This window comes from Streptomyces sp. NPDC047028 (assembly GCF_040644095.1).
In the GTDB taxonomy this organism is placed as follows: Bacteria; Actinomycetota; Actinomycetes; order Streptomycetales; family Streptomycetaceae; genus Streptomyces.
On record NZ_JBEYVS010000002.1, the window covers coordinates 57082 to 286749 of the forward strand.

General features: G+C 73.0%; 200 protein-coding genes, 4 pseudogenes and 1 riboswitch (2 of these 205 cut by a window edge). Of the genes and pseudogenes, 92 read left to right on the forward strand and 112 right to left on the reverse strand.

The annotated features are described in order from the left end of the window. The 7 genes from ABZ854_RS02400 to ABZ854_RS02430 form a co-directional block, all read left to right on the forward strand. Positions 1 to 8: the 3' end of a HipA family kinase gene (locus ABZ854_RS02400; protein ID WP_361202940.1), read on the forward strand. 757 nt of this gene lie to the left of the window's left edge; 8 of the gene's 765 nt are visible here — the last part of the coding sequence; its start codon lies off the left edge, out of view; its stop codon occupies positions 6 to 8. Continuing rightward, positions 5 to 454: a DUF3037 domain-containing protein gene (locus ABZ854_RS02405; protein ID WP_361202943.1), complete on the forward strand. Its 450-nt coding sequence runs from the start codon at positions 5 to 7 to the stop codon at positions 452 to 454. Before ABZ854_RS02400 ends, ABZ854_RS02405 begins: the two co-directional genes overlap by 4 nt. 157 nt (positions 455 to 611) lie before the next feature. Continuing rightward, the gene (fabG, locus tag ABZ854_RS02410; protein ID WP_361202946.1) at positions 612 to 1373 is read left to right on the forward strand and encodes a 3-oxoacyl-ACP reductase FabG; all 762 of its coding nucleotides are present in this window, start codon (positions 612 to 614) and stop codon (positions 1371 to 1373) included. A 13-nt stretch (positions 1374 to 1386) separates the two neighbouring features. Then, the gene (locus tag ABZ854_RS02415; protein ID WP_129310522.1) at positions 1387 to 2145 is read left to right on the forward strand and encodes an SDR family oxidoreductase; all 759 of its coding nucleotides are present in this window, start codon (positions 1387 to 1389) and stop codon (positions 2143 to 2145) included. A 189-nt stretch (positions 2146 to 2334) separates the two neighbouring features. Beyond that, complete coding sequence (locus ABZ854_RS02420; protein WP_361202949.1) at positions 2335 to 3909, forward strand: ABC transporter substrate-binding protein; 1575 nt, start codon at positions 2335 to 2337, stop codon at positions 3907 to 3909. 106 nt (positions 3910 to 4015) lie between these two features. Beyond that, positions 4016 to 4699: a uracil-DNA glycosylase gene (gene ung / locus ABZ854_RS02425; RefSeq protein WP_361202952.1), complete on the forward strand. Its 684-nt coding sequence runs from the start codon at positions 4016 to 4018 to the stop codon at positions 4697 to 4699. A gap of 173 nt (positions 4700 to 4872) precedes the next feature. Further along, positions 4873 to 5394, forward strand: coding sequence for a hypothetical protein (locus ABZ854_RS02430; RefSeq protein ID WP_361202955.1), 522 nt, complete (start codon positions 4873 to 4875; stop codon positions 5392 to 5394). A 19-nt stretch (positions 5395 to 5413) separates the two neighbouring features. On the opposite strand, the gene ABZ854_RS02435 is transcribed toward ABZ854_RS02430, so the two are convergent. Next, positions 5414 to 5875, reverse strand: a complete 462-nt coding sequence (locus ABZ854_RS02435; RefSeq protein WP_361202957.1) for a hypothetical protein — start codon at positions 5873 to 5875, stop codon at positions 5414 to 5416. Positions 5876 to 5999: 124 nt separating this feature from the next. Continuing rightward, the gene (locus ABZ854_RS02440; protein WP_361202960.1) at positions 6000 to 6512 is read right to left on the reverse strand and encodes a DinB family protein; all 513 of its coding nucleotides are present in this window, start codon (positions 6510 to 6512) and stop codon (positions 6000 to 6002) included. A gap of 120 nt (positions 6513 to 6632) precedes the next feature. Here ABZ854_RS02440 and ABZ854_RS02445 point away from each other — a divergent pair, with 120 nt between their 5' ends. Continuing rightward, the gene (locus ABZ854_RS02445) at positions 6633 to 7544 is read left to right on the forward strand and encodes a Gfo/Idh/MocA family oxidoreductase (protein ID WP_361202963.1); all 912 of its coding nucleotides are present in this window, start codon (positions 6633 to 6635) and stop codon (positions 7542 to 7544) included. On the opposite strand, the gene lnt is transcribed toward ABZ854_RS02445, so the two are convergent. Both lnt and ABZ854_RS02455 read right to left on the reverse strand, forming a co-directional pair. Beyond that, entirely contained in the window at positions 7462 to 9036 is a 1575-nt protein-coding gene (lnt, locus tag ABZ854_RS02450; protein WP_361202966.1) for an apolipoprotein N-acyltransferase, read from the reverse strand. The genes ABZ854_RS02445 and lnt overlap by 83 nt on opposite strands. Positions 9037 to 9111: 75 nt before the next feature. Then, the gene (locus ABZ854_RS02455) at positions 9112 to 9600 is read right to left on the reverse strand and encodes a nuclear transport factor 2 family protein (protein ID WP_361202969.1); all 489 of its coding nucleotides are present in this window, start codon (positions 9598 to 9600) and stop codon (positions 9112 to 9114) included. Between the two features lie 92 nt (positions 9601 to 9692). Between ABZ854_RS02455 and ABZ854_RS02460 the strand changes: the two genes are divergently transcribed. Beyond that, positions 9693 to 10304 (forward strand): DUF4291 domain-containing protein, encoded by a 612-nt coding sequence (locus ABZ854_RS02460; RefSeq protein ID WP_361202972.1) that lies wholly within the window; start codon positions 9693 to 9695, stop codon positions 10302 to 10304. 30 nt (positions 10305 to 10334) lie between these two features. Here the strand turns inward: ABZ854_RS02460 and ABZ854_RS02465 are convergent, their stop codons facing one another. Further along, a complete protein-coding gene (locus tag ABZ854_RS02465) occupies positions 10335 to 12389 on the reverse strand; it encodes a restriction endonuclease (protein ID WP_361202975.1) in 2055 nt (684 codons plus the stop codon). A 195-nt stretch (positions 12390 to 12584) separates the two neighbouring features. On the opposite strand from ABZ854_RS02465, the gene ABZ854_RS02470 reads away from it, so the two are divergent. Then, positions 12585 to 13319 carry an SDR family oxidoreductase gene (locus ABZ854_RS02470; protein ID WP_361202977.1) on the forward strand — a complete coding sequence of 245 codons (735 nt, stop codon included), beginning with the start codon at positions 12585 to 12587 and terminating at the stop codon, positions 13317 to 13319. Between the two features lie 23 nt (positions 13320 to 13342). On the opposite strand, the gene ABZ854_RS02475 is transcribed toward ABZ854_RS02470, so the two are convergent. Both ABZ854_RS02475 and ABZ854_RS02480 read right to left on the reverse strand, forming a co-directional pair. Continuing rightward, on the reverse strand, positions 13343 to 13522 hold the full coding sequence (locus ABZ854_RS02475; RefSeq protein WP_361202980.1) for a hypothetical protein: 180 nt from the start codon (positions 13520 to 13522) through the stop codon (positions 13343 to 13345). Between the two features lie 260 nt (positions 13523 to 13782). Then, positions 13783 to 14265, reverse strand: coding sequence for a helix-turn-helix domain-containing protein (locus tag ABZ854_RS02480; RefSeq protein WP_361202983.1), 483 nt, complete (start codon positions 14263 to 14265; stop codon positions 13783 to 13785). 142 nt (positions 14266 to 14407) lie between these two features. On the opposite strand from ABZ854_RS02480, the gene ABZ854_RS02485 reads away from it, so the two are divergent. Then, positions 14408 to 15577 (forward strand): thiolase family protein, encoded by a 1170-nt coding sequence (locus ABZ854_RS02485; protein WP_361202985.1) that lies wholly within the window; start codon positions 14408 to 14410, stop codon positions 15575 to 15577. 58 nt (positions 15578 to 15635) lie between these two features. Here the strand turns inward: ABZ854_RS02485 and ABZ854_RS02490 are convergent, their stop codons facing one another. After that, positions 15636 to 16397 (reverse strand): VTT domain-containing protein, encoded by a 762-nt coding sequence (locus ABZ854_RS02490; RefSeq protein ID WP_361202988.1) that lies wholly within the window; start codon positions 16395 to 16397, stop codon positions 15636 to 15638. Between the two features lie 48 nt (positions 16398 to 16445). Between ABZ854_RS02490 and ABZ854_RS02495 the strand changes: the two genes are divergently transcribed. From ABZ854_RS02495 to ABZ854_RS02505, 3 genes are all read left to right on the forward strand, one after another. Next, entirely contained in the window at positions 16446 to 17168 is a 723-nt protein-coding gene (locus ABZ854_RS02495) for a DNA alkylation repair protein (protein WP_361202991.1), read from the forward strand. Positions 17169 to 17509: 341 nt separating this feature from the next. Beyond that, positions 17510 to 18679 (forward strand): elongation factor Tu, encoded by a 1170-nt coding sequence (gene tuf, locus ABZ854_RS02500; RefSeq protein WP_361202993.1) that lies wholly within the window; start codon positions 17510 to 17512, stop codon positions 18677 to 18679. Positions 18680 to 18801: 122 nt separating this feature from the next. Then, complete coding sequence (locus tag ABZ854_RS02505; protein ID WP_361202996.1) at positions 18802 to 19647, forward strand: fused MFS/spermidine synthase; 846 nt, start codon at positions 18802 to 18804, stop codon at positions 19645 to 19647. Positions 19648 to 19669: 22 nt separating this feature from the next. On the opposite strand, the gene ABZ854_RS02510 is transcribed toward ABZ854_RS02505, so the two are convergent. Further along, complete coding sequence (locus ABZ854_RS02510; protein WP_361202999.1) at positions 19670 to 20698, reverse strand: hypothetical protein; 1029 nt, start codon at positions 20696 to 20698, stop codon at positions 19670 to 19672. Positions 20699 to 20765: 67 nt separating this feature from the next. After that, entirely contained in the window at positions 20766 to 21725 is a 960-nt protein-coding gene (locus tag ABZ854_RS02515; RefSeq protein WP_361203002.1) for a hypothetical protein, read from the reverse strand. Between the two features lie 70 nt (positions 21726 to 21795). On the opposite strand from ABZ854_RS02515, the gene ABZ854_RS02520 reads away from it, so the two are divergent. From ABZ854_RS02520 to ABZ854_RS02560, 9 genes are all read left to right on the forward strand, one after another. Further along, the gene (locus ABZ854_RS02520) at positions 21796 to 22251 is read left to right on the forward strand and encodes a DUF4442 domain-containing protein (protein WP_361203005.1); all 456 of its coding nucleotides are present in this window, start codon (positions 21796 to 21798) and stop codon (positions 22249 to 22251) included. A gap of 493 nt (positions 22252 to 22744) precedes the next feature. Beyond that, positions 22745 to 24655, forward strand: coding sequence for a ricin-type beta-trefoil lectin domain protein (locus ABZ854_RS02525; protein ID WP_361203007.1), 1911 nt, complete (start codon positions 22745 to 22747; stop codon positions 24653 to 24655). 191 nt (positions 24656 to 24846) lie between these two features. Then, positions 24847 to 32088, forward strand: coding sequence for an SDR family NAD(P)-dependent oxidoreductase (locus tag ABZ854_RS02530; RefSeq protein ID WP_361203010.1), 7242 nt, complete (start codon positions 24847 to 24849; stop codon positions 32086 to 32088). A 1-nt stretch (position 32089) separates the two neighbouring features. Further along, positions 32090 to 37102, forward strand: coding sequence for a beta-ketoacyl synthase N-terminal-like domain-containing protein (locus ABZ854_RS02535; RefSeq protein ID WP_361203013.1), 5013 nt, complete (start codon positions 32090 to 32092; stop codon positions 37100 to 37102). Between the two features lie 98 nt (positions 37103 to 37200). Continuing rightward, on the forward strand, positions 37201 to 37455 hold the full coding sequence (locus ABZ854_RS02540; RefSeq protein WP_361203504.1) for an acyl carrier protein: 255 nt from the start codon (positions 37201 to 37203) through the stop codon (positions 37453 to 37455). 3 nt (positions 37456 to 37458) lie between these two features. After that, positions 37459 to 38265 carry an alpha/beta hydrolase gene (locus tag ABZ854_RS02545; protein WP_361203016.1) on the forward strand — a complete coding sequence of 269 codons (807 nt, stop codon included), beginning with the start codon at positions 37459 to 37461 and terminating at the stop codon, positions 38263 to 38265. Further along, the gene (locus ABZ854_RS02550) at positions 38262 to 39446 is read left to right on the forward strand and encodes a glycosyltransferase (protein ID WP_361203019.1); all 1185 of its coding nucleotides are present in this window, start codon (positions 38262 to 38264) and stop codon (positions 39444 to 39446) included. The genes ABZ854_RS02545 and ABZ854_RS02550 overlap by 4 nt, the downstream gene beginning before the upstream one ends. A 63-nt stretch (positions 39447 to 39509) precedes the next feature. Further along, complete coding sequence (locus ABZ854_RS02555; protein WP_361203022.1) at positions 39510 to 40607, forward strand: class I SAM-dependent methyltransferase; 1098 nt, start codon at positions 39510 to 39512, stop codon at positions 40605 to 40607. A gap of 85 nt (positions 40608 to 40692) precedes the next feature. Beyond that, the gene (locus ABZ854_RS02560; RefSeq protein WP_361203025.1) at positions 40693 to 41340 is read left to right on the forward strand and encodes a DedA family protein; all 648 of its coding nucleotides are present in this window, start codon (positions 40693 to 40695) and stop codon (positions 41338 to 41340) included. A 92-nt stretch (positions 41341 to 41432) separates the two neighbouring features. Here the strand turns inward: ABZ854_RS02560 and ABZ854_RS02565 are convergent, their stop codons facing one another. Then, positions 41433 to 41960 carry a gamma carbonic anhydrase family protein gene (locus ABZ854_RS02565; RefSeq protein WP_361203507.1) on the reverse strand — a complete coding sequence of 176 codons (528 nt, stop codon included), beginning with the start codon at positions 41958 to 41960 and terminating at the stop codon, positions 41433 to 41435. A 151-nt stretch (positions 41961 to 42111) separates the two neighbouring features. Here ABZ854_RS02565 and ABZ854_RS02570 point away from each other — a divergent pair, with 151 nt between their 5' ends. Further along, a complete protein-coding gene (locus tag ABZ854_RS02570; RefSeq protein ID WP_129310571.1) occupies positions 42112 to 42876 on the forward strand; it encodes an acyltransferase in 765 nt (254 codons plus the stop codon). 34 nt (positions 42877 to 42910) lie between these two features. Here ABZ854_RS02570 and ABZ854_RS02575 read toward each other — a convergent pair whose 3' ends face one another. Then, the gene (locus ABZ854_RS02575; RefSeq protein WP_361203029.1) at positions 42911 to 43768 is read right to left on the reverse strand and encodes an EamA family transporter; all 858 of its coding nucleotides are present in this window, start codon (positions 43766 to 43768) and stop codon (positions 42911 to 42913) included. 109 nt (positions 43769 to 43877) lie between these two features. Between ABZ854_RS02575 and ABZ854_RS02580 the strand changes: the two genes are divergently transcribed. Further along, the gene (locus ABZ854_RS02580; protein ID WP_361203032.1) at positions 43878 to 44450 is read left to right on the forward strand and encodes an XRE family transcriptional regulator; all 573 of its coding nucleotides are present in this window, start codon (positions 43878 to 43880) and stop codon (positions 44448 to 44450) included. 19 nt (positions 44451 to 44469) lie between these two features. Continuing rightward, entirely contained in the window at positions 44470 to 45027 is a 558-nt protein-coding gene (locus tag ABZ854_RS02585) for a YbaK/EbsC family protein (RefSeq protein WP_361203034.1), read from the forward strand. Between the two features lie 55 nt (positions 45028 to 45082). Here ABZ854_RS02585 and ABZ854_RS02590 read toward each other — a convergent pair whose 3' ends face one another. Continuing rightward, entirely contained in the window at positions 45083 to 46168 is a 1086-nt protein-coding gene (locus tag ABZ854_RS02590) for a cation diffusion facilitator family transporter (protein WP_361203037.1), read from the reverse strand. A gap of 60 nt (positions 46169 to 46228) precedes the next feature. Here ABZ854_RS02590 and ABZ854_RS02595 point away from each other — a divergent pair, with 60 nt between their 5' ends. After that, a complete protein-coding gene (locus ABZ854_RS02595; protein ID WP_361203040.1) occupies positions 46229 to 46600 on the forward strand; it encodes a metalloregulator ArsR/SmtB family transcription factor in 372 nt (123 codons plus the stop codon). A gap of 54 nt (positions 46601 to 46654) precedes the next feature. Here ABZ854_RS02595 and ABZ854_RS02600 read toward each other — a convergent pair whose 3' ends face one another. Both ABZ854_RS02600 and ABZ854_RS02605 read right to left on the reverse strand, forming a co-directional pair. Further along, a complete protein-coding gene (locus ABZ854_RS02600) occupies positions 46655 to 48298 on the reverse strand; it encodes an APC family permease (RefSeq protein ID WP_361203042.1) in 1644 nt (547 codons plus the stop codon). 203 nt (positions 48299 to 48501) lie between these two features. Then, on the reverse strand, positions 48502 to 48909 hold the full coding sequence (locus ABZ854_RS02605; RefSeq protein WP_361203045.1) for a CoA-binding protein: 408 nt from the start codon (positions 48907 to 48909) through the stop codon (positions 48502 to 48504). A 143-nt stretch (positions 48910 to 49052) separates the two neighbouring features. On the opposite strand from ABZ854_RS02605, the gene ABZ854_RS02610 reads away from it, so the two are divergent. The 5 genes from ABZ854_RS02610 (at position 49053) to ABZ854_RS02630 (ending at position 55346) form a co-directional block, all read left to right on the forward strand. Beyond that, positions 49053 to 49865: a hypothetical protein gene (locus tag ABZ854_RS02610; RefSeq protein ID WP_361203048.1), complete on the forward strand. Its 813-nt coding sequence runs from the start codon at positions 49053 to 49055 to the stop codon at positions 49863 to 49865. Beyond that, a complete protein-coding gene (locus ABZ854_RS02615; RefSeq protein WP_361203051.1) occupies positions 49862 to 50404 on the forward strand; it encodes a histidine phosphatase family protein in 543 nt (180 codons plus the stop codon). Before ABZ854_RS02610 ends, ABZ854_RS02615 begins: the two co-directional genes overlap by 4 nt. A 52-nt stretch (positions 50405 to 50456) precedes the next feature. Beyond that, positions 50457 to 51083 (forward strand): YigZ family protein, encoded by a 627-nt coding sequence (locus tag ABZ854_RS02620; protein ID WP_361203054.1) that lies wholly within the window; start codon positions 50457 to 50459, stop codon positions 51081 to 51083. A 118-nt stretch (positions 51084 to 51201) separates the two neighbouring features. Further along, positions 51202 to 52365, forward strand: coding sequence for an exonuclease SbcCD subunit D (locus ABZ854_RS02625; protein WP_361203057.1), 1164 nt, complete (start codon positions 51202 to 51204; stop codon positions 52363 to 52365). Beyond that, complete coding sequence (locus ABZ854_RS02630) at positions 52362 to 55346, forward strand: SMC family ATPase (RefSeq protein ID WP_361203060.1); 2985 nt, start codon at positions 52362 to 52364, stop codon at positions 55344 to 55346. The genes ABZ854_RS02625 and ABZ854_RS02630 overlap by 4 nt, the downstream gene beginning before the upstream one ends. Before the next feature lie 45 nt (positions 55347 to 55391). On the opposite strand, the pseudogene ABZ854_RS02635 reads toward ABZ854_RS02630, so the two are convergent. Beyond that, positions 55392 to 55835, reverse strand: a pseudogene (locus ABZ854_RS02635) (Lrp/AsnC family transcriptional regulator); the annotation flags it as partial. Positions 55836 to 55928: 93 nt separating this feature from the next. On the opposite strand from ABZ854_RS02635, the gene ABZ854_RS02640 reads away from it, so the two are divergent. Both ABZ854_RS02640 and ABZ854_RS02645 read left to right on the forward strand, forming a co-directional pair. Continuing rightward, positions 55929 to 56405, forward strand: a complete 477-nt coding sequence (locus ABZ854_RS02640) for a rhodanese-like domain-containing protein (protein ID WP_361203063.1) — start codon at positions 55929 to 55931, stop codon at positions 56403 to 56405. Positions 56406 to 56476: 71 nt separating this feature from the next. Beyond that, the gene (locus tag ABZ854_RS02645; RefSeq protein ID WP_361203066.1) at positions 56477 to 56992 is read left to right on the forward strand and encodes an immunity 21 family protein; all 516 of its coding nucleotides are present in this window, start codon (positions 56477 to 56479) and stop codon (positions 56990 to 56992) included. 24 nt (positions 56993 to 57016) lie between these two features. Here ABZ854_RS02645 and ABZ854_RS02650 read toward each other — a convergent pair whose 3' ends face one another. Together ABZ854_RS02650 and ABZ854_RS02655 are read right to left on the reverse strand one after the other, a co-directional pair. Continuing rightward, positions 57017 to 58708, reverse strand: coding sequence for a DUF885 domain-containing protein (locus tag ABZ854_RS02650; RefSeq protein ID WP_361203069.1), 1692 nt, complete (start codon positions 58706 to 58708; stop codon positions 57017 to 57019). A gap of 33 nt (positions 58709 to 58741) precedes the next feature. Further along, entirely contained in the window at positions 58742 to 59245 is a 504-nt protein-coding gene (locus tag ABZ854_RS02655; RefSeq protein WP_361203072.1) for an Lrp/AsnC family transcriptional regulator, read from the reverse strand. A 60-nt stretch (positions 59246 to 59305) separates the two neighbouring features. On the opposite strand from ABZ854_RS02655, the gene ABZ854_RS02660 reads away from it, so the two are divergent. Next, on the forward strand, positions 59306 to 60505 hold the full coding sequence (locus tag ABZ854_RS02660; protein ID WP_361203075.1) for a PLP-dependent aspartate aminotransferase family protein: 1200 nt from the start codon (positions 59306 to 59308) through the stop codon (positions 60503 to 60505). A gap of 83 nt (positions 60506 to 60588) precedes the next feature. Here the strand turns inward: ABZ854_RS02660 and ABZ854_RS02665 are convergent, their stop codons facing one another. Next, positions 60589 to 61863, reverse strand: coding sequence for a GNAT family N-acetyltransferase (locus ABZ854_RS02665; RefSeq protein ID WP_361203078.1), 1275 nt, complete (start codon positions 61861 to 61863; stop codon positions 60589 to 60591). A gap of 233 nt (positions 61864 to 62096) precedes the next feature. Next, positions 62097 to 63527: a PLP-dependent aminotransferase family protein gene (locus ABZ854_RS02670; protein WP_361203081.1), complete on the reverse strand. Its 1431-nt coding sequence runs from the start codon at positions 63525 to 63527 to the stop codon at positions 62097 to 62099. Between the two features lie 47 nt (positions 63528 to 63574). Here ABZ854_RS02670 and ABZ854_RS02675 point away from each other — a divergent pair. Then, positions 63575 to 64408: pseudogene (locus ABZ854_RS02675) on the forward strand (DMT family transporter); the annotation flags it as partial. A 39-nt stretch (positions 64409 to 64447) separates the two neighbouring features. Here the strand turns inward: ABZ854_RS02675 and ABZ854_RS02680 are convergent. After that, a complete protein-coding gene (locus tag ABZ854_RS02680; protein WP_361203083.1) occupies positions 64448 to 65278 on the reverse strand; it encodes an alpha/beta fold hydrolase in 831 nt (276 codons plus the stop codon). 106 nt (positions 65279 to 65384) lie between these two features. Next, positions 65385 to 66038, reverse strand: coding sequence for an NAD(P)-binding domain-containing protein (locus tag ABZ854_RS02685; RefSeq protein WP_361203085.1), 654 nt, complete (start codon positions 66036 to 66038; stop codon positions 65385 to 65387). A 119-nt stretch (positions 66039 to 66157) separates the two neighbouring features. On the opposite strand from ABZ854_RS02685, the gene ABZ854_RS02690 reads away from it, so the two are divergent. After that, on the forward strand, positions 66158 to 67042 hold the full coding sequence (locus tag ABZ854_RS02690; protein WP_361203088.1) for an RNA polymerase sigma-70 factor: 885 nt from the start codon (positions 66158 to 66160) through the stop codon (positions 67040 to 67042). A 191-nt stretch (positions 67043 to 67233) separates the two neighbouring features. Beyond that, positions 67234 to 67995: a GntR family transcriptional regulator gene (locus ABZ854_RS02695; RefSeq protein WP_361203091.1), complete on the forward strand. Its 762-nt coding sequence runs from the start codon at positions 67234 to 67236 to the stop codon at positions 67993 to 67995. A 301-nt stretch (positions 67996 to 68296) separates the two neighbouring features. Here ABZ854_RS02695 and ABZ854_RS02700 read toward each other — a convergent pair whose 3' ends face one another. After that, a complete protein-coding gene (locus tag ABZ854_RS02700) occupies positions 68297 to 69454 on the reverse strand; it encodes an ROK family transcriptional regulator (protein ID WP_361203094.1) in 1158 nt (385 codons plus the stop codon). Between the two features lie 211 nt (positions 69455 to 69665). On the opposite strand from ABZ854_RS02700, the gene ABZ854_RS02705 reads away from it, so the two are divergent. Continuing rightward, positions 69666 to 70106 (forward strand): hypothetical protein, encoded by a 441-nt coding sequence (locus ABZ854_RS02705; RefSeq protein ID WP_361203097.1) that lies wholly within the window; start codon positions 69666 to 69668, stop codon positions 70104 to 70106. 49 nt (positions 70107 to 70155) lie between these two features. Here ABZ854_RS02705 and mug read toward each other — a convergent pair whose 3' ends face one another. Further along, entirely contained in the window at positions 70156 to 70644 is a 489-nt protein-coding gene (mug, locus tag ABZ854_RS02710) for a G/U mismatch-specific DNA glycosylase (RefSeq protein ID WP_361203100.1), read from the reverse strand. A gap of 74 nt (positions 70645 to 70718) precedes the next feature. Further along, positions 70719 to 72161 carry an adenylosuccinate lyase gene (purB, locus tag ABZ854_RS02715; protein WP_361203103.1) on the reverse strand — a complete coding sequence of 481 codons (1443 nt, stop codon included), beginning with the start codon at positions 72159 to 72161 and terminating at the stop codon, positions 70719 to 70721. Between the two features lie 147 nt (positions 72162 to 72308). Between purB and ABZ854_RS02720 the strand changes: the two genes are divergently transcribed. Next, positions 72309 to 72917 (forward strand): hypothetical protein, encoded by a 609-nt coding sequence (locus ABZ854_RS02720; RefSeq protein ID WP_361203106.1) that lies wholly within the window; start codon positions 72309 to 72311, stop codon positions 72915 to 72917. Between the two features lie 71 nt (positions 72918 to 72988). Here ABZ854_RS02720 and ABZ854_RS02725 read toward each other — a convergent pair whose 3' ends face one another. The 6 genes from ABZ854_RS02725 to ABZ854_RS02750 form a co-directional block, all read right to left on the reverse strand. Beyond that, positions 72989 to 73837 carry an SGNH/GDSL hydrolase family protein gene (locus ABZ854_RS02725; RefSeq protein ID WP_361203109.1) on the reverse strand — a complete coding sequence of 283 codons (849 nt, stop codon included), beginning with the start codon at positions 73835 to 73837 and terminating at the stop codon, positions 72989 to 72991. Between the two features lie 145 nt (positions 73838 to 73982). Next, entirely contained in the window at positions 73983 to 75002 is a 1020-nt protein-coding gene (locus ABZ854_RS02730; RefSeq protein ID WP_361203112.1) for a hemolysin family protein, read from the reverse strand. Further along, a complete protein-coding gene (locus tag ABZ854_RS02735) occupies positions 74999 to 76342 on the reverse strand; it encodes a hemolysin family protein (protein ID WP_361203115.1) in 1344 nt (447 codons plus the stop codon). Before ABZ854_RS02735 ends, ABZ854_RS02730 begins: the two co-directional genes overlap by 4 nt. Positions 76343 to 76494: 152 nt before the next feature. Then, positions 76495 to 76929, reverse strand: a complete 435-nt coding sequence (locus ABZ854_RS02740; RefSeq protein ID WP_361203510.1) for a GNAT family N-acetyltransferase — start codon at positions 76927 to 76929, stop codon at positions 76495 to 76497. A 97-nt stretch (positions 76930 to 77026) separates the two neighbouring features. After that, positions 77027 to 79594 carry an ABC transporter permease gene (locus tag ABZ854_RS02745; RefSeq protein ID WP_361203119.1) on the reverse strand — a complete coding sequence of 856 codons (2568 nt, stop codon included), beginning with the start codon at positions 79592 to 79594 and terminating at the stop codon, positions 77027 to 77029. A gap of 4 nt (positions 79595 to 79598) precedes the next feature. Continuing rightward, positions 79599 to 80471, reverse strand: coding sequence for an ABC transporter ATP-binding protein (locus ABZ854_RS02750; RefSeq protein WP_361203513.1), 873 nt, complete (start codon positions 80469 to 80471; stop codon positions 79599 to 79601). A gap of 191 nt (positions 80472 to 80662) precedes the next feature. On the opposite strand from ABZ854_RS02750, the gene ABZ854_RS02755 reads away from it, so the two are divergent. Both ABZ854_RS02755 and ABZ854_RS02760 read left to right on the forward strand, forming a co-directional pair. After that, complete coding sequence (locus ABZ854_RS02755) at positions 80663 to 80899, forward strand: toxin-antitoxin system HicB family antitoxin (protein WP_361203122.1); 237 nt, start codon at positions 80663 to 80665, stop codon at positions 80897 to 80899. Between the two features lie 4 nt (positions 80900 to 80903). Beyond that, positions 80904 to 81278, forward strand: a complete 375-nt coding sequence (locus ABZ854_RS02760; protein ID WP_361203125.1) for a fic family toxin-antitoxin system, toxin component — start codon at positions 80904 to 80906, stop codon at positions 81276 to 81278. A 25-nt stretch (positions 81279 to 81303) separates the two neighbouring features. On the opposite strand, the gene ABZ854_RS02765 is transcribed toward ABZ854_RS02760, so the two are convergent. The 4 genes from ABZ854_RS02765 to bioB form a co-directional block, all read right to left on the reverse strand. Next, positions 81304 to 81999: a class I SAM-dependent methyltransferase gene (locus ABZ854_RS02765; RefSeq protein WP_361203128.1), complete on the reverse strand. Its 696-nt coding sequence runs from the start codon at positions 81997 to 81999 to the stop codon at positions 81304 to 81306. Between the two features lie 500 nt (positions 82000 to 82499). Beyond that, on the reverse strand, positions 82500 to 83225 hold the full coding sequence (gene bioD, locus ABZ854_RS02770; RefSeq protein ID WP_361203131.1) for a dethiobiotin synthase: 726 nt from the start codon (positions 83223 to 83225) through the stop codon (positions 82500 to 82502). Between the two features lies 1 nt (position 83226). Beyond that, complete coding sequence (locus ABZ854_RS02775) at positions 83227 to 84507, reverse strand: adenosylmethionine--8-amino-7-oxononanoate transaminase (protein WP_361203134.1); 1281 nt, start codon at positions 84505 to 84507, stop codon at positions 83227 to 83229. Next, entirely contained in the window at positions 84500 to 85732 is a 1233-nt protein-coding gene (bioB, locus tag ABZ854_RS02780) for a biotin synthase BioB (protein WP_361203137.1), read from the reverse strand. The genes ABZ854_RS02775 and bioB overlap by 8 nt, the downstream gene beginning before the upstream one ends. 147 nt (positions 85733 to 85879) lie before the next feature. Between bioB and ABZ854_RS02785 the strand changes: the two genes are divergently transcribed. After that, on the forward strand, positions 85880 to 87007 hold the full coding sequence (locus ABZ854_RS02785; protein WP_361203140.1) for an 8-amino-7-oxononanoate synthase: 1128 nt from the start codon (positions 85880 to 85882) through the stop codon (positions 87005 to 87007). 57 nt (positions 87008 to 87064) lie between these two features. On the opposite strand, the gene ABZ854_RS02790 is transcribed toward ABZ854_RS02785, so the two are convergent. Then, positions 87065 to 87289 (reverse strand): DUF397 domain-containing protein, encoded by a 225-nt coding sequence (locus ABZ854_RS02790; RefSeq protein WP_361203143.1) that lies wholly within the window; start codon positions 87287 to 87289, stop codon positions 87065 to 87067. Between the two features lie 10 nt (positions 87290 to 87299). Then, on the reverse strand, positions 87300 to 88160 hold the full coding sequence (locus tag ABZ854_RS02795) for a helix-turn-helix transcriptional regulator (protein WP_361203146.1): 861 nt from the start codon (positions 88158 to 88160) through the stop codon (positions 87300 to 87302). Positions 88161 to 88383: 223 nt separating this feature from the next. Between ABZ854_RS02795 and ABZ854_RS02800 the strand changes: the two genes are divergently transcribed. After that, positions 88384 to 88842 carry an ATP-binding protein gene (locus tag ABZ854_RS02800; RefSeq protein WP_129310655.1) on the forward strand — a complete coding sequence of 153 codons (459 nt, stop codon included), beginning with the start codon at positions 88384 to 88386 and terminating at the stop codon, positions 88840 to 88842. 151 nt (positions 88843 to 88993) lie between these two features. On the opposite strand, the gene ABZ854_RS02805 is transcribed toward ABZ854_RS02800, so the two are convergent. From ABZ854_RS02805 to ABZ854_RS02815, 3 genes are all read right to left on the reverse strand, one after another. After that, positions 88994 to 89467 (reverse strand): C40 family peptidase, encoded by a 474-nt coding sequence (locus ABZ854_RS02805; RefSeq protein ID WP_361203150.1) that lies wholly within the window; start codon positions 89465 to 89467, stop codon positions 88994 to 88996. A gap of 3 nt (positions 89468 to 89470) precedes the next feature. After that, a riboswitch (cyclic di-AMP (ydaO/yuaA leader) is annotated at positions 89471 to 89694 on the reverse strand. A 367-nt stretch (positions 89695 to 90061) separates the two neighbouring features. Further along, positions 90062 to 90370: a hypothetical protein gene (locus ABZ854_RS02810; RefSeq protein ID WP_361203153.1), complete on the reverse strand. Its 309-nt coding sequence runs from the start codon at positions 90368 to 90370 to the stop codon at positions 90062 to 90064. 7 nt (positions 90371 to 90377) lie between these two features. After that, positions 90378 to 91022: an ATP-dependent Clp protease proteolytic subunit gene (locus ABZ854_RS02815; protein ID WP_361203155.1), complete on the reverse strand. Its 645-nt coding sequence runs from the start codon at positions 91020 to 91022 to the stop codon at positions 90378 to 90380. A 97-nt stretch (positions 91023 to 91119) separates the two neighbouring features. Between ABZ854_RS02815 and ABZ854_RS02820 the strand changes: the two genes are divergently transcribed. From ABZ854_RS02820 to ABZ854_RS02855, 8 genes are all read left to right on the forward strand, one after another. After that, complete coding sequence (locus tag ABZ854_RS02820) at positions 91120 to 91398, forward strand: type II toxin-antitoxin system Phd/YefM family antitoxin (RefSeq protein WP_361203158.1); 279 nt, start codon at positions 91120 to 91122, stop codon at positions 91396 to 91398. Between the two features lie 301 nt (positions 91399 to 91699). Continuing rightward, the gene (locus ABZ854_RS02825) at positions 91700 to 92002 is read left to right on the forward strand and encodes an urease subunit gamma (protein ID WP_361203161.1); all 303 of its coding nucleotides are present in this window, start codon (positions 91700 to 91702) and stop codon (positions 92000 to 92002) included. Positions 92003 to 92012: 10 nt separating this feature from the next. Next, positions 92013 to 92324, forward strand: coding sequence for an urease subunit beta (locus ABZ854_RS02830; protein ID WP_361203164.1), 312 nt, complete (start codon positions 92013 to 92015; stop codon positions 92322 to 92324). After that, positions 92317 to 94038, forward strand: a complete 1722-nt coding sequence (locus tag ABZ854_RS02835) for an urease subunit alpha (protein ID WP_361203167.1) — start codon at positions 92317 to 92319, stop codon at positions 94036 to 94038. Before ABZ854_RS02830 ends, ABZ854_RS02835 begins: the two co-directional genes overlap by 8 nt. Next, positions 94038 to 94724 carry an urease accessory UreF family protein gene (locus tag ABZ854_RS02840; RefSeq protein WP_361203170.1) on the forward strand — a complete coding sequence of 229 codons (687 nt, stop codon included), beginning with the start codon at positions 94038 to 94040 and terminating at the stop codon, positions 94722 to 94724. The genes ABZ854_RS02835 and ABZ854_RS02840 overlap by 1 nt, the downstream gene beginning before the upstream one ends. 137 nt (positions 94725 to 94861) lie before the next feature. After that, entirely contained in the window at positions 94862 to 95539 is a 678-nt protein-coding gene (ureG, locus tag ABZ854_RS02845; protein ID WP_361203173.1) for an urease accessory protein UreG, read from the forward strand. Continuing rightward, the gene (locus tag ABZ854_RS02850; RefSeq protein ID WP_361203516.1) at positions 95536 to 96297 is read left to right on the forward strand and encodes an urease accessory protein UreD; all 762 of its coding nucleotides are present in this window, start codon (positions 95536 to 95538) and stop codon (positions 96295 to 96297) included. Before ureG ends, ABZ854_RS02850 begins: the two co-directional genes overlap by 4 nt. Positions 96298 to 96411: 114 nt before the next feature. Then, on the forward strand, positions 96412 to 98037 hold the full coding sequence (locus tag ABZ854_RS02855; RefSeq protein WP_361203176.1) for an alpha/beta hydrolase: 1626 nt from the start codon (positions 96412 to 96414) through the stop codon (positions 98035 to 98037). A 68-nt stretch (positions 98038 to 98105) separates the two neighbouring features. Here the strand turns inward: ABZ854_RS02855 and ABZ854_RS02860 are convergent, their stop codons facing one another. From ABZ854_RS02860 to ABZ854_RS02910, 11 genes are all read right to left on the reverse strand, one after another. Next, positions 98106 to 98843: a lysophospholipid acyltransferase family protein gene (locus tag ABZ854_RS02860; protein WP_361203518.1), complete on the reverse strand. Its 738-nt coding sequence runs from the start codon at positions 98841 to 98843 to the stop codon at positions 98106 to 98108. Between the two features lie 113 nt (positions 98844 to 98956). After that, complete coding sequence (locus ABZ854_RS02865; protein WP_361203179.1) at positions 98957 to 100975, reverse strand: phosphatidylinositol-specific phospholipase C domain-containing protein; 2019 nt, start codon at positions 100973 to 100975, stop codon at positions 98957 to 98959. Between the two features lie 224 nt (positions 100976 to 101199). Further along, positions 101200 to 101796, reverse strand: a complete 597-nt coding sequence (locus ABZ854_RS02870; RefSeq protein ID WP_361203182.1) for an HAD-IA family hydrolase — start codon at positions 101794 to 101796, stop codon at positions 101200 to 101202. 110 nt (positions 101797 to 101906) lie between these two features. Continuing rightward, the gene (locus ABZ854_RS02875) at positions 101907 to 103130 is read right to left on the reverse strand and encodes a cytochrome P450 (RefSeq protein ID WP_361203185.1); all 1224 of its coding nucleotides are present in this window, start codon (positions 103128 to 103130) and stop codon (positions 101907 to 101909) included. Further along, positions 103127 to 104314 carry a pyridoxal-phosphate dependent enzyme gene (locus ABZ854_RS02880; RefSeq protein ID WP_361203188.1) on the reverse strand — a complete coding sequence of 396 codons (1188 nt, stop codon included), beginning with the start codon at positions 104312 to 104314 and terminating at the stop codon, positions 103127 to 103129. Before ABZ854_RS02880 ends, ABZ854_RS02875 begins: the two co-directional genes overlap by 4 nt. Before the next feature lie 9 nt (positions 104315 to 104323). Continuing rightward, positions 104324 to 105541, reverse strand: coding sequence for a hypothetical protein (locus ABZ854_RS02885; RefSeq protein WP_361203191.1), 1218 nt, complete (start codon positions 105539 to 105541; stop codon positions 104324 to 104326). Beyond that, positions 105538 to 106248 carry an SDR family oxidoreductase gene (locus tag ABZ854_RS02890; protein WP_361203194.1) on the reverse strand — a complete coding sequence of 237 codons (711 nt, stop codon included), beginning with the start codon at positions 106246 to 106248 and terminating at the stop codon, positions 105538 to 105540. The genes ABZ854_RS02885 and ABZ854_RS02890 overlap by 4 nt, the downstream gene beginning before the upstream one ends. Then, on the reverse strand, positions 106245 to 106697 hold the full coding sequence (locus ABZ854_RS02895; protein WP_361203197.1) for an RpiB/LacA/LacB family sugar-phosphate isomerase: 453 nt from the start codon (positions 106695 to 106697) through the stop codon (positions 106245 to 106247). Before ABZ854_RS02895 ends, ABZ854_RS02890 begins: the two co-directional genes overlap by 4 nt. Further along, the gene (locus tag ABZ854_RS02900; RefSeq protein ID WP_361203200.1) at positions 106694 to 114901 is read right to left on the reverse strand and encodes an amino acid adenylation domain-containing protein; all 8208 of its coding nucleotides are present in this window, start codon (positions 114899 to 114901) and stop codon (positions 106694 to 106696) included. The genes ABZ854_RS02895 and ABZ854_RS02900 overlap by 4 nt, the downstream gene beginning before the upstream one ends. Positions 114902 to 114911: 10 nt before the next feature. Then, the gene (locus ABZ854_RS02905) at positions 114912 to 119564 is read right to left on the reverse strand and encodes an amino acid adenylation domain-containing protein (RefSeq protein WP_361203202.1); all 4653 of its coding nucleotides are present in this window, start codon (positions 119562 to 119564) and stop codon (positions 114912 to 114914) included. A gap of 353 nt (positions 119565 to 119917) precedes the next feature. Then, entirely contained in the window at positions 119918 to 121333 is a 1416-nt protein-coding gene (locus ABZ854_RS02910; protein ID WP_361203205.1) for a hypothetical protein, read from the reverse strand. Between the two features lie 567 nt (positions 121334 to 121900). Here ABZ854_RS02910 and ABZ854_RS02915 point away from each other — a divergent pair. The 4 genes from ABZ854_RS02915 to ABZ854_RS02930 all read left to right on the forward strand — a co-directional run bounded on the left by ABZ854_RS02915 (position 121901) and on the right by ABZ854_RS02930 (position 125638). Beyond that, positions 121901 to 123001 carry an ABC transporter ATP-binding protein gene (locus tag ABZ854_RS02915; RefSeq protein WP_361203208.1) on the forward strand — a complete coding sequence of 367 codons (1101 nt, stop codon included), beginning with the start codon at positions 121901 to 121903 and terminating at the stop codon, positions 122999 to 123001. After that, positions 122998 to 123768 carry an ABC transporter permease gene (locus ABZ854_RS02920; protein ID WP_361203211.1) on the forward strand — a complete coding sequence of 257 codons (771 nt, stop codon included), beginning with the start codon at positions 122998 to 123000 and terminating at the stop codon, positions 123766 to 123768. Before ABZ854_RS02915 ends, ABZ854_RS02920 begins: the two co-directional genes overlap by 4 nt. Continuing rightward, a complete protein-coding gene (locus ABZ854_RS02925; RefSeq protein ID WP_361203214.1) occupies positions 123755 to 124543 on the forward strand; it encodes an ABC transporter permease in 789 nt (262 codons plus the stop codon). Before ABZ854_RS02920 ends, ABZ854_RS02925 begins: the two co-directional genes overlap by 14 nt. 126 nt (positions 124544 to 124669) lie before the next feature. Further along, positions 124670 to 125638, forward strand: coding sequence for a cupin domain-containing protein (locus tag ABZ854_RS02930; protein ID WP_361203217.1), 969 nt, complete (start codon positions 124670 to 124672; stop codon positions 125636 to 125638). On the opposite strand, the gene ABZ854_RS02935 is transcribed toward ABZ854_RS02930, so the two are convergent. Next, positions 125608 to 128202 carry an AAA family ATPase gene (locus tag ABZ854_RS02935; protein WP_361203220.1) on the reverse strand — a complete coding sequence of 865 codons (2595 nt, stop codon included), beginning with the start codon at positions 128200 to 128202 and terminating at the stop codon, positions 125608 to 125610. The genes ABZ854_RS02930 and ABZ854_RS02935 overlap by 31 nt on opposite strands. A gap of 208 nt (positions 128203 to 128410) precedes the next feature. On the opposite strand from ABZ854_RS02935, the gene ABZ854_RS02940 reads away from it, so the two are divergent. Beyond that, on the forward strand, positions 128411 to 128629 hold the full coding sequence (locus tag ABZ854_RS02940) for a hypothetical protein (protein ID WP_361203223.1): 219 nt from the start codon (positions 128411 to 128413) through the stop codon (positions 128627 to 128629). Between the two features lie 88 nt (positions 128630 to 128717). Here ABZ854_RS02940 and ABZ854_RS02945 read toward each other — a convergent pair whose 3' ends face one another. The 9 genes from ABZ854_RS02945 to ABZ854_RS02985 form a co-directional block, all read right to left on the reverse strand. Continuing rightward, positions 128718 to 131903: a BTAD domain-containing putative transcriptional regulator gene (locus ABZ854_RS02945; RefSeq protein ID WP_361203226.1), complete on the reverse strand. Its 3186-nt coding sequence runs from the start codon at positions 131901 to 131903 to the stop codon at positions 128718 to 128720. 295 nt (positions 131904 to 132198) lie between these two features. Beyond that, positions 132199 to 132735, reverse strand: a complete 537-nt coding sequence (locus ABZ854_RS02950; RefSeq protein ID WP_361203229.1) for an isochorismatase family cysteine hydrolase — start codon at positions 132733 to 132735, stop codon at positions 132199 to 132201. A 79-nt stretch (positions 132736 to 132814) separates the two neighbouring features. Further along, a complete protein-coding gene (locus ABZ854_RS02955; protein ID WP_361203232.1) occupies positions 132815 to 133651 on the reverse strand; it encodes a class II fructose-bisphosphate aldolase in 837 nt (278 codons plus the stop codon). Continuing rightward, positions 133632 to 134564: a hexose kinase gene (locus ABZ854_RS02960; protein ID WP_361203235.1), complete on the reverse strand. Its 933-nt coding sequence runs from the start codon at positions 134562 to 134564 to the stop codon at positions 133632 to 133634. The genes ABZ854_RS02955 and ABZ854_RS02960 overlap by 20 nt, the downstream gene beginning before the upstream one ends. After that, a complete protein-coding gene (locus ABZ854_RS02965; protein WP_361203238.1) occupies positions 134561 to 135574 on the reverse strand; it encodes an ROK family protein in 1014 nt (337 codons plus the stop codon). The genes ABZ854_RS02960 and ABZ854_RS02965 overlap by 4 nt, the downstream gene beginning before the upstream one ends. Beyond that, the gene (locus ABZ854_RS02970; RefSeq protein WP_361203241.1) at positions 135567 to 136517 is read right to left on the reverse strand and encodes a sugar isomerase; all 951 of its coding nucleotides are present in this window, start codon (positions 136515 to 136517) and stop codon (positions 135567 to 135569) included. The genes ABZ854_RS02965 and ABZ854_RS02970 overlap by 8 nt, the downstream gene beginning before the upstream one ends. Positions 136518 to 136590: 73 nt before the next feature. Continuing rightward, on the reverse strand, positions 136591 to 137493 hold the full coding sequence (locus tag ABZ854_RS02975; protein WP_361203243.1) for a carbohydrate ABC transporter permease: 903 nt from the start codon (positions 137491 to 137493) through the stop codon (positions 136591 to 136593). Further along, positions 137493 to 138425, reverse strand: a complete 933-nt coding sequence (locus tag ABZ854_RS02980) for a sugar ABC transporter permease (RefSeq protein ID WP_361203246.1) — start codon at positions 138423 to 138425, stop codon at positions 137493 to 137495. The genes ABZ854_RS02975 and ABZ854_RS02980 overlap by 1 nt, the downstream gene beginning before the upstream one ends. A gap of 44 nt (positions 138426 to 138469) precedes the next feature. Beyond that, on the reverse strand, positions 138470 to 139735 hold the full coding sequence (locus ABZ854_RS02985) for an extracellular solute-binding protein (protein WP_361203249.1): 1266 nt from the start codon (positions 139733 to 139735) through the stop codon (positions 138470 to 138472). Between the two features lie 156 nt (positions 139736 to 139891). On the opposite strand from ABZ854_RS02985, the gene ABZ854_RS02990 reads away from it, so the two are divergent. Both ABZ854_RS02990 and ABZ854_RS02995 read left to right on the forward strand, forming a co-directional pair. Beyond that, complete coding sequence (locus ABZ854_RS02990; protein ID WP_361203252.1) at positions 139892 to 140680, forward strand: DeoR/GlpR family DNA-binding transcription regulator; 789 nt, start codon at positions 139892 to 139894, stop codon at positions 140678 to 140680. 143 nt (positions 140681 to 140823) lie between these two features. Continuing rightward, positions 140824 to 142617, forward strand: a complete 1794-nt coding sequence (locus ABZ854_RS02995; protein ID WP_361203255.1) for a ricin-type beta-trefoil lectin domain protein — start codon at positions 140824 to 140826, stop codon at positions 142615 to 142617. Positions 142618 to 142719: 102 nt separating this feature from the next. Here the strand turns inward: ABZ854_RS02995 and rocD are convergent, their stop codons facing one another. The 8 genes from rocD to ABZ854_RS03035 form a co-directional block, all read right to left on the reverse strand. Further along, positions 142720 to 143946: an ornithine--oxo-acid transaminase gene (rocD, locus tag ABZ854_RS03000; protein ID WP_361203259.1), complete on the reverse strand. Its 1227-nt coding sequence runs from the start codon at positions 143944 to 143946 to the stop codon at positions 142720 to 142722. Beyond that, entirely contained in the window at positions 143946 to 144755 is an 810-nt protein-coding gene (ddaH, locus tag ABZ854_RS03005) for a dimethylargininase (protein ID WP_361203261.1), read from the reverse strand. Before ddaH ends, rocD begins: the two co-directional genes overlap by 1 nt. A gap of 165 nt (positions 144756 to 144920) precedes the next feature. Next, positions 144921 to 145406 (reverse strand): Lrp/AsnC family transcriptional regulator, encoded by a 486-nt coding sequence (locus ABZ854_RS03010; protein ID WP_129310732.1) that lies wholly within the window; start codon positions 145404 to 145406, stop codon positions 144921 to 144923. Positions 145407 to 145452: 46 nt separating this feature from the next. Continuing rightward, the gene (locus tag ABZ854_RS03015; protein WP_361203266.1) at positions 145453 to 145656 is read right to left on the reverse strand and encodes a hypothetical protein; all 204 of its coding nucleotides are present in this window, start codon (positions 145654 to 145656) and stop codon (positions 145453 to 145455) included. Between the two features lie 70 nt (positions 145657 to 145726). Then, positions 145727 to 146674 carry a cytochrome c oxidase assembly protein gene (locus ABZ854_RS03020; protein WP_361203269.1) on the reverse strand — a complete coding sequence of 316 codons (948 nt, stop codon included), beginning with the start codon at positions 146672 to 146674 and terminating at the stop codon, positions 145727 to 145729. Between the two features lie 178 nt (positions 146675 to 146852). Further along, positions 146853 to 147878 carry a 6-phosphofructokinase gene (locus ABZ854_RS03025; RefSeq protein ID WP_361203272.1) on the reverse strand — a complete coding sequence of 342 codons (1026 nt, stop codon included), beginning with the start codon at positions 147876 to 147878 and terminating at the stop codon, positions 146853 to 146855. Positions 147879 to 148118: 240 nt separating this feature from the next. Continuing rightward, positions 148119 to 148847: a glutamine amidotransferase gene (locus ABZ854_RS03030; RefSeq protein WP_129310740.1), complete on the reverse strand. Its 729-nt coding sequence runs from the start codon at positions 148845 to 148847 to the stop codon at positions 148119 to 148121. A gap of 22 nt (positions 148848 to 148869) precedes the next feature. Further along, a complete protein-coding gene (locus ABZ854_RS03035; RefSeq protein WP_361203275.1) occupies positions 148870 to 150108 on the reverse strand; it encodes a MurT ligase domain-containing protein in 1239 nt (412 codons plus the stop codon). A gap of 152 nt (positions 150109 to 150260) precedes the next feature. Here ABZ854_RS03035 and def point away from each other — a divergent pair, with 152 nt between their 5' ends. Then, a complete protein-coding gene (gene def, locus ABZ854_RS03040; RefSeq protein ID WP_361203278.1) occupies positions 150261 to 150824 on the forward strand; it encodes a peptide deformylase in 564 nt (187 codons plus the stop codon). A 23-nt stretch (positions 150825 to 150847) separates the two neighbouring features. Here def and ABZ854_RS03045 read toward each other — a convergent pair whose 3' ends face one another. Further along, positions 150848 to 151492, reverse strand: a complete 645-nt coding sequence (locus tag ABZ854_RS03045) for a TetR family transcriptional regulator (RefSeq protein ID WP_361203281.1) — start codon at positions 151490 to 151492, stop codon at positions 150848 to 150850. A gap of 183 nt (positions 151493 to 151675) precedes the next feature. Here ABZ854_RS03045 and ABZ854_RS03050 point away from each other — a divergent pair, with 183 nt between their 5' ends. Further along, complete coding sequence (locus ABZ854_RS03050) at positions 151676 to 152902, forward strand: acyl-CoA dehydrogenase family protein (protein ID WP_361203284.1); 1227 nt, start codon at positions 151676 to 151678, stop codon at positions 152900 to 152902. Between the two features lie 84 nt (positions 152903 to 152986). On the opposite strand, the gene ABZ854_RS03055 is transcribed toward ABZ854_RS03050, so the two are convergent. From ABZ854_RS03055 to ABZ854_RS03090, 8 genes are all read right to left on the reverse strand, one after another. After that, the gene (locus ABZ854_RS03055) at positions 152987 to 153508 is read right to left on the reverse strand and encodes a cupin domain-containing protein (RefSeq protein WP_361203287.1); all 522 of its coding nucleotides are present in this window, start codon (positions 153506 to 153508) and stop codon (positions 152987 to 152989) included. Positions 153509 to 153515: 7 nt separating this feature from the next. Further along, complete coding sequence (locus tag ABZ854_RS03060) at positions 153516 to 154730, reverse strand: cytochrome P450 (RefSeq protein ID WP_361203291.1); 1215 nt, start codon at positions 154728 to 154730, stop codon at positions 153516 to 153518. Beyond that, on the reverse strand, positions 154727 to 155791 hold the full coding sequence (locus ABZ854_RS03065) for a type III polyketide synthase (RefSeq protein WP_361203293.1): 1065 nt from the start codon (positions 155789 to 155791) through the stop codon (positions 154727 to 154729). Before ABZ854_RS03065 ends, ABZ854_RS03060 begins: the two co-directional genes overlap by 4 nt. A gap of 191 nt (positions 155792 to 155982) precedes the next feature. Next, on the reverse strand, positions 155983 to 156216 hold the full coding sequence (locus ABZ854_RS03070) for a DUF6213 family protein (RefSeq protein ID WP_129310756.1): 234 nt from the start codon (positions 156214 to 156216) through the stop codon (positions 155983 to 155985). A 25-nt stretch (positions 156217 to 156241) separates the two neighbouring features. Beyond that, complete coding sequence (locus tag ABZ854_RS03075) at positions 156242 to 157627, reverse strand: NADP-dependent succinic semialdehyde dehydrogenase (protein ID WP_361203297.1); 1386 nt, start codon at positions 157625 to 157627, stop codon at positions 156242 to 156244. Positions 157628 to 157738: 111 nt separating this feature from the next. Next, entirely contained in the window at positions 157739 to 158212 is a 474-nt protein-coding gene (locus ABZ854_RS03080) for an NUDIX domain-containing protein (protein ID WP_361203300.1), read from the reverse strand. Further along, positions 158209 to 159747 (reverse strand): ATP-dependent DNA ligase, encoded by a 1539-nt coding sequence (locus ABZ854_RS03085; RefSeq protein ID WP_361203303.1) that lies wholly within the window; start codon positions 159745 to 159747, stop codon positions 158209 to 158211. The genes ABZ854_RS03080 and ABZ854_RS03085 overlap by 4 nt, the downstream gene beginning before the upstream one ends. Positions 159748 to 159787: 40 nt before the next feature. Continuing rightward, positions 159788 to 160813, reverse strand: a complete 1026-nt coding sequence (locus ABZ854_RS03090) for an NAD(P)/FAD-dependent oxidoreductase (RefSeq protein WP_361203306.1) — start codon at positions 160811 to 160813, stop codon at positions 159788 to 159790. 65 nt (positions 160814 to 160878) lie between these two features. Between ABZ854_RS03090 and ABZ854_RS03095 the strand changes: the two genes are divergently transcribed. From ABZ854_RS03095 to ABZ854_RS03115, 5 genes are all read left to right on the forward strand, one after another. Beyond that, on the forward strand, positions 160879 to 161451 hold the full coding sequence (locus ABZ854_RS03095) for an XRE family transcriptional regulator (protein ID WP_361203309.1): 573 nt from the start codon (positions 160879 to 160881) through the stop codon (positions 161449 to 161451). Between the two features lie 101 nt (positions 161452 to 161552). Next, positions 161553 to 162518 (forward strand): NADPH:quinone oxidoreductase family protein, encoded by a 966-nt coding sequence (locus ABZ854_RS03100; RefSeq protein WP_361203312.1) that lies wholly within the window; start codon positions 161553 to 161555, stop codon positions 162516 to 162518. A gap of 32 nt (positions 162519 to 162550) precedes the next feature. Then, positions 162551 to 163732, forward strand: coding sequence for an acyl-CoA dehydrogenase family protein (locus ABZ854_RS03105; RefSeq protein WP_361203315.1), 1182 nt, complete (start codon positions 162551 to 162553; stop codon positions 163730 to 163732). After that, positions 163729 to 164811: an acyl-CoA dehydrogenase family protein gene (locus ABZ854_RS03110; protein ID WP_361203318.1), complete on the forward strand. Its 1083-nt coding sequence runs from the start codon at positions 163729 to 163731 to the stop codon at positions 164809 to 164811. Before ABZ854_RS03105 ends, ABZ854_RS03110 begins: the two co-directional genes overlap by 4 nt. Positions 164812 to 164929: 118 nt before the next feature. Further along, complete coding sequence (locus ABZ854_RS03115; RefSeq protein WP_129310774.1) at positions 164930 to 165124, forward strand: hypothetical protein; 195 nt, start codon at positions 164930 to 164932, stop codon at positions 165122 to 165124. Between the two features lie 15 nt (positions 165125 to 165139). Here the strand turns inward: ABZ854_RS03115 and ABZ854_RS03120 are convergent, their stop codons facing one another. The 11 genes and pseudogenes from ABZ854_RS03120 to ABZ854_RS03170 form a co-directional block, all read right to left on the reverse strand. Continuing rightward, entirely contained in the window at positions 165140 to 166381 is a 1242-nt protein-coding gene (locus ABZ854_RS03120) for a phosphodiester glycosidase family protein (protein WP_361203321.1), read from the reverse strand. Positions 166382 to 166456: 75 nt separating this feature from the next. After that, positions 166457 to 166816 carry a DUF779 domain-containing protein gene (locus ABZ854_RS03125; RefSeq protein ID WP_129310778.1) on the reverse strand — a complete coding sequence of 120 codons (360 nt, stop codon included), beginning with the start codon at positions 166814 to 166816 and terminating at the stop codon, positions 166457 to 166459. A 100-nt stretch (positions 166817 to 166916) separates the two neighbouring features. Beyond that, on the reverse strand, positions 166917 to 167177 hold the full coding sequence (locus tag ABZ854_RS03130; RefSeq protein WP_361203325.1) for a hypothetical protein: 261 nt from the start codon (positions 167175 to 167177) through the stop codon (positions 166917 to 166919). A 516-nt stretch (positions 167178 to 167693) separates the two neighbouring features. Further along, positions 167694 to 167984, reverse strand: a complete 291-nt coding sequence (locus ABZ854_RS03135; RefSeq protein WP_361203521.1) for a sodium:proton antiporter — start codon at positions 167982 to 167984, stop codon at positions 167694 to 167696. 53 nt (positions 167985 to 168037) lie between these two features. Beyond that, positions 168038 to 168508 (reverse strand): annotated as a pseudogene (locus ABZ854_RS03140) (MnhB domain-containing protein). Further along, positions 168487 to 168876, reverse strand: coding sequence for a hypothetical protein (locus ABZ854_RS03145; RefSeq protein ID WP_361203328.1), 390 nt, complete (start codon positions 168874 to 168876; stop codon positions 168487 to 168489). The pseudogene ABZ854_RS03140 and the gene ABZ854_RS03145 overlap by 22 nt, the downstream one beginning before the upstream one ends. Beyond that, the gene (locus ABZ854_RS03150; RefSeq protein WP_361203331.1) at positions 168873 to 169298 is read right to left on the reverse strand and encodes a DUF4040 domain-containing protein; all 426 of its coding nucleotides are present in this window, start codon (positions 169296 to 169298) and stop codon (positions 168873 to 168875) included. Before ABZ854_RS03150 ends, ABZ854_RS03145 begins: the two co-directional genes overlap by 4 nt. Then, positions 169282 to 169455 carry a monovalent cation/H(+) antiporter subunit G gene (locus ABZ854_RS03155; protein ID WP_361203334.1) on the reverse strand — a complete coding sequence of 58 codons (174 nt, stop codon included), beginning with the start codon at positions 169453 to 169455 and terminating at the stop codon, positions 169282 to 169284. The genes ABZ854_RS03150 and ABZ854_RS03155 overlap by 17 nt, the downstream gene beginning before the upstream one ends. Then, on the reverse strand, positions 169452 to 169715 hold the full coding sequence (locus ABZ854_RS03160; RefSeq protein WP_129310786.1) for a monovalent cation/H+ antiporter complex subunit F: 264 nt from the start codon (positions 169713 to 169715) through the stop codon (positions 169452 to 169454). The genes ABZ854_RS03155 and ABZ854_RS03160 overlap by 4 nt, the downstream gene beginning before the upstream one ends. After that, the gene (locus ABZ854_RS03165; protein WP_361203338.1) at positions 169712 to 170185 is read right to left on the reverse strand and encodes a Na+/H+ antiporter subunit E; all 474 of its coding nucleotides are present in this window, start codon (positions 170183 to 170185) and stop codon (positions 169712 to 169714) included. The genes ABZ854_RS03160 and ABZ854_RS03165 overlap by 4 nt, the downstream gene beginning before the upstream one ends. Before the next feature lie 237 nt (positions 170186 to 170422). Beyond that, positions 170423 to 171286, reverse strand: a complete 864-nt coding sequence (locus ABZ854_RS03170; protein ID WP_361203341.1) for a UbiA family prenyltransferase — start codon at positions 171284 to 171286, stop codon at positions 170423 to 170425. Between the two features lie 460 nt (positions 171287 to 171746). On the opposite strand from ABZ854_RS03170, the gene ABZ854_RS03175 reads away from it, so the two are divergent. The 3 genes from ABZ854_RS03175 to ABZ854_RS03185 are packed head-to-tail and all read left to right on the forward strand — an operon-like array spanning position 171747 to position 174381. Next, entirely contained in the window at positions 171747 to 172829 is a 1083-nt protein-coding gene (locus ABZ854_RS03175; RefSeq protein WP_361203524.1) for a 3-oxoacyl-[acyl-carrier-protein] synthase III C-terminal domain-containing protein, read from the forward strand. 8 nt (positions 172830 to 172837) lie between these two features. Beyond that, a complete protein-coding gene (locus tag ABZ854_RS03180; protein ID WP_361203527.1) occupies positions 172838 to 173353 on the forward strand; it encodes an isoprenylcysteine carboxyl methyltransferase family protein in 516 nt (171 codons plus the stop codon). After that, positions 173350 to 174381, forward strand: a complete 1032-nt coding sequence (locus tag ABZ854_RS03185) for an NAD(P)/FAD-dependent oxidoreductase (protein WP_361203344.1) — start codon at positions 173350 to 173352, stop codon at positions 174379 to 174381. The genes ABZ854_RS03180 and ABZ854_RS03185 overlap by 4 nt, the downstream gene beginning before the upstream one ends. Before the next feature lie 76 nt (positions 174382 to 174457). On the opposite strand, the gene ABZ854_RS03190 is transcribed toward ABZ854_RS03185, so the two are convergent. Both ABZ854_RS03190 and ABZ854_RS03195 read right to left on the reverse strand, forming a co-directional pair. Beyond that, entirely contained in the window at positions 174458 to 176092 is a 1635-nt protein-coding gene (locus ABZ854_RS03190; protein ID WP_361203347.1) for an MFS transporter, read from the reverse strand. Then, positions 176089 to 177027, reverse strand: coding sequence for a DMT family transporter (locus tag ABZ854_RS03195; RefSeq protein WP_361203350.1), 939 nt, complete (start codon positions 177025 to 177027; stop codon positions 176089 to 176091). The genes ABZ854_RS03190 and ABZ854_RS03195 overlap by 4 nt, the downstream gene beginning before the upstream one ends. Before the next feature lie 183 nt (positions 177028 to 177210). Here ABZ854_RS03195 and ABZ854_RS03200 point away from each other — a divergent pair, with 183 nt between their 5' ends. The 9 genes from ABZ854_RS03200 to ABZ854_RS03240 all read left to right on the forward strand — a co-directional run bounded on the left by ABZ854_RS03200 (position 177211) and on the right by ABZ854_RS03240 (position 189758). Then, entirely contained in the window at positions 177211 to 177615 is a 405-nt protein-coding gene (locus ABZ854_RS03200) for a hypothetical protein (RefSeq protein ID WP_361203353.1), read from the forward strand. Between the two features lie 73 nt (positions 177616 to 177688). Further along, positions 177689 to 178708 (forward strand): YihY/virulence factor BrkB family protein, encoded by a 1020-nt coding sequence (locus ABZ854_RS03205; protein WP_361203356.1) that lies wholly within the window; start codon positions 177689 to 177691, stop codon positions 178706 to 178708. A gap of 88 nt (positions 178709 to 178796) precedes the next feature. Next, positions 178797 to 179666 (forward strand): DMT family transporter, encoded by an 870-nt coding sequence (locus tag ABZ854_RS03210; protein ID WP_361203359.1) that lies wholly within the window; start codon positions 178797 to 178799, stop codon positions 179664 to 179666. 175 nt (positions 179667 to 179841) lie between these two features. Then, the gene (locus ABZ854_RS03215) at positions 179842 to 180867 is read left to right on the forward strand and encodes an ABC transporter ATP-binding protein (RefSeq protein ID WP_361203362.1); all 1026 of its coding nucleotides are present in this window, start codon (positions 179842 to 179844) and stop codon (positions 180865 to 180867) included. Continuing rightward, positions 180864 to 182222: an ABC transporter permease gene (locus ABZ854_RS03220; RefSeq protein WP_361203365.1), complete on the forward strand. Its 1359-nt coding sequence runs from the start codon at positions 180864 to 180866 to the stop codon at positions 182220 to 182222. Before ABZ854_RS03215 ends, ABZ854_RS03220 begins: the two co-directional genes overlap by 4 nt. A gap of 4 nt (positions 182223 to 182226) precedes the next feature. Beyond that, positions 182227 to 184986: an alkaline phosphatase family protein gene (locus ABZ854_RS03225; protein WP_361203368.1), complete on the forward strand. Its 2760-nt coding sequence runs from the start codon at positions 182227 to 182229 to the stop codon at positions 184984 to 184986. Between the two features lie 181 nt (positions 184987 to 185167). Further along, the gene (locus ABZ854_RS03230; protein WP_361203371.1) at positions 185168 to 186370 is read left to right on the forward strand and encodes an EfeM/EfeO family lipoprotein; all 1203 of its coding nucleotides are present in this window, start codon (positions 185168 to 185170) and stop codon (positions 186368 to 186370) included. Next, on the forward strand, positions 186367 to 187698 hold the full coding sequence (gene efeB, locus ABZ854_RS03235) for an iron uptake transporter deferrochelatase/peroxidase subunit (RefSeq protein WP_361203374.1): 1332 nt from the start codon (positions 186367 to 186369) through the stop codon (positions 187696 to 187698). Before ABZ854_RS03230 ends, efeB begins: the two co-directional genes overlap by 4 nt. Before the next feature lie 206 nt (positions 187699 to 187904). Then, complete coding sequence (locus ABZ854_RS03240) at positions 187905 to 189758, forward strand: alkaline phosphatase family protein (RefSeq protein ID WP_361203377.1); 1854 nt, start codon at positions 187905 to 187907, stop codon at positions 189756 to 189758. Here the strand turns inward: ABZ854_RS03240 and lgt are convergent. The 6 genes from lgt to ABZ854_RS03270 all read right to left on the reverse strand — a co-directional run bounded on the left by lgt (position 189724) and on the right by ABZ854_RS03270 (position 196917). Further along, positions 189724 to 190617, reverse strand: a complete 894-nt coding sequence (gene lgt, locus ABZ854_RS03245; protein ID WP_361203380.1) for a prolipoprotein diacylglyceryl transferase — start codon at positions 190615 to 190617, stop codon at positions 189724 to 189726. The genes ABZ854_RS03240 and lgt overlap by 35 nt on opposite strands. Positions 190618 to 190757: 140 nt before the next feature. Next, positions 190758 to 192281 carry an aldehyde dehydrogenase family protein gene (locus ABZ854_RS03250; protein ID WP_361203383.1) on the reverse strand — a complete coding sequence of 508 codons (1524 nt, stop codon included), beginning with the start codon at positions 192279 to 192281 and terminating at the stop codon, positions 190758 to 190760. 56 nt (positions 192282 to 192337) lie between these two features. After that, on the reverse strand, positions 192338 to 193663 hold the full coding sequence (locus tag ABZ854_RS03255; RefSeq protein ID WP_361203386.1) for a GAF domain-containing protein: 1326 nt from the start codon (positions 193661 to 193663) through the stop codon (positions 192338 to 192340). Between the two features lie 78 nt (positions 193664 to 193741). After that, the gene (locus tag ABZ854_RS03260) at positions 193742 to 194341 is read right to left on the reverse strand and encodes an N-acetylmuramoyl-L-alanine amidase (protein WP_361203389.1); all 600 of its coding nucleotides are present in this window, start codon (positions 194339 to 194341) and stop codon (positions 193742 to 193744) included. An 84-nt stretch (positions 194342 to 194425) separates the two neighbouring features. Continuing rightward, positions 194426 to 195439 (reverse strand): acetamidase/formamidase family protein, encoded by a 1014-nt coding sequence (locus tag ABZ854_RS03265; RefSeq protein WP_361203392.1) that lies wholly within the window; start codon positions 195437 to 195439, stop codon positions 194426 to 194428. Next, positions 195436 to 196917 (reverse strand): APC family permease, encoded by a 1482-nt coding sequence (locus ABZ854_RS03270; protein WP_361203395.1) that lies wholly within the window; start codon positions 196915 to 196917, stop codon positions 195436 to 195438. Before ABZ854_RS03270 ends, ABZ854_RS03265 begins: the two co-directional genes overlap by 4 nt. Positions 196918 to 197314: 397 nt before the next feature. Between ABZ854_RS03270 and ABZ854_RS03275 the strand changes: the two genes are divergently transcribed. Then, positions 197315 to 198241, forward strand: coding sequence for a DUF4232 domain-containing protein (locus tag ABZ854_RS03275; RefSeq protein ID WP_361203398.1), 927 nt, complete (start codon positions 197315 to 197317; stop codon positions 198239 to 198241). 33 nt (positions 198242 to 198274) lie between these two features. Here the strand turns inward: ABZ854_RS03275 and ABZ854_RS03280 are convergent, their stop codons facing one another. Together ABZ854_RS03280 and xylB are read right to left on the reverse strand one after the other, a co-directional pair. Beyond that, the gene (locus tag ABZ854_RS03280) at positions 198275 to 199480 is read right to left on the reverse strand and encodes an ROK family transcriptional regulator (RefSeq protein ID WP_361203401.1); all 1206 of its coding nucleotides are present in this window, start codon (positions 199478 to 199480) and stop codon (positions 198275 to 198277) included. A gap of 103 nt (positions 199481 to 199583) precedes the next feature. Next, a complete protein-coding gene (xylB, locus tag ABZ854_RS03285; protein WP_361203404.1) occupies positions 199584 to 201029 on the reverse strand; it encodes a xylulokinase in 1446 nt (481 codons plus the stop codon). 177 nt (positions 201030 to 201206) lie between these two features. On the opposite strand from xylB, the gene xylA reads away from it, so the two are divergent. Further along, on the forward strand, positions 201207 to 202373 hold the full coding sequence (gene xylA / locus ABZ854_RS03290) for a xylose isomerase (protein WP_361203407.1): 1167 nt from the start codon (positions 201207 to 201209) through the stop codon (positions 202371 to 202373). A 169-nt stretch (positions 202374 to 202542) separates the two neighbouring features. On the opposite strand, the gene ABZ854_RS03295 is transcribed toward xylA, so the two are convergent. Both ABZ854_RS03295 and ABZ854_RS03300 read right to left on the reverse strand, forming a co-directional pair. Continuing rightward, positions 202543 to 203856 (reverse strand): SWF or SNF family helicase, encoded by a 1314-nt coding sequence (locus tag ABZ854_RS03295; RefSeq protein WP_361203410.1) that lies wholly within the window; start codon positions 203854 to 203856, stop codon positions 202543 to 202545. After that, entirely contained in the window at positions 203853 to 206729 is a 2877-nt protein-coding gene (locus tag ABZ854_RS03300; RefSeq protein WP_361203413.1) for a DEAD/DEAH box helicase, read from the reverse strand. The genes ABZ854_RS03295 and ABZ854_RS03300 overlap by 4 nt, the downstream gene beginning before the upstream one ends. 213 nt (positions 206730 to 206942) lie before the next feature. On the opposite strand from ABZ854_RS03300, the gene ABZ854_RS03305 reads away from it, so the two are divergent. Continuing rightward, on the forward strand, positions 206943 to 207125 hold the full coding sequence (locus ABZ854_RS03305) for a hypothetical protein (protein ID WP_361203416.1): 183 nt from the start codon (positions 206943 to 206945) through the stop codon (positions 207123 to 207125). 97 nt (positions 207126 to 207222) lie between these two features. On the opposite strand, the gene ABZ854_RS03310 is transcribed toward ABZ854_RS03305, so the two are convergent. The 3 genes from ABZ854_RS03310 to ABZ854_RS03320 all read right to left on the reverse strand — a co-directional run bounded on the left by ABZ854_RS03310 (position 207223) and on the right by ABZ854_RS03320 (position 209427). Next, positions 207223 to 208083: a hypothetical protein gene (locus ABZ854_RS03310; protein ID WP_361203419.1), complete on the reverse strand. Its 861-nt coding sequence runs from the start codon at positions 208081 to 208083 to the stop codon at positions 207223 to 207225. 136 nt (positions 208084 to 208219) lie between these two features. After that, on the reverse strand, positions 208220 to 208516 hold the full coding sequence (locus ABZ854_RS03315; protein WP_361203422.1) for a hypothetical protein: 297 nt from the start codon (positions 208514 to 208516) through the stop codon (positions 208220 to 208222). Positions 208517 to 208827: 311 nt separating this feature from the next. Next, a complete protein-coding gene (locus ABZ854_RS03320; RefSeq protein WP_361203425.1) occupies positions 208828 to 209427 on the reverse strand; it encodes a methyltransferase domain-containing protein in 600 nt (199 codons plus the stop codon). Positions 209428 to 209578: 151 nt separating this feature from the next. Between ABZ854_RS03320 and ABZ854_RS03325 the strand changes: the two genes are divergently transcribed. From ABZ854_RS03325 to ABZ854_RS03345, 5 genes are all read left to right on the forward strand, one after another. Beyond that, entirely contained in the window at positions 209579 to 210439 is an 861-nt protein-coding gene (locus ABZ854_RS03325) for an MHYT domain-containing protein (RefSeq protein WP_361203428.1), read from the forward strand. Continuing rightward, on the forward strand, positions 210423 to 212978 hold the full coding sequence (locus ABZ854_RS03330) for a nitrate- and nitrite sensing domain-containing protein (protein WP_361203431.1): 2556 nt from the start codon (positions 210423 to 210425) through the stop codon (positions 212976 to 212978). Before ABZ854_RS03325 ends, ABZ854_RS03330 begins: the two co-directional genes overlap by 17 nt. Beyond that, a complete protein-coding gene (locus tag ABZ854_RS03335) occupies positions 212975 to 213412 on the forward strand; it encodes a roadblock/LC7 domain-containing protein (protein WP_361203434.1) in 438 nt (145 codons plus the stop codon). The genes ABZ854_RS03330 and ABZ854_RS03335 overlap by 4 nt, the downstream gene beginning before the upstream one ends. A gap of 18 nt (positions 213413 to 213430) precedes the next feature. Beyond that, entirely contained in the window at positions 213431 to 213844 is a 414-nt protein-coding gene (locus tag ABZ854_RS03340; RefSeq protein WP_361203437.1) for a DUF742 domain-containing protein, read from the forward strand. A gap of 136 nt (positions 213845 to 213980) precedes the next feature. Next, on the forward strand, positions 213981 to 214583 hold the full coding sequence (locus tag ABZ854_RS03345; protein ID WP_361203440.1) for an ATP/GTP-binding protein: 603 nt from the start codon (positions 213981 to 213983) through the stop codon (positions 214581 to 214583). 9 nt (positions 214584 to 214592) lie between these two features. Here ABZ854_RS03345 and ABZ854_RS03350 read toward each other — a convergent pair whose 3' ends face one another. Continuing rightward, on the reverse strand, positions 214593 to 215021 hold the full coding sequence (locus tag ABZ854_RS03350) for a PPOX class F420-dependent oxidoreductase (RefSeq protein ID WP_361203443.1): 429 nt from the start codon (positions 215019 to 215021) through the stop codon (positions 214593 to 214595). A 92-nt stretch (positions 215022 to 215113) separates the two neighbouring features. Between ABZ854_RS03350 and ABZ854_RS03355 the strand changes: the two genes are divergently transcribed. Further along, positions 215114 to 215527 carry a roadblock/LC7 domain-containing protein gene (locus ABZ854_RS03355; protein ID WP_361203445.1) on the forward strand — a complete coding sequence of 138 codons (414 nt, stop codon included), beginning with the start codon at positions 215114 to 215116 and terminating at the stop codon, positions 215525 to 215527. Between the two features lie 125 nt (positions 215528 to 215652). Continuing rightward, positions 215653 to 216597 (forward strand): DUF6397 family protein, encoded by a 945-nt coding sequence (locus ABZ854_RS03360; RefSeq protein ID WP_361203448.1) that lies wholly within the window; start codon positions 215653 to 215655, stop codon positions 216595 to 216597. 10 nt (positions 216598 to 216607) lie between these two features. Here ABZ854_RS03360 and ABZ854_RS03365 read toward each other — a convergent pair whose 3' ends face one another. Both ABZ854_RS03365 and ABZ854_RS03370 read right to left on the reverse strand, forming a co-directional pair. Then, positions 216608 to 217471, reverse strand: a complete 864-nt coding sequence (locus ABZ854_RS03365) for an acyl-CoA thioesterase II (RefSeq protein WP_361203530.1) — start codon at positions 217469 to 217471, stop codon at positions 216608 to 216610. A gap of 25 nt (positions 217472 to 217496) precedes the next feature. Beyond that, positions 217497 to 220010, reverse strand: coding sequence for a DUF3516 domain-containing protein (locus tag ABZ854_RS03370; protein WP_361203451.1), 2514 nt, complete (start codon positions 220008 to 220010; stop codon positions 217497 to 217499). A 145-nt stretch (positions 220011 to 220155) separates the two neighbouring features. Between ABZ854_RS03370 and ABZ854_RS03375 the strand changes: the two genes are divergently transcribed. Next, complete coding sequence (locus tag ABZ854_RS03375) at positions 220156 to 220950, forward strand: metal-dependent hydrolase (RefSeq protein ID WP_129310854.1); 795 nt, start codon at positions 220156 to 220158, stop codon at positions 220948 to 220950. A 14-nt stretch (positions 220951 to 220964) separates the two neighbouring features. On the opposite strand, the gene ABZ854_RS03380 is transcribed toward ABZ854_RS03375, so the two are convergent. The 4 genes from ABZ854_RS03380 to ABZ854_RS03395 all read right to left on the reverse strand — a co-directional run bounded on the left by ABZ854_RS03380 (position 220965) and on the right by ABZ854_RS03395 (position 225736). Further along, positions 220965 to 221228 (reverse strand): type B 50S ribosomal protein L31, encoded by a 264-nt coding sequence (locus tag ABZ854_RS03380; RefSeq protein WP_361203455.1) that lies wholly within the window; start codon positions 221226 to 221228, stop codon positions 220965 to 220967. Between the two features lie 42 nt (positions 221229 to 221270). Further along, positions 221271 to 221741 (reverse strand): DUF5709 domain-containing protein, encoded by a 471-nt coding sequence (locus tag ABZ854_RS03385; RefSeq protein WP_361203458.1) that lies wholly within the window; start codon positions 221739 to 221741, stop codon positions 221271 to 221273. Between the two features lie 342 nt (positions 221742 to 222083). Next, positions 222084 to 223865: an ABC transporter ATP-binding protein gene (locus ABZ854_RS03390; RefSeq protein WP_361203461.1), complete on the reverse strand. Its 1782-nt coding sequence runs from the start codon at positions 223863 to 223865 to the stop codon at positions 222084 to 222086. Further along, complete coding sequence (locus tag ABZ854_RS03395) at positions 223862 to 225736, reverse strand: ABC transporter ATP-binding protein (RefSeq protein WP_361203464.1); 1875 nt, start codon at positions 225734 to 225736, stop codon at positions 223862 to 223864. Before ABZ854_RS03395 ends, ABZ854_RS03390 begins: the two co-directional genes overlap by 4 nt. A gap of 321 nt (positions 225737 to 226057) precedes the next feature. Here ABZ854_RS03395 and ABZ854_RS03400 point away from each other — a divergent pair, with 321 nt between their 5' ends. Both ABZ854_RS03400 and ABZ854_RS03405 read left to right on the forward strand, forming a co-directional pair. Then, a complete protein-coding gene (locus tag ABZ854_RS03400) occupies positions 226058 to 226753 on the forward strand; it encodes a L,D-transpeptidase family protein (protein WP_361203533.1) in 696 nt (231 codons plus the stop codon). Between the two features lie 284 nt (positions 226754 to 227037). After that, positions 227038 to 228594: pseudogene (locus ABZ854_RS03405) on the forward strand (peptide-N4-asparagine amidase); the annotation flags it as partial. A gap of 69 nt (positions 228595 to 228663) precedes the next feature. Here the strand turns inward: ABZ854_RS03405 and ABZ854_RS03410 are convergent. Next, positions 228664 to 229113 carry a MarR family transcriptional regulator gene (locus ABZ854_RS03410; protein WP_361203467.1) on the reverse strand — a complete coding sequence of 150 codons (450 nt, stop codon included), beginning with the start codon at positions 229111 to 229113 and terminating at the stop codon, positions 228664 to 228666. Positions 229114 to 229226: 113 nt separating this feature from the next. On the opposite strand from ABZ854_RS03410, the gene ABZ854_RS03415 reads away from it, so the two are divergent. Continuing rightward, a protein-coding gene (locus ABZ854_RS03415) for an ABC transporter ATP-binding protein (RefSeq protein WP_361203470.1) crosses the window boundary here: on the forward strand, positions 229227 to 229668 show its 5' portion. It continues 1376 nt past the right edge of the window; the window shows 442 of its 1818 coding nt (coding positions 1-442); it begins with the start codon at positions 229227 to 229229; the stop codon falls past the right edge of the window.

Sequence of the window (229668 nt, forward strand, 5' to 3'; positions counted from 1 at the left end):
GCGCGTGAGCGAGCACCACATCCACATGGCCGGACATGTCGTCGAGCGCCACATCACCCGGGCGGGCCAGGGCGGCGACCGGGACGTGTTCGAGTACGCGCTGCTGCGGGTCGTGCCCCGCGTCGAACGGGGGGAGTGCATCAACGCGGGCGTGCTCGTCTACTGCCGCGCCCACGCCTACGTCGGCGCCCGCACCCACCTCGACGCGGCCCGGCTGCTAGCGCTCGACCCGCGGGCCGACGTGGCCGGGGTGCGGGCCGCGCTCGGCGCCGTCGAGCGCGTGTGCGAGGGCGGGGACGAGGCGGGGCAGGCGGCCCGCGACGACGCCGGGCGGCGCTTCCGCTGGCTGATCGCGCCGCGTTCCACGGTCGTGCGGCCGGGGCCGGTCCACACCGGGCTGACCGTCGATCCGGCCGCCGAGACCGAGCGGCTGCTGGACCTCCTGGTGAGGTGACGCGGAGGTAATGGATCACACCGCCACGTGTGCCGTTGACACCGGGTGCCAAGGCTTCTAGCGTCACGTGCGGAGAAGGTACTAAGCGGTCGCTCACCGCATGACTGAGGTCCCGCAGGGGCCTGACAGGTTCTCTCAAGGGCGAGGAGAAGCAGCAATGTCCACCACTGAACAGCGGGTCGCGATCGTCACCGGCGCGGCGCGCGGCATCGGCGCCGCCACCGCCGTACGACTGGCCGCCGAGGGGCGCGCGGTCGCCGTGATCGACCTCGACGAGGCCGCCTGCAAGGACACCGTCGAGAAGATCACCGCGGCCGGCGGCAAGGCCATCGCGGTCGGCGCCGACGTCTCCGACGAGGCGCAGGTCGCCGCGGCCGTGGCGCGCGTCGCCGACGAGCTGGGCGCCCCGACCATCCTCGTCAACAACGCCGGCGTGCTCCGCGACAACCTGCTGTTCAAGATGAGCGTCTCCGACTGGGACACCGTCATGAGCGTGCACCTGCGCGGCTCCTTCCTGATGACCAAGGCCGTCCAGAAGCACATGGTCGACGCCGGCTTCGGCCGCGTGGTCAACCTGTCCTCGTCCTCGGCGCTCGGCAACCGCGGCCAGGTCAACTACTCGGCCGCCAAGGCCGGACTCCAGGGCTTCACCAAGACCCTCGCGATCGAACTGGGCAAGTTCGGCATCACCGCCAACGCCGTCGCCCCCGGCTTCATCGCCACCGAGATGACCAAGGCCACCGCCGACCGCGTCGGCATGGGTTTCGACGACTTCAAGAAGGCCGCCGCCACCCAGATCCCGGTGCAGCGCGTCGGCGAGCCCGAGGACATCGCGAACGCCATCGCCTTCTTCACCGGCGAGGCCGCCGGATTCGTCTCCGGCCAGGTGCTGTACGTCGCCGGCGGACCGCTCGACTAGGGGAACACGGATCATGACTGAACTCCCCGAGCTCTCGGGCCGCGCCGCGCTCGTCACCGGCGCCAGCCGCGGTATTGGCTACGGCATCGCCGAGGCCCTGGTCGCCCGCGGTGACCGCGTGTGCATCACCGGCCGCAACGAGGACGCCCTGAAGGAGGCCGTCGAGACGCTCGGCTCCGACCGGGTCATCGGCGTCGCCGGCAAGGCCCACGACCTCGACCACCAGAGCGAGGCCGTCGCCCGCACCATGGAGGCCTTCGGCCGCGTCGACTTCCTGGTCAACAACGCCGGCACCAACCCGGTGTTCGGGCCGATCGCCGACCTCGACCTGAACGTCGCCCGCAAGGTGTTCGAGACCAACGTGGTCTCGGCGCTCGGCCTCGCCCAGAAGACCTGGCACGCCTGGCAGAAGGACAACGGCGGCGCCATCGTCAACATCGCCTCCATCGCGGGCCTCGCGCCTTCGCCGTTCATCGGCGCCTACGGCATCAGCAAGGCGGCGATGATCAACCTGACCCAGCAGCTGGCGCACGAGTTCGCGCCGAAGGTCCGGGTCAACGCCATCGCCCCGGCCGTCGTCAAGACCAAGTTCGCCCAGGCCCTGTACGAGGGCCGGGAGGCCGAGGCGGCCGCCGCCTACCCGCTCGGCCGGCTCGGCGTGCCCTCCGACATCGGCGGAGCCGCCGCCTTCCTCACCTCCGAGCAGTCCGCCTGGGTCACCGGTCAGACGCTCGTCGTGGACGGCGGCCTCTTCCTCAACGCCGGCGTCTGATCACGACGTTCCGGGCGCCGCGCCTGCCATGAGCGGCGCCCGGAACGCCGTACAGGGCCGGCACGGGCCGGATGACAACGTCGTCATCGCGAAATCGATCAAGAACCCCTGTTTCAGGGGTGGTTCACGGCACGGGGCGCTGCGGTATGGTCTGCCGACCCTTGGTATGGCAGATCGAGGAGCGTGCGCGTGTTCAACCGGAACCGATTCCTGCGGAGAGTCGCGGCGATCGCGTCCATATCCCTGGTGGCCGGATGCGGTCTGCTGTCGAACGGCTCCGGCGGCGAGGGCACGATCGTCGTGGGCACCACCAGCGCCCCGAGCACGCTGGACCCCGCGGCCTCCTGGGACGGCTCCTGGGAGCTGTTCCGCAACATCTACCAGACCCTCCTCGCCTACCCCAGCGGTGCGACCACCCCGCAGCCCGACGCCGCCGAGAGCTGCGCCTTCACGGACAACAGCAGCCGCACCTATCGCTGCACGCTGCGCGCCGGCATGAAGTTCGCCGACGGCGACGCGCTGGACGCCAAGGCCGTCCAGCACTCCATCGACCGCATCCGCACCATCAACGCCCCCAGCGGTCCGGCCGGGCTGCTCGGCAGCCTGGACAGCGTCGACACGAAGGGTGACCGCGAGGTCGTCTTCCACCTCAACAAGCCCGACGCGACCTTCCCGTTCGTGCTCGCCACCCCCGCCATGTCGATCGTCGACCCCGACGACTACCCCGCGAACTCCCTGCGCAAGGACGACAAGGTCTACGGCTCCGGTCCGTACCAGCTCAAGTCGTACGACGAGGGCAAGGAGGCCGTCCTCGTCCGCAACGACAACTACAAGGGCTTCGCCAAGCGGCAGAACGACGCGGTGACCATCCGCTACTTCCAGGACTCCGCCGAGATGGTCAAGGCACTGCGTGACAAGCAGATCGACGTGACCTACCGGGGCCTGGCCGCCGACGACATCATCGCCTTGCAGAAGCACGGCAACAGCGACCTGCAACTGGTCGACGGCGCCGGCATCGACATCAGCTACCTGGTGTTCAACCCGAAGGACTCCTGGGCCAAGCAGCCGGCCGTCCGCAAGGCCGTCGCCCAGGTCATCGACCGCGGGGCGATCGCGCACAAGGTCTACAAGGACACCGTCGACCCGCTGTACTCCATGGTCCCCAAGGGCCTGACCGGCCACACCACCGGCTTCTTCGACGACTACGGCTACCCGAGCGTCTCCAAGGCCCGCTCGATCCTCAAGGACGCGGGCATCACCCAGAAGGTCCCGCTCACCTTCTGGTACACCACCGACCGCTACGGCTCCGAGACCGGCCTGATGTTCAAGGAACTCAAGCGGCAGCTGGACGACTCCGGGCTGTTCACCATCACGCTCAAGAGCCGCCCTTGGAAGAGCTACGTGGTCGGCTACCAGAACGGCGAGTACCCGGTGTTCGGCCGCGGCTGGTTCCCGGACTTCCCCGACGCCGACAACTTCATCGCCCCGTTCGTGGGGCAGCAGAACGCCCTCGGCACGCCGTACCCGGCGCCGGAGATCACCAACAAGCTGCTGCCGCACTCCCGCCGCGAGAGCGACCGCGGCCAGGTGGTCAAGGACCTGGAGCAGGCCCAGCAGATCCTGGTGGACGACGCCCGCCTGATCCCGCTGTGGCAGGGCCGGCAGTACGTGGCCGCCAGCGACGACATCTCGGGCGGCGAGCAGGCCCTCGACCCGTCGACGATCATGGAGATGTGGATGCTCCACCGCAAGACCAGCTGGTGACCCGGCGAAGCGCCCTCTCGGCACCGGTTGTCAGTGGTCGCCTGTAGGTTCTGAAGCCTGGAAGTGACCGCACACCGTGGTTGATTGACACCGTGAGGACGTTGACGTGACCGACATCGCCATGCTGCCCGAGTCCTGGCGCGGGGTTCTGGGTGACGAGCTGCAGCAGCCCTACTTCAAGGAGCTGACCGAGTTCGTCGAGGAGGAGCGGGCGAAGGGCCCCGTCTACCCGCCGCGCGAGGAGGTCTTCGCCGCGCTGGAGGCGACGCCGTACGACAAGGTCAAGGTCCTCGTCCTCGGCCAGGACCCGTACCACGGCGAGGGCCAGGGCCACGGTCTGTGCTTCTCCGTCCGGCCCGGAGTGAAGACGCCGCCCTCCCTGCGGAACATCTACAAGGAGATGCGCGAGGAGCTGGGCCTGGAGGTTCCGGACAACGGTTACCTGATGCCGTGGGCCGAGAAGGGTGTCCTGCTGCTCAACGCGGTGCTCACGGTGCGGGCCGGCGAGGCCAACTCGCACAAGGCCCGCGGCTGGGAGAAGTTCACCGACGCGGTGATCCGCGCGGTGGTCTCGCGGCCCGACCCGGCGGTCTTCGTCCTGTGGGGCAACTACGCCCAGAAGAAGCTCCCCCTGATCGACGAGACCCGGCACACCGTGGTCAAGGGCGCCCACCCCTCCCCCCTCTCCGCCAAGAAATTCTTCGGCTCCCGCCCCTTCACCCAGATCAACGGGGCAATCGCATCCCAGGGCCACACCCCGATCGACTGGCGCATCCCGAACCTGGGCTGAGAGGTCCCGAGCTTTTCGACCCCGGGGGCTGCAGCGCCCCTGAAGGGGCGCGGGGAACTGCGCGACCAGCCACAGCGGACCCGCAGATGGTCCCCGGCGCTGCCTGCCCCCGTTTCCCGGCGGAGCCATCTAGCCTCGGCCACGACACAACGGCCAACAGCCCGGAGGGCCCCGTGGCGGAGCGACAGGAGCGGACGGCGCCGGACACCGTGCCGACCCGGATCGGCCAGGTCGTGATGCTGCATCACGGCGGCGACCGCGAGGAGGCCCGCAGCCGCTTCCTGCGGCTGTGGGCCGAACTCGGCGAACACGGCGACCCGCTGCACCGCTGCACCCTGGCCCACTACCTCGCCGACACCCAGGACGACCCCGCCGACGAACTCGCCTGGGACCTGCGGGCCCTGTCCGCGGCCGAGGAACTGGCGGACGGCCGCTCCGCCGCCGGCCCCCCGGCGCTGCGCGGCTTCTACCCGTCGCTGCACCTCAACCTGGCCGCCGACTACCTCAAGCTGGGCCGCTCCGAGGCCGCCCGCGCGCACCTGAACCGGGCCCGCCGCGCGGCCGGCGCCCTCACCGACGACGGCTACGGGCACGGCGACGGCGTCCGCGCGGCCATCAGCCGGCTCGAACTGAGGCTGGACGACGACGGACCGCCCGGCGGCGAGTCCTGGGGTCAGCCGCGCCGGCCCAGCTGACGCCGGCCGGCCGGCACCCTCAGCGGCCGTACGCCTGCTTGCAGATCACCGCCTCGGGACTGTCCGGGTGCCAGCCGCCGTACTTCTTGCCGAGCGCGCACACGTCCGGACCCGTGGGAACGGGGTGGGGGAGGTGCGGGACCTCGACCCGGGTGTGCCGTGAGTGCTCGGGGTGCTCCGGACGCGGCCGGGGATGCGCGGGCGGGGCCGGCGGACGTCGTGCGGCCGGGGGGCCGGGCGCCGCCCGGTGCCCGGACGCGTGCTGTTCCCGGTGCGGGCCGACCATCTCCAGTGCCTCCTGGGCGGGCGCCTGCACCACGCGCGGCTCGGTGCTGCCGTCCGGCCGGGGCGCCGACGGCTGTACGGGCGCCGAGTCCGGCGCGGCTGCCGGGGCCGCCGGGCGCTGGACCGTCACACAGCCGGTGAGGGCCGAGACGGCCACGGTGACCAGGAGCGCTGCGGTCGTCGTCGTTCGATGCACCGCGCCACTGTGCTGGCTCGGCCCCCGACTCCGCACCGAAGACCGGAGGTTGCTGCCCCCGTACGGGTGATCTCGTGCCCCGTACGAGGGGAACCGGCGTGCCGACGGTGACGTCCGTCGCCTCTCAGTCTCCGGTGGCGCCGTCGATCCGCTCCCGGATGAGGTCGGCGTGGCCGTTGTGCCGGGCGTACTCCTCGATCATGTGCGTGTAGATCCAGCGGAGGCTGAACGGCTGCCGGGAGTTGTGGCTCAGCCCCTTGGAGAAGTCGTCGAGCGTGAGACCGGCGGTATGCCGGCGAGCGGTCGCGATCTGCTCCTGCCAGGTGGCGTGGGCCTCCTTCCAAGTGTCCGCCTCGGTGACGTGGAAGTCGCCGTCGTGGTCCTCCTCCGTGCAGTACAGCTCGCCCGGATCCACGCCGAGCAGCACCTCGTGGAACCAGTACCGCTCCACCTCCGCCATGTGCCGGACCAGGCCCATCAGCGACATGGCGGAGGGTTCCACGGCCGCCGTGCGCAGTTGCGCGTCGGTGAGCCCGTCGCACTTCCAGGCGAGGGTCCCCCGGTGGTAGTCCAGCCAGCCGTCCAGCATGGCGCGCTCGCCCGCGTCGAGGGCGGGCTCTTCCCGTTCGATGGTCATGCCTGCATCATTTCCCACCCCACCGCAGCGCACCACGCGTTTTCGCCGGGGGAGCGCCGGCCCACGGCCCCCGTATGCTTCCGGCAGGGAACCGCAGGCAACCCGGTAGGGGAGAAGCACGTGAAGGTCGGCTGCATCGGACTCGGGGACATCGCGCAGAAGGCGTACCTGCCGGTGCTGAGCAGCCAGGCGGGGGTCGAACTGCACCTCCAGACCCGCACGCCCGCCACGCTCGCCCGCGTCGCCGACACCCTCCACCTGCCCGAGGGGCAGCGGCACACCACCCTGGACTCCCTGCTCGCGCAGGGCCTCGACGCCGCCTTCGTGCACGCGCCGACCGCCGTCCACCCGGAGATCGTCACCAGGCTCCTGGAGGCGGGCGTACCCACCTACGTGGACAAGCCCCTCGCCTACGAACTCGCCGACTCCGAGCGCCTGGTGGACCTCGCCGAGCAGCGCGGCGTCTCGCTCCTCGTCGGCTTCAACCGGCGGTACGCCCCCGGGTACGCGCAGTGCCTCGAGCATCCGCGTGAGCTGATCATCATGCAGAAGAACCGGGTCGGGCTGCCCGAGGAGCCCCGCTCGATGATCCTGGACGACTTCATCCACGTCGTCGACACCCTGCGGTTCCTGGTGCCCGGCCCGGTCGACGACGTCACCGTGCGCGCCCGTACCGAGGGCGGGCTGCTGCACCACGTCGTGCTCCAGCTCGCCGGGGACGGTTTCACCGCGCTCGGTGTGATGAACCGGCTCAGCGGCTCCACGGAAGAGGTCCTGGAGGTCTCCGGTCAGGACACCAAGCGCCAGGTGCTCAACCTCGCCGAGGTCGTCGACCACAAGGGGCAGCCGACCCTGCGGCGGCGCGGCGACTGGGTGCCGGTGGCCCGCCAGCGCGGCATCGAGCAGGCCGTCCTCGGCTTCCTCGACGCCGTCCGCGCCGGCAACGTGCTCAGCGCCCGGGACGCGCTGGCGACTCACGAACTGTGCGAGCGGGTCGTACGAGCGGTGCGGCCGCCGTCCTCCGCAGCCTGAGGGCACGCATCCCCTCCGTGGCGCACAGCGCGGCCAGCACCAGCAGGGCGCCGTGCACCGGCCAGTCGCCGTAGCGGACGTACGGGGTGACGCCGTGCGCGAGCGGTACGTCGTACACGCGCGCGGTGGACGCTTCCGTGCCGAGCCACGGGCCGAGGCGCTGCCCGTCCGGGCCGTAGACGGCGGAGACACCGGTGAGGGTGGCGTGCACCATCGGACGGCCCGTCTCGGCGGCGCGCAGCGCGCCCAGCGAGGCGTGCTGCTCCGGGGCCCAGCTGCCCTGGAACGACGACGTGGAGGACTGGCCGAGCAGCACGTCCGCACCGTCCTCGGCGAGATGCCGGCTCATGTCGGGGAACGCGGTCTCGAAGCACACGAGCGGGCCGACGCGCAGCCCGTGCCCGACGTTCATCACGACCTGCTCGGTGCCGCGCCTGCGGTCCTCGCCGGCCGCCTTGCCGACCGAGGTGGCCCAGCCGAGCAGGGAGCGGGCCGGGATGTACTCGCCGAACGGGATGAGCCGCATCTTGTCGTACCGGTCGCCGGTGAGGCCGTTCGGGCCGACCAGGATCGAACTCTTGTAGATGCCGGGCCGGTCGGAGCGCCGGGCGTCCACGTTGACCAGGATATCGGCGCCGGTCCGCCGGGACAGCGCGGAGATCCGCCGGGCCAGGTCGGGCCGGTCGCCCAGGTCGAATCCGACGCTGGACTCGCCCCACACGATCAGGTCGACGTGCCGGCCGGCGAGCCGCCGCGTGAGCTGCTCCTCCCGGTCGAAACGCCTCTCACCGCTGTCCTGCCCGCCCACGACGCCCGGCTGCACGACGGCGATCCGGACCCGCCCGTCCACGTCCGGGCGCGGGGCCCACGCCCAGGCCGCCGAGGTCGCGGCCGCCGTGGCGACCAGGGAGGCCACCGCCGGCACCCGGGCCTCGCGCACCGAGACCAGCACCGCCGCCGCCACGTTGACCGCCACCACCAGGAAACTGAGCAGCCACACCCCGCCCACCGACGCCAGCCGCAGCGCCGGGCCCACCTGCCACTGGCTGGAGCCGAGCATGCCCCACGGGCCGCCGAGGCCCTGCCAGGAGCGGACCAGCTCCACCACCAGCCACACCGAGGGCAGCACCAGCAGAGCGGCCGCGCCCCGCCCGGGCGACGGCACCCCGCCGAGGAAGCGGCGGATCAGCCAGCCCCAGGGCGCCCAGAGCGCGCCGAGCAGGGCGGCTATCAGGAAGATGAACACGTGCAGGCTGGGCAGCAGCCAGTGGTGCACGGCCACCAGGAACCCGAAGCCGCCGCACCAGCCGTCGTACGCCGCCCGCCGCCCGGTCGGTGCCGAGCGGGCCAGCAGGATCCACGGCACCAGCGCGACGTACGCGAACCACCACAACGACGGCGTGGGAAACGCGAACACGGGCAGGGCCCCCGCCAGAGCGGCGACGCCGGAACGCCGCCACGGGGAGGCCGACCAGCGCTCGAACACCCTCATACGGAGCCTCCCTACCCAGGGCTGACTCCAGTGTGCGCGCGGAAAGCGATCTACGACAGAGGGCGTGGGTACGGCTCAGGCCGGGTCGCCCGGGGTCCTCTCGGGCAGACGGCGCCACTTCTCCTCGACGACCACGGTGCGCAGCCGCCACCCGCCCTCGGTCCGCAGCAGCCCGAAGTCGTAGCGGCCGCCGCAGACGAAGTCCGGCGCCGAGGAGCCGTCGTCGGCCGCCGCCCCGGCGAACCGCATCGGGTTGAGGTAGTCGGCGCGGACGCGCGCGGTGTCCCCGGTGTCGTGCTCCAGCACCCCGAACCGGAGCCGCCGGTTGACGATGAGGTGCTGCCGCATCGGGAACAGCCCCAGGTTCTCGGCGAGCCACCCGGCGATCCGGCCGGCGTCGCCCTCGATGCCGCCCGCCGAGCGGTAGTCGGCCCGGCCGTCCGCCGTGAACAGCCCCCGGTACGCCGCCCAGTCGCCGTCGTCGACGGCCGCCGCGTACTCGGTGACCACCTCGTCCACGGCCAGCCGGTCCATCACGGTAGCGAGCTCCACGCGCTGCGTCATCGGCTCAGTGTTGGGCACCGGGGGCGGGGAACCAAGAGGGCGTGCCGGATATTCGGTGGTGGGAGCACGGGAAAGGGCGCGAACCTGTCCCGGTGAACGATCAGCCGGCGGCGGCCGAACCCAAGTTCCGCGTCCGGGCCGCCCACACCGAGTCCACGCTCACCGTCTACCAGGCCTACCGCCCGGAGATCGGCGGCCCGGCGGTCCGCACCGGTCGCTTCCCGTCCTCCTGGAAGCGGGACCGGATGACGTGGATCAAGCCGTCCTTCCTGTGGATGATGTACCGCTGCGGCTGGGGTACCAAGGAGGGGCAGGAGACCGTCCTGGCCGTCGAGATCGACCGCGCGGGCTTCGAGTGGGCCCTGCGCCACGCCTGTCTGTCACACTACGTGCGCGGGCTGCACGACGACGAGGCGGCATGGAAGCGTCTGTTGCGGCGGTCCCCGGCCCGCGTCCAGTGGGACCCGGAGCGGGACCTGCACCACAACCCCCTGCCGCACCGCTCGCTGCAGCTCGGTCTCGCCGGTGAGGCGACCGCCCGGTACGCCGACGAGTGGATCACCGGCATCGAGGACGTGACCCCACTGGCCACGGAGATCCACGCGCTGGTGCGGGCCGGTGACCTGGACCGGGCGGCGCGGCTGCTGCCCGGGGAGCGGCCGTACCCGGTGCCGGACGGGGCCCTCGCACACCTGCGGGCGTAGGCTCCCGGTCCCGGGCGCCGTCCTGTGGGGCTACTCCACTTCGACGCCGTAGTCCCGCACGAGTTCCGCCAGGCCGCCCGCGTAGCCCTTGCCGCCGAGGACGAAGTCCCAGTCCCCGTTGGGCCTGCGGCGGAACGACCCGAGGACCAGGGCGGTCTCGTGGGGCCGGCCGTCGGAGACGTCGAGCCGGCTCAGTTCGGTCATGCCCGGGTCGAGCAGCCGGATCTGGGCGTCGGTGAAGCCCGAGAGGTCGGCGTCCGGATCCACCTCCGGGTCGACGGCGGCCACGAGTACGAACCGGTCGGCCTCCGCGGGCAGCGCGTCGAAGGAGACACCCAGCGCGGCCCGGTCGGGCGCGGCGGCGGGCAGCGCGTGCACCGAGCCGTCCGGAGTCCCCGGGTTGTTGAAGAAGACGAAATGGTCGTCGCTGAGGACGCGGTCGCCGTGGCAGACGAGTGCGCACACGTCCAGGGCGACCCCACCGGTCCACAGCATGCCCAGGACGTTGTGGTCGGCGGGCAGCCGGGTGCCCGGACCCGGCGCTGACGGCTGTGCCGAGGGGCGGCTCCGCCCCTCGCCCAGGCGGCCGCGCAGCCCGTGCCGGTGCAGCAGGTCGACGAGTTCGGGGCCGGAGACGAGTTCCAGCGGCTTGCCGTTGGCGAACGTGTGCGAGCCGGGGCCGAAACCGGACGTCGTGACGAGGACGCCCTTGTTGGCGCCGGCGTCCTGCACGGTCCCGTACAGGTCACGCACGGCGGTGGGCGGCACGGTGTTGCGGTAGCGCTTCACCTGCACGACGATCTCGCCGCCACGGATCGGCGCCGGGTCCAGCGCCTGCACGTCCACCCCGCCGTCGTTGGAGCGCGCGGTCGTCACCGCCCGCATCCCCATGGCCTCGAAGAGCGCGGCGACCAGGTTCTCGAACGCGATCGGATCCATGTCGTACAGGTCCGGTTCCTCATCGCCGCCGTTGCCCACGGCGCGGTTCCCGACGTCCTCGGGCCGTCTGCTCGGCCGTACGGCGGTGAGCTGGTCGGGACGGGCCGAGAGCTGCCCCCGCAGCGCGTCCGACAGACAGCCGACCGCGTCCACCTGCGCCAGGTGCAGGTCACGGAACGTGGCACGCGGCGCCATGACGGTCGCCAGGAAGATGTGGCCCGGCCGGCCCGTCGTGGGGTCATGACCGTCGACGAACCCGTTCAGGGTCACCGACTCCAGCGCACCCGCGTCGTCGGCGGCGAAGAGTTCGTGCAGCGCGAGGAGCACGCACTGGGCGAGCACCCCCCGGTACAGCGCCCGGCGCCGGCCGACCGGCCGAGCGGTCTCCTTGTCCTCGTCCAGCCCCGACATGTAGCGAACGGACTTGACCTCGGGGACGACGTCGTACGCGGGCAGCTCCCAGTCCAGGACGAGCTGTCGGGCCGCCGCGTCGTAGGCCGCCGCCACCCGGCGCGGGAAGCCCTCCGGCCACGCCGTCGAGGCGTAGAGGGCGGCGGAGAAGTACTCGACCACGGAATCGGGGTCCCGGCGCCGCGCACCGTCGGTGATCGCGACGATGCCGGCGTTGTGCCGCCGTACGTCGGCGAGCTGGGCGTCCGCCCACTGCTGGTACTCCCGCTCGTACGACGCCAGTTGCTGCCGGCGGTGGGCTTCCGCGGCCTGGGCGGCCTGCCAGTCCCGTTCGAACCGGGCCCGTGCCTCGGCCTGGGCCCGGCGGCCCACGCTCCAGCCGCTCTGGGTCTGGTAGCGCTGGAAGTCCGGCATCGGCACCGGCTGCCCCAACGGCCCCGGGGTGAACGGCTGGACCTGCTCGGGCCGCATGAGGGAAGAGGCCCGGAAGGCCGGAGCCCGGCACCCCGACGCGAGGAGCCCCTGCAGCGTGGCGACCCGCGCGTCCAGTTCCTCCGTGCGGCGCCGCGCCTCGGCCTGCCGGTAGTCGCGGTGGCTCTGGGCGGCTTGCCGCTGGTGGGCACGCGCTTGCTGTTCCTGCTGCCTTCGCCGCCGGGCTTCGGCCTCGATCTGGCGCTGCTGCTGCCGTTGCATCTCGGCCCAGACACCGACGAGACCGGACGAGCGACGACTCATGTGTTCCAGGCCCTCCCCAGGACGCCGGCAGCCGAAAGGCGCGGTGGCGGCCGTCCCCTTGATCACCCCTTGGTTGTCCCCACAACCAGGCCCAACAGGCCGACTCTACCCAGCAATCGCTGTCCCCGGCATCCACTTGCCGCCGGGGGTAGGCTCTCGATCTTGGGCGCGCGGTTCCCGGAGCAAGGAGGAGAGATGACACGTCCCGTCACCGTCGTTACGGGCGGCAGCCGGGGGATCGGCGCGGCGACCTGCCGGCGGCTCGCCGCGGACGGGCACGACCTGGTCCTCGGATACGTCCGTGCCGCCGAGGCCGCGGAGTCGGTGGCCCGGCAGGTGCGTGAGGCGGGCGCCCGCTGTGAGACCGTCCGCGGCGACGCCTCCGTCGAGGCGGATGTGGAGCGACTGTTCGAGGTGGCCGAGACGCGACTGGGCCCGGTGACCGGGCTGGTCAACAACGCGGCCGTGACCGGACCGCTCGGGCGGCTGGCCGACACCTCCACCGACGTGCTGCGCCGGGTCGTGGACGTCAACCTGATAGGCACGCTGCTGTGTTCACGCCGGGCCGCGCGGTCGATGACCGAGGGCGGGGCGATCGTCAACGTGTCGTCCGGTGCGGCGACCCTGGGCAGCCCCGGCGAGTACGTCCACTACGCGGCCACCAAGGCCGCCGTCGACGCCCTGACCGTGGGCCTCGCCAAGGAGCTGGGCCCGGACGGCGTACGGGTCAACGCGGTCGCTCCGGGCGTCGTCGACACCGGGATGCACGCGGAGATGGGCGACCCGGACCGCGCCCATCGGATGGCCGCGGCCGTTCCGCTGCGCCGCCCCGGGCGGGCCGAGGAGATCGCGGCGGCCATCGCCTGGCTGCTGTCACCGGAGGCGTCGTACACCACGGGGGCCGTGCTGCGGGTGGCCGGCGGGCGCTGAGCACGCGCACCCGGGCCCGCCCGTCACGCCGCCTCCACCACCTCGCCGCGGATGGCCTCTGCCCACTCGACGACCAGCAGTTCGTACTCCGCGCGCTCCGGCGCCGACAGGGTGCCGCCGGCGCGCAGCCACAGCGCGCGGATCTGCTCGTTGACCTCGGCAGCGGACCGCACGGAACCACGGGAGAGCACATCGGGGGACATGCGGGCAAGCCTAGGGGCAAGCACTGACACTGCGCTACCGCGCGGCTACGCGGACGGTATGGGCTTGGTCACCGCCGAGGCCGCCCGCGACGCCCGGCGTGCGCGCGGCGGTGACGGCCGCCGGGCGGGTCGGCCCAGCCCGGGCGGCATATGCCGGGCGGGTCGGGCCGGTCGGTGGGGTGCGCGTCGCGGGCTCGCGGATGTCCGAAACAGCGCGGGCGGGCCGGGCGGTCAGGTGCCCGGCGGTCAGGTGTCGGCCCTCAGGTGCTCGCCGGCTCGGTCACCGGCCCCGAGACGGTCCAGCCCGGGGCTTGGGGATGGGCCGTCAGGTCTTCGTGACGCACGTTCTCGCCACAGGCCGAGCAGGTGACCGCCGGCCTCAGCTCGTGCCCGCAGACGTGCTCGATCACCATGGGGCGGTCGGCCGCGGTGCGCAGATGGCGGTCACCCCACGCCATCAGCGTCATCAGCACCGGCTCCAGCTCCAGGCCGGCCCGCGTGGGCCGGTACTCGTAGCGCTGCGGGCGTTCGCTGTAGGCGCGCTTGGTGAGGATCCCGGCGTCGGTGAGGCGCCGCAGCCGGGTGGCCAGGACGTCGCGCGGAGCGCCGGTGTTGCGTACCAGCTGGTCGAAACGGCCGTTGCCCAGGCACACCTCCCGCAGGACGAGCAGGGAGTACTTCTCGCCGACCAGCGAGAGGGCGTCGGCGATGGAGCAGGGGCGCGGGTCTTTCCGGTCGGCCATGACGGCCAGTCTAGAGGCGTGGGGAGGCCGCGTTCCCTGGTGGGTTTGATTTTCCAACTCACACGGCTATGGTGAGTTTGGATTTCCTACTCACTGGTAGTCGCCGGCGGCCTCACGCCGGCCGTCGCGGGAGGCCCGCCCCATGCGAGACGCAGTCGTCGTCGAAGCCGTACGCACCCCCATCGGCAAGGGAAAGCCGACCGGCTCCCTGGCCCACGTCCACCCCGTGCGACTCCTCGCGCACGCCCTGCGCAGCCTCGTCGAGTGCTCCGGAGTCGATCCCGCCCTGATCGACGACGTCATCGGCGGCACCGTCGACCAGGTCGGCGAGCAGGCCATGAACACCACCCGCTACGCACTCCTGTCGGCCGGCTTCCCCGAGACCGTCCCGGCGACCACCGTGGACCGCCAGTGCGGCTCCTCCCAACAGGCCGTGCACTTCGCCGCCCAGGGCGTCATGTCGGGGGCGTACGACCTCGTCGTGGCCTGCGGGGTGGAGTCGATGAGCCGGGTGCCGATGTGGTCCAACGTGACCGGGGACGCGGACCCCTTCGGGCCCGGCATCGCCGAGCGCTACCCCGAGGGACTCGTCCCGCAGGGCATCAGCGCCGAACTCATAGCCGCCAAGTGGTCCCTCACCCGCGCGGGGATGGACGAGTTCGCGGCGACCTCGCACCACAAGGCCGCCGCCGCATGGGAGGCCGGCCTGTTCGACGCCGAGGTCGCGCCGCTGGACGGTGTCTCACGCGACGAGTGCGTACGGCCCGGCACCACCCCGGAGATCCTCGCCGGCCTCAAGCCCGCCTACCACGACCCGGGCTTCGCCGAGCGCTTCCCGCAGATCGAGTGGAACGTCACCGCGGGCAACGCCAGCCCCGTCAACGACGGCGCCTCCGCCGTCCTGATCACCTCCAGCGACACCGCGGCCCGGCTCGGACTGCGCCCGCTCGCCCGCCTGCACAGCTTCGCCGTCACCGGCTCCGACCCGCTGCTGATGCTCACCGGCGTCGTCCCGGCCACCGAGAAGGTGCTGCGCCGCGCGGGACTGACCCTGGACGACATCGACCTGTTCGAGGTCAACGAGGCCTTCGCCGCCGTGGTCCTGGCCTGGCAGCAGGAGACCGGCGCCGACCTCGCCCGGCTCAACGTCCACGGCGGCGCCATCGCCCTCGGCCACCCCCTGGGCGCCAGCGGCACCCGGCTCACCACCACCCTGGTCCACGCGATGCGCGAGCGCGGCGCCCGCTACGCCCTGCAGACGATGTGCGAGGCGGGGGGACTCGCCAACGCCCTGATCCTCGAAGGAGTCTGAGCCCGAGAGGCCCTAGCCGGCCTCGCGAGCCCAGGACAGTGGCCGGCCCGACGGGCTGTCAGCGGTCCCGCAGGTGGTGGCGCTTGCGCCAGGCCACCACCACGCCGGCCAGCGCCGGTACGGCGATACAGGCCAGCGCGATCAGGAAGGCCGGCGAGGTCGGGGCCGAGGCTCGCGCCCCGGCGACCGCGTACGCGGCGGTGTTCGGGATCGAGCCGAGCCCCGTGGCCACCAGGAACGGCAGCCAGCCCATCCGGGAGACCGCCGCACAGTAGTTGGCCGCGCAGAACGGCACCCCCGGGAACAGCCGGACCGCCAGCATGGAGCGGAAACCGTGCCGGCTGAGCTGCCCGTCCGCCGCCCGCAGCCAGCGGCCGCGCAGCAGCGGGCGCAGCGCGTCCTGCCCGAGCACCCGGCCCAGACCGAACGCCACACCCGCGCCGAGGACCGTGCCCGCCAGCGCCGTGCCCAGCCCGAGCTGTGAGCCGAACAGCGCGCCCGCCGCCAGGTTCAGCAGCGGTCTCGGCACGAACGCCACCGTGCACAGCCCGTACGCCACCGCGAACACCAACGCCGCCGCGGCTCCGCCGAGCTGCGGCGGCCAGCCGTGCGTCAGCAGCCGCTGCGGCTCGAACAGCAGCACGCACACGCCGGCGCCCGCGAGGAGCGTCAGCAACAGCGTCAGCCGGGCGTACGGGGACATGAGCGCTCGCGTGCAGCGCACGGCCAGGGCCGGGGGGACGGCGTCGGCCGACTGCGTGGCGGTGGCCCTGGGGGAGGCCGTGGCGGTGCCCCCAGAGCGGTTGGGTGCATCGAGCATTCGGTGACATTAACCGACGAACGTGTGTGATCGCCGTATGGTCCTCCCATGACCGTCACCGGGGCGGCCCCGCCGACCGTGCCGCACAGCGTGCTCGCCGACACCGTCGTACCGAGGGTGACCGACGTGTACGCCGCCGCGGCGGACCCCGGGCGGGCCGGGGCCATGCGCGCCTACATGAAGGACGTCGCCCCCTTCCTGGGCATCCCCACACCCGCCCGCCGGGCCCTGACCCGCACGGTGCTGGCCGGCACCCCGCGCCCCGGCGAGGCCGACTGCACGGCGATCGCCCTGCGCTGCTGGGAATTGTCCGAGCGCGAGTACCACTACTTCGCCGTCGACTACCTGCGCCGCCACGCGGCCCGCTGCTCCTCGGACTTCCTGCCCGTGGCCAGGCACCTCGTCACCACCGTGCCCTGGTGGGACACCGTCGACCTGCTCGCCGCCCATGTCGTCGGCCCGCTCGTCACGGCCGACCCGGCGCTCGCCGCCGTCATGGACACCTGGATCACCGACGACGACCTGTGGCTCGTGCGCACCGCCCTGCTCCACCAGCTCCGCCACAAGGAACGCACCGACACGGAGCGGCTGTTCGCCTACTGCCTGCTGCAGTCCGGGCATCCCGACTTCTTCGTCCGCAAGGCGATCGGCTGGTGCCTGCGGGAGTACGCCAAGACCGACCCGGCGGCGGTACGGGGGTTCCTGGCGCGGGAGCGGGGCCGGTTCGCGCCGCTGACGGTCCGCGAGGTGCTGAAGAACATCGGCGCCTGAACACCCTCTCCGGGGCGCGGAGTCCGGCGGCGCGGAGTCCGGCGGCGCGGAGTCGGGTGGCGCGGAGTCCGGCGGCGCGGAGATCGGTGGCGCGGAAAACCATTCGACGCCGGACGGGCCGTCGGCCATGATCAGTGGCATGTTCCGGTACGCCTTCCTCCTCGCAGCATCCGCAGTCGCGGATGCGCCGAAGGCTGCCGTCCCGATCCTCGTGGCCGCTGTCGACGGCGCCCGAAGCTGACCCTCTCCGGACTGTCCGGCGGACCCCGCAAGGGGAGGGTCGGCGAGTTCCCGGGGCCCGGCGATTTTCCTCACGACAGCAGAGACTTCGAGGTACACCCATGTCCAAAACGGCATTCGTGCGCACCAAGCCGCATCTGAACATCGGCACCATGGGCCACGTCGACCACGGCAAGACCACCCTGACCGCCGCCATCACCAAGGTCCTCGCCGAGCGCGGCACCGGCACGTTCGTGCCGTTCGACCGCATCGACCGCGCCCCGGAGGAGGCCGCCCGCGGCATCACCATCAACATCGCGCACGTCGAGTACGAGACCGACACCCGGCACTACGCCCACGTCGACATGCCGGGCCACGCCGACTACGTGAAGAACATGGTCACCGGCGCCGCCCAGCTCGACGGAGCGATCCTCGTCGTCTCCGCGCTGGACGGGATCATGCCGCAGACCGCGGAGCACGTGCTGCTCGCCCGGCAGGTGGGCGTCGACCACATCGTCGTCGCGCTCAACAAGGCCGACGCGGGCGACGAGGAGCTGACGGACCTCGTCGAGCTGGAGGTCCGCGACCTGCTCACCCAGCAGGGCTATCCGGGCGAGGCGGTACCCGTCGTACGGGTCTCCGGGCTGAAGGCCCTGGAGGGCGACCCCCGCTGGACCGCGTCGGTCGACGCGCTGCTCGACGCGGTCGACACGTACGTGCCGATGCCCGAGCGGTACCTGGACGCGCCGTTCCTGCTCCCGGTGGAGAACGTGCTCACCATCACCGGGCGGGGCACGGTCGTCACCGGCGCCGTGGAGCGGGGCAGGCTCCGCCCGGGGGACCGGGTGGAGGTGCTCGGCGCCGGGCTGGAGAGCGTGGTCACCGGCCTGGAGACCTTCGGCAAGCCGATGGACGAGGCGCAGGCCGGCGACAACGTGGCCGTGCTGCTGCGGGGCGTGCCGCGGGACGCGGTCCGTCGCGGGCACGTGGTGGCGGCGCCGGGGAGCGTGGTGCCGGCCCGGCGGTTCTCGGCGCGGGTGTATGTGCTGGGGGCCTCCGAGGGCGGTCGTACGACGCCGGTGTCGACCGGCTACCGGCCGCAGTTCTACATCCGTACGGCGGATGTGGTCGGGGACGTCGACCTCGGTGAGGTGGCCGTGGCCCGGCCCGGCGAGACGGTCGAGATGAAGGTCGAGCTGGGGCGGGACGTGCCGCTGGAGGCGGGGCTGGGCTTCGCGATCCGAGAGGGGGGTCGGACTGTCGGCGCGGGGACGATCACCTCGGTGGGGTGACGGCTGCCTCCTGCGGTGAGTGGCTTGGGTGCGTGGGGGCCTGCGGACCGGCTGTGGCTGGTCGCGCAGTTCCCCGCGCCCCTGGGTGGGTGTCCGTGGCCGGGGTTTGGGAAGGTGGGGGTGTGAGTGGAGCTATTGCTGTCGGGCGAGATGTTGATGGTGGGTTTGCCAAGTTGATGCCCGATGTGGATCGGGAGCGGGCTTGGCTGTTGACTGTGGACGGGGCGCCGCAGTCGTATGTCGATCTCGACGACCCCACGCATCTGGAGTTCGAGTACGCGCGGCGGCTCGGGCATGTGCTGGACGGTCTGGAGGGAGCCGGGCGGCCGCTGGACGTGCTGCACCTGGGTGGGGGAGCGCTCACGCTGCCGCGGTACGTGGCCGCTACCCGGCCCGGCTCCCGACAGGACGTCGTCGAGGCCGACCACGCCCTGCTGGACCTGGTCGCCGAGCACCTGCCGCTGCCGGCGGGCGCGAACGTCGCGCTGCACGCGGCGGACGCCCGCACCTGGCTGGAGTCCGCCCCCGACGACTCCGCCGACGTCCTGATCGCCGACGTCTTCGGCGGCTCACGCGTCCCGGCGCACCTGACCTCGCTCGCCTACGCCCGCGAGGCCGAGCGGGTGCTGCGCCCCGGGGGCGTCTATCTGGCCAACCTGGCGGACTCGGCGCCGTTCGCCTTCCTGCGGTCCCAACTCGCCAACCTCGCCGCCGTGTTCGACGAGCTGGTGTTGATCGCGGAGCCCGGGGTGCTGCGCGGCCGACGGTTCGGCAACGCGGTGCTCGCCGCGTCCCACCGGCCTCTCGACACCGCCGCGCTGGCCCGCCGTACCGCCTCCGACGTCTTTCCCGCCCGCGTCGAACACGGCCAGGCGCTGAGGGAGTTCATCGGCTCGGCCCGGACCGTCGGGGACGCCGACGCCGTACCGTCACCCGAGCCGCCCGACGGGGCGTTCGGCATCGGCTGACGGTCCGGCCCCGGCGACCGGGTCAGGTGGCCGTGGGGTCGCCGTGGAGACGCACGGTGCTGAGGATCTTCATGATCGTCTTGGTGTCGACTTCCTTGTCCACGCCCTTGGCACCGTAGAAATTCCAGGACACGATGTCGCCGGCCGAGTTCTTGAAGCCGAAGGTGAGCGCCTTGCCGTCGCTCGCGCACTTGCCCTTCTGCGGGGTGTGGCTCGACCGCGCCCAGGCGTAGGCGCCCTTCACCCCGGACTTCGTCGTGTAGTCCTTGGCCTTCTTGTCGTAGGTGATGCTCTTCTTGTCCGGCTGCGTGTAACCGCCAAACACCCACCACGGGACCTCGCGGACCGCCGCGTCGCCAGGGGTCTTCGCGCCGCTCTCGCCCTTGGTGCCGACCGCGGCCAGGGCCGTGTCCTCGGTCCTGCCGTCCTTGTCGCTGTCGGTCGTGCACCACTTAGGCATGAGCTGGGCCGGCGCGGACATCATGACGAGCGGCTTGCCGTCGTCGGACTTGTCGTCGGAGAAGCCGATGGAGGTGCCCGGCGTCTCCACCTCCCAGTCGGCGGGGACGTCGAACGCGGTGCCCCAGCGCGGGTTCACGACGACCTTCCAGCCCGGAACGGTGGGCTTCTCGGTCTCGTTGCCGCGCGGGTTGTCCCCCGAGCCGGAGGCGGTCGCCGTCGGCTTGGGCTTCGGCTTGGGGGACTGGCTCGACTGCTGCTTGCCCTTGCCGCTGTCGGCCTCGTCGTGCTTGGAGCCGCCGAGGACCAGATATCCGGTCACACCGGCGGCCACGACCACGGCGGTGGCCGCGATGATCGCGATCAGCTTGGTACGGCCGCCACCGCCTGAGCCCTGGGGCGGCTGCGGCGCCTGCGGGGCGCCGACCGGCGCGGCCGGTCCCCACTGCTGCTGCCCGTAGGGCTGCTGCTGCGGCGGCTGCTGCTGGTAGCCGGGCTGCTGGTACGGATTCGGCTGCTGGTAACCCGGCTGCTGGTACGGGTTGTTCTGCGGGTTCTGCGCGCCCCCGGGCGGCTGCTCTCCTGGCCACATGGCGAGTAACCCTAGTGGGGCCCCGGACACGGTTCGGTCACCGCCCCTTGTCAGGGACGTACCGAAATCAGCCGGCGGGCGGGTCGTAGAGACGTACCGTCCGCATGATCTCGCGCACCGTCGCGTCCGGAACCTCGTCGGAGACGCCCTTGACGCCGACGAACGACCAGGACAGCAGCGCGCCGTCGGGGTCCCGGAAGGCGAAGGTCGTCGCCTTGCCGTCGGTGGTGCATTTGTTCTTCTTCACGACGCCGGACGACTGCGAGGTGACGACGCTTCCGGTGATGCCGGACGCCGTGGTGTACGACGTGACCGGTCCGGTCGTGACCTTCTTGCGGTCGGGCTGTGCGTAGTCGCCGTAGACCCAGTTCGCCGAGTCGTCGCGGGCGGCCTGCGCGGGGCTCTTGGCCTTGGCGTTGCCGCGGGTCCCGGTGTTCGCGAGCGGGGTGTAGTCCGTCGTGCCGTCCATGTCCGCGTCCGTGGCGCACCACTTGTCCTGAAGGACGGCGGGCGCCTTCATGCCGACCAGGATCTTCTCGCCGGGGGCGGAGTCGTCGGTGACGTAGGTGATCCAGTCCTTGGAGCGCACCTGCCAGGTCGGGGGGACGTCGAAGGCGATGTCCGTGTCCGCGTTCACGACCGTCTTCCAGCCCGCGATCGTCGGCTTCGGGCCGCTGTCCCCGCCACGCGGATTGCCGCTCGCCGAGGTCTTCGGCGAGGCGGAGGCGGAGGTGCTCGCTGACGCGGTGGCCGTGGGGCCGGGTCCTGCCTGGTCGTCGCCCTTGCCGCCGAGGAGGACGAATCCGGTCACGCCGGCCGCGACGACGACGGCCGCCGCCGCGACAACGGCTATGACCTTGGTACGGCCACCTCCACCGCCCGGCGCCGGCGTGGGTGCCCCGGAGCCGGGCTGGGGCCACGTGGCGGGGGGTTGCCGGTCCCCGTACGGGCCCGCCTGCTGGTAGCCGGGCTGTAGGTACGGGTTCTGCTGTTGGCCGCCGGCTGGCGGCTGGTCCCCTGGCCACATGAGCGGAAACGATACAGCGATCATGGGCCGCCCCTGGTCACCCGTGTCTACTCGTGAGTAACATGACGGCATGAGCGCAGACCAGATGTCGATCGGCGACCTCCTCGCCGCCACCGTTCCCATGGCCCGGACCCTGAACCTGGAGTTCCTGGAGACCACTCCGGACCGGGCCGTGGTGTCCCTGCCGGACCAGGCCGACTACCACAACCACGTGGGCGGGCCGCACGCCGGCGCGATGTTCACGCTCGGTGAGTCCGCCAGCGGGGCGATCGTGCTGGCCGCGTTCGGGGAGCAGCTCTCGCGGGCCGTACCGCTCGCCGTGCGTGCCGAGATCGCCTACAGGAAGCTGGCCATGGGTGCCGTCACGGCGACCGCCACGCTCGGGCGTCCGGCCGCCGAGGTCGTCGCCGAGCTGGACGCGGGGCAGCGCCCCGAGTTCCCGGTGACCGTCGAGATCCGGCGCGCCGACGGCGCGGTGACGGGCGAGATGACGGTCGTCTGGACGCTGCGGCCCAACAACGCGTGACGCGAGGGGAGTTGCTCTGCCTGGCGTGAGGCGTGTCGCGACGCCTGACGCCGGCGGTGTCTCAACGTCTGACGCCGGTGGTGTCGCGACGTCTGACGTGAGGGGTCCTCGCGATGCCCGGCGTGAGGGGTGCTGCGCGGCGCGGTCCCGGCCGGGAGGGGTGCGGCGGTCGGGGCCGGCCCGGGGAGTTGGAGATTTCGTGTGCCGGTGCGCCGTTGTCGCGCACAAGTCGCCCGAATCGCGACCGGCGTATCGCATATGAGTGCGGATACCCGCGGTAACTCTCGTTGAATTTCCCGGATGTGAAAGCGAGTCAATCGAACTTCTTGTTTCCTCTGCGGCGCGTGTGCGAAGGTGAGCCTCCCCACAGGAGGGGCAAAGGCCCGGACCGGTAAGGCCTGCTGCCCTGAAGGTATGCACCAATCACACCCCCGCTTTCCGACAGGACGCCCCTTTTCGCATGGCCTCCTGCGACGGGAAAGGAAATGGTTCCGTGCAGGACCGCTACCCCCCACGCCCCCCGTATCCGCCCGACTCCGGACCGCTCCCTGAAGAGTCCGACCGTGATCTCGTCGCCCAGTTGACCGGCCCCGCCGACAGCCGCCACCATGCCGTCGCCCTGCTGCTGGCCCGGCACTGGCGCGCCACCTGCGACTACGCGGCCGTCTGCCTGGCCACCACCGGCCCCGCGGCCCAACTGGCGGCCACCACCGCCTTCCACCACGTGCTCGGTCGGCTGACCGGCGGCACGGTCCGCGGGGCGCTGCGCCCGCACCTGCTCGTGGCCGTCCGCGATACCGTCCGGGCCTGGGCCGCGGACGACGTCATCTGCGCGGTCGTGCCGGAATTGCGCAAACCCACCGGCGGTCGCGGTCTGCGCGCGGCCCCGCCCGGCACGGCCGAAAGGCGACATCTCGCCGCGCGCGCATTCATGGCCCTTCCCGACTCTTCCCAATGCCTGCTGTGGCATACCGAGGTCGAGGCCGAACCCATAAACATACCCGCCGGTCTGCTGGGGGTCGACACCGCCGCAGCGGAGTCCGCTCTGGAGCGCGCCCGCGAGCAATTCCGTACCGTCTGCGTACGGGCCCACCGGGAACTCGCGCCCACCAAGGACTGCCGTTTCTACAACCGGCTCCTCGACGTCTCCCTCCGTCGCGGCAGCCCCCTGCTCGCCGATGTACGAGAGCACCTGACGGTCTGCCGTCACTGCCGGCACGCCGCCGATCAACTGGGCCTCTTCGAGGGCGCCCTGGACTTCCTGCTCGCCGAGGCCGTGCTCGGCTGGGGCGCCCGCCGCTACCTCGCCGCCCGGCCCGGCCGCGGCGCAGCCGAGGCCTGGACCGCCACCGCACCGCGCACCCCGCACGGGGAACCCGCCGGCCGGCACCGCACGGCGGCCCTCGGCGGCCGGCGCAAGGCCGTGGCCCTCGGCGTGGGACTGGCCTCGCTCGCCCTGCTCGCCACCGTGCTCGTGGTCAGAAGCTGGTCGGATGACAACGGTGTCCCCGGACCGCATGCCACCTGGGGCTCCCCCGTCGGCCACGCCCCCCGTCCCGGCGCCTCAACCGGCACCCGCACCGTCCCCGGCACCGGCGGGATCCGGCCCACGGGCGCCGATCCGTCGGCGGCCTCGGCCGGGGAACCGGTCCAACTCGCTCATGGCACACTGCGGAACCTTGACTCCGGGCTCTGCCTGGACCTGCCGGGCGACGGAGGCCGGCCCGGTGCGGAGGTACGGGAGGCGGCCTGCTCGACCGCCGGATCGCAGCAGTGGACGTACCAGGACGACGGCCTGCTCCGCAGCGCCCTCGATCCTCTGCTGTGCCTGGCCGCCGACCCCGTGGCCCGGCGGGTCACCGCGGCGGGCTGTGTCGTGCACGCCGGTGAGGTGGTGTACGACGTCACGGTGCGCGGCGAGATCCTGCTCCGCGGGCACAAGGGGCTCTCCCTCGCCGTCACACCCGGGCACGTGGTGGTCGCCCGGAGGAACGGGTCCCGCGAGCAGCGGTGGGCGCTGGGCCCGGGCCTCCACGGCCTGCCGGGGGACTCCGCCGCGCCGGACGCCGCGCACCCGACGGCCATCGGGCCGACCGCCCCGGGCGACGGGAACGAGCCGCACGGGGAGGACGCGCTTTCCGGGGGGAAGGGGCGTGCCGGGCGGGACCGCGGAGGGGCCGGACAGGGACCGGAGCGGTCGGGGCGGGGGCTGGAGCGGCCGGGGCAGCGGTTCACGCCCCGGATCGCGCAGGCCGGTGCCGACGAGGTGGTCCGGGCCGGCGGCGGAGGCGGTCCCGGCCCGGGTCTTCCGGCGGCCGCGCCCGGCCCGGTGGCCGCCGCCGTCTCCCCGGTCACCCGTGCGGTGGCCGCCGCACCGGCGGCGGTGGGCGTCCTGCTCGGCTGATCCGGAATCGCTCCGATTCCCGGCATGAGGAGGGTGATTCGTCGACTGGCCGAATCGGTTCCCTCGCACGGCGAAAGGGCGCGAACTTATTGACCCGTCAGTAGGTACTCGCTACTTTCCGGTGGCCGCCTACCGAGTGTCCCGCCGCACCAGCCCCCCACCGTGCAGTCTTGCCGATTCTTCGGAGCGTCATGACCTCCCCTGCGCGCGCCCACGACCTGATCCTGTGCCTCACCCCGTTCGGCCGGCCCGACTCCCGGCTCGCCGCCGCCGCGTGCGCCGCCGGCGGGTTCGCGGTCCTCGACCTGGGCTGCGGCGACCGAAGATCCCGCGAGGAACTGGCCCGTTTGAGACACGCCGTACGGGACCCCTTCGGGGTGCGGGTGGCGGGGCGCTGCGCCCTGCGCCCCGCCGACCTCGACGGTGTCCCCCACACGGTGGTCCTCGGACCCGACGCCCCCTGGACCGTCCCCGAAGTGGCGGGGGAGTACCGGGTGCTGGCCGAGGTCACGGACCTGGCGCAGGCCCGTGCGGCACTGCGCGCGGGGGCCCACGGGCTGATCGCGCGCGGTGGCGAGAGCGGCGGCCCGGTCGGGGAGCAGAGCACCTTCGTCCTCCTCCAACAACTCCTGGCGGAGGACGAGTCGGACCTGCCGGTCTGGGCCTGTGGAGGCATCGGGCCACGCACGGCGGCCGCGGCCGTGGCAGGCGGTGCGGCCGGAGTCGTGCTCGACAGCCAACTGGCCCTGCTGGCCGAGTCCCGGCTCCCCGAGGCGACACGCACGGCACTGCGGTCCCTGGACGGTTCGGAGACGGTACGGCTCTCCGGCCACCGTGTCCTGCGCCGCCGCGGACCGCAAGCGCCTCCGGAGCCCACCGATCCCGGTGCGATAACGGAGTTACTGGCCACAGGCGAGCTGCTGCCCATAGGCCAGGACGGATTCCTGGCCGCCCGGTTCGCCGAGTGGTGGGCCGATGCGCGGGGTGCCGTACGGGGCATGAGAGCCGCTGTCGAGGAGGCACTCACCACACCGGTCGGCGCCGCCGAACCGTCCGGCACCGCCGCGCCACCGGCCCAGAAGTCGGCGAAGCCGCAAAGGAATTCGCGTCTCGCGGAGCCGCTCACGACCGCGCCGGTCGCCGGGGACGCACCGGTCACCGGGGCCGGGTCATGCGACACGGCCGAGACCCCCGGCGCACCCGAACCCCCCGTCGTCCCAGGCCCCGGCGCGGCCTTGCGGCCCGGGTCGGTGATGAGCCGGGCGTTGGGCACGCGGTTGGGGGTCGCGCAGGGGCCGATGACCCGGGTCAGTGATCAGGCGGGGTTCGCCGCGGCCGTCGCCGAGGCCGGGGCGCTGCCCTTTCTCGCGCTGGCCCTCGCCGACGGTGAGCGGGCCCGGGCCATGCTCACCGAGGCCCGTGCCGTGCTCGACGGCCGGTCCTGGGGCGTGGGCGTCCTCGGATTCGCTCCCGAGGAGATCCGCGACGCCCAGGTGGAGGCCGTGCGGGAACTCCGGCCCACGCACGCGATCATCGCGGGCGGACGCCCCGCCCAGGCCGCCGCGCTGGAGCGGGCCGGGATCAGTACGTATCTGCACGTCCCTTCGCCCGGGCTGCTGCGGCAGTTCCTGGCCGCCGGGGCACGGAAGTTCGTGTTCGAGGGCTCCGAGTGCGGCGGGCACGTCGGACCACGGGCCTCCTTCCCGCTGTGGGAGGCCCAACTCGCCGTCCTGACAGACTTCTTGACCGAGGCGGAACCAGGCGCCGCCGCTGGACTGGAGCTCTTCTTCGCCGGCGGTATCCACGACGAGCGGTCCGCGGCGATGGTCGCGGCCCTCGCCCAGCCCCTGACCGCCCGGGGCGCCGCCGTCGGCATCCTCATGGGCACCGCCTACCTGTTCACCGAGGAAGCCGTCGAGCACGGTGCCATCCAGCCCCTCTTTCAGCGACAGGTGCTGACCGCCACCACCACCGCGCTGCTGCGGACGGCGCCCGGTCACGCCACCCGCTGCGTCCCCAGCGCCTTCACCGCCGACTACCGCGACCGGGAAGCCGCGTTACGCTCCGGCGGCAGACCCGACCGTGAGGTGTGGGAGGCGCTGGAACGGCTCAACGTCGGCCGGCTGCGTCTCGCCAGCAAGGGCCTGGAACGCGGCACCGACGGCCGGTTGACCACCGTCGGTGAGGAACGCCAGCTCAGCGACGGAATGTTCATGGCCGGCGAGGTGGCCGTCCTGCGCTCGGCGACCACCACCCTCGCCGCCCTCCACCACGCGGTCACCGACGGCGCCGCCGACTTCCTCGCCGCACGGGCCACGCGGCCGGTCACCCTCCGGCACGCTGCGGGGCAGCGCGAGCCCGAGCCACCCGCGCCGCTCGACATCGCGGTCGTCGGCATGGCCTGCATGTTCCCCGAGGCCCCCGACCTCGCCACCTTCTGGGCACACGTCGTCGCCGGACGCGACGCCGTCACCGAGGTGCCGCCCGACCGCTGGGACCCCGCCGCGCACCACGGCAGCACCGCCTCCACGTGGGGCGGTTTCCTGCCCCGCATCCCCTTCGACCCGCTGCGCTACGGCATTCCGCCCGCCTCCCTCGGCAGCATCGAGCCGGTCCAGCTGCTGTCCCTGGAGGCAGCCCGGCGCGCCCTCGACGACGCCGGATACGGCGACGGCGGGAGGGAGTTCGACCGCGAGCGGACCTCCGTGGTCTTCGGCGCCGAGGCGGGCAGCGACCTGTCCAACGCGGTCACCCTGCGCGCCGTCCTCCCGTCGTACTACGGCACGGTCCCCGACGCCCTCGATGAGCAACTGCCCCGGCTGACCGAGGACTCCTTCCCCGGCATGCTCGCCAACGTCATCTCCGGCCGGATCGCCAACCGCCTGGACCTGGGCGGCGCCAACTTCACCGTGGACGCCGCCTGCGCCTCCTCCCTCGCCGCGCTCGACGTCGGCTGCAAGGAACTCGTCACCAAAACCAGCGACCTCGTGCTGTGCGGCGGCGCCGACCTGCACAACGGCATCAACGACTTCGTCCTGTTCTCCTCCGTGCACGCCCTCTCCCCGACCGGCCGCTCCCGCGCCTTCGACGCCTCCGCCGACGGCATCGCCCTCGGCGAGGGCGTGGCCTGCGTCGTCCTGAAGCGGCTCGCGGACGCCGAACGCGACGGTGACCGCGTGTACGGCGTGATCAAGGGCCTCGGTTCCTCCAGCGACGGCCGCTCCCTCGGGCTGACCGCACCCCGCCCCGAAGGACAGCGGGCCGCGCTGCTGCGGGCCTACCGCAACGCCGGCGTCTCGCCCGCCCAGGTCGGCCTGGTCGAGGCGCACGGCACCGGCACGGTCGTCGGCGACCGCACCGAACTCACCGTGCTCACCGAGGTGTTCGGAGAGGCGGGCGCCGAACCCGGCCGCTGCGCCCTCGGCTCGGTCAAGTCGCAGATCGGGCACACCAAGTGCGCCGCCGGACTCGCGGGCCTGATCAAGACCACCCTCGCCCTGCACACCGGCATCACCCCGCCCACGCTGCACCTTGAGCGCCCCAACCCGGCCTGGACGCAAGGCGACAGCCCTTTCGCCTTCCACACCCGGGCCCGACCCTGGGCGGCACCCGCGCCCGAACGCCTCGCCGGGGTCAGCGCGTTCGGCTTCGGCGGAACCAACTTCCACGTGGTCCTCGCCGCCCACGACACCGCCGTACCGCCACGCCAGACCCTGGACGCCTGGCCCGCCGAACTGTTCCTCTTCCGTGGCAAGGACCGGGCGGCCGCCCAGCGCACCGCCGAGGAGATCCTCCGGGCCGCCGAGTCCGGCACCCACGCCTGGCGGCTGCGCGACCTGGCCCTCGGCGCCGCCCACCGCGCGGACGCCTGCCACGATCCCGTGCGGGCGGCGGTCGTGGCCCGCGACGTGGCCGAACTGACCCACAAGCTGCGCCGCGTCCTCGCCGGGGAGAGTGACCCGGCGGCGGGCATCCATCTCGCAGCGGAGACCGCACCCGGGGACACCGCCCCCGGGGCAGGCCTCCACCGCGGCGGCACCACGGCCGCCCCGCCGACCGGCGGCAAGGTCGCCTTCCTCTTCCCCGGGCAGGGCAGCCAGCGCCCCGGCATGCTCGCCGACCTCCTGGTCACCCTGCCCGACCTGCGGCACTACCTCCACCTCGGCCGCGCGCACGCCGACACCCTGTATCCGCCGGCCGCCTTCGACGACACCACCAGGGAACAGCGCCGGGCCGCCCTCACCGACACCCGCGCCGCGCAACCCGTACTCGGCATCACCGGACTCGCCGCCCACGCCTTCCTCACCGCGGCCGGCGTCCGCCCGGACATGGCGGCCGGGCACAGCTACGGCGAACTGGTCGCCCTCAGCGCGGCCGGCGCCCTCGACCCCCAGGCCCTGCTCGACCTGAGCACCGAGCGGGCGGCGGCGATCCTCGCGGCGGCGGGCGACGACCCCGGCACCATGGCCGCCGTGGGCGCCACGGCCGAGGCTGTGACGGACGTCCTGCGCGAGGCCGGCGTGCTCGGACCCGTGGTCGTCGCCAACGCCAACTCGCCCGAGCAGACGGTCATCTCGGGCCCCACGGAACAGGTCGCGACCGCCGTCCGGCTGCTGCGCGAATCAGGGTTCGGGGCCCGGCGCATCCCGGTCGCCTGCGCCTTCCACAGCCCCGTCGTCGCCGGCGCGGCGAAACGGTTCGCCGGGGCACTCGCCACCACGGCCGTCCGGACACCCGAGTTCCCCGTCTGGGCCAACCGCACGGCTGCCCCGTACCCGGCCGACCCCAACGGCGTGCGGGCCGAACTCGCCGCCCAGATCGGCGCGCCGGTCGCCTTCGCCGCCCAGATCGAGGCGATGTACGAGGCCGGAGCCCGCATCTACGTCGAGGCCGGTCCCGGACGGGTGCTCACCCGGCTCGTCGGACAGATCCTCGGTGACCGCCCGCACCGCACCGTCGCCGGCGAACCCGACGCCGACAGCGGACTCGCCGGCTGGCTCGACGCCCTCGCGCAACTGGCCGTGGCGGGCCGGCCCGTGCGCACCGACTGGCTGTTCCAGGGCCGAGACGCCGTCGACGCCCTGCGCACCGCGGCACCCGGACGGCCCGGCTGGACGGTCGACGGACACCTCGTCCGCACCGCCGACGGCGCCCTTCTCCCCGGCGCCCTGGCACCGGCCCGACGCGTAGAGGAGACGACTGTGACGACGAACCAGCCGAACGGCACCCCGGCCGACCGCGACGCGCTGATCTCCGAGTTCCTGCGCACCAGCCGCGAGATGATCGCCGCTCAACGGGACGTGATGCTGACGTACTTCGGGGCGGCCCCGGGAACGGCGATTCCCGCACCCGCCCCCACGCCCGCCTTGCCACCGGTGCAACCCGTGGCCGAACAGGCACCGTTGCCCGAACCGGCCGCCTCGTCCGTTCCGGCGGCCTCGTCCGCCCCGGCCGGGGCCGCCGACGTGGCGCGAGTGGTGCTGGACATCATCAGCGAGCGCACCGGCTACCCCGTCGACATGATCGAGCCCGACCTCGACCTGGAGGCCGACCTGAGCATCGACTCCATCAAGCGGGCCGAGATCGCCGGTGAACTCGCCCAGCGCCTCGGGATCGCGGGCGGCGCGGAACTCCTCGACGACACCGAGCTGGAGAACCTCGCCAAGGCCCGCACGGCGGCAGCGGTGACGGCCTGGCTGACGGAGCGGATGAGCGGCGGAGCAGGGGCCGACCGGGACGAGGGGGGACCTCTGGACGGCGTGAACCCCGGCGGTCAGGGCGCCGCGTCGCCGGGCGGCCCGGCCGCGCGCCTCCGGGGCGGTTCCGTGTCGGACCCCGCGAACCACAGCCCAGGGGACCACAGCCCTCAGGACGCGCCCGACCGGACTCTCGACGCCGGTCCGCCCGGCGCGGCCCCCGAACGCTGCGAGCTGCGTCCGGTGCCGCTCCCGCCACCGGACCCCGCGGCCGACCCGGTCACCGTCCTGTCCGGCGGACGCTTCCTGCTCCTCGGTGACGGTGACGGTGACAGCGACAGCGACAGCGACTGCGCCGGCACCGCCGCCGAGGTCACCGCCCGGCTCGCCGCCCATGGCGCCGACGCGCTGAGCGTCGACCAGGCGGCCCTGCCGACCGGCGGGGGCGAGATCGCGGGCGCCGGGGAGATCACCGGCGTCCTGTACCTCGGTGCCCTGCCCACGTCGGGCCTGCCGGTGCTGCCGGAGGCCTTCCCCGCGCTGAAGGCGGCCCTCGCCCTGCGCCCGCGCATGGTGCTCGCCGTCCGGCCCGCCGACGGGGACGCGCCCCTGCGGTCGGCCGGGTTGCCGGGTCTGTTCCGCACCATCGCCCGCGAGTATCCGGACACGGTCGCCCGGCTGGTCACGGTGAGCGACCCGAGTCCGGCGGCCGTGGCCGACGCGCTGATCGCCGAGCTGCTCGCCCCGCAGCAGTCCGCCCCGGTCGTCCTGCGTCCGGCGCCCGGTGTCCGCCACGGACTGGAACTGGTGCCGGTGTCCCTGGGCCCGCTCGCCTCCACCGGTGCCGGGCCCGCCGGGGTCGGTGTCGCCGAGGCGGAGGCGCTCGGCCTGGACCGGGATTCCGTGGTTCTGCTCGTCGGCGGCGCCCGGGGCATCACCGCGCAGTGTGCCGCGGCACTCGCCGCGGCCTCCCGCTGCCGTATCGAGCTGGCCGGACGGACACCCGCGCCCACCGCACCCGAGGACCCGGGGACGGCGGCCGCCCGTACGCCCGTCGAACTGCGCTCAGCCCTCGCCGCCGGCGGCACTCGGACTCCGGCCGAGGTCAACCGGGACGCCGGACTCCTCCTCGCGCAACGGGAGATCCGGGCCACCCTCGCCGAACTCACCGCACTCGGCAGCGAGGCCCGCTACCGCTGCGTGGACTTCCGGGACCGGGACGCCGCGCTGCAGGCCGTCAAGGAGATCCACGCCGAGCACGGCCGGCTCGACGGCGTCGTCTTCGCCGCCGGGGTCATCGAGGACCGGCTGATCGCCGAGAAGACACCGGAGTCCTTCCGGCGCGTCTACGGCACCAAGACCGCCGGCGCGGCGGCACTGCTCGCCGCGCTGGAGGAACTGCCCGCCGGGCCCGCCTTCACCGTGCTGTTCGGCAGCGTGTCCGCCGTCCTCGGCAACCGGGGCCAGGCGGACTACGCCGCCGCCAACGACGCCCTGGAGACCCTGGCCGCCGACTGGGCCGCCCGCACCGGGCACCGCGCGCTCACCGTCCACTGGGGACCGTGGGCACCCACCGGCACCCACACCGGCATGGTCAGCCCGGAACTCGGCCGCGAGTACGCCCGGCGAGGGGTGCGGCTCATCGACCCCGACGAGGGGACCGCGGCCCTGCTCAGGGAACTCGCCTGGGGTGATCCGTCGACCCGTGCCGTCGTCTACACCGCCTCGGGCTGGTGAGATGACCGGCCGTCACTCACCCGCCGCGCACGCCGCAGCGGTCGTCGGCATGGCGGTGCTGCTGCCCGGCGCCGCGGACCTCGACGCCTACTGGCGCAACCTCCGCGACGGCGTGGACGCGATCCGTGAGGTGCCCGAGGGGCGCTGGGACGCCGCCTACTACCGCCCCGGCTCCGCCGCCGGGCCCGCCGTCGCCGACCAGGTGTACTGCCGGCGCGGCGGATTCGTGGACGGGCTGGCCGAGGTCGAGGTCACCCGGTACGGCATCATGCCCGCCTCGGTGCGCGGCACCGAGCCCGACCAGCTCATCGCCCTCGACGTGGCCGCCGCCGCCCTCGCCGACGCGGGCGGTGCCGACCGGCTCCCCGACCGCGACCGGATCGGCGTCGCCCTCGGCCGGGGCGGCTACCTCACCCCCGGCCTGGTCCGGCTCGACCAGCGCGTGCGTACGGCAGGGCAACTCGTGCACACACTCGGCGAGTTGCTGCCCGAACTGTCGCCTGCCCAACTGGGCCGGGTGCGCCGGGCCTTCACCGACCGGCTCGGCGCGGACAGCCCCGAGTCCGCGATCGGCCTGGTCCCCAACCTCGCTGCCTCCCGGATTGCCAACCGCCTCGACCTGCGCGGCCCCGCCTACACCGTGGACGCCGCCTGCGCCTCCTCACTGGTCGCCGTCGACCACGCGGTCAGCGAACTCGCCTCCGGACGCTGCGACATGATGCTGGCCGGCGGGGTGCACCACTGCCACGACATCACCCTGTGGAGCGTCTTCTCCCAGCTCCGCGCGCTTTCCCCGACCCAGCGCATCCGCCCCTTCCACCGCGACGCCGACGGCATCCTCATCGGTGAGGGCACCGGCGTCGTCGTACTGAAACGGCTCGCGGACGCGGAACGGGACGGTGACCGCGTCTACGCGGTGATCCGGGGCACCGGCGTGGCCAGTGACGGTCGTACCGCCGGACTCGTCAGCCCCGACCCCGGTGGTCAGGCCCGTGCGGTGCGCCAGGCCTGGCGGGCCGCCGGCCTCGATCCCACGGCGCCCGGCTCCCTCGGCCTGCTGGAGGCGCACGGCACCGCGACCCCGGCCGGTGACGGCGCTGAACTCGCCACCGTGCGCGAGGTGTTCGGGCCTGGGGCGGTGGAAGGTGACGGGCGTGCCGTCCTCGGCTCGGTGAAGTCGATGATCGGCCACACCATGCCGGCCGCCGGAGTGGCGGGCCTGGTCAAGGCCGCCCTCTCCCTCCACCACGGCACCCTGCTCCCGACCCTGCACTGCGACGACCCGCACCCCGCCCTCGCCGCGACTCGATTCCGCACCCTGGAGCGGGCCGAACCATGGGAGACGGACCCCCGGCAACCGGTCCGGCGGGCCGCCGTCAACGCCTTCGGGTTCGGCGGGATCAACGCACACGTGGTGCTGGAGGAGGCACCGGGGGCCCGGCCGACGATCCCTTCGTCCGCCACATCCAAGCGGCCCCCGTGGGCAACGGAAACGGAGCCGGCCGGTCCGGTGTCACCCGGGTCAGCCCGTCCGGTGTCACCCGAGTCAGCCCGTCCGGCGGCTCCCGAGCCGGCCCGTCCGGTCCCCGGGCAGGCCCGTCCGGCGGCTCCAGAGCCGTCCTGCTCGGCGCCCGGTCCGGTGTCGGCGCGACCGGCAGCCGCGGCGGCACCGGATCGTCGGGTGTCCGATCCGGCACCGGTCCGTCCGGAAGCCGGTCCGGCGCCGCTGGGACCGGCGCCGGCCACCGCCCCGCCCGCCGCTGCACCGGCGTCTGCCGCCGCACCGGCCCGCCGGGCCGAGGCACGTGTCGCCGAGCCCGAGCGGGTGCTGCTGCTCGCCGCCGACGGCGCCGACCGGCTGGCAGAGCTGCTGGACCGGGACGACACGGCCGTCCTCGGTTCCGGCCTGGACCCCGCGCGGGCGCACCCCGAGGCCGGTCCGGCCCGGCTCGGGGTGGTCGGTCCCACCGCCAAGCGGCTGGCCCTCGCCCGGCGCGCGGTCGCCAGGGGACGAGCCTGGCACGGCCGCAACGACCTGTGGTTCCGGCCCGCACCGCTGCTGGGGCGAGGACGACCGGAAGGCAAGCTGGCCTTCCTCTTCCCCGGCCTGGAAGGCGACTTCACGCTCCGCGTCGACGACATCGCCGCCCACTTCCGGCTGCCCCCGCTCCGGGGCGCCGGCGTCGACGCCGGGGACGTGGGCCGGCACGGCTTCGGTGTCGTCGGCGCCGGCCGGCTCCTGGACACGGCGTTGCGCCGCATGGGGCTGGTCCCGGACGCGGTCGCCGGGCACAGCGTGGGCGAGTGGACGGCCATGGCGGTCGCCGGACTGTACTCGGGAGCTCAAGTCGACGCGTTCATGGACGGGTTCGACCCCGACACGGTGACCGTCCCGGGCCTCGCCTTCGCCGCCGTGGGTGCCGGTGCCGGACGCGTGCGCGCCGAACTCGACACGGCGTGGGCCGGTTCCGGGATCGTCCTCTCCCATGACAACGCACCGCACCAGGCGATGGTGTGCGGACCGGACGAGGCCGTCGAGGAGTTCGTCGGGCACTTCCGCGCCCAGGGCGTCCTCTGCCAGGTCCTGCCGTTCCGTTCGGGCTTCCACACCCCGATGCTCGAACCGTACCTGGAGCCCATCAAGGCAGCCGCCGGCCGCTTCCGGCTGCATCCGCCGACCGTGCCCGTCTGGTCGGGGACCACGGCGGCGCCCTTCCCGGAGGCCGAGTCGGCGGTACGGGAGCTGTTCGTACGGCACCTGCTGGAACCCGTGCGCTTCCGGCAGCTCACCGAGGCGCTGTACGCGGCCGGTCACCGCGCCTTCGTCCAGGCAGGACCCGGCCACCTGGCCTCCCTCGTCGACGACACGCTGGGGGACCGCGACCACCTCGCCGTCGCCGCGAACTCGCCGCACCGCGAGGGAATGGCCCAACTGCGGCGCGTGGCCACGGCACTGTGGACGGCGGGCGCCACCGTGGCCCCGACCGTCCCCCACCCGACGACCCCGACCGCCCCCCGGCCGACGGCCCCCGCCGTCCCCCGCGCCGCAGTCTCCAGTCGCCCCCCGGTCCGCCTCGACCTCGACGGTGCCCTCGTCTCGCTCGCCGGACCGGACCTCGACGCCCTCCGGGCCGAACTGCGCACGAGCCGACCGGCGGCGGGCCGGACACCGGGGCCCGGCACGTCCCCCCTCGACGACCTCGCCACCCGCATCCCGGCCGCCGCCGAGCTGACCGCACTCCTGCGGGACACCGCGGACACAGCGGCGCACCTGCTCACGGCACGCCGGGCCCGCCCCCCAGCCACCGCCCAGGCCGCCACGTCCCCGGCAGCCGCACGGCCCGCCCCCGCCGCGCACCCCCCGGCATCTCCCGCGTACCCCCCCGCACCCCCCGTCGCCACCACCACCCGAACCCTGCGCATCTGCCCCCACTCCATGCCCCACCTCCTGGACCACTGCTTCTTCCCGCAGCGTCCCGGATGGCCGGATGTGGACGACCGTTGGCCGGTCGTGCCCGCCACCACGATCATCCGGCTCATGATGGAGGCGGCGGAGCGAGCGGCCCCGGGGCTGACGGCGACCGCCGTGCACGGAGCCCGGTTCGACCGCTGGCTGACCGCCACACCGCCGGCCGACGTCCAGGTGACCGTCACCCGTGACACCCCGGACCGGGCCACCGTGACCTTCGGGCCGACCGCTCGCGCCGTGGTCGAACTCGCCCCACGGCACCCCGACCCGCCCGCGCCCCACCCCGCCGACGGCCTCGGTCCCGAACGCACGCCCGGCCACAGCGCAGCCCAGCTCTACACCGACCGGTGGATGTTCCACGGCCCCGCATACCAGGGCCTCACCGAGTTGACCGCGATCGGCGACCGGCACATCCGGGGAGTGATCACCACCCCCGCCGCGCCCGGGGCGCTGCTGGACAACGTCGGCCAGCTCCTCGGCTACTGGATCATGTCGACCCGCACCGAGCGGACCGTCGTCTTCCCCGTGCAGATGCGCCGGATGCGCTTCCACGGCCCGCACCCGGCGACCGGCACCCGGGTCGACTGCCTCATCCGGATCACCGAACTCACCGACACCCTCCTGGAGGCGGACGCCGAACTCACCGTCGGCGGCAGGGTGTGGGCGGTGATCGGCGGCTGGCAGGACCGCAGGTTCGACAACGACCCTCAGACCCGGCCGGCCGAACGCTTCCCAGAGCGCCACACCCTCTCCGAGGCCAGACCCGAGGGCTGGGCGCTGGTGCACGAGCGCTGGCCCGACCTCGCCTCCCGCGAGCTGATCATGCGCAACTCGCTGGGCGGTGCCGAACGCACCGAGTACGCCGGACGTCCGCCGCGCGGCCGCCGCCAGTGGCTGCTCGGCCGCATCGCCGTGAAGGACGCCGTACGGCACTGGCTCTGGAACCACGGCGAGGGACCGGTCTTCCCTGCGGAACTCCGGGTCGGCAACGAGGAGTCGGGCCGGCCCCACGTCACCGGCGTGCACGGCCGCGATCTGCCCCCGCTGGACGTCTCCCTCGCCCACCGCGCCGAGACGGGCGTGGCGATCGTACGGCCGCACAGCGCGCGGCCCGGCCCCGGTATCGACATCGAGGAGGTCACCCCGCGCGACCCCGCGACCCTCGCCACGGCGCTCGGCCCGGACGAACTCCGGCTGCTGCACGCCAGGTGCGCGTCCGGGACCGACCCGGAGGCGCTGTGGTTCACCCGCTTCTGGGCCGCCAAGGAAGCCGTCGCCAAGGCCGAGGGCACCGGATTCGACGGCCGTCCCAGGGACTTCACCGTCCTGCGGGCCGCGGCGGACGGCAGCCGGCTGCTGGTCGCCGGCCGTCTGAATCCCGCCTACACCGTGCACTGCGCGCCCGTGAGCAACCCGCCCGCCCTCCCGGCTCGCGACCTCGTGGTGGCTTGGACGACAGGCCCGGCGGACGTATCGGGAAGAGCGGACGCATCCGGAAGAGCGGATGTATCCGGAAGAGACGATGTGGAGGACCCCCACCGATGAACCCCACCCGCCTGACCCCCGCGCAGCCGACCGAGGACACCGCACACACCGCACACACCGCAGAAACTGCGGACACCGTGCTCGCCGACGTCACCGCCATGCTCCGCACCGTCCTGGAGGAGTACGGCGACGACGACGTGCTGATAGGGATGTCCACCACCTTCAACCGCGACCTGGAGCTGGAGAGCATCGACCTCGTCACCCTCGCCGGCCTCCTGGAGGAGCGCTACGGGCGGCGGGTCAACCTCGCCGAGTTCCTGGCCGGGATGGAGTTCGACGAGATCATCGAGCTGACCGTGGGCCGGCTCGTCGAGTACGTGGTGTGGAGCCTGAAGGCGCAGGAGGCGGGCTGAGCCATGGCCATGGTCGACACGGGCCGCATCCGGCTGCACGTCCAGCGCACGGGACCAGCCGACGGCCGCACCCCCCACGCCACCGTCGTCCTCGTCCACGGACTGCTCACCGACAGCCTGGCCAGCTACTACTTCACCGTCGCGCCGGCCTTCGCCGCCGCCGGCCTCGACGTGGTCATGTACGACCTGCGCGGACACGGCCGCAGCGAACGCCCGCGCGCGGGCTACACCCTGGACCACAACATCGACGACCTGGAAGCCCTCCTGGACCGGCTCGGCGTCAACGGCCCCCTCCACCTCGTCGGCAACTCCTACGGTGGCACGATCGCCTTCGGTTACGCGGCCCGCCACCCCGCGAGCGTGGCCGGCCTCACCCTGATCGAGTCCGAGCCGGCGACCCCCGCCTGGGCGGGGAAACTGGGCGGCATCCTGCGCCGGGTACTGACCGAACTGGCCCACAACGAGCCGGACGCCATCGCCTGGATCACCGCCCACCGCGGGCACAACACCGCCCGCCTGGCCAAGGGCGCTGCCCGGCTCGCCCGCGAGACCACCCTCGGCCGGGACATCCCCGCCAGCCGCGTGCTGACCGAGGACGCGATCAGGGCCGTCCGCTGCCCGGTCCTCGGCGTCTACGGCGGCGACTCCGACCTGGTGGAACTTGCGCCGCAGATGGCGGCCCTGCTGACGGACTTCCGGCCGGTCGTGCTGCCGGGCCACGAGCACTCGGTGCTGGTGGAGGCCGCCGGGGCGGTCGGCGGCCACATCCTGGACCTGATCCGCTCCGTCGAGGGAGCGGGGGTGCGGTGAGCGGCTTCCTGTTCGTCGTCCCGCCGCTGGTCGGGCACATCAACCCGGCCGTGGGCGTCGCGGCCCGGCTCACCGCGGACGGGCACCGCGTCGCCTGGGCCTGCGCCGATCCCGCACTGGTACGGCGGCTCGCGGGCGCGGACGCCCACGTGTACGCCTGCGCCGGCCCGGTGCCGGGCGCCGAGGGAGCCGTACGACCGCCGGACCTGCGGGGCGCCGAGGCGCTGCGGTTCCTGTGGGAGTGGTACCTGCTGCCGCTCGCCGACGCCATGGCACCCGGTGTCGGGGCGGCAGTCACGGAGTTCCGCCCCGACGTGGTCGTCGCCGACCAGCAGGCCTTCGCCGGTGCCCTGGTGGCCGAGCGCCTGAGTGTCCCCTGGGCAACCTCCGCCACCACCTCGGCCGAGTTCACCGGCGCCTACGACGGCCTGCCCAAGGTCGCCGCCTGGCTGCGGAGCCAACTGGCCGCCCTGCGTACCCGGATCGGCACCGCGGCCGGCACCGCCGACCCCCGCTACTCACCCCATCTCCTGCTCGTCTTCAGCACCCCCGAACTCATCGGCCCGCAGGCGCCGTTGGGGGAGCGGATCCACTACGTCGGACCGTCCCTCGCCGACCGCCCGGCCGGACCCGGCTTCCCGTGGGAGTGGCTGGACCCGGGCCGCGCCAAGGTCCTGGTGACCCTCGGCACCGCCAACGCCGACGCCGGCGGACGCTTCCTCGCAGAGTGCCGTACCGCGCTGCGGGAACGCGCCGACCGGGTGCAGACGGTGCTCGTCGACCCCACGGCACCCCCGTCTGCCGACGGCACCGACAAGGACGTGCTCACCCTGCCGTCCGTGCCCCAACTGCCGCTGCTGGAACGGATGGACGCGGTCGTCTGCCATGCCGGGCACAACACCGTGTGCGAGGCGCTCTGGCACGGTGTCCCGCTGGTCGTCGCCCCCATCCGCGACGACCAGCCCGTGGTGGCCGGCCAGGTCGTCGACGCCGGCGCGGGCCTCCGGGTCAGGTTCGGCCGGGTCACCGCGCCCCGCCTGGGCGCGACCCTCGACACCGTGCTGCACGACCCCGCCCACCGGGCCGCCGCCGCACGCATCCGCGCCGCCTTCCGGGCGGCGGGCGGCGCCCGCGCGGCGGCGAACCACCTCGCACGACTGGCCGCGGCCACCCACGGGTGAACCGGCCCGACCGGCAAGCCGACGCCGGACCGCACGCTTCCGACGAGGAACCCCGCAGAGCCGATGACGGACAACGGAGAGCCGATGACCGACCCCAAGAAGGACACCGACCGCGCCGCCCGGATCGCCGCCCTGCGCCCCGCCTACCAGGCCGACCTCGCCGCCGGGCCCGACCGCTTCCTCGGCCCCCGGCGCACCACCTGCCCCTGGTGCTCCTCCGCACGGCTGACCACCCGGCTGCGCACCACCGACCTCCTCCAGCACAAACCCGGCCGCTTCACCCTGGACCGCTGCACGGACTGCGGCCACACCTTCCAGAATCCCCAACTGACAACCGAAGGGCTGGAGTTCTACTACCGCGACTTCTACGACGGCCTGGGCGAACAGCGCATGAGCGGCACCTTCGGCGGACGGGCCGCGATGTACGTCGGCCGGGCCCAGGCGATGCTGCCGCACGACCCGGTCCCGAAGAAGTGGCTCGACGTCGGCACCGGCCACGGCCACTTCTGCGAGGCCGCCCGCACGGTCCTGCCCGGCACCGCGTTCGACGGGCTCGACTTCACGGAGGGTGTCGATCTCGCCGCCCGTGAGGGCCGCGTCGAGCAGGCCTACCGGGGCGCCTTCCCCGACCTGGCACCCGACCTCACGGCCCACTACGACGTCGTCAGCATGTTCCACTACCTCGAGCACAGCACCGATCCCGACCGGGAACTGAGAGCCGCCCGCGAGGTGGTCCGCCCCGGCGGGCACCTGCTGATCGAGGTGCCGGACCCGGAGAGCCGGTACGCCCGCCTCCTCGGCCGCTGGTGGCTGCCCTGGCTGCAACCACAGCACCTGCACTTCATGCCCGTGGCCAATCTGCGGCGCCGCCTCACCGACCTCGGCTTCACGGTGGTCGCGGAGCAGCACGCCGAGCCGCACGACCCGGTCGACCTCCTCGCCGCCGTCTGGCTGGCCCTGGACAACACCGCCCCGCGCGAGGACGTGCCCTGGCTGCCCGAGCCACCCGGCCGCCTCCGCCGGGCGCTGCGCACGGCCCTCCTGCTCGGCGGGGTGCCGGCCCTGGCCCTGGCCACCCTCCTCGACCGCCTCGCGGTCCGGCCCCTCTCCCACCGCCTCGGCCTGGCCAACGCCTACCGCCTGATCGCCCGCCGGATGTGACGCGCGCTGCTCCGTCCGCGCGCAACCCGACCGGGTAGCCTTGGCGTCTGACAGGGCAGGGACGGCTACACGGGAGGAACGGGGCGTGCACGTCCAGGAATGGCTCGACTCGGTCCCCGCGGGCGCCGTCTACGCGATGGTGGCCCTGGTGATCGGTCTGGAGAGCCTGGGCATCCCGCTGCCGGGCGAGATCATCCTGGTCTCCGCGGCGCTCATGTCCTCCCAGCACTCCTCCGGGATCAACCCGATCGTCCTCGGCGCCTGCGCGACCGCCGGCGCGGTGATCGGAGACTCCATCGGCTACGCGATCGGCCGAAAGGGCGGACGCCCCCTGCTCGCCTGGCTGGGCGGAAAGTTCCCGAAGCACTTCAGCGGTGGCCACGTGGCCACCGCCGAGCGCTCCTTCGAGAAGTGGGGCATGTGGGCGGTCTTCTTCGGCCGCTTCGTCGCCCTCCTCCGCATCTTCGCGGGCCCCCTCGCCGGCGTCCTCCACATGCCCTACTGGAAGTTCCTGATCGCCAACGTCCTCGGCGGCATCTGCTGGGCCGGCGGCACCACAGCCGTCATCTACTACGTGGGCGTAGTGGCAGAAGGCTGGCTGAAGAAGTTCTCCTGGCTGGGCCTGGTGGTGGCCGTGGTCATCGGCCTGACCTCCATGCTGATCCTCAAACGCAAGGCGAAGAAGAACCAGCCGGCGGAGCGGGAACGGCAACCTGTGAACGCCGCCGACTGAACGCGCCCCTCAGGGGCGCGGGGCTGTATCGATGTGCGGCTCCGCCGCGTGGGCGCGACAAGCCACAACGCACCCGCACCCGCCCACGCCCCCTACTCATGCACCCCCCGATGCGCCTTCCCCAACTCCGCATACAGGGTGCCGTTGAGAGTAACGCCCTCACGCTCTTCCTGGCTGAGCTCGCGCCGCACTTTCGCCGGCACCCCCGCCACCAACGACCCCGCCGGCACCACCATCCCCTGCGGCACCAACGCCTGCGCGGCGACGAGCGACCCCGCCCCGATCACCGCCCCGTTCAGCACGGTCGCCCCCATCCCGATCAGGCAGTCGTCCTCCACGGTCGCCCCGTGCACCACCGCGTTGTGCCCGATGGACACCCGCTCACCGACGCTCACCGGAAACCCGGGATCGGCGTGCAGCGTCACGTTGTCCTGCACGTTCGCGTCCGCGCCGACGACGATCCGCTCGACGTCCCCGCGCACCACGGCCCCGTACCAGACGCTCGCTCCCGCGCCCAGCGTCACGTCCCCGATCACCGAGGCCGTGGGCGCCACGAACGCCTCCGGATCGATCTGCGGCTCCTTGCCGCCGATACCCACGACCAGCGCCTTGTGCGTCATCGCCGTCTCACCGTCTCCCCAGGTCCTGGTGTCCTCGCGTCCCGGTGTCCTCAGCGGCACGCGCGCGTACGCGCACAGTACGTCAGACATGGGGCAAAGATCACAGCAGCCCACTCTCTCGCCCGAGGCAACCGATGAGTAACGTGAGCCCGTGCCCGAGCCCAAGAACACGTTCTCGTCCTGGCGACGCGGTCTCGCCCAGCGAGCCGTCCACGCGGCCTGGGCCTGGGCGCAGCGCCGGGGATCGGTCACGGCCGAGCATCCCGCGGGCTACCGCTTCGGAGCGATCGGGGAGTCGACCAGGCTCGCGTTCCCGCTGGGCACGGTCTTCGGCGAGCCGTGGATCCATCTGGGCGCGCACTGCATCATCGGCGAGCAGGTCACCCTCACCGCCGGTCTGATGCCCGACCTGGACCTCGGCCCGGAGCCGATCCTGCGCATCGGGGACGGGGTCGTCCTCGGCCGCGGCAGTCACGTCATCGCCGACACGACGGTCACCATCGGCAGCGACTGCTACTTCGGGCCGTACGTGTACGTCACCTCCACCAATCACTCCTACGACGATCCGGACCAGCCCATCGGCAAGCAGTGGCCCCGGATGGAGCCGGTGGAGATCGGCGCGGGCTGCTGGATCGGCACCGGCGCGGTGATCCTGCCGGGTGCGCGGATCGGGCGGAACGTGGTCGTCGCGGCCGGCGCGGTGGTGCGGGGCGCGGTGCCCGACCACGCCGTGGTGGCCGGGGCACCCGCCCGGGTCGTACGGCGCTGGACGCCCGACGACGGCTGGCAGCCGCCGCTCAGGACGCCTGCCCCGGTGCCGATCCCCGACGGCACGACGCCGGAGCAGTTGCTGGCGCTGGCCGGTCTCGACGAGGACGGCATCGAGCGGCTGGCCCGGCTGGAGGCCGACGGCTGAGCCCGTCGCCGGGCGGGCGGCGGTCGGCCGGCGCTCAGCCGGTGGCCAGCAGCAGTGTGCCCAGCAGGGCGAGGCCCGCGCCCGCCGCCTGCACGGCCCGCAGTCGTTCGCTGAGGAAACCGCGCGCCGCCAGCGCGGTCACCACCGGGTACAGCGAGGCGAGCACCGCCGCCACGGTGACCGGGCCGTGGTGGGCGGCGACGGAGTAGGTGCCGTTGGCCGCCACGTCGGCGAGGCCGACGAAGCCCAGCGCGGGCAGCGCGGACCAGGCGAGACCGCCCTCCGGCAGCGCTGCGGCGCCCCGGCGGACGGACACGTACAGGGCGGCTCCGCCCGCCGCCACGTTCGTCACCCGCTGCACGAACAGCGCCAGGAACAGACCGGTGAGGGTGGTCGAGGCCTCGGAGATCAGCACGAACACCGCGCCGAAGCCGAGGGCCGCGACCAGCGTGAGCAGGATCGTGCGCCGCTGCACCGCGGCGCCCCGCAGTTGTGGGCCGCCGGCCAGCACGACACCGAAGACCGCGACCGCGATCCCCGCGACCTGCAGCAGGCCCGGCCGCTCGCCCAGGAAGAGGCCGACGCTCACGGGGACGGCCACGCTCAGCGTGGCGAGCGGGGAGACCACGCCCATGGGACCGAGCGCCAGCGCCTTGTAGAAGGAGATCATGGCCACCGGCCCGACGAGCCCGGCGGCGAACGCGAACCACAGTCGGGGGCCGGCCTCGCTCCAGCCGCCGGTGGCGACCACGATCACGCCCAGGACGGCCGTCGCGATGGTCTGGGAGATGACCACCACGGTCAGCGCGGGCGTACGTCGTGTGAGCAGCCCGCCGCCGAAATCGGCCAGTCCCCAAAGGAGACTGGTGGTCAGGGCGAAGAATGCTGTCACGGCCCGCCTCGCAGTACAGTTCGGTGAACGATCAGGTGCATCACACGGTAGTTCACTGAATTGAACTCTGTCATCGAAGATATTTGACTTCTTGCATAATGGACGGAATGTGTCGGACCTCGAACTCCTGACCCAATCCCTGGCGCGCAACGTCAAGCACTGGCGCGCGGTGCGCGGCTTCACCCTCGATGTGCTCGCGGCCCGGGCCGGTGTCAGTCGCGGGATGCTCATCCAGATCGAGCAGGCCCGCACCAACCCGAGCATCGGCACCGTCGTCAAGATCGGTGACGCGCTCGGCGTCAGCGTCACCACCCTCCTGGACTACGAGCGGGGCCCACGGGTCCGCATCGTCCCCGTCGACCGGGCCGTACGGCTGTGGCACACGGACGCCGGCAGCTACAACCGGCTGCTGGCCGGCACCGAGGCCCCCGGACCGCTGGAGATGTGGGACTGGCGGCTGATGCCGGGGGAGAGCAGTCCCTCCGAACCGCACCCCGGTGGCACCGTCGAACTGGTCCACGTCACCGCGGGTGAACTGACGCTGACCGTGGACGGCGAGGACCACCTCGTCCCCGCCGGAGCCAGTGCCTCCTTCGAGGCGAACACGCCCCACGTCTACGGCAACCGCGGCGAGGTCCCGATGGAGATGATCATGGCGGTCTCCGTGCCGCCCGTGGCCTGAGGCTTGTTAGCGTGCGGCCATGCGCGTACCGATCGGAAACTTCGACTCCGCCACCCCAGCCCCGGACTGCCTCGACGCACTGATCGCTCCCGTCGCCGACGCCGTACGGCACTGGCAGGGCGGCGTCCCCGCCGAGCGGATCCTGTACGTCGACACCGAACCGGAGTGGGCCGACACCGCCGTCTTCGTCGAGCACTACGGCAGCGACCTGGTGGAACGGTCCGCGAACTGCGTGGTGGTCGCCGGCAAGCGGGGCGGCGAGACCACGCTCGCCGCATGCCTGGTGCTGTCGACCACGCGGGCCGACGTCAACGGTCTCGTCCGCCGTCAACTGGGCGCACGCAAGGCGTCGTTCGCCTCGATGGACACGGCGACCGGCGAGACCGGCATGGAGTACGGCGGCATCACACCGGTGGGACTGCCCTCCGGCTGGCCGCTGTTCGTGGACCCAGCGGTCGTCGACCTGCCGTACGTCCTCGTGGGCAGCGGCCGCCGCCGTGGCAAGCTGCTGGTGCCGGGCAAGGCGTTCGCCGAACTGCCGGGAGCGGTGGTGCTGGAGGGACTCGGGCTCGCCTGAGCCGGAGATCTCCCGGCCTCGGGCGATTCCGGGCCGGACAAGGTCCGGCCCCGGTTCACGCCGTCAGGTGGTGGGCCAGCGCCAGATGCGGGTCCGTCTCGCCCGGAGCCGGCGCCGGATCGGCGTGCACGAGGGCGGCCGTCAGCCTCGGTACGGCGTGCAGCAGCGCGTGTTCGGCGTCGACGGCGACCGCGTGCGCCTGCCGTACGGTCACATCACCGTCCACCACGACCGCCAGTTCGGCCCGCAGCCGGTGCCCGATCCAGCGGAGCCGCAGTTCCCCCACCTCGCGCACGCCCGGCACGCCCCGCACGGCTCGCTCGGCCCGGTCCACCAGTTCCGGATCGACGGCGTCCATCATCCGCCGGAACACCTCCCGTGCCGCGTCCCGCAGTACCAGCGCGATCGCGGCGGTGATCACCAGCCCCACGACGGGGTCGGCCAACGGCCATCCCAGCGCGGCCCCACCGGCGCCCAGGAGTACGGCCAGCGAGGCGAACCCGTCGGTGCGGGCGTGCAGCCCGTCGACGACCAGCGCGGCCGACCCGATCTCGCGCCCCGCCCGCATCCGGTACCGGGCCACCCACTCGTTGCCCGCGAACCCGACGAGCGCGGCCACCGCGACCGCCGGCACGTGCTCGACCGGCCGCGGGTCCAGCAGCCGTACGACGGCCGTCCAGGCGGCGAAGGCCGCGGATACGGCGATGGTCAGCACGATCACGAGCCCCGCCAGGTCCTCCGCTCGGCCGTAGCCGTAGGTGAAGCGCCGGGTCGCCGCCCGCCGACCCAGCACGAAGGCGATGCCCAGCGGTACGGCCGTCAGCGCGTCGGCGGCGTTGTGCACCGAGTCCCCGAGCAGTGCCACCGAGCCGGACAGCGCGACCACCACCCCCTGGGCGGCGGCGGTCACGCCCAGCACGGCCAGCGACACCCACAGCGCCCGCATCCCGCGCGCTGACGACTCCAGCGCCGGGTCCACCTTGTCGGCGCTCGCGTGGGAGTGGGGGGTGAGGAGGTGCGCCAGCCGGTGCCCGGGGCCGCGCGAGGGGTGGGGGTGCGGGTGCCCGTGGACGTGCGCGTGCGCGTGGGCGTCATGGTGGTCGTGGTCGTGCTCGTGTTGGTGGGTGTGCCGGTCGGTCACGAGGGTCCCCTTCCGGTGGCCGTGTGGACGTACGGGCGTCCATCGAGCCATTATGTGCGTATGAGCGCACGCATGCACCTGTCACCTGCGCATCATGCGCACCCGCGCACACCCGGCGCGGAACACTTCACGCTCGCGGCGGAACTCCTGGCGCTGCTCGGCGACCGCACCCGCCTCAGCCTGATGCACGCCCTGACCGCGGGCGAGGCCGACGTCAGCACGCTCACCGGGGCCTGCGGCGCGGCCCGGCCCGCCGTCAGCCAGCATCTCGCCCGGCTGCGCCTGGCCGGCCTGGTGACGACCCGCAAGGAGGGCCGCCGCGTGGTGTACGCCCTCACCGACGGTCATCTGCGTCGCCTGGTAAACGAGGCGCTGAACGCCGCTGACCACCGGCTCACCGAGCGGGTCGGCGGCAAAGACACCTCCTCATGACGGTGTCCCGCCGGCCAGGAGCGGCCGACGGGACACCGTCATGAGGAGCGAGGGTCAGTGCGCCGGGGCGTCCGTGACCACGACCTCCTCGATGTCACGCTGGATCTGCTCGGTCTTGGAGGCGGTGGCCTTGGCCCAGTAGTAGATGCCGATCGAGAAGGCCGCGACGACCGCGATGTCCCACCACAGGCCGATGTGGCCCTGGCCGCCGAAGCCGCCCTGCCAGGAGATCACGCCGATGCCCACCAGGTACGCGGGCAGCCACTGCGCGGCCTTGAAGTCCAGCCGGGGCGCGTCGGGCAGGCCCTTGCGGATGGCGTACCAGGCGTACGAGCCGAGCAGCACGTAGCCGAGCAGGATCGCGAAGCCGAGCCGCCACAGCGTGTCCCAGCCGGCCCAGTAGATGATCAGGTTGGCGACCACGAAGGACACCGGCGAGACGATCTTGCCGCCGGGCAGTCGGTACGGGCGCTCGTGACCCGGCAGCCGGTCGGAGAAGACACCGTACGCCAGCGGGGCGCCCGCGTACATCAGGACGCTCGCCGAGGTGATGAAGCTGACCAGTTCCTGCCAGCTGGGGAACGGCAGGAAGCAGATCACACCGGTGACGAACGAGATGATCAGACCGAACCACGGCACACCGCGGGAGTCCGTCTTGGCGAAGAGCTTCGGCGCGTAGCCGTTCTTGGCCAGGCCGAAGGAGACGCGGGAGGTGGCGGTGGTGTAGATCAGGCCGGTGCCGCCGGGGGAGATGATCGCGTCGAGGTACAGCACGAAGCCCAGCCAGCCGAGGCCCACCACGGTGGCGAGGCCCGCCCAGGGGCCGCTGATGCCGGCGTAGGCGAGCTTGGCCCAGCCGTGCGCGAACGAGGCGTGCGGCAGCGCGAGGATGAACACGACCTGGAGCAGGATGTAGATCACGGCGCCGATCGCGACCGAGCCGAGGGTCGCACGCGGCAGGTCCCGCTTGGGGTTGCGGCTCTCACCGGCCAGCTGGATCGCCTGTTCGAAGCCCAGCAGCGCGAAGATGATGCCGCTGGAGCTGATCGCGCCGAGCACACCCTTGGCGCCGAACGGGGCGAAGCCCTCGGAGGTGAAGTTGCCCGGGTGGAAGTTGCCGATCGCGATGATGAAGATCGCCGCGAGCGGGACGGCGATCTTCCACCAGGTGGCGGCGCTGTTGGTGTGCGCCAGGGCGCGGACACCGAAGAAGTTGACGGCGACGAAGATCGCCATCAGGACGACGGCGACGGTGAAACCGCTGGTGCTCAGGGTGCCGTCGGCGTGCTGCAGGCCTTCGGCCCACTGCCAGTGCTTCGCGTAACCGATCATGGCCTCGACCTCGATCGGTGCCACGGTCGCGGCCTGGAGCCAGGAGAACCAGCCGAACGACATGCCGGCCAGGCCGCCGAACGCGTAGTGCGGGTAGCGGGCGGTACCGCCGGCGACCGGGAACATGCCGCCGAGTTCGGCGTGCACGAGTGCCAGCAGCACGATGGCCACCGCGCCGATCACCCACGAGATGATCGCCGCGGGGCCGGCCACCACGACCGCCTTCTCGGCGCCGAAGAGCCAGCCGGACCCGATGATGGAGCCCACCGAGGCCCACATCAGACCGATCAGCCCGACGTCACGGCGCAGGCCGCCGCCGGGTTCCTTCGTGGCTACAGGCGCTGCTGCATGGTCGACATTCACCATGTACGAGTGGCCTCTCAGATCGTAAACACAGGATTAACGAGCAAGGACGCCACAGGCTAGGGAGACTTTCCCCGATACCAAAAGACTGTTTCCGAAAACTTGACCCAGGATCTTGCGTGTCTTGGGGGCGGTCTTCGCACAGGTCAGGGATCGAACCGAATGTCAATATTCAGCGGTGAATTGTGAGAAGAAGGTGAGACAGGCTATCCCAGGAGGGGAATTTCGATCGCCGGGCAGCGGTCCATCACCATGTCCAGACCAGCTGCCCGGGTCCGCTCCTGGGCGGCCTCGTCGACGACGCCGAGCTGGAACCACACCGCCTTCGCGCCCTTCGCCACGGCCTCGTCGGCGACCGCGCCGGCCAGCTCGCTGTTGACGAAGACGTCGACGACGTCCACCGCGAAGGGGATGTCCGCCAGGGAGGCGTAGCCCCGCTCGCCGTGCACCGTCTCCGCCTTCGGGTGCACCGGCACGACCCGCTTGCCGTACCGCTGGAGCACCCGGGCCACCCCGTAGGCCGCCCGCCGCTGGTTCGAGGACAGGCCGACCACCGCCCAGGTGTCGCCCAGCTCGGTCAGGATCCTGCGGATGGTCGCTTCGTCGCCGTACACGGCCGCCTCCTCAGGCTGCGGGGAACTGTCGTCGGGGCAACAGCGCCCCCGGGGCACTGATTCCCGCCACGGCGGCCCGGCACGGTGCCCGGAATCGGCGCGAGGTGCCCGCATCCGGCGGCTCGCGCGCCTACGCTCGCACTGTGCTGCGCATCCTCGACGCCCGAACCGGTGAGCCCGCCCCCGCCGCCCCCGCACGCCGGGGCCTGACCCGCGTCGAGGCGTACGTCCCCGGCCTCGACCTCACCGCCCTGCGCGTGCTGCTCACCGCGGACGTGCTGGTACGCGCCCTGGAACTCGGCGGCACCCCCGTCTGGGCCACCCTCACCGCCCCCCACCACCTCGCCGAGCTGCGCACAGCCGCCACGACCCTCGGCATCCGCCCCTTCGAAGACGCCCACGACCCGGCCCCGACCCTGGGCGATGCCCAGGTGGTCCAGGTGAGGGCGAAGGCTGCGGGGGAGAGCGCGGGGGAGGGGGAGCCGGAGGGGACGCCGCCCGCGCGCGGAACCGGCTCGGTGCTGGCGGTGGCGGCGGCTGCCTGGGAGGAGGGGCCGACCCGTCCCGCCCCCGTTCCCGGGCCGGACCCGGTCGCCGCGCTCGGCGGTCTCCTCGCCGACCCCGCGGCGCTTCGGCTGGCTCTCCTCTCTGTGCCCCGGACGAGCCCGGTGCGCCTCGACGGGGAAGCCCTTCGGCAGGCGGGGGAGACGCTCGCGCGGTGGCGGGGGGCGGTGGCCGGATGGGCGCGGGAGCCCTCACGGCCGGTGCCCGACGAGGTGCGGGGGCGGTTGCGGGACGCCTGGGAGGACGATCTGGACCTGCCCGCGGTGCTCGCGGTCCTGCGGGACGTGGAGACCGCGTCCGGCCTGCCCGGCGGCGCCCGCTTCGAGACGTACGCGTACGCCGAACGACTCGTGGCCCTCGATCTCCTGAGCGGTCTCGGGAGCCCCGCATGATCGCGCGCGCGGGCGCGGGACCGCTGCGGCACCTGGTCGTGCTGCGGCACGCGAAGTCGGCGTGGCCCGAGGGCGTCGCCGATCACCGGCGCCCGCTGGCGCCGCGCGGGCTGCGGGACGCCCCGGCCGCCGGACGTGCCCTCGCGGAGGCCGACCGGCTTCCCGACCTCGCCGTCTGCTCCACCGCCGTACGCGCGCGGGAGACCTGGGAACTCGCCTCCGCCGAGTGGGGCACCCCGCCCCCGGTGCGCCACGACCGCCGGCTGTACGCGGCCACCGTGGCGGACCTGCTGGAGGTCGTGCACGAGACGCCCTCAGAGGTGGAGACGCTGCTGCTCGTCGGGCACAACCCCGGCCTCGCGGAGCTGGTCCTGGAGCTGGCCGGGGACGGGCTCGACGACACGCTCGACCAGGTGCGCTCGAAGTTCCCGACCGCCGCCATCGCCGAACTCGCCTGGCGCGGCACCGGCTGGCCGGCCCTCGCCCCGCGCACCGCCCTGCTGACGTCGGTCACCGTGCCGCGCGGCAAGAAGAAGTAGGACGCTCTCACCGCGGCCCGGGCGCCGCTCCGGCACCGCATAGGGTGGCGGGATGCAGGACGCGTACCGCACAGTCGCCCGCGCGGGCGTGCACGAGACCGAGGTCAACCGCTCCCGCTTCCTGTGCGCCCTCGCCCCGGCCGCCACCGAGCAGGAGGCGCAGGACTTCATCGCCTCCGTCCGCAAGGAGCACACCGACGCCACCCACAACTGCTGGGCGTACGTCATCGGCGCCGACGCGCGCGTGCAGAAGGCGAGCGACGACGGAGAACCGGGCGGCACCGCGGGCGTACCCATGCTGCAGATGCTGCTGCGCCGGGACATGCGCTACGTCGTCGCCGTCGTCACCCGCTATTACGGGGGCGTCAAGCTCGGCGCGGGTGGCCTCATCCGGGCCTACGGCGGAGCGGTCGGCGAGGCCCTGGACGCGCTCGGCAGCCTCACCCGCCGCCGGTTCCGGCTGGCCACGGTGACCGTCGACCACCAGCGCGCCGGCAAGGTGCAGAACGATCTGCGCGCCACCGGACGCGAGGTCCGGGACGTCCGCTACGGCGAGGCCGTCACCATCGAGATCGGCCTGCCGGACGCCGACGTGGATGCCTTCCGTGCCTGGCTGGCCGACGCGACGGCGGGCACGGCCACCCTCGAACTCGGCGGCGAGGCCTACGGAGACGCGTGACAGAAAGTACATTTCCAGGCAATTGCCTTGGTTGTCCCGATGTGTGACGGACCGATAACGGGCCGATACGGGAGTAACCGCCCGTGATGTCAGACCCGCCCGTTAGTCTTCGGGGATCATGAGGCTGCTGCACACTTCCGACTGGCATCTGGGCCGGGCGTTCCACCGCGTGAACATGCTCGACGCCCAGGCCGACTTCATCACCCACCTCGTCACGACCGTGCGCGAGCGCGAGGTGGACGCGGTGGTCGTGTCGGGAGACGTGTACGACCGCGCGGTGCCCCCGCTGGCCGCCGTCGAACTCTTCGACGACGCCCTGCACCGCCTCGCCGCCCTCGACGTACCCACGGTCATGATCTCCGGCAACCACGACTCGGCCCGCCGTCTCGGCGTCGGCGCCGGACTCATCGACCGCGCGGGCATCCACCTGCGCACCGAACCGTCCGCGGCGGGCACCCCGGTCGTGCTCCGGGACCCGCACGGGGACGTCGCGCTCTACGGACTGCCCTACCTCGAACCGGCCCTGGTGAAGGACGAGTTCGGGGTCGGCAAGGTCGGACACGAGAGCGTCCTCGGCGCCGCCATGGAGCGCGTCCGCGCCGACCTCGCCGCCCGCCCGCCGGGCACCCGCTCCGTCGTCCTCGCGCACGCCTTCGTCACCGGCGGCCGGCCCAGCGACAGCGAACGGGACATCACCGTCGGGGGCGTGGCCGCCGTCCCGGCCGGCGTCTTCGACGGCGTCGACTACGTGGCGCTCGGACATCTGCACGGCTGCCAGACCCTCACCGACCGCGTCCGGTACTCGGGCTCCCCGCTGGCCTACTCCTTCTCCGAGGCCGAGCACCGCAAGAGCATGTGGCTCGTCGACCTCGCCGCCGACGGCTCGGTCGACGCGGAGCGCCTCGACTGTCCCGTGCCCCGCCCGCTGGCCCGCATCCGCGGCACGCTGGACGACCTCCTCGCCGACCAGGAACTGACCCGCCACGAGGACGCCTGGATCGAGGCCACCCTCACCGACCCGGTGCGCCCGGCCGACCCCATGGCCCGCCTCGCCGAGCGGTTCCCGCACACCCTCAGCCTGGTCTTCGCCCCCGACCGCGCCCCCGAGGACCCCCAGGTGTCGTACGCCCGCCGGCTCGCCGGGCGCAGCGACCAGCAGATCGCCGAGGACTTCGTCGCCCATGTGCGCGGCGCGGGCCCGGACGAGCCGGAGGCGGCCGTGCTGCGCGACGCGTTCGACGCCGTCCGCGCCGACCACACCGTGCGGGAGGTGGCCCGGTGAGACTGCACCGGCTCGACATCACCGCCTTCGGGCCCTTCGGCGGGTCCCAGAGCGTCGACTTCGACGCCCTCTCCGCCGCCGGCCTGTTCCTGCTGCACGGCCCCACCGGAGCCGGCAAGACCTCCGTCCTGGACGCCGTGTGCTACGCGCTCTACGGCGCCGTCCCCGGCGCCCGTCAGAGCGGCCAGGGCCTCAACCTGCGCAGCGACCACGCGGCACCCGGCACCCGCACCGAGGTCCGCCTCGAACTGACCGTCGCCGGACGCCGCCTGGAGATCACCCGGCAGCCTCCCTGGGAACGCCGCAAGCTGCGCGGCACCGGCACCACCGTCGACAAGGCCCAGACCTGGCTGCGCGGCTACGACGCCACGGCCGGCGCCTGGCGGGACCTCAGCCGCTCCCACCAGGAGATCGGCGAGGAGATCACCCAACTGCTCGGCATGAGCCGCGAGCAGTTCTGCCAGGTCGTCCTGCTGCCCCAGGGCGACTTCGCCCGCTTCCTGCGCGCCGACGCCGAGGCCCGCGGCCGGCTGCTGGGCCGCCTCTTCGACACCCAGCGCTTCGCCGACGTCGAGAAGCGCCTCGCCGACCGCCGGCGCACGACCGAGGCCCGGGTCCGCGAGGGCGACACCACCCTTCTCGCCGACGCGCACCGCATGCAGCAGGAGGCGGGCGACGCCATGGACCTGCCCGGCCTCGCCCCCGGCGAACCGGGCCTGGCCGAAGCGGTCCTAGGCGCCGCCGCCGTCGCCCGCAGCACCACCCGCGAACGCCTCACCGTCGCCGAATGCCGCCTCACCGCCGCCGAGTCCGCACACGCCGCCGCCCGGCGCGCCCTCGGTGACGTACGCGAACTCGCCCGGCTCCAGGCCCGGTTCGCCGAGGCCCGGCAGCGCGCCGAGCGTCTCCAGGAGCGGGACGGCGAGCACCGCGCGGTACGGGACCGCATGGAGCGCGCCCGCAAGGCGGAGACCGTGGCACCCGCGCTGGAGCTGCGCGAGGCCGCCGCGGCCGAGCACCGCCGGGCCACCGACGCGGAGGCCCACGCGCGCGGGACACTGCCCGACCCGCATGCCGCCGCGGACGCGACCGGCCTCGCGGCCGCCGCCCGCCGGACCGCCGAGGAACTCGGCGGCCTGGAGTCGGCCCGCCGCGCCGAACAGCGGCTCGCCGCCCTCGCCGGGGAACGGACCGGACTCGACGACCAGGAGCGCGCCGACGAGGACGTCCTGTGCGAGGCCGACGCCTGGCTCGCCGACTGGGACCCCACCCGCACGGCCCTCCAGTCCCGTATCGAGGCCGCGCAGCAGGCCGCCACCCGCGCGGAACAGCTCGCCGAGCGGCGTGAGCCCGCCCGCCGCCGCCTCACCGCGGCCCGCACCCGGGACGAACTGGCCGCCGGCCTGGAGCAGGCCGGGCAGCGGGCCCTGGCCTCCGCGCAGCGCGCCGTGGACGCCCGCACCCACTGGCTCGACCTCAAGGAACAGCGCCTGAACGGCATCGCCGCCGAACTGGCCGCCCACCTCACCGACGGCGCACCCTGCGCCGTCTGCGGTGCCACCGAACACCCCGCGCCCGCCCGCAAGGTCGACGGGCACGTCGACCGCGAGACCGAGGAACGCGCCCTCGCCGCGGTCCAGCGGGCCGAGGAGCAGCGCACCGAGGACGAACGGCGGCTCGGCGGCGTCCGCGAGGCCCTGGCCGCCGCCACCGCCGAGGCCGGCGACGCCCCCACCGCGCGGCTCGCCGCCGAGGCCGACGAACTGGAGCGGGAGTTCACGCGAGCCCGCCGCGACGCCTCCGCCCTGCACGCCGCCCACGAGGAGCTGCGCCGGGCCGAGCAGGAGCGCGAGCGCCGCCTCACCGACCGCCAGCAGGCCGCCGTGCGGACGGCCGCCCGCCTCACCCGGCGCGAGACACTGGACCGCGAACAGGCCACGCTGGAGGAGGAGTTGACGCAGGCGCGCGGTGGTGCCGGCAGCGTGGCCGCCCGCGCCGCCCAACTGGAGCGGCGGGCGGCCCTGCTCACCGCCGCCGCCGACGCGACCCGCGCCGCCGAGGACGCCGCCCACCGGCTCAAGGACGCCGACGCCCGCCTCGCCGACGCCGCCTACCGGGCCGGCTTCGACACCCCCCGGACCGCGGCCGACGCCCTGCTGGACGCCGCCGCCCACCGCGAACTGCAGCACCGGCTGGACGCCCGGCAGGCGGAGGAGGCCGCCGTGCGGGCCGTGCTCGCCGAGCCCGGCACCGCGGCCGCGGCGGCACAGCCGCCCGCGGACCCGGCCTCCGCCGAGCAGGCCGCGGAGGGGGCGGAACAGCGGCTGCGCGAGGCCGTCTCCGCGCGCGACGCGGCGGCCCGCTGCCGCACCCAGCTCGACCGGCTCTCCGCCCGCGCCACCGACGGCGTACGACGGCTCGCCCCGCTCCGGCAGGAGTACGACCGGGTCGCCCGGCTGGCCGCGCTCACCGCGGGCACCTCCGCCGACAACGAGCGCCGGATGCGTCTGGAGTCGTACGTGCTCGCGGCCCGGCTGGAACAGGTCGCCGCCGCCGCGACCGTGCGCCTGCGGCGGATGTCCGCCGGCCGGTACACCCTCGTCCACTCCGACGACCGCAGCGGACGCGGGCGCAGCGGGCTCGGCCTGCACGTCGTCGACGCCTGGACCGGCCGCGAACGGGACACCGCCACCCTGTCCGGCGGCGAGACATTCTTCGCCTCCCTCGCCCTGGCCCTCGGCCTCGCGGACGTCGTCACCGACGAGGCCGGCGGCGTCCGGCTCGACACCCTCTTCATCGACGAGGGCTTCGGCAGCCTCGACGACGAGACCCTGGACGAGGTGCTGGACGTCCTGGACTCGCTGCGCGAACGCGACCGCAGCGTCGGCATCGTCAGCCACGTCGGTGACCTCCGCCGCCGGATCCACGCCCGGCTGGAAGTGGTCAAGGGCAGAACGGGCTCCTCACTGCGGCAGCGGTGAGCGGCCCGGGTCCGGCCGTCCCGGTTCCGCCCGTCCCGGCTCCGCCCGGTCCAGCGGGCGCCGGGGCAGGGGGGAGGAGTACACCACGCTCGTGGTGACCGAGCCCAGGGCGCCGATCCGGCCCGAGATCTCCTCCAGGTGGGGCATGGAACGGGCGGCGACCTTGATCACGAAGCAGTCGTCGCCGGTGACGTGGTGCGCCTCCAGGATCTCCGGAGTCGTCGCCACCAGGTCGTGGAACGGCTTGTAGTTGCCGTTCGGGTACCGCAGCCGCACGAACGCCAGGATCGGCAGCCCTAGGCGCTCCAGGTCGACGACCGCACCGTAGCCCTGGACGACCCCGGCCTCCTCCAGCCGCCGCACCCGCTCGGTGACCGCGCTGGCGGACATCGAGACCGCCCGGGCGAGGTCGGCGAAGCTCACACGGCCGTCGCGCTGCAGGACATCGAGGATGCGCCAGTCGGTGGCGTCCGGGGAATACGCGGTCATCCCGGATGGATAGCAGGGGAAACCCCGGCACATCAAGGGGAACGCCGTGGAACCTCACTTCAGCGCCCGAGGCCGCCGCCATAGATTTTCCGCATGACCACAACCACCTCCGTGAACTTCGTCCTGCGCGTCGCCCCCGCCGCCCCGGCCGAGGCCGCCGCGTACTTCCGCGCGAGCCTCGCCTTCCACGCCGACGTCTCCGACGTGGCGGCCGCCCTCGCCGCGGACGGCGACCCGGGCTTCGTCGTGGTGGACACCCGCTCCACCGACGCCTGGGACCAGGGCCACCTCCCCGGCGCCGTCCACCTGCCGACCGCGCTCATACCCGAACAGGCCGGCCGGCTCCTCGACCCCGCCGTGCCCGTGGTCACGTACTGCTGGGGCCCCGGCTGCAACGGCGCCACCCGCGCCGCCCTCGCGCTGGCCGAACTCGGCTACCGGGTCAAGGAGATGCTCGGCGGCTTCGAGTACTGGGCACGTGAGGGCTTCACGTACGAGACCTGGGAGGGCGCGCGGCGGCGCGACGCGGACCCGCTCACCGCCCCGGTCGACGGCGACTGCGGATGCTGAACTCACGTTACTCCGGGGCCGGTTGAGCAACAGGCCCATGGGAACGCCGCGTTCCGCGTAGGTTCGGGCCCATGGTGCGACACGCGGATCCAGGCGCGCAGGAATGGGTGGAATCGGGCGGCGGTCCGCTCATAGCTATCCCGGAGACCGTCCTGCCGTTCTGGGTGGGCGCCGACAGCGCAGAACCGGCCACGGACTACGACCGCGCCTGCGAGGTCGACGGATACGTGGGCCTGCTCCCCGTCGGCGACAGCGCGGCCCTCGTCTTCGGGGACGAGCCCGCAGCCACCACCTACCTGCCCGAGCGGGGCACCTTCGTGCGCTGGTGCGCCGCCGAATCCGAGGCCGAACTGCTCGCCGGTGTCCCCGCCGCCCTGGACACCGCCGTGTGGCAGCCCGAGGTCCGCTGGCAGGTGCCCGGACCGGTGCTGCTGTTCGACTCGGCCTGGCCGGGCGGGGCCGCCGACCGCACCGGACACCTGCGGGTGCCGCTGCGGCCGGGACCCTACGCCGTGCGCGCGGGCTACGCCCAGCCTGGTCCGGAGACCTGGGTGGGGCTGGTGCAGCTGAGGAAGCTGCCCGAGTGAGACCCGGCCGCGCGAACCCGCGGCTCAGAGCTGGGACAGCTCGTCCACCAGGTCGTCCAGGCCCAGCGAGCCCTGGGACAGGGCCGCCATGTGCCAGGCCTTCAGGTCGAACTCCTCGCCGTGCCGCTCACGGGCCTTCTCCCGGCCCAGCAGCCAGGCCCGCTCGCCGAGCTTGTAGCCGATCGCCTGACCCGGGATCGTCAGGTACCGGGTCAGCTCGCTCTCCACGAAGTCCGCGGGCCGGCTGCTGTGCGAGCCGAAGAACTCCTGCGCCAGCTCCGGCGTCCAGCACTCACCCGGGTGGAACGGCGAGTCCACCGGGATCTCCAGCTCCAGGTGCATGCCGATGTCGACGATCACCCGCGCCGCGCGCATCATCTGCGCGTCGAGGTACCCGAGCCGCTCCTCCGGCTCCGTGAGGTAGCCCAGCTCGTCCATCAGGCGCTCCGCGTACAGCGCCCAGCCCTCCGCGTTGGCGCTGACCCCGCCGATCGTGGCCTGGTAGCGCGACAGGTCCTGCGCGACGTGCGCCCACTGGGCGAGCTGCAGGTGGTGGCCGGGCACGCCCTCGTGGTACCAGGTCGACACCAGGTCGTACACCGGGAACCGGGTCTGCCCCATCGTCGGCAGCCAGGTGCGGCCGGGACGGGAGAAGTCCTCCGACGGGGCCGTGTAGTACGGGGCCGCCGCGCCGCCGGGCGGGGCGATGCACGACTCCACCCGCCGCACCCGCTCGGCCAGGTCGAAGTGCGTGCCGTCCAGGTCCGCGATGGCCCGGTCCATCAGGCCCTGCAGCCACTCCCGCACCTCGTCCACGCCCTCGATGTGCCGGCCGTGCTCGTCGAGGTGCGCGAGCGCCACCCAGGGCGTCTCGGCGCCGGGCAGGATCTTCTCCGCCTCCAGCCTCATCTCGCCGAGGATGCGGTGGAACTCCGACCAGCCGTACGCGTACGCCTCGTCCAGGTCCAGGTCGGTGCCGTTGAAGTAGCGCGAGAGGCGCGCATAGCGCTCACGGCCCACGGTGTCCGCCGAGCCCTCGATGGCCGGCGCGTACACGTCCCGCATCCAGTCCCGCAGCTCCACCACGGCGGCGGTGGCCGCGCGGGCCGCCTCGTCCAGCTCCGCGCGCAGCGTGTCCGGACCCGCCGACGCGAACTCCTCGAACCAGCCGCGGCCCTTGCCGTCGGTGCCCGCCCACTCGGTGAGCTGGTCCACGAACGTCGCGGTCGGCCGGGGCGCCGCGTACAGCTTGCGGTCCAGGCCGAGGGACAACGACTGCCGGTAGCCGGCGTAGGCGGCGGGCACCGCGCGCAGCCGCTCGGCGATCGCCGCCCAGTCCTCGTCCGTCTCCGTCGGCGTCACCGTGAAGATCTCCCGCACCATGTGGCCGGGTGTGTCCATGTTGCCGACCTTGCGCAGGTGCTCGTCGGCGTCGTGGACGGCCAGTTCGGCGGTGAGGCGCTCGCGCAGCAGCCGCCCGCAGCGGCGCTCCACGGCGCTGTCGGCGCCGGGCCGGAGCTCGGCCTCGTCGAGCCGGGCGAGCGTCGTCCGGGCCAGGTCCGCCAGGGCCTGCTGACCGGCGGGTGAGTAGTCGGGCAGCCTGGCCGAGCTCTCCCTCACGCCGAGATAGGTGCCGGTGACGGGGTCGAGGGCGATGAGTTCGTCGACGTAGGCATCGGCGACCTGACGGGGCAGCGGGCTCTGGATCTCAGACATGGCGCCCATCCTCGTACGGGGAGGATGGCTGCGTCACCCATGTATCCCTGATTCAGCTCTGGGCGTGGCCGGAGGCAGCATGGGCCCGCAGTCCCACTGCTGGAAGATCAGCCGGGTCTCCACCCGGGCCACTTCCTTGCGCGCGGTGAACTCGTCCAGGACCAGCCGCTGCAGATCGGCCATGTCCGCCACCGCCACGTGCACCAGGTAGTCGTCCGGCCCGGTCAGATGGAACACCGTCCGGGATTCCGGCAGCGCCCGGATCCGCTCCACGAACGGTCCCACCAGCTCCCTCCGGTGCGGCCGCACCTGCACCGACAGCAGCGCCTCCAGACCGCGCCCGAGCTTGGCCGGGTCCAGCCGCAGCTGGTGGCCCAGGATCACGCCCGAGCGGCGCAGCCGGGTCACCCGGTCCAGACAGGTCGACGGGGCGACGCCCACCTGCGTGGCCAGATCCCGGTAGGTGGCCCGGGCGTCGTTCTGCAACAGCCGCAGCAGGTGGAGGTCGACCGGATCCAGTACGACAGATTCAGCCATTTGCCGAACGTAGCACGGCGTTCGATTCCCGGGATCCGTTCGGTGTTCACCCTTCCGCCCATGGACTCACGCAGCTCCGGTGCCTACGACGACGTACGCACCGCATCGAGAGCACTGGCCACCGAGGCCGTGCACGCCGGCCGCGACGACCTCGCCGGCCAGGGCCTGCACGTTCCGCCGATCGATCTGTCCACGACCTACCCGTCGTACGACAGCCGGGCCGAGGCCGCCCGCATCGACGCGTTCGCCCTGGACGGCGCCGAGCCCGCCGGCCCGCCGGTGTACGGCCGGCTCGGCAATCCGACCGTGTCCCGCTTCGAGACCGCCCTCGCGCGGCTGGAGGGCACCGAGTCCGCCGTCGCGTTCGCCAGCGGCATGGCGGCGCTGAGCGCGGTACTGCTCGCCCGGTCCGCGATGGGCCTCAAGCACGTGGTCGCGGTACGGCCTTTGTACGGCTGCAGCGACCACATGCTGACCGCCGGACTCTTCGGCACCGAGGTCACCTGGACCGACCCGGCCGGCATCGGCGAGGCGCTGCGGCCCGACACCGGTCTGGTGATGGTGGAGTCCCCGGCCAACCCCACGCTCGGCGAACTCGACCTGCGGGCCGTCGCCCACGCCTGCGGCACGGTCCCGCTGCTCGCCGACAACACCTTCGCCACGCCGGTCCTCCAGCGGCCCGCCGAGCAGGGTGCCCGGCTGGTGCTGCACAGCGCGACCAAGTACCTAGGCGGGCACGGCGACGTGATGGCCGGCGTGGTGGCCTGCGACGAGGAGATGGCCGGCGCGCTGCGGAAGATACGTTTCGCCACGGGTGGTGTCCTGCATCCGCTGGCCGGATATCTGCTGCTGCGCGGCCTGTCCACGCTGCCCGTCCGGGTGCGGGCGGCCTCCGCGAACGCCGCCGAGCTGGTCCGGCGGCTCGCCGCCGACCCGCGCGTGGAGCGGGTGCACTACCCCCGGATCGGGGGCGCGATGATCGCTTTCGAGGTGCACGGGGATCCGCACGAGGTCATCTCCGGTGTCCGGCTGATCACCCCGGCCGTGAGCCTGGGCAGCGTCGACTCCCTCATCCAGCACCCGGCCTCCATCAGCCACCGCATCATCGGCCCCGACGGCCGCGAGGACGCCGGGGTCGGCGACCGGCTGCTGCGGCTGTCGGTCGGCCTGGAGGACGTCGAGGACCTGTGGGCGGACCTGGACAACGCGCTGGGGGAGCGGGCCATCACGCCTGTGCCCCTCGGCGAGGCCGTGCGGTGACCTCCGCCGGGACGGCCCGGTGGTGATCTCCGCCGGGCCGTCCCGCCTGCCGTCCCGCGTTCCCGCTTCCTGGCCTGGGGACTTCAGTCGTGGCGCGCCGGTTCGCCCGGTCGGCCGCTGGTGGTGCCGTACGGCGGACGGGACGCGACCGGGGTGGCGTCCAGGCGGGCCGTGATGACCAGGGTGCCCTCCTCGATCTGGTAGTCCAGGGGCAGTCCGAGGCCGCGCATCGCCGCGACCATGCCCGTGTTGGAGGCCCGCGTGACGGCGTACACGTTCTCGCAGCCGGCCTGCACGGCCAGGGCCACCAGCCGTCCGAGCAGTTGGGCGCCGATACCCCGCCGCTGCCAGTCGTCCTCGACGAGCAGCGCCACCTCCGTCTCGTCGCCGTCCCACAGCAGGTGCCCGAGCCCCACGATGCGGCCCGAGGTGGTCTGCGCGGCCAGGGTCCGCCCGAAGCGGGGGCTGAGCAGGTGGGTCAGGTAGCGGTCCGCGTCGGGGACCGGGCCGTGGTAGCGGAGGCGGAGCGTGTCGGGCGAGCACCGGTCGTGCATCGCGCGGGCCGCCGGCAGGTCACCGGTGTCCACGCGGCGCACGGTGATGTCGTTGCCCTCGGGCAGCGTCAGCACGTCCTTGCCGCGCGGGATCCGCGGACCCAGCCGGCTGTCCAGCTCCACCAGGGCCCGGGCCCGCGCGAACTCCGTCGGTGTGAACGGCAGATACGGCCGCTCCACGGTGAGCACGCCGCCACCCGGCGCCCGCAACCGGATGACGGTGTCCTCCAGCACCCCCTCGGCCGGCAGCGGTTCGGGCGTGGGGCCGACGCCGGCCGGGCCGGCCGGTACCGACCGGATGGTGCACCGGCCCAGCAACTGCCTGAGCGACAGCGGAAGTTCCGCGGTGTCCAGTGCGGTGCGCGCGGCCAGCCCGAGCACCCGGGTCGGGGCGTCCACCAGGTCGTGGGCGTCGGCCCGCTCGATCCAGGTGGACGTGCCCCCGGCCTCGGACACCGCCTCGCTGATCCCGGCCGCCGTCACCGTGTCCGGCGCCCGGAGCAGGAACTCGTCGACCGTCCCGTCGGCCAGCGGATGCGTCTGCAGACTCAGGATGTCGGCCCGGTGCCCGGCCAGGGCGCCGCACAGCGCGGCCAGCGAGCCCGGTTCGTCCCTGACGGTCGTCCGCATCCGCCAGAGCGTGCCGGCCCCGGCCGCGTCCGGCCGGGGCCCGGTATCGTCCGCAGGCGGCGCGTGCCCGTGCCGCCGTTCCCGCCAGGCGGCGGCGAGCCGGACGAGGGTCCGGCGCCGGCGGCCTGCGGTGCGTCCGTGCTGCTGGGATCCGTGGGGCGTGTCTGCGGTCATGCCACCACTGTGAAGGAACGGTGTTGCGTGATCACGAACGATGTGTGACCGATGGGTAAAGGATGCTTACGCCCATTTCGTTCGTCTTTCTACGGTCTCTCGCCGGCCCCTTGGCCGACCGGCTCCAGGACCGGGCCGCGCGCCGGGGGATGACGCCGGTGCGCGGCCCGGCGCTCCGAGGGTACGGGAGGCCGGCCGGGCCGCGGCCCCGGAACCGCCGAAGTGATGACCGGTCAGCCGTCGAGTGCCTCGGCCATCAGTCGCACGCCCGTCCGGATCCGGGTCGGCGTCAGATGCGCGTACCCGAGCACCAGCCGGACCCCGGGCCCGTCGGTCGGGGTGTGCGCGCAGTCGCCCAGGGCGCGCACGGCCACACCGGCGTCCGCCATCCGTTTCACGAAGGCTGCCTCGGGGCCGTGGCGGCCGGGGAGTTCGGCGATGGCGTGCAGACCGGCCGCGATGCCGGAGACCCGAGCTTCCGGAAAGTGCTCGGAGAGGGCGGCGACCAGGGTGTCGCGCCGCTCGCGGTAGGCCCGCTGGCACCGGCGCAGCTGCCGGTCGTAGTCGCCGCGTTCCAGGAACCGCGCGAACAGCGCCTGGTCGAGGGAGGGGTTGCCGAGGTCCATGGCCCGCTTGAGCGCGACGACCTCCTCGGTCAGGAAACCGGGCACCAGGAGCCAGCCCAGTCGCAGCCCGGGGGCCAGGGACTTGCTGACCGAGCCGGTGTAGGCGACCCGCTCCGGATCGAGGCCCTGCAAGGCGCCGACCGGGGCACGGTCGTAGCGGAAGTCGCCGTCGTAGTCGTCCTCCAGCAGCAGGCCGTCCACCGACCGCGCCCACGACAGCAGTTCGGTGCGGCGCCGCGCCGAGTAGGCGATGCCGGTGGGGTACTGGTGGGCGGGCGTCGTCACCACCGCCCGTACCCCGGAGGCCACCAGGGGGCCGGGGGCCAGGCCGTCCGCGTCCAGGGGCAGCGGTACGGTGCGCATCCCGGCCGCCGCGTACAGGGCGCCGTGCTGCGGGCTGCCCGGGTCCTCGACGCCGACCGCGCGCATCCCGCGCGCGTGCAGCGCCCAGCCCAGCAGGGTGGTCGCCTGGGTCACGCCGGAGACGACCACGATCCGCTCCGGATCGGCGACCACGCCACGGCGGCGGGCGAGCAGTTCGGCCAGGGCGGTGCGCAGCCGGGGCAGCCCGCGCGGGTCCGGGTAGCCGAGGTCGTGGTGCGGCAGGTCCGCGAGCACCGCACGCTGCGCGGCGCCCCACGCGGCCCGCGGGAACAGCGACAGGTCCGGCGTACCCGGGACAAAGTCCGCGCGGCCGCCCCCGGGGCGCGGGGCGAGGTCGTGCGCCACGGGCCGGGCCGCCCGGACGGCGTCGCCCACCCAGGTCCCCGCGCCCCGCCCGCTGCGCAGATATCCCTCGGCCGTGAGCTGTTCGTACGCCTCCGTGACGAGGCCCCGCGAGACACCGAGGTCGGCCGCCAGGTCCCGGCTCGACGGCATGCGGGTGCCGGACGTGAGCCGGCCCGAGCGGATCGCTTCGCGCAGCGCCGCCTGCAGAGCACGCCCGCGCGCGCGTGCCGGCGCCGACGCGGCCGGCAGCAGCAGCTCCCACGCGGCGGAGCCGGTGAGGCCGCCCGGATTGGTCCCCGATGACGTCATGGAACTGGACCTTAATCCGGGCCGCCACGCTCCCTAGCGTCGCCGTCATGACCGACACCACCCGAGGATCCGTCCTCGCCGCCCTGGCCTGCGTGCTCGTCGGCGGCTCCTTCACCGCCAACAGCGTCCTCGGCGACTACCCGTACGCGGGCGGCCAGTTCCTGCGCTACGCCCTCGCCTGTCTCCTGCTCGTCCCGTTCGCCCGTCGTGGCGCGGGACGGCGGCTGCGCGCGCTCGGCCCGCGCGGCTGGGCCCGCCTCGCCCTGCTGGCCGCCGTCGGCATGGTCGGCTTCAACCTGGCCGTCATCGCGGCCGAACGCGGTGCCGAACCCGCGGTGCCGGGTGTCTTCGTCGGCTGCGCACCGGTCGTGGTGGCCGTCCTCGTGCCGCTCCTCGACGGCCGCCGCCCGCGCCGGGCGGTCCTGTACGGCGCGCTGCTCGTCGCCGCCGGCGCGTTCACCGTGCAGGGGTGGGGGCGCGCCGACGCCGCCGGAATCGCGTTCTCCGCGTGCGCGCTGGCCGGTGAGGTGGGCTTCGCGGTCCTCGCGGTCCCGGTGCTGCGGCCGCTCGGACCGCGGCTGCTGTCGGCGACGGTGTGCGGGGTCGCCGCCGTCGAGGCCGCGGCGGCGGGCTGCCTCCTCGACGGCACCGCCCGGCTGCGCCGCCCCGACGCCACCGAGACCGCCGCGCTGCTGTGGCAGGCGGCGATCGTGACGGTCGTCGGCTTCGTGTGCTGGTACATGGGGATGCAGCGGATCGGCGCGGAGCGGGCCACGCTGTTCTCCGGGCTCATCCCCGTGGCGGCCGCCTGCACCGCCCCGCTCGTCGGCACCGGTTCCTACGGGCCCGTCCAGGCCGCCGGGAGCGCCCTGGTGGGCGCCGGGGTCGCGCTCGGTTCGGGTGCGCTCGGCCGGCGCCGGTCAGCGGCTGCCGTCGAGGATCACGCGGGCGACCAGGGCCGGGTCGTCGTTCATCGGGCAGTGCCCGCAGCCGGGCAGCCGCACCAGCCGGGCGCGGGGGATGATCCGCTTGGCGCGGATGCCCTGGCGGCGCACCAGCAGCATGTCCCGGCTGCCCCAGCCGACCGTGACCGGCACGTGCGGCAGGTCGTCGGTGAACCGGACGGTGCGGCCCGCCCGCAGAGTCGCCTCGAAGCCGGAGGCCTGCGCGAGCGCGAACGTCTCGGCGACCACCGCCTCGGGTGACCGGCGGCCCGGGCGGGCGTAGATCGTGCTGGTCAGTGCCGTACGGCCGGCCGCGGTGCGGGACAGCCGCTCCACCAGCGCGGGCGGCAGCCGCCGGGCGGTGCCCCGCATCGCGCGGAGCACGGAGAAGGCGTAGCGCCGCTCGGCCTGCGACCAGAATCCGGCCGGGGAGAGGGCCGTGACGGACCGTACGAGCTTCTCGCGGCCCAGTTCCAGGGCCAGCAGGCCGCCCAGCGAGTTGCCGGCCACGTGCGGGCGGTCCAGCTCCAGTGCCGTGAAGAGGGCGGCGAGCACGGCGTTGGTCGTCGGCAGGTCGTAGGCGAGACCGTCGGGCAGGGCGGGGGAGGCGCCGAAACCGGGCAGGTCCACGGCGATCACCTCGCGCTCGGCCGCGAGGATGTCCACCACCGGGTCCCAGACCTGCCGGTGGTGGCCGATGCCGTGCAGCAGGACCAGTGGCTCCCCGTGCCCCACGCGCGCGTAGGAGACGGTCACGTCCCGCGGACCGTGCGGGGTGGGGACCTCGAAGGAGGCGGTGGCGGACATCGGGGTGCTCCTCGGCTGGGCTGCTGACGGAATCCGTAGACAGCTTGTCAGCAACTACTACCGACGGGTAGCCCCCGGAGGCCGCGCATGTGCCGCCGCGCGGTCCTCAACGTGCTCGGCGCACCTCGAAGTTGAAATCGGCGTGGCCGAGCTTCTGGAACAGGGTCATCCACAGTGGCAGCACCATCTCCATGGCCCGCGCCGCCCGGATCCCGCCGAGGTCCAGGACCCGCTCGGCCGGCCAGCCCAGCTCGCCCAGCATCGCCGTCACCTTCGCCTTGGCGGCGGCGTCGTCCCCGCACACGAACAGGTTGTGCTCGCCCGGCACCCGCCGCGGGTCCACCATCACCTGGCAGTTGACGGTGTTCAGGGTCTTCACCACGCGCGCGTGCGGGAACGTGCGCTGGATGCTCTCGGCCACGCTGTCCGACTCCACCGGGTCCAGCCGCAGCAACCCGCCCTCGAACGCCAGCGGATTGGACAGATCCACGACGATCTTCCCGTCCAGGTGCTCCGCGCGCGCCGCCTCCAGGGCCGTGAGCGCCACCCGGCCGCTCACCGCGACGACCACCACCTCGGCCGCCCGGGCGGCCTCCGAGAACGTCCCCGCGCGGGCCCGCCGCCCCGCGGCCGTCGCCCACTCCAGGACCACCGGGTTGTCGTTCGTCCGGGACCCGAGTGTCACCTCGTGCCCCAGCTCCACCAGTCTGCCGCCCAGCGTGCGGCCCACCTCGCCCGTGCCCAGCACCGCGTACCGCATCGGCCACCCTTCGCACCGGCCGCCGACCACCGGCGGTCCGCGGTCATTGTGATCCGGGACCGCCCCCGACGAGCCGATTCCGTCTGGACAGCGCAGGGCGTGTCGGATGGGATGGAGCAGTGACCGCGCACCCCCTGACCGACGTCTTCGAAGAACACCGGCCCCTCCTCATGGACGTCGCCTACCGCATGCTCGGGCGTGTCGCCGACGCCGAGGACGTCGTCCAGGACGCCTGGCTGCGCTGGTCCCGCGCCGACCGCGACGAGGTCCGTGCCCCACGCGCCTATCTGGTCCGCGTCACCACCCGACTGGCCATCGACCGGCTGCGCCAGGTGCGGGCGCGCGGCGAGGCGTACGTCGGCCCCTGGCTGCCGGAGCCGTACGTCACCGAGTTCGGGGACACCGTCCCGGACACCGCGGAACGCGCCGTCCTCGCCGAGTCCGTGTCCCTCGCCGTCCTGGTCGTCCTGGAGACGCTGTCCCCGCCGGAGCGCGCCGTCTTCGTCCTCCGGGAGGCGTTCGGCTACCCCTACGCCGAGATCGCCGCCCTGCTCGACCGCGGCGAGGCGGCGGTACGGCAGCTCGCGGGCCGGGCCCGGCGCCACGTCGAGGAGCGCCGGACGCGCTACGAGGCCGACCCCGCCCGGCGCCGGGACCTGACGGAACGCTTCCTCGCCGCCGCGGCCGGGGGCGACCTGGCCGGCCTGATGTCGCTGCTGGCCCCGGACGTCCGCCTCGTGGGCGACAGCGGCGGCAAGGCGAAGACACCGGTGCGCGTCCTGCACACCGCGGACAAGGTGGGCCGCTTCCTGATCGGCGCCGCCCGCAAGGACGGGCCGGGGCTCACGCTGCGGTACGTCGAGACCAACGCGGGCTTGGCGATCCTGGCCCTGGCCGGGGACAGACCCGACGCCCTGTTCCAGCTCGACGTCGTGGGCGGCCGTATCACCACCGTGTACATCATCCGCAACCCCGACAAACTGCGGTCCCTCGCCGACCGCTGAGGCGAGTGCGCCGGACGGTGTGCGAACAGCGCGTGAACGCTGCGCCGCACGGCGCCCGTACGGGGCCGGAACGATCGAAGATTGGTCTTGACCAAGGGTGAGGGCCGCCCTATGGTCGCAGAGAAGTGCAACAACCTTTAATAAACAAGGGCGCTAAAAGCCGCCGGACCACAGCTCTTGCGGAGGACAGGGTGGGGACCACGCAGCTGGAATCTGTGCCGGAACCGAAGTACTGGCATCTCAAGACCGTGCTCACCGAGGCGCTCGACTCCGAGTTCTCGGTCGGTGAGATCCTGCCCAACGAGCGAGATCTCGCCGCCCGCTTCGGCGTGGCCCGGGCCACGCTCCGTCAGGCCCTCGAACAGCTCGAACTGGAAGGCCGGCTGCAGCGTCGCCGCGGGGTCGGCACGACCGTGGCGCCCCCGCGCATGGGCGTCGCCGTCGGCTCCGAGCAGCACGCCTGGCCCGGCGCCGGGGACGACGCCTGGCAGGCCGTCGACTCCGAGCAGTCCGCGCCGCCCGCGGCCGTGGCCCGTGCCCTGGAGACCGGCTCCGACGAGCCCGTCCACGTCGTACGCCGGTCCAGGATGTCCCACGGCCAGCGGGTCGCCACCGACCTGCTGTACATCCCGGCGTCCTCGGTGCCCGACCTGTCGGCCATAGACGCCCCGTCCGGCGCGGCACGCGCGCGTGCCGTCCTGCGCGAGCTGCAGCGCCTGGACCTGGAGGGCCAGGACCGCGCCGTCGAACTGGGCTCGGCCGCCGCGGACGACGCCAAGGACCTCGACCGGCTCCCCGGCGCACCCGTCCTGGTCGTCACCACCCGCTTCTTCGCCGCCGGCCGCACGGCCGCCCTGTCCGTCGCGACGTACCGCGCGGACACCTGCCGGCTGACCTTCGGCGACTCCGGGGGCGTGGAGATCCACCACGGCCCCGAACAGCGGGCTTCCTGAGCGACGCGGCAGGACCCCTGGTCCAAGGCGGCCTGCGAGACCGACCGCCCCACTCGCCGACGGCTGCCCCGCGCGCTCGCGTGCCGGCGCCCTGCCGTCCGGTTCGCCTGCGCACTGCTGTCCCGTTCGCCCGCGCCCCGGAACTCCGCCGGGGCGCTGGGCGTTTGCTCGGGCCGGGACGCGGGCGCGTCTCCGGGCCGGGGGCGCTTCAGGAAGAACTGGGGAGGCTCCGCCTTCACTGGCGGGCTGTCACCGGCGGGCGGCCATCACCGAGCCGGCACCGGACCGTCACCGGCCGCCGTCACCGGCGCGCCGTCACCGTGCCCTCCACCGCGAACAGCTGCTCCTCTACGTGGTCCAGGGCCAGCCGCAGGGCACCCGTGGCCACCGCCGCCTCGCCCAGCAGGGACAAGGCCACCCTGGGCGGCCGCAGGCAGTAGCGGGCGAGTTCGCGGCGCAGCGGTTCCAGGACCCCGTCCAGGCCGGCCGCCCAGCCGCCGATCACCACCAGCTCGGGGTCGAGTGCCAGCACGAGCGCGGCCACGTCGTGGACGAGCCGCTGGATGAAGCGCTCGACGGCCGCACGCGCCCGCCGGTCGCCCTTGCGGGCCAGTGCGAACACCTCAGCGACCGCCTGCTCGTCCAGCGGGTGCAGCGGCTCGTCGGTGGTCGACAGCAGCGTCTCCGGCGTCGCCTCCCGGCCCAGCAGATGCAGCGCGCCGATCTCGCCGGCCGCCCCGCCGTACCCCCGGTGCAGCCGGCCGCCGATCAGCGCACCCGCTCCCGGGCTCAGCCCGGCCAGGACCATCACCACGTCGTCCGACTCGGTCGCCGAGCCCTTCCAGTGTTCGGCGACGGCCGCCGCGTTGGCGTCGTTCTCCACCAGCACCGGGCACTTGAACGAACGGCTCAGCCGCTCGCCGAGCTTCAGCCCCGTCCACTGCGGCAGGGCGGTGCCGAGCCGCACCGTGCCGTCGGCCTCGACGATGCCCGGCGTACCCACGCCCACGGCCCGCAGCGAACTGCGCGCGACCCCCGCCCGGCGCAGCAGTTCGGCGACCGCGCCGCGCAGCCGCTCCAGCCGCTCGTCCGCCGGGGCCGTCTCGTCGACCTCCCTGGCCTGCGCGCCCAGCACCCGGCCGTCCAGGTCGGACAGCAGCGCGGCGACCCGGTGCGCGCCGATCTCCAGGCCCAGCAGATGCCCGGCCTCGGCCCGGAACCGGAACCGGCGGGCGGGCCGCCCCTGCCGGCGGGTCGGATTCTCGTCGGCCGCCGCCTCCACGACGAGACCGCCCTCGATCAGCCCGTCGACCACGCCCTCCACCGTCGGCCGGGACAGTCCCGTCACCCGGGTGATCTCGGTGAGCGTCGCGCAGTCCGCGGCACGCAGCGCGTGCAGCACCACCGCGGAATTGATCCTTCGCAGTAGCGAGGGATCGCCACCGGTCAGCTGCCCCACCGTCCGTCCTCCCAGCTCGCGGGCGTGTTGGGCGGATCGTACTCGGCCGGGCCCGGACCGGCGAGTGCCGGGGCGTGCCGGCCGGGAGGTGGCGTGGACCAGCTCGCCGGGACACGTGCCGGCGCGTGCCGCACGGCCCCGCGTGTCGCGGGCGCGGCTGCGGTGCCTGACGGGCAGCCAATTGTCAGTGGTGCCCGGTTTACTGGGTCTCATGGACATCGCGAACTGTCTTGCTGTGATCGACCGGCTGTGCGACCGGGAGTTTCCCGTCGTGCACGGCCGGACCGACAGCGGCACGGGCGGGCCCGGTTACCTGATAGCCGAGTTACAGACCAGTGGAGACTTCTACGACGACGGTGGCGCCGGGCGCGAGGAGACGGAGGAGCAGTACGAGGCCGACCGGGACGCGCTGGGGGAGCGGCTCGCCGAACGGTGGGGGCCGGCCGACCCGTTCAGCCTGTTCAGCGTGTTCCAGCGCGGCATGGAGGGGGAGGAGATGGACGAACCATGGGGCACGCTCGCCGCGCACGTGCCCGACGTCCACCTGTGGCGCACGGAGAACGGACGCTGGATCGCCCTAGGGATATCCCAGTGGGACGACGAGCTGCCGTTCCAGCTGCTGGCGGTGGTCACCGAGACGGACCCGCCCTGACGGGCCACGCTCCCTGACATGCCCAAACTCCTCAGGGCAACGGGCTCCCTCAGGACTCCGCCGTCTTCCGCAGCCGCGCGTACTCCTCCGCCATCGTCGCCGCCGTCCAATGGGCGTTCAGGCCGCTGGGGTTGGGCAGCACCCAGACACGCGTGTCCCCGATGGTCCGTTCCTGCGGGCCCACCTGGGCCTTGCGTTCCCCGAACGCCGCCCGGTAGGCCGTCACTCCGACCACGGCGAGCCATCCCGGCCGCCACCGCGTCACCTTGCCGGCCAGCAGCCGCCCGCCCGCCACGTACTCCTCGGCCGTCAGCTCGTCGGCCCGCGCGGTGGCCCGTGCCACCACGTTCGTGATGCCGAGCCCGTACGACAGCAGTTCACCCTGCTCGGCCGGCTTCAGCAGCCTCGGGGTGAAGCCCGACAGGTGCAGGACCGGCCAGAAGCGGTTGCCGGGGCGGGCGAAGTGGTGGCCCGTCGCCGCCGTCATCAGCCCGGGGTTGATACCGCAGAACAGCACGCGCAGGCCGTCCGCGACCACGTCGGGGACGAGGCGGTCGCGGGCGGCCTGAAGTTCCGCCTGGGTGAAGCGGCGGGAACGAGCGGGCGGAGTCGTCAGAGGATCGCTCCGGGGGTGTAACCGGCGGCCTCCGGGTACTGCTTGAGGATCTCCTCGATCCGGCCGGTGACCACCCCGACCTGGCCGGCCGCCGCGCCGGTGAAGGACAGCTTGTCGGCCATCAGCGCGGCGAGCTGCTCGCGGTCGAGCGGGAGGCGCTCGTCGGCGGCGAGCTTGTCCAGCAGGTCGTTGCGCTCGGCTCCCTGCTCACGCATGGCGAGCGCCGTGGCGACGGCGTTCTCCTTGATGGCCTCGTGCGCGACCTCCCGGCCCACACCGGCCCGTACGGCGCCCATGAGCACCTTGGTGGTCGCGAGGAACGGCAGGTAGCGGTCCAGTTCGCGGGCGACGACGGCGGGGAACGCGCCGAACTCGTCCAGCACGGTCAGGAAGGTCTCCAGCAGTCCGTCCAGCGCGAAGAACGCGTCCGGCAGCGCGACCCGGCGGACCACCGAGCAGGAGACGTCGCCCTCATTCCACTGGTCGCCGGCCAGCTCGCCGGTCATCGAGGCGTAGCCGCGCAGGATCACCATCAGGCCGTTGACACGCTCGCAGGAGCGGGTGTTCATCTTGTGCGGCATCGCGGACGAGCCGACCTGGCCCGGCTTGAAGCCCTCGGTGACCAGCTCGTGGCCCGCCATCAGCCGGATCGTCTTGGCCAGCGAGGACGGCGCCGCCGCCAGCTGCACCAGCGCGGTGACGACCTCGTAGTCCAGCGAGCGCGGGTACACCTGGCCGACCGAGGTGAAGGCCTGCGAGAAGCCCAGGTGCGCGGCGATCCGCTGCTCCAGCTCCGCGAGCCTGCCCGCGTCGCCGCCGAGCAGGTCCAGCATGTCCTGGGCGGTGCCGACCGGGCCCTTGATGCCGCGCAGCGGATAGCGGCCCAGCAGCTCCTCGACGCGGCCGTGGGCCACGAGCAGCTCGTCGGCCACCGTCGCGAACCGCTTGCCCAGCGTCGTGGCCTGCGCGGCCACGTTGTGCGAGCGGCCGGCCATGACCAGCTCCGCGTACTCGCCGGCCAGCCGGCCCAGCCGGGCGAGGACGGCCACCGTACGGTCCCGCATCAGCTCCAGCGACAGGCGGATCTGGAGCTGCTCGACGTTCTCGGTGAGGTCCCGGGAGGTCATGCCCTTGTGCACGTGCTCGTGCCCGGCGAGGTCGTTGAACTCCTCGATCCGCGCCTTCACGTCGTGCCGGGTGACCTTCTCGCGCTCGGCGATCGAGGCCAGGTCGACGGTGTCGAGGACGCGCTCGTAGTCGGCGATCGCCTCGTCCGGCACGTCGATGCCGAGGTCCTTCTGGGCCCGCAGCACGGCGAGCCAGAGCTGCCGCTCCAGCTTCACCTTCTGCTCGGGCGACCAGAGCGTGGCGAGCTCGGCGGAGGCGTAGCGTCCGGCGAGGACGTTGGGGATGCGGGGCTTGGCGGCAGCAGAGGTCACGTGTCCAGAGTCTACTGGCGGTTTGTGCAGGCCAGCGCCACGCCCCTGTTCGGCGGAAGCTACGAGACGCGGAACACGCCGTAAGCCGGGGCAGTCGTGGCGGGCCCCGCTCTTCAGTGTCGCGACTCCGTTCGTCACACTGACGCCGTGCCTCGAACAGCCACCGCCACCTCGTCCCGGCAGGTCCGCCGCCTCACCCTCATGGCGTTCTTCGGTCCGCCGGTGATCATCGGACTGTCCTTGCTGGCCGCCAATCCTGACGTGCGGACACTCGGCCTGATACTCGGGACCTTCGCGCTGATCGCCACTCTCGCGCTGATGATCATCGCGGCGCCCAACGGGTGGCTGATCGTGGGCGGTGTGATCGTGGGGATCGCCGCGCTGGCCGGGCCGGGACCGGTGCTGCAGGCGGAGGTGATGGCGCACCAGGGGCAGCGGGTGGAGGCGCGGGTCACGTCGGTGAAGACGTTCCAGGGCAAGGACGGGCCCCAGTACACCTGCCTTCTGGAGCGGGTGGACGGCAAACCGCTCCAGCACGCCGAGCTGGGCGACGGCTTCTGCGACGGTCCGACGGAGGTCGGGCAGACCGAGGACGTGCTCGTCGACCCGCACGGCTGGACGGCGCCGGAGCCGGCCGACACGGACTACAGCGGGATCGACGTCGCCGCCTGGGCCGTGCCGGTGGTCCTGGTGCTCTTCGAGCTGCTGGTCTGGCTGTCCCGGCGGGTCGGCCTGCGCCGGTTCGAGGGCCGCTGAGGGCCGGGTCCTGTCCCGAAACAAGACGACCCGGCTTCCCGTGCCGCACGGCAGCCCGAGGAGACGGCGGGCTACGGCCCGACCCGACGCCAGTCCGTCACCGGACCGGGATCGGTGTCGTCCGCGGGGGTGATCCAGAAGGCTTTGCCCAGCTCGGTGCTGAACTGGGCGCCTGTCCGGCCGTCCCCGGAGGAGCGCCCGGTCAGGCGCCGGCCTATCCAGGGCAGCAGGTGCTGCCGGGCGAACCGCGCGTCCGCCACTCGCCGCGACGTCCAGTTCGGCGGGACGGCGGTCGGCATCGGCGCGTGCCAGTCGCTGTCCTCAGGGTCGTAGCCCAGCGTCTGCCAGACCGCCTCGGCGATCCGGCGGTGCCCCTCGGCCGTCAGGTGCAGCCTGTCCACGTCCCACAGCCGGGGGTCGCCGAGCGAGGGCGCCCCGTACAGGTCCACCACCAGCGCGCCGTGCTTGGCCGCCAGCTCCTCGACGCAGGCGAACAGCTCCTCCATGCGCGGCCGGAACCGCTCCAGCACCGGGCCCTGCCGGCCGGGGCTGCGCATCAGCACCAGCTGCTTGCAGGACGGGGCCAGCCGCTCCACCGCCTCGGCCAGCAGACCCCGCACCCTGCCCATGTCGCACTTGGGCCGCAGCGTGTCGTTGAGGCCGCCGACCAGCGTGACGACGTCCGCGTCCATCGCCGCCGCCACCTCGACCTGTTCGGCGACGATCTGCCCGATCAGCTTCCCGCGCACGGCGAGGTTGGCGTAGCGGAACCCCGGGGTGCGGCCGGCCATCCGCGCCGCGAGGAGGTCGGCCCAGCCCCGGTAGGAGCCGTCGGGCAGCAGGTCCGACATGCCCTCGGTGAAGGAGTCGCCGACCGCGACCAGGCTGGTGTGCGTGGGAGATGTGGGAATCGTCTGCATGGCGACAGCGATGGTATCCCGGCTCCATACCCGCCGGTCGGTCGGCCGGACTGCGCCCTGCTCAGGCCTGGCCCGGTCGGCGCGAGTACGCCCGCTCAGGCCCGGCGCGGCCGACCCGAGCCTCACGCCCGGCCCGGCGCCCCTCTCACGCCCCCGCCGGCTGCCCGAACAGCTCCCGCAGGACGTCCTCCATCGTCACCAGGCCCGCCAGCCGTCCGTCGGTGCCGAGGACGGCCGCCAGGTGGGTGCGGCTGCCGCGCATCGCGGTGAGGACGTCGTCCAGCGGGGTGTTCTCGCGCACCCGGGCGATCGGCCGCATGTCCCGCAGCTGGAACGCCACGTCACGCGGCGAGGCGTCCAGTGCGTCCTTGACGTGCAGATAGCCCACGATCCGGCGGCCGGAATCGACGACCGGGAACCGGGAGAACCCCGACTCGGCCGACAGCCGCTCCACCTGCTCGGGCGTGACACCCACGCGCGCGTAGACGACCCGCTCCAGGGGGACGATCACATCGCGCACCGGCCTGCTGCCCAGCTCCAGGGCATCGTGCAGCCGCTCCTGCGCCCGGTTGTCGATCAGCCCGGCCTCCCCGGCGTCCTTGACGATCTGGGCCAGCTCCGCGTCCGAGAACGTCGCCGTGACCTCGTTCTTGGCGTCCACCCTGAGCAGGCGCAGCAACCCGTTGGCGAAGGCGTTGACCGTGAAGATCACCGGCCGGAGCGCCCGGGACAGGGTGACCAGCGGAGGACCGAGCAGCAGCGCGCTGCGCACCGGCTCGGCGAGCGCGATGTTCTTCGGCACCATCTCGCCCAGCAGCATGTGCAGGTACGTCGCCAGCGTCAGCGCGATCACGAACGACACGGCGTGGCCCGCGCCCACCGGCACGCCGAGCGCGTGGAACACCGGTTCCAGCAGATGGGCGATGGCCGGCTCGGCGACCACGCCGAGGACCAGCGTGCACAGCGTGATGCCGAGCTGGGCCGCGGCCAGCAGCGCGGAGACGTGCTCCAGCCCCCACAGGACGCTCTTCGCGCGCCGGTCGCCCTCCTGCGCGAGCGGTTCGATCTGCGAGCGGCGCACCGAGATCAGGGCGAACTCGGCGCCCACGAAGAACGCGTTGACGACCAGCGTCGCCAGCCCGATCAGCAGCTGTACGGCGGTCATCGCGCCCCCTTCGGGCCCTCGGGGCTCCGGTCGTCGTCCAGCGGCGCGTGCAGCAGCACCCGGGCCGCCCGGCGCCCCGAGGCGTCCACGACCTCCAGCCGCCAGCCCGCCACCTCGACCGCGTCCCCGACCTCGGGTATGCGGCCCAATTCGGCGGCGACGAGACCGGCCAGCGTCTCGTACGGCCCCTCGGGCGCGCGCAGGCCGACCCGCGCGAGCTGGTCCGTGCGGGCGGCCCCGTCCGCCGAGTACAGCGCGCGGCCGTCCGTGTCGGCGCCCGCCGGGGCCAGATCGGGCGTCTCGTGCGGGTCGTGCTCGTCGCGCACCTCGCCGACGACCTCCTCGACGATGTCCTCCAGGGTCGCCACGCCCGCCGTACCGCCGTACTCGTCGATGACGACGGCCATGGTGCGCCGGCCCCCGAGCCGGTCCAGCAGTCGGTCCACGGTCAGCGACTCGGGCACCAGCAGCGGTTCGCGCATCACCTGGGCGACCGTGCGGTGGCGCCGCTCCTCGGCAGGCACGGCCAGCACGTCCTTGATGTGGGCCGTGCCGACCACGGCGTCGAGGCTGCCGCGGTAGACGGGGAACCGGGACAGGCCGGTCGCCCGGGTCGCGTTCGCCACGTCCTCGCAGGTCGCCTGCATGTCCAGGGCGACGACCTGGACGCGCGGGGTCATCACGTTCTGCGCGGTGAGGTCGGCCAGGTTCAGCGTCCGCACGAACAGCTCGGCCGTGTCCGCCTCCAGGGCGCCCTCCTTCGCGGAGTGCCGGGCGAGCGCGGCCAGCTCCTGCGGCCCGCGCGCGGAGGCCAGTTCCTCGGCTGGCTCGATGCCCAGCCGTCGTACGAAGAGGTTGGCCGTGTGGTTGAGGTGGCTGATGAACGGGCGGAACGCGGCGCTGAACCAGCGCTGCGCGTTGCCCACCCGCCGGGCCATGGTCAGCGGTGAGGAGATCGCCCAGTTCTTCGGCACCAGCTCGCCGACGACCATCAGGAACACCGTCGACAGGGCCGTACCCAGCACCAGTGCGGCGGATGTGGCCGTGGACCGGGACAGGCCGAGGGCCTGGAAGGGGCCGGCGAGCAGCTTGGCGATGGACGGCTCGGCGAGCATGCCGACCACCAGGTTGGTGACGGTGATACCGAGCTGCGCGCCGGAGAGCTGGAAGGTCAGGTTCCGTACGGCCTTCAGGGCGCCCGCGGCACCGCGCTCACCGCGCTCGACGGCCCGCTCCAGCTCCGCGCGCTCGACCGTCGTCAGAGAGAACTCGGCCGCCACGAACGCGCCACAGGCGAGCGAGAGCAGGATCGCCACCAGGAGGAGCAGCACTTCGGTCATCGGGTCACCCCGGTCCCATGATCGGTCAGGACGGGGCGGAACGCGCGGTGTCGCGCACGGGGAGGATCGCCCATGGGCGGACGCTCACAACCTTTCATGAGGGGCCGAGTGCTCCCTCCATAGTAAAGGATGGGCAAAGAACCTGTGGGGCCTCAGTCCGTGAGCGGCTTCACCCAGCGCCGCCACTGCTCCTCGGGCGCGTATCCGGCGGCCCGCCAGGCGTGCTGCGCCCGCTCGTTGCGGATCAGCACCATGGCGTCCCCGCGCCGGCCGCCCAGTCGTACGAACCGCTCCTCGGCGGCCGCCAGCAGGGCGGAGCCGACACCCCTGCGCCGCCGCCCGGGATGCACCGCGAGCCGGTACAGATGGCAGCGCCAGCCGTCGAAGCCGGCGATCACCGTGCCGGCCAGCTCACCGTCCAACTCGGCGAGGAGCAGGGTCTCCGGGTCGCGGGCGAGGAGCCGCTCCACTCCGGCGCGGTCGTCGCTGATGCTGGTGCCCTCGGCCGCCGTCTTCCAGAAGGCGAGGACGGCGTCCAGGTCGTCGGCCCGGGCGGGGCGTATCACGGGCGGGCTCACGTCATTCATGCGGTTCATGCCGTCAGCCCAGCACGGGGCACCCACCGGGCCGGGGCATTTCCACCATGCGGACCGGATGCCCGGCAGACCGCCCGGGCACCCCCTCTCACTCGTGCGCGATCGCCGCCAGCACGTTCATCCGCGACGCCCGCAGCGCGGGCAGCAGGGCCGCGACGACACCCACCACCGCCGCGCCGATCACGACGGCGACGATGGTGCCCCAGGGGATCGCCAGCGCCGTCAGGCCCCGCAGAGCCAGCACGCGCTGGACGCACACGCCCCACACGAGCCCGAGGGCCAGCCCGAGGACGGCCCCGAAGACCGCGATCACCACCGATTCCAGCCGGATCATCCGCCGCAGCTGCCGCCGGCCCAGCCCGATCGCGCGCAGCAGTCCGATCTCCCGGGTGCGCTCCACCACCGACAGGGCGAGCGTGTTGACGACACCGAGGACCGCGATGACGATCGCGAGGCCGAGCAGGGCGTACACCAGGTACAGCAGCACTGCGATCTGGTCGTGGACGAGCTTCTTGTAGTCGGCCTGGTCGCGCACCTGGACCTGCGGGAACGGCGTGAGCGCCCGCTCCAGCCGGGGCCGTAGCTTCACCGGGTCGGTGCCGGGGGCGGCGTTGACGTAGAGCACGGAGTCCTGGCCGCCGGGGACGTACTTCTCGACCGTCGCGAGCCCGAAGAACACGCCGCCCTGGGTGCCGAACCCCTCGGCGGACTCCTGCTCGGTGAGAGCCCCGACCGTCAGCCGGGCACTGCGCCCGCCCGGGAACTCGACCGGGAGCACGGTGCCGAGGCCCACCCCGTGGTCCCTGGCGAAGTCCGCGTCCATCCCCAGGCGACCGTCGGCCAGCGCCGCCGCCGAGTCCCCGCGCGCGTAGGAGACGTGGGCGACGTCGTCGAGCCGGGGCCCGTATCCGGCGGCGGTGGTCTCGACGCGCTTGCCGTCCGGCAGCCGGACGGCGATCGCGGTGAGTCGCTGCCGTACGACGAGCCCGACGCCGGGCGTGCCGGCCACCGCGCCGGTGACCTCCTTGGTGAACGGCGCGAAGTTGGCGTTCTGGACGATGAAGTCGGCGCCCAGCGTCTTGTCGATCTGCCGGTCGAACGACGCCGACATGGAGGAACTCGCCACGGACATCCCGGCGACCAGGGCGAGGCCCACCATCAGCGCGGACGCGGTGGCCCCCGTACGGCGCGGATTGCGCAGGGCGTTGCGCTGGCTCATCCGGCCCACCGAACCGAACAGCGCGGGGAAGGCCGCGCCGAGGACGCGGATCACCGGCCGGACCAGCAGCGGGCCGCCGATGACCGTCGCGACCAGGGTCAGCACCACGCCGAGCCCCAGCAGCGACGCGGCCGAGGAGGTCTTCGTGGCCGCCGCGCACCCGGCCAGCGCCGCCGCGCCGGCCGCTCCGACCAGCGAGCCGACGACGCCCCGCACCTTCAACGGCTTGCCCACGCCCGCCACGTCGGCGTCCGAGAGCGCCGCCATCGGCGAGACGCCCGCCGCCCGCCGCGCAGGGAGGTATGCGGCGACGAAGGTGACGCCCACCCCGACGACGTACGCCACGATCGGGGTGCCCCAGCCGATGACCATCTCGGTGGTCTTCAGGTTCATCCCGAAGGCGCTCATCAGATGGATCAGCCCGACCGCGAGCCCGATCCCGGCCGCCAGGCCCAGCGTGGAGCCCACCAGCCCGAGCAGCAGCGCCTCCGTCAGCACGGACCGCCGTACCTGCCGCCGGTCGGCGCCCAGCGCGCGCAGCAGGCCCAGTTCGCGGGTGCGCTGGGCGATCAGCATGGAGAAGGTGTTGACGATCAGGAAGACGCCGACGAGGACGGCGATGCCGGCGAATCCCAGCATGACGTACTTGATCACGTCGAGGAACGGGCCGAGGCTCGCCGCCGCCGACTTGGCCTGTTCCTTCGCGGTCTTCAGGTCGTAGTGGGCGGTGCCGATCGCCGCCCCGATGCGGTGCTTGAGCACGGCGTCGCTCACGCCCTCGGCCGCGTCCGCGGAGATGCTCGTGGCGCGGTCGGCGGAGCCGAGCAGTTCACGGCCGGCCACCGCGGGGTCCAGGAAGACGAGCGCGGCACCCGGGTTGGTCGTGGTGAAGGTTGCGATGCCGACGATCCGGACCCGGAAGCTGCCCGGCTGTGCCTGCACGGTCAGCGTGTCGCCGACCCGGACGTGCTTCTTGGCGGCGGTGTCCGCGTCCAGCAGCGCCTCGCCCGCGCCGTGCGGGGCGTGCCCGGAGGTCAGTCTCACCGGGCTGCGGTGGGTGACGTACCAGGCGGCGGCGATGGTGGGGGCGCCGGTGGTCGGGCCGACGGACTTGTCGTGGCTGTCGACCACCACGATGTTCTGCACAGACACGTCCGCGTGGGCCGCCGCGACCCCGTCGACCCGCGCGACCCGGTCCCGCAGGGAGGCGGGGAGGGTCTGGACGGCGCCCGTCGGCACGGACGACTTCAGGTCCTGCTTCGGCGCCACCGTCACATCGGCGGCGGTGGAGGCGAACAGCCGGTCGAAGGTGCGGCTGACCGTGTCGGAGAAGATCAGACTGCCCGCGACGAACGCCACGGACAGCACGACGGCCAGCGCCGACAGCGCCAGCCGCCCCTTGTGCGCGAGGAAACTCCGCAGCGTCGCTCTGAGCACCCGGTCAGGCCTCCCGTACGGTGCCGTCGGTGTCGTCGGCCGTGCCGGACCTTTCCGTTCCCCCGAAGGGCGGGTTGGCCCCGCCGGTCGAGGCGCCCCGGCGGCCGCCGCCCGAGAAGAGGCGCATGCGCTCCAGCACCGCCTCCGACGTGGGCCGCTCCATCTCGTCCACGATCCGCCCGTCCGCCAGGTACAGCACCAGGTCGGAGTGGGCGGCGGCGCCCGGGTCGTGGGTGACCATCACGACGGTCTGCCCGAGGTCGTCCACGGCGCTGCGCAGGAAGCCCAGCACCTCCAGGCCGGCGCGCGAGTCCAGGTTTCCCGTCGGCTCGTCCGCGAAGATCAGCTCGGGGCGTGAGGCCAGTGCGCGGGCGCAGGCGACGCGCTGCTGCTGACCGCCCGACAGCTGGGCCGGGCGGTGCTTCAGCCGGTCCCGCAGCCCCAGGGTGTCGATGACCTGGTCCAGCCACGTCGGGTCGGGCTTCTTGCCCGCGATGTCCATCGGCAGGGTGATGTTCTCCGCCGCGTTCAGCGTCGGGATCAGATTGAACGACTGGAACATGAACCCGATCCGGTCCCGCCGCAGCCGGGTCAGCTCCCGGTCCTTCAGCCCCGTGATCTCGGTGTCGCCGAGCCAAACCTGGCCGGCCGACACGGTGTCCAGCCCGGCCAGGCAGTGCATGAGCGTCGACTTGCCCGAACCCGAGGGGCCCATGACGGCGGTGAACCGGCCGCGGGCGATGTCCACGTCCACCGAGTCCAGGGCGAGCACCGCCGTCTCGCCGGTGCCGTACGCCTTGGTCAGCCCGCGCGCCCGGGACGCGGTCCCGCCGTCCGGCGCGTGTCCCGGCGCGTGCTGCGCAGCAGGTGTCGACAATTCCGCCTCCCGGTCGTCTCGACGGGCTCTCATCCTCGTCCCGACATCCTTGTCCCGGCCGAGCGTAGTGTGACCGGGCGCACACCCGGTATCCCCCGGGGGGCCGAGGGCGCACGACACGCGTGTAAGGGGCATCCAGGTGCCCCCGAGCGCCCCTTGTCCTGCTAGCACCTGAGCGCTAGCGTCGAGGTATGGCGAAGACCCAGCTGAACGTGCGCGTGGACGAGGACACCGCCCGCGCGGCCCGCGAACGCGCCCTGGCCCGCGGTATGAGCGTCAACCGCTACATCGAGGAGCTGGTCAGACAGGACGCCGGGGAGGCCGGCCGGACGTTCGTGGACGCCGCCTCCGACTTCATGAAGCAGTACGAGTCGGTGTTCGCCGAGGAGTTCGGCGAGGCGCGCGGCGCGGGCGAAGGCGGCCGCTGATCCCTTGAGCGACCTCAGTATCGACCTCGCCTGGCTGCTCATGCTCGCCGAACAGAAGACGCCCGGGGACCCGCAGGTGAGCGACTGGGGTGCCCTGGTCGCGGCCGTCGCGCGCCATCGGGCCGAGATATTCGACGTGCCCGTCTACGACACCCCGTACGATCGCGCCGCCGCCCTGCTGCAACTGCTCGTCCACGTGCCGGCGCTGGAACGCTCCAACGCGCTGTTCGCCTCCGCGGTCGCCTACGCCTACCTGGTCGCCAGCGGCCTGAAGGTCGTCACCACGCCCGAGCAGGTCCGCGATCTGGCCCGGCTGGTCAAGGGCGGCGAGGCGGGTGTGGCGGACATCGCGCGGGAACTGCGCCGCTGGAGCCTGTGATCCGCACGGCCGGGCGATCGCCCGGTCAGCGGCGGGCGGGTTCCCCGGGCCGCCAGGCGGTGCCCAGCGTGCAGTACGACATGGGCAGCGCCGGGCCCTTCTCCGGCACCAGCAGCCGCCGGAGCGGCCCCAGTTCGAAGCCGGCGGCGCGCAGCGCGGCGACCGGGTCCCGGGACACATGGCAGCCGCCGGCCAGCGCCGGCCACACCGTGCGGTCCAGGGTGCGCTGGGTCAGTGTCATCACGCGCCCACCGCCCCTCCCGTGCTCGAAGAACCGCACCTGGCCGCCGGGCTTGAGCACCCTGCGCACCTCGCTCAGCGCACGTGACACGTCCCGCACGCTGCACAGCACCAGGGACAGTACGGCCGCGTCGAACGCCTCGCTCTTGACCGGCAGGGCCTCCGCCGCGCCGGGCACCACATCGACCGGCACCTGGGAGTGCACCGCCGACTCGACCGCCAACTGCCTGAGCAGCGGCTCCGGTTCGATTGCGACGACCTCCGAGACCGTGCCCGGATAGCGCCCGAAGTTCAGGCCGTTGCCCGCGCCGATCTCGATCACCCGCCCGGACAGCCCCGCGAGCAGCCGGGTCCGCACGTCGGCCAGGCCGAGCCGCGACTCGGCGTCCACGCTGAACCGCGCGTAGTAACGGGCGAACACCGGATGGTGGACGGGACCGTGCGCCACCTTGCCATCTGAGCCGGCGGACAACAGCCGCATGGCAACCTCCCGGAGGACGGGGCCTTGAGCCCATTGTCCCCCGGAACGCCCCACGCCACCCCCGGCCGGCGGCACGCGCGCGGCCCTGCGCCGCAGCCGCGCGCCCTCCGGGGCCCACGGCACCTCCCGGGGCGCATCGCCCGGCCCGGAGCCGGGCCGTGCCGCTCGGGCGTCGGGCATCGCTCAGTCCGGGGCCGGGTCGTGCCGCCCGTGCCGCCCCAGCGGCACGAATGCCCGCGGCTGGGAGGGTCGAGGCCGGCTCCTACGGCGCTTCCGTAGCTGGGAGGCTCGACATCGCCCCCCATGGCGCTTCCGCAGCTGGGAGAGGCGCCGCCGGCCCCACGCGCCTTCCGGAGTGGGAAGGGTCGGCGTCGGCCCTCACGCGCTTCCGGAGCCGCGCAGGTCGCGCCGGCTCCTACCGCGCTTCCGTAGCCGTGCAGGCCGACACCGGCCCCTACAGGGCTTCCGGCGCTTCCCGGACCCGGACCGCATCCGCGCCCCTACGGCACCTCCGGTGCTTGCCGGGCCCGGAACTCCTCCGCGTCCCACGTGCCGTCCAGCCGGGGGGCCAGCCACGTGGGTGCCGCGGTGCGGAAGGCGGCCGGGGGCAGCGCCGCAGCGCCGGCCGGGACCGCGCCGAGCAGCGGAGCGCCCGCGCACTCCGGCAGGTCCTCGACGTTGCAGCGGGACGCGAGGTCGGGGGAGCCGGGCCAGCTGCCGATCACCACTCCTGCCAGCTCCAGGTCGCGCGAGCGCAGCTCACGGGCCGTCAGCTCGGTCGTGTTCAGCGTGCCCAGACCGGCCGAGGCGACGAGCAGCACCGGCGCGCGCAGCAGCACTGCCGCGTCCGCCAGCGTGCCGCCCGCCTCGTCGAACCGCACGAGCAGACCGCCCGCGCCCTCGACGAGCACCAGATCGTGTTCGGTGGCCAGCTTCGCCGCGGCCTCGGCCACCTCCTGCGGACGCACCGGGGTCATACCGGCCCGGCGGGCCGCCGTGCCCGGCGCCAACGGCTCCGGGAAACGGCCCAGTTCGGCGATGGTGACCGGACCCGCGAGCCGTTCGACCTCCGCGGCGTCCCCGCGCTCGTCCGGGCCCACGCCGGTCTGCGCGGGCTTCAGCACGGCCACCGACCGGCCGGCCGCGCGCGCCGCGGCGGCGACCGCCGCGGTCGTGACCGTCTTGCCGACCTCCGTGCCCGTGCCCGTGACCACCAGTACCGGCATCTCAACCCTCCTGTGCCGCGGCGCGCACCGCGCGCGCGATCCGTGCCACGTCCTCGTCCCCGGTGACGTACGGCGGCATCGTGTAGATCAGGTCGCGGAAGGGGCGCAGCCAGACGCCCTCCCGCACCGCGGCCCGGGTCGCCACGGCCATGTCCACCTCGTGGTCGAGCTGGACCACTCCGATGGCGCCCAGGACGCGCACGTCCCGCACGCCGGGCAGCTCACGCGCCGGCGCCAGCCCGTCCCGCAGCCCGGCCTCGATCCGCTTGACCTCGGCCCGCCAGTCCTGACCGAGCAGCAGTTCGATCGAGGCGCAGGCTACGGCCGCCGCCAGCGGGTTGCCCATGAACGTCGGCCCGTGGGCGAGCACCGGCACCTCGCCGCGCGAGATGCCGTCGGCCACCCGGGCGGTGCACAGCGTGGCCGCCATCGTCAGGTATCCGCCGGTCAGGGCCTTGCCCACGCACATCACGTCCGGCGTGACGGCCGCGTGCTCCGCCGCGAACAGCGCACCGGTGCGGCCGAATCCGGTCGCGATCTCGTCGAACACCAGCAGCACGTCGTGGGCGTCGCACGCCTCCCGCAGCACCCGCAGATACGCGGGGGAGTGGAACCGCATCCCGCCGGCGCCCTGCACCACCGGCTCCACGATGACCGCGGCCACCTCGTGCGCGTGCCGCTCGACCGTCTCGCGCAGCTGGTCGGCGTACGATTCCTCGTACTCGGCCGGGGGCGCGTCCGCGAACACCTGGCGCGGGAGAACCCCGGTCCACAGGTCGTGCATCCCGCCCTCGGGGTCGCACACCGACATCGGGTTCCAGGTGTCCCCGTGGTAGCCGCCCCGCCAGGTGAGCAGCCGCCGCTTCTCCGGCCGGCCGAGCGAGCGCCAGTACTGCAGGCACATCTTCACCGCGACCTCGACCGACACCGAACCGGAGTCGGCGAGGAACACGTGCTCGAGGCCCTCGGGTGACATGTCGACAAGGAGCTTCGCCAGGCGTACGGCGGGCTCGTGCGTGAGCCCGCCGAACATCACATGGCTCATCCGGCCGAGCTGGCGCCGCGCGGCCTCGTCGAGGACCGGGTGGCCGTACCCGTGGATCGCCGACCACCAGGACGCCATGCCGTCGACCAGTTCGCCCGAGCCGTCCGCGAGCTTCAGCCGGACCCCGCTCGCCGACTCCACGACGAGCGGTTCGACCCGTCCGGGCATCGGACCGTACGGATGCCACACGTGCCGCCGGTCCAGCTCCAGCAGTTCGGGCACGCCCAGGTCAGGCATTGGGCGCGAGGTCCGTTCCGGCACCGCGGCGACGCACGGCGACCAGGTCGGTGCGCGGCTCGTTCACGGCCGCCGCCGACTCCGTGCCCGGCGCGGACTCCGCCGCCGCACCGCACACGTCCTGCCCCTCGTGCGAACCGCAGACGGACCCGCAGCCGGCCTCCGCGTGCGACCCGCACCCGGGCTCCGCGTGCGACCCGCAGCCTCCGCCGCCCGCCGTCACCCGGTGCTCGGGCAGCGTGATCTCCCCGGTGCCCTCCACCTCGAACCCGGCGTCCGCGATCATCTCCAGGTCGGCCTTGCCCGCCTGGCCCTCGCTGGTCAGGTAGTCACCGAGGAAGATCGAGTTCGCCAGGTTCAGGGCCAGCGGCTGCATCGTGCGCAGGTGGACCTCACGGCCGCCCGCGATCCGCACCTCGACGTCCGGGCAGACGAACCGGACCATCGCCAGGATGCGCAGGCAGCGCTGCGGGGTGAGGTTCCACTCCTTGCCCAGCGGGGTGCCCTCGAACGGGATGAGGAAGTTCACCGGCACCGAGTCCGGGTCCAGCTCGCGCAGCGAGAAGACCACGTTCACCAGGTCCTCGTCGCTCTCGCCCATGCCCGCGATCAGACCCGAGCAGGCGGACAGACCGGCGCCGTGCGCCTTCTGCACCGTGTCCACCCGGTCGGCGTACGTGTGCGTGGTCGTGATGTCCCCGTACGTCCCCTCGGACGTGTTGAGGTTGTGGTTGTAGGCGTCCGCGCCCGCCTCGCGGAGCCGCTCCGCCTGGCCGTCGGAGAGCAGCCCGAGGCAGGCGCACACCTCGACGCCCTCGTTCTGCTCCTTGATGGTCTTGATGGTCTCGGAGACCCGGTCCACGTCACGGTCCGTGGGACCGCGCCCGCTGGCCACCAGGCAGACCCGCTTGGCACCGCCGGCCAGGCCCGCGGCGGCGGCCTCGGAGGCCTCGCCGGGCTTGAGCCAGGTGTACTTCAGGATGTCGGCCTTGGAGCCCAGCCGCTGGGAGCAGTAGGAGCAGTCCTCCGGGCACAGCCCCGACTTCAGGTTGACCAGGTAGTTGAGTTTCACGCGCCGGCCGAACCAGTGCCGGCGTACCTTGCCGGCCGCGGCCACCACATCGAGCAGATCGTCGTCGGAGGTGGCGAGTACGGCGAGCGCTTCCTCGCGGGTCGGCAGCTCGCGCCGAAGCCCCTTGTCCACCAGCGTGTTCAGCAGGTCCATGAAAGTTGATCCTGTCCTACGGGACCGCTTCGGGCCAAGGAGAGTTTGCACAACAGAGACGCTTCGACGTGTGGGTATTGCCACACCCTGGGTGCCTGCCCGTGCCGCTAGTGTCTGTCCGCTACCTACAAAAGCCCCGGAGGACCCATGGCGTTCGGCTGGATCGACGAGCAGGCACAGGCGCGGCGCCGGGCCGGTCTCGTACGGACCCTGCGCCCGCGCCCCGCCGACTCGCCGCTGCTGGACCTGGCGAGCAACGACTACCTGGGCCTCGCCCACCACCCCGAGGTCGCCGACGGGGCGGCAGCGGCCGCCCGGACCTGGGGCGGCGGCTCCACCGGCTCCCGGCTGGTCACCGGCACCACCGAGCTGCACGCCGAGCTCGAGCGCGAGCTGGCGGACTTCTGCGGGTTCGAGGCGGCGCTGGTCTTCTCCTCCGGTTACGCGGCCAACCTGGCCGCGGTCACCGCGCTCGGCCCGCACGGCTCGCTGATCGTCTCCGACGCGGGCAACCACGCCTCGCTCATCGACGGCTGCCGGCTCGCCCGGGGCACCACCCAGGTGGTCGGCCACGCCGACCCCGAGGCCGTGCGCAAGGCGCTGGGCACGCACGACGGCGCGGCGATCGCCGTATCCGACACGGTGTTCTCGGTGGACGGCGACCAGGCGCCGCTGGCCGCGCTGGCCGACGCGTGCCGGGAGTACGGCGCCGGCCTGGTCGTCGACGACGCCCATGGACTCGGCGTGCTGGGCGACGGCGGCCGGGGCGCGCCGCAGGCGGCCGGGCTCGCGGGCGCGGACGACGTGGTCGTCACGGCCACCCTGTCCAAGTCGCTGGGCAGCCAGGGCGGCGTGGTGCTCGGTCCGGCCCGGGTGATCGACCACCTGGTCAACGCCGCCCGTACCTTCATCTTCGACACCGGACTCGCCCCGGCGGCGGCCGGCGCCGCCCTGGCGGCGCTGCGGCTGCTGCGCCGCGAGCCGGAGCGGGCCGCGCGGGCCCGCGAGGTCGCCGCGGAGCTGCACGCACGGCTGACCGCCGCGGGTCTGGAGGCGGTGCGTCCGGACGCCGCGGTGGTCTCCGTGCGGGCCCCGTCCCCGGAGCAGGCCGTGCGCTGGGCGGCGGACTGCCGTACGGCCGGGCTGGCCGTGGGCTGTTTCCGTCCTCCCTCCGTGCCCGACGGCATCTCACGGCTCAGGCTGACCGCCCGAGCGGACCTGTCCGGGGCCGAGATCGAACGCGCTGTACGAGTGATCGGCGAGACTCGACCATGAGTCGGCGTGACACGGCCGGGCGTCGCACGAGTGCCGACGGGGTTTCGTAGGGGTCGGTCAGTGGAGCGTGGTCAGGAAGCCCGCCCAGCTCTCCGGGGAGAAGAGCAGCGCGGGTCCGGTCGGGCGCTTGGAGTCGCGCACGGCGAGCAGCCCGGCCCCGCGGCCGGAGTGCGGCCGGGCCGTCTCCACGCAGTTGTTCGCGCCCGTGCTGTAGCTGCTGCGCAGCCATCGCACGCCGGGCAGATCGGTGCTGGAAGGGACGTTCCGAGGCAGTGCGGTCATGGTGCCTCCTCTACGCGCCGTCACCTATCGCGGTGATGTAGTCCACCGAGTCCTCGGGTGAAAGGGCGTGGATCCGAAGGGTGTTGAAGGCCTCCGCGTACGCCTGGAGGTCTTCTTTCCGTTCCAGATAGAGGCTACTCGTCAACTGGTCCAGAACAACCACGTCCAGATCAGAAGTGCTCGGAAAGGAGAAGATAACGAAAGGGCCGGTGAGGCCGACGTGCGCCCCGGTCGCGAACGGCAGTACCTGGAGCCTGACTTGGGGCAGCCGCGCCGCCTCCGCCAGCCGTCTGAGCTGACGGGCCATCACCTCCGGTCCGCCCACCTCGCGCCGGAGCACCGCCTCGTCCAGCACCGCGCTCAGCCGCAGCGGGGGATCCGAGCGCAGCACGTCCTGCCGGGCCAGGCGCACCTCCACCAGCGCGTCCAGCCGCTCCTCGTCGAGGCCCTCCACCGCGGACCGGGTCACAGCGCGTGCGTACTCGGGCGTCTGCAGCAGCCCCGGCACCACCGTGGTCTCCAGGGTGCGCATGCCGCTCGCCTGCGATTCCAGGCTGATGAAGTCCCGGTAGGCCGGCGGCAGGATCCCCCGGTAGGCGTGCCACCAGCGGTGCCGGGCGCTCGCGTGCTCCGACCCCGCCAACCCCAGCAGCAACTCGCGCAGTTGCCCGTCGTCGACCCCGTAGGTGTCGAGGAGTAACCGCACATCGGCCGGTTTCACCCCGCTGGCGCCGGTCTCGATACGGCTCACCTTCGACTGGTGCCAGCCCACCAGGCGGGCCGCGTCGCCACTGGTGAGCCCCGCTCCGGTGCGCAGCGCGCGCAGTTCGGCGCCCAGTTTGCGGCGCCGCACCGCGGGACCGTTCTGCATGGGCTCCTCCTCACTCGCCATTACTCCTTACGGGCCGCCCAAATACGCTCTGCCGTCGCAGAGTTCACCGCATCGAGCGACAGATATATGCATATCTTGGTGGATCGCTCCCCGTGACCGGTCCGGTGGTGGCAGTCTGACGAGGAAGCACCAGTCCGGGACCGTACTCGAACCAGCCGCTCCTTGTCGGACCGCGGCCCCGGGGGAAAGGGACGACATCGCCATGGCAGACCACCTGGAAGCATCCGTCACTCTGCCGAGCGATCCCGCCTCGGTCTCCGCGGCCCGCGCCTACGTGCTGGGCACCCTCGCGGAGTGGGGCCTGCCGTCGGACACCGACGCGGCTGACACCGTGCGGCTCATCGTCTCCGAACTCGCCACCAACGCCGTACAGCACACCTTCGGGCAGTCCCCCACGTTCACGGTGGACCTCGCCCTGGACCGTGACGAGGACCTGCGCATCGGCGTCACGGACAGTCACCCGCGTTTCCCGAAGAGACTTCCGGCGGCCGTCCAGCAGGACAACGGCCGCGGCATGGTCATCATCCGCTGGCTCACCGCCGAGTGCGGCGGCAGGCTCCGCGTCCGGCCTACGCGCGAGGGCGGCAAGACGGTGCTGATCGAACTGCCCTGGACGGCCCCGGCGGAACCGGTACCGGCCGCCGGCCAGCAGGAAACGTAGGGCGGGCCGAAAGGCGTCCTGGGGCGGGCCTGCAGGAAGCCTGGGGCGGCCCGGCAGGCACCTGAGGCGGGCCGACCTGAGGTCGGGCCGGCGGGAGAGCACGGGGCGCGGCCCCCGTCCGGAGCCGCGCCGCTCAAGTCATGGAGCCGGGTCAGCCGACCCGGCCGTACCAGACGTGCTTGGTCCAGAGTTTCTCCAGCTTCACCACATCCCCCGTCCTCGGTGCGTGCCAGATCTTTCCCTTCCCGGCGTAGATGCCGACGTGGTAGACGCTGGATCCATAGTGGAAGAACACCAGGTCGCCCGGTTTTCGGTGGCCGGCCGAGATGTGGTGGGTCCGGTTGTACTGCTGTGCCGCCGTGCGGGGCAGCTTCTTGCCCGCCTTCTTGTACGAGTACAGCGTGAGCCCGGAGCAGTCGAACCTGCGCGGCCCGGTGGCCCCCCACTGGTACGGGGAGCCCTTCTTGGACGCCGCGACCCGGAGGGCCTTCGTCGCCATGGTGGCGGCCGAGGCGTCGGCGGACAGGCCCGGGGCCACGATGGTGCCGCCCACGGCCGCGAGGGTGAGGGCAGAGGCCGTACCGGCGCGTGCCATCAGCGACGGGACACGATTGAGCGCAGTCATGCGCAACCCTTCGTCAGCCGCCTGTGAAGGATGACCTGTCGGATTCGGGCTGGCGAAGTTGCCCGGTCGCGTTCCCGCGACTTCACCCCAAGGGCCGCGCGGCACATCCGCCCGTCTGCGACGAACGTCCGTGCCGGCGACCCGTCTTGCTCGGGTCCTCCACTCCTGCCGATCCACTCCTGTCGACCGGTCATCCGGGCGGCGGCAGGACTCGGCGTCCGCCCGGACCGCCCCGCCGCTGTGGCGGGGGCTTGTCGTCAGTCAGGGATCTTCACTCACACGTGTCCGAAAATCCCAACGGAACCGCCCCTTTGTGGCGTTACTCACCACTCGCCCGTTCGGGTGGACTTCACTGTGTTCGAGACATCGTCAGGTGCCGTACGGGGACCCGGACCTGGCCCGAAACCCTCGATTGCGCCGTACGGCCCAATGCGCCGCGCAAGCCGGCCGGTCCTCGAAAAGGACAGTAAAAATGCTGAAAATACGCCGGACGTGGGTCCGTCGTTCGGGCCGTTTCAACTCCAGCCCGAACGACGTGCCGAGCGGGGCCCGGGGACGGATTCGGCCGGGCCCGGCATCGGCCGGCGGGGCCGGTCAGCCCGGCCCGCCGGGCGGCAGGACGAGCCGTGCGGTCCGCCGGTCGCCGTCCAGCACGCGCATCGCCCGCGCCAGGGTCTCCCCGTGCAGTTCCGTCTCGCCGCGCCGGTGCATCAGGGCGAGCGCGTCCCGCAACTCCTCCGCCTTGCGCACCAGGGCCTGAGCGGCCCGCAGGGCGCGGTAGGTGTCGGCGTCCCGGGCCGGATTGACGCGGCCCAGCAGGTCGACGACGTCCAGGTACCGGTCGACCAGCTCACCCTCCGCGCGCGTCAGCGCGGGCAGGGGCGGAAGTTCCTCGGGCAGCACCGGCGGCTCACCTCGCGCCCGGAGCGCCCGGGACAGTCGGCGCGGCCCCGCGCCGCGGTACGACGCCGTCCACCAGGCCGTACTCCACGGCTGCCGGGGCGTCCAGCACGAGCACCCGTTCCAGATCGTCGCGGACCCGCTCCGCGTCGCGCCCGGTGTGCCGGACGAGCAGTTCCTCCATCAGCGCGCGGACCCGGGCCAACTCCTGTGCCTGGATGGCCAGATCGCTCGGCATGCCCGTCACCGGCTCGGACAGGGAGGGCTGTTCGAGCACGATGCGCGCGCCCGGCAGAGTGAACCGCTTCCCCGGCGTCCCCGCCGCGAGCAGCACCGCCGCGGCCGAGGCGGCCTGCCCCAGGCAGTAGGTGGCCACGTCGCAACTGACGTACCGCATCGTGTCGTAGACGGCTGTCATCGCGCTGTGCGAGCCGCCCGGGCAGTTGAGGTACAGCGAGATGTCCCGGTCCGGGGCGGCGTGTTCGAGCTGCATGAACTGTGCCGTCACATCGTTGGCGGCCGTGTCGTCGAGGTGGGTGCCGAGGAAGACGATCCGGTCGTCGAACAGCTTCGAGTACGGGTCGAGGGTTCGGTGCCCGGAGCCGGTGCGCTCGGTGAATTCGGGCAGGACATGGCGGGCGGACGTTCGGGACATGCGTGTACCCCTCCTCGCGGCCGGGCCTGGGACGGCCCCGCGTCTGTAAAAAATGTACAGGACGTACGCAACGTACGGGACGCGATAGGATGGACCCATGGCCTACGAGATTCCGGTGACGCAAGCCAGGGCCGAGCTGGCCGACCTGATCAACCGGGTGGTGTACGGCGATGAGCGCGTCGTCGTCACACGGCACGGCAAGCCGCTCGTCGCGCTGGTCTCGGCCGCCGATCTCGAACGGCTGGCCGCGCTCGACGAGACGGCCGAGGAGCAGGTGATCAGCTCGGTGTCCGGGGTCCACGAGGTCCGGCCCGCTGCCCCGGAACGCCAGAGGTTCGGGATCGCCGCCGAGCACCGGGGGCCTGGCGGGTCCTGAACGAGGCGCGGGGCGCGGGGTGGAAGGGGCGAGGCGTCATCGGCGTACGCGCCGTCAATTCCCGTACGTGCGCCGCCTGTCCGGTATGGGCGAACCCAAGTCGCGGTCATTCGCCGCTCAAAGCCTGGTTAACGTCATTGAAACTCCGGCGTCCTAGTCCGCCGATCCACGTCACCAGGGGCTTTTCTGCCCGGGTTGCCCCCGCTCGGGCAGTTTGTCTGTGTGTTACACCTGTCCCCGTCGCGGTGGCTGCGGCGACCGGACCCCGCACGGTCCGGAGCAAGGACCTGTGAGGTGGGACGTGCAACTATCCCCGCACGAGCAAGAGAGGCTGCTCATCCATGTGGCGGCCGACGTGGCCGAGAAGCGCCGGGCCCGCGGGCTCAGGCTCAACCACCCCGAAGCGGTCGCCCTCATCACGTCGCACGTCCTGGAAGGCGCCCGTGACGGTCGCACCGTCGCCGAGCTGATGTCCTCCGGCCGCAAGGTCCTCACCCGGGACGAGGTCATGGAGGGCGTCCCCGAGATGATCCACGACGTGCAGGTCGAAGCCACTTTCCCGGACGGCACCAAGCTCGTGACCGTCCACGAGCCGATCGTCTGAGGGGGCTGACGTGATTCCCGGAGAGCTGCTTTTCGCCGACGAGCCCGTGCACTGCAACGAGGGTCGCGAGGTGACCCGCCTGACCGTCCTGAACGCCGCCGACCGCCCCGTCCAGGTCGGCTCCCACTACCACTTCGCCGAGGCCAACCCCGGCCTGGAGTTCGACCGTGCCTCAGCGCGCGGCAAGCGGCTGAACGTGGCCGCCGGCACCGCCGTGCGCTTCGAGCCCGGTGTCCCCGTCGCCGTGGAACTCGTACCCCTCGCCGGCGCCCGGATCGTGCCCGGACTGCGCGGGGAGACCGGAGGCGCGCTCGATGCCTGAGGTCTCCCGCGCCGCCTACGCGGACCTGTTCGGCCCCACCACCGGCGACCGGATCCGGCTCGCCGACACCGATCTGCTGATCGAGATCGAGGAGGACCGCGCAGGCGGCCCCGGCAGCAGCGGCGACGAGGCCGTCTTCGGCGGCGGCAAGGTCATCCGCGAGTCCATGGGCCAGTCCCGGGCCACCCGCGCCGACGGCGCCCCCGACACCGTCGTCACCGGCGTCGTCATCGTCGACCACTGGGGCATCGTCAAGGCCGACGTCGGCATCCGCGACGGCCTGATCACCGGCATCGGCAAGGCCGGCAACCCGGACACCATGGACGGCGTCCACCGCGACCTCGTCATCGGACCCGAGACCGAGATCATCGCGGGCAACGGGCGGATCCTCACCGCCGGCGCCATCGACGCGCACGTGCACTTCATCTGCCCGCAGGTCGCCGACGAGGCGCTCGCGTCCGGCATCACCACACTCGTCGGCGGCGGCACCGGACCGGCCGAGGGGTCCAAGGCGACCACGGTCACCCCCGGCCCCTGGCACCTCGCCCGGATGTTCGAGGCCATGGAGGCCCACCCGGTCAACGTCGGATTCCTCGGCAAGGGCAACACCGTCTCCCACGAGGCGATGCTGTCCCAGATCCGCGGCGGCGCCCTCGGCCTGAAACTGCACGAGGACTGGGGGTCCACCCCGGCCGTCATCGACGCGGCGCTCACCGTCGCGGACCGGACCGGTGTCCAGGTCGCCATCCACACGGACACCCTCAACGAGGCCGGGTTCGTCGGCGACACGCTCGCCGCGATCGCCGGCCGGAGCATCCACTCGTACCACACCGAGGGCGCCGGCGGCGGGCACGCACCCGACATCATGACCGTGGTCTCCGAGCCGCACGTGCTGCCCAGCTCGACCAACCCGACCCGCCCGTTCACCGTCAACACCGTCGAGGAACACCTCGACATGCTGATGGTCTGCCACCACCTCAACCCGGCCGTCCCCGAGGACCTCGCGTTCGCCGAGTCCCGGATCCGGCCGTCCACCATCGGCGCCGAGGACGTCCTGCACGACCTCGGGGCGATCTCGATCATCTCCTCCGACTCCCAGGCCATGGGCCGTGTCGGCGAGGTGATCATGCGGACCTGGCAGACCGCCCACGTCATGAAGGGCCGGCGCGGCGCCCTGCCGGGCGACACCCGCGCCGACAACCACCGGGTACGGCGCTACGTCGCCAAGTACACGATCAACCCGGCCCTCGCCCAGGGCCTCGCCGGCCGGATCGGCTCGGTCGAGACCGGCAAACTCGCCGACCTGGTGCTGTGGGAGCCCGCCTTCTTCGGGGTCAAGCCGCTCCTCGTGCTCAAGGGCGGCCAGATCGCCTACGCGCAGATGGGCGACGCCAACGCGTCGATCCCCACCCCGCAACCGGTCCTGCCCCGCCCGATGTTCGGCGCGATCGGCCGCGCCCCGGCCTCGAACTCGGTGAACTTCGTGGCGCCGTCGGCGATCGAGGACGGGCTGCCGGAACGCCTCCGGCTCGGCAGGCGGTTCGTGGCGATCGAGTCCACCCGCGCGGTCGGCAAGGCCGACATGCGGGAGAACGACGCCCGCCCGGACGTGCGCGTCGACCCCGACAGCTTCGCCGTGCGCATCGACGGGGAGCTGGTCGAGGCCACTCCGGCCGTCGAACTGCCCATGGCCCAGCGGTACTTCCTCTTCTGATGGCCGCCTCCACGTCACGGGCGGCACTGCTCGTCCTGGCCGACGGCCGGTTTCCCGCCGGGGGACACGCCCACTCCGGCGGGGCGGAGGCCGCGGTCAAGGCGGGCCGGATCACCTCGGCCGCGAGCCTGGAGGCGTTCTGCCGCGGCCGGCTGCACACCGCGGGGCTGGTGGCGGGGGCGCTGGCGGCCGCCGCCGCGCTGGGGTGCGATCCCCGGGAGCTGGACGCGGCGGCGGACGCGCGGACGCCCTCACCGGCGTTGCGGAGTGCCGCGCGGCGGCTCGGACGGCAGTTGACGCGGGCGGCGCGGGCGAGCTGGCCTTCGACCGGACTTGACGCTCTGGCGGGGGAGTTCCCCAAGGGGGCCCATCAGCCGGTGGTGCTGGGGGTGGCCGCGCGGGCGGCGGGGCTGGGGGCGGAGGATGCTGCGTACTGCGCGGTGTACGAGAGCGTGAGTGGGCCGGCGAGCGCCGTGGTGCGGTTGCTGAGCCTCGATCCGTTCGACGCGAGTGGGGTGTTGGCGCGGCTGGCGCCCGAGATGGACGAGCTCGTGGAGCGGGCGGTGTCGGCGGCGCGGCGGGTGGGGGTGGAGGGGGTCGCCGCCCTTCCCGCGGCGTCCGGGCCTCTGCTGGAGGTGGGGGCGCAGTGGCACGCGGGGTGGGGCGTACGGTTGTTCGCCTCCTGAGGGGTGGCCGTCCAGGGGTCTTGGCCCCGCCGCCCCTGCCCTTCCCGACTTTCGGGGGCTGCGCCCCCGTGCCCCCCTATCGGCCTTCGGCCTCGTCCTCGAACACCGGACGGGCTTGATTTCACCTGGAGTTTCCTATGCATCTTGATCACCTCCACCCCGGCCCCGGTGCCGTCAGTGCCGATGCCTGTCGGCCCGACGGGACGCGGCGGGCCATGCGGATCGGGCTGGGTGGGCCCGTGGGGTCCGGGAAGACCGCCACGGTCGCCGCGCTGTGCCGGGCGCTGCGGGACGAGTTGGCGCTGGCTGTCGTGACCAATGACATCTACACCCGGGAGGACGCGGAGTTCCTGCTGCGGGAGGCGGTGCTGCCGCCGGAGCGGATCGCGGCCGTCGAGACCGGGGCGTGTCCGCACACCGCGATCCGGGACGACATCTCCGCCAATCTCGAAGCGGTGGAGGACCTGGAGGACGCGGTCGGGCCGCTGGACCTCGTGCTCGTGGAGTCGGGCGGGGACAACCTGACCGCGACCTTCTCCAAGGGGCTCGTGGACGCCCAGATCTTCGTGATCGACGTGGCCGGCGGTGACGACATCCCGCGCAAGGGCGGGCCCGGCGTCACCACCGCCGACCTGCTCGTCGTCAACAAGACCGATCTCGCGCCGTACGTCGGCTCCGACCTGGCCCGGATGGCCGCCGACGCCGAGGCGCAGCGGGCCGGACTCCCCGTCGTCTTCCAGTCGTTGCGCGCGGACGGCGGTGTCGCGGACGTGGCCGGCTGGGTGCGGGAGCGGCTCGCCGCGTGGGCCGCGTGAGGGCGGCCGCGGTCCGGGCGAGCGCCCGGGTCGTCGCGCGGGCCGACGGGCGCGGCGGTACGGCCCTGCCCGTGCTGGACGGCGAGGGGCCCCTGGCGCTCCGCCGCACCCGGGCGGGCGGCGGCGAGGCACGGGTCATGCTGGTAGGCGCGATGAGCGGCCCGCTCGGCGGCGACCACTTCTCCCTGGCGGCCCGGGTGGAGGCGGGCGCCGGGCTGCACGTCGGCTCGGCCGCCGCCACCCTCGCCCTGCCCGGCCAGAGTCCGGACGCGGCGCGCTACGACGTACGGCTCGACGTGGCGGAGGGCGCCGAACTGCACTGGCTGCCAGAGCAGTTGATCTCGGCCCAGGGCAGCGACCTGTACGTCGCCACGCGCGCCGACCTCGCCCCCGGCGCCCGGCTCGTGCTGCGCGAGGAGCAGGTGCTGGGGCGAGCGGGCGAGGAACCGGGCCGGCTGACGAGCCGACTGGCGGTGCGGGTCGGCGGGAGAACCGTGCTGGACCAGGAGCTCGCCTGCGGGCCGGGCGCGCCGGGCGGCTGGGACGGCCCGGCCGTGCTCGCCGGACACCGCGCGCTGGGACAACTGGTCGTCGTGCGGCCGGAATTCGCCGCACATCCGGTGGACGCGAGGATGCTGGGGGAGGGAGCCGCCCTGATGCCTCTCGCCGGGCCCGCCGCCCTGGTCACCGCCGTCGCCGCGGACGCGCTGCTGCTGCGCCGACGGCTGGACGAGGCGCTGGCGCTGCTCGACCCGTAGCCCGCCCGGTCAGTCCGCTCAACGAGACCCCGCTCTCCGGTTATCGGATTGGCAAAGAACCGGTGCGGACCCCTGTGCCTGGGCTGTGTACGGCTGACAGTGTCTCGCCTGACCATGTACAGCCAATGGAGGGGGCAGGCCGACTTGAGGCACACCGTTGCGAAGAGCCGCTTGTGGGCGCTCGGTTCAGCCGGGGCGCTCGTCACCGCGACCCTGATAGCCGGGACGGTCTCGGCACCCGCCGCCGTCGCCGAGGCCCGGCACGGCACGGGCGGTGCGGGCCACGGCGTCGAGATCGCCGCCGCCCGCGCCGCGAAGAAGGGCATCGACTGGCAGGCATGTCCCGACGACTGGGGACTGGCCAAGCCGATCCAGTGCGGCTGGGTCACCGTGCCCGTGGACTACGCCCGCCCGTACGGCAAGCAGATCAGGCTCGCCGTCGACCGCGCCGGCAGCACCGGCACCCCCCAGGAGCGGCAGGGCGCCCTCGTCTACAACCCGGGCGGCCCCGGCGGCTCGGGCCTGAGCTTCCCGCGCAGGATCACCGGCAAGAGCGCCCTGTGGACGAAGGTGGCCAAGGCCTACGACTTCGTCGGCTTCGACCCGCGCGGCGTCGGCCACTCGGCGCCCATCTCCTGCATGGACCCGCAGGAGTTCGTCAAGGCACCCAAGGCGGACCCGGTGCCCGACACCGGCGCCGACAAGAACGCGCAGCGCAAGCTGGCCCGCGAGTACGCGGAGGGCTGTGGCGAGCGCAGCGGCGCGATGCTGCCGTACATGACCACCCCGAACACCGCCCGCGACCTCGACGTCATCCGGGCCGCCCTCGGTGAGCGCCGGCTCAACTACCTCGGCGTCTCATACGGCACCTACCTCGGCGCCGTCTACGGCACCCTGTTCCCGGGCCACCTGCGCCGCATGATCGTGGACAGTGTCGTCGACCCCGCGCGGTCCAACATCTGGTACCAGGCCAACCTGAACCAGGACATCGCCTTCGAGGGCCGCTGGAAGGACTGGGAGGACTGGGTCGCGTCCCACGACGCCGACTTCCACCTCGGCACGACCCGCGCCGCCGTCCAGGACAAGTGGCTCCAGCTGCGCGCCACCGCCAAGAAGCACCCCCTCGGCGGCGTCGTCGGTCCCGCCGAGCTGATCTCCTACTTCCAGAGCGCTCCGTACTACGACTCCTCGTGGGTGCCCGTGGCGACCACGTTCAGCAAGTACGTCGCCGGTGACACCAAGGCACTGGTCGACGCCGCCGCCCCCGACCTGGCGGACACGGCCGGCAACATCCGGGCGGAGAACAGCAATGCCGTCTACACGGCCGTGGAGTGCGCCGACGCCCACTGGCCCACCAGCTGGCACAAGTGGGACCGGGACAACACCCGGCTCAACCGGGACTACCCGTTCATGACCTGGGCCAACGCCTGGATGAACCTGCCCTGCGCCACCTGGCCCGCCCGGCAGCACACCCCGGTCGAGGTGCGCACCCACCGAGGCCTGCCGCCCGTGCTCATCGTGCAGTCCACGCGTGACGCGGCCACCCCCTACCCGGGCGCCGTCGACCTGCACCGGCGGTTCAAGGGCTCCCGCCTGATCACCGAGGAGGGCGCGGGCTCGCACGGCGTGACCGGCCTGGTCAACCCCTGCATCAACGACCGCGTCGACGCCTACCTGCTCAAGGGCACGCTGGACTCCGCCGACGTGACCTGCGCACCGCACGCGACCCCGGAGCCGTAACCCGGCCCGGACCCGCATGGCGGGGAGGGGCGGCCGGAACATCCGGCCGCCCCTTAGCCGGTGCCGGGTCAGCTTCTCGGCGCCCGTGGGAACCGGCGGCCCTTCCCGCCCTTGCTCCGCTCCGCCTCCTGCGCCTCCCGCGCCTTGACGACGCCCGCGTACTCGTCGACGTACTCCTGCTCGGACAGCGTGAGGATCGCGTACATGATCTCGTCGGTGATGGCCCGCAGCACCGCCTTCTCGTGCTCCATGCCGGCGTAGCGCGAGAAGTCCAGCGGCTCGCCGAAGCGGATGACGACGGGGTGGATGTTCGGGATCACCTTGCCCGGGGGCTGCGCCTCGAACGTGCCGATCATCGCGCACGGCACGACCGGCACGCCGGCCCGCAGCGCCATCACGGCGACCCCGACCTTGCCCTTGTAGAGCCGTCCGTCGTGCGAGCGGGTGCCCTCCGGGTAGATGCCGAGCAATTCGCCCTTGCCGAGCACACCGAGCCCCTCCCGGATCGCGGCCTGCCCCGCCTCCTTGCCCGAGCGGTCCACCGGGATCTGGCCGGCGCTGCGGAAGAAGAACGCGGTGAGCCGCCCCTTCAGACCCGGCCCGGTGAAGTACTCGGCCTTGGCGAGGAACGTGATGCGGCGCTTGAGGATCGCCGGCATCAGAAAGTGGTCGGAGAAGGAGAGATGGTTCCCGGCGACGATCGCCGCCCCCGACTCCGGCACCCGCTCCAGCCCCTCGATCCGGGGCCGGAAGACCAGCCGGAGGAGGGGACCGAGCAACACGTACTTGAGCAGGTAGTAGAACACAGCTCGCCCTTCACTCGTGTCGCCCAAGGCCGAGGCGACGATGCCAACCAGCATGCTTCTGCGGCCTCGGGTTCGTCGGCGCGCACCGAGCCCAGACGCAGGAGGTTGGGATGCTACGGCTTGTAGACGGTGGCGAGCACGATGCTCTGGTTGTTCGGGAGTGCGGTGATGCTGACGGGGTCGGCTGTGATGCCGGCGGAGCCGAAGGGGCCTGCCGGAGGTGCCCAGCCGGTCCAGGTGCCGTTGGGGAAGCGGCCGTTGTGGTAGACGCGGCCGTCGATGCCCACGGCGACCACCTGCGCCGAGCCGGCGTCGTACATGCCCGCGATGCTCACGGAGGTGGCGGTGAACGTCGACGCACCGCTGTACCCGTTCATCCGGGCGAATCCGGTGTACGCGCCGGAGGCCGAACGTATCTGGTGGTAGACCCAGTTCTCCGGGCCGAGCGCGACAAGCTGCGACGAGCCGTCCTGCATGGCGGTGATCGCCAGGTCGTGGGCCTGGAAACCCCGCTCGCCCGCGATCCCGGGCACCTCACTCCAGTCGCCGAAGGTGCCGCCGGGCCTGCGCACGACAAGGTAGAGCAGTCCGTCCGCGTGATTGACGGACAGCACCTGTGTGCTCCCGTCGGGCATTCCGGCCAGGGCGACGCCGACGGCTGACCAGTCGGTTCCCGGGCTCTGGCCGGGTACCCGCTGGAACCCGGTGACCGTGCCGTCGGCTCGCCGGGTTTCGAGGTACAGGCCGTGGTCGGGCATGACGGCGGCGATCTGCGTGCTGCCGTCGCGCATGCCGGTCACCGCGACGTTGACGGGTGTCCGGTTCGCCGGGGTGTCCAGGGCTTGCCAGTCGCCCACCGTTCCCGTCGCGTTCTGGGCCGCCGTCCATGTCTGTCCCGCGGTGCCGACCGCGACCATCCGTGCCGTGTTGTCGGGCAGGCCGGCGATCGCCTGGTCGTGCAGCGACGTGATGGGCGGTCCGAGGGAGGTGAACGGTCCTCGGCCCTCGGCTCCCGGCACGGCGGAGAACTGCTGCCAACTGCCGTCGGGGTTGCGGGTGTTCTTCCACAACTGGTTACGGCTGAGGACGTTGCGTTCGATGATGGTGGCGATGAGTCGGCCGCCGGGCCAGTCCATCTCGATCACGCCGCTGTGGCCGTCATGGGTGCCCAGGTAGTCCAGCAGGTGCGGATTCATTCCCTGGCCGCCGCCGTAACCGTTGGCGATGTCGGCGTAGGTGGCGCCGAACGGGGGGCAGCTGGCAGACAGTCCCGTGGAGTCGACGACGTCGGTCGTGTCGCCGGCCACCTGCTGAAGCCGGGTCTGGATCTCGGACCACCGCGTGTCGAGGTTGCACTCCGTCCAGGGGATGTTCCCGGTGTCGAGGCCGGTGAGGCCGTAGCCGTCGACGCCGTTGCCGAACGAGGCCAGGACGATGTGGCCGCGGACCTGTCCGAGGGCAGGGGTGGCCGCGGTGCCGGTCCCGGCGACGGACGGTGCCCAGAAAAGGCCCGGGTAGCGGGCCAGGTAGCTCCTGAAGATGCGGGCCCTGTCGGCCCCTGTCGTGGAGGACGGGTCGTCCGTGCAGTATCCGATGCCGGATCCGTAACCGCATTCCCCGGCCAGTTTCAGGATGATGGTCTCGCCCGGATGTGCGGCGAGAAACGCCCCCGCCTTGGTCAGGACGTCGTCGAAGTTCGCGTGCTCATAGACGTTCGTGTGGTGGACGGCGAACGCCGTGCCGTTGTTGACGACCCTGACGCGGATGTCGATCTCACGGATGCCGGCGTTCAGCTGGGCGGTGAGCGTGTCGGCGCTGTCGCCGTGGTTCTCCTGGGTTTCCCAGTACCAGGGCGCGATGCCGCTGTGGATCGCGAGGGTGTCGTGCGTGCCGGGGATCGACATCCGACCCAGCCCGACGGAATCGGGGACCTGGCTCATCCAGTCGGGGTTGCTCACGCTGGTGAGGCTGTTGAACGCGCCGGACGAGCTGCCGGGGGACCAGGGCAGGTCGACCGCCGAAGCGGACGAGGGCACGGCGAGCAGGCTCAAAAGGCCCACCACGACGAGGGCTTGCACAGTTCTTCTCAGCGCGCTGGGCAGGTACCGGCTCGGCCGGGATCTGGCGAACATGAGCTCCTCCTGGGGAAGGAAGGACCGCATCGGCTGCTGACGGGGTGTGCGGGAGCATGCGGGCGCAGTGCGGGCCGGTTCGGCACGCTGCTCCGACGGAGCAGGAAGTGACGGACGGCCCCCGCCTGGATATACGCCGGTACGGTGTGAGGGACAATCCTGTCGACACGATTACGGTGCGGGACGATCGAGCACCGGGCCGCGACGCTCCGTCCGGAGACGGCCTACCTCGTGCCGCCGGCTCCGGACGGTGCTCTTCGCGGTGCGGCCGGCAGGAGACCGTGGTCGACCAGGGCCTGCCGGGTGGACCGGGAAGAGGTGTGGTGGACGGCGCGACCGCCCAGCGCCAGGAGCGCGCGGACGTTCTCCTCTTTGTCGTCGACGAGTACCAGCTCGGCCACGCTTCGACCGGTCGCACGGGCGACGGCCTCGAAGAAGCGGGCGTCGGGTTTGCGGACCGCGAGATCGCAGGAAGCGAAGACGTCCACGGCCGGCTCCTCGGGGATCAGACGCGTGGCGTCGGCTATCCACACCGGATAGTTGGAGCCGATGACGGTGGGGTGTGCGGCCGCGCAGTCACGCAGCAGCGCACGCATCCCGCCGAGCCAGCGGTACCCGGCCCGCCGCAGCCGGTGGAAAGTGCGCACGTCGACATCGACGCCGTGCGCGCGCAGACTGCCCCAATAGGCGTCCTCGTCGATGTGGCCGCGTTCGAAGCGGTCGTACACCTCCGGCGAGCGGGCTCGCTGGAATTCCTCGAAGGTGCAGCCGGACGCCCGGGCGTAGGCGGTGCGGTAGGGATCGTGCAGCAACGTTCCCATGAGGTCGAACACGACGAGCACGCCGGGCGGGCCCGCCGCCGGGGGAGTGGAGCGAGCCCCGGGCGGCGGGCGCGTCCCCCGGCGCGGGGACGGGCCTGGGCGTGGCGGTGTCACCGGACGTGGACCCGTAGGCCGGTGATCTGGTCGGCGCCGAGGTGCCCGGCCCGCCGCAGCGTGGCGGGGTCGGCTTCGACACGGAAGTCGCCGCCGTCCAGTGCCTCGGTCAGGATCGTCACGGCGGCGCGGGCCAGTTGGGACCCGATGCACATGTGGGCTCCCCTGCCGAACGCGAGGTGCCGGTTGTCCCGGTCGCCGGGGCGGAAGGCGAGTGGCTCGGGGAAGAAGTCCTCGTCGAGGTTGGCGGAGCCCAGCACGAGGAGCACCCGCTGCCCGGTGTGCACCCGGTGGCCGGCGATGTCCAGTTCCGCGGTGGCGTAGCGGACGGCGAACCGGAACGGGCAGCTGAGTCTGAGCGTCTCCTCGGTGTACTCCTCGGCGTTTCGCGCGTAGCCCGGCTCGTCGGCGGTACGGTCCGTGCCCGGGGCCGTGTGGCGGCGCAGCAGGGCCTCGGTCAGCGTGGCGGCCAGGGGGTCCATCGTCCCGGTGATGATCTGGACGGCCACCGCCACGGCCACGGCCTCGCCGAGTCGGGGGTCGTCGGCGATGGAGCGGAGCGCCTTTGCGAGGAGCGTGCGAGGGGTGTCGAGAACCGTCTCCCGTACGGCGTCTCGCGCACGGGCCATGGAGGCCCTGGCCTGGTGGGCGAGGTCGTCGTCCAGGTGGGAGGCGGGTTTGGCCACATAGGCCATCAACCCGTCCGTGGAGGCGGCGAGGGCATCCATCTGTGCGAGGGTGGAGCCGAAGACCGACGCGAGCACGGCCAGGCAGTACGGCCGGCAGAACCGCTCAATCCAGTCGTCCGGTTCCCGCCTCTCGCGCAGATCGCGCAGCAGGCCGGCGCACACCTCGCGCAACGAGGGCAGCACCGGCTGGAGCTGCTGGCGGCCGAACGCCGGCAGCAGACGGCGCCGTACTTCCGCGTGATGGCCGCCCCAGGCACGGAAGAACTCGATGACCGGACGGTGCAGTGCGATTTGACGGTCACTCAAGCCGGCCCGGACCAGGGGGTCGTGCTGGGGCATGTTCGTCAGCGCCGGATGCATCAGCAGGTCACGGACGAGGGCGTAGGAGGTGACGATGAGGGCGCCCGTCCTCGGTTCCACCGATACGGCGTCCGCCGTCATCGCGTGCAGCGCGGCGCGGGGATCGGCCGCGGTGTAGTCCGCGAAGATCGGGTGCGTGGGGGCGTCCGGCCCGGTCATGGCCGGCGTCACGAGCCGAGCCTCTTCGATACGCCGGGGCCGGCCGGTGCGGTGAACGGCCGGGAGCCGGAGACGATGACGGCGATCCTGGCGCCGGGGTCGAGCTGTGCCTTGAGCAGGCCGGCGAGCGAGATGTAGGCGGACTTCTCGCGCATGTAGTCGAGTTCGATGCCGGCGTCCGCCAGGATCTCGTCCACGACGGGCCGCAGCCCTTCGACGTCCTGAGCGTCGACGGACCGCAGTTCGGTGCCTTCGGGCAGGTCCCGGCGCAACTGGGGCAGCGTCGCGACGGGGTTGGTGGACTGCAGGGTGGGCTCGTAGGGATCGTCGGGCAGCCGGAGGTCGTCCTCGCCGACCTCGTCGGCGCCGTTCTGCCAGGCCCAGGTGAGCGTGTCCGCGTCCGCCGGCTGGAAGAGCAGGTAGCGCCGCTCGCCGAGGACGCCCGAAGGGGTGTCCACGATGTCGCGCAGCCGCGAGAAGCCGACCTCGTAGCCGAGCGGGCCGTAGCCGCCGGCGACCGTCTGCACGATGGTGTCGGTGTCCGGCACCGTCTCGTAGATGGCGGCGGCCAGGACGGATTTGCCCTCGAGTTTCCAGTCGAAGGGGGCCAGGTGCCGGCGTCCCGATTCGGCGGCGGCCTTCTTGGCCAGCCCCGACAGTTCGGCGTAGGCGCAGTCCAGGGAGTAGACGGGCTGCTCGGGATCGGCCTCGACGTCCCCCAGCTTGTCGAGGTTGCGCTCGGGGACGTAGCCGGCGCAGGAGACGCCGGCCCGCTGGGCGTAGTGGCGGTAGGCCAGGGCGGTGTTGCCGGTCGAGTGGACCGAGACGTCGCGCAGGCCCAGTTGCTTGGCGGCCGCGAGCACGATGGCGGCTTCCAGGTCCTTGAAGGTGCCCGTGCCGAACCGGGTGCAGTCGATCAGGTGGACCTGGTCGACACCGAGCCTCGACTCCATCAGCGCGCTGCGGATGACGCGCGGCCCGACCCCGTCGTCCAGCGCGGGCTCGTAGTCGACAGGGACCAGGTCCGGGTAGCGCCAGGGCAGGCCACGCTCCGGCGCGACGAGCCGGGCGAACGGCGCGGGCTCGGGGAGGCGCAGCGTGAGGGCGTTGCCGCAGCCGTCGCAGACGTAGCGGGCGAGTTCGTCGGTGGACGGGGTCCGGTCCTCGCAGGCGGGGCAGTACAGGCGGATGGTCATGGTGTACACCTACTTGTCTCGTAGTTTCGGGGTGTGGTCGCTGAAGTCGAGGGTCGCTCTGCGGACGCGGACCGCTTCCAGGTCCATCAGCCGCAGTCCCGGACAGATCCGGACGATGTCGTCCAGCAGGTCGAAGGAGGAGTTGGGGTGCCGGATCGCGTAGAGGACGAGGTTGCGGTCGCCCCACCAGTCCCCGCTGCGTTCGGTGTGCCGGATGATCCGGCGCAGGGCTTCGGCGTCGGTCCAGGAGTTCATGAGGGCGGCGTGCCGCACCCACCAGCTGCCCCCGTGCGGCGACGCCAGCAGGGCGGCCACGTCCCGGTGGGAGCGGGCGGTGAAGACCCGGAGCATGGTCTCCGTCTCCGAGCGCCCCTCGTCGGCGGCCTGAGGGTCCGTCGCGTCCGGCGGCACGGCGCCGCCGAGGCCGCTGTCACCGAGCAGTCCGTCCGACAGGAGGCGCAGGGTCGCGACGTCCGTCGCCGCGTGGTCGCGCAGCCACGGCAGCCGATCGCTGAGCAGACGGCGGGCACTGGTCAGGTACAGGGAGGACAGCAGCGCGTAGACGGCCCTGTGGTCGTCGTAGGTGGCGTCGTCCCCGCTCTCGCAGCGCCGCCGCAGGAGCATCGCCGCGGCGAACGCGTCGGGTGCGCACGGGTCGGCCTCGCCGCGTGCGGCCAGTGCCGTCAGGGCGGCCGTGGTCGTCCGGTGGCGGAGCCGTCCGTCGACCAGCGCCTCGCACTCGCCCAGCGCGGTCCAGCCACGGGTACCGCCGAGCCCGAACTTCTCGGGGCGTTGCAGGTGCGGGCCGTGCACCCGGGGCAGGGCCGTGGCGGTGGCCAGGAGGTGGACGACCTCCCGGGCCCGGAGCGTCGCGTCCCGCCACAGGGCACCGACGACCTCCTGGAAGGCCGGCAGGAGAGCGGGGTCGCCGCCGACCGGCCGGCTGAACATCACCGCGTGCAGGTCGGTGGCGTTCGTCCGCGCCCAGGAGCGCAGCAGGGAGGCGTCCCCGGAGCAGGTGACCAGGTCGAGGTACCTGCCGCCGCCCAGGTCCACTTCGGGCAGTGGCGCGCCGGAGGGGTTCCAGCACATGAGATCCAGGTCGCTGCGGGCCGTCATCTCCGCGCGGGCGGTGCCTCCCCAGGTGGCGATCACCACGTCGGGTACGGCGTCGGTGAGCGCCCGCACGACTGACGCGGCGTCCTGGCGGACGTCGGCCGCGATCACCGGGCCGCTCCCAGGGTGCTGCCGCCGTCGTAGGTCAGGAGCTGACCGGTGAGGTGATGGGCGTGCGGGACGAGCCCGGCGAGGAAGTCCGCCAGCTCCCCGGGGGTGACCAGACGGCCGCCGGGACGTGCCGGGTCGGCGGGGGCGTGCGGGTACTGCCGGCGCACCCGTTCTTCGTTGCGGCTCACGGTGACGGTGCCCGGCAGCACCCCGACGAGGCGGACGCCGTCCGGTGCCCAGGCCGGCGCCAGGCTGCGGACCAGGCTCGCCACCGCGGCCTTCGTCGCCGCGTACAGCGGCTGCCCGGGGCGGGCCACCTGCGCGGCGTTGGAGGAGACGACGAGGCAGGCACAGGTGTCGGGGCGGGGCGTTCGGTGCACGACGTGCAGGACGTTGACGCAGCCGACGAAGTTGTCACCGACGACCCGGTCGACGTCCTCCGGGCCCGCGTCCTCGACGGTCGCGGGCGAGACCGTGCCGAAGGCCAGCACCACGACGGCGGGCGGCCCCCAGCGGAGTACGGCGTCCCGGGCGGCGGTGGCGAGGGCCGCGCGGTCCCGCAGGTCGACCCGGTGGTGCGCGCCGGCCCGGCCGGGATCGTCGGCACGGTCGAAGGTGACGGTGCGGTACTCGCCGGTGAGCCGGTCCCGGACCGCCGCGCCGATGCCGCCGGTGCCGAAGACCCAGGCCGTGGGCGGGGCGGTCATCGCAGCGCTGCCGCGTGCTCGGCGAGGGCCTCGATGCGCTCGATCTTCGGCACCGAGCGGGCGGAGTCGAAGGAGTGGGCCAGCCAGACCTGCACCAGGGTCCTGGCGACGGCCGGCGGGGTCAGTTCCGCCCCCAGGGCCAGTACGTTCGCCGCGGAGTTGCGGCGCGCCTTCTCCACGCTGTACGTGTCGGTGCACCGAGCGGCCCGGATCCCTTGGACCTTGTTCGCCGTGATGCTCATACCCAGCCCGGTGCCGCAGATCAGGACCCCCGAGTGGTAGCCGCCCCCGGACACCCGCAGCGCCGTCTCCCAGGCGATGTCGGGATAGTTCTCGGCGCCCGATCCCGGGGTGATCTCGTAGCCGTGACCGGCCTCTTGGAGTGTTTCGAGGACCGCCTGTGCCAACTGCTCGCCCATGGGGTCGTATCCGACGACGATCTGCTTCATGGCGTACTCCTGTGACCGCGGGTAGGGGATGGGACGGGGGCGTCCGACGTGGGCCGGGGTGCGCCGGAGTGCACCACGGCGGCCATGTCGTCGAGGGTTTTCGCTTTGAGCACCTGGCGCAGCGGTACGTCGTGTCCGAACGCCGTGCGGATCCGGGCGGCGACACGGGTGGCCGCGAGGGAGTCCCCGCCCAGGTCGCGGAAGCGGTCCTGCGGGCCGATGGGCTCGTGGCCGAGGACTTCGCTCCAGATGCCGGCGAGGATCCGGGTGGTGGCGTCGGCCTCGTGCCGGGCCGTGCCGGCCGGCTCCGGTTCGCCGGAATGCCCCGGCGGCGCCGACGGGGGCCGGGAGAGGTCCGGGGAAGGGGCCCGGCCGGCCCCACCGGGGTAGGGATCGGGGGCGGCGTCCAGGTCGACGGGGTGGGCCCAGGTGCGGTGGCGTTCGGCGAAGTCCGCGGCCATGACGAGGAGATGCGGCTCGGCGGGGGCCGCGAGCGTCCGCCGGTACGCCTCCAGGGCGTGCTCGACGGCGATCTCGTGGGCTTCGCACGCGCCTTCGTCGTCCGTGTGCCAGCTGTCCCAGCCGATACTCAGCCACCGTGTGTCGCCTTCGCGTGACAGTCGGGTGGCCAGGCAGTCCAGGTAGGCGTTGGCCGCGGCGTAGGGGCCGAGACCCAGGCCGCCGAGGACGGCCGAGGCGGAGGAGAAGAGGACGACCCGTCCGACGTCCCTGCCGCGGAGCGCCGCCACCAGGTTGTCGGCGCCGACCGTCTTGGGGCGCATGATCGCCTCGGCGAGGCTCCAGGAGGTCTCGGCGATCACGGTGGTGGCGTCCTCGTGCGTGACGCCCGCCGCGTGGATCACCGAGTCCAGCCGCCCCCATCGCGCCGCCGCCGCGTCGAAGAGGCGTGCCAGGCTGTCGGGCCGGGTCACGTCGACGTGGGCCGTCTCGACCGTGCTGCCGGTGGCGCGGAGGTGCCGCAGCGCGTCGGTGACGGCATCGGGGTTCCCCGGGTCGCCGGCAGCTGCCAGGGAACGGCCCGCCAGGAGGATCCGGGCGTTGCCGGGCCGGGCGAGTTCCCGGGCCAGCAGCAGCCCGAGCCGGCCCGCACCGCCCAGGATCACGTGGGTGCTGCCGTCGGCGGGCGGCGGGACGACCGGTGGGGCCTCCGTCCGCTGGACGTCGGGCGTCCACAGGTACCGGCCGCGCAGGGCGACCTGACCGTCGGGCACGCCGTCGGCGAGCCGGGCGAGCAGGGCCGCGGTCCACGACCGCCGGTGTGGTGCGCGGGTGCTGTCGTCGAGGTCGGCGTAGAGGGAGCGGGTGAGGGCGTCCTCCTGGCCGACGACGGTGACCAGGGCGGCCAGGGCGGCTCGCGCCGGTCGGAGGTCCTCGTCCCCCGTGACGCAGAACGCTCCCGCGCCCACCGCGAACAGGGTGCCCGGCGACGCGGGGAACGCCGCCCGCCACGCACGGTAGGCCGCCAACAAGGGCGCCGTCGCCGGGGATTGGTCGGAGCGAACCGGGCCGGCGTCCAGTGTCCAGCCGTAGGCGAGACGAGCGGCGCGCACACCTTCGTCGGCCAGCACGGCGAACAGCCGCCGGTGATCCCCTTCCCGCGCGGGGTCGATCTCGAAGGTCCGCTCGCCGGTCCTGCGGAAGCCCGGGCCCGGGCGGACGGTCACGGCCGTACGGCCCCGCAGGGCGGCGAGGAGCAGCCCGTCGGCGTCCGCGTAGCAGATCCAGGTGTCCGCGTCCGGCCCGGGAGCGGGCCCGGCCGGTGGCAGGCTGGTCCGCGTCCACTGCCGTACGCCGACGGTGGCCGACCCCGGCCGGGCCCGCCGTGCCCCTTCGGCCGGGCCGGCCTTGACGTGCCGCGGCGGGGTGGCGAGGCCGGTCGCATCGCCCGGTGCGTGCGCGGGCTCGTGCCAGTGCCGGTCACGCGCGAAGGGGTAGCCGGGGAGGGACACGGTGCGGCCGCGGCCGACGGCCCCGACCCGGTCCCAGTCCAGCGGGACCCCTGCCTGCCACAGCCGGCCCAGACCGTCGAGGAGCGTAGCGCGCTCGTGCGCCGCCGGGCCGGGACGGCCCGGCAGGAGCGTGACACGGGCACCGGTCGCACCCCGGGCGGCCGCGAGACGGGTCAGGACCTGCCCGGCTCCGACCTCCGCGAGCGTCTGGTTCTGTCCGTCGTGCCGCAACTGGTGCTCCAGCGCGGCACCGAAGAGGACCGGGGCCACGGCCTGGCGCGCCCAGTGGGCGGCCGTCGCCGCGTCCTCGCCGAGGGGCAGGCCGGTGACGGTCGAGACCAGGGTGAGACGCGGCGCCGACAGATCCAGCGTGCCGGCCAGACGCTCCAGTTCGTCCGCGGCCGGCGCCATCGCCTCGGTGTGGAAGGCGCGCCGCGAGGCGAGCCCGAGCACCGCCCGGCCCTGCTCCCGGCACCACCGCGCGTACCGGGCCAGGGCGGCCGGTGGTCCGGCGACGACCGTGTCGTCGGGGCCGTTGACGGCGGCGACGGTGAGGCCGGAGGGCAGCTCGGCCCGTACCCGTGGCTCCGCGAGCCGGACGGCCAGCATGGCACCGGGGGCACACTCCTCCATGGCCCGGCCGCGGACGGCCACGAAGCGCAGGGCGTCCCGCGGCGTGAACACGCCCGCCAAGGTGGCCGCGGCGATCTCTCCCACGCTGTGCCCGATGACCGCCGTGGGCCGCACACCCCAGCGTTCCAGCGTCGCGGACAAGGCGTACATGACGGTGAACAGCACCGGCTGGGCGTAGCGGGTGGAGACCAGCAGCCGGCGGCCCGAGGCGTTCCCGTACAGGACGTTCCGGACGTCGTATCCGGTCAGCGGCTCCAGAATCGCCGCGCACGTGTCGACGACACGGCGGAACTCCGGTTCGTGGGAGTAGAGATGACGCCCCATGCGGGCGTACTGCACGCCTTGGCCCGGGAAGAGGAACACGGTGCCGTCCCGCTCCGTGACGGGTGCCTCGATCCAGCGGCTGCCGGGCTCGGTGAGCCGGTAGGCGCGGAACGGGAAGTGTCTGCGGCCGTTGCGCAGGGTGTGCGCGGCGTCGGCGAGCCGGGACGGCCTCGCGTTCTCCAGCGCGGCGTCGAGACGAGCGGTGACCGCGCCCAACTGCGTCCGGGTCCGCGCCGAGGCGAGCAGCAGGTGGGGGCGGAGGCCCGCGGGGGTCGTGTCCTCGGCGGGCGGCTGTTCCAGCACCAGGTGCGCGTTGGTGCCGCCGACACCGAGTGAGGACACGGCCGCCCGCCGGACCGGAGACCCCCACCGGCGCCTGCGTGCCGCCACCTTGAAGGGTGTGTGGGAGAGGCGGATACCCGGGTTGGCGCGACGGAAGTTGACCGTCGCCGGCACCACACCGGTACGGACGATCATCGCGGCCTTGATGAGCGACACGACACCCGCGACGGTGTCGGTGTGTCCGACATTGCCCTTGACCGAGCCCAGGAGAATGCGGCCGCGCGGCAGATCCGGTTCGAGGGAGTCGTAGGCCTCCGCGAGCGCGGTCACCTCCAGTGGGTCCCCGAGCGGGGTGGCCGTCGCGTGAGCCTCGACGTATCCGATCTCGCCGGGCGTGAGGGCCGCGTCGGTGAGTGCGGCGCGGACGGCGTCGGACTGTCCGCGCACACCCGGTGCCGAGAAGGCGACCTTGGCCGCGCCGTCGTTGTTGACGGCGCTGCCCCGGATGACGGCGTGGATCCGGTCGCCGTCGCGCAGGGCGTCGTCGAGCCGTTTGAGGACGACACAGCCCGCGCCTCCGGTGAACACGGTGCCCGCGGCCGCCGCGTCCAGGGGCCGGCAGTGGCCGTCCGGGGAGACCACGCCCCCCTGCTCGTACAGATAGCCGGCGTCCTGGGGCACACGCAGCGAGACCGCTCCGGCGAGCGCCGTACGGCATTCGCCCGCCCGCAGGCTCTGCACGGCCAGGTGGACGGCGACCAGCGATGTCGAACAGCCGGTCTGCACCGTGATGCTGGGTCCGGTGAGGTCGAGTTTGTAGGAGACCCGGGGTGCGAGGAAGTCCTTCTCGCTGGACACCAGAACCTGGAAGGCCTCCAGGGAGCCGCCGAGCAGCGGGGCGAGACCCGTGCGCGGATCGAGCCGGAACCGGTCGGGCAGCAGGTTGTTCAGGAGGTAGGCGTTATGGCCGCTGCCGGCGAACACCCCGATGGGCCCCTCGGCCCGGGCGGGGTCCGTCCCCGCGTCCTCGAACGCCTCCCAGCAAGTCTCCAGGAATACGCGGTGCTGAGGGTCGAGCAGCCGGGCGTCCGCGGCGCTGTAGCCGAAGAATCCCGCGTCGAAGCGGTCGTGCTCGGGTACGTTACCGTGCGCCGAGACGTACGCCGGGCCCTCCGTCGCCCCGACGGCCGCGCGTCCGGCATCGGTCGTGGGCGGGGTGATCAGCTCCGCCCCGGCCAGCAGGTGGTTCCAGAACGCCTCCGCGGTGCGCGCCTGCGGCAGGCGGCAGGCCAGGCCCACGAGGGCGACCGGTTCGGTGCGACCGGCCGAGGGCACCGGCGTGCGGCCGGACGGGACGGGGCCGGAGAGGACGGGACCGGACGTGACGGGACCGGGGAGAGCCTGCGCCTGTGACGCCGACGCCCGCCTGATGCGGTCGGCCTGGGCGGCCACGGTGGAGTGCCGGAAGTACTCGGTCACCGGCAGGTCGACGCCCAGCCGCCGCTTGACCATCGCACGCACCCGCATCAGGTGGAGCGAGTCGGCGCCCAGGTCCTGGAAGGTGGCTTCGGGCGTGATCCGGCGGATGCCCAGGATCTCCCGCCAGATGCCGGTCACCACGGTGAGGACCGAGGTGGAGCCGTCGACGCGGGTACGGCCGTCGTCGCACAGCTGCCGGGCGTGGTCGGCGTCTTCCGTGCCGGGGCCTTCCGCCTCGGTGTCGTCGGCGAGGGCGGCGGGGGCGGTCAGGGCGCGCCGGTCGATCTTGCCGCTCGGTGTGGTGGGCAGGGCGTCCGTCACGGTGAACGTGGTCGGCACCATGGTGGCGGGCAGCAACTGCCGGGAATGCAAACGAAGTTCGGAGACGAGGTCGTCGGGCGCGTCGCGGCCGGGGACGACGAAGGCCGCGAGTCGCCTGTCGCCGGTGGCGCCGACCGGGGCGGTCACCGCCGCGGCGAGCACGTGCGGGTGGGTGAGGAGGGCGGACTCGACCTCGGCGGGTTCGACGCGGTGGCCGCGAATCTTGACCTGGTCGTCGAGCCGTCCGTGGTAGCGGAAGGCGCCGTCCGCGCCGAGCGAGGCGACATCACCGGTGCGGTACAGGCGGACGCCGGGGAGTTGCCGCACCCACCCGGTGGGGAATCGTTCGGCCGTCAGTTCCGGCCGCCGTCCGTAGCCGAGCGCGAGCCCCGCGCCGCCCAGGCACAGTTCGCCACGCGCCCCCGGGGGCAGCAGCCGACCGCTGTCGTCGACCACGTACGCCACGCAGTTGGCCACGGGACGCCCGATCGGCGGGTCCTCGTCCCCGGCACCGCGGTCCACGGTCCAGGAGAGCGCGTCGATCGTCGCCTCGGTGGGACCGTAGAGGTTCGTCAGCCGTGCGGGCGAGGCGGCGGTGAACCGGCGGGACAGGTCCGCGTCCAGCCGCTCGCCGCCGACGAACACCTCGCGCAGTCGCGGACAGGAGGCCAGGCCGCCCTCGTCGAGGAGGGCACGCAGCATGGTGGGCACCAACTGCACCACGGTGACACCCGATGCGCGCAGCCGCGCCAGAAGGCGGCCCGGGTCGCGGTGCTCGTCCTCCTCCGCGCACACCAGCGTGGCGCCGGCCGCGAGGGGCACGAAGAACTCCCAGACGGACGCGTCGAAGCTCACCGGTGTCTTCTGCAGCACCCGGTCACCCGGCCCGAAGGAGAACGCGGACCGCATCCAGAGCATGTGGTTGACGGCGGCCCGGTGAGGTACGACGACACCCTTGGGCCGCCCGGTGGAACCCGAGGTGTAGATGACGTAGGCGGCGTCGTCCGGGTGGACCGGTCCGGCGACGGGCGCGGCGCCGCACCCCGTTGCGGCGAGCGCGTCCACCGAATCCAACGCGCAGACACGGACGTCCGGTTCGGTGAGCCAGTCGAGGTCCGTCGCCGGGCGGGCGTCCGTCAGGACGACGGGCGGACGGCAGTCCCTGATCATGAAGCGCAGGCGCTCCACCGGGTGGGCGAGGTCCAGCGGCAGGTACGCCGCACCCGACTTGAGCACGCCCAGGAAGGCGGCCACGAGTTCGGGTGAGCGGCCCATGGCCACGCCCACCGTGTGTCCGCGTCCCACGCCGTCCCGTACGAGCCGGGCCGCGACGGCGTCAGCCGCGGCGTTCAGCGTCGCGTAGGACACCGTTCGGCCGCCGGCCACGACCGCGATCGCCTCGCCGTCCGCTTCCGCGCACCGTGTCAGCAGGTCGTGCAGTCCGCACCGTTCGACGTCTGTGACGGGCCCAGCGGCCGCTTCCACCACCCGTCGGTCGGCCTCGGCCAGCAGGGGCAGTTCGGCGACCGTGCCATCCGCGCACGCCACCGCCCCGCGCAGCCAGCGCAGGACGCGCTCACCGAGCAGTTCCGCCTCCCGGTCGGCCGCGGCGGTGCCGTCGGTCCACCAGGTGTAGGTGGCGGGGTCGCCGGGGTCGCCGACGAGGCTGAGCCGTCGGCCCGCGGCCAGCGGCGCCGCCTCCTCGGGCGACATGCCGAACGCCATCAGTGGCACGTGCCGCAGAGCACGGCCGACGGCCGTACGCAGTTCGGGTACCCGGTCGGCGAGGTCCGCGGTGAGCGGTCCGAGGGCGGTGAGGGCGTGGACGCGGCGGGTCGTGCGGCGGACCGCGGCGTCGACGGGGTCGCCGGGGGAGACCTCCAGTACGTCGACCAGCAGGTTCGAGAGAACGCCGTGGCTGTCCGCGGCCACCGCCCGCAGCCCCGCGCTGCTCCAGCAGAGCTGGGTGGGACCCGTACCGCACGCGCTCGTGATGACGTGCAGGGCGGTGGCCACCGCGTGGGCGGGCTCGAAGCCGCGGTCCCCGAGGGCGTCGAGCAACGGCCGGTCGAGGACCAGGACCGTACCGCGGGGCCGCCCGGCGGCGCCGGAACTGTCGGCCGGCCCGGGGGACACCGACACCGCGGACCGCGCGGGGACGTCGGCGAGAGCAGGGAGGGGTCCGAGAGCACGGAACGCGCGGACCAATCCCGGCACACGGCGCCGTTCCCCCGGCGCCAGCCGCTCGCAGCGTTCCCGCACCGTCGCGGCCTCGGCCGTGGTGAGCGAGCGGAAGCGCTCCCCGGGTTCCGGCCGGCGTGGTCGTGGCCGGTCGCCGCCGGTCAGCCCGGCGAGCGGCCGCAGGCGTATCCGGACATCCGTGTCCCCGGTGGCGACGAGGAGTCGGTCGTCCTCGGCCGGCATCACCGTGCCGGGCGCCGCGGTGGAGGGTGTACCGGTGGTCTCCAACCGGTCGACGACGAACAGGCCGTCGGCCGTCAACGCCTTCGGGGTGGCGACGGGATTGAGAGTGGGTCCGAACGTCAGTGACCTGACGAGGCGGCGGAGAACGTCGGCGGGCTGGTGCCAGTCCACGATCCCGGCCCCGTCGGGGCGGGACTGCAGGGAGGTGAAGGTGCGCGAGGACAGGTCCTGGGCCACGGCCCGCGCGCTGCCGTCGGCCAGCCGTCCGGCCAGCTCGGCGAAGGAGTCGACCGATGCCTCGAAGCAGCGGGTGTTGAGGCTGAAGGCGGTGTCGTCGGGGAGGACGGCGACCGGGCGCTGCACGAGTACGTCCCCGGCGTCGAGGTCGCCCTCCAGATCGTGCCAGGTCACTCCGTGGGTGTCGGATCCCGCGCCGATGGACCACGTCGTGGTGTGGTACCCGGCGAACGCCGGCAGCAGCGAGTCGTGATAGTTGATCGCCCTGATCGTCGTCGCGGCCCGGATCGCGCCTGGGATCGTACGGCAGTTGACGATGTTGAAGAGGTAGTCGTGTGCCACGGCGGTGGGGGAGGGGTGCCCGGGTGCCCACAGGGTGGCGGGCAGATCCCGGGCACGCGCCCACGCGTGGAGGGCCGGGTCCTCGGTGAGTACGGCGGCCACCGCGTGTCCCTGGTCGAGGAGGTGCTGGACGCAGGCGCGGGCGAGGGGGCCGTTTCCGACGACATAGGCGGTGAAGTGGGTCGGTCGCATGGTCGGGCCCTCACCTGCTCGTGGACGGGTGCGATGACGCCGGCGCTCGCAGGTGGCGGGCGAACGTGTCGCCGAGGGCCTGCACGGTGTGCCGGTGATGGAGGTTGCGGCTGTACTGGAGTTCGGTCACGAGCCGTCCGGAGCGGACGTACACGCGGATCTGCAGCACGGACCCGCGCTCCTCGCGCGGACTGAAACGGCCTGTGACGGCCTCGGGGGCAGGCTGCCACCCACCTGTCCCGTCCTCGGCGACGTCGTTCGGACCGAGGTAGTTGAAGCTGATGTCCGGGCGGGGCAGGGCGCTCATGCGCTGCCGCTCGGCGTCGGTGCCGAGGCGCCGCAGCATGCCGTAGCCGTATCCGTGGTGCGGCACGGCGCCGAGCAGTTCGCCGACGGAGTGCAGCAGCGCGGTGCGCGAGGTGTCGCCGGGCCGCAGCACGAGGGGGTAGTCGATGGAGAGCCACCCGATCGTGCCGTGCAGGGCCGTACCGGGGCGCAGGCCGTGCCGGCCGTGGTGGAGGACCCGCACCGACAGCGCGGGCAGCCCGCACCATTCGTGGTACGCGGCGGCGAACGCGGTCAGCAGCAGCTGCTGCGTCGTGACGCCGTCCTGCGGGCCGGGACGGAGCAGCGTGCGCGTGTGCTCGCCACCGAGTACGTGCTCGACGGTGTCCGCCGCACCGGCGAGGTTCGCACCGCTCGCGCGGTCGACGGGCAGCGGGGGCACCCCGGCGAGGTCCAGCGCCTCCCAGAACCCGGTCCCGCCGGTCAGCGCGGGGTCCGTCGCGGCCGCCGCCACCTCGTGCGCCCAGGAGGCGAACGTCAGCGACGGATGTGCCGGCGCCGGTTTCTCGGGAAGGCCGGCTCGGAGCCGTTCGTAGGCGTCGGTGAGTTCGTCCAGGAGGAGCCGGAAGGACCAGGCGTCCATCACCAGGTGGTGGGCCACCACCAGGACCCTGGGCGGCGCGGGATGCGGCAGCCGTATGACCACGACCTTGACCAGCGGTCCGTCGTCGAGACGCAGCGTGCGCTGGTGCCGGCGCACCTCGGCGCGCATGGCGTCCTCGGTGCCCCGCGGCGGGCGGGAGAGGTCGGCGGTCACCAGGGTGACCCGCGGCCGGTCCGTCACGGTCTGCCGCCGGCGGCGGTCCTGCCGGGCGAAGGACAGCCGTAGGGCGTCGTGACGCTCGGCGACGGTCCGCAGGGCCGCGTCGAGGAGGCCTGTGTCGAGATCACCGGCGACGTAGAGCCCGGCCAGGTTCGCCCAGTTGTGGTCCGGACGGTGCCGGGCGAAGAAGTCGTGCTGCATGGGGAGCAGGGGGACGCTGCCGCCGGGCGCCGGGGCCGCCGGGGCCGTGTATGCCGGCGGCCCCGTGGTGACGGTGCGCGCGGCGATGCAGGCGAGGGTGTCGCCCCGGAGCAGTGCGGAGGCGGGCAACTCCAGGCCCTCGGCCCTGGCCCGGGCGACCACCCGGATCGCGGAGAGGGAGTTTCCGCCCAGCTCGTGGAAGGTGGAGCCGGCGGCGACGCGGGTGGTGCCCAGCACCTCCTGCCAAATACGGGCCAGGGCGGTGCCGGTGGTGTCGGCGTCGTGCGGTCGGCCGGTGTCGCCCGGGGCCGTGTCGTCGGCGGGGGTCTGCGCAGTCGGGGCGGGCAGGGCGCGCCTGTCGGTCTTGCCGTTCGGTGTCGTCGGCAGCGCGTCCATGACCGTGAACGAGGCCGGCACCATGACGGCGGGCAGGACCTGCCGCGCGTGACTGCGTATGCCGGGGACCGGGTCGTCGTCGGCCCCGTCGGCCCCGTCGGCCCCGTCGGCCCCGTCGGCCCCGCGGGCGTCGCGGGCGGGTACGACGAACGCGGCGAGCCGGGCCTCGCCGGTGGCGTCGCGGACTGTGGTCACGGCGGCGGCGCGGACGCCCGGGTGGGCGAGCAGGGCGGCTTCGATCTCGGCCGGCTCGACGCGGTGCCCCCGCACCTTGACCTGGTCGTCGAGCCGTCCGTGGAAGCGAAAGGCGCCGTCGGGCCGGAGCGAGACGAGGTCTCCGGTGCGGTACAGGCGCAGGCCGGGGAGTTCGGGGACCCAGCCGGTGACGAAGCGTTCGGCCGTCAGCTCCGGGCGCCGCCAGTAGCCCAGGGCCAGTTGGGCGCCCGCCAGGCACAGTTCACCGCGCACTCCCGGGGGTACCAGCCGGCCCCTGTCGTCCACGACGTACGCCGAGGAGTTCGCCACCGGGGGCCCGATGAGCGAGGCGTCGTCGACGCCCTCGATGCGGCGGGCATTGGACCAGACGGTCGCCTCGGTCGGCCCGTAGGCGTTGTAGATCTCGCAGCCGAAGGCCTCGCGCAGGCTTCGTACGGTGTCGGCGGGCACCGGTTCACCGCCGATGAGCAGGTGCCTCAGGCCGCGCAGACGCCTTCGCCACGCGGGATCGGCGGCCAGGGCGGTGGCCAGCGTCGGTGTGCACTGCAGGTGGGTGACGTCGCGCCCGGACAGTTCCTCGTCGACCGCCGCGGGATCATGGGGTGAGCCGAGCTGCACCTGGGCGCCGGCGGACAAGGGCCAGAACAGTTCCAGGAGGGCGATGTCGAACGAGACGCTGGTGACGGAGTGGAAGGCGTCGCCGGGCCCGCATCCGATCAGGCGATCGAAGGCCTGCACGACGTTGACGGCGGCACGGTGGGGTACGACGACCCCTTTGGGCTGTCCTGTCGATCCGGACGTGTAGATCAGGTAGGCCGGGTCCTCAGGGCCCGCCGGCACGTGCTCGGACACGGGTGCCTGCGACGGCGCAAGCGCGGCAAGTGCCTCGACGGGCTCGAGCACCGCGACGCCGACGCCGAGTTCGTCCAGCCAGTCCAGCCGGGCCGCTGACCCGGGGTCGGTCAGGACGACAAGGGGCCGGCAGTCCGAGACCATGAACCGCAGTCGTGGCACCGGGTAGCTCAGGTCCAGCGGGACGTAGGCCGCGCCCGACGCGAGCACCCCCAGCAGAGCCGCCACGAGTTCGGGTGAGCGTCCCATGGCGACCCCGACCACGTGGCCGCGGCCGACCCCGTGCGCCGCGAGTCGCGCGGCCACCGCGTCGGCGGCCGCGTCCAGCGTCTGGTACGACACCGTACGGCCGTCCCCCACGATCGCGACCGCGTCACCGGCCGCCTGTGCGCGGCGGCGTACCAGATCGTGCAGCCCGACCGCGTCGATCGCCATGACGGGGCCCTTGACCGCGTCGACGACGTCCCGGTCGTCGGCACCGAGCAACGGCAGGTCTCCCACCCGGCCGTCCACAGCCGTCACCGCTCCACAGGCCAGGGCGTCGACGGCGGCGATGACGCGGCGGGCGTCGTCGGGGCCGACCGTGCGGCCGTCGCGTTCGAGTTGGCCGGCGATGTGCGGCTCGGTGCGTTCCACGGCCACGGTGAGGTCGAACTCGGCGGGGCGGGGCGGCCCGGGGATGCGGCGCGCCACGACGCCCGGGAGGTCCAGGGCGTGGTGCGGGATGTTCTGGAAGGCGAACAGCACGCTGAACAGGGCCGTGTTCGTCCGCTCGCGCGGGGATCCGGAGGCCGCGAGCACCCGGTCGCCCTCCAGCGGGAGGTGCGCCAACGCGTCGAAGTGCGCGCTCTCGGCGGTCTCGACCAGAGACCGGAACGACATGTCGTCCCGCACGTCCACGGCGAGGGCGCTGGTGTCGAGGAACAGTCCGACGGTCCGTTCCTCCTCCTCGGTCCGGTTCGAGGTGGGGTAGCCGAGGACGATGCGCGGCCTGCCGTGCAGCCGGGAGAGGGCCAGCGCCACCAGCGCGGCGGTCACCACGAACCGGGTGGTGTCGAGCAGGGTCGCCAGCCGGGTCACCGCCTCGGTCGCGGCGTCGCCGAGCGCGAACGGCTCGGCGGCCAAGCGCGCGGGCCGGCCGGTGGGGCCGGACACGACGTCATGCCGGTCGAAGACGAAGGGCGCGTCCGGAGCAGTGGTCAGCAGGACGTCCGACCAGTACGCGGTGTTGCGCCGGCGGGCGGCCGGGCCGAGACGTCGCGCCTCGGCTTCGACGTGCGACCGGTAGGAGGTGCGGGAGGTGACGAGGGCCGACTCCGCGTGCCGGAGCGCGGGCGCGCCGGATCGTGCCGAGCGGTAGGCGGCGGAGAGGTCCTCCAGCAGCAGGGCGACGGACCAGCCGTCGAACACCAGGTGGTGTACGAGGACCAGTACGACGGTCGTGTCCGCGTCTTCCCGCAGGACGTGCACCCGCAGCAGGGGCGGCCGCCGGAGGTCGAACGGCTGCTCCGCCATGCGGCGCTGCCAGTCGGCGGTGAACGCCTCGCTCCCGGAGCCGGTGGCGGTCTTCGCGTACGACGGGCGGGTGTCCACCGTGAACGGGCAGCCCATCGGGCGCCGGACCTCCTGGACGGGCCCTTCGTCGGTGAGCCGGAAACCGGTGCGCAGCGCCTCGTGCCGGGCGATCACCTCGTCGAAGGCGGCCCGCAGCGCGCTCAAATCCAGGGGGCCCGTGAGCCGGTGGGCCACGGAGAGGGTGTAGGCGCCCGGGTCCTCGTGTGTCTGGGTGTGGAGCCAGATGGTGCGCTGTTCCACGGACAGCGGGAACGGGCGGGGCCTCGTCGCCGGGTACGGCTCGCGCGGGTCCGCGACCACGGGGACTTCGGTCATCACCTGCTCCTTGCTGTGTGTGCGGGATGGGGACTGCCGTGACACCACGGCCTCGGACGGGGGACCCCGACGGGTGCGGGGGGCGGCCGAAGCCGCCACCCGCACCCGTCAGGTGCGCAGGGTCAGATGACCTCGTGCATGAAGAGGGAGCCGGTGACGGTCTCCAGGCCCTCGACGGTGGCCAGAACCTCGTCGATGATGTGCGCCATGGTGTTTCTCCTTCGGTGAGGGGAACCGTGTGGTTCCGTCGGGCGGACGGGTCGTCCCGTCCGCCGTGATCCGTCCGGTGCCGACGCGGTCGGCGAACGGATCCTCCGGGCGGCTGCCCGGAAGTCTGTGGGGTGGGGCGGGGCTCAGCGCACCGCGAACCCGGGCACCCGGGACCGGTCGCCGGTGAGGCGGACGTCGAGCGCGCAACGGCCGTCGGCCACCAGCCGGGCCAGTTCGGGTGAGGACGTGAGGGCCGCCGCCTGCACGCGCCGGACGAGCTCCTCGGCCGCTTGGGGCAGCAGTGCCGGGGAGAAGCCCACGGCCGCCAGCAGGACCAGCCGCTGCGCGCCGCCGTCCGTCCCCGGCTCCAGCGTGCAGGAGGCAAGCGGGGCGGCTCCCGGGCTCTGGCTGAAGGCGGGGATCCGGCTGGCGAGGGGCACGCGAGCGATCTCGGGGATCCGTTCCAGCGCCTCCCGCAGCGGGTAGGCCCGACAGGCCGGCAGCGGATCACCGCCGCTTTCCACCATCGGGGTGCGGGCCGTGCGACCGACGAGGGTCACCGATATCTCACCGGGTTCGCAGGGGGATTCGCGTCGCTCGACGAGATCCCCGGTCTCGTAGCGGACGAAGGGCTGGCACTGGGAGAAAGGGTGCAGCTCGGTCAGGACGAGCCGGCCCACGCCGCTGCGGACCGGGGTGTCGTCGGTGAGGGACAGCACCTCCGGGACGACGTGCGCGTCGAAGTGGAACAGGTCGCACGTGCCGCAGAGCGTCGCTCCGCCGATCACCTCCGACATGCTGTAGCGGTGCACGACCTGACCGGAGGGGGCCAGGGCGGACCGGATCGCCCTGCTCTGGGCACGCGAGAGGTAGTCCGCCACGCTGGTCACCCGCTGCACCCGGTCCGGTTCCAGCGGGCCGCCGTCCGCGACGGCGGCGGCCAGCAGCATCAGGTCGTCGGGCGGCCCGCTCACCTCGTAGGCGCAGGTGTCGAGGTCGGGGAAGAGGCGGGGGAAGCGCAACAGGGCGACGGACCGGGCGACTTCGGATGCGGTGAGGACGCTGAGCGACATGCGCCGCTGGGTGCCGTCCGCGGCGCCCAGGGTTCCTCCGTGGTGCCGTGCGGTCAGGGTGGTGAAGTGGACCACGGGCCGGGCCGGTCGACCGGTCAGCTCCTGCGCCCTCGCGCTCAGCCCGGTGCGGAACTCGCCGAAGGCGGCGATCTCCCGGGCGCTGCGGTATCTCCTGACCGGAGTGCCGGTCGTGGTGCCCGTGCTGTGGATGAGGACGTCGGGGGAGCTGTCCGGGTGGAGCATCTCCTCGGTGTGGTGCGCCAGGTCGGCGCGGGTGAGGACGGGCAGGCCGACCAGTCCGGCGACGGTCACCGGCTGTTCCGTACGGCCGGGCCAGCGGTCCCGGTAGAAGGGGACGCGGGCGGCGTGTTCGATGGTGCGGGGCAGCAGCTTGTCGCGCAGGGCCGTCTTGCGGCCGTGGGCCGGGGCCTCCCGGCCGACCCCGCCGGCCGCGGCTTCGTCCGCGGTGCTCGTGGGTGCGTTCATGTTCGTGGCTTCCCTGCCTTTCACGGGGTGGTGCCAGACCCGCCCGGCGGTGTGCCGTGCGGACACACAGGGAGGGCGGACTGGTTGTGAGCCGCGTGCCGGCACCACCTGTGATGCGCTGTCCGGTGACCGGAAGGAGCGGGTGTTCCGTCGTTCCGGTGGACCGTGCGGCGATGACCACAAGACTGCTCGGCCGCGCCGGCCGTGCGCATCTGTCGGTCGACCGGTCACACCGGTGCGGAACGCCCGCAGCAGCGGCGGCCCTTGCCCCAGGCGGATCGTGAGGCGTCGACAGGTCGGAGCGACCCGCGGCGGGGACCTGTTGTCATCGACAGGGACATCCGTCAAGGCGTGGTCGGAGGGCTTCCCCGCCTCGGCTCGGGCCGCCGTAGGAAGACGTTCCGACGGCGTCGACGGTGACGGCCGGCAGCCGTGGGGCGCGGGTCGGGACCGCGTCCGGCCCGACGCGGCCGGTCGTCCGACGGATGCCCGGGCGGGGCGCGGTTCGCATAGTGGGCAGGGGCTGTCAGCCGCCCCCCCTCCTCCGCTGACTCGAAGAGGTCCACTGTGGAACCACCGAACCGGCAGACGACCCTGCCGCCCGACGACCGGCGGGACACCGGTGCCCGCACCGCGTCCGCGACCGGTGCCCGGCGTTCACCGGACGGGCCGCCGTCATCGAGCACGGGGAGCGGGACGTCCGCCCCCGAGGTGCTCGGTGTCACCGACGTCACGCGCTCCTTCCGCACCCGTGGCAGAACGGTGGACGCGCTCAACGGCGTGAGCCTTTCCGTGGCCGCGGGAGAGCTGGTGGGCCTCCTCGGCCTGAACGGCGCCGGAAAGACGACGCTGTTGAAGATCGTGTCCACGCTGCTGCTGCCGACCTCCGGAAGCGTGCGGGTCTGCGGTCACGACGTGGTCCGCGAGCCCCGGGCGGCCCGCCGACGCCTGTCCGTCGTACTCGGCGGCGACCGCGGGCTCTACCTGCGTCTGTCGGCCCGGGACAACCTGGAGTTCTTCGCGATGCTCACCGGGCTGCACCGGCGGGAACTGGCCCGGCGCGCGGAGCAGGCACTGGAGTTCGTGCACCTCGCGCATGTCGCCAAGACCCCCGTGGAGACGTTCTCCCGCGGCATGCGCCAGCGCCTGCACCTGGCCATCGGGATGGTCACGCGTCCGGATCTGCTGCTGCTCGACGAGCCGACCGTGGGGCTGGACCCCGTCGAGGCCCAGAACGTCAGGGCGGCCGTGGCCGCCATGCGTGCCGAAGGCACCGCGATCGTCCTGACCAGCCACTATCTGCACGACATCGAGCAGTTGGCGGAGCGGGTGGTGGTGCTGCACCAGGGCTGCGTCCTGCACGACCTGCCCCTGCCCCGGCTGCTGGAACGGGCCAGGACCGCGGCCGTCGTGACCATCGGCGGCCGGGGTACGGCGCCGCGACGGCCCGCGGACTCCATGGACGGCCTCATCCGGGTGGAACGGCTGGAGCAGCACGACACCCGGTGGACGATGGTGCTCCAGCTGGCGTCCTGGACGCCCTCCTCACTGCGCGAACTCGCCGATGCCTGGCCCGACCAGCAGATCCTGGATGTCAGGGTCGCCCCTTCCGGCCTGGAGCAGGTCTTCTTCGACCTTGCGGACGGCACTCGGGCGGGGGCGTCGTGACCGTCCTGCGAGGCGCGGCGCCGATCCTGGCAGCCGCCCGTCTGCAACTGCGCGGTACCGCCTGGCTGTCGATACTGATCGGCGCCGCGGTCCAGCCGGCCACGTACGTCACCATCACCCTGGCCGCCCACGGCACGTCCGTGCTCGACCGCCCCACGATCGTCCTCGGCAGCGGGCTGCTCAGCGCCTGGACGGTCACGCTGTGGCAGGCCGGCATGGTCCTGCGGCGCGAGTTCTGGGCGGGCACGCTGCCCGCCATCTGCTCCCGGTCCGCCGGCCTCGGGCCGGTCCTGGTGGGGAAGACGCTCGCCGCCGTCGGCCTGTCCGTCACCCTGACCGCCACGTCCGTCGCGGTCGTGGCCGCCGTCGAGGGCCGGCCACTGGTCATCGCCCGTCCCGGCGTCTTCTGCCTCGCCCTCGTGGCCGGGTTCGCGGCCACGCTGCCGCTGGGCCTGCTGGTCTCCTGTCTCTTCCTGCTCACCAGGTCGGCGATCCGGGTCGCCGAGACCCTGCTGTACCCGGTCTTCATCCTGGGCGGCCTGCTGATCCCGCCGGACCGGCTGCCCGCGTGGCTGCGTCCGGTGTCGGGCGTGCTCAGCCTGCACTGGGCCCAGCAGCTGCTGACGGGCGCCGCGGCGGGCTCGGTGCCCGCAGGCGGCTGGGCCGGTCTGGCGGTCACGGGAGCCGTGTACACCGTGGCGGCTCGCGTCGCCTTCCGGCGGGTGCTGCGCCGGGCCCGTGAGGAGGGCACCCTTGAGATCTTCTGACGTGATGTTCGCGCTGGGCCGCACGGTTCGTGTCGGCATCCGGGAGTACCTGGTCGAGCAGCCCCCCAGGGTGCTGGCCGGCGCCGTCGCGCCTCGCGCGGTCCTCCAGGTGGTCTTCCTGACCGTGCTGGGCGAAGCCGTGGCCGGTCCCGGCGGTGCCCTCGCAGCGGGCCTCGGGGCCTGTGCCTTCGCCATCGTCACGGCCACAGTGGTCAAGGCCCCGGACGTGCTGATCAACGAACGGCACCAGGGAACCCTGCACCGGCTGCGGCTGACGGAGCTCCCGCTGTCGGGGCTGGTCGTCGCGCGGTGGGTGGTCTACGGGATCGAGGGGTTCGTCTCGGCGGTGCTGGCCGTTCCGCTGGTGGCCCTGATCACCGGCGACGGGCGGGTCCTGCGCGCACTGCCCGCCCTGCTGCCCCTGTTCGCGGTGGTCGTGGTGACGACGAGCGGTTACGGACTGGCGGTCGCCGTCCTCGCGCTGGGCAGGCGGGCCGACGTCTTCCTCGCCAACATGGCCTCCTATCTGGTGCTCGCCCTCAGCGGTGTGCTCGTCCCGTTGGCGCCGGGGACCCTGCGGGCCCACCTGGGCGCGCTGCTGCCGCTCTCCCACGGCGCCGCCGCGCTGCGCCGCGTCGTCGAGTCGGGCCGGCCCGCCGGGCCCGACGTCCTCGCGGAGCTGCTGGTGGGACTCGCGTGGTGGACGCTGGCCCTCGCCGGGATGCGGATCCAGGCCGTTCGGTCCCGCCGCCTCGGCAGCGACTTCCGCTTCTGACGCCCACCCCCGGGCGCGTGCGACACCTGTGCGCCCCGCCCTGCCCGGCGCGTTCACCACCCGTGCGCCCCGCCATGGCACCGGAACCGGTTCACCCCTGATCAGGAACACTCGAGGAGACGACCCATGTCTGTACACACTCTGTCCGACCTGGTCGGCGACACCGCCGCGTTCCAGCGGACCCACTGGCGGCGCGCGCCCGCGGTGTTCCGGCCCGCGACGGCGCCGCGGCCGCCCATGACCCTCGCCGACCTCGACGCCGTGCTCTCCTTCGGCGCGCTGCGGTCGTCGTACGTGGAGCTGGCCCGCGCCGACAAGATCATCCCGCCGGAGGCCTACTGCGGTCCGCGCACGGTGAACCAGCGCGTTCACGACGGATTCGCGGACGGCGGCAAGATCCGGGACCTGGTACGGGACGGCGGCACGCTGCTGCTGCGCTGCGTCGACCAGTGGCACGCCCCGACGGCCGCGCTCACCGGCGCCCTGGCGAAGGAGCTGGGCCGCAAGGTGGAGGCGTTCTTCTTCGTCACGCCGCCCGGCCGCCAGGGCCTGCGCATCCACCGGGACGACGCCGACGTCTTCGTCCTGCAGCTCAACGGGAGCAAGAGCTGGCACGTCCACGCCGGACCGGCCGACGGCGACTGGGCGCCCGGGCCGATCCGGCAGGACGGTGGCCCGGCACTGCTGACCACCGATCTCCACGCCGGCGAGGTCCTCTACATCCCCCGGGGGTACGCGCACCACGCCACCGGAAGCCAGGGCCTGTCCGCCCATCTGTCGCTCACCGTCCGGGAAGTGGGCGGAGTCCACCTCTACAAGGCCCTCCAGCAGGCCCTGCTGGAGGGCCACCGCATCACGCCCCGGCCGGCCGACGACGCAGCGCTCCTCGACGAGGCGTCCATCATGCTCACGCACCTGAAGGACCGGCTGACCACGCTCTCCCCGCACGACCTCCTCTCCCGCGCGCGGGCGTCCCTGCTCGCCGACGTGACCGGGCACACCAGTCCCGGGCTGGACGACCTCGCGCGATCCCTGGAGTCGGCGGCGGACACGGCCGCCCCGGATCAGGAGAAGGGCATCAGCTCGTGCAATTGATGACGCGAGGTGATGCCCAGCTTGGGAAACACCTTGTGCAGGTGGTAACTGACGGTGCGCTGGCTGAGATAGAGCTGGGCCGCGATCTCGCTGTTGCGCATCCCGCGGGCCGCGTACGTCGCGATCTGCAGCTCCTGCGGCGTCAGCGCGCAGGCGGGGCGGGCCGGTCCGTCCGGCTCCACGGACTGCTTGCGCACGCCCGCGGCACGCAGCTCGCCGCGGGCCTGCGCCGCCCAGGGGACGGCGCCCAGCGACTCCAACCGGTCCACGGCGAGCCGCAGTTGGTCGCGCGCGTCGATCACCCGGCGCTGCCGGCGCAGCCAGTTGCCGTACAGCAGCCGCACGCGCCCCTGGGCGAAGGGCGCCGGCGCCGCGCTCGCCAGTGCCTTCTCGAACGCAGGCTGGGCGCCGTCACCGGCGAGCAGGGCCGCGGCCCGGTCCAGCCCCGCGACGTGCGGATAACCGCCCCCGCCCCGCGCGTCCACCGCCGCCTCGAACCGCGCCAGCCACCCGCGGGCCTCGTGCTCCCGGCCGGTGCGCAGCGCCACCTCGATCAGATCGGGATAGACCAGCAGCGCGACGGAGCCGTGCGCGGCGGGCGAACCCGCGGTGACGACGTCCTGGAAGTGGTGGAACGCGTCCTGGCTCCGCGACTCCGCCAGTGCCGCGAGGCCGCGGGCCCACTGGGTGACGGCGCGCGTCGAGGTGCGGGCATCACCGCCGGCGAGGGCGGCCGTCGCGTGGTCGCGGTGCGCCGCGAGGTCGCCGCGCACGGCGGCGAGCCACGCCAGCAGGGCGTGGAAGGCCCCGGCCGGCCCGGACCTCCCCGTGCGCTCGCACTCGGTGAGCCCCCGCTCGCCGTGTGCGCGGGCCTGGGACCACGCACCCGTCAGCAGTTCCCCGGCCGACAGTTCGTACAGGGCTCCCGGCAGCGCGGCCACAGCGCCGGCACCCTGCAGCAGCTCCACGTGGCGTCGCAGGTACGGGACGTCCGGGGCGGTGAGACCCGGCAGATGAGGCCGGGGCCCGGGCAGCCAGCACCAGGGCACGGGGGCGTCGTCCGCTGGTGGCGCCGGCGTCGCGAGGAGCGGTCGTACGGGATCCCCGGCGCGGCCGTCGGTCCATGAGGACCGGGCGGCGAGCGCCGCGAGCCGGTGACGGAGCCAGGGGTCCGCGTCGTCCGGCGCGGCGGGGAACGAGGCCGCCGCAGGCCCGGCACCGGACGCCGCCTCCGCGCCCTGGCACACCAGTGCGCGCACGTAGTCGAGCCGGACCTGGTCGGCAGTGGTCTCGGCGAGGGCATCTGCTTCTTCGAGGAGCGCGGCGGCCCGCGTGGTGTCCGCGGCGGCCCAGGACGAGGCCGCGGCGTCGATCAGGCACCGCAGGCGCAGCGCCGGGCACGCGGCGAGTTCGGCCGCCCGGCCCAGCAGCTCGGCCGCGGCCGCGGCTCCCGGGGCGGCGTTGCGGGCCAGCTCGGCCACGGCCTCGGCGACCGCGTCATCGGTGCCCAATGTGGCCTCCGCGAGGTGCAGGACCCGACCGGTGCTGCCGGGTCCGGCGGCCCGGGCGAGGCTGAGGTGGGCGGCCCGGCGTTCACTCACCGTGGCGCTCTGGTAGACGGCCGAACGGACCAGGGGATGACGGAACCGCACCTGGTGCCGGTCGAGTTGGAGGATGCCCTCGGCCGCGGCCGTCCCGAGCGCGGCGGTCCCGGCGTCCTGGTCCTCGCACGCGCCGAGAACGGCGCAGAGGTCTCCGTCGTGGGAGGCCGCCGCGAGCAGCAGGCAGCCGCCGGGATCCGCCGTGTCCGTGCGGAAGACGTGCCGCAGGCGCTCGGTCAGCGGAAGCAGCCGCGGCAGCGCTACCGAGCCGTCCATGTGCCCCGCGCTCAATGCGCCGGGCAGCTCCACGAGGGCCAGCGGACTGCCCTGGGCCTCGGACAGCAGCCGGGCCCGCACGTCTTCGGCGGCCGTGGGAGCCGAGATCGCGAGCAGGGCCCGGGCGGCCTCGGCGTCCAGTGGCCCCACGCGCATCTCACCGATGTGGGGAGCGGGAAACGGCGGCGTCGTGTCGCGGGCGGTGAAGAGCAGCCCCACGCCCTGCACGTCGGCCAGCCGACGCGCCGCGAAGGTCAGCGTCCGCGCCGACGCGGGGGCGAGCCGGTGGGCGTCCTCCACGACGAGCAACAGGGGAGTGCGGGCGGCCGCGGTGGCCAACAGCGTGGAGGTACCCAGTGCCACGAGGAAGCGGTCCGGGTCGCCGCGGTCGTGGCCGAGGGCCGAGCGCAGGGCCGCCGCCTGCGGTTCGGGCAGTTCCGCGAGATCGGCCAGCAGAGGACTCAGCACCTGGTGGAGCGCGGCGAACGGAAGGTCGCTCTCCTCCTCGACGCCGGCGGCCCGCAGCACCCTGACACCCTCACCGCTCTCGCGCAGGACGGTGTCGAGCAACGCGGTCTTGCCGATGCCGGCCGGACCGCGCAGCACGAGCGCACCGCTGCGCCCGGCCCGCACCCCGGACACGAGGCGCGCGAGTTCCTCACGTTCATGCTCACGACCGACCACCATGGAGGACTTCCTTTCCGGGACGACGGGCGATGGGCGCCATCGTGCGGATCCTCGATCTACGTCCGCTGTACGGCGGCTCTACACGCCTCCGCGCCCGGTGTCGGCCCTGCCGGAGAGGTCTCCGTAGATCGGACGTAGATCACCCCGTGCGACGGTGAGGATGCGTTCGGCAGCACGCCGAGCGCCACGGAACGTGAGAGGACGCAGCATGAACGCCGTGTACATGGCCATCCAGCGCACGATCGGATCCTCGGCCCGGGCCAAGGCACTCGCCTGCCTGTTGAGCGCTTTGGCGGTGGCCGGGCTGGTGCTCGGAACGGCCGCGGCGTCTGCGGGCACGACGGCCCACGGGCGGCAGCACAGCATCGCGGGCGGAGGGACCGACGACTGGAACAACACCGTCTCCGTGCCGCCCGCGATCAGCTAGGGTTGCTCGTTCGGATCCTGCCGGGCGGGCTCGCGGGCCCCGATCCGGCCTGATCCGAACGAAAGACCCTGGGCGACGCGCTCCGGCGTCACGGGGCGACGGTTCCGGGTCGCCGGTCGCCCAGCTCACGCAGCAGGGCCGCCACCTGAGCGCCGTCGGGCAGGCCGAGTTCGGCGAAGACCGTGGCGGCCTCCTGCAACCGGGGCACCGCCTCCTCGGTCCGTCCCAGGTCGCACAGCGTCCGGGCCAGCGCGACCAGCGCGTGCGCGCGGTCGCGTTCGGCCCGTTCGTCACCGAGCCGGGCCACCGCCTGTTCGGCCGCGGTCAGCGCATCCGGGAGGCGGTCCATGGCCCGCAGGGTCTCGGCCAGCCGGTACTGCGCCTGCGCCTCCCGGGTCCGCAGCTCCAGCGTCCGGCACATGCCCACGCACTCCAGGTAACGGTCCACCGCGTCGTCGTACCGGCCCATGCGGTGCATGCACAAGCCCAGGACGGACAGTGCGTAGGCCACGCCTTGGTGGTCCGCGGTGGCCCGCAGCTCGGTCAGGGCGCGCTCGCACGCCTCGACGGCCTCTTCGACGCGCCCGCTGTGCAGCCGCGCCAGCGCTGCGTTCACCGTCGTCACCAGCTCTCCCGACTGCTGCCCCAGCTCGCGGGACAGCGCGGCGGACTCGTCGAGACGCTCGAGGGCGTCGTCGTAACGGTGCTCCAGGAGGGCCACCAGCCCCGTGTCGTTGAGGGTCTGGCAGAGAATGGCAGTGTCTCCCGTCCTGCGGCAGGAGGCCTCGGCGATGCCCAGGTGGTGCTTGGCCAGGGCAAACCGGGTGCTGTGCACCGCGAAGTTCCCGCACAGGAAGTGGGCCCGGCCCGCGGTCTGGCGGTCGCCGTGCGCCTGCGCGGCCTCCGCGACGGCCATGGCGGCCTTGACCAGCTGCTCCCGCTGCAGATAGGGGCCGAACGCCGTCAGCGCGATCAGCAGGTCGACCGCCGCACGCAGCAGAACGCCGCTGTCCGCCGTCCCCGCCGGTGCGGGGACCCCGGAACCCTCGTGCGCCGAAGAGCCCACGCATTCCCGGGCGGCGGCGTGCACGGCGGAGAAGACGCCCTCCGACTCGGCGGCCACCCAGGCGCGGGCGGCCCGCACGTCGTCGAACGACAGCCCGGCCGACCGGCTCGGGCTGAGCGTCGCGGCGACGGCGTCACCGGGGACCGCCCTCTGGAACGCCCGTGCCGCGGTGGCCAGCAGGAAGTCGAGCAACCGCGCCAGCGCCCCCAGGCGCTCGGCCGCCGTCGCCTGTTGCCGGCCGAACACCCGGAGCAGGTCGTGCAACCGGTAGCGCCCCGGGCGGCGCGTCTCCACAAGGGAGACGTCCACCAGGGACTCCAGGCGCTCCTCGGCCTCCCCCTCGCCCAGCTCCAGTACGGCGCAGGCCGCGGGCAGCCCGATATCGGGTTCGCACACCGCTGCGAGTAGCCTGAACGCCCTGGCCTGCGCCTCGGTCAGCTGTCGGTAGCCCATCTCGAAGACCGCCGCCACGGTCAGGTCCTCCACCCGCAGCGCGCTGAGGCGCAGCGACTCGTCGGCCAGTCGCGCCGACAGCGATGCCGTTTGCCAGGCGGGCCGCGAGGCGAGCCGGGAAGCGACGATCCGGACCGCCAGCGGGAGCAGGCCGCACCTGCGCACCAGTTCCCGGGCGGCCGGCCGGTCCTCGGCGATACGCTCGGGGCCGGCGATCCGCTCCAACAGGGCGATCGCCTCGTCCGTGTCGAAACCGGGCAGGGTGAGCCGGGCGGAAGCGGGCAGACTCCACAGCTTCGACCTGGTGGTGACGAGTACCGCGCAGCCGTCCGACCCCGGCAGCAGGGAGGAGATCTGCGCGGTGTCGCTCACGTTGTCCAGCACGATCAGCGCCCGCCGGCCGCTCAGCAAGGATCGCAGGAGCGCGGCGCGTTCGTCCGGGCTGTCCGGCACGAACCGCTCCGCCACACCGAGCGCGGTCAGGAAGCCGGCGAGCACGACGCCGGGATCGGTGGGGGTGGGCTGGCCGCCGCGCATGTCCGCGTACAACTGGCCGTCCGCGAACGACGTGCGCACCGCGTGGGCCGCACGGACCGCCAGCGTGGTCTTCCCGACCCCTCCCATCCCCGTGACCACGACGACCACCGGCCCGTCCGCGTCCTGCGGGACCAACGCCTCGGCCAACTGGTCGAGCACCTCCGCGCGTCCGGTGAAGTCCGCGGGAAAAGGCGGCAGTTGCGCGGGCACGGGCAGTACTCCGGCTGGATCCCCGCCGATCGGGTCCGGCGGGGAAGAAGGTGCGCCGGGCTCCCGCAGGGCAGGCCGGCCGCCGTCCTCCTGCGGACGCGCCGAGACACTCGCCCCGTCCACGTCCGGCGCGCCCGGCGGCGGTTCCTCGACCGGGGGAGCGGAGCCGGCCTCCGGGTCCGCGGCCCGGTGCCGCGCTGCCCGCTCGACCCGCACCGGCCGCGGCCGGTCCGGCTCCTCCGACGGCCCGGCGGACCCGTCGTCGGACAGCAGTTCCTGGAAGAGGTGGCGCAGTTCGTGGCTGGGTTCGACGCCCAGTTCGCCGACGAGGTGCTCGCGCAGCCGGTGGTAGGCGGCCAGCGCGTCGGCCGGCCGCCCCGCCGCGCGCAGAGCGCGCATGTACAGGGCGTGGAACGGCTCGCGCAGCGGATGAGTGCGCGTCAGGGCACCCAGCTCGGAGACCGCCAGAAGGTAGCCGCCCTGTCGCAGCATCACATCGAAGTGCTCCTCCAGGAGAGTGAGCCGCAGTTCCTCGAGCCGGCCGCGCTGCTGCTCCGCATACGGTCCGGGCACACCGATCAGCGGCTCGCCCCGCCACAGGGCGAGAGCCTGCCCGATGCACTCGTCCGCGTCCGTCAGCCGGCCCGACGCACGATGCCGGGCGGCCTGCACCGTCAGGCACTCGGCCCACAGCGCGTCCACGTCCTGGGGCAGGACGACCAGCTGGTAGCCGTCCCCGACGGACACCAGGGTCCGGGGCTGTGACCTGGGCTCGGCGAAACTCTGCCGCAGTCGCCAGGCATAGGTGCGGATGGTCGCCGAGGCCGACGCGGGCGGATCCTCCCCCCAGACCGCGTCGATCAGTTCCACGATCGAGGCCGGGCGCCCGGATCGCAGCAGCAACGCCGTGAGCATGGCCTGCTGTTGGGGTGACCCGAGCCTGAGGTTCTCCTCCTCCCGCATGGCCCGTAGTTGACCGAGAACGCTGAAGCGAATGTTTTGCGACATGACACCTTTCGCGCCGCGAACCACTGCTGGATCGCGACGTGTTCACCCCCCCCGGTGGACGGCAACCGGCCGCCCACCAGTTGGACGTCCTTCGGAGGCGCCCGGTTCACCGCGATTCCTACGGTTGTGGCCACACACACGCGAGGTTACGGTCGGCCTCGCCCGGGGAGAAAGATTTTCGCTTCGCTTCAGTCTGGCGCCGAGCGCGTGCGCGCGGGAAGCGCCATTGCACTCAGAGATCCGCACCCACCGGCAGGCGCCGGACCGCGTGCGCCCCGGCGAGCCCGGGACGGCGCTACGCCCACAGTTCGCCGCTGACGCAGACGTGCGCGCCCATGTTCCGCTCCATCATGCGCAGCGCGGCGTCGGCGAGATCGGTGTGGATGTGGGCGACCGCGTCGCGGGGCACGACGACATGGAAACCGCGGATGTGGGCGTCCAGCGCGGAGTAGAGCACGCACTGCTCCGTCACCTGACCGCACAGGACGAGCCGGTCGACGTCCTGCTCGTGGAGCACGTAGTCGAGCGGAGTCTGGAAGAACGCGGAATGGCGGGCCTTCACGACGAAGAGCGAGGAGTCGTCCGGGCGCAGCGGCCGGACCAGGCCGGCTTGCGGCCCGGAGAGCGCCCGGTCGAGGAGTTCGCCGTGGTGCGAGCGCCACTCCCCGAAGTTGTCGTTGACGTAGATCACGGTGGCCCCGTCGCGCCGGGCCCGTTCGAGGAGCTCCGTCAGCACCGGCACCACGGTCTGCACCGAGGGAAGCAGCAGCTCGGCGTCCGCGTGGTCGTAGGTGTTGATCATGTCGATGACGATCAGCGCGGTCTTGCACATGCCGCACAGGTTCCCACCGGCCGTCGGCCCAGACGCGCAACCGGGCCGACGGGCCCGGGACGCCCGCGGCGCCCGGCGGTCAGCGGCCGGCGAGCACGCCGAGCAGCCGTGCCACCTCGGCCGCGACGGCGTCGCGGGCCGGCCCCAGGTACGTGCGGGGATCGGCGACCTCGGGCGCGGCCGTCAGGCGCGCCCGCACCTCGGCGGTGAAGATCTTGTTCAGGTGGGTCGAGATGTTCACCTTCGTCATCCCGGCCGCGACGGCCCTGGCCAGGTCCTCGTCGCCGACGCCGGAGGAGCCGTGCAGGACGAGCGGTACGTCCACGGCCGTGCGCAGGCTCGCGATGAGACCGAGGTCCAGGACGGCGTCGCGGGTGAGCATCGCGTGCGAGCTGCCCACGGCCACCGCCAGCGCGTCCACGCCGGTCGCCTGGACGAACGCCCGTGCCTCCTCGGGGTCGGTGCGCACCCCGGGGGCGTGCGCGCCGTCCTTGCCGCCGACCTCGCCCAGCTCGGCCTCCACCCACACACCCGCCTCGTGGCAGTACGCGACGACCTTCCGGGTGGCTGCGAGGTTCTCCTCGTACGGCGACTTCGAGGCGTCGAACATCACCGAGGTGAAGCCGAGCCGGACCGCCTCGTGCACGAGGTCCTCGGACTCCGCGTGGTCGAGGTGGACGGAGACCGGCACGGCCGACCCGCGGGCCAGGGCGAGGGAGGCGAGCCCGATCGGGGCGAGGCCCCCGTGGTACCGGGCGGTGTTCTCGCTGATCTGCAGCACCACGGGCAGACCGGCCCGCTCGGCGCCCGCGACGATGGCCTGGGCGTGCTCGATCTGGACGACGTTGAACGCGCCGACACCCAGGGACGCGGCCCGCGCGGGGGAGGTGATGCGGTCAGTGGACACGAGAGGCATGGGTTCTCTCCACGGAGACGGTGGTACGGAATTGCTGGTAGACGGCTTGGTCGACCTCCCCGGCGACGGGCCGGGCGACCGCGGCGGCGGACAGGGCGACCGCCTCCGCCAGCGTCCGCTCCCAGGGCCGGCCGAAGTGCAGCCCGGCGGCCAGCGCGGCGACGCACGCGTCCCCGGCGCCGGTCGGGTTGCCGGACACCGTGCGCGGGGGTGCGGCCCGCCAGGTTCCCTCGGGGGTCACGGCGTACAGGCCCTCGGGGCCGCGGGAGGCGACGACGGTCCGGGCGCCCCGGGCCCGCAGCGCCCCGGCGGCCGCGGCCACGTCCGGCTCGCCGGTGACCTCGGTGAGTTCGGCCTCGTTCGGCTTGATCACGGTCGGGCCGGCGGACAGCGCGGCGGGCAGCGCCGGGCCGCTGGTGTCCAGCACGGTCGCCGCTCCGGCCTCGCCGCCCAGCCGGACGAGGGTGGCGTAGGCGTCCGTCGGGAGCCCGGGGGGCAGGCTGCCGGAGAGGACGACCACGGTCGCCTCGCGAGCCAGCTCGGTGAACCGGCCGACGAAGGACCCCCAGACGTCCGGGCCCACCTCGGCGCCGGCCGTGTTGAACACGGTGGCGTCGCCGTCGGCGCGGGAGACGACGGTGACCGTGCGCCGGGAGTCGGCCCACATGGGCACGAGTTCGTCGCGCAGTCCGCTCGCGCGCAGCCCCTCCCGGATGAGATCGCCGGTGGGGCCGCCCGCGAGCCCGGTGACGGTGACGGGGACGTCCAGCGCGGCCAGCACCGACGCCACGTTGACGCCCTTGCCGCCGGCGCGCTGGTGGGTCGTGCGGACCCGGTGCGAGGAGTTGGGCACCAGGGCGTCGACGACATAGGTGACGTCCAGTGCGGCGTTCAGTGTCACGGTGAGGATCACGGCCGGGTCACTTCCTGTCGTTCTCTCCCGGCGCCGGGTGCGGCGACGGGGTCGGCGGCGGGTCCGGCGCCGGCCGGGTCGTAACCCACGGCCTGCCAGGCGAGGAGGCCGGCGCCCAGGCAGCCGGCCCGGTCGCCCAGGCCGGCGCGGACCACTGACGGCCGCGCCTGGAACGTCAGCCGCCGCTCGAGGCGCGCACGCAGCGGGGACAGCAGCAGTTCCCCGGCCTCGGCCAGCCCTCCGCCGACGACGATCCGCTCCGGCGCGAGCACGGTGCTGACCAGGGCGAACGCCGTGGCGAGCGCGTCGACGGCCGTGTCCCACACGGCCACCGCGTGGGGGTCCCGCCGCGTCACCAGGGCCGCGACCTCGGCGGCCCCGGCGACGCCGCGCCCGGAACGCGCGGTGTAGGCGGCGGCGACGGCGGTGGCGGAGGCGACGGTCTCCAGACAGCCCCGGGAGCCGCAGGCGCAGGGCGGGCCGTCCGGATCGACGACGACATGGCCCAGTTCGCCCGCGTGACCGAGGCCCCGCAGCACACGGCCGCCGTAGACGAGGGCGGCGGCGATGCCGGTGCCGACCGGTACGAACACCACGTCGGAGATCCCGCGCGCGGCCCCCACCCGGGACTCGGCGAGCCCGCCGGCCCGCACATCGTGCCCGAGGACGACCGGCCGCCCCAGGGCCTCGCCGAGCCGCTCCGCGAGCGGCAGGTCGCGCCAGCCGATGTTGGCCGCGTGCACGGCGAGTCCGGCGGATTCGTCGACGATGCCGGGTACGACGGTCGCCGCGTGGCGCACGGGGTGGCCGAGGTCCTCCGCGCGCTCGGCGAGCCGGACCAGCGCGGCGGCGATCGCGGCCACCACGGCGCCGGGTCCGGCGTGCCGGGGCGTCGGCAGGTGCAGGAGCGTGAGCGGTGAGAGCGTACGGTCCAGCAGCGCGCCCTTCATCGCCGTGCCACCGACGTCGAGCGCGATCACGCAGTCGGCGGGAGCCGGCCGGTCAGCCATCGCCGTTCCCGAGGATCACGGAGCGGGTCAGGTTGCGGGGGCGGTCCGGGTCCAGTCCGCGGGCCTCGGCGACGCGGACGGCCAGGCGCTGGGCGCGGACCAGGTCGGCCAGCGGGTCCAGGCTGCCCGCCGCCTCGCCCGAGCGGGCGACGAACGTGCCGCCCACCCGCTCCACGTCGCCCGCCAGCCCCTTCGGCACCGGGCCGAACACCCAGGTGACGCGGCCGGGACCGGTGATGCTGATCGGCCCGTGCCGGTACTCCATGGCCGGGTACGACTCGGTCCAGGCGCCCGCGGCCTCACGCATCTTCAGCGCGGCCTCCTGCGCCAGGCCGTAGGTCCAGCCGGTGCCGAGGAAGGTGAGTTGCCCGGCATCGGTCGGCTCCGCGCCCAACGGCTCGGCGAGCGCAGTCTCCGCGTCGGCGACGGCCTGCTCGACCGGCCGCACGTTCACCGGCAGGGCGCCCTCGGCCTCCAGGTGGGCGCGCAGCAGCACCAGCGCGCCGGTGGCGAAGCGGGTCTGGACGACCGACCGTTCGTCGGCGTAATCCAGGACGGCGACCGCGTCGGCCAGGCGCATGACGGGCGTGGCGGGGTCGGCGGTGAGCGCGGCGGTGGGCACCTTGCCCCTCAGCGCGCCGAGCACGTCCAGCACCTCGGTCGTCGTACCGGACCGGGAGATCGCCACCACGCGGTCGTAGGAGCGGTCGCGCGGGAACTCCGAGGCGGCGAACGCGTCGGTCTCGCCGTGGCCGCCGGTCTCCCGCAGCACCGCGTAGGCGTGGGCCATGAACCACGAGGTTCCGCAGCCGATGACGGCGACGCGCTCACCGCGCCGGGGGAGGACCTCCTGGAGGGCGGCGCCGGCCGCGGCGGCCCGGCGCCAGACGCCGGGCTGCGAGGCGATCTCGGCCGAGGTGAGGGAGGCGTCCTGGGAGGACATGGGCAGGGGTCCCTTCGTGTGGGAGAGGCGCGGCGCACGCGGAATGGGATCGCGCGGGGCCGTCGGACGGGTGCTACTTGACGGATCCGGCCGTCAGGCCGGAGACCACCTTGCGTTCGATGAGGGCGAAGAGGACGACGACCGGCACGATGGCGATCACCGAGCCGGCGAAGAGGAAGTTCCACTGCACGGTGTAGTTGCCGATGAAGCTGTTGATGCCGACGGTGAGCGGCTGGCTCTCCGGGACGGTCGAGAGGGTCAGGCCCATCACGAACTCGTTCCAGGCGGCGATGAAGGTGAAGATCATCGCGGTGACCACGCCGGGCAGCGCCAGCGGCAGCGTGATCCGGACCAGGGCGCCGACGCGGCTCAGCCCGTCGATCATCCCGGACTCCTCCAGGGCGACCGGGATGGAGCCGATGTAGGCGGTCAGGATCCAGATGGCGAACGCCAGGTTGAACGCGGCGTTGCACAGGACCAGCGTCCACACCGAGTTGAGCATGCCGAACTGGTAGAACTCGCGGTACAGGCCCACCAGCAGGGACGTCGGCTGGAACATCTGGGTGACCAGGACCAGCAACAGGAATAGCTTGCGGCCGCGGTAGCGGGTCCGGGCCGTGTAGTACGCGGCGGGCAGCGCGACCAGCAGGACCAGCAGGGTGGAGCCGAAGGCGACGAGCAGGGTCACCCGCAGGTTCGCGCCGAGGTTCGACTCGTGCCAGACGTCGATGAAGTTCGACCAGGCGAAGTGGTGCGGCAGATACGACGGATCGCGCAGTTCGTCGGCGGGCCGGAGCGCCGTGATCACCATCTCGGCGTACGGCAGGAGGAAGACGGCGGCGAGCAGCCAGGCCACGGAGGCGATGACGAGCGTACGCGGGCGCGGTCCGCGGCGCGTCCGGGCCGCGTGCGCCTTCGGTGTGCTGCGGGGTGCTCGGGCGGTCCGCGCGGCGGGGGTGGCGGTCTGCTGGGCCATCAGCTCTCCTCCTCGTTCCAGCGGCCGGCCTTCAGGAACGCCACCACCATGATCACGACCAGGGCGAAGTTGACGACGGACATGGCCGCGGACTCGCCGATGTCGGAGTCCTTGAGCTGGTACATGAAGACCGTGGTGGTGGCCGTGTCGCTGGCCGGACCGCCGTGGGTCATGCTCCAGATGACCGGGAAGGAGTTGAAGACGTTGATCAGGTTGATGACCACCCCCACCAGGAACGCCGGGCGCAGCAGCGGGAGCGTGATCCGCCAGTAGGTCTGCCAGGTGCCGGTGCCGTCGACGCGGGCGGCCTCGTACACCTCCTCCGGCACGGTCTGCAGACCGGCCAGCAGGGTGTACGTCGTGAACGGCAGGGAGACGAAGACGGCGACGAACATCATCCACGGCCAGGCGGTGCTCGGCTCGCCGAGCCAGTCCTTGGGGCCGTCGATGAGGCCGAGGTCGGTCATCGCCGTGTTGAGGACGCCGGCGGTCTGGTTCAGCATCCACTTGAAGCCGATGGCCGTCATGACCACGGAGGCCGCCCACGGGGCGATGAGCGCCCAGCGGGTGACGCGGCGGCCCGGGAACCTCTGGTTGAACAGCTGGGCCAGCGCCAGCGAGACCACCATGGTCACCGCCACGACGACCAGCGTCCAGACGACGGTGGCCAGGAGCACGGAGGACAGCGAGGACTCGTCGAAGAGCTTCTCGTACTTGCCGAATCCGGCCGGGCCGCGGACGAATCCGCTGATGCTGATGCGCAGGAACGAGGTCCGCACCATCTCGACGACGGGCCAGACGACGACCAGCAGGATGAGCAGGACGGCGGGGCCGATCCAGGGGAGCGGTCCGAGCCGGGCGAACCCGGAGCGCCGGGGCGTGCCGGCGCTCCGGGCGCCGCGGGCCGGCGAGGTGGGCGAGTGGGTGGACACGAGGACCTTCCGGTGTCTGCGGTCGTGCAGGGTGGACGAGCGGACTACTGGTCGGCCCTGGCGGCCTCGGCCGACTTCTGCAGGTCGCCCAGGACCTTCGCGGGGTCGCCGTCGACCGCCGTGCCGCCGTTCTTCTTGATCTCGGCGGAGACGGCGTCCCAACTGGTGTCGCCCAGCGGGTAGAAGACGGCGTCCGGCAGCTGGGCGAAGAACGGTTTCAGGTCGTCGTGCTTGCCGTTCGACCGCATCTCGGCCAGCGTGTCCTCGGTGACCGGCATCAGGTTGTAGGTCTCGTCGAACTTCAGCGTGTTCTCCTTGGAGTACGCGAAGTCGAGGAACTTCCTGATCTGCGCCTGGTGGCCGTTGTCCTTGAACGCCATCATCCAGTCGGCGACACCGAGCGTGGACTTCAGCGGGCCGGTTTTGCCCGGGATGGGCGCGGTACCGTAGTCGATCTTGCCGTCCTTGGCCATCTGGATCAGGGACGGGTGGCCGTTGAGCATGGCGGCCTTGCCGGCGGCGAAGTCCGCGAAGGCGGTCTTGCGGTCGGTGGTCGCCGGGTGGGCGTAGGTCAGGCCGGGGTCGACCAGGTTGGACTTCAGCCACTTGAACGTGTCGATGTTCTTCGGGCTGTTCAGCGTGTACGCGCCGGAGGAGTCGGTGTAGCCGCCGCCGTTGCCCAGCTCCCAGATGAGGCTCTCGCCCTGGGCCTCCTCGGGGCCGAGCGGCAGCGCGTACGGCGTGACCCCGGGGACCTTCGCCTTGATCTTCTCGGCGTCGGCCTTCAACTCGGCCCAGTTCTGCGGCGCCTGGGCGATCCCGGCCTTCTTGAAGATCGCCTTGTTGTAGAACAGCGTGCGCGACGAGGACACGAACGGGATGCCGTACTGGACCCCCTTGACCTCGCCCGCCTTCGCGAAACTGTCGATCAGGTCGGCCTGGGTTCCCACCGACAGCACGTCGTCCGCCTTGTACAGCAAGTCGTCGGAGACCTTGTCGGCGTAGCCGCCCGTCTGGAGGACGTCGGGCATGTTGCCGCTCTGGATCATGGTCTTGACCTGGGCGTCGATGTCGTTCCAGTTGATGACCTGGACGTCCACCTTGATCTTGGGGTTGGCGGCGGTGAACCTCTTCGCCACGTCCTTCCAGTAGAGCGTTGAGCTGTTGGACGCCTTGTCGCCGTAGTCGGCGGCGACCAGCTTGAGCGTCACCGTGCCGTCCGCCGATCCGCTCCCGCCGCCACCACAGGCGGAAAGGGTGAGCGCGCCCACCGTGCAGGCGACGGACAGGGCGAGTACGCGCTTGTTCATGGCAAAGACCGCCTCTTTCACGAACCGGTAGTGGTCCCTGCTGGGGGACTGATGCACGAACGGTGGCTCACATGCGCAGTTGATGTCAAGAGTTGTTTGTTTCTCGTGACTTCCATGCATTATTGAGCAGGTCACACGTTCGCGAGGAGTCAGACCATGTCCAAGCCCGACCGCTGGAACGCCCTGATGGAGCTGATGGCCGCCCATGGGCGGGTGGATGTGGAGGAAGCAGCGGTCGCGCTCGACGTCTCCACCGCAACGATCCGCCGTGACCTCGACGAACTCGCCGAGCAGCAGATGCTGGTGCGCACCCGCGGGGGCGCCATCGCGCACGGGGTCTCCTACGAGCTGCCGCTGCGCTACAAGTCGTCCCGCCACGCGTCCGAGAAGCAGCGCATCGCGGCCGCCGCCGCAGACCTGGTCGGCGAGGGTGCGGTGGTCGGCCTCAACGGCGGCACCACCACCACGGAGGTCGCCCGCGCCCTCGCGGTCCGCGCCGGCGGGCTGGAGGCCGGCGGCACCTCACCCGCGCTCACCGTGGTGACCAACGCACTGAACATCGCCGCCGAACTCGCCGTACGGCCGCAGATCAAGATCGTGACCACCGGCGGAGTGGCCCGGCCCCAGAGCTTCGAACTGGTCGGCCCGCTGACCACCGGGGTCCTCGACGAGGTCGTCCTCGACGTGGCGGTGCTGGGCGTCGACGGGATGGACCCGCAGCTGGGGATCATGGCCCACCAGGAGGACGAGGCCAGCGTCAGCAGGCGCTTCGCCGAGCGGGCACACCGGGTCGTGGTCGTCGCGGACTCCTCCAAGCTCGGGCGGCGGGCCTTCGCCCGCATCTGCGGTCTCGACCGGGTCGACACGCTGGTCACCGACGCCCGGATGTCCGGCGAGATGGCGGACCGCTTGACGGAGGCGGGCGTCAGGGTGACCGCCGTCTGACCGAACGGTGACCGGCCGGCTCTTGACGTGCCCCTCGGCTTGACGCACTCTTTGGCGAAACCTGCGCGATGCTGCACTGAATCAATCACATTCTTGCAATGCCGCGTCGTGTATCCCTCTCGCTCCTCTCCCTGGAGACCCCCATGAGACGGCGCCAAACGGCCGGTCTGGCCACTGTTGCCGCGGTGATCGCCGCCGGCACCCTGTTCATCGCACCGACCACGGCACAGGCGGACCCGGTGGCCGCCAACACGAGCACCCCCATCGGGGTCAAGCCCATGATGGGCTTCAACGACTGGGCCCGGTTCACCTGTCAGGCCCAGGCCCGGCTGGACGGAACGACGGACGGCTACTCCTTCCAGCAGTTCATGGAGGACCAGGCCCAGGCCATGAAGGACACCGGCCTCGTCGCGGCCGGCTACAAGAACCTCACCGTCGACGACTGCTGGATGCAGCGCACCTCGGCCGGCTACCTGCACGGCGCGACCCACTGGGGCAGCAGCAGCCAGCCCGGCTTCGACTACGAACTCACCGGCTACGCCGACCACCTGCACAGCCTCGGCATGGACGCCGGCCTTTACACCACCTCCGGCGCCAACACCTGCCAGGGCGTCCCCGGCGGCATCATGGGGCACGAACAGGCCGACGCCGACTCGCTGGCGTACTGGGGCATCGACTCCATCAAGGTCGACAACTGCGGCACCACCTACGACAACCGCCAGGCCGAGCTGACGAAGTTCGCGAAAGCCCTGAACACCGCCACCGCGAACAAGACCCGCAAGATCCTCCTCAACGAGTCCGCACCCGCCGGCGCCGGGCCCGACTCGTCCGAGAAGTACGACGAGATGGACTGGGTCCGCGGCCTCGGCCAGATGTGGCGCATCGGCCCGGACATCTCCGTCTGGCACCCCGACACCACCTCCGCCTGGAACTGGCCGCACGGGGGCGACTACTACGAGGGCGGTGTGTACCAGAACTTCGTCGACGACGTCCCGCTCGCCCGTTACCACAGCCCCGGCAACGTCAACGACGCGGACATGCTGCTGATCGGCGACAACAACCAGCTCACCCTGCCCGAGCAGCGCACCCAGTTCGCCCTCTGGTCGGCGCTCGGCTCCCCGCTCATGCTCAGCACGGACGTGCGCAAGATGGCCGCCGACCCGGCCGCGTACGCCGAGCAGCTCGCCATCCTGAAGAACCAGGACATCATCGGCGTCGACCAGGACGACCTCGGCGCGGGCGGCTACCTCGTCGCCCACACCCCGTCGGCCACCTCCGGCATCGACGTCGTCGTCAAGCCGCTCGCCGGCGGCAAACGGGCCGTGGTCGTCGTCAACAAGAACGCCTCGGCCACCACCTACCGGCTCGACCTCGGCAAGGTCGGCTTCGGCAACCTCGGCTGCACGCGGACCGCACGTGACCTGTGGAAGCACACGAACACCGGCGTGACCGACTCGCTCACGGCGACGATCGGCTCGCACGACAACGTGATGTACACGATCGACCCCGGCACCTGCGGCGGGGCCACCCCGACCGGGCAGATCCAGCCGCCGCAGACCGGCTTCCAGCACGAGGCCCTCTGCCTGGACGCCTACGGCTCGACGGCCGGCAGCAAGGTCGCCCTGTACGACTGCCACGGCGGTGACAACCAGACGTGGATCCGCAACTCCGACGGCACCGTCGCCAACTACCGGAACAGGTCCCTGTGCCTGTCCGGTGACCGGAGCGGGCTGACCCTGGCCGCCTGCGACGCGTCCGACACCCAGCAGATGTGGAGCTACGACCGGGCGGGACAGCTGCGCAGCGACGGAGCCTGCCTGGACGTCAACGGGGGTGCCGTCGGCGACAAGAACGCCACCGTCACCACCTACACCTGCGGCGCGCACCAGCCCAACCAGACCTGGAGCGCCCCCTTCGCCACCCCTCCCGCCGCCTGAGCGGACGAGACGCGCGGCCACCACGGCCGGACGGCGCCCGCCGACGGGTCATCCCCGTCGACGGGCGCCGTCCTGCGTCAGTCGCGGACGCCGCCGGGCCGGTCAGCCGCTCGCGCCGAGCACCTTCTCCAGCGAGGCCAGCGCCGAGCGCAGTTCCTCGGCCGTGATCGTCAGCGGCGGGGCCAGCCGGATCGTCGAACCATGCGTGTCCTTGACCAGGATCCCCTCCCGCATCAGCCGTTCGCTGATCTCGCGGCCCGTGCCGATGGCCGGGTCGACGTCGACACCCGCCCACAGACCGCGCGCACGGAAGCCGACGACGCCCTTGCCGATCAGCTCGGTCAGCCCGCCGCGCAGGATCACTCCCAGCTCGGCCGCCCGCCGCTGGTACTCGCCGCTCTCCAGCAGCTCGACCACCGCCGTGCCCACCGCCGCGGCCAGCGGGTTGCCGCCGAACGTGGAGCCGTGCTCGCCCGGGTGCAGCACGCCCAGCACCTCACGCCGGGCCACCACCGCCGACACCGGCACGATGCCGCCGCCCAGCGCCTTGCCGAGCAGCAGCACGTCAGGGACGACGTCCTCGTGCTCGACGGCGAGGGTGCGGCCCGTCCGGCCCAGTCCGGACTGGATCTCGTCCGCGATGAACAGGCAGCCCTTGCGCCGGGTCAGCTCCCGCACCCCCGTGAGGTAGCCCTCGTCCGGGATGATGACGCCCGCCTCGCCCTGGATCGGCTCGATCAGCACGGCGGCCGTCGTCTCGTCGACCGCCTCCTCCAGCGCGGCCAGGTCGTTGTACGGCACGATCCTGAACCCGGGCGTGAACGGCCCGAAGCCCGCCCGGGCCGTCTCGTCCGTGGAGAAGCTCACGATGGTCGTCGTACGGCCGTGGAAGTTCTCCGCCGCGACGACGATCGTCGCCCGGTCGGCGGGGACGCCCTTGACGTCGTACGCCCACTTGCGGGCCACCTTGATGCCGCTCTCCACCGCCTCGGCGCCGGTGTTCATCGGCAGCACCATGTCCAGGCCGGTCAGCTCCGCGAGCCGCTCGGCGAACTCGGCGAGCCGGTCGTTGTGGAAGGCGCGGGAGGTCAGCGTCAGCCGGTCGAGCTGCTCGCGGGCCGCCTGGACCAGCGCCGGGTGCCGGTGGCCGAAGTTGAGGGCCGAGTAGCCGGCCAGCATGTCGAGGTAGCGGCGGCCGTCGACGTCCTCCACCCAGGTGCCCTCGGCGCGGGCCACGACCACGGGCAGCGGGTGGTAGTTGTGCGCGAGGACCGGCTCCTCCGCACGGATCAGGTCGGCGGACGTGCGCGTGCGCGCGGGTGCGGTCATCAGCGGATCTCCTGGGTGCAGCACTTGATGCCACCGCCGGCCTTGTGGAACTCCGACAGGTCGACGGGGACGGGGACGTAACCCTGGTCGGCCAGGCGCTCGGCCAGCGCCTCGGCCCGGGGGGCGATGAAGACGTGGCTGCCGTCGGACACGGAGTTCAGCCCGAACGCCATCGCGTCGTCGCGGGTGGCGAGCACGGCGTCCGGGTAGAGCCGCCGCAGCACCTCCCGGCTGCCCGGCGAGAACGCCTCCGGGTAGTACACGATGTTGTCTTCGTCCAGCACGAACAAAGCCGTGTCCAGGTGGTAGAAGTACGGGTCCACCAGGGTCAGGCTGACCACCGGATGGCCGAGGAACTCCTGCGCCTCGCGATGGGCCTCGCGGGAGGTGCGGAACCCGGTGCCGGCGAGCACGTAACGGCCGGTCCAGACCAGGTCGCCCTCGCCCTCGGACACCGACTCCGGCCGGTGGACGTCGTAGCCCGCCGCCTTGAACCAGGTGTCGTAGTGAAGCGACTCCGCGCGCCGCTCGGGCGCGTGGAACAGGGAGCCGAAGACGCGGCCGCCGACCACGAACGCCGCGTTCGCGGAGAAGACCATGTCCGGCAGGTCCGGCGCCGGCTCGACGGCTTCGACGGTATGGCCGTGGGAGCGATAGGCGCTGATCAGCGTCCGCCACTGCTCCTGGGCGAGGTCCACGTCGACGGGTGTGTCGGGATGCATCCAGGGATTGATCGCGTACTGCACGGCGAAGTGTCTGGGTTCGCAGACGAGGAAGCGCCGAGCGCGCGGCACACGACGTTCGAGCACAGAGGGTTCCCTCCGCTTTCTGTGTGTCACCAAGGGGGTGACACCAACGGTAGGAACGCGGGCCGGGCCGCGACAAGAAACGAATACTGCGCACCTGCGCAGGATTGCTGCGTCTTCGCGGGAGAGGACGCAGGACTCCTGCGCATCACGAGGTTTAGCCCGAGGTCATTGCGGTGCGGCCTGCGTGGCGCCCGCCTCCGGACTGTCCGGCAGGAGGTGGGACAACACCATCACGCTGATCGTCTTGCGGATGAACGGCTCGGCGCGGATCCGCTCCAGCACCTCCTCGAAGTGCTCCACGTCCCGCGCCCGCACGTGCAGCAGCGCGTCCGCGCCGCCGGTCACCGTCATGGCGGCCGTGATCTCCGGATGGTTGCGGACCACCCCCGCGAGCCGCCGGGGCGGTGCCGCGCCCTCGCAGTACACCTCGACGTACGCCTCCGTGCGCCAGCCCAGCGCCGAGGGCTGCACCGTCGCGGTGAACCCGGTGATCACCTCTGTCTCCCGCAGCCGGTCCACGCGCCGCTTCACCGCGGTGGACGACAGCCCGATCGCGGCACCGATCTCGGCGAAGCTGGTCCTGGCGTTCGCCATCAGGGCGTTGACGATCCTCCGGTCGAGATCGTCGAACGAGACGTTCCTGCTGTTCATGCGGGCACTGTAGTGACCCCGGGCCGGGCCGGCCGCCAGGACCGCCCTACGACTGGGTGACGACCATGGCGAGCGTCAGCAGTCCCAGCACCACCCAGCCGAACCACAGCCAGCCGTTGCTGCCGAGCGCGACCGTGTAGGCCGTCACGACGACGAGCCCGCCGACGGTCAGCGCCCCCATCGTCCTGGTGGAACCGTGCGTGGAGCCGTGCGTGGAGCCGTGCAGAGAACCGTTCGTGGAACCGGGCATCGCGACACCCTCCTCATGGGCCGACCCCACCATGGTGCCGCGACTCCCGCCCCAAGGGCATACCCCGTACTCAGCCCTCGCGCGCGCGAAGCGCCGCCAGATAGGCGTTGTACGCCTCCAGCTCCTTGTCGCCGTCCCGGTCGGCGGCCCGGTCCGTGCGCTTGGCCTGGCGCTTCTCGGAGCCGTACCACTGGAACAGCAGCGCGATCAGCACCAGCACCGAGGGGACCTCGCTGAACGCCCAGGCGATGCCGCCGGCCGCGTTCTGGTCGGCCAGCGCGTCGATGCCGAGCGAGGCCGACGGGTGCTTGAAGGTCTCCACCATCGGCGTCGACGCCATCATCAGCGCGATACCGAAGAACGCGTGGAACGGCATGCCCGCGAACAGCTCCAGCATCCGCATCAGATACCCCGGCCGGTGCGGGCCCGGGTCGACGCCGATGATCGGCCAGAAGAACACCACACCCACGGCGAGGAAGTGCACCATCATCGCCACGTGCCCGGCCTTCGACCCCATCAGCAGGTCGAACAGGGGAGTGAAGTACAGCCCGTACAGGCTCGCGATGAACAGCGGGATCGTGAACACGGGGTGGGTGATGATCCGCATGTACCGGCTGTGCAGCAGCGCCAGCAGCAGCTCACGCGGCCCCTTGCGGCCCCTGCCGGCGGTCGGCAGCGCGCGCAGCGCCAGGGTGACCGGGGCGCCGAGCAGGATCAGGATCGGCGACAGCATGCTGATCACCATGTGCTGCACCATGTGCACGCTGAACATGACCATGCCGTAGTCGTTCAGCTTGGTGCACATCATCAGGGCGACGGTCAGCACGCCGATGACGTACGACACCGTACGGCCCACCGGCCAGGCGTCCCCCCGTCGCACCAGCCGCACGACACCCCACGCGTACAGCCCGAGCCCGAGCAGACAGCCGACGAGGAAGAACGGATCAGCCGACCACTGCAGCCCCCGCCCCAGCGTGAACGGCGGCAGATCCATCACCATGCCGTGCCCGTGATCCATCCACCGGCTCCATTTCGAGGGGGTTGCGCAAGTCTGTCCGGCCCCAAGAGTAGAACCGACGCGGGTCGGCTCTGCGACCGGGTCCCGCTACAGCGCCCCCAAAGGGGCGCGGGGAACTGCGCGACAAGCCACGAAGCACCCGCACCCGGCGACGAAACGGAACCCGACGGCGCGCCCCCTACAGAACGCACTCCGCTTCCTCATACCGCCCAGCCGGCACGGTCTTGAGAGACGCCACCGCCTCCGCCAGCGGCACCATCACGATCTCGGTCCCCCGCAACGCGGTCATCCCCCCGAACTCCCCCCGATGCACCGCCTCCACCGCATGCCACCCGAACCGCGTCGCCAGGACCCTGTCGTACGCCGTCGGCGTCCCACCCCGCTGCACGTGCCCGAGGATGACCGGCCGGGCCTCCTTGCCGAGCCGGTGCTCCAGCTCGACCGACAGCTGCCGGGCGATCCCGGCGAAGCGCTCGTGGCCGTAGATGTCCTTGCCGCCCTCGTCGAACTCCATGGAGCCCGGCCGGGGCTTGGCGCCCTCCGCCGCGACGACGATCGCGAACCGCTTGCCCGCCTCGAACCGCGCGCCGACCTTCCGGGCCAACTCGTCGATGTCGAAGGGCCGTTCGGGTACGACGATGGCGTGGGCGCCGGCCGCCATGCCGGAGTGCAGGGCGATCCAGCCGGTGTGCCGGCCCATGACCTCCACGATCAGCATGCGCTGGTGGGACTCGGCGGTGGTCTTCAGCCGGTCCAGGGCCTCCGTGGCGACGCCCACCGCGGTGTCGAAACCGAAGGTGACGTCGGTGACAGCGATGTCGTTGTCGATGGTCTTGGGCACGCCCACGATGGGCAGCCCGTTGTCCGACAGCAGGCGGGCCGCCTTCAGGGTGCCCTCGCCGCCGATCGGGATGATCGCGTCCAGGCCGAGCTCGGCGACGTGACCCCGGGCCCGCTCCACGCCGTCCCGCAGATGCTCGGGACGGACCCGGGAGGAGCCGAGGATGGTGCCGCCGCGGGCCAGGATGCCGCCCACGGCGTCCAGGTCGAGCTTCAGATAGTCGCACTCCAGGAGGCCCTTCCAGCCGTCCCGGAATCCGATGACCTCGTCGCCGTGGTCGACGACGGCGCGGTGCACGACGGACCGGATGACGGCGTTCAGGCCGGGGCAGTCGCCGCCTGACGTGAGGACACCAATGCGCATAGCCCGATTTACCTTCTCAACGTGGGCCGGAAAAACCGGACCACGTCGTCCGGCGGGTTCCCGGCCACCCTACCGGCGTGAGGGGGTGGCTCCGTAGCGGGCGTCCGCCTGCTGGACGTGCCCGCACATGTGAGCGGACAGGCCGTCAGGCGGGCCCACGAAGAGCCTGCCGGAACCCGCTGAGACGCCGCTGAGACGCCGCTTGCGCGGCGGCTGGGCGGCGAGCCGGGCGAAGGGCGTTCACGCAGGCTGCTGGGCGGCGGCGATACGCTCGCCCCGCAGCGCCTCGTACCACCGGTCGTCGATCGGCGGCAGCGCGTTGACGTCCAGCGCCAGCTTCAGCAGCAGGTCGGCGATCTGCGGGTTGCGGGCGAGTACCGGCCCGTGCATGTAGGTGCCGAAGACCGTCCCGTTGTACGCGCCCTCCGTGCCGTCCCCGGTGCCGTTGCCCCGGCCCAGCCGGACCTGGGCGAAGGGGCGGGCGGTGGGGCCGAGGTGGGTGACGCCCTGGTGGTTCTCGAAACCGGTCAGCTGGGGCAGGCCGAGCTGCGGGTCGATGTCCCCGAGGACGTCGCCGACGCACCGCTCGCCCTCGCCGCGCACCGACACCACGTCGAGCAGGCCGAGGCCGGGCTCGCGCTGGCCGAGGTCGTTGATGAACTCGTGCCCGAGGATCTGGTAGCCGGCACACACCGAGAACAGGATCGCGCCGTTCTCCACCGCCCGGTGCAGATGGCCGTCGCGGCGCAGCCGCTCGGCCGCGAGCCGCTGCGGCCGGTCCTCGCCGCCGCCGATCAGGTAGATGTCACCGGAGGTCGGGATCGGCTGGTCGCTGCGCACGTCGAGCCGGGCCACGTCCAGGCCCCGCTGCCGCGCCCGGCGCTCCACGACGAGCGCGTTGCCCTGGTCGCCGTAGGTGCTCAGCAGGTCCGGGTAGATCCACACCAGCCGCAGTTGGTTGTCGCTCATGAGGTGATCGTCCTTCTCCTGATCAGTTGCCGACGCGGCGGCGCAGGTCCTGGAACGCGGTGTAGTTCGCGATGACCTCGATGCGTCCCGGCGGGGCCGTCTGCACGGCCTGGTCGAGGTCCTCGCAGACCTGGAAGTGCTGGTTCGCGACCTCCAGCCGCACCGCGAGGTCGAGCTTGCGGTCACCGATGACGAAGATCGGGTGGCCGGTCAGCCGCGTGTAGTCGACGTCCCACAGCCAGGACGTGTCGGTGCCGTCGGCCCCGCGCGCGTTCACCGACAGGATCACCGGGGTGGGCGGCGGGTCGATCAGGGAGAACGTCTCCAGCCAGCCGGCCGGGTTCTTCGCCAGCAGCAGCCGCAGGTCACGCCCCTGGAACTGGACGACGTCGTACCGGCCGGCCACGGCCTGCACCTGGTACATCCGCTCCAGGGCGACCTGCGGGGGCACCCCGAACACGGCGGCGACGGCCGCGGAGCTGGCCGCGTTCGCCTTGTTGGCCCGGCCCGGCAGCTGCAGGTGGATCGGCCAGGCGGACCCGTGCGGGTCGAGGACGTGGTCCCCGTTCAGGGCCCAGCTCGGCGTCGGCCGGCGGAAGCCGCACTCACCGCAGAACCAGTCGTCGCCGGGGCGCTGCATCACGCCGCCGCAGGACGGGCAGGACCAGGCGTCGTCCTTCCACATCTGGCCGGCGGCGACCCAGATCACGTTCGGGGAGGAGGAGGCGGCCCACACCACGAGCGGGTCGTCGGCGTTGGCCACGATGACCGCCTTGGAACCGGCCAGTCCCTCGCGCCAGTTCTCGGCGAGCATCCGGGTCTCGGCGGCGCGGTCGAGCTGGTCGCGGGAGAGGTTCAGCAGGGCGATGCACTTCGGGCTGGTGTCCCGGGCCACACCGGCGAGGTACTTCTCGTCGACCTCGATGACACCGAACTTCGCGTCCGAGCCGCCCGCGAGCGCGGAGGTGATACCGGCCGGCATGTTGGCGCCGAGCGCGTTCGACACGACCGGGCCCGCGGCGCGCAGCGCCTCCGCGATCAGCCGGGTGGTCGTCGTCTTGCCGTTGGTCGCCGACACCAGGACGACGTCCAGGTGCTGGGCGAGCCGGGCGAGCAGGTCGGGGTCGAGTCTCAGCGCGACCCGGCCACCGATCACCGACCCGCTGCCGCGTCCCGCGGCGCGCGATGCCGCAGCGACCGCCTTGCCCGCGGTCACGGCCAGCTTGGCCCGCGGCGAGAGCGGGTCCGAGTTGCCTGCCATCAGTTCTCGATCCTCCTTGCGTACGCGCCGCGCCTGAAGCTCGTCCGGCACGTGGTGTGTGCGTGAAGCCTATCGAGATCCGTTTCCACACCCGAATCCCGGCCCGGGCCCGCGCGGCTCGTGCGGGCCGAGGGAACCGTACCCTTGCCGCCATGCGACACGGTTCCATTCCGGGCGCCCGCGGGCGAGTCCGGCCTCTTACCCTGCTCGGTGACCCGGTCCTGCGGGAGACCTGCCGGGAGGTCACCGATTTCGGCCCCGAACTGGCGGACCTGGTGGAGGACTTGTTCGCGACCATGTACGCGGCACCGGGAGTGGGCCTGGCCGCCGGCCAGATCGGGGTCCCGCTGCGGGTCTTCGTCTACGACTGCCCGGACGACGAGGACGTCCGCCACGTCGGGCACGTGGTGAACCCGCGGCTGGTGGCGGCCGACGGCGTGGTGCTCCGCGGGCCGGAGGGCTGTCTGTCCCTGCCGGGCCTGGAGGCGGGCACCGAGCGGTACGACCACGCGGTCGTCGAGGGCCGCACGGTGACGGGGGAGCCGGTCACCGTGCACGGCACGGGCTTCTTCGCGCGGTGTTTGCAGCACGAGTGTGACCACGTGGAGGGCCGGCTGTACGTGGACCACCTCACGGGGTGGCGCCGCCGCCGGTCGGCGAGACAGATCAGCCGGGCCCCGTGGCACCGGGCAAGCGCGGGGCAGACGGGAATGTGACGACAGGGCCGGGGCGCCGGGTGTCAGAAGCCGGGGCCGCCGACGCGGTCTCCGGCCGCCGCGAGCCGGCCCCACAGCAGGTCGGCCAGCGACCGTACCAACTCGCTCCGGCTGCACGGCCGCTCCCCGAGCCACCAGTCGCCGGCCGCGTGCATCATGCCGACGATCCCGTGCCCCCACACCCGCGCCAGCTGCTGGCTGCCGGGTCCGAGGTCGAGGCGTTCCTCGATCACCTGGGCCAGTTCCTCGCCCATCCGCCGCAGCACCGGGGCCGAGTGCTTGCCGAGGTCGAACCCCTGGTCGCTGCCCGCGCTGCCCTCGGAGGGGTGCATCAGGAAGCGGTACACCTGGGGCCGGGCCTCGATCGCGGCGAGGTAGGTGTCCAGGGTGGACTCCACCCGCTCGCGCCGGTCGGCGGGGGCGTCCAGCGCCGCCCGCAGCGATTTCAGCAGGGCGTCGGTGTGCCGCTTGGCCAAGGCCGCGTAAAGGCCGCTCTTGTCCCCGAAGTGGCGGTAGAGGATCGGCTTCGTGATCCCGGCTTCCGCAGCGATGGCGTTCATCGACGCCTGCGGTCCGTCGCGCAGCACCACCCGGTCCGCGGCCTCCAGCAACTCGCGCCGTCGGCGGTCGGCGGACCGCTGCTGATCGGTCCGCTGTGTGGTGTTCATGTGCTCTCCCCACCCATGCTGTTTCGGTGACGCCAGCGCAAACTAGCACTGACGGGGCCCCTGACATCGAACGGGATGCCGAGGCGGAGGCCGAGGCGTCATCCAGAGTTGACTTTTCCTACTGGTGAGTAACAGACTGGTGTTACCGTTAGTAACAACGCTTGCATCGCCGCTGGAGGGGTCATGGCCGAGTTCACCATGGAGCTGAACGACGAACAGAAGGAAGTCCGGGACTGGCTCCATGGCTTCGCGGCCGACGTGATCCGCCCCGCCGCCGCCGAATGGGACGAGCGCGAGGAGACTCCCTGGCCGGTCATCCAGGAGGCCGCGAAGGTCGGCATCTACTCCCTCGATTTCTACGCCCAGCAGTACTTCGACCCCACCGGGCTCGGTATCCCGATGGCGATGGAGGAGCTGTTCTGGGGCGACGCTGGCATCGCCCTCTCCATTGTGGGCACCGGCCTGGCCGCCGTGGGCGTTCTCGCCAACGGTACCGAGGAACAGATCGGCACGTGGATCCCGCAGATGTACGGCGACGCCAACGACGTCAAGGTCGCCGCGTTCTGCTCCTCCGAGCCCGACGCCGGCTCCGACGTGGCCTCCATGCGCACCCGCGCGGTGTACGACGAGGCCAAGGACGAGTGGGTGATCAACGGCACGAAGACCTGGGCGACCAACGGCGGCATCGCCAACGTCCACGTCGTCGTCGCGGTCGTCGACCCCGAGCTCGGCTCCAAGGGACACGCGTCCTTCATCATCCCGCCGGGCACCGAGGGCTGCTCCCAGGGCCAGAAGTTCAAGAAGCACGGCATCCGGGCCTCGCACACCGCCGAGGTCATCCTCGACAACGTCCGTGTGCCCGGTTCCTGCCTGCTCGGCGGCAAGGAGAAGCTGGACGAGCGCCTGGCCCGGGCCCGCGAGCGGGCGAAGGCCGGTGGCGAGCGGGTGAAGAACGCGGCGATGGCCACGTTCGAGGCCTCGCGGCCGGCGGTGGGCGCGATGGCCGTGGGCACGGCCCGGGCTGCGTACGAAGTCGCCCTCGACTACGCCAAGACCCGTGAGCAGTTCGGGCGGCCGATCATCGACAACCAGGGCGTCGCCTTCCAGCTCGCGGACATGCGGACGCAGATCGACGCGGCGCGGCTGCTGGTGTGGCGGGCGTCGTGGATGGCGGTGAACGGGAAGCCGTTCACCGCGGCCGAGGGGTCGATGTCGAAGCTGTTCGCGAGCGAGACGGCGAAGAAGGTGTCTGCGCAGGCGATTCAGATTCTGGGGGGGAACGGGTATACGCGGGAGTATCCGGTGGAGCGGATGCACCGGGATTCGGCGATTTACACGATCTTTGAGGGGACGAGCGAGGTTCAGCGGCTGGTGATTGCGCGGACCTTGTCCGGGATGGCTATTCGGTAGCGCCGTGGGGGTGCGGGTGCGTTGCGGAGTGCGGGTGCGTCGTGGTTGCTCGCGCAGTTCCCCGCGCCCCTTGGGTGGGGACGGTCACCGGTGCCTCAGAGGTGTGAGTTGCTCTATGTCGTACTTGCTTCGAAGGGCCTCGATCGCCTCGTGATCCGGGGGGCCGCCCGCGTTCAGGATCTCCAGTAGTTCCTCGAAGTAGCGTTCGTGGTCCGGTGGGGGAGAGGCCTGGAAGAACATCCTTGCCGGGGTGGTCGTCGGGTTGGCGAAGGCGTGGGGGCAGCCGGGGGGGACGACGATGAGGGTGCCCGGGGTGGCTCGGACCACGCGGTTGCCCGAAGTCGACTCCCAGCGCTGCCAGTTGTCGGGGGTGCGGACGCGGGGCTCGAAGGCGAGGACGTCCAGTTCGCCGTCCAGTACGTAGAACAGCTCCTCGCTGCGCATGTGCACATGGGCTCCCACGTCGAACCCGGGCGGGACCTCCACCTCGAAGGTGGAGGCCGTCCGGGAGTGGGTGCCGGTGACCTTGAACGTCACGCGCTGGGCCGGTGCCTGTACGACGCGGCCGTGGCCCGGCGGGACGAGCAGCCCCTCGGTCGTCGTCATCGCACCCTCACCACGCCACCGGAAGGGCCTCTGGGCCGCGGATCAACGCGCCCTTCTTGAAGGGCACCTGGTCCGGGGTCACCGCGAGCCTCAGGCCGGGGATCCGGTCCAGCAGGGCGTCGACGAGGAGTTCCGACTCCAGGCGGGCCAGCATGCCGCCGGGGCAGTAGTGCGGGCCGAAGCCGAAGGCGACGTGCGGGTTGGGGTTGCGGGTGACGTCGATGGTCTCCGGGTCGGGGAAGACGTCCGGGTCGCGGTTGGCGGCCAGGTAGGAGACGTAGACCGGGTCTCCCTCGTGGATGAGGGCGCCGGCGATCTCCACGTCCTCCAGCGCGATCCGGGACAGGCCGACCGCGTTGCGGTGCGGGATGTAGCGCAGGAGTTCGTCGATGGCCCGAGGGCGGAACTCCGGCTCGGAGCGCAGGCGTTCGGCCAGGTCCGGGCGGGTGAGCAGCAGGTGGAACATCTGGCCGCTGTTGTTGGTGACCGCCTCGCCGCCGATCTGGAGGAGGACGGCCAGGCCGACGGCCTCCTCCATGGTGATCTCGCCCTGGCCCACGGCGGCGCCGAGCAGGGAGGTGACGTTCTCGGCGGTGCTGTCCGCGCGCCGGCCGATCAGGTCGGTGAAGTAGGCGCTCATCTCGCGCTTTGCCTTCTCGCTGACCTCCTTGCCGTGCGCGGAGGACAGGATCAGCTGCGTCCACGTGTGCATGCTCTGCCGGTCGGCGGCCGGGACGCCCATCAGCTCGCAGATCACCGCGATGGGGAACGGGCTGAGCACCGCACTGGTGAGGTCGGCGGGCGGCCCGTCCTGGAGGAGTTCGTCCACGAGTTCGTCCAGCATCCCGCGCGCCTTGTCACGGATGCGTTCCACGCCCTTCGCGGTGAACGCGGCGGCCACCGAGCGCCGTAGCCGGGTGTGGTCGGGCGGGTCGAGGAAGCCGACCGCGCCCCGGTCGGGGATGAAGTGCGGGGCGAGCCGGGTGACCTGTCGGCCCATGACCGCCTCGCGGCTGAAGCGGGGGTCGTTGGCGACCAGCCGTACCTCGTCGTACCGGGTGACCAGCCAGGCCCAGCCCTCGCCGTTGGGCAGCTGGATGCGGGTGACCGGACCCTCGTCCATCAGCCCGGTGAGCACCGGGTCGAAGTCGGTGCCGGACAGGTCGGCCGCCGGCCAGTGCCGGACCGGGGGCAAGGTCTCGGTGAGCGGCTCACTTGTCATCGCGGGTCTCCGTCCGCGCTGGTCCAGCGGCCGACGGTCATCTCGGCCGTGATGCCGGGACCGAACCCGGCGAGCAGCCCGCGCGCCCGGTCCGCCGCGCCGCCCTCGTCGAACAGCCGGCGCAGCGCGTCCAGGACGACGGCGCTGGCGATGTTGCCGTACTCGGTGAGCGTGGAACGGCTGAACCGGAACGCGTGCGGATCGACCTGGAGGAACGTGCTCAGGTCGTCGAGTATTCGGGGGCCGCCGGCGTGGATGATGTAGAAGTCCAGGTCGGACGCGTCCCAGCCGTGCGTGCCGGCCAGGTCCTTCAGCGCCGGGGCGAGCGGCTCCATGGTGGTGGGCACCCGCTTGTCGAGCATGAAGTGGAACCCGGTCTCGCGGACGTCGTACGCGATCCACTCCTCGGTCTTCGGGATGAGGTACGAGCCGTTGCGCTCCAGGTGGACGCCGGTGCCGCCGCGGCCGCGTACGACGGCGGAGGCGACGCCGTCGCCGAACAGGCCGTTGGACAGCAGCGAGCCGACACCGAGGTCGGTGGGCTGGTAGCACAGCGAGCAGAACTCGCAGGCCACGATCAGCACGTTGGCGTCGGGGTAGGCCGTGCAGAAGTCGTGGGCCCGGTTGATCGCCGCGCCGCCGGCCGCGCAGCCCAGCTGGGCGATGGGCAGTTGCCGGGTGGTGCTGTCGAAGTCCATGGAGTTGATCAGCCAGGCCGTGAGCGAGGGCATCATGAAGCCCGTGCACGACACGTAGATGATCACGTCGATCTCGGTGGTGAGCAGTTCGGCGTCGTCGAGCGCCCGCTGGACCACCGCCGGCACCCGGGCCTTGGCCTCGGCCTCGTAGACCTTGTTCCGCTCCTGGAATCCGGGATGTCGCAGCGTCTCCTCGATGGGCTGCACGATGTGCCTGGTGCGCACGCCCGTGTTCTCTATCAGCCTGAGTGCCAGCGGCAGTTGTGGGTGGTCCGCGTGCCGGGAGCGGGCCAGCTCCAGCGTCTCCTCCATCGTGATCACGTGCTCCGGAACCGACACCGAGGGTCTGCACAAAGTCGCCATGAACCGTCCCTGCTTTCTCGGTTCCGGCAGGCGTCGCCCGCCGGTCAGAAGGTGGTTCACCTCAGGAGGTGCTCCACCCACGATCACCCGGCAGGGCGAAGATCTCTCGCCGGACTACTCCAGATCGGGGACACGGTGTCGCACACATCACGTGCGCCGGAGGGCGGACGAACAGGCCCGGTCCGGGGGGTTTACGGCGCCCCGCTGCTGTGCGCGATGCAGGCCACGTCGATACGGTCCGCGAGTTTCGCCAGCTCGATGGTCAGCGCGGCCACCGTGTCCTCGTCCAGGCCCTGCTCCCCGGCCTCGACCAGCCGCAGCCACCGCCCACCGACCGTCCGCAACAGCTTGCTCACGTCGGACGCGGAGACCTGCAAGGTGCCGCGGTCGTCGACGATCAGAGGGAGAGTCACTTCGCGGTTCACAAACGGGATGGTAGCTGCGTGGTCGTCACGCACCCTGCCAAACCGTGGTGATGTTGCAGAACTCCCGGATTCCGTGCCCGGACAGCTCACGCCCGTAGCCCGAGCGCTTCACCCCGCCGAACGGGAACGCCGGGTGGGAGGCGGTCATCCCGTTGACGTACACGGCACCCGCCTCCAGGTCGCGGGCGAACCGCTCCAGCTCGGTCTCGTCCCGCGTCCACACGTTCGAACTGAGGCCGAACAGCGAGTCGTTGGCGATGAGCAGCGCCTCGTCCAGGTCGCCTGCCCGGTACAGCGTGGCGACCGGCCCGAACGCCTCCTCGCGGTGGATGCGCATCTCCCGCGTGATGCCGGCCAGCACCGTCGGCGGGTAGTACCAGCCCGGCCCGTCCGGCCGCTGTCCGCCGCACAGCACCTCGGCGCCGCCCCGGCGGGCGTCGTCGACCAGTTCCTCCAGGTCGGTGCGCCCCTGTTCGCTGACGAGTGGCCCGACCTCGGTGTCCTCCTCCATCGGGTCGCCGACCTTCAGCGCCCTCATGCCCTCGGTGAAGCGCGCGGCGAAGGCGTCGTACACGTCCGTGTGCACGATGAACCGCTTGGCGGCGATGCACGACTGCCCGTTGTTCTGCACCCGCGCGGTCACCGCGACCTGAGCCGCGCGGTCGAGGTCCGCCGACGGCATGACGACGTACGGGTCGCTGCCGCCCAGCTCCAGCACCGTCTTTTTGATCATCTCCCCCGCGGTGGAGGCGACCGCCCGGCCGGCGGGCTCGCTGCCGGTGAGCGTCGCCGCCCTGACCCGCTCGTCGCGCAGGATGTCGTCGACCGCGCCGGAGCCGATCAGCAGCGTCTGGAAGCAGCCCTCCGGGAAGCCCGCCCGGTGGAACAGGTCCTCCAGGTACAGGGCCGTCTGGGGCACGTTGGATGCGTGCTTGAGCAGGCCCACGTTGCCCGCCATCAGCGCGGGCGCGGCGAAGCGGATCACCTGCCAGAGCGGGAAGTTCCACGGCATCACCGCGAGCACGGGCCCGAGCGGGCGGTAGCGGACCCGGACCCGGGAGGCACCGGAGTCCCGTACGTCCGCCGCGTCCGGCTCCTCGTCGGCCAGCAGGCCCTCGGCCCGGTCGGCGTACCAGCGCATCGCCTTGGCGCACTTCGCGGCCTCCGCGCGGGCCTGCTTGACCGGCTTGCCCATCTCCGTGGTCATCACCCGGCCGATCTCCCGCTGGTCCTCGTCCAGCAGGTCGGCGGCCCTGTTCAGCAGGCGGGCACGCTCGGCGAACGCGCTCGTCCGGTAGGTGCGGAACGTGGCCTCGGCGAGCTGGAGCCGGCGTTCCAGCTCCTCCTCACCCATCGGCTCGTACGTCTTGAGCGTCTCGCCGTTCGCCGGGTTCACCGTGGCGATGGGCATGGCTGACCTCCCTGGGAGCGGGCTTGCTTCGACCTTCGCGCGCGAGGGCGCCCGCCGCAACGCGTGAGCCGCTGTCGCGGTGGCACGCGTCGTGGTGGTGCGCCGCCGTCGTCAGGCCGAGTGCTCCGCCAGCCGGTCCAGAAACGCGGCCTGCGCCGTGATGATCACCTCGCGGGCCCGCCCCAGACCGAACCACGCCACCCGGTCCAGCTCGGGGAACTCCTGGATCCGCCCGGAGCGCGGTGGCCACTGCATCGTGAACGTGCCGGGCTCGATCGCCGCCGGGTCCACCTCGCTCTCGACCGCCCAGGCCGTGACGATCTTGCCGCTCTTCTGCACGACCTCACCCAGCGGTACGGCCTCCCCGTCGGGCGGTGCCAGCCCGAGCTCCTCCCGGAACTCGCGGCGGGCCGCGTCCCAGGCGGGCTCGTCGGCTTCGTACTCGCCCTTCGGGACGGTCCAGGCCCCGGCGTCCTTCTTCGCCCACAGGGGCCCGCCCATGTGCCCGAGCAGCACCTCAAGGCCCTCGCCGGTGCGCCGGAACACCAGCAGTCCCGCACTGCGCTTCGTCGCACGCACCGTCACGGTGTGACCTCCGGATGGGCCGCCAGCAGGGCCTCCACCGTATCCGCCTCCTCGGGGCGCTTGTCCTCGCGGTAGCGCACAACGCGCGCGAACCGCAGGGTGACGCCGGCCGGGTAGCGGGAGGAGCGCTGCAGTCCGTCGTAGGCGATCTCGACGACGAGTTCGGGGCGTACGGTGACTCCCCAGCCGTGCTCCCGCACAGCCAGCTCCTGGAGCCGCCCCGTCTGCCAGGCGAGCAGGGCGTCGGTCATGCCTTTGAAGGTCTTGCCGAGCATGGCGAAGGTGCCGTCCGGGGTGCGGGCGCCGAGGTGCAGGTTGGAGAGCTTCCCGGTGCGCCGGCCGTGGCCCCACTCGGCGGCCAGCACGACCAGGTCGAGGGTGTGGACGGGCTTGACCTTCAGCCAGGAGGCACCGCGCCGGCCCGCGCTGTAGGGGGCGTCGAGCGCCTTGACGACCACGCCCTCGTGGCCCCGGGCCAGGGTGTCGGCGAGGAACCGTTCCGCCTCGGCGGTGTCCTCCGGCCCCGACGCCACCGTACGGCGGACCCGCATCGGTTCGGGCACCAGCCGGGCCAGCACCGCGTGCCGTTCGGCGAACGGCAGGTCCAGCAGATCCCGGCCGTCGACCGACAGCGCGTCGAAGAAGACGGGGGAGACGGGGACCTCCTCGGCGGCCTTGGCCACGTCCGTGCGGGAGCCGACCCGGCCGGCCGTCTCCTGGAAGGAACGCGGCCGGCCGTCGGCGCCGAACGAGATCACCTCTCCGTCCAGGATGAACCGCTCGCCCGCCAACCCCAGCGCGGCATCCTTCACTTCGGGCAACCGGGCCGTGATGTCGTCCAGCGTCCGGGTGTGCACGCGCACCGTGTCGCCGTCCCGGTGGACCTGCATCCGGATGCCGTCCAGCTTCTCCTCCACCGCGCACGCGCCGAGCTTCTCGACCGCCTCGGCGACCGAGGAGGCGCTGTGCGCGAGCATCGGCAGCACCGGACGGCCCACCGTCAGCCGGAACTGCTCCAGCGCCGGCGGCCCCTCGGCGAGGAGCGCGCCGGCCACCGCCTGCAGCGAACCGGCGAGCATCACCGCCCGCCGCACCGCCGCCCGATCCGCGCCGGTCGCCCGCGCGAGACCCTCCACGGCGACCGCGTCCAGCGCGCCCTGGCGGACCTCGCCGGTGAGCAGGCCCAGCAGGAAGCGCTGCTCGGCCTCGGTGGCCAGGGCCATCAGCTCGCCGACCCTCCGCGAGCGTTCCGCCTGCGAGCCGGGGCCGGACACCTTGCCCAGGTCGGTGAGGCGGGCGTCGACGTCCCGGACGGTGAGGGTCGGCTGGGCCGCTGGCTCGACGCGGTGGGCCAGTACCTTCCAGCCGACGCCCAGGCGTCCCTGCGGGAGGCGTCCCGCCAGGTAGGGGATGACGATGGGCGCGTCGTCCGGTTCCGCCTCCCGGAACAGCTCCGCGAGGAGGTCTGTTTTGCGTGTCCGCGACGCCGTTGCTGTGACTTCTTGGGAGACTTGGGCCAGCCGGGCTAGCAACATGGGTCCAGGGTGCACCAGGGGTGGGGTGGCCGCGCGGTTTTCAGGCGCGGGCGCGTGGTGGCTTGTCGCGCCCACGCGGCGGCAGCCGTAGATCGGACACAGCCCCGCGCCCCTTTGGGGCGCCACTGTCGAGGTCGGTCATCAGGAGCTCCCCGTTGATGGCCGCGCCCGCCCTGTAGCCCCTGCTTGCCGCGTTGATGACCTGTTCCGCGTAGCCGCTGGTGTTGCCTGCCGTCCAGAGGCCGGGGACGGTGGTCCGGCCGCGGTCGTCGATCACCGGGTAGGCGCCGAAGGGGGTCTCGTGGAGTTCGGCGCCCAGGCGGACGAGAAGGTCGTTCTGGGGGACGGCGTGCGGGGCGGCGTAGAGGACCTCGCGGTCGTGGACCGTGCCGTCGGTGAGGCGGACGCCGGTGAGGCGGTCGTCGGTGACGACCAGGGCCTCGACCTCGCCGGGTACGACGGTGACGCCGGCGGTGGCGAGGCGGCGCAGGTCGTCGTCCGTGAGGGCGGCCTCCGGCACCTGGTGCAGGAAGAGGCGCACGTCCTTGGACCACTGGGTGACCATGAGCGCCTGGTGCACGCTCATCGGTGTGGTGGCGAGGACGCCGGTGGGCAGGTCGCGGGCCTCCCAGCCGTGGCAGTACGGGCAGTGGATCACGTCCCGGCCGAACCGCTCGGCCAGGCCGGGCAGCGGCGGCAGCTCGTCCCGCAGGCCCGTGGCGACGACCAGCTGCCGGGCCCGTACCAGGCGCCCGCTCGCCAGGGTGACCGCGAAGTCGCCGTCGCGGCGGGCGTCCACGGCCCGGCCCCGGACCAGTTCGACGCCGTACCGGGCGATCTCCTCGCGGCCGATCGCCAGGAACTCGGCCGGGGACATGCCGTCCCGGGACAGATAGCCCTGCATGTGAGCGGCCGGCGCGTTGCGCGGTTCGCCCGCGTCGACGACAAGGGTGCGGCGCCGGGCCCGGCCCAGGACCAGGGCGGCGGACAGCCCCGCTGCGCCGCCGCCGACCACGACGACCTCGTACCGGCCGCTGTCGGTTTCCTGCGTGCTGTTTTCGGTCATGCGGCGAGGGTCACGTGTACGGCCGCGGATTGACAAACGTGTTTGCCGAATCTGCAATGAACCTCATGACGACCGAAGACGTACTGGCCGGCGTCGGCCCCCGGCTGCGGCGCCTGCGCAAGGAGCGCGAGGTGACCCTGGCCGCGCTCTCGGAGACCACCGGCATCTCCGTGAGCACCCTGTCCCGGCTGGAGTCGGGACTGCGCAAGCCGAGCCTGGAACTGCTTCTGCCCATCGCGCAGGCCCATCAGGTCCCGCTGGACGAACTGGTCGGAGCGCCGGCCGTGGGGGACCCGCGGGTGCGGGCGGAGCCGATCATCCGGGGCGGCCGCACGCACTGGCCGCTGACCCGCCAGCCGGGCGGACTGCAGGCCTACAAGGTCCTCGAACCGCAGCGCAGGCAGGAGCCGGAACCGCGCACCCACGAGGGGTACGAGTGGCTGTACGTGCTGGCCGGGCGGCTGCGGCTGGTGCTCGGCGAGCACGACGTGGTGCTGACGGCGGGCGAGGCGGCGGAGTTCGACACGCGGGTGCCGCACTGGTTCGGATCCACGGGGGAGGGGCCGGTGGAGTTCCTGAGTCTGTTCGGGCCGCAGGGGGAGCGAATGCACGTGCGGGCCCGGCCCCGCAGGACGTGACGCCGGGAACGGATTCCGGGCGGCTGTTCCCTGATGGGCAAGCGACCGCTTAGTATGCGATCGGAAGCCGGTCAGACGACGCAGTCCCGTGGAGGCCCCGCATGCAGGCATGGCACGTGCACGAGAACGGTGAGCCGAGCGAGGTGATGCGCCTCGCCGAGGTGGAGCGGCCCGTGCCCGGCGCCGGACAGGTGCTGCTGCGGGTGCGCGCCGCCAACGTCAACTTCCCCGACGCTCTGATGTGCCGGGGCCAGTACCAGGTGCGGCCGCCGCTGCCCTTCACGCCCGGCGTGGAGATCTGCGGCGAGACCGAGGACGGCCGCCGGGTGATCGCCAACCCCGCGCTGCCCTACGGCGGCTTCGCCGAGTACGCCGTCGCCGACGCGGCCGCCGTGCTGCCGGCCCCCGACTCGCTGGACGACGCCGAGGCCGCCGCCCTGCACATCGGCTACCAGACCGGCTGGTTCGGCCTGCACCGCCGCGCCCGCCTGGAAGCCGGCGAGACCCTCCTCGTGCACGCCGCCGCCGGCGGCGTCGGCAGCGCGGCCGTCCAGCTGGGCAAGGCCGCCGGGGCCCGCGTGATCGGCGTGGTCGGCGGTGCGGCGAAGGCCGCCGTCGCCCGCGAGCTGGGCTGCGACGTGGTGGTCGACCGGCACGCCGAGGACGTCGTCGCGGCCGTGAAGGAGGCCACCTCGGGCCGTGGCGCCGACGTGATCTACGACCCGGTCGGCGGCGACGCCTACGCCCAGTCCGCCAAGCTGGTCGCCTTCGAGGGCCGGATCGTCGTCGTCGGCTTCGCCAGCGGCGGCATCCCGAGCCCGGCGCTGAACCACGCCCTGGTGAAGAACTACGCCATCCTGGGCCTGCACTGGGGCCTGTACAACACCAAGAACCCGAAGCTGGTCGGGCAGTGCCACGAGCAGCTCACCGAACTGGCCGCGCGGGGCGCGATCAAGCCGCTGGTGAGCGAGCGGGTGCCGCTGGACCGGGCCGCGGAGGCCGTGCAGAAGGTGGCCGACGGCCGGTCCACCGGCCGGATCGCCGTCCTGACGGAGGAGCCCGTATGAGCCACACAGACCGTGCGAGCGACGGAGTCCGCATGAGTGACGCGGAGGAACTGCGCAGCCGTACAGGAGAGTTGCTGGCGGCGCATCCGCCGGCCGAGACCGACCGCCTGGACTTCCTGCGGGCCCGGTTCGACGCCGGCCTGGCCTGGGTGCACTACCCGGAGGGCCTCGGCGGACTCGGCGCCCCGCGCTCCCTCCAGGCGGTCGTGGACGCCGAGCTGGAGGCCGCCGGGGCTCCCGACAACGACCCCCGGCGCATCGGCATCGGCCTGGGCATGGCCGCGCCGACCGTCCTCGCCTACGGCACCGAGGAGCAGAAGCGGCGCTACCTGCGCCCGCTGTGGACCGGGGAGGAGGTCTGGTGCCAGTTGTTCAGCGAGCCCGGCGCCGGCTCCGACCTGGCCGCCCTCGGCACCCGCGCCGTCCGGGAGGGCGAGGACTGGGTGGTCAACGGGCAGAAGGTGTGGACCTCCAGCGCCCACGTCGCCCGCTGGGCCATCCTCATCGCCCGCACCGACCCGGACGTCCCCAAGCACGCCGGGATCACCTACTTCGTCTGCGACATGACCGACCCGGGCGTCGAGGTGCGGCCACTGCGCCAGATCACCGGCGAGGCCGAGTTCAACGAGGTGTTCCTCACCGACGTCCGCATCCCCGACTCCCGCCGCCTCGGCGCGGTCGGTGACGGCTGGCGGGTCGCCCAGACCACGCTGATGAACGAGCGCGTCTCCATCGGCGGCATGCGGCTGCCCCGTGAGGGCGGCATGATCGGGCCCGTCACCAGGACCTGGCGCGAGCGGCCCGGACTGCGCACCCACGACCTCCACCAGCGGCTGCTGAAACTGTGGGTCGAGTCCGAGGTCTCCCGCCTCACCGCCGAGCGGCTGCGCCAGCAACTCGTCGCCGGCCAGCCCGGATACGAGGGGTCCGGCATGAAGCTCGCCTTCGCCCGGCTCAACCAGGAGATCAGCGGCCTGGAGGTGGAACTCCGGGGCGAGGAGGGCCTGCTGTACGACGACTGGACCATGCGCCGCCCCGAACTGGTCGACTTCACCGGCCGGGACGCCGGGTACCGCTACCTGCGGTCCAAGGGCAACAGCATCGAGGGCGGGACCAGCGAGGTCCTGCTGAACATCGTCGCCGAGCGCGTCCTGGGCCTGCCCGCCGAACCGCGCACCGACAAGGACGTCGCCTGGAAGGACCTGGCCCGATGAGCGCACAGCCCGACCTGCTGTACTCGGAGGAGGAAGAGGCCCTGCGGTCCGCCGTCCGCGACCTGCTCGGGGACCACTGCGACGCGGCCGGCGTGATCACCCGCGCCGAGTCCGGCGCGCCGCACGACCTCGCCCTGTGGAAATCCCTCGCCGACGGCATGGGCCTGGCCGGCCTGCTGGTGCCCGAGGCGCTGGGCGGCCAGGGCGCCACCCACCGTGAAGTCGCCGTCGTCCTGGAGGAGTTGGGCCGGGCCGTCGCACCCGTCCCCTATCTGACCAGCGCCGTGGTGGCCACCGAGGCCCTGCTGGCCTGCGGGGACGAGGAGTTGCTCGGCCGGCTGGCCTCCGGGCGGACCATCGGCGCCCTCGCCGTCGGGCTGCACCTGGCACCGGGCGCCGCCTTCCCGGCCGTACGCCTGGAAGGCGGGTGCCTGCACGGGGAGTTGACCGGCGTGGCCGACGCGGCCGCCGCCGACGTGCTGCTCGTCCCGGCCGATGACGGCGGGCTGTACGCCGTGGCCGCCGAGGAGGTGTCCGTCATCCCGCAGGTCTCCCTGGACCTCACGCGGCCGGTGGCCCGGGTGCTGCTCGACGGCGCGGCCGGCCGCCGGATCGGCGACGCCGAACCCGCCGTACGCCGGGCCCTGCGCGCCGCCGCCGGACTGCTCGCCTCCGAACAACTCGGCGTCGCCGACTGGGCGCTGACCGAGACGGTCCGCCATCTGAAGGAGCGCAAGCAGTTCAACCGGCCCCTCGGCGGCTTCCAGGCGCTCAAGCACCGGCTCGCCCAGCTGTGGCTGGAGGTCGTGAACCTCCGGGCCGCCGCCCGCGCCGCCGCCGACGCGCTCACCACCGGCGAGGACACCGACCTCACGGTCGCCGTCGCCCAGGCCTACGCCGCCCCCGTCGCCGTACGCGTCACGGAAGAGGCGCTGCAGCTCCACGGCGGGATCGGGATGACCTGGGAGCACCCCGTCCACCTGTACCTGAAGCGGGCCAAGGCCGACTCGATCGCCTACGGCACCGCGGGCGCCCACCGGGAGGCGCTGGCCGCTCTGGCCGACATCCCGTCGCCCTGAGCGGACCACGGTCCGAACACCACACGATCGGCGGACATGTCAGCCGCCCGGACGAACCCTCCGCTACGCCACACTTACGGCCGAACGCCGCTAAAGGGGCGTGGCGGAGGAGGTTCCGATGGCCATTTCCATCTCTGTGGTGCTGCTGCTCCTGATCCTGGCCGTGATCTTCATGCGCAGCGGTGCGCTGAAGGTGTCCCACGGGCTGGTCTGCATCCTGCTCGGCTTCTACCTTGCGAGCACGAGCATGGCGCCCACCATCAACAGCGGGCTCACCGCCACGGCCGACCTGGTGAGCAGCCTGCGGCCCTGACCGGCCGAGCGGTCGTCAGGACGTGGAGAACACCCCGATGCCGTTCGCCACGGGCCGCTCCGCGCCGCCGCTCGGATGGTTGCGGACCGTCACCCGGCTCGCGCCCGGCGGCCGGGCCACCAGCTCCGAGGAACCGCCGCCGTCGAAGTTGAACGCGTCCGACGCGCCCAGTGTCCGCAGCGTGTCCGCCTCCTCGGCGACGGTCATGCCGGTGCGGTACGCGGAGGCACCGTCCAGTGCGAGGAGGAACAGGGTCCGTCCGCTGCTGCTGAAGCCCGCGGCGGTCCGCACGGCCGAGACGGTGTCGTCGAGGCCGGGCAGTGCCTGGCCGTCGCGCAGCACCGGGTAGCCGCCGATCGCGAACACGAACGGGACCCCTCCCGTCGCCGGCACCAGCTCGTGGCGCACGGTGACCTGCTCGCCCGGGGACAGCTTCCGCAGCTCGTCCGCGCCGGCCTCCCGGCCGAGCAGCACGGTGGTGTCCGCCGGTACCGCTCCGCTGCCCGGGTGGTCCGACGTGGACACGACCCTGCCGTCACGGACCGTCACCTCGTAGGTGTCCGTGGTGCATCCGTCCGCACGGCTGGTGTCCGTGCCGCAGACGGCGCGCTCCCGGGAGGCGCTGCCCCACAGGGACGTGTAGGCGCCGACCGAGTTCTGCGGCAGCGCGTACTGGTTGAGGCCGCCCAGCGCCAACTGTCCGTCCGGTGTGTCGACGGCACCGGAAAGGGTGAGGCGGTCCAGGCGGGCACGCCGGTCGGTGCCCATGCCGAGGACGTCCGTCGTGGTGGTGCCGGGCGGCAGCGCCGGCCCGAACCGCTGGGCCCTCGGTACCGCCGCCTTCAGCGCCTGCCCGTGCGCGACCGCCGGGCCCACGCTCGCGCCGGTCGCGTCGACGCCCGGGTGCTGCGTCTCGCTGATGTCGAAGAAGTCGCCGTTGACACCGGCGGCCGCGCCCGCCGCGTCGGCCAGCCCGGAGACGGTGGCCCGGGCGGCCACCGCCCCCGGGTACAGCAGGTCCAGGCTCACGTGCGGGTTGGCCAGGTCGATCGTGAGGAGGTGGGCGTGCGCCTCACCCGCGCCGGCGTCGATGTCGAACTGCCGGTAGGTGATGCCCGGCGCCAGGGTCGTACCGTCCGACGCGGCCCCGGCGGGTGCCGCCCCGACGAGGGCGGCGCCGGCCAGGGTGCCGAACGCGGTGAGGATCGTGAGTGCTGTTCTGCTCGCTGCCAGTCGTCGTCTTCGCCGGTGCGTCACCGTCACTCCTGATGTCTCGTCAACTGTCCGGGGGCACAAGGGCAGTGGACCAGACCGGAGCGGCCGGCGCGCTCTCTAGGCGTCGACTACGCGAGAACGGGTGAGAAAACGCACCCCCTCGGGCGCCTCCAGCGAGAAGCCGCTGCCCCGTCCGGGTACCACGTCGACGATCAGCCGGGTGTGGCTCCACACCTCGTACTGGCTCCGCGACATCCAGAAGGTGACGGGCTCCTCGACGCCGTCGACGGCCAGCTCGGCCAGGAGCACGTCCGAGCCGCCCGTACGGAACTCCCCGTCCGGGTAGCACATCGGTGCGCTGCCGTCACAGCAGCCGCCCGACTGGTGGAACATCAGCGGACCGTGCTCGGCGCGCAGCCGCCGCACCAGAGCGGCGGCCTCGGGTGTCAACTCGACACGCGGAGTCTTCTCGTCCATCGTCACCGTCCTGGGCATGGGAAGCGTCGAGACCGGACCCGCCCAGTCTCACGGGCCGTCAGGGACACGTCCAGAGCCGCTCCGTGGGCCGGTACGACGATCAGCGCAGCGGCAGACCCACCAGCGCGGCGACACCGGCCACGGCCACGGCCAGCCAGGCCACGTAGTCGCCCACGTGCCCGGAGTGCAGCCGGCGGAGCCCCGCGAGGGCGGCCGCGCCGGGCCGGAGCAGGGCCCGGAACGCGGGACCTGGGCGGGGGAACCAGATCGCCAGGCAGGCGAGGGCCACCGCGAGGGCGGCGGACAGGACGTCCAGGAGGACTCCGGACAGGGTCCAGTCCGTGTGCAGCGCGAACGGCACCCGGTGCGGCGCGGAGCCGGTGAGCGCCCGGGCGATGTAGCCGGCCGGGTCGGTGAAGTCGAGGGCGGGTGACCGAACGCCGTCCCGCTGTTCGGGAGCAGCCCGATCACCAGGGAGCCGGCGACCAGGACGGTGATCGCGGCGAACATCGTGGGCGGAACCCGGTGCAGCGGCTCCGTCTCCCGCGCCTCGTGCGTGCCCGCGGTCCGCTCCCCGTCGTCCGTACCGGACCCGCCCCTGCTCCTGCCCTTGTCGTCGTCCTTGTCCCCGTCGTCCTCCGGCACCGGGCCCCAGCCCAGGTGGACGCGCAGGCCCGCGCGCAGCGCCGCGGGACCGTCACGGCGGAGACGAGCACGAACACCGCGGCCGAGCCGGTCACGGCGAGGGCGCAGCCCGTGGCGAGCAGGTCGAGCGCCGGGCGGGGCAGCCGGCTGCCCACGGCGACCAGCAGACAGGCGACGACGATCGGCAGCGCGATCATGAAGGGCAGCCGGTGCGCCGCGGTGTCGGCCACGCTCAGCCTCTCAGGGCGACGAGCTCGTTGGGATCGACCGTGCGGTGCCGCTTGTTGACCTGGATGGCCAGGGCGAGCAGGAGCGCGGTGACGGTGGCCGAGACGACGATGTCGGTGAGGGTCATGGCCTGCACCACCGGGTCGACGACGTTCCGGTTCGGCTTGGTGGTCGAGCCGAACACCGGCGCGGTGGCGCCCTGCTGGTAGCCGACGGCGAGCAGCAGGACGTAGGTGCCGGACTGGCACACCGACAGGCACACGATCGCGTGGACCATGTTGCGGCTCCGGCAGATGCCTTACGCCCCGGCCAGCATCAGCCAGGCCGCGACGCAGTAGGGGTGGATGCTCATCGGCTGCCCTTCTCCTCGGTGCCGCCCCCGTCGTGCCCCTCGTCCCTGTCGGCGCCGTCGCTGTCCCTGTCGGCGCCGTCGCTGTCGTCGTCCTCGTCGTCCCGGTCGGCGACCGAGACGGTGAGGTCCTCGGTGAAGAGGTGGGTGAGCAGCACGACGATCCCGCAGGCGACCTCCACCCCGACGAGCGCGTTCAGCACCGGCACGGTCCCGGCGGAGAACAGGCCGCCGAAGGAGCCCAGCGGCAGCACGTTCTCCAGGAACGCGGTGCCGACGAGGATCCCGGCCAGGCCCAGCACGGTGAACATCCCCGCGCCGAGCGCCTCCCCGACGTCGAACACCTCCACCGGCCGCAGCCGTTCCAGCGCCCGGTAACTGCCGGCCAGTTACAGCAGATGGATGCCGGTCGCCAGAACCACACCGCCCTGGAAACCACCGCCCGGCGTCACCTGTCCGTGCGCCACCACGTCGAAGCCCCGATCAGCGTGACCGGCAGCAGCACGTACCCCATCAGCCCGGTCGCCTCCAGTGTCCGGCCGGTGCGCGGGCTGCGCCGCTCGCTCTCGCGCTGCGCGGGCCGCAGCAGCGCCGCCGCACCGACCACCGAGCCGAGCAGGATCGTCTCCTCGCCGAGGGTGTCCAGGGCGCGCTGGTCGAAGTTGACCGCCGACACCACGTTCGCGGTGACGTGCTTCACCGCCGCCGGCACCGCCAGGTCCCGGTAGAGGTGGACGTCCGACCCGAACGCCGGCATCCGCAGGAACGCCAGGACCAGCAGCGCCGCCAGCGCCGAGGCGGCGACCAGATAGACGGCGATCCGGCCGCGCTCGCTCACCCGCCGTCCTTCCCGCCGTCGCGTCCCTCGCCCCGCTGGTCGCGCCGGATCGGGCGGATGCCGAGCATCACCATCAGCGGCACCACGGCCGCCCCCACCCCGAGCTGGGACAGCGCCACGTCGGGCGCCTGCACGGCCCCGAACAGCGCGGTCAGGGCCAGCCCGTACACCGACAGGGTGGCCGCCTGCCGCTCCGGCGCGTGGGTGCCGACCACCGCCGCGCCCATCGCGGCGACCAGGGTGAGCGCCACCGCGATGATCGCGGTCATGACGGCGAATTCCTCGTCGACGAGCCCGGTGCGCTGGGCCACCACCCGGGCGGTCGCGGCCTCCAGCACCGGCGCGCTCAGCGCGAGCAGAGCGACGATCAGGATGTCGAGGCCCGCGGTCAGCCCCCAGCCGTCCTCAAGCACCAGCGCCACCGCGATCAGGGGGGGCGCCGAGCGAGGTGGCGGGGGTGAGGAAGTGCAGCCGGTTGTAGACGTGCCGCATGGCGAGCGCGGCCAGCGCCGACGCCACCACGACCACCGTCCCGGCGGTCTCGCAGACCACGGCGGCGACGTGCGCGGGCCCGCTCACGAGTCCTCCGCGGGCGGCGCGAGCAGCCGCGTGAAGACGAGCGTCCCGGCGAACGACACCAGCACCATCACGAGCGGCACGATGAGGTACGACGGCTGCTCCAGCCCCTGGATCAGCAGGAGCAGGAAGAGCACGGCCACCGCGCCGCCGATCTCCAGCCCGATCAGCCGGTCCACCGGCTCCCCGCGCACCGCCAGCAGCGCGGCGGGCGGGAAGCCGCCGGCCAGCAGCGCCAGCGCGCCGATCTGCCACGCGTTCACCGGCCGACCGCCTTCTCCACCAGCCACGTCTCCCCGGACAGCGAGTGCACCATCAGCCGGTGCCGTTCGGGGTCGTCGTCGATGACGGACGTGCCGGGCGTCGAGCACAGGGTGACGGTGGCCAGCGCCCGGCGGGCCGCCGCCACGGGTTCCGGCTCGTCGTGCGGCAGTCCCACCTCGCGCACCCGCCCCGGCGCGTCCGCGTCCCGGGCGTGCCGGACGGCGGTCCAGAACACCCGCGCGGTGTCGCCGAGCACGGAGAGCGGCAGCGCGGCGGCCCACCGGAGCCAGCCGGCCCGCGGCCACCAGCGGCCACCGACGGCCCGGCGCCCGGCGAAGGCGGCGACCGCCGCCGGCAGCCCGCAGGCCGCCGCCACCACCAGGTCCGGCACGGTGACCGACGACAGCGTCAGCAGCCAGACACCGACGGCCACACCCCACCACCAGACGAGCTCGACAGCCCCGACCATCGCCACACCTCCGCCGCCACTCGTACGTCCGCGTCCCGGACGGCGCCCGCGGTCGCGCGCGACCTCGTCCGCGACAACGCTCACCGACACCACACGCCGGGCACCGGCGGACACCGCCCCGCGACCGTCCACCATCCTGGCGCGTCCCGCCGCCCGCCCCGCGCAACGACGACAGGCAAGTCATCCGAATGCCGGTCGCCGCGGCGCGGGCACGAGCGGGTGGCCGCCGGCCGGCGGTCAGGTCATGTGCGAGCCCCGGAGCAGCAGTTCGACCACCGCGAGGCCGGCCACCACGATCGCCGACCGGAACGGCCATCGGCCACGCGCCGCCGACGGCACGGCCGTACCCGCGACCGCCACGCCCCCGGCCACCGCCGTCAGTGCCCAGTCCACCCCGGTGACCCCTCCCGGCCGCCCTGTGGCGATGACGACCAGGGCGGTCAGCATGACGAACGGGGCCAGGCAGCGGCAGGCCGGCCGGCCCAGCCGCTGCGGCAGCCCGCGCACCCCCGTCGCGAGATCGTCCTCGATGTCCGGCAGCACGTTCACCAGATGGGCGCCCACCCCCAGCAGCGCGCCCGCCGTCAGCACCCACCAGGCGGGCGGCGCCGGCGCCGGCAGCCCCAGGGTGACGAACGCCGGCAACGAGGCGAAGCCCACGGCGTACGGCAGCGGGGAGAGCACCGTCCGCTTCAACCGCAGGTTGTACGACCAGCCGGCGGCCACGCCCACCAGGTGTACGGCTCCGGCGGCACCGCCGCTCAGCAACGACAGCGGGACGCACAGCGTCAGGGCCGTCCCGGCCGCGACGGCCACCGCCCGACGCGGGAGTTGACCGGTGCCCACCGGCTTGTCGTGACGCCCGCTGGCCCGGTCCCGCCCGGCGTCGGCCGCGTCGTTGGACCAGCCGACGGAGAGCTGACCGGTCAGCACCGCCGCGGCCACCGCGGCCGATCCCGCCGGCCCGCGGCCCGCAGCGGCGGCCAGCGCGGTCACGAACATGGTCACCGCGACGGCCGGCTCCAGGTGACAGGACCGCAGCAGCAGCACCGGGACCCGGTGTGTCGTACGGGAGAGAACCCCAGACGGGTGGAGAGACACGTACGCACGGTAGCCGGGCGCCCGGGACGAGGAAGACATGAGCGACATGCGTGTCCCCGCAATCAACACCCCGGCCGCCCCCGCCCCCGCCGCGTCCGCCCCCGCCGCGTCCGCCCCCGCCTCCGCGGCGTCCGGGCCGGCGGGGTCCCCCCGCGCGGCTTCGGCATCCGCCGCGCCCGCCCCGGTCGCTCCGGCCCCTCCGCTCGGCCCGGCGTCCGTGTCGGCGCCCGCGTCCCCGCTCCGCACGGACTCCGTGGCGGCACCGGCGCCCCCGCCCGCTCAGGGGCAGGCGGCCGTGCCGACGGCTCCCCCTGTCCAGGCGCCCGCGCCCGCACCGGTCGCTCCGCCGCCCCCGCTCGCCCCCGCGCCCGGGCCTGCCGCCCTGCTCGCCGGTGCCACGGTTCTCGCGCCCGCCCCCGGGCCCTCTCCCGTCGTCCTGCCGGGGAGGGCCAGTGCGCCGGTGCCGTCGGCGAGTGTGATCGCCGCCGTCCGTACCGCACTGCCGCCGTACCGGTACGCGCAGGAGGACCTCACAGAGGCGATCGGTGATCTGTGTCTGCCCCCGGGGGCCGATCGCGCCCTGCTGCGGCGCCTGCACGCCTCCGCAGGGGTGCGCACCCGTCACCTCACCCTGCCGATCGAGCGGTACGCCACGCTGGGCGACTTCGGCCGCAGCAACGACACCTGGCTGGCCGCCGGCCTCGACCTCGCCGAGGAAGCGCTCAGCGGCGCGCTGAAGGAGGCGGGGCTGCGGCCGGCCGACGTCGACCTGCTGGTGTGCACCTCCGTCACCGGCGTCGCCGCGCCCTCCCTGGACGCCCGGCTCGCCGGGCGCATGGGGCTGCGGCCCGACGTCAAGCGGCTCCCCCTGTTCGGCCTGGGATGCGTGGCGGGCGCCGCCGGACTGGCCCGGGTGCACGACTACCTGCGCGGACACCCCGACGACACCGCCGTCCTGCTCGCCGTCGAACTGTGCTCCCTGACACTTCAGCGGTGCGACGACTCCCGCGCCAACCTCGTCGCGGGCGCGCTGTTCGGCGACGGCGTGGCGGCGCTCGTCGCACGAGGCAGCGCCACCGGCAAAGGAGGCAGCGGACCGGAAGCGCCCGGACCGTCGGTGGTCGCCACGCGCAGCCACCTGTACCCGGACACCGAGCGGCTCCTCGGCTGGGACATCGGCGCCGGCGGTTTCCGCGTGGTCATCGACGCCGGCGTGCCGGGCATCGTGCGCGACCACCTCGGCCGGAACCTGCGCGCCTTCCTGGCCGAACAGGGCCTCACCACCGACGACATCGGCACCTGGGTGTGCCATCCCGGCGGCCCCAGGATCCTGTCCGCCGTCACCGAGGCCCTCGCCCTGCCCGGGAACGCCCTGGACTCCGCCCGGAACTCCCTCGCGACGGTGGGGAACATGTCGTCCGTCTCCGTACTCCACATCCTGCGGACCCTCCGGGACGCCCCCCGTCCGCGGCCCGGTACCTGGGGGCTGCTGGTGGCCATGGGCCCCGGTCTCTGTTCCGAACTCGTCCTGCTGCGCTGGTGAGTGATCCCATGCCCTGGTACACGCTGCTCGTCCTGGCGGTCGGTGCGGAACGCGTCGCCGAACTCGTCGTCGCCCGGCGCAACGCCGCCTGGACCCGGTCCCGCGCCGGGGTGGAGCACGGCCGGGGCCACTACCCGGTCATGGTCGCCCTGCACACCGCCCTGCTCGGCTGCTGCCTGCTCGAACCGGCCCTCGCGCACCGGCCGTTCGTCCCCGCCCTGGCCTGGCCCATGCTGGCGCTCACCATCCTGGCCCAGGGCCTGCGCTGGTGGTGCATCGGCACCCTCGGCCCGTACTGGAACACCCGGGTCATCGTCGTACCCGGCGCCCGCCTGGTCGGCGCCGGACCGTACCGGTACCTGCGCCACCCCAACTACGTCGCGGTCGTCGTGGAGATCGCCGCCCTGCCCCTCGTGCACTCCGCCTGGCTCACCGCCACGGGGTTCACCCTCGCCAACGCGCTGCTGCTCACCGTCCGCGTCCGCTGCGAGAATGCCGCCCTCACCCTGGCGGAGCCCGCGTGAGGCGCCGCCCCGACCTGCTGATCGTCGGCGGTGGGCCGGCCGGCCTCGCCACCGCCCTGCACGCCGCGCGCGCCGGCCTCGACGCCGTCGTCGCCGAGCCGCGCCCGGCACCCGTCGACAAGGCCTGCGGCGAGGGCCTGATGCCCGGCGCCGTCCGCGCCCTCACCGCCCTCGGCCTGGACGTCCCCGGCCACCCCCTCACCGGCATCCGCTACGTGCAGGGACCCCGCCGGGTCCAGGCCGCGTTCCGGGACGGCCCCGGTCTCGGCGCCCGCCGCACCGGTCTGCACGGCGCCCTGCACCGGGCCGTCCTGGACGCGGGGGTGACCGTACTGCCGCTGCGCGTGGCCGAGGTACGGCAGGACGCAACGGGCGTGACCGTGCCCGGCGCGGGGCTGCGCGCCCGCTGGCTCGTCGCCGCCGACGGCCTGCACTCGCCCGTGCGCCGCGCCCTCGGCCTGGACGTGCCCACCCCGGGACCGGCCCGGTACGGGCTGCGCCGGCACTACGCCGTGCCCCCGTGGTCGTCGTACGTCGAGGTGCACTGGGGAGCGGACGCGGAGGCGTACGTCACCCCGCTCGGCCCCGGGCTCGTCGGCATCGCCCTGCTCACGGCCCGGCGCGGCTCCTTCACCGACCAGTTGGCGGGCTTCCCCGACCTCGCGGCCCGCCTGCCGCCGGGCACGGCCGTCACCCCGGTGCGCGGAGCCGGGCCCCTGCGCCGGCGCGCCCGTACCCGCGTCCACGGGCGGGTCCTCCTCGTCGGCGACGCCGCCGGATACGTGGACGCCCTCACCGGTGAGGGCATCTCCCTCGCCCTCACCGGGGCCCAGGCCCTGGTCGCCAACCTGCTACGCGGCACCCCGGCCCGCTACGAGTCGGACTGGGCGCGGGCTACCCGCCGGCACCGCCTGCTCACCGAGGCCCTGCTGAGAGCCCGTCAGCAGCCGGCGCTTGCCCCGCGCATCATGCCCACGGCCGCCCGCCTGCCCCGCCTCTTCGGTGCGGCGGTGAACGCCCTGGCCTGACGGGGGCCCAAAGGACGCGTTCCGGGCGGGACGGACCCGGGCATGTCCGGCGGCGGGTGACCCGACCGGGGCGGTTTCACTCCTCCTGGCCGGCGACGACCCGCGCCGAGGCGTCCGCGGTGGCCACGTCACGCGGATAGGTCCGCATCGCCACCAGGCCCAGCGCGCCCGCGCCGACGAGGGGGAGGAGGAACAGCAGCAGCGTGTACTGCAACGCCTCCGGCCCGTCGAAGACGTGCGCCGACACCCAGCCGAACAGCGTGGGCGCCGCCGCCTGGCCGAGCGTGCGCAGCATGGTGCGCACGCCCTCCGCCCGGCCCCACAGGTACGGGTGGACGATGTCGAGGCGGGCGGCGTCCAGCGGCGGGTTGGCGGCGCCGAGCAGCGCCGTGCTGCACATGAGCAGCGGCAGCGCGAGGGCGAAGTCGGTGCTGTGCAGGGCGGGAGCCGCCAGCAGCGGCAGGGCGAGCAGGCACACGGTCGGGACCAGGACACGGGCGTCGGCGCGGCCCCGGGCCAGCAGCCGGTCGGCGACCCGGCCGCCGAGCAGCACTCCCGCGAGCGCCCCGGCGCCGACGATCAGCACCAGGACGCCGGCCACCGCGGTGCTCACCCCGTAGTGCTGGGTGGTGAACAGGGTGGCGAAGGACCGGAGTCCGGCGAAGAAGAAGTAGCCGAGCGCGGACGCGATGATCACGACGACGTTGGTGCGGATCCGCAGGACGTACCCGACGGCCTGCCACAGCGGCATGGTGCGCGGATCGCGGCGCAGGACCAGGCGCGGATCGGGTGCGACGCCGCTCTCCCGGACGGCCTCACCGGCGAGGTCGCGGTCCGGCACCGGATCATCCCCGGTGCCGGTGCCGGTGCCGGTGCCGGTGCCGGTGCCGGTGTCTGCTTCGGTTGCTGCTACGGCGTCGGAGCGGGCGTCCGCAGCCTCGTCCAGGCCAAGGTCAGGATCACGGTCAGGGTCACGATCACGCTCACCGTCACCGGCCGCCGGCCCGCCCCCCGCAGAGCCCCCCTCCGCTTTTCCGGCGGCCACCTCGCTCGCGTCGAGGATGTCCTCCTGCCCGGCGCGCAGCCGGCTCTGGCCGCCGCGCGCCGGTTCCGGCAGCCGCGCCACGGCCCACACCAGCAGCGCCCCGGGGACGACCAGCCACCAGAACGCGAACCGCCAGCCGAGCGCGGACCCGACGGCACCGGAGACGGCGAAGCCCACGCCGGTGCCGACCAGTTCACCGGCCAGGATCGCGCCGTACATCCGGGCGCGCTCCCTGATAGGGAAGAAGTCGCCGATGAGAGACGCGATCGTGGGACCGGCGGTGGCGGTGACCGCGCCCAGCGCGGCCCGGGACACCAGCAGCCACAGGTATGACGGGGCCAGGGCGGACAGCGCCGTGGCCGCCACCCACAGCGCGGTGCTGACGGCGAGCAGCCGGGTGCGCCGTACCCGGTCGGTGAGGACGCCGACCGGCAGGGTGCACAGCGCGGAGACGAGGGACACCACCGACGCGAGGAGCCCGATCTGGGTGTTCCCGATGTGGAAGGCCGCCTTGAGCGGGCCGGCCATGGTCGAGAGCGTCCCCTCGTCGGCGCCGTCCAGGCCCAGCGCCGCCCCCAGTACGAGGACGACCCGGGCGCGGGCCGCTCCGCCCAGCGCCTCCACCAGCCGGTGCCGGAGGGCGCCCAGGACGGCACCGGCCCTCATCGGCCGACCCGCTCGCACGGGCCGTCGCCACCGGGCGCTCCCTGCTCCTTACGTCCTGCCTCGCCGGCGAGGAGCGGGGAACGCGTCAGCACGACGACGGCGGCCGCCACGACCCCCGCCGCCACGACCGACAGGGCGATGTAGACCCCGCCGCGGACCTCCTCGCCGAAGACGACGACGCCCCACAGGATCGCCACGACCGGATCGGACATCGTCAGCGCGGGCTGGCTGGCCAGCAGCCGCCCGGCGTGCATCGCGGACTGCAGGAGGAACATCGACCCCGCCCCGGTCACGATCATGGCGTACGGCTGCCAGCTGCCGAACAACGCGCCGGCGCCGTGGTCGAACGTCACCGTCATGCCCTTGATCAGGGCCGCGGTGAAGCCGAAACCGCAGCCCGCCGCCACGCCCAGCAGGGCCGCCTTGCGGGCGCCGGGGCCGGTCAGGCGGGCCCACGCCACCGCGGCGGCGACCACGGCCACGTTCACCGCCGCGGCGAGCACCCACATCAGCCAGGTGACGTGTGCGCTGGAGCCGCGGGACGGGGAGAGGAAGAACAGCAGCGCCGCCAGCCCCGCGATCATCAGGGCCGAACTGCCCCACTCCCGGACCCCGAGGCGGCTGCCGAACACCAGCGAGGACAGGACGAGGGTGAAGGGCAGCTCCAGCAGGAGCACCGGCTGCACCACGGACAGTTCACCGTGCCCCAGCGCCGTCGCCTGCAGCAGGAAGCCGACGATGATCGAGGCGACGCCCCCGAGCCACACCCGCCGGTGCAGCAGGTGCCAGACGAGCCGCAAGCTGAGCGTCTCGCTGTCCGGCTCGTCCTGGGCCGCCTTGCGCTGCAGCACCGAGGCGACGGCGTTGGCGATCGCCGCCAGCACGGCAAGGGGCAGGCTCAGCACGGCGCCTCGGACACGCGGAGCCTCCTCCATCCGACGGAACTTCTTCGCACGCCTGACGCGTGACCGGGTAAGGAGCGGCCGAATCATGACAGACAGAAAAAATGCCTGCGCAGAGTATCGGCCGCACCGTCGCCCGCGGCGTTTCGCCACGGCCCGGCGGGAGACTCCGGACAGAGAGCGCACGTGCCGCCCCCCCCGCCGGCAGGAGACCCGATGAGGAAGTGGAAGAGGACGTGGAGACACAGGAAGGAGCGCCCGGCGGAGATCGTCCGCCTGGAGCTGTGCGACCTGTGCGGGGCGACGTTCGCCGAAGGCGAGGCGGTCCAGGGATACGTGCCCGACTCCTCCGCCGTCAGCCCGGGCAACGACTGCTGGGACGGCCTCAGGCGCATCACGGCGTGCGGACCCGCACACTTCGCCGCCCTGCGCGAGAACTACCGGCACCGCCCCTTCACCCAGGAGGAGCTGTGGGCGGCGAAGATCGACCGCGCCCTCACCGAGGGCCCGCCGGTCCTGAGCCTGCTGGAGCTGGGCTGCCGCACCGGTCTGCACGAGCCCGACATCCGGCGCGCCATCGCCTGGCACAACGAGCACCTGCCACCACGGACCGACCTATGATCGCTGCGCCGCGTCGAACCGCACCACCGGCGCAGCCGACCGGACTGCGGTGAGACGGCACGGGGCGTGACGCATGGACTTCCTGGAGCGGGTGGACGGCTACCAACGCCGCCACCGCTGGATCGGCCTGCCGCTCGCCGTGGTCTACAAGTTCTACGACGACCAGGCGCTGTACCTCGCCTCCCTGCTCACCTACTACGGCTTCCTCTCGCTCTTCCCGCTGCTGCTCATCCTCGTCGCCGTCCTGAACACGCTCCTGAGCGGCAATCCCGACCTGCAGCACCGGGTGCTGGACTCGGCGCTGGGCGAGTTCCCGGTCATCGGCGACCAGCTCGGGGAGAACATCCACTCCTTCCACAGCAGCGGCGTCGCCCTCGCCGTCGGTATCGCGGGCAGCCTCTACGGCTCCCTCGGCGTCGCCCAGGCCGCGCAGTACGCCCTCAACAAGGTCTGGGCGGTCCCGCGGCACGCCCGGCCGGACCCCCTGCGCTCACGCCTGAAGGGCATCGTGTTCCTGCTGCTCCTGGCGTGCGGGCTGTGCGCCCTGACCCTGCTGTCGGTGGCCGCCTCCCAGAAGTACCTCTTCGGGGTACGGCTGCAGAACGGCAGCTGGACCTGGATCGCCGCCACGGCGGGCTCGATCTGCCTCAACACCGTTCTGCTGCTGGTGAGTTACCGGCTGCTGACCCACCGCAGACTCCCGCTGCGCCGGCTGACCGGCGCGGCCGTGGGCGCCGCCTGCGCCTGGCAGGCGCTCCAGTGGGTCGGCTCCTACTACGTCAGCCACGTCCTGCGCGGGGCCACCGCCACCTACGGCCTGTTCGGCATCGTCCTGGGCCTGCTGGCCTGGCTGTACGTGGCGGCGCTGATCTTCCTCACGGCGGCCGAGGTGGACTCCGTACGGATCATGCGGCTCTGGCCGCGCAGCCTGATGACGCCGTTCACCGACCGGGTGCACCTCAGCGCCGGTGACCGCCGCGCCTACCGGTCGTACGTCACCACCGAGGCGTTCAAGGGTTTCCAGAAGATCAGCGTGCACTTCGACCCGCCCCCCAACCCGCTGCGCGGCGAACCTCCGGAGGACGGCCCGTGACGGCGCGGGGCGGGTGGGGCAGACGGGGCGGGCGGGACGGGGTGGCGCGGGGGGCCGGCAGCAGCACGGGACACGACGGGTAGCGCGCATGATCTATGTCTTCGGCCTGGCCGCCGCGTGCGCCCTCGGCATCGGCTTCGTGCTCCAGCAGCACGCCGCCGAACGGGCGCCCGTCGGCGACGTCCTGCACTTCCGCCTGCTGTGGGACCTCGCGCACAGCCGGATGTGGCTCGGCGGCATCGCCTGCATGGTCGTCGGGCAGCTGCTGAGCGCGGTCGCGCTCGGCAAGGGCGAGCTGTCGCAGGTCGAGCCGCTGCTGGTCACCAACCTCCTGTTCGCCTTCGCCCTGGCCAGCCGGCTGAGCGGCCAGCGCCTCGGTTCGTCGGGCTGGGTCGGCGTACTGCTGCTCGGCGGGGGAGTGGCCGCGTTCACCCTGGCCGGCCGGCCCAGCGCCGGAACCGCGGAGGACATCGGGGCCCTCCGGCGATGGCTGGTCATCGGCGTGGTCATCGGCCTGGCCCTCGTACTGATCGCCACCGCCCGTCACCTGCCCCTGTTCGAGGAGCCACCGCTGCTGGCCACCGCCGCCGGCCTGCTCTACGGCCTGCAGGACGCCCTGACCCGGGTGTCCATCGACGTCTTCGGCAGCCAGGGGCTCCTGGCCCTGCTCGTCCGCTGGGAGCCGTACACCCTGATCGCGCTCGCCGTCACCGGTCTGATGCTGGTGCAGAGCGCCTTCGAGGCGGGGCCGCTGCGCATGTCGCTGCCGGCGCTCACCGCGGCCGAACCGCTCGCGGGCATCGCCTGTGGCATCGGATTCCTCGGCGACCAGTTGCGCACCGACGTCGCCGCGCTCGCCTGGGAGGCGGCGGGACTGAGCGGCATCGTCGTCGGCGTGTTCGTCCTGGCCCTGCATCCGGCCATGCCCGGCCAAGTGCCCGCCAAGGAAGGGGACTAGCACAGGTACTCCCGGGGCGAGACGCACCCGTAGATCCTCCAACTCCCGCTTGGTGCCGGTCTGTCCGCAGCACTCGCCGATGTTGACGATCCGTTCCTCACCCGTTCAGCCACGTGTCCCCGGCCGGGTCGTGTGCCGTCCCTAGGTTCCGTGAGCGTTGCGGAGGAAGGGACTCATGGACACACTCCTCGCGGTCCGGGCGCGCGCGATCACCAAGTGCTTCGGCGACGTCGTCGCGCTCGACGGCATCGACCTCGATGTGAGACCGGGCCGGATCCACGGCCTGGCCGGGCCGAACGGCGCGGGCAAGACGACCCTGCTCGGCCTCCTGCTGGGCCTGGCCACGGCCGACGACGGCAGCCTGGAGATCCTCGGCACGCCGATCGGCCGGGCACCCGCCGCTCCCGACGGCGTCGCCGGGTTCGTGGACGGTCCCGGTCTCTACCCGTCGCTCACCGCCCGGCAGAACCTCGCGGCGCTGGCCGCCCTGCGCGGCGGTGACCCACGCACCGCCGGCATCGACGACGTGCTCGACGAAGTCGGGCTCACCGACGTGGCCGACGACCGCACCCGCGGCTTCTCGCTCGGCATGCGCCAACGGCTCGGACTCGCCGCCGCCCTGCTCACCCGGCCCCGGCTGCTCGTGCTCGACGAACCAGCCAACGGCCTCGACCCGGCCGGCGCGCGGCACGTGCACGGCGTCCTCACCCGGCTCGCCGCGGACGGAACCGCCGTCGTGCTCTCCAGCCACCGCATGGACGACCTCGAAGCGCTGTGCTCCGAGGTCACCGTCCTCGCCACCGGCCGGGTCGTCTTCTCCGGTCCGCTCGCCGGGCTGGCCGCCGAGAACCGCACCCTGGACTACCGCTTGGTCACCTCCGACCGGGAGGCCGCCCGCCGGACGGCCGAGGACACGTCCGGCGTCCACGTCGTCGACGACACCGGCGCGCGGCAGTGCGCCGGGACACTCTTCGTCCGCGCGCACGTGCCCGCCCTCGACGCCCTGGTGACCGCGCTCGTGCGCACGGGCGTCGCGGTGCGTGAGCTGACCCCCGTCGTGTCCCCGCTCGAAGCAGCCTTCCTCGCCCTGACCGAGGGGCGGACGACGGATCCGACGCCCGCACCCACGGCCCGAGACCGCCCCGCCGCCGACTGCAGCGCACCGCCGCACGCCGGCGAGCGGCAGGGGGTCCGCCGGTGACCGCCGCCACTGTCGAGAGCCGCGCCCCCGCCGCCCGGCCCGTGTCGGTGCCCCGCGGATACCGCTTCGAGCTGGTCAAACTCCTCTCGCAGTGGCGGGTCCGCCTGCTGCTCCTCGTCTGCTGGATCGCGCCGGCCCTCTTCGTCGCCGCCGTGAGCCGGCAGAGCACGCTCCCCACCGACACCCTCTTCGGACGCTGGATGCCCGCCACCGGCTGGGCCGGACCGCTCGTGACGCTCGGCTTCGCCGGAACCTGGGCGCTTCCGCTGCTGACCTCGGTGGTCGGTGGGGACGTGTTCGCGGCCGAGGACCGGCTGGGCACCTGGCGCCATCTGCTCGTGGCCGTGCGCTCGCCCCGGCGGATCTTCGTGGCGAAGGCCCTGGCCGGCCTCACCGTCATCCTTCTGCTGGTGGCCGGACTGGCCTGTTCCAGCACGGCCGGCGGGCTCGTGGCGGTCGGCGACCGGCCCTTGGTCGGCCTCGACGGCCGCCTGCTGGCCCCGTCGGACGCGGCCGGAAAGGTCCTCCTCGCCTGGCTCTGCGTGCTCGCCCCCACCCTGGCCCTGGCCGGCGTCGGCCTCCTCGGGTCGGTCGCGCTGGGGCGCTCTCCGATGGGCCTGCTGCTGCCCGCTGTCGTCGCGCTCGTGCTGCAGCTCGCCCAGTTGCTGCCGCTGCCCGTCGCCGTGCGACTCGCCCTGCCCAGCTACGCCTTCATCGCCTGGAACGGCCTGTTCACCGACCCGGTGCGGACCGGCCCCCTGCTGATCTCCAGCGCCGTCAGCCTGACCTGGGCCGTCCTCGCGACTTCGCTGGCCCATCTGCTGTTCCTGCGACGCGACTTCACCCACCCGGTCCAGGACGGTGCCGGGCGCCGCGCACGTGCCGCCGCGCTCCTGGCACCGGCCGCCCTGGTCGTCCTCACCGTCGTGGTCGTCGCCGCCGCGATCCCGTCCGCCGGTTCCGGCATCCGGCAGGACAAGGTGCAGCGGTCACTCGCCACGGCCTTCGCCCACCTCTACCGGCTGCAGGCCCGCCAGTTTCACCGCCCCGACGTCACCGAGGCGCGGCTGCGGGCCACCGCCGCGTGCACCAAGGGAGCCGGCCGGCTCGCCGCCCAGGGACCGGGCAACGACTGGCGGTGCGTCGTCTCCTGGCACCTGCCCGGCGTCGACGCCACCGGACAGGCCGTCTACCAGCTGGACATCACCGCGGACGGCCGGTTCGTCGCCGACGGCGACGGACCGAAGGACGTCAACGGCTACTTCCCGGTGCACACCCGGGCCGGGGACGCGCCCAACCCGCTCTGGCAGTTCGACGGCAGCGTCGATCTGCTCTCCACCACCCCGAAGGGATGAGTCCATGCAGGTGACACGCCGCCGCAGGCGGGCCGAACAGGCGCGGTCCGGCCTTTCCGGAAGACGCGTCGGCCGCCGCCCTACACCCCTCCTGACGGCAGGGGCGACAGCGCTCGCCCTGACGGCCGCCGGTACGGCCTTCGCCCAGACCCACCAGTTCGGCACGGACCAGGTCGGCCAGGTCACGGCGAGGGGCCGGGTCGTCTCCAGCGACCAGTACATCGCCCCGTACGGGGAACGCCTGGTCATCGACCAGGGCAAGATCATGTCGTCCGAGGTCAGCCCGGACGGCACCCACCTCGCGGCCTCGGTCACCGACGGCGGGGCCGCGCTGACGATCGTGAACCTGAAGACATGGAAGACCCAGCAGCTCGTCGGCGCCTCCGCGTCGGCGGACCTACGCATCGCGAGCAACTCCGTGGGCCAGGAAGGCCCCGTCTACTCGCCCGACGGCACGCAGCTGTGGCTCGGCCAGACCGACGGCTACACGCGGTTCACCGTTCGCCCCGACGGCAGCCTCGCCGACCCGGTGTCCGTGCCCGTCCCGGCACAGGGCGCCCGGCACGCGCTCGTCGGCCAGGCGGTGTTCTCGTCCGACGGATCCACCGTCTACTCCGCCGTCAACGGCCAGAACCGGGTCGTCGCCCTCGACGCGGCGACCGGCGCGATCGAGCGGAGCTGGGCCGTGGGCAACGCCCCCCGCGACCTGGTCAAGGCCGGTGGCAAGCTCTACGTCAGCAACGAGGGCGGGCGCCCGGCGAAGCCCGGTGACACGACGCTCAACTCCTACGGCACCCAGGTGCCGGCCGACCCGAGGACGGGCGCCACCACCACCGGCACGGTCGGCGTGATCGACCTGACGAACCCGCACGTCCCCGTCACCAGCATCGACGTCGGCCTGCACCCGACCGCGCTGTACGCGGGCAAGGGCGCTGTGTTCGTCACCGACACGGCCGGCAACGACGTGTCGGTCATCGACACCGCCCGCGACAAGGTCGTACAGACCATAGCCACCCAGCCCTGGCCGGAAGCCTCCGTCGGCTACGAGCCGGACGCGGTGACGCTCAAGGACGACGGCCACCTGCTCGTCACGCTCGGGCGCGCCGACGCGGTCGCCGTCTACCGGTACACCACGGCCCAGGAACCGGTCAGCTACGTCGGCCTGCTCCCCACGGACTACTTCCCCGCCGAGATCGCCACCGTCGGCGACCAGGTCGTCGTCTCCAACACCCGCGGCATGGACGCCCGCCGGGCAGGCGACGAGGCCGGGCACGGCACCCACGACACGACGTCGAGCGTGCAGCGGTTCACGCTGCCCGACGACAGCGTCATCCGTTCTCAGACGGCCAAGGTCTTCCGGCAGAACGGCTGGAGCCGCGGTGCCGTCACCACGAGCAAGGGCGGACACCACGCGAAACCGGTGCCGGTGCCCGCCCGGCTCGGCGACCCCTCGACGATCAGACACGTCTTCCTGATCGTCAAGGAGAACCGCACCTACGACCAGCTCTTCGGTGACATACCGAAGGGCGACGGCGACCCCTCGCTGGCCGAGTTCGGCGAGAACGTGACCCCCAACCAGCACGCGCTGACCCGGCAGTTCGGCCTGTACGACAACACCTACGACATCGGCACCAACTCCGCCGAGGGCCACAACTGGCTGATGCAGGCCGACGACCCGGAGTACACCGAGTCCTCCGCCGGTGAGTACGCGCGCAGTTACGACACCGAGGACGACGCCCTCGGCCACCAGCGGACCGGTTTCCTGTGGACCGGGGCGCAGGCCGCCGGCCAGTCGGTGCGCGACTTCGGCGAGTTCCAGCAGTTCCTGACCAAGCCGTCGGGCGCGAGCTGGCAGAACCTGTACTGCGACGCGAAGACCATGGCGGCCACCGGAGAGGACACCGACTACCCGCTGAACTCGTCCTCGCCCATCCCGTCGCTCAACTCCGTGTCGGTGCACGGGTTCCCGAAGTTCGACACGAGCGTCCCGGACGTCTACCGGGAGCAGATCTGGAAGCGGGACTTCGAGAAGAACGGGCCGGCGAACCTGAACATGTTCTGGCTCTCCAGCGACCACACCGGCGGCCCCGCGAGCGCCCCCGCCCAGGTCGCCGACAACGACCTCGCCACCGGCAGGATCGTCGACGAGATCTCCCACAGCAGGTACTGGAAGGACTCCGCGATCTTCGTCGTCGAGGACGACTCCCAGGCCGGCCTCGATCACGTCGACGGCCACCGCGCCCCGATCCAGATCATCAGCCCCTGGGCCCGGCACGGCAGTGTCGACAGCCACTACTACTCGCAGATCACGATGATCCGGACCATCGAGCAGATCCTCGGGATCCACCCGATGAACCAGAAGGACAGCGCGGCCACCCCCATGCGCGCGGCCTTCACCCGCCACCCGGACCGGAAGCCGTTCACGGCGCTGCCCAACCGGGTCCCGCTGACCGCCGGCCTGAAGACCCCGCCCGCCTGTGGCGTGGACACCCCCGCCCCGCCGAACCCCGCCGCGGCCGCGGTGCCCGCCGCGAAGGCACCGGCGGACGAGCGGGCGCTCGCGGCCACCTGGCAGACGTGGAAGTCACACCAGCGGCTCACCGGCCCGCACGCCGTGCCCGACTACGCCAACCCCGCGCAGATGAACCACTTCACGTGGTACGAGACGCACAACTGGACCCAGCCGTACCCCGGCGAGCGCAGGATCTTCGCACCGAAGGACGTACCGGGCGCCTACCTCCCGTCGTCGGAGTCCGACGGCTGAACCGGCACGACGTCCCGGGCCGGTGCCGGTGCTGTTCTCGGAACCGGCCGGGGCGTCGTCCGTCCGGTGAACCCACGGGGAACTCTTGGCATCCGTCCGGTTCGGGCGGGTGTTCGCCGATCGCGGCTGCGTAGCATGAGCGGTCGCAGCACGTGATCCGCGTCGTCCGGGAGGCTCGAACATGCCCGTGTCCGTCCGCAGGCCACCGCCGGCGGCACGTCTGTGGACGGGGGGCGCGCTGCTCCTCACCCTGGCCCTGCTGGGCACGGTGCTCGCACTGTCCGGCGGCGCGTCGCACGGCGCGCGTGCCGACGACGGCCCGCCGCACACCACGGTCGAGGTGTCGCCGAGCCGGTGCGGTCGCGGCTGGACCCGCCCCGTGCCCGGCGTCCAGGTCTTCGACCTGCACAACACCTCCGGCGCGGCCGCCGAGGTGTACCTGGAGGACCCGCGGAGTGAGACCGTGTACGGCGAGGTGGAGGGCGTCGGCCCCGGTACGACTCGGGAGTTGACCGTGCGCATCGGAAAGGGTTCGTACGCGTTCAAGTGCGTGCCCGACGACGCCGACGCCGTCACCGGGCCCACGGTCCGCGTCACCGCCGGCACGGCCGGTCCGCGCGCGGCCCCGGTCACCGAGCACGATCTGATCCCGCCGGCGATCGGCTACCAGAAGTGGGTCGGCCACGGTCTCGACGAGGTGCTCCGGCTGACCGGGAGCCTGCGGGCCGCGATCGACCGCGGGGACCTGGCGGCGGCCCGCACGGCATGGCTGCCGGCCCACCTGGAGTACGAGCGGCTCGGGGCCGCCTACGACGCCTTCGGTGCCGCGGACGCACGGATCAACGGCACGGACGCCGGACTGCCCGACGTCGTCCACGACAAGGACTTCACCGGCTTCCACCGCGTCGAGTACGGCCTGTGGCACGGCCGGTCCGCGCACGCGCTGCGAGCGCCGGCGGCCGCCCTGCTCACCGCGGTCACCGCGCTGCGCGACGACTGGGCGCAGACCCGCATGGACCCGGCCCAGCTCGGGCTGCGGGCCCACGAGATCCTGGAGAACACCGTTCAGTCCGAGCTGACCGGCCGCACCGACTTCGGCAGCGGCAGCAACCTCGCCACCGCCCGCGCCAACCTCGACGGCACCCGCGAGGTCCTGTCCCGGCTGCGCCCCCTGCTCACCACCCGGTACGCCGGTCTGCCCGTGCTGGACCGCCGGCTGGACCGCGCGCAGCACACCCTGGACGCCTTCCACCACGACGGCGAGTGGACCCCGCTCAACCGCCTGCGCCGCGGCGACCGCGAGACGGTGAACGCGGACCTCGGCGACCTGGTGGAACGTCTGGCCTCAGTAGCCACCCTGTGCGACCCGCGGAGGACGGTATGAACGGGCGGGGCGGGAACGCGGCGGGTATGCCCTCGGCGGGCGCGAGCCCGGGAGGGGCGGCCGCGCGGGACGGCGCGCTCCCGGCGGGCGCGAGCCCGGGAAGGCACTCCGGTGGCGTGGGCCGGCGCGGCTTCCTGCGGGGAGCGGCGCTCGCGGGTGCGGGGCTGGCCACGGGCGGCGCGGCCGCGCCGGGCGCACCCGTCGCCGTCGCCGGTCCGGGTCTCGGTCCAGTGGCGCCCTTCCACGGAGCGCACCAGCGGTCGGCCATCGCCGCCCCCCGCCGGGCCACCGCCTTCGTCTCCTTCGACGTGACCGCCGTGAACCGCGCCGAGCTGACCGACCTCCTGCGCACGCTGACCGAGCGGGCCCGCTTCCTGACCGCGGGCGGCACCCCCTCCCCGGAGGGCATCACGGCCCCGCCGCCGGACTCCGGGATCCTGGGCGGCAGTCTCCCGTCCGGCGCGCTGGCGGTGACCGTCGGCGTCGGCGCCGCCCTCTTCGACGACCGCTTCGGCCTGACGGCCCGGCGCCCGCGCCGGCTGACCACCATGCCGTCCTTCCCGGACGACGACCTGAACCCCGACTGGTGCCACGGCGACCTCGCCGTACAGTTGCACGCCGACGACCCGGACACCGTGCTGCACGCCCTGCGTGACATCGCGCGGCACACCCGGGGCGCTCTCCAGGTCCGCTGGCGCCTCGACGGCTTCAGCAGCCCGCCCCGCCCGTCCGGCACCCCGCGCAACCTCATGGGGTTCAAGGACGGCACCGCCAACCCGGACGCCGGAGACGGCCGCGCGATGGACCGGCTGGTGTGGGTCGGCAAGGGCACGGGCGAGCCCGACTGGGCGGTCGGCGGCAGCTACCAGGCCGTACGGCTGATCCGGATGCTCGTCGAGTTCTGGGACCGTGTCTCCCTCGGCGAGCAGGAGCGGATGTTCGGCCGGTCCCGGGAGTCCGGCGCGCCCCTGGACGGTGACGCCGAGCACGACACCCCGCACTACGCCGACGACCCCAAGGGCGACGTGATCCCGCTCGACAGCCACATCCGGCTGGCCAACCCGCGCACCCCGGGGACGGCGGACCAGCGCCTCCTGCGGCGGGCCTACAACTACGACCGGGGCATGGACAGCAACGGCAACCTCGACATGGGCCTGCTGTTCTGCTGCTACCAGCAGGATCTGGCCCGGCAGTTCGAGACCGTGCAGAAGCGCCTGGCCGGCGAGCCGCTGACCGACTACATCACGCCGTTCGGCGGCGGCTTTTTTTTCACCCTGCCCGGGGTACGCGACCATGCGGACTGGTACGGGCGAACACTGATCACGTAGCAGACTCCCAGCGATCAATTTCGGCCGAATGAGTCAATGGACGGTCAAGAATTGGCCTGGCTTCCCTGACCCGGTGTTCACTCGCGGGCCATCATGGCTCAGCCGGTACGCCGTATCACCGGTTGAAGATCCCAGACCGTACGACGCAGTGACGTTCATGCAATGACGTTCATGCGGTGACGTTCATGTCCGGAGGGTGAATCAGCATGGCCAGCAGGGGAAGACGAGCAGTGCTACGGAGCCTGGGGGCGCTCACCGGCGCCGCCGCGCTCACCGTTCTCGGCGGGGCCGCGCCCACCTGGGCCGCCGCGCCCACGGGCCACCACGGGCACCACGGCCCCGCCCGGACGGCCACCCCGATCAAGCACGTGGTCGTCCTGTTCGACGAGAACATCGCCTTCGACCACTACTTCGCCACCTACCCCAAGGCGGCCAACACCGACGGAACGCCGTTCACGGCGTCGAAGAGGACACCGAAGCACATCGACACCCTGGCCAACGCCGGACTGCTGACCAAGAACCCCAACCAGTACCCGCCCAAGCGGCTCGGCCCGGCACAGGCCATGACCTGCGACCAGAACCACTCCTACGGGCCCGAGCAGTACGCCTACAACGGCGGCAAGGCCGACCGGTTCGTACAGAACACCGAGGTCGACAAGTGCAGCGGCGGCCTGTTCGGCGAACCCGGACTGGCCATGGACTACTACGACGGCAACACCGTCACCGCGCTGTGGAACTACGCCCAGCACTACGCCCTCAGCGACCGTTCCTACAGCTCCAACTACGGCCCCTCCACCCCCGGCGCCATCAACGTGGTCTCGGGCCAGACCCACGGCGTGATCTCCACGGACCCGGCGTCCGGCACCGAGAACCCCGAGCAGACCTCCACGCCCGACCCGTACGCCGTCAAGTCCCCGGACGCCCACGGCGTCGGCACGATGATCAACGACCCGGACCCGGCCTACGACGACTGCGCCGGCAAGAACCACACGAGCGGTGACGCGCTCGCGGCCATGCGGGGCAGGAACATCGGCGACGTGCTCAACGCCAAGGGCGTGAGCTGGGGCTGGTTCCAGGGCGGCTTCCGCCCCTCGGCCCCCTGGGACGGCAAGCAGAGCCACTACGCGAAGTGCGACACCATGCACACCAACGTCGGCGGCGCCCCGGTCGTCGACTACAGCCCGCACCACGACCCGTTCCAGTACTACAGGTCGACGGCCAACCCGCACCACCTGCCGCCGAACAGCGTCGACGAGATCGGTCACGCCGGACAGGCCAACCACAACTACGACCTCACCGACCTCCACGCCGCGCTGAAGGCGGGCAAGCTGCCGGCCGTCAGCTTCGTCAAGGCGCCGTCGTACCAGGACGGCCACGCCGGCTACTCCGACCCGATCGACGAACAGCACTTCCTCGTCGACCAGATCAACGCCGTCCAGTCCTCCCCGCAGTGGAAGTCCACCGCCGTCGTCATCGCCTACGACGACTCCGACGGCTGGTACGACCACGCCTACGTCGCCCCGCGCAACGGCTCGACGGACACCACCCCCGGCTCCAACGGCAAGGCCACCGACAGCCCCGCCTGCCAGGCCGGTCCCGCCGCCGCGGGCGGATACCAGGACCGCTGCGGCCCCGGCACCCGACAGCCGCTGCTCGTGATCTCGCCGTACAGCAGGGTCAACAAGGTGTCGCACACCCTGACCGACCAGGCCTCGATCATCCGGTTCATCGAGAACAACTGGCACACCGCGCGGATCGGCGACCACTCCTTCGACGCCACGGCGGGCTCACTGGCCGGCATGTTCGACTTCCGTCACCCCAACGGCAAGCAGGTGCTCCTCAACCAGGACGGCTCGGTCAGGTCGGTCGGCCCGATCCGCGCCGTGGCACCGGTCGACGCCCGCATCACCCCGGGCCCGGCGATGCAGACCGCCGCGGCGGTCTCGGACGCCTCACCGTTCCCCGCGGTACCGGTGGGCATCGCCGCGGGCGCCCTCGTGGCAGCGGGCGCCACAGGAACGTTCCTCACTCTCCGCCGCCGGCAGCGCGACACGGCCTGACGGCCGCCGCCGCGTCACCGGCATCGTCATCCGCGTCCGGCAGGGGCACGTCGCCCGCCGGGCGCGGACGGCGGGTGGCGACCAGATACACGAGGGCGCCCGTGAACAGCGCCAGGGACACGTAGTCGTTCAGCCGCAGGCCCAGGAAATGATTGGCGTGGTCGATCCGCAGGGCCTCGATCCAGGCCCGCCCGGTGGTGTACGCGAGGACGTAACACGCGAACAGCCGTCCGCGCCGCAGCCGCTGGTGGTGGCGGGCGTCGAGCCAGAGCAGCAGCGCCACGACACCGAGGTCCCACAGGCACTCGTACAGGAAGGTGGGGTGGTACAGCGCGACGGTGGGGGAGTCGGCCGGGCGGTGCGCCGGGTCGATGTACAGCGCCCACGGCAGATGCGTGGGACGGCCGTACAGCTCCTGGTTGAAGTAGTTGCCCCACCGGCCGATCGCCTGCGCCAGCACCAGGCCGGGAGCGACCGCGTCGGCGAAGTCGGCCAGCCGGATGCCGCGCCGGCGGCAGCCCAGCCAGGCGCCCACCGCCCCGAGCGCGACGGCACCCGGGATGCCCAGACCGCCGTCCCAGATGTACAGCGCGCGCAACGGCTGCTTCCCGGCCGTGAAGTACAGCTCCGGGTCGGTGATCACGTGGTACAGCCGCCCACCGAGGATCCCGAACGGCACCGCCCAGACCGCGACGTCGGCCACGTCGTCCTTCCGGCCGCCCCGAGCCTCCCACCGCCGACCGGTGAGCCACACGGCGGCGAAGATGCCGGCCAGGATGCACAGCGCGTACGCGCGAACCGGCACCGGCCCGAGGTGCCACACCCCCTGAGACGGGCTGGGCAGGTACGCCAGGATCATCGACTAGACCGTTCTGCGCGCGCGAGACCGGCCCGGGGGCCGGTGAGACCCGCACGACAATACAGACCCCGAAAGAGCTCCCACCGGACCGCTCGACCCCGCTCAGACACCCTCCTGCGGCTGCCGCGCCTCCGCCGCTCCTAGAAGAAGCCCAGCTTTTTGGGGGAGTACGACACCAGGAGGTTCTTCGTCTGCTGGTAGTGCTCCAGCATCATCTTGTGCGTTTCGCGGCCGATCCCGGACTGCTTGTAGCCGCCGAACGCCGCGTGGGCCGGGTACGCGTGGTAGCAGTTCGTCCAGACGCGGCCCGCCTGGATCGCCCGGCCCGCGCGGTAGGCGGTGTTGATGTCCCGGGTCCACACGCCCGCCCCGAGCCCGTACAGGGTGTCGTTGGCGATCTTGACGGCGTCGTCGAAGTCGTCGAAGGAGGCCACCGAGACGACCGGGCCGAAGATCTCCTCCTGGAAGACCCGCATCCGGTTGTCGCCCTCGAAGATGGTCGGCTGGACGTAGTAACCGCCCTTCAGCTCGCCGTCGTACTCGACGCGTTCGCCGCCCGTGAGGACCTTCGCGCCCTCCTGCCGGCCGATGTCCAGGTAGGAGAGGATCTTCTCGAGCTGGTCGTTGGAGGCCTGGGCGCCGATCATCGTGTCGGTGTCGAGGGGGTGACCGGGCTTGATCCGCCGGGTGCGGGCCACGGCCGCGTCGAGGAATTCCGTGTAGTGGCCGCGCTGGACCAGAGCCCGGGACGGGCACGTGCACACCTCGCCCTGGTTGAGCGCGAACATGGTGAAGCCTTCCAGCGCCTTGTCGCGGAAGTCGTCGTCGTGCGCCCAGACGTCGTCGAAGAAGATGTTCGGCGACTTGCCACCGAGTTCCAGGGTGACCGGTTTGATGTTCTCCGAGGCGTACTGCATGATCAGCCGCCCGGTCGTGGTCTCCCCGGTGAACGCCACCTTCGCCACCCGCGGACTCGACGCGAGCGGTTTGCCTGCCTCCACCCCGAAGCCGTTGACGATGTTCAGCACACCAGGCGGCAGCAGGTCGGCGATCAGGCTCATCCAGTAGTGGATGGACGCCGGGGTCTGCTCGGCCGGCTTCAGGACGACCGCGTTGCCGGCCGCGAGTGCCGGCGCGACTTTCCAGGCCGCCATCAGGATCGGGAAGTTCCACGGGATGATCTGCGCGACGACCCCGAGCGGTTCGTGGAAGTGGTACGCCACCGTGTCGTCGTCGACCTCGCCCAGCGACCCCTCCTGGGCCCGGATGGCGCCCGCGAAGTAGCGGAAGTGGTCGATGGCGAGCGGGATGTCGGCCGCCAGCGTCTCCCGCACAGGCTTGCCGTTCTCCCAGCTCTCCGCCACCGCGAGCGGTTCGAGGTGGGCCGCCATGCGGTCGGCGATCTTCAGCAGGATGTCGGAGCGCTCCGTCACCGACGTGCGGCCCCACCCGGGAGCCGCCGCGTGCGCCGCGTCCAGCGCCCGCTCCACGTCCTCGGCGGTGCCACGCGCGATCTCGGTGAACGGCTGCCCGTTGACCGGTGACGGGTTCTCGAAGTACTGCCCCCGCGCCGGCGGCACGTACTCGCCACCGATGAAGTGGTCGTAGCGCGCCTGGTAGGAGACGATCGCGCCCTCGCTGCCGGGCGCCGCGTAACGGGTCATGCTGGTCTGCCTCCCCGGTGAAGCGCTGCCCGCCGTCGGACAGCTCTCGCGGGAGGCTAGGCGCGCGGACGTTGCGAGGACGTTGCACCGGGCTGATGTCCGCGAGCCCGGCCGGCCGCCGCGGTGAGCGACGGTGCCGCCAGCTCCCTCTCCAGGGCTGCCAGGCGGGCCCGCGCCGGTGCGGTGGGCCGGACGGCCGCCAGCGCCCGCCACACCTCCACGTCGTCCTCGCCCCACGGCGCGTGCGCCCAGTCCGCGAGCAGGTCGGGGTCGCGGTGCGCGATCAGCGCCGCCCGCAGACCGTCGGCGAGGCGGCGCCGCAGCCGTACGACCGCCGGGGCCTGCGAGCCGGGCAGCAGCGGACCGGCATACTCCTCCACCGCCGCGGTGAGCGCTCCGGTCTCCAGCCGCCGCTCCACGACCGTGGCGTCGCACTCCACCGCGGCCGTCAGCCGGTACGGCCGCGAGGCGAACAGGCCCGGTCCCAGCAGCCGTCTCAGCCGGGCGAGTTCGGCGCGCAGCGTCACCGGTGTCACCGACTCGTCCGCGTACAGCGCGCACAGCAGCTCGTCGCCGGTCAGGCCCTCGGGATGGCGGGCGAGCAGGACCAGCAGCTCGCTGTGCCGGCGGCCGAGCCTGATCCGGTGTCCGCCCTCCAGGCGCAGCGCGGCCTCGTCGCGGCCCAGGGCGCTCAGCACCGGGGTGCCGGCGGCGCCGGGCGGAGGGGCGAGCAGGGCGAGCTGCGACTCGGCCGCCCGCGCCACCGCCCGCACGAAGCCCAGACTGTGCGGGTGCGCCAGCCCGTCCCCGCCGGTGATGTCGACGGCGCCGAGGACCCGGCCGGTGCGCGGATCGTGCACCGGCGCGGCCGCGCAGGTCCACGGCTGCACCCGCCGGATGAAGTGCTCCGCGGCGAACACCTGCACCGGCCGGTCCACGGCCACCGCCGTGCCCGGCGCGTTGGTGCCCACCGCCGCCTCCGCCCAGCGGGCGCCCGGCACGAAGTTCATCCCGTCCGCCCGCCGCCGGGTCGCCGGATGCCCTTCGACCCACAGCAGCCTGCCGTGCGCGTCGCACACCGCGAGGAGATGCTCCCCGTCGGCCGCGAACGTGCCCAACAGCTCCCGGAACAACGGCATCACCCGGGACAGCGGATGCTCCGCGCGATAGGAGCCGAGGTCGCCGTCGGACAGCTCCACGCTCGCGGCGCCGTCCGGCCCGACACCGGCCCGCGCGCTGCGCCGCCACGACTCCGCCACCACGGACCGCACCGGGCGCGGCACCGTGCCCACCGTGGTGAACGTCTCGTGCGCGTGGCGCAGCACCCGCAGCCGCTCGGCCGGGTCGGCCCCCGGTTCCAGGGCCACCCATGGATCGGACAACTCGGCCTCCCCGGACGGTGTACGGCAGGCACCATCGTCACGCCCGGTGTCCGCGCGGACAACCGGTCCGACGCCGGCCTAGGCGAAATTGACCAGTCTGATGTAGCGGACCCAGTCCCAGTAGGGTCCCGGGTCGGTGTGGTCGGTGCCGGGCACCTGGATGTGGCCGATGATGTGCTCCCTGTCCTTCGGAATGCCGTACTTGGCGCAGACCGCCGCCGTCAGCTTCGCCGACTGCTCGTACAGGGCGTCGGTGAAGTAGGCGGGCTGGTCGATCCAGCCCTCGTGCTCGATGCCGATGCTGCGGGTGTTGTAGTCCCAGTTGCCCGCGTGCCAGGCGATGTTCGCCTCGCGCACGCACTGGGCGACGTGTCCGTCGGCCGAGCGGACCAGATAGTGGGCGGACACCGCCTTCTGCGGGTTCCGGAAGATGGCGAGGGCGTCGGTATAGGTCTCCTGCGTGACGTGGATGACCACACGGTCGATCGAGTAGGAGGACGGCCGGTTCGACGCCGTGTAGTTCGACGCGGTCGCCGGCTGCCATTCGGCCGGCGGATAGTCGACGGTCTGCGTCTGCGCACCGGCACGGGAGGCGGGGAGCAGTGCGTACGGGACGGCGGCGAGGGCCGCGCCCTTCAGGATCCGGCGTCTGCTCAGCTGCGGTCTTGCCCGGTCCATGTCCATCGTGAAGTGCCTTTCGGGGAGCAGGGGTGGGGGGAGGGCGTCACCTGAGAGGCCTCACCTGCGGCGGGGGGGACTGCGTCAGGGAAGGAGCGTCCGGGCCGTCTCCCGCAGTCGTGCGTGCATGCCGCGGTAGGTCTCCCGGGCGGGCAGCCACTCCTTGCGGAGCTTGGCCACGCACGTGTAGTTGGTGTCGCACACGTTGGCCAACGGTGATTCGACGGTCTGGGTTGCGAACTGATACGCGTCCGGCTCACTGAAGCCGTAGTCGCGCACCAGCCACTGCACCAGGTCGAGCTGCGATATCCGGAACGCGTCCTCCAGCGGGCGCGCCGAACCCGTCGAGATGATGTGCGTGTCCGATTCCAGCCGGGGCCACGGCGTGGCGACGTCCTTGAGGAGGTCGACGATGACCATGGTGTTCATCGCGCACTCCACCGCCACCCCGCACGTCTCTCCCTCCCCCTGGCGGGCATGCCCGTCACCGAGGCTGAGCAGGGCCCCGTCGACGTTCACCCCCAGGTAGCAGGTGACGCCGGCGCGCATCTCGGGCGTGTCCATGTTGCCGCCGTGCGCGTCCGGTACCAGCGCCGAACGCACCTCCAGGTTGGCGGGGGCCACGCCCACCGTGCCGTGCATGGGCTCCAGCGGCAGCTCCGCCTCGATGTCGCTGTCCCGAGCCCGGAACAGGGCGGTGCGCCGGGTGCGGTCCAGCTGCCAGATCCAGACCCGCTCCTCCAGGGGCGGCTGCAGCGACGCCGTGGTGTGCGTCGACGTCAGCGCGCCGAAGAGGGGGACGGTGGTGGACGCGGCCCAGTCCCGGGCCGGTTCGACGGACACGAAGTGCACCGCGATGGTGTCGCCCGGCTCGGCGCCCTCGATGTGGAAGGGGCCGGTCTGCGGGTTGAGGAACGGGAACTCGCAGACCTGCGACACGAGGTCCTTCTCCGAGCGCACCCGGCCGGCGAAGCAGTCCTCCGTGTACAGGTCGAGGACCGTGCCGGGCGCGATCCGCGCCACCGGGGGCGCGCCGCCGAAGGTCCACGCGTACGCGTCCGGTTCCGGGCGCACGGTCAGGATCCGGGGGTCGGTCATCGTGGAACGGTTCCCTTCTGGTCGGGGTGGGCCGCCGGTTCGTCGAGGTGGACCCGGGCCGTCTCGGCGACCCGGTCGGGGTGACGGCGTATCAGTGCCAGCAGGACGACGACTCCCAGCGCCATCCAGACGCCGACGACGGGGCCGGCGTACGACACCGGAGCTGTCAGCTCGGTGACGAAGTCGAACACCGGGAGCCCGGCCGCGGTCAGCAGGGCGGGGATGAACGCCGCGATGCCCAGCACCGGGAACAGCAGGTGCCGTACCGGCTTCAGCGAGGCACGGCCCCCGCGTAGGAAGTGGCCCGCGCAGGCGAGATTCACGACGATGTAGACGCCGATGACGACGGTGACGATCACCGTGGCCAGCAGCAGGAACGCGGTGACGGGGTCGTAGCCGAAGCCGAGCCCGAGGACGGCGCCGACCGCCACCACGGTCTGCACCACGATGCCGGCGACGGGGGAGCGGTGCCGCGGGTGGAGCGTGGCGAGCAGCGCCGGGAAGACGCGGATGCGGGCCAGCGCGAAGGCCGTCCGGGTCGAGACGTTGGCGCAGGCGTTGGCGTTGGCGATCGTGGAGTTGACCACCGCGAGGAAGACCAGCACCCAGAAGAAGCCGAACGAGGCCCGGGCGACGCCTTCCCAGGACGCGCCGCCCGACGCGCCGAAGCCGGCGAACTTCTCCGGACCGAAGTACACCGTCATCGCGTAGGTCGTGACCACGTAGAACAGGCCGATGCCGAGGGCCGCTCCGAGGACCGCGCGATGCATCGTCCGCCGGGGATCGCGGGTCTCCTCGGCGAGCGGAGCCGCCGCCTCGAACCCGGCGAACGCCAGCACGGTGTACACGGACCCCGCGAAGACCCCGCCGATCCCCGAGTAGCCGTCCGCGGTGTGCGAGGTGCCGAACACCGACAGCGTGTTGCCCCCGCCGGCCTTGATGACGAGCCAGCCGGCGAACACGAGGAGGACCAGGATCTCGAAGACACCCAGCACGGTGCCGAACCTCGCCGAGGCACGGACGCCCAGGTATCCGGCGGCGGCGATCACGGCGGCACCGGCGAGCGACCAGGGCCACCAGAGGCCCGCCGGGTAGGCGGTCCACTCCTCGTGCAGCGTGCCCGCCGTGGTGAAGCCGAGTTGCAGGAGCAGCAGTGGCGGAACGAGCATCTCCACGAAGACGTAGCCCCAGCCGACGAGGAAGCCCACGGCCGGGTGCAGCCCGCGCGCCGCATAGGTGGCGACCGAGCCCGCGGCGGGCAGCTCTCGGGCCAGCTCGGCCACGCACGAAGCCGTGAACAGACAGGCCACCAGGGCGATCAGCACGGACAGGGGGAGGCTGCCGCCGGCGAAGGCCGCCCCGGACGGGATGGACGCGGCCACCGCGGCGGCCGGCGCCATGGCCGTGACGCTCTGGAACAGGACCTCGCGCAGCCCGATGGCATCGGGCCGCAGTGCCTCTGTCGTCTCACCCCTCATCTGTTCCCCCATCAGATCCGACGGACCGTCAATATGCTTGCCTTTATTCCCCGTTATCGAAGCTCCGCCGGCCCACCGGGGCCGTCGGACGGCTGTGCCTCGCGTGAATCACGGTACGGCTCGGGCGGGTTGGGCAGAAGGGCGCGCCGCGGATCCGTGGACAACGAGCCGATTGTGGAAAACTCGGCCACCCGATCGGGTGAAGCCCATCCGGTGCGGCCGCCGAGGCTCTCGTGCGTGGCTCTCGTGCGCGGCTCGGTGCGTGGCCTTCGTGCGCGGTTCGGTGCGGGGCGCTCGGTCCCGCTGGGGCACGGCGCGAGGCCCTTGTGACGGGGCTGTGACCGGAAGCGTGGCTTCCACCACAGACCCTGGGCTTCCCGCCTGATCGACTCGGCGGATGAGCCCCCTCCGCCTCCGGCCCGTGGCTGCCGCCGCTCTGTCCCTCGCCGCGCTCGGCATGCTGTCCGCCTGCGGCCGGGAAACAGCTGTCGGCGCCGGTCACCCGCCCGACTCCGTCGGCGGGGCATGCGGGACCCACCAGGCGAAAGCACCGTCCGCGTCCCAGCTGTCGCCGGCACCGCCCGACTCCTCCCGTCCCTCCGCGCAGGAGACGAACGGGGTGCGGATTACCGACCCGGGCGACGGTGCCCGCGGCTGCGCCGGGTTCCAGGTCACCAACCACGAGGACGTGACCCTCACCTACACCGTCACGTTCGGGTTCCGCTCCGCGTCCGGAGGCCTGAGGGCGACGGCGACCCGTGTCCTCGCCGGTGTGAAGCCCGGCCGAACCGTCAGCGGAACGCTCGGCCGCGGCGACGCGACCGCCTCCGACTGGTCCAGAGTGGACATCGTCAAGGTGCGCAGCGTCCCGACCGCCGAGGCACCGGCGCCGGGCGGCCCTTGTCCCGCGTCCGGGACACGGCTGTACGCCGACGACGGCGACGCGGCGATGGGCCTGCGTGTCGTCACGCTGCACCTGGAGAACTGCGGCAGCACTCCGTACCACCTGGCCAACTACCCCAGGATCAGCCCGCTCGGACTGGACCACCGGGCGGTGCCCGGCATTCGGATCCTCCACGGCGGCTCCGCCGTCGCGCAGGGCACGGGTGCCGACGGCCCGGCCCGTCCACTGACCCTGGTGCCGGGGGAGCGCGCGCATGCGGGACTGGTCTGGCGCAACACGGTTCTCGCCGGCACCCCGGTGAACGCCCCCTACGTCAGGGTCTGGGCGAAGCAGGGGGCGCGGCCGGTGACCGTGACCCCGGAACTGGACCTCGGGACGACGGGGAAGCTCGCGATCGGGCCCTGGAAGAGGGACGGGTGAGAGGAAACGCCCAGGCCCCGGCCGGGGCAGGCGTCAGCGGGCGGCCACCGAGGCGGGGTCGTCCAGCACGGCCCGGACGACCGAGTGGGCGGCGCCCAGCAAGGGACCCTCGGACCCCAGCGCGGACACGGCCACCGGGCACGCCGGCCCCGCTGTGCGGTCCCGCAGCTCGGACTCCAGGGCGGGCAGCAACCAGGGCGAGAGCCCGGCCAGGGCGCCCCCGAGCACAACCGTCTGCGGGTCGAGCAGATTGACCGCCCCGGTCAGCGCGACGCCGAGCGCCTGACCCGCCTCCCGCAGCGCGCGCCGCACGGCCTCGTCGCCGTCGTCCGCGCGCTCCGTGAGGAGGCCGGCGAGGTTCCCGTGCGGCGGCAGACCGGCCGCGCGGATCACCGCCTCCTCGCCCGCGTACTGCTCCAGGCAGCCGCGCCCCCCGCACGGGCACGGGAGCCCGTCCGGCCGTACGGGCACATGGCCCAGCTCCCCGGCGAAGCCGCGCGTGCCCCGCAGCACCTGACCGTCCACGACGACCGCCGCCCCGATGCCGATCTCGGCCGAGACGTGCAGGAAGTCGCGCGGGGTGGCCGCCCCGAGCCACAGCTCGGCCAGCGCGCCGAAGTTCGCCTCGTTGTCCACGGTCAGCGGGACACCGCCGGGCAGCAGGGCGCCGAGATCCGTGTCGTGCCAGTCGAGGTTGGGGGCCCGGACGACGGTACGACCGTCCCGGGCGACGAGTCCGGGTACGGCGACCGCCAGCCCCGCCGGCCACAGGCCCTGCCGCTCCGCGTCTGCGACGACCCGCCGGACCAAGGCCGTCAGCTCCCCGGTCACCGGTCTGGGATCGCGGCCCCGGTTGGTTCCGGTCCGCACCGCCCGCGCGCGGACGGCGCCTCGCAGGTCCACCGCGCACACGGCGAGATGGTCGACGCCGATCTCCGCGCCGATCCCCGCCGGGCCGCGCCCGCTGAGCGCGAGCGCCGACCCCGGGCGGCCCACCCGGCCCGGACGCTCGGGGCCCAGTTCCTCCAGCAGGCCCGAGCGGATCAACTCGTCGACGAGCGTCGACACCGCGGCCCGGGTCAGTCCGATGCGTGAGGCGACCGCCGCCCGCGACAGCGGTCCGTCCGCGCGGACGGCGTGCATCACCCGGGCGAGATTGCGCCTGCGCATGCCCTGCTGGGTGTCGGGCAGGGCACGGCCGACACCCGGCGGGCGTGCCTCGTGCAGCGGTGCGGTCATGCTGTGCGTCAGTCCTCGGTGTCTGCGCTGTGCCCGGCCCCGCGCGGTGCCCGCGGCCGAGCCGGGTGGTTGTTCCGCCGGCTGATGGGGTCGTCGACCCGGTTCACCGGGAGTCCGTCCCCCGTTCCAGCAGGGGGGCCGCGTCGGAGAGTACCCCGGCGATCCGCTCCAGCGCCCGGCGGTCCTGCTCCACGGCCGGCAGGACCGGGCCGGCGGCCGTGTTCCAGCGCCGGGCGACCGCGGCCGGGTCCTCGCCGGTCAGCAGTCCGGCCGCCTGCGCCGCGGCCCCCAGGGCGACCAGTTCCCTCGCCTCGGGCACCTGCACCGGCCGCCCGGACAACCGTCGTACGGTCTGCTGCCAGGCCGCGCCCCGAGCGCCCCCGCCGATCAGCAGCAAGGGAGCGCTGCGGTCGGCGTCCTCGTCGAGCACCAGGTCGAGCGCGCCGAGCAGCGAGTGGACCGCGCCGTCGTAGGCGGCCTGAAGCACCTGGCCGGCGGTGGTGTCGGGGCGGAGCCCGTGCAGCAGGCCGGAGGCGTTCGGCAGGTTCGGTGTGCGTTCGCCGTCCAGGTAGGGCAGCAGGGTCACCGAGGTGCCGGGCTCGACGGCCTCGCGGTCCAGGCCCAGCAGGGCGGCCATCCGGTCCACGGCCAGCGTGCAGTTCAGGGTGCAGGCCAGCGGCAGCCAGTCCCCGCGCGCGTCGGCGAAGCCGGCCACGGTGCCGGTCGGGTCGCCGGGCCGGCGCCGGGAGACGGCGTACACCGTCCCCGAGGTGCCGAGGCTGAGCACCGGGGTGCCAGGAAGCAGGCCGAGCCCCAGCGCCGCCGCCGCGTTGTCGCCGGTGCCGGCCGCCACCAGGGTGCCCTTGGAGAAGGGCAGGTCGTGGCTGTCGCGCACGGTGCCGGCCACCTCGCCGGGCCGCACCACCCGGGGGAGCAGGTCAGGGTCGAGCCCCACGTGCGCGAGGGTCTCTTCGTCGTACGTCTCCGTGGCCGACGCCCACCAGCCGGTTCCGGACGCGTCGCCGCGGTCCGTCGTGCCGTGCCCGGTGAGCCGCTCGGTGAGGTAGTCGTGCGGCAGCCGGACCGCCTTCGTCGCGCCGACCGCCTCCGGCTCGTGCTCGCTGAGCCAGGCCCACTTGGTGACGGTGAACGATGCCCCCGGCACACTGCCCGCGCGGTCCGCCCAGCCCTTCGGTCCGCCCAGCTCCTCGACGAGACGGCGGGCCTGGGGCGCGGACCGGACGTCGTTCCACAGCAGCGCCGGACGCACCGGCTCGCCCCGCGCGTCGAGCGTGACGAGGCCGTGCTGCTGGCCGCCGATCGACACCGCCGACGCCTCGCGCGCGGAGTCACCGCACTGGCCCAGCGCCGAGCACAGGGCCTCCCACCACTGACGGGGGTCGCTCTCGCGGCCCGCCCCGGAGGACACGGTGTGCGGCGCCTGCCCGCGGGCGACGACCTGCCCCGTGGCCGCGTCGACGACCAGCGCCTTCGTGGACTGGGTCGACGTGTCCACACCGACGACGAGTGGTCCCTCGGCTGCTGACATCGGGCTCTCCCTCTTCCGCGGCTGTGCCGGATCTGGTGCGTGTCTCGCAGGCGCCTTGTCGACAAAGACATCTTGACTCTTCCCGGGGGCGCGTCCGCATACTAATTTGTAAATGGCCATGACGAAATAGTCGTCAGCCACCTCCACGCAACGTCGTCAGCAGCAAGGAGCCGCGGCATGAGCTACCAGCCCACCCCCGAGGACAGGTTCACCTTCGGTCTGTGGACCGTCGGCTGGCAGGGGCGGGACCCGTTCGGCGACGCCACCCGCAGCGCCCTCGACCCGGTCGAGACGGTGCGGCGCCTGGCCGCGATGGGCGCCCACGGGGTCACCTTCCACGACGACGACCTGATCCCCTTCGGGGCCTCGGACGCCGAGCGCGAGTCGCACGTCAAGCGCTTCCGTCAGGCCTTGGACGCGACCGGCATGACCGTGCCGATGGCCACCACCAACCTCTTCACGCACCCCGTCTTCAAGGACGGCGCGTTCACCGCCAACGACCGCGACGTACGCCGCTACGCGCTGCGCAAGACGATCCGCAACATCGACCTGGCCGCGGAGCTGGGCGCGAAGACGTACGTCGCGTGGGGCGGCCGCGAGGGTGCCGAGTCGGGCGCCGCCAAGGACGTACGCGCCGCCCTCGACCGCCTGAAGGAGGCATTCGACCTCCTCGGCGAGTACGTCACCGCCCAGGGCTACGACCTCCGCTTCGCCATCGAGCCCAAGCCGAACGAGCCGCGGGGCGACATCCTCCTGCCCACCGTCGGGCACGCGCTGGCCTTCATCGAGCGCCTGGAGCGACCCGAGCTGTACGGCGTCAACCCTGAGGTCGGCCACGAGCAGATGGCCGGACTCAACTTCCCGCACGGCATCGCCCAGGCCCTGTGGGCGGGCAAGCTCTTCCACATCGACCTCAACGGCCAGTCCGGCATCAAGTACGACCAGGACCTGCGCTTCGGCGCGGGCGACCTGCGGGCCGCGTTCTGGCTGGTGGACCTGCTGGAGAGCGCCGGCTACGACGGCCCGCGCCACTTCGACTTCAAGCCGCCGCGGACCGAGGACCGCGACGGCGTGTGGGCCTCGGCCGCCGGCTGCATGCGCAACTACCTCATCCTGAAGGAGCGTTCGGCGGCGTTCCGCGCCGATCCCGACGTTCAGGAGGCCCTGCGCGCCGCGCGCCTCGACCAGCTCGCCCTGCCGACCGCGGCGGACGGTCTGCGGGCCCTGCTCGCCGACCCCACCGCCTTCGAGGACTTCGACGTGGAGGCGGCGGCCGCGCGCGGGATGGCCTTCGAGCACCTCGACCAGCTGGCGATGGACCACCTGCTGGGAGCGCGGGGCTGACGGCACGCGCGCGTGAGGCAGCGTCAGGGGTGCCTCACGCGCGCGTCCCCCGCCGGGGGCACAGGGTCTTGCTGCGTCCTCGCACGGCGTCGTCGCCGCACGCCGTCGGTGGTGGTCGCCGCACGTCGTCGTGCGGCGGCCGACAGCCGCACGCCCCCCGGTCGCGTGCTCACATGCCGTCCGGCCCCGGCTCCTTCTCCGAGACGAGCCGCGCCGTCGCCAAGGCGGTCGCGGGGTCCCGGTCCGGGTCTCCCGCAGGGGCCCAGCGGCCGTTCTCGTAGCGGTACGGCCACCAGCGGTCGTCCTGTCCCAGGCGTAGCTGGACCGGCTCTCCGGGCACGGTCCAGTGGTTGCCGTGCATCCGGAACGGCGGCCGCTCGTCCGCCTCCCAGGCCGCCTCCAGAGCCGCACGCGCGCGTGCCAGTGCGTCTCCCGTCACCTGCCACTGCTCGTCGAGAAGCGCCAGGGCCGTCACGCCTCCCACCCGCCAGGCCCTGACGGCGACCGCCAAGCCCTCGCGGCCACGCCCCGACCCCTCGGCGAGCCGGTCGGCGACCGTTTCGGGCGGCGCCCCGCCGGCGAGGCGCACGGCGTCCTGAGCCGCCGGCAACTCGGCCAGGGAGGGAGCCCCCGGATCCTGCCCGACCAACCGGTACGCCTCTACGGCCGTCCGCCCGGCCAGGTGCTCCAACGCCGCCGGGTCGACCCCGCGCGCCGGTGTGGCCCCGGTGTCGAGGGACGGCGGCACACCGGGCGTGTCCGGCAGCGGGGGCAGGGCCGGCAGCGGAGGCAGGATGCCGGCCGCCGCCCAGGCCTCGGCCGCGTCCACGCCGTCAGCCTCCGTCTCTGCCCCCGTCTCGGTCTCTGACTCGGTCGCCGACGGTGCCTTCCGGGGTGCCGTGCTGCGCACGTGCAGCTCCCGCAGGAACGTTCCCCTTTCCCGGCCGCGCATCAGCAGGAGCGCGAAAGGGTCTTCGTCGAGCAGCCGCGCCACCTGGTGACACAGGGCGGCGGTGTGCCCGCAGTGGTCCCATGCGTCGCAGTCGCACTCCGGCTCCAGCTCACCGATCCCGGGCAGGAGGTCGACACCGCTCACCGCCGCGTCCTCGATCAGGTGCGGGGGCAGCTCCCGGTCGAGGAGCGCGGCCAGATGCCCGGCCTGCTCCACGGCCAGGTCCAGAAAACGGACCCACTGCTCCTCCGACAGCTGCGGCACCAGGATGTCCGCGCGGTGAGCCGTGTTCCTGGCATCCCGCACCACGGCCGTGACGCGGCCCGGCCGCACCGTCACGGCGCCAACGGCACCCGCCCGCGCGAGTCTGCGCCCCGACTTCACGGCGGCCCCGTCCAGGGCGCCGTCCTCCAGCGCCCGCAGCCAGGCGAGCCCCCACCAGCTCTGCGCGAACGCGCGCCCCCGCGCGGGCGGCAGAACGGGAAACGTGCACACCGGATCGCGGTCGTGCTCCTGCTGGTCGTGACTCATCGTGCCTCCCCGGGCAGTTCCACCAGTGCGGCCAGTTCCGCGTCCGTCAGCTCGGTCAGTTCCGCCGGACCGGTCCCGCCGGGGCCGAGCACCGCGTCCGCCAGCGCCCGCTTGCGTCCGAGCATCTCCGCGATGCGGTCCTCCACGGTGCCCTCGGCGATCAGCCGGTGCACCTGCACCGGGCGGGTCTGCCCGATGCGGTACGCGCGGTCCGTCGCCTGTGCCTCGACGGCCGGGTTCCACCAGCGGTCGTAGTGCACGACATGGTCGGCCCGGGTGAGATTGAGCCCTGTCCCCGCCGCCTTCAGGGACAGCAGGAACACGGGCGCGGCGCCGTCCTGGAACCGGCGTACCAGGGCCTCGCGCTCGGCGACCGGGGTGCCGCCGTGGAGCAGCTGCGAGGGCACCCCACGGGCCGTCAGATGCCGTTCCAGCAGGCGGGCCATCCGCACGTACTGCGTGAACACCAGCACGCCCGAGCCCTCCGCGAGGATCGTGCCGAGCAATTCGTCCAGCAGTTCCAGCTTCCCGGACCGCCCGCCGAGCACCGGATCGTCTTCCTTGAGGAACTGAGCCGGGTGGTTGCAGATCTGCTTGAGACCGGTCAGCAGCTTCACGATCAGGCCCCGTCGGGTCATGGCGTCTGTGTGCGCGATCCGGTCCAGCGTCTCGCGGACCAACGCCTCGTACAGTCCCGCCTGTTCGGGGGTGAGTGACACCGAGTGATCGGTTTCGGTCTTCGGTGGTAGTTCCGGCGCGATGCCGGGGTCCGACTTGCGGCGCCGCAGCAGGAACGGTCCCACGAGCCGGGCCAGTTGTTCGGCGGCGGCGGGATCCCGGGCGCCCTCGACGGGCTGCGCGTACCGTGCGCGGAAGCCGGCGAGGCGGCCCAGCAGCCCCGGTGTCGTCCAGTCCAGGATCGCCCACAACTCCGTCAGGTTGTTCTCCACCGGGGTGCCGGTGAGCGCCACGCGTGCGCGTGCGCCGAGGGAACGCAGCGCCCTCGCCGTCGCCGAGTACGGGTTCTTCGAGTGCTGCGCCTCGTCGGCGACGACCATGCCCCACGGCACGCGGCCGAGCCGCTCGGCGTCCAGGCGCATCGTGCCGTAGGTCGTCAGGACGAACTCCCCGTCGGCCGGGGTGCCGGCGTCGCGCCCGGACCCGTGGAACCGGCGTACCGGAACGCCGGGAGCGAACCTCTCGATCTCACGCTGCCAGTTGCCGAGGAGGGACGCCGGACAGACCACGAGCGTGGGGCCGGCCGTCGAGGCGTCGGCCTGCCGGTGCAGATGCAGAGCGATCAGCGTGACCGTCTTGCCCAGGCCCATGTCGTCGGCCAGGCAGCAGCCCAGCCCCAGGGCGGTCGTCCGGGCCAGCCAGCCGAGGCCGCGCAACTGGTAGTCCCGCAGTGTGGCGGCCAGCCCCGGCGGCTGCGTCACGGGCTCCGCCGACTCCGGCTGGGCGAGCCGCTCCCGGAGCCGCGCGGGCCATCCCGTGGGCCGCACAGCGACGCGCCGGCCGTCGACCTCGGTGGAGCCCGTCAGAGCGGCTGCCAGCGCCTCCACCGGCGTGACGGAGCGGTGCTCCCGCGCGCGGGCGCGACGTGCCTCCCGCGGGTCGAGCAGCACCCATCCGTCGCGCAGCCGCACGAGGGGGCGCTGGGCCTGCGCGAGCCGGTCGAGTTCCTCCCGGGTCAGCTCGTGGCCGTCGAGGGTGAAGCACCAGCGCAACGCCAGCCGGCTGTCGGTGGAGAGGAACGAGGGCAGGGCCGGCCCCTCCTTCCCGGTCGCCGTCCCGTCCTCGGCCCGCCCGAAGGCTGCCTCGGCCTCGAGCCCTCGCGACAGTCCTGCGGGCCAGTGCACGTCGACCCCCGCGGCGTCCAGGGCCTGCCCTCCCGCGCCCAGCAGTTCGGTGACCTCGTCGTCGGCCAGGTCCAGGATGTCGGGGACGGCCGCGGACAGCAGCGGTGTCAGGGCCGGCCAGGCGCGGGCGGCCCGGCGCAGGGCCAGCAGCGTCCGTGTCCGCGCGTGCGCGCCGAACGCCTCCCGCGTGTGGGGGGAGTCGGCCCACAGGTCGGCCACATCCGCGAGGGCGGAGGATCCGCTTGTGCCGTGCACCTGCGGGACCACTCGGAACCGCACGGAATCGGCGTCCGCGGCCTCGTGGAGTCCCGGCGCTTCGACCCGCAGGGAGAGCCGTACGCCCGCGTCGTGGCACGCCGCGATGTCGTCGGTCCACGCGCGCAGTCCTGGCAGGGACCGCGGTTCGTGTGCTGCGTAGGCGGCGGCGCCCGTGACCATCGCCGCCGCGGGGGAGCGGGGCAGCGTGTCGGCGATCGCGTCCAGGAAGGCGCGGAGCAGCCGTTCCGGATGGGGCAGCAGGGGCGCTGTGCCCGCGGCCAGCGGTACGGCGTGCGCCTGAGGGGGCATGGCGCCGGCGAGTTCCCGGACCAGTTCCCCGTCTCGCGCGGACAACGGCCCCACCCGCCAGGCGTCGTGATCACCGGGGGAGAGGCCGGGAAGCAGCAGGCCACGCGCCAGGAAGTGCAGCGCCAGCTGAGCGGCCGTCGCCCAGAAAGCGGTGGACGGGGGGCTCGCGGGATCGGTGCGCGCCCGAGTGAGCAGCGGCAGGGCGGTTCGCACCGGCAGGAGCAGCGCGGGCAGGGTCACCCGCTCGACAGCCGCCCCTCCCCGGACGGGCAGGACCACGTCAAGGTCCTCGTACGGCTCGTGCGCGGGAGCCGGAGGTTCCTCGCCGTCGAGCCGCCAGAAGGCCATCCGGCCCGCACGGGCGGGCTCGGACGGCAGGAACACGGTGCAGCAGTGGGTCAGTCGGGACAGCTCGGAGGATGGTGCCGTGGGAATCCTCTGCACAGCCGGTCTGCACTCCTCAAATTTGACTACCAGATGGGAGTCGCCGAGGGTACAGCACGACGGCCGTGCACCCCGCATGCTTGTCGGGTGACCCGTATCACTCCCGTGCGGATGGATCTCAGGGTCGTCTCAGGGTCCCGATGCGGAACCGTGGGGGTCCCAGGCCCGTTTTCACAGCAGAGAGCGGCAGTGGCCGCGAAGGAGGCGACGCACATGTCGAAGAACGCGAAGATCGCCGCAGGAGGTGTGGCGGTCGGGCTCATCCTGCTGATATGGCTGCCCTGGTGGGTGGCGTTCCTGATCGTGGTAGGAGTCCCGGCGGCCGCGTACCTGACGCTGGATCCCTCCCAGCGGCGCAGGCTCCGTCGCGTCACGCGCAAGGAACTCGGCCGCTGAGGGCCGGCCGCCCGGCCCGGAGACGCCTGCCACGGCCCGGCACGCGCCCTTGAGCCCGTCCAGGATCGCGCGCCCCCGGGCGCCCGGTTCCCCGGGCTCAACTGGGCCGTACGGCCATCTTGTCGAGCGCCTCCAGCAGGCCGGGCAGCTCCGGTCCCCGGCCCACCGGCAGGACCTCGCCGGGCTGCTCGTCGAGCAGGACGAACGCGATGTCGTCCGTGCGGGCGACCAGGGACCAGCCGGGGCCGTCGGCGCGCAGCGTGCGGGCGTCGCCGGGGGCGAACGAGGAGCGCACCCGGCCGAGCGGCGGCGGGGTGTCGACGTAGCCCCGCGCCTCCGCGAGCACCCGGCGCACGCCGCTGCGCTGCCCCTTCGGAGCGTCATCGCCGCCACCTGCCGGAGCCTCGGCCGCTCCGGCCCTTCCGAGCGACTCGGCGGGGTCCGCCGGTGCCGGGAAGTCGCCGTCCTTGATCTGCTCGCGCCACACCGCCCACTGCAGCGCGATCTCGTCGGCACCGAGGCGCCGCTGTGCCGGGCCCCAGGTGCCGGTGTCCGGAGGGTTCAGGGCGGGGCGGTCCGTGAGGTCCGGCCCGGGATCGTGCGGCGCCGGCACGCCGGGGGCGGCCACGGCGACCGCCAGCGGCCAGCCCGGCAGTGCGCCGACGACCGTGCGCTCGTCAGGCGACAGTTCGTACTCCATGCCGCAGTCCCACGAGGCGATCGCCACCGCGACCAGCGAGACGTCGTCGATGACGACCGTCCAGCGGGCACCGTCCCCGTCCTGGCCGAGCACCAGCCCGTACCCGTCGGCGCGCGGCGCCAGCCCGAGAGCCGCGCAGGCCTCCGGATAGTCGTCGCCCAGCACGCTCGGAAACTGCGCCGGCGTCAGCAGCACCGCCGTGAGCACGTACAGCGCGTCGTCTGCGGCGGCGACGGGCTCATCGTCCGTCCCGGCCATCCCTGCCTCCAGTGATTCGTCCGTCGGCGCGCACCCTAATGCGAGCGCAAGGTGCTTGTCACGACTGGTCACACCACGCGGAGCTGCAGGTTTCCACCTGGACAGGGGCGAATCGACCTTGATGGAGGCGGCTCCCTCAGGCGGCCGGCAGCCCGAGGAGATCCCGCGCCACCGCCCCGGGCGACTGGTCGCGTTCACGCGCCAACGCGATCACGGCCCGGCACGCCAGTTCGTTCACGCCGAACGACAGTGCCTCCGGAGACACCCAGCCCGCAGCCTCGTCGATCCCGTCCTGGTCGTCCTCCGCGCAGGCCGCCACATAGACGGCCGCGGCCTCGAACAAGTTGTGCGCACGTCTCTCCCGAGTGCTCACCGACTCCGCACGCGTGGAGGTGCGCCACCGGGCGGCGTACTTGCGCATTGTGTCGAACATACTGACCACATTCCCCGTGAGAGAGCCCGGCACTGATCGCCCATCCACTTTTCTTTCACAGGGGTTTGGCGATGTGGCGGCCGCGGCGGAACAGCGGAGCCCAGCGCCTATGGCCGCTCGCCCCCGACCCCGGTCGACACGCAAGCGCTCCCCGTGACGCTCGCGCCCACTGAGCACGCCGTTCGAATTTTCCGGAGCTCGCGGCCCAGGCTCACCACTCCACCCTTCAGTGCCGTCGGCAACGTCCGGCGACATGCACGCGCGCGTGATGGACTCGGCTGTCGCCGGGCGGGACTGAGCGGCGCAGGCGGTCAGTTCTCACGTACGGCCAGTGCGAGGAACCGGGCTTCCTCGTCGACGTACGACGTCAGGCGCCAGCCCGCCCCGACCAGCAACGGCCCGAGCCGGGGCTCGGCACGCAGGTCGTCCGGGGTGATCCGCCTCCCCTGACGTGCCGCCAGGGCGGCCCGCCCGATGGGGTGGAACAGCGCGAGTGTGCCGCCCGCCCGCACCACCCGGGCCAGTTCCCGCAGGTTCTCGCCGGGCTGCGGCAGGTGCGCGATGAGGCCGGCCGCGAACACCGCGTCGAGGGACCGGGAGCGGAAAGGCAGCGCGGCCACGTCCGCGATCAGCAGGCGCCCCTCACGGTCCCGGCCCGCGCGTACGGCGGCCTGGAGCATCGCCAGGGTCAGATCGGCGCCGACCACCAGTCCGGCGGGCCCCACCGCGGCGCGCAGCGGCGGCAGCGCCCGGCCCGTGCCGCAGCCCGCGTCGAGCACCCGGTCACCCGCGCGCAGTCCGAGGCGGGCCACCGCGGCGTCGTAGGCGGGCCCGTCGTCGGGGAACCGGGCGTCCCAGTCGGCCGCCCGGGCGGTGAAGAACTCCTGGACGTGCGTGTGGTCGTCGCTCATGACCGCATCATTCCTCACCGGTGCGAGGGACGTCCTTGTGCGCATGTTCGAGCGGGACGCGATCGTTCCGTCGCCTCTCTGTGTCAGATTGCTACACCTTTCGAAATGCGCCCCCTTAGTGCCACCGTGCCCCGGCTAGCGTCCCGGGGCCATGGGACACCTGGACCACGCCGCCTTCGGCTGGCTGACCCCCGTGCTGTCGTACGTGATGGCCTGCACGGGCGCCGCACTGGGACTGCGCTGCACCGTCCGTGCGCTCGGCGCCTGCGGACGCTCGCGCCGCAACTGGCTCGTCACCGCCGCCTCCGCGATCGGGACCGGCATCTGGACCATGCACTTCGTGGCCATGCTCGGCTTCCGCGTGAGCGGCACCGACATCCGCTACGACGTACCGCTGACCATCCTCAGCCTGCTCGTCGCCATGGCCGTCGTCTGCGCAGGCGTGTTCGTCGTCGGCTACAGCCGGGACCGCAACCGGGCGCTCGTCCTCGGTGGCCTCACCACCGGGCTCGGCGTCGCCAGCATGCACTACCTGGGCATGGCGGCGGTACGGCTGCACGGCGACGTGACCTACGATCCGGTCCTCGTCGGACTGTCGGTGCTGATCGCCGTGGTGGCCGCGACCGCGGCTCTGTGGGCGGGGCTCAACATCAGGTCCCCCCTCGCGGTCACTGTCGCCTCGCTCGTCATGGGCGCGGCCGTCAGCAGCATGCACTACACCGGCATGTTCGCGGTGAGCGTGCGCGTCACCCCGTCCGGCGAGGCCCTGCCCGGGGCCACGGCGATGCAGTTCATCTTCCCCCTCGCCGTCGGCCTCGGGTCCTACCTGTTCATCACCTCCGCCTTCGTCGCCCTCTCGCCCACGACGGACGAGCGATCGGCGTCCGCCTCGGCACAACAGCCCGTGCGGAGCGCCGCCCATCAGCCGGCACCGGCCTCACCCGCCCGGCCCGGCGCCGGAGCGTTGCCCGACCCACGTCCCGAGCGAGGCGGCCATGCGCCCACCACGTGACATACCGGCCACCGGCACCCGCGTACCGCCGGCGCACCGCCGCGGCCGGCGCGCGCACGCCGGACCACCCGCCGACGAAGACACCCAGCGCACCCTCGGAACACTGCCGGACGGCGCGCGCCCGCGGTCGAGGCGGTGGCACACACGCCCCCGGACCGTGCGCGCCAAGGTCGTCTGCCTGCTCATGGTGCCCGTCGTCTCCCTCCTCGGGTTGTGGGGCTACGCCGCCGTCAGCACCGCACAGGACGTGGCCGGGCTGCGCGCGTCCCGGCGGGTCGACGCCGAGCTGCGGACACCGCTGGCCGCGGCCGTCGCCGCGCTGCAGGCCGAGCGCGCCGATGCCGTGCGCCGGGCCACCGCCCCGGACGCCGACGGCACCGGTGACTACGAAGGGTTCGCCGCCCGCACGGACCGGGCGGTGGCCGCGCTGCGGCTCGGTGACGACGGCACCGTCGCTGACGGCCAGGAACTGCCCGCCCCCGTCTCGGGGCGCCTGAAGGCCTTCGTCACCGGCGCCGAGCGCCTCGGCGCGCTGCGGAAGGCCGTACTCGACCACACCGCAGGGTGGGACACGGCCTACGGGCAGTACACCCGTACCATCGCGTCGGCGTTCGCCGTGGACGGCGCCCTCACCGGCATCCAGCAGGCCGACATCGGCTCCCACGCGCGCGTACTGCTCGAATTCTCCCGCGCGGAGGAGGCGTTGGCCCAGGAGGACGCCGTCCTCGGAAGCGCACGCCTGGCCCGAGGCCTCCAGGGCGAGCGGCTGCGGCTCTTCACCGGGGCCGTCTCCACCCGCCGCACCTTCACGGACACGGCTGTCGGCGACCTGCCCGGTCCCGAGCGGTCCGCGTGGCGCGACCTCGTCCACAGCGGCGCCCTCCCCGCGTTGGACGGTGCGGAGGACCGGATCCTCGCCGCGCGGCCCGGCGCCCCCGCCCTCGACGCGGCTCCCGGGCCGGCTTGGAACGCCGCCTACGCGCGCGTGCGCGACGGAATGCGGGCCGTCGCGACGGGCACCGGCCGGGCCGTCGCGGGGAACTCGGACCCCGTGACGGGCGGGCTGCTCACTCCGGCCGGCGCCGCCGTGCTGCTCGGGCTCGCCGCCGTCGCCGCGTCACTCGTCATCTCGGTACGCATCGGCCGCGGCCTCGTCGTCGAACTGGTCAACCTGCGCGACGACGCTCTGGAGATCGCCCGCCGCAAACTCCCCGAGGCGATGCGCAGGCTCCGTGCGGGCGAGGAGATCGACATCCAGGCCGAGGCGCCCTCAGGACCGCCCGCGGAGGACGAGACCGGCCAGGTGGCGGAGGCCCTCACCACCGTGCACCGGGCCGCCCTGCACGCCGCGGTCGAGCGCGCCGAACTCGCCGGCGGCATCTCCGGAGTCTTCGTCAACCTGGCCCGGCGCAGCCAGATCCTGGTCCACCGCCAGCTCGGGCTGCTGGACCGCATGGAACGACGCTCGGACGACCCCAGCGAGCTGAGCGACCTCTTCCGGCTCGACCACCTCACCACCCGCATGCGACGCCACGCCGAGAGCCTGATCATCCTCTCGGGAGCAGCACCGGGCCGAGCCTGGCGCATGCCGGTGTCGCTGACGAACGTCGTCCGCGCCGCGGTGTCCGAGGTCGAGGACTACGCGCGCGTGGAGGTACGCCGCCTCCCCGAAGCGTCCGTCATCGGCACGGCGGTCGCCGACCTCACCCACCTGCTCGCCGAACTCGTCGAGAACGCCGCCCAGTTCTCCCCGCCGCACACGCGCGTGCGGGTCACCGGCGAACCCGTCGGCAACGGCTACGCCCTCGAAGTCGAGGACCGGGGCCTCGGCATGGGAGGCGAAGCCCTCGCGGAGGCCAACCGGCGCATCGAGCAGTCCGAGACCCTCGACCTGTTCGACAGCGACCGCCTCGGCCTCTTCGTGGTCAGCAGACTGGCCTCCCGGCACGGCATCAGGGTCCACCTGCGGACCTCTCCCTACGGCGGTACGACGGCCGTCGTCCTGCTCCCCACGGCGCTCCTGCACACCGCGCCGACGGAACGTTCTTCCCCGGGCGGGGCACAGGCGCCGGCGGAGCGGCACCGGGCGTACGCGCACGCGCCTCGTGCCACCCCGCCGGGGGACGCCATCGCCGCCCAGGAGCACCGTCCCGCTCTCGCGGTCACGGCCCCCGCACCGCAGACGGAATCGCAGACCGCACCGCAGACGGGGCCGCCGACCGCCACGAACCAGCCGCCACCCCCGGGAGTCGCCACCTTGAGGCCGCATCGCCCACCGAACGACCCCGAACCACCCGACGGCCTGCCCCGCCGGGTACGCCAGGCGAGCCTCGCGCCGCAACTCCGTCATCCGCCGGCCGGCCACCCGCCGGCCGCCCCCGCTCCAGGCGCCGACGACCCGCGCACCCCCGAACTCGTACGGGACCGGATGGCCGCCTACCGCGACGGCTGGGCGCGCGGCGGCGGCAGGCGACCCGGGCGCGGCACCACCACGGGCCCGGAAGCGGGCAGCGACAGCAGTGAAGGAGACGGCGCATGATCCACGACCCGAACCCGGGGGCCGCCCAGCGGTCCGGCGAAGTCGACTGGCTGCTGGACGACCTGGTGGCGCGCGTGCGCGAGGTACGGCACGCCGTAGTCCTGTCCAACGACGGCCTGGCCGTCGGCGCCTCGACGGGCCTCGAACGCGCGGACGCCGAGCATCTCGCCGCCGTGGCGTCCGGCTTCAACAGTCTCGCCAAGGGCGCGGGACGCCACTTCGGAGCAGGGAGCGTACGCCAGACCATGGTCGAGATGGACGACGCCTTCCTCTTCGTGGCCGCCGCCGGTGACGGCTCCTGCCTCGCGCTGCTCACCGCCGCCACGGCGGACATCGGCCTGGTCGCCTACGAGATGGCACGCCTGGTCAAGCGCGTCGGTGAACACCTGGGCACGGCACCGCGCGCCGCGGCCCGGCCGCCGGCCGCCGGATGAACCCGGAGGGCGGCACGCATGACCGAGGACAGGACCGGCGTCTCCCTGGAGCCGGGCAGCCAGTGGTACGACGGCGAGGCCGGGCCCCTGGTCCGCCCGTACGCCATGACCGGTGGCCGCACCCGGCCCGGCCCCACTGGAGTGCGCTTCGACCTGATAGCCCTCGTCACCCTGGACCCCGGTGCTCCCGCGATCGGTCCCGACTCCCCGTTCGGACCCGAACACCGCACCCTCATCGGCCTGTGCTGCACGGAGACCCAGTCCGTCGCCGAACTCGCCGCCGACGCCGACCTCCCCGTGGGGGTGGTCAGGGTGCTCCTCGGCGACCTCCTGGAACTGGGGTGCGTCACCGTCAGCCGCCCGGTGCCCCCGGCCCACCTTCCCGACGAACGGATTCTGCGCGAGGTCATCGCCGGACTGCGGGCCCTGTAGACGGACGTCCACGACCAGCCCAACGCCGCCCCGGCACCCCGCCGTCTGAGCCCCGCCTCCCGCCTCGCGCGCCCCGCCCTCCACGTGCCGATCACGCCGACATCGACGAACCCCCGCCCACCCGAGAGAAGTGATCATGGTCTCCGAGCAGCACGGCCCCGGCGGCGACGCGTCCGCCCTGGCGCTAAAGATACTGGTCGCCGGTGGCTTCGGCGTCGGCAAGACGACCCTGGTGGGCGCCGTCAGTGAGATCCGCCCCCTGCGCACCGAGGAACTGCTGAGCGAGGCGGGACAGTCCGTGGACGACACGGACGGAGTGGACCAGAAGGTGACCACCACCGTCGCCATGGACTTCGGCCGGATCACCATCCGCTCCGGCCTCTCGCTGTACCTCTTCGGCACGCCAGGACAGGACCGCTTCTGGTTCCTGTGGGACGAACTCTCGCAGGGCGCGCTCGGTGCCGTGGTCCTCGCGGACACCCGGCGGCTGGAGGACTGCTTCCCGGCGGTCGACTACTTCGAGCACCGGCGGATCCCGTTCGTCGTCGCCGTCAACTGCTTCGCCGGGGCCCGCACGTACGGCGCTCCCGACGTCTCCCGCGCCCTCGACCTCGACCGGGGCACACCCGTCGTCCTGTGCGACGCCCGCGAGCGCGACTCCGGCAAGGACGTCCTGATCCAGCTCGTCGAGTACGCCGGACGGATGCACACCGCCCGGCTGCTCGACTCGGTCGGCTGACCGCGTTCCTCAGTCCGCGATGCCCCGCACCGCCAGGGCCTTGTCGATCGTCATCCGGACCAGCAGCTCGCCCGGAACTCCGTTGCGCTCGCCGAACTCCCCGGCGCGCGCCTCGCCCATGTACCGTGCGGCGATCCGGGTGGCCCACAGGCGCACCTCGTCCAGTTCCTCCGACAGCCGGGCGCGACCGCTGAGCACCACGAAGCCGAACGGCGGCCGGTCGTCGTCCACGCACAGGGCGATCCGTCCGTCACGGGCGAGATTGCGCCCTTTCACGGTGTCCTTCCCGGTGTTGAACACCACCTCGTCCCCGTCGAGCAGAAACCAGACCGGGGCGATGTGCGGGCTCCCATCGGCGCGAACGGTGGACAGCTTGCCGGTGCGGGTGCCGTGCGAGACGAACGCCCGCCATTCCTCGTCGGTCATCTTCCCTGCCATGCCCCCATCCTCCTTGCTCCGGACGCGGGTGGTGGGGAAGGCTTGCGGGCAGATCCTCCAGCCAGGGGGAGACGGAACACGGGGAGATGAACATGGGGCAGAACCAGGGACTCGGCTGGCTTCTCGACGATCTGACCGAGCGGGTGGACCACGTGCGGCACGCACTGGTCCTGTCGAACGACGGACTGGTGACGGGATCGAGCACGGGCCTGCGCCGGGAGGACGCCGAGCATCTGGCCGCCGTGGCGTCGGGCCTGCACAGCCTGGCCAAGGGGTCCGGACGCCATTTCAGCGCGGGCAGGGTACGCCAGACCATGATCGAGTACGACGACGCCGTCCTGTTCGTGACCGCGGCCGGCACGGGCAGTTGCCTGTGCGTGCTCAGCGGCGCGGAAGTCGACATCGGGCAGATCGCCTACGAGATGACCCTGCTCGTCAACCGGGTCGGTGAACACCTCGGTGTGGACGCCAGGCAGCCCGAACGCACGCCCACCACAGACCTCTGACCTGTCGATTCGTTCAGTCCTCCGGAGTTATCCACAGGCCCGCACGAGATCCGCCCGGGCGGCTACCGTGTGTGTACGGCGATCGCACAAGGCGTGAGCCACCGACTCCACGGGGGAGTACGACCATGTCCGCAGAGATCATTGCCCCAGTCCGGCCCCTCACCTGGGGGCCCAGCCGCGCGGCGCGTGAACTGGGACTCAGGCGGAGCGAGTTCGACCTGGCCGCCCACCTCGGCCTCATCCGGACCGTGCCCGACGAGGGCGGCGGCGAGCGCCGTCGGATCGAGCGGGCCGAGGTCGAGCGTCTCCTCGCTCAAGGCGGCTTCCCGGACACGGTCCGCGAGCGCGTCGAAGTCGTCGGCGTCGCCCAGGGCGCCGCGCTCATGGAGATGCCCGCCGGCAGGTTCAGCCGGCTCGCCCGACTCGGCCTGCTCGTCCCGGTCCGCTTCTACCTCAACCGCTACCGTGCCGTGGTCTGGCTCTACCTCGCCGAAGAACTACGCCAGTTCGCGGCCGACGGCGCCAACGCGTCCCTGCTCAAGGGCCCGACGCCCGAGCCGCTGCGGGGCCGGCTCGCGGCCGGAGTGGACCTGCGCGCCCGCAACTGGCGAGGACGGCAGCTCGGATTCCTGCTGCGTCAGGCGGACGACGACCCCCGGCAGCGGGCCGGCGCCTTCGCCGCCTTCCTCGACCCCGTCGAGGTCGCGGACGTCGTCAGGGACCCTGACGAGCGGGCGCGCCTGCACCGGTTCCGGCCCGGCCCGCCCGGCCACGGCGCACCCGGTTCCCCCTCCGCCCACCTCGCCGAGGCGATCACGACCGCCGGCGATCCCGACGAGATCGGCTGGCTGCGCAGCGCCCTGGCCCGCGAGATCCGGGAAACGCGTGCCCATCGGCCCGCGCCTCACCCGGCGGCCCCGCAGGGCGACCGGCCGGAACGCACCGCCGCGGCGCGGACGAGGCCCGGCCGGGGCGCCACCCCCGGGCGCCCGGCGCCCACCGCGCCGGTCCCGCCCCGAGGGCTGCGGGCCTGGCTGCGGCGGAGAGGCCCACGTCCCGCGGTCGTCTGACGGAACCGGGCTACTGGGCCCGGAACAGGCCCTCCTGGACGACCGAGACGAGCAGGCGCCCCCGCAGGTCGTAGATGCGGCCCCGCGCCAGACCGCGGCCGCCGGTGGCGATCGGCGACTCCTGGTCGTACAGGAACCACTCGTCGGCCCGGAACGGCCGGTGGAACCACATGGCGTGGTCCAGCGAGGCCATGTCGAAGCTCCGTGGCCCCCACAGCGGCTCGACCGGGATGCGGACCGCGTCCAGCAGGGTCATGTCGCTGGCGTAGGTCAGCGCGCACGTGTGCACCAGCGGGTCGTCACCCAGCGGCCCCACCGCACGCATCCACACGGCGCTGCGGGGCTCGGCCCCCCGCACGTCCTCGGCGTTCCAGCGCAGCCGGTCGACGTACCGGATGTCGAACGGCTGGCGGCGCGCCATCCGCTCCAACTGCTCCGGCAGAGCACCCAGATGCTTGCGGACCTCGTCCGTGACCGTCGGCAGGGACTCCGGGTCCGGCACCTCACGGGGCGGCAGCTGATGCTCGAAGGAACCTTCCTCAGGCTTGTGAAAGGAGGCGGTCAGATTGAAGATCGTGCGGCCCTGCTGCACGGCCGTGACCCGGCGGGTCGTGAACGACCGCCCGTCCCGGACCCGTTCCACCTGGTACACGATGGGCACACCCGGCCGGCCCGGACGCAGGAAGTACGCGTGCAGCGAGTGCACCGGGCGCTCCCCGTCCGTGGTGCGGCCGGCGGCGACCAGGGCCTGGCCCGCCACCTGCCCGCCGAAGACCCGCTGCAAGGACTCCTGCGGGCTGCGGCCGCGGAAGATGTTGACCTCGATCTGCTCCAGGTCGAGCAGGTCGACCAGTCGCTCGGCCGGGTTCGTCATCGTCATCGGTGAGAGTCTCCTGTGCTCACAGCTGGCCGACTTCGGTGACACGGACGACCGCACGGCCCTCGGCGTCGGAGGCCGTCAGATCGATCTCCGCGCTGATGCCCCAGTCGTGGTCGCCGCTGGGGTCGTCGAAGATCTGCCGGACCCGCCACAGCCCGTTCTCCGGCTCCTCCTTGATCACCAGCAGCTTGGGCCCCCGCGCGTCCGGACCGGTGCCGAGATCCTCGTACGCGTCCCAGTACTTGTCCATCGCCGCGCCCCACGCCTCGGCGTCCCAGCCCGCCTCGGCGTCCAGCTCGCCCAGTTCCCCGACCTGGTCCAGGGCCGCCAGCTCCACACGACGGAACATCGCGTTGCGAACCAGGACCCGGAAGGCGCGCGCGTTGGCCGTGACCGGCTTGACCTCGTCGGCCTTCTCCTGGGCCTCCTCGGCGGTCATCTCCTCCGGGTTGGCCAGCTGCTCCCACTCGTCCAGCAGACTGGAGTCGACCTGGCGCACCATCTCGCCGAGCCATTCGATCAGGTCCTGCAGATCCTCGGACTTGAGGTCGTCCGGGATCGTGTGGTCCAGGGTCTTGTAGGCGCTCGCGAGGTAGCGGAGCACGATGCCCTCGGTGCGGGCCAGCTCGTAGAAGGACACCAGCTCCGTGAACGACAGGGCCCGTTCGTACATGTCCCGGACGACCGACTTGGGCGAGAGCGGGTGGTCGCCGACCCATGGGTGGCTCTTGCGGTAGGTGTCGTACGCGTGGAAGAGCAGTTCCTCCAGCGGCTTGGGGTAGGTGATGTCCTGGAGGCGCTCCATCCGCTCCTCGTACTCGACACCGTCCGCCTTCATCGCGGCCACCGCCTCGCCGCGCGCCTTGTTCTGCTGGGCGACCAGGATCTGCCGCGGATCGTCCAGGGTGGACTCGACGACGGACACCATGTCCAGCGCGTACGACGGCGACTCGGGGTCGAGCAGCTCGAACGAGGCGAGCGCGAACGTGGACAGCGGCTGGTTCAGCGCGAAGTCCTGCTGGAGGTCCACCGTCAGGCGGACGATGCGGCCCTCGGCGTCCGGCGTGTCGAGCTTCTCCACGATCCCGCCGTCCAGCAGGGAGCGGTAGATCGCGATCGCCCGCCGGATGTGCCGCAGCTGCTGCTTGCGCGGCTCGTGGTTGTCCTCCAGGAGATGGCGCATCGCGTCAAAGGCGTTGCCGGGCCGGGCGATGACGGACAGCAGCATGGTGTGCGTGACCCGGAACCGCGAGGACAGCGGTTCCGGCTCGGCGCCGATCAGCTTCTCGAAGGTGGTGTCGGACCAGGCGACGAAACCCTCCGGCGCCTTCTTGCGGACCACCTTGCGGCGCTTCTTCGGATCGTCGCCCGCCTTGGCCAGAGCCTTCTCGTTCTCGATGACGTGCTCGGGCGCCTGCGCGACGACAAGACCCGCGGTGTCGAAGCCCGCCCGGCCGGCCCGGCCGGCGATCTGGTGGAACTCCCGGGCCCGCAGCGTCCGCACCCGGCTGCCGTCGTACTTGGTCAGCGCCGTGAACAGCACCGTGCGGATCGGTACGTTGACACCCACACCGAGGGTGTCGGTGCCGCAGATGACCTTCAGCAGGCCCGCCTGCGCGAGCTTCTCCACCAGGCGCCGGTACTTGGGCAGCATGCCGGCGTGGTGGACACCGATGCCGTGCCGCACGTAACGGGACAGGTTGCGGCCGAACTTGGTGGTGAAGCGGAAGTTGCCGATCAAGTCGGCGATCTGCTCCTTCTCCTCGCGCGAGCACATGTTGATGCTCATCAGCGCCTGCGCCCGCTCCACGGCCTGCGCCTGCGTGAAGTGCACGATGTACACCGGCGCCTGCCGGCTCTGCAGCAGGTCGGTCAGGGTCTCGGTGAGCGGTGTGCGCTGGTATTCGTAGGAGAGGGGCACCGGGCGGGTCGCCGAGCGGACCACCGCCGTCGGACGACCGGTGCGGCGGGTGAGGTCCTTCTCGAAGAAGGAGACGTCGCCCAGCGTGGCCGACATCAGGATGAACTGCGCCTGTGGCAGCTCCAGCAGCGGGATCTGCCAGGCCCAGCCGCGGTCGCCCTCCGCGTAGAAGTGGAACTCGTCCATCACCACCTGGCCGACGTCCGCGTGCTTGCCGTCGCGCAGCGCGATCGACGCCAGCACCTCGGCGGTGCAGCAGATCACCGGCGCGTCGGCGTTCACGGACGCGTCACCGGTGAGCATCCCGACGTTCTCGGTGCCGAACAGCTTGCACAGCTCGAAGAACTTCTCCGACACGAGCGCCTTGATCGGGGCGGTGTAGAAGGTGACCTCGTCCCGGGCCAGCGCCGTGAAGTGGGCGCCCGCGGCGATCATGCTCTTTCCGGAGCCGGTCGGTGTCGACACGATCACGTTCGCCCCGGACACCACCTCGATCAGCGCCTCCTCCTGGTGGGGATAGAGGGTGAGACCGCGCTCCTGGGCCCACGACTCGAAGGCTTCGTACAGGGCGTCGGGGTCGGCGGTCGGCGGCAGCTGATCGATGAGGGTCACGCCCCCATCTTGCCTGCCCTCCCGGTCGAGGGGGGAATCGGCTGCGGGTCCGAAGATCACGGCAGCTACGCTGTGTCGCCGACGGAGCGTCAACGCACCCGGTCAACTGGACAGCGGCACACGAGGAATGGGGCGGGAAGCGGCCATGATGGGACCAGCACACTCACTGTCGGGCGCCGCGGCCTGGCTGGGCGTCGGAGCGGCGGCGGCCGCGGCGGGGCACCCGATGCCCTGGCCGGTGCTGCTCGTCGGCGCCCTGATCTGCGCCGGAGCCGCCCTCGCCCCGGACCTCGACCACAAGGCGGCCACGATCTCCCGGGCCTTCGGCCCACTCTCCCGCTGGGTCTGCGAGATCGTCGACAAGCTGTCGTACGCCGTCTACAAGGCGACCAGGAAGCCGGGGGACCCCCGTCGCTCCGGCGGCCACCGCACGCTGACCCACACCTGGGTGTGGGCGGTCCTCATCGGCGGGGGCTGCTCCGCGGCGGCGATCGCCGGAGGCCGCTGGGCGGTGCTGGCCATCCTGTTCGTGCACATGGTGCTGGCGATCGAGGGCCTGCTGTGGCGTGCGGCGCGCGGCTCCAGCAGCGACATCCTGGTCTGGCTGCTGGCGGCGACCAGCGCCTGGATCCTCGCCGGGGTCCTGGACAAGCCGGGCAACGGCTCCGACTGGCTGTTCACCGCGCCCGGGCAGGAGTACCTGTGGTTGGGGCTGCCGATCGTGCTGGGTGCGCTGGTGCACGACATCGGGGACGCGCTGACCGTCTCCGGCTGCCCCATCCTGTGGCCGATCCCGCTCGGCCGCAGGCGCTGGCACCCTCTGGGCCCGCCGAAGGGCATGCGGTTCCGGGCGGGCAGCTGGGTGGAGCTGAAGGTGCTGATGCCCGTGTTCATGCTGCTGGGCGGCTGGGGCTGCGCGGCGGCCCTCAACGTGATCTGACCCGCCGCCCGCGGTCAGGTCGCGTCGCCCGGGTCCGCGCCGCCGTAGCGGCGCTCGAAACGGGCGATACGACCCTCGGTGTCGACCGTACGGGCCTTGCCCGTGTAGAAGGGGTGGCTCTCGGAGGAGATCTCCACGTCGACTACCGGGTAGCTCTGGCCGTCGTCCCACTCGATGGTCTGCTCGCTGCGCGCCGTGGAACGGGTCAGGAACGCGTAGCCGGCGGTGCGGTCGCGGAAGACCACCGCGTGGTAGTCGGGGTGCTTGTCCTGCTGCATGGCGGCTCCTCGGACGGTTCGGTCGGGCGGGGGAGGCCCGGTTCAGCCGGAGACGCTGTCCTCGTCGACGATGTGCATCGCGGCCTCCTCGGCGGAGGCCGCCGCGCCGTCGATGCCGACGTCGGTGGCGACGAGTGCGCTCTCCTCGTCCTCGTGGGCGCCCTCGTCGGGGGCGACGAGCCGGCCGGAGCGCAGGTGGCCGACCTCGTTGTCCAGCGGCTCCCCGTCGGTGCCGTCACAGTCACCGATGCCGTCGCCGTCCGGCACCGCGGCGTCCGGAAGCTCCTCGGCGAGCCGCTGGTCCAGGGTCTCCCCGGTCAGGCGTTCGCGCGCCGTCACACCGGTGTGCTCCACCGCCCACGGCCGTTCGGGAGGGGACCAGCCCCGGTCGAGGGGGTCGGAGACACCGTCGGCGTCCAGGGTGTCCTCCACGTCGAGGACACCCGAGTCCTCCCGGATCTCGGACGTATCGGGCTGGTATACGTCGTCTCCCCATCCGTCGGCGCTGTCCACGGGTACCTCCAGCTGGTGAGGACGGCCTCATGCCCCGGAACGGGGCGGCGGACCGCCGGCACGCCCGGCCCGGGACGCACGCCGCGCGAACCGGACGGTTCCCCGGCGCCCCCGAACCGGTGCCGCCTTCCAGCCTTCCACCCGAGTTCACCACCGCGCAACGGCAGGAACCCGGGCCCGGCCCGGGACACCGCCCCGGCCCGGCCGTCGGCCACCCGCACGTGTCCGGCCCGGCCGTCGGCCACCCGCACGTGTCCGGCCCGGCCGTCGGACACCCGCAGGCCCCCGGACCGCCCTCCCGCGGGATGCGCTCCGTGCCCGCCGACGGGGGCAGCCCCTGCCTCACCCGTGCCAGGACCGCCACAGCGCCGCGTACGGGCCGTCCGACGTCACCAGCTCCTCATGGCTGCCCAGCTCACTGATGCGGCCGTTCTCGACGACGGCGATCACGTCGGCGTCGTGGGCGGTGTGCAGGCGGTGGGCGATGGCGACGACCGTGCGGCCGTCGAGGACGCGGGCCAGGGAGCGTTCCAGATGACGGGCCGCGCGGGGGCCGAGGAGGGATGTCGCCTCGTCCAGCACCAGCGTGTGCGGGTCGGCCAGCACCAGCCTGGCCAGCGCGATCTGCTGGGCCTGCGCCGGGGTCAGCGCGAGCCCGCCGGAGCCCACCTCGGTGTCCAGGCCGGCGTCCAGCGCCCGCGCCCAGCCGTCCGCGTCGACCGCGCCCAGGGACGCCCACAGCTCGGCGTCGGACGCGTCGGTCCGGGCCAGCAACAGGTTGTCGCGGAGCGAGCCGACGAATACATGGTGCTCCTGGTTGACGAGGGCGACGTGCGAGCGGACTCGTTCGGCCGGCATCCGGGACAGTTCCGCACCGCCCAGGGTGATCCTGCCGTCCCGGGGCGCGTAGATTCCCGCGAGCAGCCGGCCCAGGGTGGACTTGCCCGCGCCGGACGGGCCGACCAGGGCGAGGCGGGTGCCCGGGGCGACCCGCAGCGACACCTCGCGGAGCACGTCGACGCCCTCGCGGTAGCCGAAGTGCACCCGGTCGGCGTGCACCTCCCGGCCCTCGGGGGCCGGCGCGGCCTCCCCGGTGTCCGCTTCGATCTCCCGCACGCCGACCAACCGGGCCAGCGACACCTGGGCGACCTGCACCTCGTCGTACCAGCGCAGGATCAGGTTCACCGGGTCGACGAGCATCTGGGCGATGAGCGCGCCCGTCGTCAGCTGCCCCACCCCGATCCAGCCGTGCAGCACGAAGACGCCGCCCACCATCAGCACCGAGCCGAGCACGGTGACGTGGGTGACGTTGATGACCGGGAAGAGCACGGACCGCAGCCACAGCGTGTAGCGCTCCCAGGCCGTCCACTGCTTGATCCGCTGCTCCGACAGGGCGATGCGCCGGGCGCCGAGCCGGTGCGCCTCGACGGTGTGCCCGGCATCGACCGTCTCGGCGAGCGCGGCGGCGACGGCGGCGTAGCCGGCGGCCTCGGAGCGGTACCCGGCGGGCGCCCGCTTGAAGTACCAGCGGCACCCCGCGACCAGCACCGGCAGTGCCAGCAGGACGGTGGCCGCGAGCGGCGGTGCCGTCACGACCAGCCCGCCGAGCAGCAGCAGTGCCCACACCACACCGATCGCCAGTTGGGGCACGGCCTCCCGCATAGCGTTCGCCAGCCGGTCGATGTCCGTGGTGATCCGGGACAGCAGGTCGCCCGTGCCCGCCCGCTCCAGCACGCCCGGCGGCAGTCCGACGGAGCGCACGAGGAAATCCTCGCGCAGGTCGGCCAGCATCCGCTCGCCGAGCATCGCGCCACGCAGCCGCACCTGCCGTACGAACACGGCCTGCACGGCCAGTGCGAGCACGAAGAGCCCCAGGGTCAGGCCGAGATGAAGCTCCCGTGCCCCGTCCGACACCCGCTCGACCAGGTCGCCGAGCAAGTAGGGGCCGGCCATCGAGGCGACCACGGCGACGGTGTTGACGCCGACGAGGAGCAGGAAGGCCCGGCGGTGCCGACGGAACAGCTCGGCCACGTAGGCGCGCACCGTCGCGGCGGCACCGACGGGCAGGGTGGTGGCGGTCGTCGGGGCCGCCGGGTCGTACGCCGGTGGTGCGACGCCGATCACGCGCTCTCCTCGATCTCTGCCAGCTCGCCGAGACCGGCGGGCAGGGTGTCCCGGCCGGCCGTGTCCGCCGAGCCGAGTTGGTCGTCGGTCGCGCCGGGTTCGCCCTTGGTCTTCCGCGTCATCACGGACGAGGCCGGCTCGTCCTCGGTCTCCCGCGTCACCACGGCCCGGTACCGGGGCTCGGTGACGACCAGTTCGCGGTGCGCGCCGACCGCCACGACCTCGCCCTCGTGGACCAGGACGACGCGGTCCGCGTGGTCGAGCAGCAACGGCGACGAGGTGAACACGACCGTCGTACGCCCCGACCGCAGGCGCCGCACGCCCTCCGCGATCCGTGCCTCGGTGTGCGAGTCGACCGCTGAGGTCGGCTCGTCCAGGACAAGCACTTCGGGGTCCGTCGCGAGGGACCGGGCCAGCGCGAGCCGCTGCCGCTGGCCCCCCGACAGCGAGCGACCGCGTTCGGTGATGCGGGCGTCCATCGCGTCGGCGGCACCGAGCGAGCCCTGCACGAGCGCCTCCAGCACGTCGTCGCACTGGGCGGCCGCGAGCGCCTCCTCGGCCCGCACGGCACCGGAGGACGGCACGTCGAGCAGGTCGCGCAGGGTGCCCGACAGCAGCACCGGATCCTTGTCCTGGACCAGGACCGCGGTGCGGGCGCAGTCGAGGGGGAGTTCGTCCAGCGGCACCCCGCCGAGCAGGACCGAAGGACCCGCTTCCCCGGGATGCCCGCCCAGCCGTTCGGCGAGCCGGCCGGCGGCGTCCGGGTCCCCGCACACCACGGCGGTGAGCCGCCCGGCCGGTGCGAGCAGACCGGTGGCCGGGTCGTACAGCTCACCCCCGGGCACCTCGGGTGTGCGGGAGCCGCCGGCGTCCGTGGGCCGGTCCAGTGACAGCACGTGGGCCGCCCGCTTGGCGGAGGGCCGCGAGAAGGAGTAGGCCATGGCGATCTCTTCGAAGTGACGCAAGGGGTAGTTGAGGATCATGACCGCGCTGTAGACGGTGACCAGCTCGCCGACGGTGATCCGGCCCGCGCGGGCCAGATCGATGCCGTGCCAGACGACGGCGATCAGCAGCAGCCCGGGCAGGAGCACCTGGATCGCCGAGATGAGCGACCACATCCGAGCGCTGCGGACCGCGGCGTGCCGTACCTCCTGCGAGGCGCTGCGGTAGCGGGCGAGGAACAGTTCCTCACCGCCGATGCCGCGCAGCACCCGCAGGCCGGCGACGGTGTCCGAGGCCAGTTCGGTGGCACGGCCGGCCTTCTCGCGCTGGACGTCGGCGCGGCGCGTCGCCCGGGGCAGCAGGGGCAGGACGGCGAGCGCCACCACGGGCAGGCCGGCGGCGATGAGCACGCCCAGCGCGGGCTGGTAGAGGAGCAGGGCGACGCAAACCACGACGACCGTCGTCGCGGCCGCCGTGAACCGGGAGACCGCCTCGACGAACCAGCCGATCTTCTCCACGTCGCCGGTGGACACGGCCACCACCTCGCCGGCCGCGACGCGCCGGGTCAGCGCGGACCCCAGCTGGGCCGCCTTGCGCGCGAGCAGTTGCTGCACGCGGGCCGCGGCGGTGATCCAGTTGGTGACCGCGGTGCGGTGCAGGAAGGTGTCGCCCACGGCGATACCGGCCCCGCACAGCGCCATCAGACCACCTGTCAGGGCGAGCCGGGAGCCCGAGCGGTCGAGGACGGCCTCGACGGCCAGACCGACGCAGAAGGGCAGGGCGGAGACGGAGACGAAATGGAGCAGGCCCCACGCCAGCGACTTGAGCTGGCCCCCCAGCTGATTGCGCCAGAGCCACCACAGGAATCTGGGCCCGGAACGTGCGTCCGGCAGGCCCGGGTCGGGATACGGAAGGTCTTGGATCTGCATGACGTCCCAGGGACTCGTCTCAGTTCAGGAGCGGCGAGCGGAAGAACGGCGAACGGAAGAACGTGGGTGAACGAAGGAGAAGAGAAAGGTTCGCCTCGCGGAGCGGTGAATTTCAAACGGTTTTCCGTGATCCGGCGTGGAATCGCCGGTCGCCCGCCGACAGGCACGCCGCACCGGCCGACGCGCCCCGGGGTCGTGCCCGCCGACACGACGAATGTCCAAAACTTCGCACAATCGACCGGTCTGTAATGCCACCATGGGCGGGTGCAGATCGACAGTGTGCGGCGTGCGGCGGCCGCGGCGGCGGCCCTGGGAACCCTGATGGCCTGTCTCTCGGGGTGCGGCGGAGCGGGGAGCGGTGCCCCCGGCACCGCCGGGCCGGGCGCCGAACCCGCCCACGGTGCCACCGTGTCGAGCGCCCCCAGCGGTGACCCCACCCGTATCCCGGGCGTCGGCGACCGGCTGTACCGGCGGATTCCCGCCGACGCGGGCCAGGTCGTGACCGTCTACGGCCAGAACCGGAAGTCGGCCGATTCCACGGTCGTGCTGTACACCCGGACGGGCACCACCTGGCGGCCGGCGGCCAGTTGGCCCGCCCACAACGGACGCAAGGGCTGGACCACGGACCACCGCATGGGCGACCAGCGCAGCCCCGTGGGCGTGTACACCCTGTCCGCGGCGGGCGGTGTCCTCGACGATCCGGGCAGCAAACTGCCGTACGACCAGGACGAGGACGCCTACACGCCCCCGGCCGCGTGGGGCGGGACCCATGAGCACGACTTCGACTACGTCATCGCCATCGACTACAACCGCGTCAAGGGCACCCCGCCGCACGACGGCACGCTTCCCTGGGGTGCGGCCAAGGGCGGCGGCATCTGGCTGCACCTGGACCACGGCGGCGGCACCTCGGCCTGTGTCGGGCTCTCCAAGGACGCCATGCGGTACCTGCTGCGGACGCTCGACCCGGCCCGCCACCCGGTGATCGTGATGGGGGACAGGCGCGAACTGGACGCCTGACCGCGCTCTCGGCGCACCCGCCCGGGCCGTGGCGCCGGACGCCTCATTGCGGTGGTGGCCCTGTTCGCCGTAGAACACCGCCCATGAGAAGTCGGATAGTCATGTCCATGCTTACCGGAGCGACCCTCCTGGCGAGCGCCCTCCTCGGCACCGGTGCCGCGACCGCACAGGCAATGTCCGGCCCTGCAACGTCCGGCCCTGCAACGTCCGGCCGGGCGGCGTCCGCCCATGACGCGACCGGCCGGGCCGCGCACCCAGTCGCCGCCCCGGCGACCGCCCCGGTGGCCGACCCGCCGGCCGAGTTCGGTACCGACTGGCACGACCCGGTCACCGCCGCACCGCCCGTCGACCGGCCGCACTCCAGGTCCTGCCGCGTCACCCTCGCCGACGTCCAGTTCCGCGACTTCACCCCCTACCGCGGCACGTACACACCGCCGCGCGGCTGCGGCGACCACTGGAGCAAGGTCGTCCTGCGCCTCGACGGCTCGGTGAAGGGCCGTCAGTACGACCGGCTCGGCTACCTGCACGTCGGCGGCGTCGAGGTCCTGCGCACCTCCACACCCGAACCGTCGGCGGACGGCATCGCCTGGCACGTCGAGAAGGACGTCACCCGCTACAGCGACACCTTCCGCAGCGCCCAGGACGTCGAGATGCTCATCGGCAACGTCGTGAACGACACCTACACCGGTGTGATCGACGTCAAGGCCACCCTGACCTTCTACGCGGGCCGCCCGGCGACCGCCGCGCCCGACCGCGTCCTGACCCTCGCCGACACCCCCGACGGCACCACCCTCACCACGCCGCGCAACAGCGAACGCATCGTCGCCGAGGTGTACGCCACCGGATCCGGCGGCGGCTGCGAGGAGTTCTGGTACCTGACGGTGGCCGACCCGGCGTCGTACTCCTGCAAGGCCGACCACGGGCCGTACCGCGAGGTGCAGATCAAGGTCGACGGGCGTCTGGCGGGAATCGCCTCGCCGTTCCCGAACGTGTGGACCGGCGGCTGGTCCAACCCCTTCCTCTGGTACGTCGTCCCGGCCCCGCGCGCCTTCGACGTCAAGCCCCTCACCTACGACCTCACGCCGTTCGCCGGGCTCCTGAACGACGGCCGCCCGCACCGCGTCGAGGTCTCCGTCGTGGGCGTGCCCGCCGGACAGGCCGGCTGGAGCACCCCGGTGAACGTCCTGGTCTGGCAGGACGCGCACCGCGCCCGCCTCACGGGCGCGCTCACCGAGGACCGGGCAGGGGACCTCGCCAACGCGTCGACGTACACGCCCGGTACGGAGAACCGGGTGGACACCCGGGCCGGCCACCGGCTCACCACCGCCGGCTACCTCGACACCTCGCACGGCCGGGTGACCACCACCGTCACCCGGACGCTCGCCAACACCTCCGTGCACCGCTGGACGGACGGCGAGAACACGGACGGACTCGACGCCACCTGGACCGACGACGAGACGGTCACCGCCGGCGGGCCCGGAGCCCGGTATCCGACGGAGCACGGGTCGGGCAAGGGGACGCCCCGGACCACCCGCACGCACCTCACCTACACCCTGAACGGCACGATCACCCTCGGCACGGACAACCGGCTGCGCACCGTGCTGACCCTCGGCGACCGGGCGGCGGTCGACGAGCGCACCGGTGGCCGGCGCACCGCGTGGTCTTGGCTCGACGACACCTACACCGGTGATGCCGCGTTCACGCTGGACGCCCCGCGGGACCAGCGGCACGCGGTCGGCACCTCGAGCGAGCGATACCGCGACTACGGTTCGGACGGCTGCTACGACCACACACTGAGCACCGCGCAAGGGGCGCTCACGCAGGACCTCCGCCGCTGCTGAGGCCTGAAGGACCGTGCTCGACGGCCTCCGCGCGGACGTCCGACCGGCGGGGTGACCGGCCCGGCGCTCTCAGCAGCGCTTGGCCAGTTCTCCGTCGATCAGCGCCTCCAGCAGGCCGCCGAGCACCGTCCGCTGCTCCTGCGAGAGCGGTGCGAGGATCTCCTCGGCCGCCGACCGGCGGGCGCCGCGCAGTTCCCGCAGGGTCGCGCGGCCCTCGTCGGTCAGCTCGATCCGGGTCACGCGCCGGTTCGTGGGGTCGGCCACCCGCCGCACCTTGCCGCTCGCCTCCAGACCGTCGACCAGAGTCGTCACCGCGCGCGGCACCACCTCCAGGCGCTCGGCCAGGTCGGCCATGCGCGGGGCGGCGCCGTAGTGCGCGAGGGTGCGCAGCAGACGGGACTGGGCCGGGGTGACGCCCAGGTCGCGCCGCTCCAGATGGCGCTTCTGGATGCGGTGCACCCGGCGGGTCAGCCGCAGCAACTGCTCGGCGAGCACGCTGTCGGGGTCGGGGGTGGTCATGCGGGAACAATATCAGGATGCCGTTCATTGTGAGTATAGGTAACAATGAGCTACGATCCGCCAGCCATCGCCGGCCGCCCCTCGTGCCGGCGCCCGCATTCCCGTAGGAGCCCATGCATCCCGACCGTGAAACCTCCTGGACACCGCCCGCCGACGCCGGGGAACAGCCCCGGCAGGTGCGCCGCATCCTGAGACTCTTCCGCCCCTACCGCGGCCGGCTCGCCGTCGTCGGCGTGCTGGTCGGCGCCTCGTCGCTGGTCTCGGTGGCGACGCCGTTCCTGCTGAAGGAGATCCTGGACGTCGCCATCCCGCAGGGCCGCACCGGCCTGCTGAGCCTGCTCGCGCTCGGCATGATCCTCAGCGCGGTCCTCTCCAGCGTCTTCGGCGTGCTCCAGACGCTGATCTCCACCACCGTCGGCCAGCGCGTCATGCACGACCTGCGCACCGCCGTGTACGGCCGTCTGCAGCGCATGTCGCTCGCCTTCTTCACCCGCACCCGCACCGGTGAGGTGCAGTCCCGCATCGCCAACGACATCGGCGGCATGCAGGCGACCG

Coding starts and splice junctions, on each gene's coding strand:
- ABZ854_RS02990 (WP_361203252.1), top strand. CDS start 139,892: ATGTCCAAGCCCGACCGCTGGAACGCCCTGATGGAGCTGATGGCCGCC.
- ABZ854_RS03200 (WP_361203353.1), top strand. CDS start 177,211: ATGAGGAAGTGGAAGAGGACGTGGAGACACAGGAAGGAGCGCCCGGCG.
- ABZ854_RS02655 (WP_361203072.1), bottom strand. CDS start 59,245: ATGGCTGAATCTGTCGTACTGGATCCGGTCGACCTCCACCTGCTGCGG.
- ABZ854_RS03400 (WP_361203533.1), top strand. CDS start 226,058: ATGGCCTGTCTCTCGGGGTGCGGCGGAGCGGGGAGCGGTGCCCCCGGC.
- ABZ854_RS02950 (WP_361203229.1), bottom strand. CDS start 132,735: ATGTGCAAGACCGCGCTGATCGTCATCGACATGATCAACACCTACGAC.
- ABZ854_RS02790 (WP_361203143.1), bottom strand. CDS start 87,289: ATGACCGCACTGCCTCGGAACGTCCCTTCCAGCACCGATCTGCCCGGC.
- ABZ854_RS02855 (WP_361203176.1), top strand. CDS start 96,412: ATGTACAGCCAATGGAGGGGGCAGGCCGACTTGAGGCACACCGTTGCG.
- ABZ854_RS03045 (WP_361203281.1), bottom strand. CDS start 151,492: ATGAACACCACACAGCGGACCGATCAGCAGCGGTCCGCCGACCGCCGA.
- tuf (WP_361202993.1), top strand. CDS start 17,510: ATGTCCAAAACGGCATTCGTGCGCACCAAGCCGCATCTGAACATCGGC.
- ABZ854_RS03050 (WP_361203284.1), top strand. CDS start 151,676: ATGGCCGAGTTCACCATGGAGCTGAACGACGAACAGAAGGAAGTCCGG.
- lnt (WP_361202966.1), bottom strand. CDS start 9,036: ATGAGGGTGTTCGAGCGCTGGTCGGCCTCCCCGTGGCGGCGTTCCGGC.
- ABZ854_RS02900 (WP_361203200.1), bottom strand. CDS start 114,901: ATGCGACCGACCCACTTCACCGCCTATGTCGTCGGAAACGGCCCCCTC.
- ABZ854_RS02585 (WP_361203034.1), top strand. CDS start 44,470: ATGCGCGTACCGATCGGAAACTTCGACTCCGCCACCCCAGCCCCGGAC.
- ABZ854_RS03350 (WP_361203443.1), bottom strand. CDS start 215,021: ATGGCAGGGAAGATGACCGACGAGGAATGGCGGGCGTTCGTCTCGCAC.
- ABZ854_RS03230 (WP_361203371.1), top strand. CDS start 185,168: ATGCCCGTGTCCGTCCGCAGGCCACCGCCGGCGGCACGTCTGTGGACG.
- ABZ854_RS02985 (WP_361203249.1), bottom strand. CDS start 139,735: ATGAACAAGCGCGTACTCGCCCTGTCCGTCGCCTGCACGGTGGGCGCG.
- ABZ854_RS03295 (WP_361203410.1), bottom strand. CDS start 203,856: ATGAGTCACGACCAGCAGGAGCACGACCGCGATCCGGTGTGCACGTTT.
- ABZ854_RS03125 (WP_129310778.1), bottom strand. CDS start 166,816: ATGGACGAGAAGACTCCGCGTGTCGAGTTGACACCCGAGGCCGCCGCT.
- ABZ854_RS03225 (WP_361203368.1), top strand. CDS start 182,227: ATGCAGGTGACACGCCGCCGCAGGCGGGCCGAACAGGCGCGGTCCGGC.
- ABZ854_RS03365 (WP_361203530.1), bottom strand. CDS start 217,471: ATGACGAACCCGGCCGAGCGACTGGTCGACCTGCTCGACCTGGAGCAG.
- ABZ854_RS03090 (WP_361203306.1), bottom strand. CDS start 160,813: ATGACCGAAAACAGCACGCAGGAAACCGACAGCGGCCGGTACGAGGTC.
- ABZ854_RS03110 (WP_361203318.1), top strand. CDS start 163,729: ATGAGCGCACAGCCCGACCTGCTGTACTCGGAGGAGGAAGAGGCCCTG.
- ABZ854_RS02540 (WP_361203504.1), top strand. CDS start 37,201: ATGCTCCGCACCGTCCTGGAGGAGTACGGCGACGACGACGTGCTGATA.
- ureG (WP_361203173.1), top strand. CDS start 94,862: ATGCATCTTGATCACCTCCACCCCGGCCCCGGTGCCGTCAGTGCCGAT.
- fabG (WP_361202946.1), top strand. CDS start 612: ATGTCCACCACTGAACAGCGGGTCGCGATCGTCACCGGCGCGGCGCGC.
- ABZ854_RS02730 (WP_361203112.1), bottom strand. CDS start 75,002: ATGACCGCCGTACAGCTGCTGATCGGGCTGGCGACGCTGGTCGTCAAC.
- ABZ854_RS02785 (WP_361203140.1), top strand. CDS start 85,880: ATGGCGTTCGGCTGGATCGACGAGCAGGCACAGGCGCGGCGCCGGGCC.
- ABZ854_RS03165 (WP_361203338.1), bottom strand. CDS start 170,185: ATGGTCGGGGCTGTCGAGCTCGTCTGGTGGTGGGGTGTGGCCGTCGGT.
- ABZ854_RS03115 (WP_129310774.1), top strand. CDS start 164,930: ATGGCCATTTCCATCTCTGTGGTGCTGCTGCTCCTGATCCTGGCCGTG.
- ABZ854_RS03250 (WP_361203383.1), bottom strand. CDS start 192,281: ATGACCCGTTACGCGGCGCCCGGCAGCGAGGGCGCGATCGTCTCCTAC.
- rocD (WP_361203259.1), bottom strand. CDS start 143,946: ATGACCGCACCCGCGCGCACGCGCACGTCCGCCGACCTGATCCGTGCG.
- ABZ854_RS03280 (WP_361203401.1), bottom strand. CDS start 199,480: ATGACCGCACCGCTGCACGAGGCACGCCCGCCGGGTGTCGGCCGTGCC.
- ABZ854_RS03260 (WP_361203389.1), bottom strand. CDS start 194,341: ATGGACCGGGCAAGACCGCAGCTGAGCAGACGCCGGATCCTGAAGGGC.
- ABZ854_RS02835 (WP_361203167.1), top strand. CDS start 92,317: ATGCCTGAGGTCTCCCGCGCCGCCTACGCGGACCTGTTCGGCCCCACC.
- ABZ854_RS03360 (WP_361203448.1), top strand. CDS start 215,653: ATGTCCGCAGAGATCATTGCCCCAGTCCGGCCCCTCACCTGGGGGCCC.
- ABZ854_RS02470 (WP_361202977.1), top strand. CDS start 12,585: ATGACACGTCCCGTCACCGTCGTTACGGGCGGCAGCCGGGGGATCGGC.
- ABZ854_RS02970 (WP_361203241.1), bottom strand. CDS start 136,517: ATGTCCTCCCAGGACGCCTCCCTCACCTCGGCCGAGATCGCCTCGCAG.
- ABZ854_RS03215 (WP_361203362.1), top strand. CDS start 179,842: ATGGACACACTCCTCGCGGTCCGGGCGCGCGCGATCACCAAGTGCTTC.
- ABZ854_RS02465 (WP_361202975.1), bottom strand. CDS start 12,389: ATGAGTCGTCGCTCGTCCGGTCTCGTCGGTGTCTGGGCCGAGATGCAA.
- ABZ854_RS02625 (WP_361203057.1), top strand. CDS start 51,202: ATGAGGCTGCTGCACACTTCCGACTGGCATCTGGGCCGGGCGTTCCAC.
- ABZ854_RS03310 (WP_361203419.1), bottom strand. CDS start 208,083: ATGGCCGGGACGGACGATGAGCCCGTCGCCGCCGCAGACGACGCGCTG.
- bioD (WP_361203131.1), bottom strand. CDS start 83,225: ATGCCGGTACTGGTGGTCACGGGCACGGGCACGGAGGTCGGCAAGACG.
- ABZ854_RS02475 (WP_361202980.1), bottom strand. CDS start 13,522: ATGTCCCCCGATGTGCTCTCCCGTGGTTCCGTGCGGTCCGCTGCCGAG.
- ABZ854_RS03355 (WP_361203445.1), top strand. CDS start 215,114: ATGGGGCAGAACCAGGGACTCGGCTGGCTTCTCGACGATCTGACCGAG.
- ABZ854_RS03270 (WP_361203395.1), bottom strand. CDS start 196,917: ATGAGGGGTGAGACGACAGAGGCACTGCGGCCCGATGCCATCGGGCTG.
- ABZ854_RS02735 (WP_361203115.1), bottom strand. CDS start 76,342: ATGACCGAAGTGCTGCTCCTCCTGGTGGCGATCCTGCTCTCGCTCGCC.
- ABZ854_RS02645 (WP_361203066.1), top strand. CDS start 56,477: ATGGTGCGACACGCGGATCCAGGCGCGCAGGAATGGGTGGAATCGGGC.
- ABZ854_RS02660 (WP_361203075.1), top strand. CDS start 59,306: ATGGACTCACGCAGCTCCGGTGCCTACGACGACGTACGCACCGCATCG.
- ABZ854_RS03395 (WP_361203464.1), bottom strand. CDS start 225,736: ATGCAGATCCAAGACCTTCCGTATCCCGACCCGGGCCTGCCGGACGCA.
- lgt (WP_361203380.1), bottom strand. CDS start 190,617: ATGATCCTGGCGTACCTGCCCAGCCCGTCTCAGGGGGTGTGGCACCTC.
- ABZ854_RS03210 (WP_361203359.1), top strand. CDS start 178,797: ATGATCTATGTCTTCGGCCTGGCCGCCGCGTGCGCCCTCGGCATCGGC.
- ABZ854_RS02495 (WP_361202991.1), top strand. CDS start 16,446: ATGACCGTCACCGGGGCGGCCCCGCCGACCGTGCCGCACAGCGTGCTC.
- ABZ854_RS02665 (WP_361203078.1), bottom strand. CDS start 61,863: ATGACCGCAGACACGCCCCACGGATCCCAGCAGCACGGACGCACCGCA.
- ABZ854_RS03305 (WP_361203416.1), top strand. CDS start 206,943: ATGTCGAAGAACGCGAAGATCGCCGCAGGAGGTGTGGCGGTCGGGCTC.
- ABZ854_RS03030 (WP_129310740.1), bottom strand. CDS start 148,847: ATGAGCGACAACCAACTGCGGCTGGTGTGGATCTACCCGGACCTGCTG.
- ABZ854_RS03060 (WP_361203291.1), bottom strand. CDS start 154,730: ATGACAAGTGAGCCGCTCACCGAGACCTTGCCCCCGGTCCGGCACTGG.
- ABZ854_RS02480 (WP_361202983.1), bottom strand. CDS start 14,265: ATGGCCGACCGGAAAGACCCGCGCCCCTGCTCCATCGCCGACGCCCTC.
- ABZ854_RS02530 (WP_361203010.1), top strand. CDS start 24,847: ATGACCTCCCCTGCGCGCGCCCACGACCTGATCCTGTGCCTCACCCCG.
- ABZ854_RS03325 (WP_361203428.1), top strand. CDS start 209,579: ATGGGACACCTGGACCACGCCGCCTTCGGCTGGCTGACCCCCGTGCTG.
- ABZ854_RS02670 (WP_361203081.1), bottom strand. CDS start 63,527: ATGACGTCATCGGGGACCAATCCGGGCGGCCTCACCGGCTCCGCCGCG.
- def (WP_361203278.1), top strand. CDS start 150,261: ATGCGACACGGTTCCATTCCGGGCGCCCGCGGGCGAGTCCGGCCTCTT.
- ABZ854_RS02415 (WP_129310522.1), top strand. CDS start 1,387: ATGACTGAACTCCCCGAGCTCTCGGGCCGCGCCGCGCTCGTCACCGGC.
- ABZ854_RS02895 (WP_361203197.1), bottom strand. CDS start 106,697: ATGAAGCAGATCGTCGTCGGATACGACCCCATGGGCGAGCAGTTGGCA.
- efeB (WP_361203374.1), top strand. CDS start 186,367: ATGAACGGGCGGGGCGGGAACGCGGCGGGTATGCCCTCGGCGGGCGCG.
- ABZ854_RS02805 (WP_361203150.1), bottom strand. CDS start 89,467: ATGACTGCGCTCAATCGTGTCCCGTCGCTGATGGCACGCGCCGGTACG.
- ABZ854_RS02440 (WP_361202960.1), bottom strand. CDS start 6,512: ATGACCATCGAACGGGAAGAGCCCGCCCTCGACGCGGGCGAGCGCGCC.
- ABZ854_RS02555 (WP_361203022.1), top strand. CDS start 39,510: ATGACGGACAACGGAGAGCCGATGACCGACCCCAAGAAGGACACCGAC.
- ABZ854_RS02870 (WP_361203182.1), bottom strand. CDS start 101,796: ATGGGAACGTTGCTGCACGATCCCTACCGCACCGCCTACGCCCGGGCG.
- ABZ854_RS03075 (WP_361203297.1), bottom strand. CDS start 157,627: ATGCCCATCGCCACGGTGAACCCGGCGAACGGCGAGACGCTCAAGACG.
- ABZ854_RS03410 (WP_361203467.1), bottom strand. CDS start 229,113: ATGACCACCCCCGACCCCGACAGCGTGCTCGCCGAGCAGTTGCTGCGG.
- ABZ854_RS03330 (WP_361203431.1), top strand. CDS start 210,423: ATGCGCCCACCACGTGACATACCGGCCACCGGCACCCGCGTACCGCCG.
- ABZ854_RS03345 (WP_361203440.1), top strand. CDS start 213,981: ATGGTCTCCGAGCAGCACGGCCCCGGCGGCGACGCGTCCGCCCTGGCG.
- xylB (WP_361203404.1), bottom strand. CDS start 201,029: ATGTCAGCAGCCGAGGGACCACTCGTCGTCGGTGTGGACACGTCGACC.
- ABZ854_RS03265 (WP_361203392.1), bottom strand. CDS start 195,439: ATGACCGACCCCCGGATCCTGACCGTGCGCCCGGAACCGGACGCGTAC.
- ABZ854_RS02755 (WP_361203122.1), top strand. CDS start 80,663: ATGGCGAAGACCCAGCTGAACGTGCGCGTGGACGAGGACACCGCCCGC.
- ABZ854_RS02615 (WP_361203051.1), top strand. CDS start 49,862: ATGATCGCGCGCGCGGGCGCGGGACCGCTGCGGCACCTGGTCGTGCTG.
- ABZ854_RS02455 (WP_361202969.1), bottom strand. CDS start 9,600: ATGACGCAGCGCGTGGAGCTCGCTACCGTGATGGACCGGCTGGCCGTG.
- ABZ854_RS02565 (WP_361203507.1), bottom strand. CDS start 41,960: ATGACGCACAAGGCGCTGGTCGTGGGTATCGGCGGCAAGGAGCCGCAG.
- xylA (WP_361203407.1), top strand. CDS start 201,207: ATGAGCTACCAGCCCACCCCCGAGGACAGGTTCACCTTCGGTCTGTGG.
- ABZ854_RS02680 (WP_361203083.1), bottom strand. CDS start 65,278: ATGTCCGCCACCGCCTCCTTCGAGGTCCCCACCCCGCACGGTCCGCGG.
- ABZ854_RS02520 (WP_361203005.1), top strand. CDS start 21,796: ATGAGCGCAGACCAGATGTCGATCGGCGACCTCCTCGCCGCCACCGTT.
- ABZ854_RS03195 (WP_361203350.1), bottom strand. CDS start 177,027: ATGGAGGAGGCTCCGCGTGTCCGAGGCGCCGTGCTGAGCCTGCCCCTT.
- ABZ854_RS02515 (WP_361203002.1), bottom strand. CDS start 21,725: ATGTGGCCAGGGGACCAGCCGCCAGCCGGCGGCCAACAGCAGAACCCG.
- ABZ854_RS03025 (WP_361203272.1), bottom strand. CDS start 147,878: ATGCGCATTGGTGTCCTCACGTCAGGCGGCGACTGCCCCGGCCTGAAC.
- ABZ854_RS02955 (WP_361203232.1), bottom strand. CDS start 133,651: ATGCCTCTCGTGTCCACTGACCGCATCACCTCCCCCGCGCGGGCCGCG.
- ABZ854_RS02545 (WP_361203016.1), top strand. CDS start 37,459: ATGGCCATGGTCGACACGGGCCGCATCCGGCTGCACGTCCAGCGCACG.
- ABZ854_RS03015 (WP_361203266.1), bottom strand. CDS start 145,656: ATGCCCGGTTCCACGAACGGTTCTCTGCACGGCTCCACGCACGGCTCC.
- ABZ854_RS02620 (WP_361203054.1), top strand. CDS start 50,457: ATGCAGGACGCGTACCGCACAGTCGCCCGCGCGGGCGTGCACGAGACC.
- ABZ854_RS02815 (WP_361203155.1), bottom strand. CDS start 91,022: ATGTCCCGAACGTCCGCCCGCCATGTCCTGCCCGAATTCACCGAGCGC.
- ABZ854_RS02905 (WP_361203202.1), bottom strand. CDS start 119,564: ATGACCGAAGTCCCCGTGGTCGCGGACCCGCGCGAGCCGTACCCGGCG.
- ABZ854_RS03055 (WP_361203287.1), bottom strand. CDS start 153,508: ATGACGACGACCGAGGGGCTGCTCGTCCCGCCGGGCCACGGCCGCGTC.
- ABZ854_RS02640 (WP_361203063.1), top strand. CDS start 55,929: ATGACCACAACCACCTCCGTGAACTTCGTCCTGCGCGTCGCCCCCGCC.
- ABZ854_RS02940 (WP_361203223.1), top strand. CDS start 128,411: ATGAACGCCGTGTACATGGCCATCCAGCGCACGATCGGATCCTCGGCC.
- ABZ854_RS03105 (WP_361203315.1), top strand. CDS start 162,551: ATGAGTGACGCGGAGGAACTGCGCAGCCGTACAGGAGAGTTGCTGGCG.
- ABZ854_RS02600 (WP_361203042.1), bottom strand. CDS start 48,298: ATGGTGAATGTCGACCATGCAGCAGCGCCTGTAGCCACGAAGGAACCC.
- ABZ854_RS02930 (WP_361203217.1), top strand. CDS start 124,670: ATGTCTGTACACACTCTGTCCGACCTGGTCGGCGACACCGCCGCGTTC.
- ABZ854_RS03335 (WP_361203434.1), top strand. CDS start 212,975: ATGATCCACGACCCGAACCCGGGGGCCGCCCAGCGGTCCGGCGAAGTC.
- ABZ854_RS03035 (WP_361203275.1), bottom strand. CDS start 150,108: ATGGCAGGCAACTCGGACCCGCTCTCGCCGCGGGCCAAGCTGGCCGTG.
- ABZ854_RS03205 (WP_361203356.1), top strand. CDS start 177,689: ATGGACTTCCTGGAGCGGGTGGACGGCTACCAACGCCGCCACCGCTGG.
- ABZ854_RS02740 (WP_361203510.1), bottom strand. CDS start 76,929: ATGAATGACGTGAGCCCGCCCGTGATACGCCCCGCCCGGGCCGACGAC.
- ABZ854_RS02840 (WP_361203170.1), top strand. CDS start 94,038: ATGGCCGCCTCCACGTCACGGGCGGCACTGCTCGTCCTGGCCGACGGC.
- ABZ854_RS02535 (WP_361203013.1), top strand. CDS start 32,090: ATGACCGGCCGTCACTCACCCGCCGCGCACGCCGCAGCGGTCGTCGGC.
- ABZ854_RS02795 (WP_361203146.1), bottom strand. CDS start 88,160: ATGCAGAACGGTCCCGCGGTGCGGCGCCGCAAACTGGGCGCCGAACTG.
- ABZ854_RS03065 (WP_361203293.1), bottom strand. CDS start 155,791: ATGGCGACTTTGTGCAGACCCTCGGTGTCGGTTCCGGAGCACGTGATC.
- ABZ854_RS03380 (WP_361203455.1), bottom strand. CDS start 221,228: ATGCAGCAGGACAAGCACCCCGACTACCACGCGGTGGTCTTCCGCGAC.
- ABZ854_RS02765 (WP_361203128.1), bottom strand. CDS start 81,999: ATGCGGCTGTTGTCCGCCGGCTCAGATGGCAAGGTGGCGCACGGTCCC.
- ABZ854_RS02965 (WP_361203238.1), bottom strand. CDS start 135,574: ATGGCTGACCGGCCGGCTCCCGCCGACTGCGTGATCGCGCTCGACGTC.
- ABZ854_RS03315 (WP_361203422.1), bottom strand. CDS start 208,516: ATGTTCGACACAATGCGCAAGTACGCCGCCCGGTGGCGCACCTCCACG.
- ABZ854_RS03340 (WP_361203437.1), top strand. CDS start 213,431: ATGACCGAGGACAGGACCGGCGTCTCCCTGGAGCCGGGCAGCCAGTGG.
- ABZ854_RS02945 (WP_361203226.1), bottom strand. CDS start 131,903: ATGTCGCAAAACATTCGCTTCAGCGTTCTCGGTCAACTACGGGCCATG.
- ABZ854_RS02705 (WP_361203097.1), top strand. CDS start 69,666: ATGGACATCGCGAACTGTCTTGCTGTGATCGACCGGCTGTGCGACCGG.
- ABZ854_RS02820 (WP_361203158.1), top strand. CDS start 91,120: ATGGCCTACGAGATTCCGGTGACGCAAGCCAGGGCCGAGCTGGCCGAC.
- ABZ854_RS03275 (WP_361203398.1), top strand. CDS start 197,315: ATGAGCCCCCTCCGCCTCCGGCCCGTGGCTGCCGCCGCTCTGTCCCTC.
- ABZ854_RS03320 (WP_361203425.1), bottom strand. CDS start 209,427: ATGAGCGACGACCACACGCACGTCCAGGAGTTCTTCACCGCCCGGGCG.
- ABZ854_RS02485 (WP_361202985.1), top strand. CDS start 14,408: ATGCGAGACGCAGTCGTCGTCGAAGCCGTACGCACCCCCATCGGCAAG.
- ABZ854_RS02975 (WP_361203243.1), bottom strand. CDS start 137,493: ATGGCCCAGCAGACCGCCACCCCCGCCGCGCGGACCGCCCGAGCACCC.
- ABZ854_RS03020 (WP_361203269.1), bottom strand. CDS start 146,674: ATGGATCACGGGCACGGCATGGTGATGGATCTGCCGCCGTTCACGCTG.
- ABZ854_RS02725 (WP_361203109.1), bottom strand. CDS start 73,837: ATGCAGACGATTCCCACATCTCCCACGCACACCAGCCTGGTCGCGGTC.
- ABZ854_RS02910 (WP_361203205.1), bottom strand. CDS start 121,333: ATGAACGCACCCACGAGCACCGCGGACGAAGCCGCGGCCGGCGGGGTC.
- ABZ854_RS02650 (WP_361203069.1), bottom strand. CDS start 58,708: ATGTCTGAGATCCAGAGCCCGCTGCCCCGTCAGGTCGCCGATGCCTAC.
- ABZ854_RS02775 (WP_361203134.1), bottom strand. CDS start 84,507: ATGCCTGACCTGGGCGTGCCCGAACTGCTGGAGCTGGACCGGCGGCAC.
- ABZ854_RS02865 (WP_361203179.1), bottom strand. CDS start 100,975: ATGTTCGCCAGATCCCGGCCGAGCCGGTACCTGCCCAGCGCGCTGAGA.
- ABZ854_RS03180 (WP_361203527.1), top strand. CDS start 172,838: ATGCCCTGGTACACGCTGCTCGTCCTGGCGGTCGGTGCGGAACGCGTC.
- ABZ854_RS02800 (WP_129310655.1), top strand. CDS start 88,384: ATGGCAGACCACCTGGAAGCATCCGTCACTCTGCCGAGCGATCCCGCC.
- bioB (WP_361203137.1), bottom strand. CDS start 85,732: ATGGACCTGCTGAACACGCTGGTGGACAAGGGGCTTCGGCGCGAGCTG.
- ABZ854_RS02995 (WP_361203255.1), top strand. CDS start 140,824: ATGAGACGGCGCCAAACGGCCGGTCTGGCCACTGTTGCCGCGGTGATC.
- ABZ854_RS03085 (WP_361203303.1), bottom strand. CDS start 159,747: ATGTTGCTAGCCCGGCTGGCCCAAGTCTCCCAAGAAGTCACAGCAACG.
- ABZ854_RS02685 (WP_361203085.1), bottom strand. CDS start 66,038: ATGCGGTACGCGGTGCTGGGCACGGGCGAGGTGGGCCGCACGCTGGGC.
- ABZ854_RS02890 (WP_361203194.1), bottom strand. CDS start 106,248: ATGACCGCCCCGCCCACGGCCTGGGTCTTCGGCACCGGCGGCATCGGC.
- ABZ854_RS03240 (WP_361203377.1), top strand. CDS start 187,905: ATGGCCAGCAGGGGAAGACGAGCAGTGCTACGGAGCCTGGGGGCGCTC.
- ABZ854_RS03010 (WP_129310732.1), bottom strand. CDS start 145,406: ATGAACAGCAGGAACGTCTCGTTCGACGATCTCGACCGGAGGATCGTC.
- ABZ854_RS02595 (WP_361203040.1), top strand. CDS start 46,229: ATGAGCGCACGCATGCACCTGTCACCTGCGCATCATGCGCACCCGCGC.
- ABZ854_RS02490 (WP_361202988.1), bottom strand. CDS start 16,397: ATGCTCGATGCACCCAACCGCTCTGGGGGCACCGCCACGGCCTCCCCC.
- ABZ854_RS02935 (WP_361203220.1), bottom strand. CDS start 128,202: ATGGTGGTCGGTCGTGAGCATGAACGTGAGGAACTCGCGCGCCTCGTG.
- ABZ854_RS03100 (WP_361203312.1), top strand. CDS start 161,553: ATGCAGGCATGGCACGTGCACGAGAACGGTGAGCCGAGCGAGGTGATG.
- ABZ854_RS03190 (WP_361203347.1), bottom strand. CDS start 176,092: ATGAGGGCCGGTGCCGTCCTGGGCGCCCTCCGGCACCGGCTGGTGGAG.
- ABZ854_RS02880 (WP_361203188.1), bottom strand. CDS start 104,314: ATGACCATCCGCCTGTACTGCCCCGCCTGCGAGGACCGGACCCCGTCC.
- ABZ854_RS03375 (WP_129310854.1), top strand. CDS start 220,156: ATGATGGGACCAGCACACTCACTGTCGGGCGCCGCGGCCTGGCTGGGC.
- ABZ854_RS02510 (WP_361202999.1), bottom strand. CDS start 20,698: ATGTGGCCAGGAGAGCAGCCGCCCGGGGGCGCGCAGAACCCGCAGAAC.
- ABZ854_RS03095 (WP_361203309.1), top strand. CDS start 160,879: ATGACGACCGAAGACGTACTGGCCGGCGTCGGCCCCCGGCTGCGGCGC.